Annotated in this window: 156 protein-coding genes, 2 tRNA genes and 2 pseudogenes (1 of these 160 cut by a window edge); 78 read left to right on the top strand and 82 right to left on the bottom strand. The window is 46.3% G+C overall.

The window, feature by feature from the left end:
• Positions 1-363 carry the 3' portion of an ABC transporter permease gene (locus H6F56_RS08865; protein ID WP_190666934.1) on the top strand. Its footprint begins 855 nt before the window's first position, so the window shows 363 of its 1218 coding nt (coding positions 856-1218); its start codon lies off the left edge, out of view; it ends in the stop codon at positions 361-363.
• Positions 364-366: 3 nt separating this feature from the next.
• Here the strand turns inward: H6F56_RS08865 and H6F56_RS08860 are convergent, their stop codons facing one another.
• Positions 367-786 carry an SH3 domain-containing protein gene (locus H6F56_RS08860; protein WP_190666932.1) on the bottom strand — a complete coding sequence of 140 codons (420 nt, stop codon included), beginning with the start codon at positions 784-786 and terminating at the stop codon, positions 367-369.
• 274 nt (positions 787-1060) lie between these two features.
• Here H6F56_RS08860 and H6F56_RS08855 point away from each other — a divergent pair, with 274 nt between their 5' ends.
• Together H6F56_RS08855 and H6F56_RS08850 are read left to right on the top strand one after the other, a co-directional pair.
• Entirely contained in the window at positions 1061-1726 is a 666-nt protein-coding gene (locus tag H6F56_RS08855) for an ABC transporter ATP-binding protein (protein WP_242031931.1), read from the top strand.
• A gap of 123 nt (positions 1727-1849) precedes the next feature.
• Positions 1850-5242 carry an ATP-binding protein gene (locus tag H6F56_RS08850; RefSeq protein WP_190666930.1) on the top strand — a complete coding sequence of 1131 codons (3393 nt, stop codon included), beginning with the start codon at positions 1850-1852 and terminating at the stop codon, positions 5240-5242.
• Between the two features lie 159 nt (positions 5243-5401).
• Here the strand turns inward: H6F56_RS08850 and nblB are convergent, their stop codons facing one another.
• Positions 5402-6067 (bottom strand): phycobilisome degradation protein NblB, encoded by a 666-nt coding sequence (gene nblB / locus H6F56_RS08845; RefSeq protein WP_190666928.1) that lies wholly within the window; start codon positions 6065-6067, stop codon positions 5402-5404.
• Between the two features lie 107 nt (positions 6068-6174).
• Complete coding sequence (locus tag H6F56_RS08840) at positions 6175-6639, bottom strand: CBS domain-containing protein (RefSeq protein WP_190666927.1); 465 nt, start codon at positions 6637-6639, stop codon at positions 6175-6177.
• Positions 6640-6779: 140 nt separating this feature from the next.
• On the opposite strand from H6F56_RS08840, the gene H6F56_RS08835 reads away from it, so the two are divergent.
• Complete coding sequence (locus H6F56_RS08835; RefSeq protein WP_190666925.1) at positions 6780-7109, top strand: (2Fe-2S) ferredoxin domain-containing protein; 330 nt, start codon at positions 6780-6782, stop codon at positions 7107-7109.
• A 204-nt stretch (positions 7110-7313) separates the two neighbouring features.
• Here H6F56_RS08835 and H6F56_RS08830 read toward each other — a convergent pair whose 3' ends face one another.
• Positions 7314-8237: an alpha/beta fold hydrolase gene (locus H6F56_RS08830; RefSeq protein ID WP_190666922.1), complete on the bottom strand. Its 924-nt coding sequence runs from the start codon at positions 8235-8237 to the stop codon at positions 7314-7316.
• 332 nt (positions 8238-8569) lie between these two features.
• On the opposite strand from H6F56_RS08830, the gene H6F56_RS26805 reads away from it, so the two are divergent.
• Positions 8570-8701 (top strand): hypothetical protein, encoded by a 132-nt coding sequence (locus H6F56_RS26805; RefSeq protein WP_255513699.1) that lies wholly within the window; start codon positions 8570-8572, stop codon positions 8699-8701.
• Between the two features lie 24 nt (positions 8702-8725).
• On the top strand, positions 8726-9916 hold the full coding sequence (locus H6F56_RS08825; protein ID WP_190666920.1) for a hypothetical protein: 1191 nt from the start codon (positions 8726-8728) through the stop codon (positions 9914-9916).
• 60 nt (positions 9917-9976) lie between these two features.
• Here the strand turns inward: H6F56_RS08825 and H6F56_RS08820 are convergent, their stop codons facing one another.
• Entirely contained in the window at positions 9977-10969 is a 993-nt protein-coding gene (locus H6F56_RS08820; RefSeq protein WP_309236476.1) for a ribose-phosphate pyrophosphokinase, read from the bottom strand.
• 347 nt (positions 10970-11316) lie between these two features.
• Here H6F56_RS08820 and H6F56_RS08815 point away from each other — a divergent pair, with 347 nt between their 5' ends.
• The 11 genes from H6F56_RS08815 to H6F56_RS08765 all read left to right on the top strand — a co-directional run bounded on the left by H6F56_RS08815 (position 11317) and on the right by H6F56_RS08765 (position 35907).
• The gene (locus tag H6F56_RS08815) at positions 11317-11775 is read left to right on the top strand and encodes a GatB/YqeY domain-containing protein (RefSeq protein WP_190666918.1); all 459 of its coding nucleotides are present in this window, start codon (positions 11317-11319) and stop codon (positions 11773-11775) included.
• A gap of 26 nt (positions 11776-11801) precedes the next feature.
• Positions 11802-12308, top strand: a complete 507-nt coding sequence (locus H6F56_RS08810) for a hypothetical protein (protein WP_190666916.1) — start codon at positions 11802-11804, stop codon at positions 12306-12308.
• A gap of 162 nt (positions 12309-12470) precedes the next feature.
• Positions 12471-14666 (top strand): serine/threonine-protein kinase, encoded by a 2196-nt coding sequence (locus H6F56_RS08805; protein WP_190666914.1) that lies wholly within the window; start codon positions 12471-12473, stop codon positions 14664-14666.
• A gap of 195 nt (positions 14667-14861) precedes the next feature.
• Entirely contained in the window at positions 14862-15590 is a 729-nt protein-coding gene (bioD, locus tag H6F56_RS08800; RefSeq protein WP_190666912.1) for a dethiobiotin synthase, read from the top strand.
• A gap of 888 nt (positions 15591-16478) precedes the next feature.
• On the top strand, positions 16479-22028 hold the full coding sequence (locus H6F56_RS08795) for an Ig-like domain-containing protein (protein ID WP_190666910.1): 5550 nt from the start codon (positions 16479-16481) through the stop codon (positions 22026-22028).
• 1006 nt (positions 22029-23034) lie between these two features.
• On the top strand, positions 23035-26142 hold the full coding sequence (locus H6F56_RS08790) for a phosphoenolpyruvate carboxylase (RefSeq protein WP_190666909.1): 3108 nt from the start codon (positions 23035-23037) through the stop codon (positions 26140-26142).
• A 168-nt stretch (positions 26143-26310) separates the two neighbouring features.
• Positions 26311-31842 carry an ATP-binding sensor histidine kinase gene (locus tag H6F56_RS08785; protein WP_190666907.1) on the top strand — a complete coding sequence of 1844 codons (5532 nt, stop codon included), beginning with the start codon at positions 26311-26313 and terminating at the stop codon, positions 31840-31842.
• Positions 31842-32132, top strand: coding sequence for a hypothetical protein (locus H6F56_RS08780; protein ID WP_190666905.1), 291 nt, complete (start codon positions 31842-31844; stop codon positions 32130-32132). The genes H6F56_RS08785 and H6F56_RS08780 overlap by 1 nt, the downstream gene beginning before the upstream one ends.
• A gap of 92 nt (positions 32133-32224) precedes the next feature.
• Complete coding sequence (locus H6F56_RS08775; protein ID WP_190666903.1) at positions 32225-33838, top strand: S-layer homology domain-containing protein; 1614 nt, start codon at positions 32225-32227, stop codon at positions 33836-33838.
• Between the two features lie 1083 nt (positions 33839-34921).
• Positions 34922-35116 carry a hypothetical protein gene (locus H6F56_RS08770; protein WP_190666902.1) on the top strand — a complete coding sequence of 65 codons (195 nt, stop codon included), beginning with the start codon at positions 34922-34924 and terminating at the stop codon, positions 35114-35116.
• Positions 35117-35424: 308 nt separating this feature from the next.
• Entirely contained in the window at positions 35425-35907 is a 483-nt protein-coding gene (locus tag H6F56_RS08765) for a hypothetical protein (protein WP_190666900.1), read from the top strand.
• 55 nt (positions 35908-35962) lie between these two features.
• Here the strand turns inward: H6F56_RS08765 and H6F56_RS26245 are convergent, their stop codons facing one another.
• Together H6F56_RS26245 and H6F56_RS08755 are read right to left on the bottom strand one after the other, a co-directional pair.
• The gene (locus H6F56_RS26245; RefSeq protein ID WP_190666898.1) at positions 35963-37585 is read right to left on the bottom strand and encodes a chemotaxis protein CheB; all 1623 of its coding nucleotides are present in this window, start codon (positions 37583-37585) and stop codon (positions 35963-35965) included.
• A gap of 211 nt (positions 37586-37796) precedes the next feature.
• Entirely contained in the window at positions 37797-38759 is a 963-nt protein-coding gene (locus H6F56_RS08755; RefSeq protein WP_190666896.1) for a glutathione S-transferase family protein, read from the bottom strand.
• 126 nt (positions 38760-38885) lie between these two features.
• On the opposite strand from H6F56_RS08755, the gene H6F56_RS08750 reads away from it, so the two are divergent.
• Together H6F56_RS08750 and H6F56_RS08745 are read left to right on the top strand one after the other, a co-directional pair.
• Complete coding sequence (locus H6F56_RS08750) at positions 38886-39518, top strand: ParA family protein (RefSeq protein WP_190666894.1); 633 nt, start codon at positions 38886-38888, stop codon at positions 39516-39518.
• Positions 39518-40213: a hypothetical protein gene (locus tag H6F56_RS08745; RefSeq protein WP_190666893.1), complete on the top strand. Its 696-nt coding sequence runs from the start codon at positions 39518-39520 to the stop codon at positions 40211-40213. The genes H6F56_RS08750 and H6F56_RS08745 overlap by 1 nt, the downstream gene beginning before the upstream one ends.
• A gap of 415 nt (positions 40214-40628) precedes the next feature.
• Here the strand turns inward: H6F56_RS08745 and H6F56_RS08740 are convergent, their stop codons facing one another.
• The gene (locus H6F56_RS08740; protein ID WP_190666890.1) at positions 40629-40772 is read right to left on the bottom strand and encodes a hypothetical protein; all 144 of its coding nucleotides are present in this window, start codon (positions 40770-40772) and stop codon (positions 40629-40631) included.
• A 785-nt stretch (positions 40773-41557) separates the two neighbouring features.
• Between H6F56_RS08740 and ppk2 the strand changes: the two genes are divergently transcribed.
• Together ppk2 and H6F56_RS08730 are read left to right on the top strand one after the other, a co-directional pair.
• Positions 41558-42514, top strand: a complete 957-nt coding sequence (ppk2, locus tag H6F56_RS08735; protein WP_190666888.1) for a polyphosphate kinase 2 — start codon at positions 41558-41560, stop codon at positions 42512-42514.
• 102 nt (positions 42515-42616) lie between these two features.
• Positions 42617-44788: a glutamine synthetase III gene (locus H6F56_RS08730; RefSeq protein WP_190666886.1), complete on the top strand. Its 2172-nt coding sequence runs from the start codon at positions 42617-42619 to the stop codon at positions 44786-44788.
• Between the two features lie 279 nt (positions 44789-45067).
• Here H6F56_RS08730 and H6F56_RS27295 read toward each other — a convergent pair whose 3' ends face one another.
• The 5 genes and pseudogenes from H6F56_RS27295 to H6F56_RS08710 all read right to left on the bottom strand — a co-directional run bounded on the left by H6F56_RS27295 (position 45068) and on the right by H6F56_RS08710 (position 48306).
• Positions 45068-45226 (bottom strand): hypothetical protein, encoded by a 159-nt coding sequence (locus H6F56_RS27295; protein WP_190666884.1) that lies wholly within the window; start codon positions 45224-45226, stop codon positions 45068-45070.
• A pseudogene (locus H6F56_RS27290) lies at positions 45208-45364 on the bottom strand (IS701 family transposase); the annotation flags it as partial. The pseudogene H6F56_RS27290 and the gene H6F56_RS27295, both read right to left, overlap by 19 nt.
• A gap of 31 nt (positions 45365-45395) precedes the next feature.
• A complete protein-coding gene (locus tag H6F56_RS08720) occupies positions 45396-45710 on the bottom strand; it encodes a hypothetical protein (protein ID WP_190666882.1) in 315 nt (104 codons plus the stop codon).
• A 339-nt stretch (positions 45711-46049) separates the two neighbouring features.
• Positions 46050-47150: a site-2 protease family protein gene (locus H6F56_RS08715; RefSeq protein ID WP_190666880.1), complete on the bottom strand. Its 1101-nt coding sequence runs from the start codon at positions 47148-47150 to the stop codon at positions 46050-46052.
• Between the two features lie 217 nt (positions 47151-47367).
• Positions 47368-48306, bottom strand: coding sequence for a hypothetical protein (locus H6F56_RS08710; RefSeq protein WP_190666878.1), 939 nt, complete (start codon positions 48304-48306; stop codon positions 47368-47370).
• Positions 48307-48548: 242 nt separating this feature from the next.
• On the opposite strand from H6F56_RS08710, the gene H6F56_RS08705 reads away from it, so the two are divergent.
• Positions 48549-48785 (top strand): four helix bundle protein, encoded by a 237-nt coding sequence (locus H6F56_RS08705; protein WP_190667148.1) that lies wholly within the window; start codon positions 48549-48551, stop codon positions 48783-48785.
• 43 nt (positions 48786-48828) lie between these two features.
• Here the strand turns inward: H6F56_RS08705 and sbcC are convergent, their stop codons facing one another.
• Entirely contained in the window at positions 48829-51912 is a 3084-nt protein-coding gene (gene sbcC / locus H6F56_RS08700; RefSeq protein WP_190666876.1) for an exonuclease subunit SbcC, read from the bottom strand.
• Positions 51913-52142: 230 nt separating this feature from the next.
• Between sbcC and H6F56_RS08695 the strand changes: the two genes are divergently transcribed.
• The 5 genes from H6F56_RS08695 (at position 52143) to H6F56_RS08675 (ending at position 60165) form a co-directional block, all read left to right on the top strand.
• Positions 52143-53051, top strand: coding sequence for a hypothetical protein (locus tag H6F56_RS08695; RefSeq protein WP_190666874.1), 909 nt, complete (start codon positions 52143-52145; stop codon positions 53049-53051).
• A 694-nt stretch (positions 53052-53745) separates the two neighbouring features.
• Positions 53746-56343, top strand: a complete 2598-nt coding sequence (locus tag H6F56_RS08690; protein WP_190666872.1) for an NACHT C-terminal helical domain 2-containing protein — start codon at positions 53746-53748, stop codon at positions 56341-56343.
• Between the two features lie 246 nt (positions 56344-56589).
• Positions 56590-57126 (top strand): cyclic nucleotide-binding domain-containing protein, encoded by a 537-nt coding sequence (locus H6F56_RS08685; RefSeq protein ID WP_190667146.1) that lies wholly within the window; start codon positions 56590-56592, stop codon positions 57124-57126.
• 365 nt (positions 57127-57491) lie between these two features.
• Positions 57492-58217 carry a hypothetical protein gene (locus tag H6F56_RS08680; protein ID WP_190666870.1) on the top strand — a complete coding sequence of 242 codons (726 nt, stop codon included), beginning with the start codon at positions 57492-57494 and terminating at the stop codon, positions 58215-58217.
• 688 nt (positions 58218-58905) lie between these two features.
• Positions 58906-60165 (top strand): S-layer homology domain-containing protein, encoded by a 1260-nt coding sequence (locus H6F56_RS08675; RefSeq protein ID WP_242031920.1) that lies wholly within the window; start codon positions 58906-58908, stop codon positions 60163-60165.
• A gap of 172 nt (positions 60166-60337) precedes the next feature.
• On the opposite strand, the gene H6F56_RS08670 is transcribed toward H6F56_RS08675, so the two are convergent.
• Complete coding sequence (locus H6F56_RS08670) at positions 60338-61789, bottom strand: sensor histidine kinase (protein ID WP_242031919.1); 1452 nt, start codon at positions 61787-61789, stop codon at positions 60338-60340.
• A gap of 470 nt (positions 61790-62259) precedes the next feature.
• Between H6F56_RS08670 and H6F56_RS08665 the strand changes: the two genes are divergently transcribed.
• Positions 62260-62580, top strand: coding sequence for a DUF3155 domain-containing protein (locus H6F56_RS08665; RefSeq protein ID WP_190666866.1), 321 nt, complete (start codon positions 62260-62262; stop codon positions 62578-62580).
• Between the two features lie 328 nt (positions 62581-62908).
• Here the strand turns inward: H6F56_RS08665 and H6F56_RS26800 are convergent, their stop codons facing one another.
• The gene (locus tag H6F56_RS26800; protein WP_255513697.1) at positions 62909-63037 is read right to left on the bottom strand and encodes a hypothetical protein; all 129 of its coding nucleotides are present in this window, start codon (positions 63035-63037) and stop codon (positions 62909-62911) included.
• A gap of 279 nt (positions 63038-63316) precedes the next feature.
• Here H6F56_RS26800 and H6F56_RS08660 point away from each other — a divergent pair, with 279 nt between their 5' ends.
• Together H6F56_RS08660 and H6F56_RS08655 are read left to right on the top strand one after the other, a co-directional pair.
• On the top strand, positions 63317-63649 hold the full coding sequence (locus H6F56_RS08660) for a DUF565 domain-containing protein (protein WP_190666864.1): 333 nt from the start codon (positions 63317-63319) through the stop codon (positions 63647-63649).
• 4 nt (positions 63650-63653) lie between these two features.
• Positions 63654-64712, top strand: a complete 1059-nt coding sequence (locus H6F56_RS08655) for a glycerate kinase (protein WP_190666863.1) — start codon at positions 63654-63656, stop codon at positions 64710-64712.
• Between the two features lie 133 nt (positions 64713-64845).
• Here H6F56_RS08655 and H6F56_RS08650 read toward each other — a convergent pair whose 3' ends face one another.
• A complete protein-coding gene (locus H6F56_RS08650) occupies positions 64846-65982 on the bottom strand; it encodes a glycosyl transferase (protein ID WP_190666861.1) in 1137 nt (378 codons plus the stop codon).
• A 180-nt stretch (positions 65983-66162) separates the two neighbouring features.
• The gene (locus H6F56_RS08645) at positions 66163-67374 is read right to left on the bottom strand and encodes an aminotransferase class V-fold PLP-dependent enzyme (protein WP_190666859.1); all 1212 of its coding nucleotides are present in this window, start codon (positions 67372-67374) and stop codon (positions 66163-66165) included.
• Positions 67375-67961: 587 nt separating this feature from the next.
• On the opposite strand from H6F56_RS08645, the gene H6F56_RS08640 reads away from it, so the two are divergent.
• Complete coding sequence (locus H6F56_RS08640) at positions 67962-69428, top strand: TM0106 family RecB-like putative nuclease (RefSeq protein ID WP_190666856.1); 1467 nt, start codon at positions 67962-67964, stop codon at positions 69426-69428.
• Between the two features lie 58 nt (positions 69429-69486).
• Here the strand turns inward: H6F56_RS08640 and H6F56_RS08635 are convergent, their stop codons facing one another.
• Positions 69487-70038 carry a hypothetical protein gene (locus H6F56_RS08635; protein WP_190666855.1) on the bottom strand — a complete coding sequence of 184 codons (552 nt, stop codon included), beginning with the start codon at positions 70036-70038 and terminating at the stop codon, positions 69487-69489.
• 598 nt (positions 70039-70636) lie between these two features.
• Between H6F56_RS08635 and H6F56_RS08630 the strand changes: the two genes are divergently transcribed.
• The 4 genes and pseudogenes from H6F56_RS08630 (at position 70637) to H6F56_RS08620 (ending at position 73594) form a co-directional block, all read left to right on the top strand.
• Positions 70637-70710: transfer RNA gene (locus tag H6F56_RS08630), tRNA-Asp, on the top strand.
• Positions 70711-70833: 123 nt separating this feature from the next.
• Positions 70834-72264 (top strand): annotated as a pseudogene (gene gltX / locus H6F56_RS08625) (glutamate--tRNA ligase); the annotation flags it as partial.
• Positions 72265-72291: 27 nt separating this feature from the next.
• Positions 72292-72771, top strand: a complete 480-nt coding sequence (locus tag H6F56_RS26235) for a CAAD domain-containing protein (RefSeq protein ID WP_309236483.1) — start codon at positions 72292-72294, stop codon at positions 72769-72771.
• Positions 72772-73063: 292 nt separating this feature from the next.
• Positions 73064-73594, top strand: coding sequence for a hypothetical protein (locus tag H6F56_RS08620; RefSeq protein WP_206753393.1), 531 nt, complete (start codon positions 73064-73066; stop codon positions 73592-73594).
• A 283-nt stretch (positions 73595-73877) separates the two neighbouring features.
• Here the strand turns inward: H6F56_RS08620 and H6F56_RS08615 are convergent, their stop codons facing one another.
• From H6F56_RS08615 to H6F56_RS08550, 14 genes are all read right to left on the bottom strand, one after another.
• Complete coding sequence (locus tag H6F56_RS08615) at positions 73878-74477, bottom strand: plasmid segregation centromere-binding protein ParR (protein WP_190666851.1); 600 nt, start codon at positions 74475-74477, stop codon at positions 73878-73880.
• A 5-nt stretch (positions 74478-74482) separates the two neighbouring features.
• Positions 74483-75640, bottom strand: a complete 1158-nt coding sequence (locus H6F56_RS08610) for a ParM/StbA family protein (protein ID WP_190666849.1) — start codon at positions 75638-75640, stop codon at positions 74483-74485.
• A gap of 809 nt (positions 75641-76449) precedes the next feature.
• The gene (locus H6F56_RS08605) at positions 76450-77340 is read right to left on the bottom strand and encodes a lipid kinase (protein WP_190666847.1); all 891 of its coding nucleotides are present in this window, start codon (positions 77338-77340) and stop codon (positions 76450-76452) included.
• A complete protein-coding gene (locus tag H6F56_RS08600; protein WP_242031929.1) occupies positions 77333-77800 on the bottom strand; it encodes a phosphate-starvation-inducible PsiE family protein in 468 nt (155 codons plus the stop codon). The genes H6F56_RS08605 and H6F56_RS08600 overlap by 8 nt, the downstream gene beginning before the upstream one ends.
• Before the next feature lie 284 nt (positions 77801-78084).
• On the bottom strand, positions 78085-78948 hold the full coding sequence (locus H6F56_RS08595; protein ID WP_190666843.1) for a nitrate ABC transporter ATP-binding protein: 864 nt from the start codon (positions 78946-78948) through the stop codon (positions 78085-78087).
• 154 nt (positions 78949-79102) lie between these two features.
• Complete coding sequence (locus H6F56_RS08590; protein ID WP_190666841.1) at positions 79103-81103, bottom strand: nitrate ABC transporter ATP-binding protein; 2001 nt, start codon at positions 81101-81103, stop codon at positions 79103-79105.
• 90 nt (positions 81104-81193) lie between these two features.
• On the bottom strand, positions 81194-82042 hold the full coding sequence (ntrB, locus tag H6F56_RS08585; RefSeq protein WP_190666838.1) for a nitrate ABC transporter permease: 849 nt from the start codon (positions 82040-82042) through the stop codon (positions 81194-81196).
• A gap of 123 nt (positions 82043-82165) precedes the next feature.
• Complete coding sequence (locus H6F56_RS08580; RefSeq protein ID WP_190666836.1) at positions 82166-83515, bottom strand: CmpA/NrtA family ABC transporter substrate-binding protein; 1350 nt, start codon at positions 83513-83515, stop codon at positions 82166-82168.
• An 859-nt stretch (positions 83516-84374) separates the two neighbouring features.
• Positions 84375-85244 carry an NF038130 family PEP-CTERM protein gene (locus tag H6F56_RS08575; RefSeq protein ID WP_190666834.1) on the bottom strand — a complete coding sequence of 290 codons (870 nt, stop codon included), beginning with the start codon at positions 85242-85244 and terminating at the stop codon, positions 84375-84377.
• A gap of 394 nt (positions 85245-85638) precedes the next feature.
• Positions 85639-86808, bottom strand: coding sequence for an LL-diaminopimelate aminotransferase (locus tag H6F56_RS08570; protein ID WP_190666832.1), 1170 nt, complete (start codon positions 86806-86808; stop codon positions 85639-85641).
• Between the two features lie 88 nt (positions 86809-86896).
• Positions 86897-87220, bottom strand: a complete 324-nt coding sequence (locus tag H6F56_RS08565; protein WP_190666829.1) for a thioredoxin family protein — start codon at positions 87218-87220, stop codon at positions 86897-86899.
• A 319-nt stretch (positions 87221-87539) separates the two neighbouring features.
• On the bottom strand, positions 87540-88310 hold the full coding sequence (locus H6F56_RS08560; RefSeq protein ID WP_190666827.1) for a PspA/IM30 family protein: 771 nt from the start codon (positions 88308-88310) through the stop codon (positions 87540-87542).
• Positions 88311-88685: 375 nt separating this feature from the next.
• Complete coding sequence (locus H6F56_RS08555; protein WP_190666825.1) at positions 88686-89390, bottom strand: PspA/IM30 family protein; 705 nt, start codon at positions 89388-89390, stop codon at positions 88686-88688.
• A 384-nt stretch (positions 89391-89774) separates the two neighbouring features.
• Complete coding sequence (locus H6F56_RS08550) at positions 89775-91178, bottom strand: SPOR domain-containing protein (protein ID WP_190666823.1); 1404 nt, start codon at positions 91176-91178, stop codon at positions 89775-89777.
• 496 nt (positions 91179-91674) lie between these two features.
• Between H6F56_RS08550 and H6F56_RS08545 the strand changes: the two genes are divergently transcribed.
• Both H6F56_RS08545 and H6F56_RS08540 read left to right on the top strand, forming a co-directional pair.
• Positions 91675-92232 carry a DUF721 domain-containing protein gene (locus H6F56_RS08545; protein WP_190666821.1) on the top strand — a complete coding sequence of 186 codons (558 nt, stop codon included), beginning with the start codon at positions 91675-91677 and terminating at the stop codon, positions 92230-92232.
• A gap of 447 nt (positions 92233-92679) precedes the next feature.
• Positions 92680-92991: a hypothetical protein gene (locus H6F56_RS08540; protein WP_190666800.1), complete on the top strand. Its 312-nt coding sequence runs from the start codon at positions 92680-92682 to the stop codon at positions 92989-92991.
• A 261-nt stretch (positions 92992-93252) separates the two neighbouring features.
• Here H6F56_RS08540 and menB read toward each other — a convergent pair whose 3' ends face one another.
• Both menB and H6F56_RS08530 read right to left on the bottom strand, forming a co-directional pair.
• On the bottom strand, positions 93253-94086 hold the full coding sequence (menB, locus tag H6F56_RS08535; RefSeq protein ID WP_190666798.1) for a 1,4-dihydroxy-2-naphthoyl-CoA synthase: 834 nt from the start codon (positions 94084-94086) through the stop codon (positions 93253-93255).
• Positions 94087-94326: 240 nt separating this feature from the next.
• Positions 94327-96135, bottom strand: coding sequence for a M3 family oligoendopeptidase (locus H6F56_RS08530; RefSeq protein ID WP_190666796.1), 1809 nt, complete (start codon positions 96133-96135; stop codon positions 94327-94329).
• 504 nt (positions 96136-96639) lie between these two features.
• Here H6F56_RS08530 and H6F56_RS08525 point away from each other — a divergent pair.
• The 5 genes from H6F56_RS08525 (at position 96640) to H6F56_RS08505 (ending at position 114243) form a co-directional block, all read left to right on the top strand.
• Positions 96640-102756, top strand: coding sequence for a hybrid sensor histidine kinase/response regulator (locus H6F56_RS08525; protein ID WP_190666794.1), 6117 nt, complete (start codon positions 96640-96642; stop codon positions 102754-102756).
• A 743-nt stretch (positions 102757-103499) separates the two neighbouring features.
• Positions 103500-109535, top strand: coding sequence for a hybrid sensor histidine kinase/response regulator (locus H6F56_RS08520; RefSeq protein ID WP_190666792.1), 6036 nt, complete (start codon positions 103500-103502; stop codon positions 109533-109535).
• Positions 109532-111109: a response regulator gene (locus tag H6F56_RS08515; protein WP_190666790.1), complete on the top strand. Its 1578-nt coding sequence runs from the start codon at positions 109532-109534 to the stop codon at positions 111107-111109. The genes H6F56_RS08520 and H6F56_RS08515 overlap by 4 nt, the downstream gene beginning before the upstream one ends.
• A gap of 72 nt (positions 111110-111181) precedes the next feature.
• Positions 111182-113086 (top strand): excinuclease ABC subunit UvrC, encoded by a 1905-nt coding sequence (uvrC, locus tag H6F56_RS08510; protein ID WP_190666788.1) that lies wholly within the window; start codon positions 111182-111184, stop codon positions 113084-113086.
• A gap of 275 nt (positions 113087-113361) precedes the next feature.
• A complete protein-coding gene (locus H6F56_RS08505; protein WP_190666786.1) occupies positions 113362-114243 on the top strand; it encodes a lysophospholipid acyltransferase family protein in 882 nt (293 codons plus the stop codon).
• Between the two features lie 199 nt (positions 114244-114442).
• On the opposite strand, the gene H6F56_RS08500 is transcribed toward H6F56_RS08505, so the two are convergent.
• The 3 genes from H6F56_RS08500 to H6F56_RS08490 form a co-directional block, all read right to left on the bottom strand.
• A complete protein-coding gene (locus H6F56_RS08500) occupies positions 114443-115195 on the bottom strand; it encodes a sucrose-phosphate phosphatase (protein ID WP_199312649.1) in 753 nt (250 codons plus the stop codon).
• A gap of 98 nt (positions 115196-115293) precedes the next feature.
• Positions 115294-116025 (bottom strand): tetratricopeptide repeat protein, encoded by a 732-nt coding sequence (locus H6F56_RS08495; RefSeq protein WP_190666784.1) that lies wholly within the window; start codon positions 116023-116025, stop codon positions 115294-115296.
• A gap of 565 nt (positions 116026-116590) precedes the next feature.
• On the bottom strand, positions 116591-117841 hold the full coding sequence (locus tag H6F56_RS08490) for a tetratricopeptide repeat protein (protein WP_190666782.1): 1251 nt from the start codon (positions 117839-117841) through the stop codon (positions 116591-116593).
• A gap of 202 nt (positions 117842-118043) precedes the next feature.
• Here H6F56_RS08490 and H6F56_RS08485 point away from each other — a divergent pair, with 202 nt between their 5' ends.
• A complete protein-coding gene (locus H6F56_RS08485; RefSeq protein ID WP_199312670.1) occupies positions 118044-119339 on the top strand; it encodes an MDR family MFS transporter in 1296 nt (431 codons plus the stop codon).
• A gap of 141 nt (positions 119340-119480) precedes the next feature.
• Here H6F56_RS08485 and hisIE read toward each other — a convergent pair whose 3' ends face one another.
• Positions 119481-120137, bottom strand: coding sequence for a bifunctional phosphoribosyl-AMP cyclohydrolase/phosphoribosyl-ATP diphosphatase HisIE (gene hisIE / locus H6F56_RS08480; protein WP_190666778.1), 657 nt, complete (start codon positions 120135-120137; stop codon positions 119481-119483).
• Positions 120138-120481: 344 nt separating this feature from the next.
• Between hisIE and hemL the strand changes: the two genes are divergently transcribed.
• Positions 120482-121780, top strand: coding sequence for a glutamate-1-semialdehyde 2,1-aminomutase (gene hemL, locus H6F56_RS08475; RefSeq protein ID WP_190666776.1), 1299 nt, complete (start codon positions 120482-120484; stop codon positions 121778-121780).
• A gap of 86 nt (positions 121781-121866) precedes the next feature.
• Here the strand turns inward: hemL and H6F56_RS08470 are convergent, their stop codons facing one another.
• The 8 genes from H6F56_RS08470 to H6F56_RS08435 form a co-directional block, all read right to left on the bottom strand.
• Entirely contained in the window at positions 121867-122316 is a 450-nt protein-coding gene (locus H6F56_RS08470; RefSeq protein WP_190666774.1) for a hypothetical protein, read from the bottom strand.
• Positions 122294-123517: a sulfite exporter TauE/SafE family protein gene (locus tag H6F56_RS08465; RefSeq protein WP_190666772.1), complete on the bottom strand. Its 1224-nt coding sequence runs from the start codon at positions 123515-123517 to the stop codon at positions 122294-122296. The genes H6F56_RS08470 and H6F56_RS08465 overlap by 23 nt, the downstream gene beginning before the upstream one ends.
• Positions 123518-123867: 350 nt before the next feature.
• Positions 123868-124095 (bottom strand): indolepyruvate ferredoxin oxidoreductase subunit alpha, encoded by a 228-nt coding sequence (locus H6F56_RS08460; RefSeq protein WP_190666770.1) that lies wholly within the window; start codon positions 124093-124095, stop codon positions 123868-123870.
• A gap of 32 nt (positions 124096-124127) precedes the next feature.
• Positions 124128-125342, bottom strand: a complete 1215-nt coding sequence (locus tag H6F56_RS08455) for an ATP phosphoribosyltransferase regulatory subunit (RefSeq protein WP_190666768.1) — start codon at positions 125340-125342, stop codon at positions 124128-124130.
• Positions 125342-126319 (bottom strand): J domain-containing protein, encoded by a 978-nt coding sequence (locus H6F56_RS08450; RefSeq protein ID WP_190666766.1) that lies wholly within the window; start codon positions 126317-126319, stop codon positions 125342-125344. The genes H6F56_RS08455 and H6F56_RS08450 overlap by 1 nt, the downstream gene beginning before the upstream one ends.
• 67 nt (positions 126320-126386) lie before the next feature.
• Entirely contained in the window at positions 126387-127226 is an 840-nt protein-coding gene (locus H6F56_RS08445; RefSeq protein WP_190666764.1) for an inositol monophosphatase family protein, read from the bottom strand.
• Between the two features lie 34 nt (positions 127227-127260).
• Entirely contained in the window at positions 127261-127836 is a 576-nt protein-coding gene (locus H6F56_RS08440) for a thermonuclease family protein (protein ID WP_190666762.1), read from the bottom strand.
• Positions 127826-128194, bottom strand: a complete 369-nt coding sequence (locus tag H6F56_RS08435; protein WP_190666760.1) for a 2Fe-2S iron-sulfur cluster-binding protein — start codon at positions 128192-128194, stop codon at positions 127826-127828. Before H6F56_RS08435 ends, H6F56_RS08440 begins: the two co-directional genes overlap by 11 nt.
• 264 nt (positions 128195-128458) lie before the next feature.
• On the opposite strand from H6F56_RS08435, the gene H6F56_RS08430 reads away from it, so the two are divergent.
• Positions 128459-128545, top strand: a tRNA-Ser gene (locus H6F56_RS08430).
• Between the two features lie 275 nt (positions 128546-128820).
• Here H6F56_RS08430 and uvrA read toward each other — a convergent pair.
• The 3 genes from uvrA to H6F56_RS08415 form a co-directional block, all read right to left on the bottom strand.
• Complete coding sequence (uvrA, locus tag H6F56_RS08425) at positions 128821-131823, bottom strand: excinuclease ABC subunit UvrA (protein WP_190666759.1); 3003 nt, start codon at positions 131821-131823, stop codon at positions 128821-128823.
• 87 nt (positions 131824-131910) lie between these two features.
• The gene (locus tag H6F56_RS08420) at positions 131911-133341 is read right to left on the bottom strand and encodes a serine/threonine-protein kinase (RefSeq protein WP_190666757.1); all 1431 of its coding nucleotides are present in this window, start codon (positions 133339-133341) and stop codon (positions 131911-131913) included.
• Between the two features lie 9 nt (positions 133342-133350).
• Positions 133351-133605: a hypothetical protein gene (locus H6F56_RS08415; RefSeq protein ID WP_190666755.1), complete on the bottom strand. Its 255-nt coding sequence runs from the start codon at positions 133603-133605 to the stop codon at positions 133351-133353.
• A 91-nt stretch (positions 133606-133696) separates the two neighbouring features.
• On the opposite strand from H6F56_RS08415, the gene H6F56_RS08410 reads away from it, so the two are divergent.
• Entirely contained in the window at positions 133697-135136 is a 1440-nt protein-coding gene (locus H6F56_RS08410; protein WP_190666753.1) for a hypothetical protein, read from the top strand.
• 14 nt (positions 135137-135150) lie between these two features.
• Here H6F56_RS08410 and H6F56_RS08405 read toward each other — a convergent pair whose 3' ends face one another.
• Together H6F56_RS08405 and H6F56_RS08400 are read right to left on the bottom strand one after the other, a co-directional pair.
• Entirely contained in the window at positions 135151-137295 is a 2145-nt protein-coding gene (locus H6F56_RS08405) for a serine/threonine-protein kinase (RefSeq protein ID WP_190666751.1), read from the bottom strand.
• Between the two features lie 188 nt (positions 137296-137483).
• Positions 137484-137705 (bottom strand): helix-turn-helix domain-containing protein, encoded by a 222-nt coding sequence (locus tag H6F56_RS08400; protein ID WP_190666749.1) that lies wholly within the window; start codon positions 137703-137705, stop codon positions 137484-137486.
• 118 nt (positions 137706-137823) lie between these two features.
• On the opposite strand from H6F56_RS08400, the gene H6F56_RS08395 reads away from it, so the two are divergent.
• From H6F56_RS08395 to H6F56_RS08385, 3 genes are all read left to right on the top strand, one after another.
• Positions 137824-138264 (top strand): hypothetical protein, encoded by a 441-nt coding sequence (locus tag H6F56_RS08395; RefSeq protein ID WP_190666747.1) that lies wholly within the window; start codon positions 137824-137826, stop codon positions 138262-138264.
• Positions 138265-138371: 107 nt separating this feature from the next.
• Positions 138372-140162 carry a translational GTPase TypA gene (gene typA / locus H6F56_RS08390; RefSeq protein WP_190666745.1) on the top strand — a complete coding sequence of 597 codons (1791 nt, stop codon included), beginning with the start codon at positions 138372-138374 and terminating at the stop codon, positions 140160-140162.
• A 984-nt stretch (positions 140163-141146) separates the two neighbouring features.
• Positions 141147-141881 carry a hypothetical protein gene (locus tag H6F56_RS08385; RefSeq protein ID WP_190666743.1) on the top strand — a complete coding sequence of 245 codons (735 nt, stop codon included), beginning with the start codon at positions 141147-141149 and terminating at the stop codon, positions 141879-141881.
• Positions 141882-142041: 160 nt separating this feature from the next.
• On the opposite strand, the gene H6F56_RS08380 is transcribed toward H6F56_RS08385, so the two are convergent.
• The 4 genes from H6F56_RS08380 to H6F56_RS08365 form a co-directional block, all read right to left on the bottom strand.
• The gene (locus H6F56_RS08380; RefSeq protein WP_190666741.1) at positions 142042-143193 is read right to left on the bottom strand and encodes a hybrid sensor histidine kinase/response regulator; all 1152 of its coding nucleotides are present in this window, start codon (positions 143191-143193) and stop codon (positions 142042-142044) included.
• Between the two features lie 2 nt (positions 143194-143195).
• Complete coding sequence (locus tag H6F56_RS08375) at positions 143196-143564, bottom strand: response regulator (protein WP_190666739.1); 369 nt, start codon at positions 143562-143564, stop codon at positions 143196-143198.
• Positions 143565-145010, bottom strand: coding sequence for an ATPase domain-containing protein (locus tag H6F56_RS08370; RefSeq protein WP_190666737.1), 1446 nt, complete (start codon positions 145008-145010; stop codon positions 143565-143567).
• A 253-nt stretch (positions 145011-145263) separates the two neighbouring features.
• Positions 145264-145941 (bottom strand): class I SAM-dependent methyltransferase, encoded by a 678-nt coding sequence (locus tag H6F56_RS08365; protein ID WP_190666735.1) that lies wholly within the window; start codon positions 145939-145941, stop codon positions 145264-145266.
• A 192-nt stretch (positions 145942-146133) separates the two neighbouring features.
• On the opposite strand from H6F56_RS08365, the gene H6F56_RS08360 reads away from it, so the two are divergent.
• The 3 genes from H6F56_RS08360 to H6F56_RS08350 all read left to right on the top strand — a co-directional run bounded on the left by H6F56_RS08360 (position 146134) and on the right by H6F56_RS08350 (position 150400).
• The gene (locus tag H6F56_RS08360) at positions 146134-147090 is read left to right on the top strand and encodes a peptidylprolyl isomerase (protein ID WP_309236473.1); all 957 of its coding nucleotides are present in this window, start codon (positions 146134-146136) and stop codon (positions 147088-147090) included.
• A 205-nt stretch (positions 147091-147295) separates the two neighbouring features.
• Entirely contained in the window at positions 147296-148426 is a 1131-nt protein-coding gene (locus H6F56_RS08355) for a HetZ-related protein 2 (protein ID WP_190666733.1), read from the top strand.
• 894 nt (positions 148427-149320) lie between these two features.
• Complete coding sequence (locus H6F56_RS08350; RefSeq protein ID WP_190666731.1) at positions 149321-150400, top strand: hypothetical protein; 1080 nt, start codon at positions 149321-149323, stop codon at positions 150398-150400.
• A 165-nt stretch (positions 150401-150565) separates the two neighbouring features.
• Here H6F56_RS08350 and H6F56_RS08345 read toward each other — a convergent pair whose 3' ends face one another.
• The 13 genes from H6F56_RS08345 to H6F56_RS08290 all read right to left on the bottom strand — a co-directional run bounded on the left by H6F56_RS08345 (position 150566) and on the right by H6F56_RS08290 (position 161680).
• Positions 150566-151018: a PAM68 family protein gene (locus H6F56_RS08345; RefSeq protein WP_190666729.1), complete on the bottom strand. Its 453-nt coding sequence runs from the start codon at positions 151016-151018 to the stop codon at positions 150566-150568.
• Between the two features lie 7 nt (positions 151019-151025).
• Positions 151026-151295, bottom strand: coding sequence for a 30S ribosomal protein S15 (rpsO, locus tag H6F56_RS08340; RefSeq protein WP_190666727.1), 270 nt, complete (start codon positions 151293-151295; stop codon positions 151026-151028).
• A 67-nt stretch (positions 151296-151362) separates the two neighbouring features.
• On the bottom strand, positions 151363-151992 hold the full coding sequence (ruvA, locus tag H6F56_RS08335; protein WP_190666725.1) for a Holliday junction branch migration protein RuvA: 630 nt from the start codon (positions 151990-151992) through the stop codon (positions 151363-151365).
• Positions 151993-152183: 191 nt separating this feature from the next.
• Positions 152184-152654 (bottom strand): nucleoside deaminase, encoded by a 471-nt coding sequence (locus tag H6F56_RS08330; protein ID WP_190666723.1) that lies wholly within the window; start codon positions 152652-152654, stop codon positions 152184-152186.
• A gap of 85 nt (positions 152655-152739) precedes the next feature.
• Complete coding sequence (locus tag H6F56_RS08325; RefSeq protein WP_190666721.1) at positions 152740-154086, bottom strand: ATP-binding protein; 1347 nt, start codon at positions 154084-154086, stop codon at positions 152740-152742.
• A gap of 190 nt (positions 154087-154276) precedes the next feature.
• Positions 154277-155686, bottom strand: a complete 1410-nt coding sequence (locus tag H6F56_RS08320) for an IctB family putative bicarbonate transporter (RefSeq protein WP_190666719.1) — start codon at positions 155684-155686, stop codon at positions 154277-154279.
• Between the two features lie 247 nt (positions 155687-155933).
• Complete coding sequence (locus H6F56_RS08315; protein WP_190666717.1) at positions 155934-157433, bottom strand: GAF domain-containing sensor histidine kinase; 1500 nt, start codon at positions 157431-157433, stop codon at positions 155934-155936.
• Between the two features lie 367 nt (positions 157434-157800).
• The gene (locus tag H6F56_RS26795) at positions 157801-157935 is read right to left on the bottom strand and encodes a hypothetical protein (protein WP_255513696.1); all 135 of its coding nucleotides are present in this window, start codon (positions 157933-157935) and stop codon (positions 157801-157803) included.
• 4 nt (positions 157936-157939) lie between these two features.
• On the bottom strand, positions 157940-158680 hold the full coding sequence (locus H6F56_RS08310) for a GUN4 domain-containing protein (RefSeq protein WP_190666715.1): 741 nt from the start codon (positions 158678-158680) through the stop codon (positions 157940-157942).
• A gap of 100 nt (positions 158681-158780) precedes the next feature.
• Entirely contained in the window at positions 158781-159284 is a 504-nt protein-coding gene (gene rfaE2 / locus H6F56_RS08305; protein ID WP_190666713.1) for a D-glycero-beta-D-manno-heptose 1-phosphate adenylyltransferase, read from the bottom strand.
• Between the two features lie 109 nt (positions 159285-159393).
• Positions 159394-159585 (bottom strand): hypothetical protein, encoded by a 192-nt coding sequence (locus H6F56_RS08300; protein WP_190666711.1) that lies wholly within the window; start codon positions 159583-159585, stop codon positions 159394-159396.
• A gap of 239 nt (positions 159586-159824) precedes the next feature.
• A complete protein-coding gene (locus tag H6F56_RS08295) occupies positions 159825-160469 on the bottom strand; it encodes a pentapeptide repeat-containing protein (RefSeq protein WP_190666709.1) in 645 nt (214 codons plus the stop codon).
• A 926-nt stretch (positions 160470-161395) separates the two neighbouring features.
• Positions 161396-161680 (bottom strand): hypothetical protein, encoded by a 285-nt coding sequence (locus H6F56_RS08290; protein WP_190666707.1) that lies wholly within the window; start codon positions 161678-161680, stop codon positions 161396-161398.
• A 313-nt stretch (positions 161681-161993) separates the two neighbouring features.
• Between H6F56_RS08290 and pap the strand changes: the two genes are divergently transcribed.
• Positions 161994-163481, top strand: coding sequence for a polyphosphate:AMP phosphotransferase (pap, locus tag H6F56_RS08285; RefSeq protein ID WP_190666705.1), 1488 nt, complete (start codon positions 161994-161996; stop codon positions 163479-163481).
• Between the two features lie 139 nt (positions 163482-163620).
• Here the strand turns inward: pap and H6F56_RS08280 are convergent, their stop codons facing one another.
• The gene (locus tag H6F56_RS08280; protein WP_190666703.1) at positions 163621-164526 is read right to left on the bottom strand and encodes a pentapeptide repeat-containing protein; all 906 of its coding nucleotides are present in this window, start codon (positions 164524-164526) and stop codon (positions 163621-163623) included.
• Between the two features lie 429 nt (positions 164527-164955).
• On the opposite strand from H6F56_RS08280, the gene H6F56_RS08275 reads away from it, so the two are divergent.
• Positions 164956-165954, top strand: a complete 999-nt coding sequence (locus H6F56_RS08275; RefSeq protein WP_190666701.1) for a YdcF family protein — start codon at positions 164956-164958, stop codon at positions 165952-165954.
• Between the two features lie 180 nt (positions 165955-166134).
• Entirely contained in the window at positions 166135-167898 is a 1764-nt protein-coding gene (locus H6F56_RS08270; RefSeq protein WP_190666700.1) for an ABC transporter ATP-binding protein, read from the top strand.
• A gap of 176 nt (positions 167899-168074) precedes the next feature.
• Here the strand turns inward: H6F56_RS08270 and H6F56_RS08265 are convergent, their stop codons facing one another.
• From H6F56_RS08265 to H6F56_RS08255, 3 genes are all read right to left on the bottom strand, one after another.
• Positions 168075-169859, bottom strand: coding sequence for an ATP-binding protein (locus H6F56_RS08265; protein WP_190666698.1), 1785 nt, complete (start codon positions 169857-169859; stop codon positions 168075-168077).
• On the bottom strand, positions 169849-170604 hold the full coding sequence (locus tag H6F56_RS08260; RefSeq protein ID WP_305076119.1) for an alpha/beta fold hydrolase: 756 nt from the start codon (positions 170602-170604) through the stop codon (positions 169849-169851). Before H6F56_RS08260 ends, H6F56_RS08265 begins: the two co-directional genes overlap by 11 nt.
• A 475-nt stretch (positions 170605-171079) precedes the next feature.
• Positions 171080-172546: a carotenoid oxygenase family protein gene (locus H6F56_RS08255; protein ID WP_190666695.1), complete on the bottom strand. Its 1467-nt coding sequence runs from the start codon at positions 172544-172546 to the stop codon at positions 171080-171082.
• 320 nt (positions 172547-172866) lie between these two features.
• Here H6F56_RS08255 and H6F56_RS08250 point away from each other — a divergent pair, with 320 nt between their 5' ends.
• From H6F56_RS08250 to trpE, 8 genes are all read left to right on the top strand, one after another.
• Positions 172867-173370, top strand: a complete 504-nt coding sequence (locus tag H6F56_RS08250) for a DNA recombination-mediator protein A (RefSeq protein WP_190667134.1) — start codon at positions 172867-172869, stop codon at positions 173368-173370.
• 9 nt (positions 173371-173379) lie between these two features.
• On the top strand, positions 173380-173802 hold the full coding sequence (locus tag H6F56_RS08245) for an MAPEG family protein (protein WP_190666693.1): 423 nt from the start codon (positions 173380-173382) through the stop codon (positions 173800-173802).
• Between the two features lie 90 nt (positions 173803-173892).
• Entirely contained in the window at positions 173893-174384 is a 492-nt protein-coding gene (locus H6F56_RS08240) for a YajQ family cyclic di-GMP-binding protein (protein ID WP_190666691.1), read from the top strand.
• A 149-nt stretch (positions 174385-174533) separates the two neighbouring features.
• Positions 174534-175034: a YidH family protein gene (locus H6F56_RS08235; RefSeq protein ID WP_190666689.1), complete on the top strand. Its 501-nt coding sequence runs from the start codon at positions 174534-174536 to the stop codon at positions 175032-175034.
• 306 nt (positions 175035-175340) lie between these two features.
• Positions 175341-175484, top strand: coding sequence for a hypothetical protein (locus H6F56_RS08230; protein ID WP_190666687.1), 144 nt, complete (start codon positions 175341-175343; stop codon positions 175482-175484).
• Between the two features lie 18 nt (positions 175485-175502).
• The gene (locus tag H6F56_RS08225) at positions 175503-175991 is read left to right on the top strand and encodes a peptidoglycan-binding domain-containing protein (protein ID WP_190666685.1); all 489 of its coding nucleotides are present in this window, start codon (positions 175503-175505) and stop codon (positions 175989-175991) included.
• 139 nt (positions 175992-176130) lie between these two features.
• The gene (locus H6F56_RS08220; RefSeq protein WP_190666683.1) at positions 176131-176556 is read left to right on the top strand and encodes a photosystem I reaction center subunit II PsaD; all 426 of its coding nucleotides are present in this window, start codon (positions 176131-176133) and stop codon (positions 176554-176556) included.
• Between the two features lie 462 nt (positions 176557-177018).
• Positions 177019-178563 carry an anthranilate synthase component I gene (gene trpE, locus H6F56_RS08215; RefSeq protein ID WP_190666682.1) on the top strand — a complete coding sequence of 515 codons (1545 nt, stop codon included), beginning with the start codon at positions 177019-177021 and terminating at the stop codon, positions 178561-178563.
• 88 nt (positions 178564-178651) lie between these two features.
• Here trpE and H6F56_RS26790 read toward each other — a convergent pair whose 3' ends face one another.
• Positions 178652-178780 carry a hypothetical protein gene (locus H6F56_RS26790; RefSeq protein WP_255513695.1) on the bottom strand — a complete coding sequence of 43 codons (129 nt, stop codon included), beginning with the start codon at positions 178778-178780 and terminating at the stop codon, positions 178652-178654.
• 485 nt (positions 178781-179265) lie between these two features.
• On the opposite strand from H6F56_RS26790, the gene H6F56_RS08210 reads away from it, so the two are divergent.
• Positions 179266-180480, top strand: a complete 1215-nt coding sequence (locus H6F56_RS08210) for a trans-sulfuration enzyme family protein (RefSeq protein WP_190666680.1) — start codon at positions 179266-179268, stop codon at positions 180478-180480.
• A gap of 246 nt (positions 180481-180726) precedes the next feature.
• On the opposite strand, the gene H6F56_RS25765 is transcribed toward H6F56_RS08210, so the two are convergent.
• Complete coding sequence (locus H6F56_RS25765; protein ID WP_199312648.1) at positions 180727-182013, bottom strand: septal ring lytic transglycosylase RlpA family protein; 1287 nt, start codon at positions 182011-182013, stop codon at positions 180727-180729.
• A 567-nt stretch (positions 182014-182580) separates the two neighbouring features.
• On the opposite strand from H6F56_RS25765, the gene H6F56_RS08200 reads away from it, so the two are divergent.
• The 8 genes from H6F56_RS08200 to H6F56_RS08165 all read left to right on the top strand — a co-directional run bounded on the left by H6F56_RS08200 (position 182581) and on the right by H6F56_RS08165 (position 192115).
• Positions 182581-183810 (top strand): ABC transporter substrate-binding protein, encoded by a 1230-nt coding sequence (locus H6F56_RS08200; protein ID WP_190666678.1) that lies wholly within the window; start codon positions 182581-182583, stop codon positions 183808-183810.
• 138 nt (positions 183811-183948) lie between these two features.
• Positions 183949-184899 carry a branched-chain amino acid ABC transporter permease gene (locus H6F56_RS08195; RefSeq protein ID WP_190666677.1) on the top strand — a complete coding sequence of 317 codons (951 nt, stop codon included), beginning with the start codon at positions 183949-183951 and terminating at the stop codon, positions 184897-184899.
• 40 nt (positions 184900-184939) lie between these two features.
• On the top strand, positions 184940-185752 hold the full coding sequence (locus tag H6F56_RS08190; RefSeq protein WP_190666675.1) for an Rpn family recombination-promoting nuclease/putative transposase: 813 nt from the start codon (positions 184940-184942) through the stop codon (positions 185750-185752).
• 286 nt (positions 185753-186038) lie between these two features.
• Complete coding sequence (locus H6F56_RS08185) at positions 186039-186968, top strand: branched-chain amino acid ABC transporter permease (protein ID WP_190666673.1); 930 nt, start codon at positions 186039-186041, stop codon at positions 186966-186968.
• 11 nt (positions 186969-186979) lie between these two features.
• Positions 186980-187804, top strand: a complete 825-nt coding sequence (locus H6F56_RS08180; protein ID WP_190666672.1) for an ABC transporter ATP-binding protein — start codon at positions 186980-186982, stop codon at positions 187802-187804.
• A gap of 65 nt (positions 187805-187869) precedes the next feature.
• Positions 187870-188592, top strand: coding sequence for an ABC transporter ATP-binding protein (locus tag H6F56_RS08175; RefSeq protein WP_190666670.1), 723 nt, complete (start codon positions 187870-187872; stop codon positions 188590-188592).
• 753 nt (positions 188593-189345) lie between these two features.
• On the top strand, positions 189346-191058 hold the full coding sequence (locus H6F56_RS08170; RefSeq protein WP_190666669.1) for an ABC transporter ATP-binding protein/permease: 1713 nt from the start codon (positions 189346-189348) through the stop codon (positions 191056-191058).
• Between the two features lie 193 nt (positions 191059-191251).
• Positions 191252-192115 (top strand): EamA family transporter, encoded by an 864-nt coding sequence (locus H6F56_RS08165; RefSeq protein ID WP_190666667.1) that lies wholly within the window; start codon positions 191252-191254, stop codon positions 192113-192115.
• Positions 192116-192120: 5 nt separating this feature from the next.
• Here H6F56_RS08165 and H6F56_RS08160 read toward each other — a convergent pair whose 3' ends face one another.
• Complete coding sequence (locus tag H6F56_RS08160; RefSeq protein ID WP_190667131.1) at positions 192121-192612, bottom strand: GNAT family N-acetyltransferase; 492 nt, start codon at positions 192610-192612, stop codon at positions 192121-192123.
• Between the two features lie 270 nt (positions 192613-192882).
• On the opposite strand from H6F56_RS08160, the gene H6F56_RS08155 reads away from it, so the two are divergent.
• Positions 192883-195132, top strand: a complete 2250-nt coding sequence (locus H6F56_RS08155) for a GAF domain-containing protein (protein WP_190666665.1) — start codon at positions 192883-192885, stop codon at positions 195130-195132.
• A gap of 228 nt (positions 195133-195360) precedes the next feature.
• On the opposite strand, the gene blaOXA is transcribed toward H6F56_RS08155, so the two are convergent.
• Both blaOXA and H6F56_RS08145 read right to left on the bottom strand, forming a co-directional pair.
• Positions 195361-196230: a class D beta-lactamase gene (gene blaOXA / locus H6F56_RS08150; protein WP_190666663.1), complete on the bottom strand. Its 870-nt coding sequence runs from the start codon at positions 196228-196230 to the stop codon at positions 195361-195363.
• A gap of 139 nt (positions 196231-196369) precedes the next feature.
• A complete protein-coding gene (locus H6F56_RS08145) occupies positions 196370-198553 on the bottom strand; it encodes a transglycosylase SLT domain-containing protein (protein WP_190666661.1) in 2184 nt (727 codons plus the stop codon).
• Positions 198554-199361: 808 nt separating this feature from the next.
• On the opposite strand from H6F56_RS08145, the gene H6F56_RS08140 reads away from it, so the two are divergent.
• Positions 199362-200840 carry a leucyl aminopeptidase gene (locus H6F56_RS08140; protein WP_190666659.1) on the top strand — a complete coding sequence of 493 codons (1479 nt, stop codon included), beginning with the start codon at positions 199362-199364 and terminating at the stop codon, positions 200838-200840.
• A gap of 340 nt (positions 200841-201180) precedes the next feature.
• Here the strand turns inward: H6F56_RS08140 and H6F56_RS08135 are convergent, their stop codons facing one another.
• Complete coding sequence (locus H6F56_RS08135) at positions 201181-206643, bottom strand: ATP-binding sensor histidine kinase (RefSeq protein ID WP_190666657.1); 5463 nt, start codon at positions 206641-206643, stop codon at positions 201181-201183.
• Positions 206644-207164: 521 nt separating this feature from the next.
• On the opposite strand from H6F56_RS08135, the gene H6F56_RS08130 reads away from it, so the two are divergent.
• Positions 207165-209273 (top strand): acylase, encoded by a 2109-nt coding sequence (locus H6F56_RS08130; protein WP_190666655.1) that lies wholly within the window; start codon positions 207165-207167, stop codon positions 209271-209273.
• 51 nt (positions 209274-209324) lie between these two features.
• On the opposite strand, the gene H6F56_RS08125 is transcribed toward H6F56_RS08130, so the two are convergent.
• The 3 genes from H6F56_RS08125 to H6F56_RS26785 form a co-directional block, all read right to left on the bottom strand.
• Positions 209325-210620 carry an MFS transporter gene (locus H6F56_RS08125; protein WP_190666652.1) on the bottom strand — a complete coding sequence of 432 codons (1296 nt, stop codon included), beginning with the start codon at positions 210618-210620 and terminating at the stop codon, positions 209325-209327.
• A 121-nt stretch (positions 210621-210741) separates the two neighbouring features.
• On the bottom strand, positions 210742-211905 hold the full coding sequence (locus H6F56_RS08120) for a PepSY-associated TM helix domain-containing protein (RefSeq protein WP_190666651.1): 1164 nt from the start codon (positions 211903-211905) through the stop codon (positions 210742-210744).
• Positions 211906-212130: 225 nt separating this feature from the next.
• On the bottom strand, positions 212131-214908 hold the full coding sequence (locus H6F56_RS26785; protein ID WP_190666649.1) for a TonB-dependent receptor domain-containing protein: 2778 nt from the start codon (positions 214906-214908) through the stop codon (positions 212131-212133).
• Between the two features lie 541 nt (positions 214909-215449).
• Here H6F56_RS26785 and H6F56_RS08110 point away from each other — a divergent pair.
• The 3 genes from H6F56_RS08110 to H6F56_RS08100 all read left to right on the top strand — a co-directional run.
• Positions 215450-223987: a non-ribosomal peptide synthetase gene (locus tag H6F56_RS08110; RefSeq protein WP_190666647.1), complete on the top strand. Its 8538-nt coding sequence runs from the start codon at positions 215450-215452 to the stop codon at positions 223985-223987.
• 49 nt (positions 223988-224036) lie between these two features.
• Positions 224037-228779: a non-ribosomal peptide synthetase gene (locus H6F56_RS08105; RefSeq protein ID WP_190666644.1), complete on the top strand. Its 4743-nt coding sequence runs from the start codon at positions 224037-224039 to the stop codon at positions 228777-228779.
• 1 nt (position 228780) lies between these two features.
• Positions 228781-230686, top strand: a 1906-nt coding sequence (locus tag H6F56_RS08100; RefSeq protein WP_190666642.1) for a condensation domain-containing protein, incomplete at its 3' end; no start/stop codon positions are given.

Below are 230686 nucleotides of genomic sequence, written 5' to 3'. Positions count from 1 at the left end.
ACTGCGGCAATTTCTCTGTTTGTAGGCGGCATTGGAATTATGAACATTATGCTCGTCTCCGTTACCGAACGCACCAAGGAAATTGGACTGCGTAAAGCAATTGGCGCTTCCCAGCAAGATATCCTGGTTCAGTTCATGATTGAATCAGTCATTCTGTCAGTTGTGGGCGGTTTAATTGGTGTCGGTTTCGGCATTAGCGGTATCATGCTGATCGGAGCGTTTACACCTTTGAAGGGTGGCGTTTCTCTCGTGGCAATTGCTATGGCTACCAGCATTTCTGGTGGCATTGGTTTCTTCTTCGGAGTAGTGCCGGCACGCCAGGCGGCTAGACTTGACCCAATTGTTGCCCTCAGAAGTGCTTAAATTTCACTCCAAGCTGTTAGGTTCAATATATCGGCTGTTTGCTCTGACAAAACACTGACCCCCGTTAAGTTCCACCCGTAGCCAAGGTTTGCCGGCTTTGTCCCGCTGAATCACGATCACTTCATCAGAACCGCCACGACCGAAGCTTGCCGCTTGAAACAAATCTTCCTGAGCAAATTGCCGGCTAACTCGGTGATTGACGCCAGGGCCATTACGGCAGTTTAAACCTTCGGTAACAACTCGCCAAGATCGATGTTCGCCGGCAACTCCCTGAATTTCCTGACCGTTGGCGCTGAGTCTCTGGATTGAATTGTAATCTCCATTGCGATCTGGAATCGGCTCTCGATTTCTTTGCGCTAAAGCAAGGGTCGCAAAGGTACAAATTGAAGTCGTGATCACGATTGCCGGCACAAAACGAAACATCTTTTTAACCGTATTTATAGGAACCTTTACCTTTCTATTTTTTAAATTAACATTACAATAGATAAAATAGCCATAAACATATTTTTTCTTTAAATTCTTGGTTTAATTAAAATTAGTGTATTCTCCTGATTTTTCCAGTCATTGAGTCTCTAGCGCGAATATCCTTATGAAAAACCAACCCTTAGATAGTCAAGCCCTGAAAACGTTAGACAACAACCCGGCAGTGCAGAAGCCGGTGATTGTCGGGCTTGAAAATGTTTCCAAAATCTATGGCATGGGCAATACAGAAGTTCGCGCTCTTAACGGTGTGGATTTGACGATAGAACAGGGTGAATACTGCTCGATTATGGGGGCTTCTGGATCGGGCAAATCTTCCGCTATGAATATTATCGGCTGTCTTGACCGGCCCACATCGGGAAAATATTATCTTGATGGGTTGGATGTTGCGGAAATGGACGAAACAGAATTAGCAAAGATTCGCAATCTCAAATTGGGGTTTGTATTTCAGCAATTTCACCTTTTGTCGCAACTGTCAGCATTAGAAAATGTGATGCTGCCGATGGTGTATGCCGGTGTTTCCCCTCAAGAAAGGCGAGATAGAGCAACAGAAGCACTAATTCGAGTCGGGTTAGAAAACCGGCTGAATAACAAACCCAATCAGCTATCAGGGGGACAGCAACAACGGGTGGCGATCGCTCGTTCAATTGTCAATCGTCCCGTGTTGCTACTGGCAGATGAACCCACCGGCGCTTTGGACTCTAAAACCACTCAAGAAGTGATTGATATCTTCTCCGAACTCAATGCTGCCGGTATCACAATTGTTATGGTGACGCACGAACCAGATGTCGCGCGTTGTACCCGCCGCATCGTCTGGTTCCGCGATGGTCAGATCGTACACTCCCATTTAACCCCAGACGATTTAGGTCACGCTGCCTTCTAAGGAGTATATTAAGCTGCAAGTGGATTATCATTGCTTAGTCAGATTCCGCGCTTTTGTATGGCGCTTCAAACTAGGCTAAGTGGTGCCAAAACATTGCGGCTCGCTTCTCAGGAGAGTTAAAAAATGAGGCTTGTATCTCGCTGGAACCGCGCCCACATTCTATTATGTTTAGGCGCTTTTTTGTTGGCTATGCTAATGGGCCAGCTTTTTTCGACTCAGTCGAGTTATGTTGGTGTTCCGCAATCCACAAATTCACTGCCGGTGGCGATTACAGAAGGTTGGCAGTACCGCTGGGGTGATTCACCGTTTGATGCGGCGGGTGTGCCGGTGTGGAGTTATCAGGAACTCTCCAGTCCTGAGTGGAAATCATTGCAAATTCCCGCAAAATTAGCGAAACCTCCGGGAGAAAAAATGGCTTGGTTTCGTGTTAAGTTGCCTGAAGGCCGATGGCAATATCCCAGCCTGAATTTGCAAGGAGCTTCTTGGTCATTTGAAGTCTATCAAAATCAGGAGCTCATTGGTAAATTTGCCGATTTAGATGCAGCCGACAACATACTCACATTTAAAGATAGAAGTTGGTGGATTATTCCGGTAAGACCTAATTTACAAAATCAAATATTGCTTTTTAGAGCGAATGTAGATTCTCAGAGCTTAATTGATATTAAACTTGATAAAAAGATAGTTGTTGGCTCGCTTTCACAGCTAATTAAATCAGTCGTTAAAAAAGAAATTTTTAAGTTTGTTTTAGGATGTCTATTTACGTTAATTGGATTTTTCCCGTTTTTATACTTGTTAAAAGATAGCACAAAAAAAGTTTATTTAGGATTTAGCTTTTTTTCAATTTGCTTAGGAATTTACAGCATTTTAGACAACCACACGATTAACTTAATTTTTACGATTCCCAAATATTATGAACCGATCATGCTAGCCTCCTTTTATTTAATACCTGTTGGGCTATATTATTTTTTCGAGCAAATATTTGGCACCGGCAGTAAATCTATCATCAGGCGGCTATGGCAATTGCATCTTGTTTATGCGGTTGTCGCTTTAACTTTAGTGAGCGTTAAATCATCTTTTTTAGACGCTACAGTAAATATCGCTTTTATTCTGTTTATTGGAAGTACATTCATTATAGTTGCAAGTGCAATTAAAGTCGCTTTAAAAGGAAATATTGAAGCAAAGTTGTTTACATCAGGGTTTACTGTCTTTGCACTTTGCACTCTGCCAGATATTCTGGAAAGCCTGAAAATTATTAGCTGGCCGGTAGAGACTTATTACTGGGGAATGTTAGGCTTTATTTTATTTCTGGTGGTTATTTTAGAACGCCGATTTACAGAAGCGCGAAACCAACTAGAAATGCAAAATGCTACATTGCAGCGAATCGCCAAGCTCAAAGATGAGTTTTTGGCAAATACATCTCACGAACTTCGCACCCCCCTTAACGGCATTATCGGCATTGCTGAATCCATGATTGATGGAGCCACCGGCTTGATAACTTCACAGCAAATTGCCAATCTTTCTTTAATTGTTTCAAGTGGCCGACGTCTAACTCAGCTTGTTAATGATATTCTCGATTTTTCCAGACTCAAACATAAAAATATTGAACTACAAAAAAGTGCGGTGGGAATGCGAGAAATTGCAGATGTCGTGTTGACGCTGAGCCAACCTCTCCTCAGCAAAAAATCTTTAGAGCTAATCAATAGAATCGATCCAGATTTGCCGCCGGTAGAGGCTGATGAAAATAGGTTACAACAAATTTTACACAATCTAATTGGCAACGCCATCAAGTTTACTGAAGCCGGCACAATAGAAATTTCTGCTGTATTAGAAAATGCAGAAGAATTTTCTACCTCACCAATCCTCAATCCGCAATTACCAATATTAGCGATTACCGTTTCTGACACCGGCATTGGCATTTCCCCTGACAAATGGGAGAGAATTTTTGAGTCGTTTGAACAAGCGGATGGTTCAACTGCCAGAGAATACGGCGGCACCGGCTTGGGTTTAGCCGTTACCAAACAGCTTGTCGAGTTGCACGGCGGCAAAATTTGGGTGGAATCAACGGTGGGAGAAGGTTCGCGGTTTACGTTTACCCTGCCGGTGTCATTTCAAGATAGGCAACCCACAAATATCAGCAATCCTCGCTTGAAATTATCAAACTTAGCTGTAACAAACGAAGAAGACACCTTGCCAGAACGCAACTTTGTTTCAGATTTACTGCTTAATCAAGATTCACAACTAAATCCTGCTCAATTTAACGCTTCTCAAGGAGATTTTAAAATTTTAATTGTGGATGATGAGCCGGTGAATCTGCAAGTGCTTGTTAACCATTTATCTCTGCAAAACTATTCTCTCACGCAAGCGACAAATGGGGTGGAAGCTTTAGCAACAATTGAACAAGGGTTTCAACCAGACCTCATTCTTTTAGATGTCATGATGCCGCGAATGACCGGCTATGAAGTTTGTCAAAAACTTCGGGAAAAATTTGCGGCAAATGAATTGCCGGTAGTGTTACTAACCGCGAAGAATCATGTTTCCGATTTAATGGAAGGATTTACTTCAGGTGCTAATGATTATTTAACCAAACCGATTTCAAAAAATGAATTGCTTGCGCGAATTAAAATTCACATTCAACTGTCAAAAATAACCCTTGCTTACGGGCGTTTTGTGCCTCATGAGTTTCTGCGATTTTTAGGACATGAAAGCATCATTGATGTTAAATTAGGGGACCAAGTTCTTAAAGAAATGACAATTTTGTTTTCTGACATCCGCTCGTTTACAGCTATGTCAGAGAGCATGACACCGAAACAAAACTTTGATTTTATTAACGACTACTTGAAACGGGTTGGCCCTGTGATTCGGAATCACAAGGGTTTTATCGATAAATATATTGGAGATGCGATGATGGCATTGTTTCCCGAAACCGCAGAAGATGCGGTGCAAGCAGCAATCGCCATCCAACAGCAAGTCTCACTTTATAACACTCACCGGCAGGAAAATGGCGACCCTCCGATTGCGATTGGTATTGGTTTGCACACCGGCAGTTTAATGCTAGGGACTGTTGGAGAAGAACAGCGGATGGAAACAACGGTAATTGCTGATGCGGTGAATCTGACATCTCGTTTGGAAGGACTGACAAAACTTTATGGTTCAGGGATTGTAATCAGCGAACAAACGCTGAATTGTCTCAACGATCCGGCAAACTATTGCTATCGATTTTTGGGTAAAGTTAAAGTCAAAGGTAAGCAAGAAGCCGTCGGAGTCTTTGAAATTTACGACGCAGATCCAGCCCAAGAAAAAGCTTTAAAACTGCAAACCCAATCTGATTTTGAACAAGCTATTAATCTTTATGAAAATCAAAACTTTGCTGAAGCGTGTCAAGTTTTTGAGCAAATTTTGCAGGTGAATGCTCAAGATAAAGCAGCTGCTTTTTATGTTAAACGCGCTCAAGAGCTGCAAATATCTGGGAAAGCAGGAAGTTGGAACGGGATTGAAACCTTCGAGGAAAAATTATAAAGAGATTAGTAAATGAACAGCCCCTACATTCTGCTGTGATCAAACTAAAGCAGAATCGTGAAAATTCCTAGCTGTAAGGGCCGTTTTGCTAATTATGCCAATCTCATAAAAAACCAATGATCTTTTATTGACTGTTGCAATGTTATGCCGGCATATCATTTAAGCAGAGGTTAAGCCGGTTTTAGCTTCCTGAGCCACCTGATCCACCTCATCGTTGGCAAGACTTTCTAAGGTTGAGCGAGTGTCCGATCCGCCGAGACGTGTCAGTGCTTGTGCCACTCTGTAGCGGATCTGCCAGTCCTCATGGGTGGCAAAGGGAGTCAGTAATGGAATCGCCCGCTTATCTCCGAGTTCCCCAAAAGAACTAATTGCAGCCATTTTTAGGAGGTCTTCACCGGCATTCAAAGCATTTTCTAATAACTCGAATGAGCGCTCGTCTCCCAGTTCTCCTAAAGCAGCAACAATGCTGAACTTAACAATCCACTCAGTCGTTGTTTGATAGAGTTGCTGTAAGTCTTCAAAGGCTTCTTTTAACTGTAGCCCCCCCAAAGAATCTGCCGCTGCTGCTTGCACATCGGGTTCAGGATCGTTCAGTAGGCGATCACGCAGCAGATTTAATGCCGTTGGTAAATCCTGCCGGCCTAATGATGCCATTTGGCTTGCCGCTGCATAGCGAACGCGGGCGTTGCTGTCTTGAATAGCCGTTTGGGCTAGTTCAAATGCAATGGCCGGTTCAAGCTGGCGGAATTGGTTAACGGAACGAAGACGCTCACCCAAATCTTCTGAATTTAGTTGCTGCCTAACAGACTCAGGAGTAATACTCATTCTCTTGCTTTTGCGAACTTGCCAACTTATCTTATTGCTAGTTGCTAATGGTTCAATGCTATTAGCTACTAGCGCAAAACTTTCGAGCGAAAATAAAAAACTTTTGATTAATCTTGACTGGCTGCCATCTCTCGCACAATATCCCCACGAGTCAGGATACCAATCAGGTGGCCGTTAGCATCCAGCACCGGCAGGCGGTGAATCTTGCGATCATGGATCTGCCGTGCTGCATCTGTTAGAGATTTATCGGGTGTGATGGTGATCGGATTTTGGCTCATGACTTCCCCCACCGTCTGCCCTAAGGCTTTGTGCAAGTCCCGTTCGTGGGTTGCTGGATTTTTTAAGTAAATCACACTATCAAGCAGCGTGATATAAGCCGGAGGAGTCGTTCCAGTTGCCCGCACCATCAAGTCAGTTTCAGAAAGGATACCAACCAACTTGCCGGTCTCATCCACCACGGGAAGACCACTAATGCGTCGTTCAGCCAGAATCTCAATCGCTTCCTGTAAGGGGGTTTCAGGCCGGACAATGATTAAATCACGGCTCATCACATCGGCAACGGTCTTAGGCATGGTGGGTTAAATCTGCTACAAAGATCCATTCATCTCCTATCATAGCTCTGCCAGGACACTCAGCTTTTGATCTGCGAAGGCTCCTCACGCCTGACGTTAAGATCGGAAGCATCAGGCGATTTACATGGCAACCCGAATCAATGGCAGAAGCAGAAACTGAGTGTGACCAACCGCACCCGCAACCCAAATATCTTTGCGTTATGGTTTGCCAGCATCTATCTTGCCAGCGAAACGGCTCAGCAGAGGTGCTACAAGCGTTTCGAGAGCATCCAGTTCCGGGCGTCACGATTAACCCTAGCGGCTGTCTGGGACAGTGCAGTTCGGGACCCACTGTCCGGGTGACGCCAGCCGAGATTTGGTATTGCCGCATAACGCCGGCTGATGTGCCGGCAATTGTTGAGAAGCATTTGATCGGAGGAGAGCCGGTGGAAGCCAAGCTGCACCCGAGGATTCATTTGCGATTTTATTAATTGGGGCATGGGGCATGGGGCATTGGGCATGGGGCATTGGGCGAGCCTGTGGTGAATTACCACAGGCGAGGGATTGGGCATGGGGCATTGGGCATGATTAGGGACTGACTACTGACTAAAGAGTTGTCTTCTTTATTTTCCTTTCAGTAATCGCACTTGTAAGAAAGACTTGCTTCCCGTGTTTTTGGGTAAATAAGAGTTTTCCTACTCCTTCTCGCTCGCTTCTGCCTTCTGGTTTTCCACAGATGACAATGCCCAAGAACGGATCAGATTATTGACCTGTTCTGGGATTTCGTCGTGGGGACAGTGACCGGCACGCAGGAAATATTCGGTTAGCTGGGGATAGTATTGGCGAAACTTGATGCTTCGTTCTCTGGAGTTCATCCAAGGATCGGCTTCTCCCCACAGCATCAGCAACGGACAATTTAGCCGGCTCAACAGACTGTCAACTTTTTCGCCTTGAGGGGATCTGAAGACGGAGGCAAACACTTTTGCCGCACCGGCATCACAAGAAGGCCGGTAAATATCTTCCACCAGTTGGTCTGTCACCGCACTTTTGTCTAGATAAACTTTCTCTAGCGTTTTGCGAATGATTGAGCGCTGGCGCGTGTATTGAAACAGCAGGAAACTCGCCCAATCTTGCAAAAATAGCCACTTCATGCCCTCTTTTAGGGTGTCTCGCATCGGGTCAGGTTGGCGCCCCGGCTCGTTAGAGGTAAAAGGGCCGGCACTGTTAATTAATACCAAACCTAAAGCAGACTCTGGCCGCTGGGCTGCAACGCACAGGGAAGCATAGCCACCGAGGGAGTTACCAACCAAGATTGCCGGCTCACCGATGACTTCGGTAATAAATTCATGCAGTTGATCTCGCCAAAGATCACCACTGTAGAGTTGATCCGGTTTGGCAGAACGCCCAAACCCTAAAAGGTCAATAGCCCAAACATCAAAGTCGGCAGCTAAATCGGCAACATTTTTGCGCCAGTGGTCTGTAGATGCCCCAAAGCCATGAATTAACAGCAGTGGCGGACGTTGTGGCTGCCGGCTGCCAGCGTGTAGGTAGTAAATAGAGTGCCCCCGCCATTTCCAGTAGGCACCAGGAATTGCAGGTGTTGTAAGAGTTGCTTCCACAGGGGATAAATTAATAAGTTTTATTAATTATTATAAAGCTTCGTTTCAGATTCAGCTTGGGGCGATTGTTTCCCTGGAATTTGGCTGCCGGTTTTGGCCAGTTAGAGAGACTTGTGGGCTATCGGATGTGCCGGCAGCACGCCTCTGCTTCACTTTTTTACATAAAATCTGCCAAGATATTGTGTTGATGAGCCAGCCGGCTCACCAGACTTTCCCCAGGATGCCCCGAAGAGCGCGATTGCAAAACGCAAAATCAGATCGATCAATCGCTATATTATAATTTCCTGGTCACTCGGAAAGCCGTAATTTCAAAAGGACAGGGTGCCGAAGGTGTGAAAGCTGTATTAACAAATAAATTCCTTTGGTTTTTGCGGGCAGCGCCAACCGGCAAGCGCAGATTGCGTCAGATTCCCTTGGAAGCAACCCCCACGACTGGGCGACAACCGGCGCATCTTCCAGGCTAAAGTTTATAGATTTTGAAGGTGGAAATGATGACGCAACAGAACATTTTAACTCTCGCAAAGCAAGGCAACCCGCAAGCAATCAAAGTCTTAATTAACCAATCCCTCCAATCTAAAGGAATTACCGTTAAAGTTGGGATTAAGAATGATTGTTTAATGGTGTTTGCCGAATCGAACAATCCCCCGGATCAATCACTTGTGGTGAATTTTATCCGCAAGGGGATGATGAATTTAAAACCTGAATCAGTGCAGCGGGTGGTGGTACAGGGACACACTGCCGGCAACACAGCCCCAGCTTGGCGAGAAAAATTTGATTTGAATGCCGGTTCAGCAGCCACTCTCGTTCAACCCCCGGCGACAGCCCAACCCCCCATCAGTAAAAGTCCTGCCGCAAAAAAGACGCCCCCCAACAATGCAGAACGTCCCCAGCAGCCTAGTTCTAATCAAACCGAGCCAATCACCCAAATTTTAACTCCCCCTAAACCGCTTCACCCGGTTCTTTCTTTCATTAAAAATTTCATTTTTATTAGTTTGTATGTGTTGTGTACTGTAGGTTTAGCTGCTTTAGCCTTTGGTGTCAAACTGGCGGCAATTTTAGTCGCTGAACGCTTCATTTATGAGATTCAAATTGTTGGCGATGTATTGCGCGGAATTCAAATTATTGAAATTTTAAATATTTTAGTTTTTGCAATTTTGGGAATGGGGTTTGGAGTCGCAACCATCCTATTACCTCGAAAAGTTGGCGTGCCGATCAGCAGTCTTTTAATTATTATTTTACTTCCCGTTATTTTTTGCACAACGGATATCGTCAAATATTCCAGCTGGGTGAATGAAATAGCAGAGCGAGATAATCTAGAATACGTGAAAGCCGAACAGCTCACTAACGCATTTTTAAAAAGTCGGGTTGGGCAGCAAGGTTTTTTAGGATTTTATATCCATACTGCCGAATTTCCAGTTCTTCCCACAAAAAAAGCGGAGATGGAATCTGTCGGCGCTCATAAACAGAAAGTTACATCAAGATTCGCGACTATAACAAAAATCGATTCCAAAAAAATAGCAGCTTTGTTTTCAATTTCTGGATGGGGAATCCGAGCTTTCTACTTTTTAGTTGCCGTGATGACAACGATCATTCATTTTCGTGAAGGGTTGAGCGCTGTTAAGATTTTATCCAAACCTAGCTTTGAAAATGAGCCTTATATCAACACCCAAGAAGCATGAAAAATCATAAAAGGTAAAAGTTCAGAAGATTTTCTTTTACCTTTTACGGATTATTGCCGGTTAACGGAACATACTGCTGACAGAACTATCTTCGTGAACGCGCCAGATGGTTTCACCGAGTAAGTTGGCAACTGTAAGCATCGTCAGCTGTGGGAAGCGGTTTTCTTCAGGTACGGGAATTGTATTTGTGACGATCACTTCCTCAAAAAGCCCACTTGAGAGACGTTCAATCGCAGGCGGCGAGAAAACCGCATGAGTTGCACAGGCGTAAACCTGCCTCGCGCCTTCACTCCGCAACAGTCTGGCTCCTTCTGTAATCGTGCCGCCGGTGTCGATCATATCGTCTACCAGCACGGCTGTTTTACCTCTGACATCGCCAATGACGTTCATCACTTCCGCCACATTATGAGCTTGCCGGCGCTTATCAATAATTGCCAGGGGAGCATCATCTAACTTTTTAGCAAAAGCTCTGGCGCGTGCCACACCACCGACATCGGGGGAAACCACGACTAGATCGGGCAGATTCTTACTTGCCAAGTAATCTAAGATCACCGGCAAACCGTAAACATGATCAAAGGGAATATCAAAATAGCCCTGAATCTGGGCTGAGTGTAAATCCATCGCCAGAATGCGAGTGGCTCCAGCTTCGGTAATTAAGTTGGCCACCAGCTTTGCCGTAATTGACTCACGTCCAGCCGTTTTGCGGTCTGCCCGCGCATAGCCATAATAGGGAATCACTGCCGTAATTTGCCGTGCCGAAGCACGACGACAGGCATCAATCATAATCAGCAATTCCATCAGGTTATCGTTCACCGGGTGGCAAGTAGGCTGGATGAGATAAACATCACAACCCCGAATCGATTCCTGAATTTGAATGTAGAGTTCTCCATCCGCAAACCGTTTGCGTACCATTGGCCCCAAGTCTATTCCCAGGTATCGAGACACTTCCTGAGACAGGGCCACATTGGCCGAACCAGAGAAGAGTCGCAGACGGTTATGATCAGCAACAGCTGGTAAAGCAGGCTGAAGAGTTAAAGTAGCAGAATGGATCACAGCAGACCCTCGCAGCGCGTTCTATCATGGCAATCTTATCATTCCTCTTTAAAATTATTGCCTAGGATTCTACGGAGAAATCCATGAAATCGGGATCGATTGTTTCGGTAAATTAAAGAATATTGCTCTAACCGGCTCCCACGCTTAACAGAGCGACCCCAGCCGGCTCTCCCTAAGCCAGACAAGCACTGAAGGGCATTCGCCTCACCGGCCCCTCTGGGGAATAGGCCAAGCTTGGATCGACCTGAAAACGTACAAGCTGTGGGTGCTGCACAGAAAATAAAAATAAAATAAAAAAACTCTCACGTTCGCGTCTGCTTGTAAAAGTCGTAAGAAAGGTTAACATCATGAGCTTGAAGGATCAGATTGGCGAAGACATCAAAGCAGCCATGAAATCTAAGGATAAAATCCGGCTGGAAACAGTACGCAGCATCAAAAAACTGATCTTGGAAAAAGAAGTGAGCGTCCGTCCTGCCGGCCAAGAAGCACTCACCGAGGAGCAAGAAATGGAAGTCTTGGTGCAGCTAGCCAAACAGCGGCGGGATTCAATCGAGCAATACCGGCAAGCCAAGCGAGAGGATCTGGCATCCCAAGAAGCTCAGGAATTAGCCATCATCGAAGAGTATCTACCTCAACAGATGTCTGATGAGGAAGTCAGCGCCATCATTGACCAAATCATCGCCCAAGCCGGTGCCACCACAGCCAAAGACATGGGTAAAGTCATGGGTCCTGCAATGCAACAGCTCAAAGGAAAAACAGACGGCAAAAAAGTCCAAGAAATGGTCAAAGCCAAATTAAACGGTTAACTCATCCCTGCGGGGAAGGTTGCAATATGATCAAGCTGATGAACGCAAAAACGCTTCTGACAACTTTATTCGCAGCAATGATCGCCGTGGCAATGAGCGGCTGTTCCTTCTCCGGAACCAGGGCAAACTCATCACCGGCTCCTAAAAACAGTCAAACACCGGCAGTAATCGCCCAGCAGTCTCCAGACTCAAGCAGCGGGTCTCAAACCCAGAAGTGGAGACCCATGACTGAGCCAGAGAAAGCCGATGCTTTGCAGTATATTTTAAGCACACCGTTGGGTATCGCAGCGCTTAACCAGCTAGCCATTGAAGGCTTCATCAGTCCCCAATGTCCCAAAACTTTTTACACCGACGACACAGGGTTCCAAACCTTACTGCGCGTGAAGTGTCCTAGCCAACGCGGCGTGTCTATTGCGGTGGGTTACGATGAAATGCGCGTGACTCTCAATCGTTTTGAAGATAACATCGAGAGTTTTCAAGTTGAGCGAGTGAGCGACGAGAATCGCTCTCGTGTGGCACCTCTGCCAGAATAAAGCCCGATATCCAGTGAAGCGGGGAGGAAATCGTCAGTAACGTCCCCATCGCCTCTTCCCTTTTTTGTGATCCGAACGTTTGGTAGGAAGCTAGAAAGTCTCTGAAGGGCAAGCCGTTCACTGCCAATCTAAAATCTAGAATCTAAAATGGTCTAACCTGCTATGCAACCACCAATTCCTGCCGGCACCATCCTGCAAAACCGTTACCGCCTGCTCAGTATTTTGGGTCAGGGAGGGTTTGGGCGCACTTACTTGGTTGAAGATACCAATCGGTTTGACGAACGTTGCGCCCTCAAAGAATTTATTCCCATTCAGACGGGTGCCTATGCGGTGGAAAAGTCGCAAGAGTTATTCCAAAGAGAAGCCGTCACCCTCTATCAAATTCAGCATCCCCAAATTCCCCAGTTCCGAGCCACGTTTGAGCAGAATGGCCGGCTGTTTTTGGTGCAAGATTACGTGGCAGGAAACACCTATCGCACCCTGCTCAACGAACGTAAAGCAGCCGGGAGCACATTTTCCGAAACCGAAGTGTTGCAATTGCTGTGGCAGTTATTGCCGGTGTTGGAGTATATCCACACTCAGGGCATCATTCACCGCGATATTTCCCCAGACAATATTATTAAGCGAGAGGCCGATGGCGTGCCGGTGTTGATAGACTTTGGCGTGGTCAAGGAACTCGCCACCCGTGTCCTGTCACCTGAGACAACGCCACCGGCAACCACCGTTGGGAAAATGGGCTATGCGCCCAGCGAACAAATCCAAACAGGTCGCGCCTATCCGAGCAGCGATTTCTATGCTTTAGCCGTGAGTGCCCTCGTCTTGCTCACGGGTCGAGAACCATTGGAACTATTTGATGACGTGCAGCTGACTTGGAATTGGCAGCCGTGGGCGTCAGTGAATCCCGATTTCTCCGCAGTCTTAAATCGGATGTTAAGTTACAGACCCGGAGATCGCTTCTTGAGCGCAACCGAACTTGCTCAGGCGCTCAAGCCTCTAGTCACTCCACCCCCCATTCCTGCCATCCCTGCGATCCCCCAGCCGCCAATTCCCGCCCCTCAACCCCCTCAACCCCCTCGTCCCAGTCTTTCCGAGGTGCAAACCGTAGCCGTTGGACGCCGGCTTGACCCAAATAGCCCTGCTGCTGGCCCTGGCCCAAATCGAATCAATCCGATCATTGATCCGCCACAAGATGCGTCTATTTGGGATAATCCGCTGGCAGTTACAGCGATTGGTGCCGGCCTGGTACTGATCACTGGCTTTGGATCTTGGGCGCTGGTAAGTTCCGTGGGAAATCGGCAGCCGGTTCAACCATCCCCAACCGCAACTGTTGCTGTTCCCCCTACCCAGGCCCCGGCAGCCCCACTGCGACCGAATCCCAGTCCGACCCCAAGACCTACCCCAATCCCCATCAAGCGTTTACAAGTCCCCCTGGGCACAACTAAAGCTGCCAGCGGCAGTTTGAAAGCTGATGAAACCATTAACTATGTGGTTCAGGGACAGCCGGGACTGCTATTGACCGCTAACGTGGTTAGTAGAGGAGTTCTCATGACACTGTTGGGGCCAAACGGACAACCCCTGCCCGGGGCGTCGCGAAGGGTGCCTTTGTGGCAGGGCGCTTTACCCACTGCGGGCGAGTACACCATCCAGCTCAAACCTTTGTCCGGACAGTCCAAAAGCGACTACCAGCTAGAGGTAACCTTGGCGCAGCCGGTGGAACCCAAACCCGAACCAACTCCCATTCCCACGCCCGAACCCACTTTCAACCCGGAACCGACTCCCATTCCCACACCCGAACCTACGCCCGAACCCACTTTCAACCCCGAACCTATTCCCACACCGACTCCCACCCCAACATTCACGCCAACTCCCACTCCCACCCCGACTCCCATCCCAACTCCCACCCCGGAACCGGCTCCCACCCCGGAACCGACTCCCACCCCGGAACCAACTCCCACCCCGACACCCGAACCGACTCCCACATCGCCACCCGAACCAACTGCCACACCGGCACCCGTCATATCGCCTACTCTAGAACCACCACAACCCACAATTCCACCCTTGAACGGAGAACCCCTTAGCTTTCAAACTGGTGAAACCCAAACTCAAATTTCTGGTCGCACCAGCCCCCAGTTACTCAAGCGCTATTTAGTGCGTGCTGCGAAAGGACAAGTGATTGCGGTTGAACCCGTCACCGGAGATGTTACGTTCAATATTCGCTATCCGGACGGTGATCCCGTGGAAGACGCCTCTGGCCTTTTGTCCTGGCAGGCTCAACTGCCTACTGCCGGTGATTATCAAATTGAGGTAATTGCACCCCAAGAAACTGCATTTACTCTCAATGTCAGCCTTCGCAATTAGGGCAGCGAGGGTTTGGGCTTTTAAGATTTTTGGCAGAGGTGTATTTTAAGCTGACACACCTCTAACTTGTGCTTTTGACGAACCGCTGATCATCAGCGAAGTCCTCTCCTGTGAACCGTTGAAGAGGGCCTGCGCCCTCTTGCGCCCCTATAGCCCCCTCAATCTCAATAAACAAACTTATTTGCGTAGTAGCTTATGAATGCCCTTCTGATTACTGGAACGGATACAGATGCCGGTAAGACTGTTTTGACGGCAGCTTTAGCTGCTTACCGGCAGACTTACTGCACGTCCCAAACCTTGGGAATTATGAAGCCTATTCAGTCGGGGGTGGGCGATCGCGAACTGTACCAACGTTGGTTTTCTTCTGAGCAATCTTTAGAAGAAATCACGCCCTTATTTTTTCAGGCACCCTTGGCACCGCCGATCGCAGCGGAACGGGAAGGACGGCGGGTGGAGTTAGAACAGGTTTGGTCGGCTTTTGAAGCGCTGCGACGTCGGTTTGATTTTGTGCTGGTGGAAGCCCTGGGGGGACTGGGTTCGCCGATTACGCACGAATTGACTGTGGCAGATTTGGCGAGAGATTGGCGAATTTCGACGGTTTTAGTGGTGCCGGTGAAATTGGGGGCGATCTCGCAAGCAGTTGCCAATGTTGCCTTAGCCAGACTTGCCGGTGTTCCTCTCAAAGGAATTGTCCTCAATTGTGTACAACCCCGTACAGAGCAAGAAATTGCTGACTGGGCACCGGCTGATTTGGTGAGTTCTTTAACTCAGATGCCGGTTTTAGGCTGCTTGCCTTACTTGGATGATCCAACAGATCGGGCCAAACTCGCCCAAGTTGCCTCGCACTTAGAGCTTGAACGGTTCATGCCGGTGGCTAATGCCTTTAGCTTGTCCTCTAACAACACAAGCCGAGCCGCCGGTTGAGTATTTACTTTCAGGTGTATTTCTAGCAGCAAAGCCGGTCAAGCAGCCCCTCGTTCATAAAAAACCGGCTTTCCCAAAATAATATTTTGTGATTCAGCCTAAAATTTCTCGTCCCTGGAGTTTAAGTAAATCCTCCTGTGGTCTGAGAGACATTCTAGTTGGACTGTATCTAAGTTTTCAATTTTCAGCAAACTTTCAGTAATAATACGGATAAGACATTTTTCCTTATGAAATCTTTATAAGTTTTTGTAAATGTTTCAGTAATTAGGCTTATATATAAACGCTTGGTTTCCTCTATAGGCAAAAGTTATATTTCTAACTATCGGTAGATTCACCTAAATTCTTGAGAAAATATAAAAAGAATAGCTGGGTGCATCTCCCTTTTGCTACAAATTAGTCCCGATCGGTGTTTAGAGCGATCTGCTGTGTAATAACGCTTCGCTATTGCTCAGGGAATCTCAGAGGAAAACATTCCTGAAAAGGAGTCAGTACAGACTGACTCAAGCCGGCCTGTGCTTGAGTCAAGAGCAACTACACGCCGATTTTGCAACAGGAAAGGCAAAAATTTTGAGTTCTTCCTGACTACAGCATGGCCGGATTAGCTTAATTGCAGACTGTTACTTGATTCTGGCTCCTTCACAAAATGTTGGATAGCTGGAAATTCCCTCAATAAACACAACGGGCCGACTTGGGATCGGGAATCTCTCAGCTGCTCTGAATGCGGGAACGTGATTTGAGCCAAAGCGACGGGAACGAATAGCTTGGGTGCAGACAGAAAACAATGCTGCACCGCAATCTAAATGGCATCCCCACAAAGCTAAACGCTGTGAAGATTAGCAAAAGCGAGATGCACCCAGATGAGCGATTTAAAAGGGAGCAATTGCTAATATGTCAACGAGCAACAGTACATCAGGGAATGATTTTGTTCTAGGTACTCCGGATACAGATAATCTTCAAGCGCTAGCCGGCGACGATGTAGTTTTGGGACTAGAGGAAAATGACCAAGCTGAAGGCGACGCAGGTCAGGACTTTCTCGATGGCAACATCGGCGACGATAGAATATTTGGGGGTTCTGGAAGTGACATCGTGCGGGGCGGGAAAAATAACGATGAGCTATTTGCTGGGGGTGAAGATGACGTCGTCTTGGGCGACTTGGGGAACGACATCGGTTTAGGTGAAGTTGGACGCGATATTCTCTTTGGTAACCAAGGTACTGATTACCTGGCTGGCAACGAAGACAACGATACCCTGCAAGGTGGCCAAGGAAATGATATCCTTCGCGGGGGCAAGAACAACGACTACCTGTTGGGCGAACGAAATGATGACATAATCGCCGGCGACCTGGGGGATGACATTGGTTCAGGTGGCACCGGCAGCGATATTCTGTTTGGCAACCAAGATGCCGACTGGTTGGGTGGCAATGAACAAAACGACTCCCTGTATGGCGGCAAACAAAATGACATTCTGCATGGCGGTCGAGACGACGACCACCTATTTGGCGAACTAGATGATGACGTACTCGCCGGCGATCTAGGGGACGACATCGGTTTGGGTGACGTCGGCAACGATTATGTGTTTGGCAACCAAGGTGCTGATTGGGTTGCTGGCAACGAAGGCAACGATACCATCTATGGCGGTAAGGATAATGATACCGGCCACGGTGGTAAAGATAACGACATGGTCTGTGGCGATCTCGGCGATGACGTGGTATCTGGCGACTTGGGAGATGACCTCGTTTGCGGGGGTGCCGGCACAGATGTTTTATTTGGCAACGAAGGCAACGACTGGCTTGGTGGTAACGAAAACGAGGATACACTTCAGGGCGGCAACGGCAATGACTCCTTGTTCGGTGGGATGGAAAATGACTTCATCTATGGCGAAGAAGGTAATGACGTACTTGCCGGCGACATCGGTGCCGATACAGTCTTCGGCAACAATGGCAATGACACGTTTATTATTGGCCGGCGCAACGATGTTCCAGGCTATCGTACTACCGGCGGCCCGGAACTCTCTGACGCAGACTGGTTCCTCGACTTTGGCAGTGATGACCTTATTTCATTGATAGGCGGTTTGACATCAGCCGAACTAAATATCTTTGCCGGCACTGAGGCGTACGCCGGTTATACGATTATTCAAGATAATGTTCTCGGCGAATATTTAGCCATTATCAAGGGCACCCAGCCGAACTCTTTCGTCCGCGACACTTACCAGCTGACTTACCGGCCTACCTCAGCACCGACTGACGGTGGTGATGGAAGTCCTGTTATACCGGGCGATGGTGGCGGTGGCGTTATACCCGGCGGTGGCGGTACACCCGGCGGTGGCGGTACACCCGGCGGTGGCGGTACACCCGGCGGTGGCGGTACACCCGGCGGTGGCGGTACACCCGGCGGTGGCGGTACACCCGGCGGAAATACTGCCCCAGTTGCCGTAAACGATGCGGTGACGACTGATGAAGATGTGGCCGTTACTCTGCCGAACGTGTTAACCAATGATACGGATGCTAATCGCGACGCACTCAAAATTAGCGGCATCACCAACCCGGCGAACGGAACCTTGGTGAATAACGGCGATGGCACGTTTGTCTACACACCGACAGCCAACTTTAATGGCACCGATAGCTTTACTTACACACTTTCAGACCCTAAAGGGGCGACAGACACCGGCACAGTCACAATTACCGTCAATCCGATCAATGATGCGCCGGTTGCCACAGGTGACAATGCATTCACTACAACCGAAGACAAGCCGGTACAGATTCCTAACCTATTAGCAAATGTCACAGATCCCGATGGTGATCCCCTAACGGTGACGGAGATCGGGACGCCACAAAATGGCACTTTGACTCCAAATGATGACGGCACCTATACATACACCCCAGCACCGAATTTCAACGGGACAGACAGCTTCACCTACACGATTTCAGACGGCAAGGGCGGCACAACGACTAACACGGTAACGATTGATGTTGGCGAGCAAAATGATGGGCCGGTTGCTGTAGCCGATGCAGTGACGACAGATGAAGATGTGCCGGTGACGATTCCGAACGTGTTAACTAATGACACAGAGGGTGATGGCGGCGTCCTCAAGATTAGCACCATCACCAACCCAGCGAACGGCACCGTGGTCAATAACGGCGACGGCACGTTTGTTTATACACCAACAGCCAATTTTAATGGCACCGATAGCTTTACCTACACAGTTTCAGACCCTGAGGGCGCGACAGACACCAGCACTGTCACAATTACCGTCAATCCAATCAATGATGCGCCGGTTTTTACAGGTGACAATGCGTTCACCACAAACGAAAACACGCCGGTACAGATTCCTAACCTGTTAGAGAATTTCACAGATCCCGACGGTGATCCCCTAACGGTGACGGAGATCGGAACGCCGCAAAATGGCACTTTGACTCCAAATGATGACGGCACCTATACATACACCCCAGCACCGAATTTCAACGGGACAGACAGCTTCACCTACACAGTTTCAGATGGCAAGGGTGGCACCACGACTAACACGGTAACGATTGATGTTGCTGATGGCGGCACACCCCCACCCCCTGTAAACACCGCCCCAGTTGCAGTAAACGATGCGGTCGCCACTGATGAAGATGCGTCGGTGACGATTCCGAACGTCTTATCCAATGACACGGATGCTGATGGCGATGCCCTCACAATTACTGGCATCACCAATCCGGCTAATGGCACCGTGGTAAATAATGGCGACGGCACATTTGTCTATACACCGGCAGCCAATTTCAGCGGGACAGACAGCTTTAATTACACAGTGTCCGACCCTCAAGGGGCCACAGCAGCCGGCGCAGTCACAATTACCGTAAACCCGGTTAATGATGCGCCAACGATTAGCGATGTCGCTGATCAAATTACCACCCCAGACACTACCACTGGGGCGATTCCATTCACTATCGGTGATGTAGATACTGAACTGGCCAATTTAACCGTCACCGCGACTTCTTCCAATCCGGCTTTGGTGGCAGATGCCGATATTACACTAATCGGCACCGGCCCTGAGCGCAAGGTGACAGTGACTCCAATTGCCGGCCAAGTGGGCACCACTACCATCACACTCGCTGTTAGCGACGGGGTGGCAACGACGACCGATACATTTAATCTGGCAGTCTATGCGCCAATTGCCCCTAATGACATTACGCGGAAGGTGTTGTTAAGTAGTCCCTTGCAAATTGCTCCAGCAGAACTGCTGGCTAACGACATCGATCCCACCGGCCAAGGACTGACGATTACTGCCGTGTCCGATGCTGTCAATGGCACGGTAGCTATGAACCCACAAACTGGGCTGATTACTTTCCAGGCAATTAAGGATTTTTCGGGACTCGGCTCTTTTACCTACACCGTGCAAGATAGCAATGGCGGCACGGCAACAGCGACAGTCACAGTACCTGTTACTCCTGTCGTAGAGTTGGCTTCAATTGCTACAAACACGAACGTGCCGGTGGGAACCGGCGGCTTTCCCATCAACGGCGAAACACCCGGAGACAATGCCGGCAATTCGGTGAGCGGCATCGGGGATCTCAATGGTGATGGCCTTACAGACATGATTGTTGCCACGAACCAAGCTGACCCCAACGGCGTTGTTAACGCCGGCAAAGCTTATGTGGTTTATGGCAAGGCAACTCCCACTCCAATTAATTTAACCGAAGTCAATGCCGGCATCGGCGGCTTTGCCATCAGCGGCGAGGGAACAAATGACCAAGCCGGTCATGAGGTTAGTGGGGCGACGGATTTCAACGGCGATGGTGTTGTAGATGTAATTATCGGCGCTCGCTATGCTGACGTTGGTGCCCTTGGCAATGCCGGCAAAGCTTATATCGTCTACGGAAAGACAGACGGCACCCCGGTTGCTTTAAGCCAAGTGGCTGCCGGCACCGGCGGTGCAGTTCTCTTAGGTCAGGCGGGAGCCGATCAGCTCGGCAGTTCGGTGAGTGAGGCAGGGGATGTCAATGGCGATGGCATTGGAGATGTAATTATCGGTGCACCCAGCGCGACTGTTGGTGCAAATACCTCTACTGGGAAATCCTATGTGGTATTTGGCAGAGCAAATGGCACTGCACCCTCAATTAGCGATGTTGTTGCAGGTATTGGCGGTTTTGTGATCAACGGCGAAGCGGTCGGTGATCAGTCGGGTTCTTCCGTCAGGTCAGCAGGGGATGTCAATGGCGACGGCCTAGCTGATGTGATTGTGGGTGCTCCGTTGGCCGATGCCGGCGCGAATGACTCGGGTAAAGCCTACGTGGTTTTTGGCAAAGCTGATGGGACGGCGGTGAGTCTGGCTGAGGTAACAGCCGGCACTGGCGGCTTTGTGATCAATGGCATAGACCCAGGCACCCGTGCCGGTCGCTCCGTAAGTGGCGCTGGAGATGTCAATGGCGATGGTTTTACTGACCTAGTCATCGGTGCTCGTGGTACCAACAATACGGCTGCCGGCAATTCTTATGTGGTGTTTGGTAAGGCAGAGGGGACAGCCGTTAATCTCACCGCCGTGGAAGCCGGTACCGGCGGCTTTGTTATCAACGGTGAGCCAACAAATGACACGACAGGGCGTCCGGTACGGTCGGCAGGGGATATTAACGCAGATGGCCTGGCTGATATTATTTTGGGCGCGAGTATTGCTGATGTAAATGGCCCTCAATCTGGGAAAGCCTACGTGATTTTCGGCAAAACTGGCACTGAGGCGCTTAACTTGAATGAAGTGGCCACCGGCATGGGCGGGTTTGCCATTAACGGGGAGTCGCCGCAAGACTTAGCCGGTACTGGAGTCAGGGGGGCCGGAGATGTCAATGGCGATGGCTTCTTTGATGTGGTTGTGGGTGCTCCAGGGACGACCCCCAACAATGCTGCAGGAAGATCCTACGTGGTTCATGGGGGCAATTTCACCGGCTCTGTGACCCAGCAGGGAGGTGCCGGCGCTGATCTGCTGACCGGCACGGCGGCGGCTGACGTTCTGGTTGGTGGTGGCGGCAACGATACCCTCACGGGTGTCGGCGGCCCGGAAGTTCTCTATGGTGGACCCGGTGATGACATTCTCGGGGTTAACGATGGGAGTTTCATCCGTCTCGACGGTGGCACCGGCATCGATACCCTACGTATTGATGGAACCGGTATCAATCTTAACTTGGCTGCTATTGCCAATCCCCGGATGTCTAGCATCGAGCAAATGGACCTCACGGGTGCCGCCAACAACAGCTTGGGACTGACCCATCTGGAAGTCTTGGGTCTGACGGATATCAGAAAGCAGCTAATTGTTAATGGGATTGCCGGTAATGTGGTGACGTTACAAGATCAAGGCTGGACGCCTGGCGGTCAGCTCGCCCTGAATGGCAACACCTACAACCAATACACCAACGGCAATGCTTCCCTGTTACTGGATACAGACATTACCGTGCAAAACGTTGCTTAAAAGGCTGCTGTGTAAATTTGTCAGGGTTTCTTCACATGAAAACAAGGCAATAACGGAGGTATCAATGAGCGGAACTGCATTCAATACGCACAAGTAGAAAAGTAGTGATTGTCAGGAATTCACGTTCATATCTTATGCTTGAGCGCTAAATGAATCCCGATTCCTGGCATACACTTGGCTGAAACTTGATTGAGCGGATTATCTTTTGCTTCCTTTTCTTTCGCATTGTTTTTAATTCATTGTGTCCGTTTCTTAACAAAGAGAAATGGCATTAGACTCAAAAGCTCCAGGGCTTGTCATTAAAATGCCCTGGAGCTTTTGAGTTTATAAATTCAGTCATTACTTTAATTTCAAAATTTATAAATCATTGGAAATGAGCTTCTGACTTTACAGCCTGAGCCAGATTTGAAACAAAAATCAATTTAGTCTCTGATTGAATAATTATCGACTGAATTTTTATAAAATTCAGATATAAAAGCTGTCTAATAGCAAAATTATAAAAATTAAAAGTAAATTAATGCAAGTGTAAAAATATTTTTAATTTTATTGAATGCTAAATACTACCCAGACGATCATTAAAAGGCAACGAGCAACCGTAGATTTTATCTCTGTAGTAATCACCGGCTGCCAAGGAAAAATAAATGGATTGCCAGAAGGAGACCTGAACCCTTACAGGTTGCCACTTTTAAAAAATTAACAGCCGGTTTAGCCAAAAACTGCAAACCATCATTCAAAACCGATTAAATAGATTGAAAAGTCGCCTTAAAATCGTGAAGTAGCCGGTGTAGGACTCAATGCCGGTGCGTGTCATCACCTCATAGCCTCGTGGGCAGCCTCTTTCCCTAAAAAATTGGCATCATCACACCGACAAGGGGTTTGCTGCTGTCACAACAGAAAATGTGCCGCATCAGAGGTAACAGAAATCTTATATGTTTCCTGAGAATATCAAAAAGAAGAGTTAACCCCTAAAATTGTGAAGTATCCTAGCTCAGCCCGGAAAGAACCTATGAGTTCGCTACTCCACTCCTCAGATCAGGCAATCAGTGTCACCTCAACCGATCTGTTCTTGCGACATCGTCTCAAAGTCGTGGAGGACTTATGGGAGTCTGTACTGCGATCCGAGTGTGGTCAGGAATTCGTAGACTTGTTGAGACGCCTGCGCGATCTGTGTTCCCCGGAAGGTCAAGCGCCCGATTTCATGGGATCGGAAGTCTTAAGCATTGTAGAAAAACTGGATCTCAATGATGCAATTCGAGCCGCCCGCGCCTTTGCCTTGTATTTCCAGCTGATCAATATCGTCGAACAGCACTATGAGCAACGAGAGCAACAGCTAGCCCAAGCCGGCGGCAAAGGAGTCGGATCTCAAATATTCCCCAAACCTGAAGTAGAAGCTCACAGTGGTGGCCCAGAAGCCGATTTACTCGAAAAAAGCTGGCATGAACCCAGCCAGCGACGCCGGGACATCGGCACCTTCGACACCCTGTTTCCTCGCCTGCAAAGCCTTAACGTGCCACCGAAACAGATCCAGAAATTGATCGAGCGTCTGGATATTCGGTTAGTGTTTACCGCTCACCCCACGGAAATTGTCCGCCAGACAATGCGGGCCAAGCAGCGGCGCATTGCCAAGATTCTGCAACAGCTTGACCAACAAGAGGAAAACACGACCACGTTGCCTGATCCGGCCCTGCTCATGGCCAACGCGGAAGCTAGCGTCACGGGGGTTTCTTCTTGGGAAGCCCAACTCCTGGACGAACAGCTGACCGAAGAAATCCGGCTTTGGTGGCGCACCGACGAGCTGCATCAGTTTAAACCAACCGTGCTTGATGAAGTGGAATACACCCTCCACTACTTCAACGAAGTGCTGTTTGATGTACTGCCGAAACTCTATCAGCGCCTGAAGCATTCTTTGAAGGTGTCTTTTCCCTATTTGCAACCGCCGCGTCACAACTTCTGCAATTTCGGTTCTTGGGTTGGAGCAGATCGAGATGGCAACCCTTCAGTCACACCGCAAATTACTTGGCAAACGGCTTGCTATCAGCGCCATGTCGTTTTAGAGAAATACGCCCAGTCGCTGCGGCAGCTAACGGAGCTGTTGAGCTTGTCACTGCACTGGAGCGATGTTTTGCCAGAACTGCTGGAGTCGTTGGAACAAGACCGGCAGCAGATGCCAGAAATTTATGAGCAGCTAGCCATTCGCTATCGCCAGGAACCTTACCGTTTAAAACTTTCTTATGTGCTCAAGCGGTTGGAAAACACCCGTGATCGCAACTGGCGTCTGTATAACGGTGATGATTGGCAGCGGCAAATTCGGGAAATCCCCATCGTCCCCACTTACCGCTCTGGGAACGACTTTTTGGCAGAATTACGGATGATTCAGCGTAACCTTTCCGCCACAGGTTTGAGCTGTCGGGAATTGGAAACGCTCATTTGTCAGGTGGAAATTTACGGGTTTACTTTGGCGCACCTGGATATGCGTCAAGAATCATCCCGGCACAGCGACACTATTAGCGAAATTGCTGAATACTTGCAAGTTTTGCCCAAGTGTTATAACGAATTGTCAGAATCAGAGCGCACGCTGTGGCTGGCAACTGAGTTGCAAACACGGCGACCGTTAATCCCAACTGAGCTGCCGTTTAGCGAAAAAACGAACGAGGCGGTTGAAACCTTCCGCATTTTACGAGCGCTTCAGCAAGAGTTTGGCCCAGAAATCTGCCAAACCTACGTGATTAGCATGAGCCATGAGGCGAGCGACTTGTTAGAAGTGTTGCTGCTGGCGAAGGAAGCCGGTTTGTATGATCCAGCCACCGGCATCAGTAGCCTTCAAGTTGTGCCTTTGTTTGAAACGGTCGAAGACCTTAAACGTGCGCCGGCTGTGATGCAAAGTTTGTTTGAATTGCCGCTGTATCGCGCCATGCTTGCCGGCGGCTATGAGAGATGGAAAAAGGAGAATGAAGAGAGCCAACTCAAGCAAGAGTCAACCGTTGTGAATTCTCAATTCTCAAATCAGAATTCTCTGCAAGAGGTGATGCTGGGTTACTCTGACAGCAATAAAGATTCAGGATTTCTTAGCAGCAACTGGGAGATTCATAAAGCTCAAAAAGCCTTGCAAAATGTTGCTGAGCCGTATGGAATTGGCTTGCGAATCTTCCACGGACGCGGGGGTTCTGTCGGGCGGGGTGGTGGCCCTGCTTATGAGGCGATTTTGGCGCAACCTTGTAACAGTATTGGCGGACGGATCAAAATTACTGAGCAGGGGGAAGTTTTAGCATCAAAATATACTCTGGCCGATTTAGCAATTTACAACTTAGAAAGTATTTCCGCTGCGGTCATTCAAGCAAGTTTGCTAGGCACCGGCTTTGATGATATCCAACCTTGGAATGAAATTATGGAAGAGTTGTCCGCACGTTCACGATCTCACTATCGTGATTTGATATACGAGCAACCTGATTTCATCGAATTCTTCAATCAAGTGACCCCCATCGACGAAATCAGCCAGTTGCAGATATCTTCCAGGCCGGCACGCCGCAGCAGTGGGAAAAAAGAGCTATCTAATTTGCGGGCAATTCCTTGGGTGTTTAGCTGGACGCAAACCCGGTTTCTTCTTCCTTCTTGGTATGGAGTGGGGACGGCGCTGCAAAGCTTTTTGAACGAGCAGCCAGAAGAACACATGAAACTGCTACGCTACTTTTACTTTAAGTGGCCTTTCTTCAAAATGGTGATTTCTAAAGTAGAAATGACGCTTTCTAAAGTAGATTTGCAAATCGCTCATCACTACGTTCGCGAACTAGCCAAACCTGAAGATCAAGCTCGCTTTGAAGCGCTATTTGAACAAATTGCTAGTGAATATCACCTCACGCGTGATTTAGTGCTAACAATTACAGGGCACAAGCGGCTATTGGATGGCGATCCGGTTCTTCAGCGTTCGGTGCAACTGCGAAATGGAACCATTGTTCCCCTCGGTTTGTTGCAAGTTTCTCTGTTAAAACGTTTGCGTCAGCACAGCACGAATTCGGTTCCCGGTGTGATTCACTCGCGCTATAGCAAAGCGGAATTGCTACGAGGCGCTCTGTTAACAATTAATGGCATTGCTGCCGGCATGAGAAATACCGGGTGAGCTGTTAAAAATTAGGGGAAAAGGGGATACTAGAAGGAACAGGGGTTCTGGAAAAGTTGCTTTGACAGCAACCGCTTTAGTAGCGCGTCAACGTTGAGTCAACTTTTTGTGAACCCCTCTTTTTGCAACTTTACATAAATTATTCTTCCTACCCCAACTCCTAACCCCATGATCACACTGTCAGGCTATCAAATTACAGAAGAAATTGTTTCAGGAATCAGAACCGTTATATATCGGGGGTGCGACGAGCGAACCCAAAGGCCGGTTATTGTTAAAACCCTCAAATCAGAGTATCCCACCGTCGAAGAAATTACCCGATTAAGGCAAGAATATACGATCACTAAAAGTTTTGATTGTGAAGTAATTGTCAAGGCTTATAGTTTAGAAAAATACCGCAACAGTTTTGCTTTAATAATAGAAGACTTTGGCGGACAATCCCTCGCTGAATTCCTTATTTATCAAAAAATTCAACTTATAGAAGTGCTACGAATAGCGATTGTTCTGGCAGACGCTTTAGATTATTTACACAAACTTTATATTATTCATAAAGATATTAAACCTTCCAATATTATTATTAACTCGGCTACTAAAGAAGTTAAATTGAGTGATTTTAGCAGTGCTTCTCGCCTGCATTTGCAGAAGACGATAAGCGGCTCCTCCAATTTGCTAGAAGGCACTCTAGCTTATATGTCGCCGGAGCAAACTGGAAGGATGAACCGCTCGGTTGACTATCGTACAGACTTTTATTCTTTGGGTGTCACCTTATATGAGTTGTTAACAGGTGAGTTACCTTTTACAACAACCGATTTGATGGAATTGGTTCACTGTCATTTGGCTAAACAACCTGTAGCACCCTGGAAAGTGAGGGCGATTCCGCAAGCGGTTTCTGATATTGTGATGAAGTTATTAGCCAAGACGGCTGAAGACAGATATCAAACTGCTGCGGGTTTAAAGTTTGATTTAGAACTATGTTTGTCTCAATTGCAAGCCTCCGGAAAAATTGAAAGCTTTCCTTTAGGTAAACATGATCGGGGAAGCCAGCTTTTAATTCCACAAAAACTCTACGGGCGAGAGAGCGAGGTAAGCACACTCATGAATGCCTTTGAGCGCGTTAGCGAAGGGGCAACTGAGATCATGCTGGTTTCCGGTTATTCGGGAATTGGTAAAACTTCGGTTGTTCATGAAATTCATAAACCGATTGTAGGAGCGCGGGGGTATTTTATTGCCGGTAAGTTTGACCAGTTTAAACGAAATATTCCCTATGCAGCTTTGATACAGGCTTTTCAAGAATTGATCTGCCAACTCTTAACAGAAAGCTCAGAAAAAATAGCGATTTGGAAAGAAAAGCTGTTAGAAGCTTTAGGGCAGCAAGGGAATGTAATTATTGAAGTGATTCCCGAAGTTGAGCTGATTGTCGGGAAACAACCGGAATTAGCGCAAATGGGTGCTGCTGAATCCCAAAATCGCTTCAATCGGGTGTTTCAACAATTCATTCATATCTTTTGCAAATTTGAACATCCCCTAGTTTTCTTTCTAGATGATTTACAGTGGGCAGACTCAGCATCGCTGAAATTACTGCAATTGCTAAGTGCTGACTCGGACAGCCACTATCTGTTGATGATTGGGGCGTATCGAGATAACGAAGTTAATCCCACACATCCGTTAATTCAAACGCTGGAGAAGATTCAACAAGCCGGCGCTGTTGTGAATAATATCGTCCTCCGGCCTTTAGATATTAAAAATGTCAGTCAATTAGTCGTAGAGACTTTGGGTGAAAAAGGAGAAGAAGCTCAGATCGATTCTTCAAACTCTCTCACTCCTTCTGATTCTTCAAAGCCTTTGTCTGAACTACTTTTCAACAAAACTGGGGGTAATCCCTTTTTTTTAACCCAGTTGCTCAAAACTTTGTATTTAGAAAAGTTGCTGGTTTATGATGCAATCTCTGGCATTTGGCGCTGGGATATAAAAAAAATTCAAACGATTGGGGTTGGTGATCATACTGTTGTTGAATTAATGGCAAAAAATATTCGCAAATTGCCAGAGGCAGCGCAGAAAGTATTAAAATTGGCGACTTGTATCGGCAACCGATTTACCTTAGATGTTCTGGCGATTGTGAATGAAGAATCAACGACAACTACGGCAGCTCATCTGTGGCCGGCACTTCAAGCTGGTCTAATTTTGCCACTATCTAATGCTTATAAAATTCCTTTGGTTGGAGAATGGGAACCTTTGAGCGAAGATTCCGTTTCCCACATTTCTAAACCTCAAGCTCTTATCTCTTATAAGTTTTTGCATGACCGAGTCCAGCAAGCGGCTTATTCTCTCATTCCTGAATCTGATAAACAAGCGACTCACCTAAAAATCGGCCAATTGCTGCTGCAAAAAACGAACCTAGAAGAACGAAAAGAAAATATCTTTGCTTTGGTTAATCAGCTCAATTACGGAAGCAATTTACTCACATCTGATGCAGAAAAAGATGAGCTTGCCCATTTAAATTTGATAGCCGGCCAAAAAGCAAAAGCAGCAATGGCTTATGAAGCCGCTCTTAAGTATGTGAATGTGGGTTTGGCACTATTGCCGGCAGACAGTTGGCACACTGACTATGATTTGACACTGACCCTGTATGTAGAAGCCGCAGAAACCGAGTATTTAAACACCTACTTCGAGCGTTCGCAACAGTTGACTGAGATTATTTTACAACAAGCCACAACTTTACTCGACAAGGTGAAAGCGCACGAGCTGCAAATGCAGTGTTATATGGCTCAAAACCAGATGTTGAAAGCCTTAGAAACTGGATTGCAAGTGCTGGAAACGCTAGGGGTTTCTCTTTCTACGGCTAGCAGTGACGATTGTTTTGTGCTTGAGTTGCCTTCTGTGAAAGATTTAGAAAACATCACAGAAATGACCGAGCCTTATCAACTAGCAGTCTTGCGGCTACTCGTCACTGTAGTTACTCCCGTTCCTGTTGTGAAGCCAGAAATGCTGCCGGTGCTTATCTTGACTCAAGTGAAGTTCTGTCTCAAGCACGGTCATTCTCCTTTATCCGCCGTAGGCTACGCTCTTTATGGAATGATTCTGTGTGCGATGATGGGAGATATTGATGCTGGATATCATGCTGGCCAGCTAGCTTTGAGTTTGCTAGATAAATTTAATGCCAACTCGGTTAAATCAAAAATCTATAATATTCTGAACCTTTTTATAAAACCTTGGAAAGAGCATCTCCGAGAAACTCTGGCACCGTTTTTGGAGGGAGTTCAAAGTGGTATAGAAACCGGAGATATAGAATCTGCCGGTTATTGTATTAATAATTACTGTATTAACTTGTTTTTGGTAGGAGAGCGGCTGGATGTTGTAGAGAAAGAGCAAGGGCAATATCTAGATTTAGCTGTGAAACTCAAACAAAAATACTCTATTGATTTCAACCGGCTATTAAGACAACTGACTTTAAATATCCAAGGGTTAGCAGAGGATAAACTTCAGTTAATTGGTGAAAGCTTTAATGAAGCAAAGACTTTACCCATTATTCTTGAAAATAAGAATGGAATTCTACTGTTCGTTACTTATTTTGCCAAAACAATTTTGCTTTATTTGTTTAAAGAACCTGAGAAAGCCGTTGCCAGCGCCGGCTTAGCGGCAGAACACTTAGCTTGTGTCAAGGGAATGGTATTGTCTGCCGGCCACAACTTCTATTATTCCCTAGCTCTCCTCGCTTTTTATCCCAAAGCTTCAAAGGTTGAACAAGGGCGGTACCTGAAGCAAGTTGACGCTAATCAGGAAAAAATGCAGCAGTGGGCCTCTCACGCGCCGTCTAACTTCGCCCATAAGTATGAGCTAGTAGAAGCAGAAAAAGCACGAGTTTTAGGAGATATTGCCCAAGCAATTTTACATTATGAGCAAGCCATAACAGCGGCTAGGAAAGAAGGATATATCCAAGAAGAAGCACTTGCCTGCGAGTTGGCAGGAGAGTTTCATCTCGCTCGCGCTCAAGAGAATATGGCAAGGTTTTATCTGACAGAAGCTTACTATGGCTATATTCACTGGGGAGCAACCGCAAAAGTCAAAGATTTAGAAGAAAGATATCCGGCGTTGTTGGCTAAAACGCTCACTCAAAAAACTGCCGGCAGCGAACTTAGTAATACAGCCGCCACGACAGCTAGCGGCACTTCAGAACTTTTAGATTTTGCCACAGTGACGAAAGCATCCCTTGCAATTTCAGGCGAAATTGTTTTGAGTCAACTGCTAAAAAAATTAATGAAAATTGCGATTGAGAATGCCGGTGCACAAAAAGGGTGTCTCATTCTAAATCAAAAAGATTCGCTGATCATTGAAGCGATTGGAGAAGTTGAAGGTAACGAGGTGACGGTAATGCAGCCTTCCCCAGCGGAGATTGCTCTGGCTGTGCCAGTCACGGTGATTAATTATGTGGGGCGCACTCAAAAAAGTGTCGTGTTAAATGATGCAGAAAATGAAGGAATATTTAGTCACGATCCTTATATTCTTAAACATAAGTGCAAATCTGTTCTTTGCCTGCCAATTTTAAATAAAGGAAGCAGCATCGGCTTACTTTATTTAGAAAATAATTTAACCCTAGGTGCTTTTAATATTAAACGATTGGAAGTTTTAAAAATTCTGGCATCTCAAGCGGCGATTTCAATTGAAAACGCTCGCTTATATGCAAATCTAGAAAGGGTTAATGAGAAACTAGAAGATTATAGCCGGACGCTAGAAGTAAAAGTTTCAGATAGAACACTGGAGTTACAAGACAAAAATGAGCGGTTAAATCAAACGCTCAAACAGCTACAGCAAACCCAAACGCAACTGATTCAAACGGAAAAAATGTCTTCCTTGGGGCAGATGGTAGCCGGCATCGCTCATGAAATTAATAATCCAATTAACTTCGTTTATGGAAATCTCATCCACGCGAATGAATATACCTGGGATTTGCTACGATTGATTGAAATTTACGAGCGAAATAATCTGCGCCCTACACCGGAGCTGGAAGCGGCACTCGAAACAATTGACATCGACTTTGTTAAAGAAGATATGCCAAAAATGTTGGAGTCGATGAAGTATGGAGCCGAACGCATCCGCGAAATTGTCCTGAGCTTGCGGAATTTCTCTAGGCTGGATGAATCTGAAAGCAAGGAAGTTGATATTCATGAAGGTATTAACAGTACGCTGCTGATTTTGCAGCATCGCTTGAAAGAGAGTAGCTTTGAGCAAAAAGCTGGTTTTGCCTCAGAAATTCAGGTGATCAAAGAATACGGAACGTTGCCTTTAGTCGAGTGTTGCGCCGGCCTGCTAAATCAGGTGTTTATGAACATTTTGAGTAATGCCATAGATGCGCTGCTAGCGTCTGGGGGAGAAGGTTGTGCCCAATCTCCAACCCGCAAAATTTGGATTCGCACAGAGTTGGGGGGTGAAGATGCCGGCAATTCCCAAGGATCGTCTGCTGTAATTCGCATCGCCGATAATGGTGCCGGCATGACAGAAGAAGTCCGCTCAAAGCTGTTCGATCCCTTCTTCACAACCAAACCCGTTGGCAGCGGCACCGGCTTAGGGTTATCCATCAGCTACCAGATTGTCGTAGAAAAACACGGCGGACAATTAAAATGTATTTCAGCACCCGGAGCGGGTGCCGAGTTTATCATTGAGATTCCGCTCAAGCCCCATAAAACAGCGCGACTGAAACCCGACTGATGACGGCTAAGAAACGAACCTTGATTTGCAGCTTAGTTGCGATTGCGTCTGGATTATTTGGTGCCTACCTTGGTGGGCAAATCAGTGTGGTGGATCGCACCAACCAATGCCAAACCCTTCCGCAGGGATTCAAAAGCGTGTGCGCCCTTTTAGTCACACCAGAGGCGGCGATGCGAGGCAGTACCACCGGCTTGTGGGTGGGAACGATTGTTGGGGCGTTTGTGGGAGGATTGGCAACTCATAAGGAAGGGGAAGCGGAAATGGAGGAGAAAGCAAGAAGAGAGAAGTGAAGATTTTTTCTTCTTGCTTTCTCTTGTAAGCTTCAACTTCCTATCATCGCTTGTGACTTCTGATGTCTCACTTTGTTTTAAAAGGCTGGGTTATGATACACGCGAAAAAATGGCACTCTAGACTGGCCTTACCGGCAGCAGGAATTACGCTCATTGGCACCTTCATGCCTTGGGCGATCGCGCCCTCAGCACAGGCTCAAAGCCGGTTTAACGACATCCAAGGTCACTGGGCGCAAACCTGCGTTGAACAACTGGCCAACCGGCAGATTATCAGCGGCTATCCAGATGGCACCTTTCGCCCCACCGCACCCGTCTCGCGAGTGGAGTTTGCCGTTTTAATTAGCAAAGCGTTCCCCAATACACCGCCGGTGCGCGATCCGGTTACTTTTGTCGATATTCCCACTGATTACTGGGCGGCAAGTGCGATTCAATCAGGATATCGAGCCAACTTTCTCACCGGCTATTCTGAGCGAATTTTTAACCCCAACCGCAAGATTGAGCGGGCACAAGCGTTGAGTTCTATGGCTAGCGGTTTGAGGTATGCGCCCAGTTCAAGGGCAACTGAGATGTTAACAATGGCATTTGAGGATGCTGCTGATATTCCCAGCTATGCCAAAACTGGAATTGCCGCCGCTACAGAAAGAGGGCTGGTTGTCAACTATCCCAATGTCAGGCAGCTCAACCCCAATCAGCCAGTTACTCGTGCGGAGATGGCAGCGTTTGTCTGTCAAGCGTTGAGCGGAGGACAAACGGCTTTGGTGCCGGCGCAGTATATCGCCCAGTTAACACCGCAGCAACAGCCGCAGCAAGCGCAACAACAGCCTCAACAACAGCCGCAGCAAGCACAACAACCTCAACAACAACCCCAACAACAACCACAGCAACAGCCGGCTGTGACTGCCGCGCCAAGGGTGGTAGGTAAAATCCAATCTGTAGAATCTGGCAATGTCCGGGCTGAATTTTCTTATGATCCGCAAGGTACCACCGGCACCGGCATCGGCAATAATATGCGATTAAGAATTGCACGTGCCGGTCAGACGCTGCTAGATAAGCCGATACTTTTGCCAGTGGGGGGACTCGAAGAAAACTCAAGACGTTCAGATGAACGGGTATCAGAAGGCCGATTTCTTGGTTTAGAGGTGCGAGATATTGACGGTGATCGCGAACCAGAAATCATCGCCGATTTATTCTCCACCAAAAGCGGCAACAACTGCTGCGCTTATTCCTATATTTATCGCTACGATCCGGGGCAAAAACGTTACGCCCACATTGAACAATCTTGGGCAAATGTGGGGTATGAAGTGAAAGATGTTGAGGCAGATGGAATTCCAGAATTTGAGAGTTTGGACAGCCAGTTTATCAATGCCTTCAACATTCCCGATGCAGATGCTCGTTTGCCAAAACGCATTTGGCATTACCGGCAAGGGCAGATGGTTGATGTCAGCCGGGAGTATCCCCAATTAGTCTCTGAACACAACCAAAAGCTGTGGCAGGAGTACCAAGACCGGCAGGCGTTAAATCAGGAGGTTAAAGGCGTTTTAGCCGCTTACTTGGCAAATAAATTCTTGCTCAATGAAAATGTTGAAGGCTGGCAAGTCTTGCAACAAGTTTACACCGCCAGCGATCGCGATGAATATTTCGCGCAACTCGGTAAACTTCTCAGCGACTTAGGCTATGACAGTCGCAAAGCCGGCTCAGGCCGGTAATCTTAACTTCTGAGTTTGAGAAGAAGTTAAAAAGGGGTTCTCAGGTTCTCTGCCGAGATCCCCTTTGATCATCCACCCCTTAAACCACGGGCAAAAGTCTCATTGCCAACGCTCGAACTCATCTGTGGTTAAAAAAAGGTTTTGATGCCAGCGCAGCCTAAATACTCGGACAAGAGATGAATTCACAAACTTATCTTTAGGAATACTTTTATAGTAGAGTGCGCTCCCTTTTTATGCCGGCCCTATCTCGTTTTCTGGGGAATTTTACGCTTGCCCGCTCCACTTTCTGCCCTTAGACGGATTTAGTTTTTTCTTTAAACAAGCAGCATAAGTATATAGGATAATCCGAAAAAACAAAGAGTTATACCATCTCTTGTTTAATATCCCGGCTGTTGCAATGGCAGGATACTTCGGAAAAGAAACCAACTAATTTGCTGATCAAATAAACGCTGCTCGCCATTATTTGATTGAACAAGTTCATCACGTCCAAGATAGGACAATTTTGCAAAAACTTGCAATCAATTGAATTTTCTTGAACGTCCTGAACTGAATTATCAAGGCGTCAAGCAAGGTTTCCGTAAACTGTTTGATAATCCAAAAGCAGGATTTGAGACAGTGAAGGAATGAAGAAATGGCTGATTTACTTTGATCTCATTTTAGTAAGTTTTGAGTGCCGGCATCTTGCCTGGTTGCTCTCAGTTCTGGGAGCCTATTGAGCCGAGTCGCCCAATATTGTTGCCAAGCTGGGACACACCCAATCAGGACAGTTAACGGCCTCTGCCGTAACTGATAGCATTGCTAGCGTCATTCGGCAGCCGGCATTACTGTATTCCTTCCTGAGTTGCAAAAAGTTTCCACGTCTACCAACTGAATCTCCTTGATTGATAGGCCGGCTCCCTGCTGGCCTATTTCTTTAAAATTTAGCTATTTTTCAAAAATTCATCAATTTTTAACAGATTTAGACAGTAATTTAAATATTCAATAAAAAATGTTAATTCTGATACGGTTAATTATTTAATTTGAATACAATATATGTAGAACAAGTTTTACTGCGTGTCAGTCCTGTCTCTAGAGGTCTTCTTTATGTCAGACTTAACCAATACTCTTTCCATTCCCAGCACCCTGCAAGAATTGGAACAAGCGGTTGAGCGCTACAAATCTAGCGATCTAAGCGGGAGTGAACTCCTTTGTTTATGGCAGGCGATCCGGGATGGATCACTGAATCAGTTTTTATCCCAAGGTGATCAGGATGGAGTTCCCGGAGAAGAAAGTTATTAATTAACCTTTCTCCCCAGAAAATGACGGCTGCCGGCATTAATTCAGCAATGACTCGATGCTTTTTTTAACAAGTTGTTCGAGTTTTTGCCGGCAGAGGTGACGACTGCTTATTGACTTCTCCCATCTACCGTTGACAACCGAGAGGCGTCTGGCAAGACGCCTCTACCGTTTGGAATTGCGCCCTCCCTACACAGCGCAAACCCATATCAAGTGGTTTCTTTTAAGTTAAAATAAATACATGGGCGGGTTATAAGACTTTGTTAAATAACCGGCCCATTAGGTTTGACAAAAGGTTTTTCCCCACAGATATGGTTCAGTACACGCTCGCTCAGTGTCCAGAAGTTGTCCTCACTGTTTCCGGCAAAGATTCTACAAAAGCCCGTGACAAAGCAATGGATCAGCTCATGGAACTGATGGATGCCGGCAAACTTCCCACTGAACTCTCAGATGGATTTGGCCCTCAACAGCTGATTGAAGTGAAAGAGCAACTATCGGATACTGCCGGTGATGAGGACGCTGTAACCCAAGCAATACAGACGCTTAGCAACCTCGCCACCCTCAAGTTAAAGGTGCAGGAGTCCCGCGCTGAGGCGCTCAAGGTTCGCGCTCAAGTCGATATTCTTTTTTCTGATAAAGCCGTAAGTGAGGAAGAAATCACCAGCCTCAAGGACGGTTTTAAAGTTCTCAAAACCTTCGCCCAAGCCAATCTGCGCTACCAAGAAGCCCGATCTAAAGCAGAAGATGCCCGTGCAGTGCTGGATCGCGCTTTGAAATCTCCTGAAGAAAGTTAGCCGGCTAAAAGAAAAAGCAGTTGCTCACTCATTTTGCAGACGAATTCTCAATAGATTATTCGTCACTATTTTCCATGACTAAATTTACAAGTGCAGACGCAATCTCATCGAGTGGCAGAATCGAATCTACAGTGCCGGTGGCTATGGCAGCACTAGACATTTCAAAAAATTGAGCTGTAGTTTCATCTTGGGCAATTGTTTTGCCACCCATCTTGTGAATCGCCCGCACCCCCGATGCCCCATCACTGCCGGTGCCAGAAAGAATTGCGGTGATCGCGCGATCTTTGAAACTCGCTGCAACTGACTGAAGCAACAAGTCGGCGGAGGGACGCGCAAAGTCTACAAGTACCGCCGAAGAGAGGCAGAAAGTGCCATTGGGAGTTACCAGCAAGTGCTCATTTGGGGGCGCAACGTAGACAACGCCCGGTTGCAGTTGCTCTCCTTCTTGTGCCTGTTTGATCGGCAAGCCATTAGACCGGCTCACAGCATCCGCCATCAAACTAGAATCGGACTGGGTATCAAGGCGCTGCACTACGATGACGGCTGCCGGCAAGTTGGCGGGTAAAGCCGGCAGGATATAACTTAACGCCAACCGCCCGCCGGCTTCCCCCACCAGTACCACCACTTTAAACGCAGCGTCTACAACTTCACCCTCACTAGATGAAACTGTCGGCTCATCTGGATTTTCAATCACCGGCAATTGATTTTGGAACAGCGTTTGCCGGATCGAGTCAGCACGTTGTTCCGCCTCCTTTGCTTGCACTTCATAACGCTGTGCTGATGCGATATGGTTGCGTTCGCGAGCATTCTTATTCATCTTGTGCATCAACTCTGCACGCTCCTCTAGAGAGCGAATTGCGGCCCACAGCGCCACTTCTTGGGACTCGCTTTGCCCTGCAACCAACGTTTGCCCTGAATAGGCGTGGCCCACACGACACCGGAACTTCAGCAAACCCTTGTCTTGCAATTGGAACAGCGTCCCGCCGCAATCTGGACAAGTAAAATTTGAGGCCGGTCCAGGGTGTCCTTGCTGCCGCATCCCGGCCCCATCCACTTCCACAATGTCAGTATCGCTTTCGTTAGACACAGCCTCTCCTCCTTCCTCTACTACTGGTTCATGGGCTAGACGTACCAATGCCGGTGCTATGGATGAGAGCGGCAGAATATAGTCAACATTTGCGTGTTCGATAGCACTGCTGGGCATCCCCGAAAAAAGCGCATCCTCCGGGTCTTGAACGACAGCGACACCACCCCGCCGCTTCAACTCGATAAGTCCCTCAGTGCCATCGTCGAGCGTGCCCGAAAGCACCACCCCTACCACGCGGCGTCCGTATGCCCTTGCTGCTGTGCGAAACAAAGGATCGACTGCCGGACGGGTGCTATTTTCCTTCGGCCCTTCCACCAAACGGATGTAGCCGCTTTTGACGAGCAGGTGGTAGTTTGGCGGGGCTACATAAATGCGTCCGTGTTCGATCCTCTCATGATCTTTAGGATGAGCCGCCGGCAAAGGCCCATATCGGCTGAGAATATCCGGGAGAAAGCTTTTACTTTCGGCTCGAATGTGAAGCACGATGAACAACGCAGCCGGCAAGTCTTTAGGCAAACCAGCCACCAGTTTATTCAGGGCTTCCACCCCGCCGGCGGAGGCTCCAATAACGATAATATCGTGACCGGGCATTTGCCTCTCCTTTTTGAACAGCGCTCACGGCTCTATCTTATTACTATTAAAGGGTGATTGGCCTCAAGTAATTCTTTTCCCAATTTTGTCAGAAGGTTTTTGTTATCATAATGCCCCAATTTCCTGCTGAGATCGGTGGCAAAATTCTCTATAAAATACTCCTCAAACAGTCAGGGGAGAATAAGAGTCATGACAAAAGTTTTTCACCTCATCAAAAGTGATCGCGAGAGTGAGGCGTGTCTAAATCAAGTTTCGGCCCTTTCGGAACAATGCCAGTTGGGTTAATTTGATTGTGGCTTTTGTAATAATGTTGCTTAATGTGATCCAGGTCGCACGTTTCCTTAACTCCAGGCTGCTGGTAAATATCTTTCAAGTAATTCCACAAATTTGGGTAGTCCCAAATATGGCGCAAATTGCATTTGAAATGCCCGTAGTAAACGGCATCAAATCGCAATAGGGTTGTGAATATACACACATCTGCTTCCGTGAGGCGATCACCGCAGAGATAGCGCTGCCGGCTCAACACATCTTCCCAATGGTCGAGATTGTTAAAGAGTTCTGTAACCGCTTCCTCGTAAGATTCCTGTTTCGTTGCAAAGCCGGCTCTGTAAACACCATTATTAATCGGCTGGTAAATCGCATCTATGGTCTGGTCAATCTTCTCCCGCAAATCTGTAGGATAGAGATTGATCTCTGATTTTGCTACCCCATCAAATTCGGTATCCAACATCCGAATAATCTCGCGGGATTCGTTGTTAACAATCGTGCCGGTTTTCTTGTCCCACAGTATTGGCACCGTTACCCGTCCCGTGAAATTAGGTTCTGCCTTTAGATAGATGTCTCTGAGATATTTTGCCCCATTTACACTATCAGGAATGCAAGCCGGTGCTTCAGAAAAAAACCATCCCTCATCCCCCATAAACGGATCAACGATTGAGATTGAGATCGCCTCATCTAAACCCTTCAGTTTTCGCAGAATCAGCGTGCGTTGTGCCCAAGGACAGGCGAGGGCAACATAAAGATGGTAACGACCGGCTTCTGGCAGATAATCGCTAGAACCGTCTGCCCGAACCCAATTGCGGAACGTCGTTGAAGGACGGAGAAACTTGCCCTGGGAGTCTTCTTGCTCTCGTTTGCTCGTCCATTTGCCACCAACTAGCATACCTAGCGCCATAAATGCTCTCCTTTTGTTACTGCTAAGTGATGTTTCAAGTTTAGTTCTATTAAGTAACACCATCGGCTGAGAGAATCCGAGCGCATAAAGCGGTATATTTCAGGGAAGTCAGCGTCGGAATTTGCAGTGCCAAGAATCATCGCTATCATCAACGGTAAGGGAGGCGTCGGGAAAACCACGACGGCAGTCAATTTGGCTGCAGCCCTCTCGGAGAAAACACGGGTTCTTTTAGTCGATGCCGATCCTCAAGGATCTGCCTCTTGGTGGGTTGATCGCGGTGAGGAAACAATGGGCTTCGATCTGTCTCGAAACACAGATCCGAAACTTTTGGGGCGTTTGCGGAAGGTAGAAGGCTACGAGATAGTCGTCGTAGATACACCGCCGGCGCTGAGATCCGAAGCTTTAGCAGCGGTGGTGGCAAGTGCGGATTATGTGGTTTTGCCCACACCTCCAGCGCCGATGGATCTAGCTGTGCTAATTGAAACCGTACGGGAAGCCATCATGCCGGTGGGAACCGCCCATCGGGTGCTTCTGACTAGAGTGGATACGCGGAGTTTAGGAGAAGCACTAGAGGCTCAAAACACACTCCTCGAATTAGGAATCCCCGCTTGCAATGCCTTTGTGCGTGCTTATAAAGCACACGAAAGAGCCGCACTTGATGGAGTTCCCATTACAAAAGCGAAAGGAAAAAACGCACGAGAAGCTGAAGCAGATTACCGCCGCGTGGCAGAAGAAATACAGCGTGACTGGAGGAAATAATGGCTAAAAAACGACTTGCAGACTTGTTACATGAAGAATCGGAAAAATTCCCTAATTCAGAAACTGAGGGAGTTCTAGAAGCTCAGGTTGAAGGAGTTCTAGAAGAGGAAGCAGACACAGAAGACGAGGCTGAAACAGAAGAGCATGACGAGACTCGCCCGAAACGCACAGCCCCAACCAAAGCTGAATTACAAGCCATTGTTACTGAATTAACAACTTCTCTGGCTCTTGCCCACCAAACAGTCGAATCTCAACAGCAACAAATTGCTGAGTTGCAGTCTGAGTTAGACATTCAAAGAGCATCCGTTGCTGACTTACAGTCTGAGTTGGACAAGCAAACAACATCCGTTACTGACTTGCAGAAAAAGCTAGATCGCGCTCAACACAAGAAAACTGAATTTGAGGAAGCTAAAAAAGCAGCCTTGCAACTTGCAGAAGGCAACTCAAAACTCATTGAAGAAATCGAGGCGTTGAAAAAAGACAAGGAACCCGTACTCATTGAAGAAATTGAGGTGTTGAAAAAAGACAAGGAACCCGTTAAACAAAAAGAGAAGGAGCCGGCTAAGCAAAAAGAGACGGCACTCGTTAAAAAACAGCAAGAATCCATCAAAGTGCCAGGAAGATTTGAGCGGTTTGTTCTCCCCCTAAGCCAGGAAAAGGCTGACACCGGCACAAATAGCTGGATGCTTGACTAAAAGTTATACGGTTTTTATTTTGAGGCGCTACAAATAGAACCCCCCTACCTTTCTTTTGGGATGTGGGGGGATCTGTAGCCGGGGAAAAGAAAATAGGATTAATCTCATTTGTGCCGGTGCCGGTGTTGGAAAAATCAACCGCAGATAAACGTAAGTGATACTCAAGCTGGTTTGCCCCGACTTTGCTACAATTCCAATATGTCCTCATGCCTAAAAAGATTCGAGAACTCAAAAGCCTGTTGCTAAAAGCCAGGTTCACTTGAAGAGGGCGAGTCAGAATAATGCAATTACATTACTACGAGCATCCTATTTGTCTACTCACTGTGCTTCCGAGTAGTTCACTCATCCAATTCGCTACTTTTTAGCCCTTCCAAAATCTACCTTCTGCTGGGGTTGATTGTAATGCCTGCAACAGTTACGCTTGTTGGAGATCATTTAACAGGGGTTCGGCACCTGGATGTTCATGTCTTTTATCTCCTAGGGATTGCGGACCAATGCGGTTATATCCCCAAACTAATTCGTAAATCCAACTGCGACTATAACCCGTGATTTGTGCCACTTCTTCAGTTCGGCGACCGCAAGCTAATCACCAGATAATTTGGTAATGGCTTCTTTCCACAGGGTCTTTGGCTTGACGGTAACGTTGTTCTAGCTTAGCTAAAGATAAATGCGATTCGATAGTAATACGCTTTGGCATCGGAGGCGTAGAAACTGATTGGCGAAGGTTGATATTTCCATTTTATTCTAGGTATCTTCCCAGACTTGATATCACATTTAGATTAACAGAATTTTATTAGTGGGATAGGTTCATAGAACGTGTTCCCCAGAGTGAATCGCCAGGTCGAGTGTTTGACATACTCCGCCTGAGCCGTAAGGATCAGGCAAATTCTCAGCACAATTGCTGATTCTCTCGCTACCGCTTCGCTATCGCATAAATGCTTGATAAGTCCGCGTCCCACTCTAATGGGGCTTTCTCGGTGCCTCTTGGCAAATTTTCCAGGGGGTGATGATGTGCTTCTTTAGTTGCTTTCGATACAAAAGTCTTATTTTTCTGTTCCTACTATAGGGGAGTAGGAGATACCTTTAGTGGGGCATAGCGATTCCAGGTTGAGAGTTTAATTAAATTTTCTGTTACATCTGTCTAAGAGATTTTTCAGGACTTTAAGGGTGTTGTAAGGCTGTAAGCCTCAGTTTGTGATACTTTGCCTCAGAATTCAGCAACTATCAGGTTTCTAGATTCAGTGCAGATTCAAAGGCTGTATTTTTCTTGAACTTTGCGTCCCCAATTTCCATCAGTTCGCTGTTACTTGCTCCGTACCCCTCTCATATCATGCAGGGACAATCATGGAAACCGAAAATCTGAACGGTAGCCATTCGCCAACCGTAACGCTAGAGCCTCTAGCCGCAGAACCTAAAGAAACCAAGAACAAGAAAAAAAAGCCTAAGGACAAGAAAAAAGCCAAGCTGAGCAAAACCCCAGAACTGAAAGGGATTTACCATACATCTGAACGCGAAAGTGGTTCTAAGCTCCCTAAGAAAGAGTACAAAAAAGAACTTGTTCGCCTACAGGTAGAACTGGTAAAAATGCAATATTGGGCAAAGCATACAGGTGCCCGCATTGTCATCCTATTTGAAGGCCGCGATGCCGCAGGTAAGGGAGGCACCATTAGGCGCATCACCGAACCGCTGAATCCACGTGGCTGTCGAGTCGTAGCATTGGGGACGCCCAGCGATCGGGAAAAGACTGAATGGTACTTCCAGCGCTATGTGCTGCATCTTCCTGCTGCGAGTGAAATCGTCTGTTTTGATCGCAGTTGGTATAACCGTGCCGGAGTAGAACACGTTATGGGCTTCTGCACCGATGGGCAGTACCAGGAATTCATGCAAACCTGTCCAGAATTCGAGCGGATGTTGGTCAAATCTGGCATTGTTTTGCTGAAGTATTGGTTCTCGGTGAATGATGAGGAGCAAGAGCGCCGCTTCCAGTCTCGCACGACCGATCCGGCTCGTCGCTGGAAGCTGAGTCCAATGGATCTGGAGTCACGAGATCGCTGGGTGGAATATTCCCAGGCAAAAGACGCGATGTTTGCCCACACCAACATCCCTGAAGCCCCGTGGTTCACAGTGGAAGCGGACGACAAAAAACGCGCTCGCCTCAACTGCATTAGCCATTTTTTGAGCAAAATTCCCTATGTGGATATGACTCCGGAACCCCTGGAACTGCCGCCTCGCAAGAGCGCCCCTCATGACTATGTGCGTCCGCCTCGCAACGAGCAGCTCTTTGTTCCACAAATGTATTAAGCATTCACCCACGATGAATCTTATTAACAACGTTGGCCTCACAGTTGCGAGAGTCGATGTTGCACGCTCACATAAACCCTACATTTTTAGGAATCAATCATCATGACCCATGAATTACGCGTTCAAGCTGTCTCTCAAGTCACCGATCGCAAACCCCTACCACCCAAAATGCCGCAGCGACTAGAAGCGCTGTGGGCAACGGATGTGTTTACACTGAGCAAAATGCAGGCAAGCTTGCCCAAAGATGTCTATAAATCTGTTAAGAATACGATCCAAACAGGCGGAAAACTGGATGTATCAATCGCGGGTACCGTGGCGGCGGCGATGAAAGATTGGGCAACGTCTAAAGGGGCATTGTATTACGCGCACGTCTTTTACCCAATGACGAATGCGACGGCTGAAAAGCATGACGGTTTCATTTCGGTGCAAGGGGATGGCAGCGTCATTACTGAATTTACCGGGAAAGTTCTAGTGCAGGGTGAACCGGATGGCTCGTCCTTTCCGAATGGTGGACTGCGTTCTACCTTTGAAGCTCGCGGCTACACGGCGTGGGATGTCACCAGTCCTGCCTATGTGATGGAAACCGACAATGGCGTCACCTTGTGCATTCCCACCGTGTTCATCTCCTGGACAGGGGTCGCCCTAGATAAGAAAACGCCCTTGTTGCGCTCGAATGCAGCGATGAACAAAGCCGCAACCCGCCTGCTAAAGCTGTTGGGACACACGGAAGTTGCGCCAGTCAACTCCAGTTGTGGTCCAGAGCAAGAATACTTTTTGGTGGATGCTCATTTTGCCCATAGTCGTCCCGATTTGCTGCTAACAGGTAGAACCCTATTTGGCAAACCCCCTGCCAAAGGTCAGCAATTTGATGATCACTACTTTGGTGCCATTCCCGATCGCGTCCAAGTGTTCATGCAGGACGTAGAAGAGAAAATGTATCGGCTAGGCATTCCGGCCAAAACTCGCCACAACGAAGTGGCTCCGGGTCAGTTCGAGATTGCGCCATTTTTTGAAGCCGCCAATGTTGCCAGCGATCACCAGCAGTTGACAATGACCATCCTCAAGAGTACGGCTAAGAAACATGGCTTTGTCTGCCTCTTGCACGAGAAGCCGTTTGCTGGAATTAATGGTTCCGGGAAACACGTCAACTGGTCGGTTGGCAATGCCACTCAGGGCAATTTGCTTGATCCAGGCGATACTCCCGATGCGAATATGCAATTTTTGCTGTTCTGTGGGGCGGTGATTCGAGGGCTGCATAAGTATGGCCCACTGATGCGGGCAGTTGTTGCCACAGCTAGTAATGATCATCGCTTGGGTGCGAATGAGGCTCCGCCTGCAATCATCTCGATTTATCTGGGAACGCAACTAGAGCAGGTGTTTGAGCAAATTAGCCAGGGACAGCCAACCAGTTCTGCCCACGCTGGGGTAATGGAACTCGGCGTAGACACGTTGCCAGTGTTCCCCAAAGATCCTGGCGATCGCAACCGCACTTCGCCCTTTGCCTTTACGGGCAACCGATTTGAGTTCCGGGCAGTCGGTTCGGGTCAGTCCGTTTCGGGTCCACTCGTGGCAATGAACACGATCATGGCAGATTCCTTGGCTTGGATTGCCGATGCCTTAGAGAGCGAGATGGCAAAGGGAGCTGACCTCAATGCTGCTGCCAAAACCGTTCTCAAAGAGGTAATGGACAAGCACAGCGCCGTGGTGTTTGGTGGCAACGGCTATTCGGAAGAATGGCACAAAATGGCGGTTGAAGAACGGGGTTTAGCTGACCTGCGGACGACAGCCGATGCGTTACCTGTCTTAAAAGCCGATTATATCGAAGAACTATTCGACCGACTTGGTGTCCTCACGCCCATTGAGCTAGAAAGCCGGTTTGAGGTTTATGCCGAACAGTATACGCTGGCGATTGAAGTCGAAGCCAAGCTAGTGGTGAGTATGGCAAAAACCATCATCTACCCCGCTGCGGTTCGGTATCTATCTGAACTGTCCACGGCGATCGCCAACTCCAAGGCGATCGGTATCGAATTGGACAAGGAAAGTGCCGAAAAGGTAGCATCGCTGATTCAATTGATGATGGATAACGTCAACAAACTTAGTGCGGCGATGGGCAAACATGATTTTGCCTCACTGGAAGACCATATGCAATATCTTGCCCAAACAATTCGTCCGTTAATGGACAAAGTGCGAGAATATGCCGATGCGCTTGAAGGAGAAGTAGCCGATGATTTCTGGCCTTTACCAACCTATCAAGAAATGCTGTTTGTCAAGTAACGGATACAGAACCGTTAGATCTGTCGCCCTGCAAAACTAAGCGAAGTTTCTATCCTGACTCAGCTGATGCGATCGCCTCGGCTGAGTTTGTTTGGACTCAATAACCCTCTTTTGTCACTCTGGTCAGAGTAAAATATTTTCGCTCCTGTGATTCTATCCGTCCGGAACATAAGCGCTGAACTGATTCATAATGTTTATTAAGTAAAAAAGACCTTGTTTTAGCATCGGAATCTGGAAAACCTTTAACTAAGGAGTGATTAAATGAAAAAAGATGACTGGCTAAATAATCAAGCGTAAATTGTTGAGAATATCCTTCCGCCCCCGACCTTCATCCCACCATTGATGGCTGCGAAACTTAGCCTCAGGCTTGTCGCGAGTGCTAGTAACTTGCTTAGGTTCGTCCGTCCCCTTGAAAATTTTAGACTGGAGAGAAACCATCAAATAGGTGCTACAAACAATCTCCCACCACTTCTCGATAGTTTGATAATCAGTAACTCTGTAATCTGCCCAGCCTAATTCATCCTTGGCTTGTTTGAAGCCATATTCAATCCAAGTTCTTCGCCCATAGTTATTACCACTGATATCATGTCCGGTAGCATACCCATGATTATGTTTCGACTTGTGGCCACCAATGGAAATTTGTCAATCCCCTGACTAAATCTTTTTGTTTAAGCAATTGTTGACACTGCTCAAAAACCACCGCCCCTAATTCATCTAGGTTTTCAAATGTTCCGTTGGCTAACGGTTCGTTGGTCAGTGGCCATAGTCTTTCCGCAGGTTGCAATTCTGGAGAATGAGACGGCATTTCTATCAGATGAATGCCGGGTGGAACCCGAAGTTTTGAGCTGGTATGCCATCCGGCTTGCTCCAGGGCCAATATCACTTGTTTATTTTCTCCCACACCAAAATGTTGGGCACCCATCTGCTAAAACTTGATTGAAAATTTCAGTGTTAACGAACGGCAACACCCACCCATATGTTTCTCCCGATTGGGGGTGAACAAAACCATATAACCCTAACCATTTAAAACGCCAAGTGACTGAGGCTATAGGTACACTCCATTCATCAACCCAAATCCTTCTGATAACGGGTTTAAGTCCAATCCTATGTTCGTCCATTGTCCAGACTTCTACGACGGCGTCCGGATACTGTTTTTGAACTTGAGTGACCTGAGAAGATTAAATGAATACAAAAGCAAATCCTCCGAACAGTATTGAAACTGTCCGGAGGAAATAGCACTTTACGAATTAAAGAAAGCTAATTAAGCAGGATTGGCTTGCGCTCTTTTCTCAAGTAAACTGATAATCGCAGCTTTTTCGACAAGTCCGACAATCGCACCATTTTCACGAATCACCGGCAGCTCAGTTAACTGTTTTGTTTCCAGTAACGTTACAACTTCTAGTAACGATTGTTCTGGTTTAACTGCCGTGGCTAATTCGACGGGTTTCATCAAGTCTTTCACTTGAGTTTGAGGCCACTGATCGGTTGGAATTGCTTTCAAATCGTCAACCGAGATCGCGCCCAACACTTGCCCTTCAGTATCGGTGACAAAAAACTTACGCCAAGTTGCTTTGCCAATGATGTATTCGTTTGCCAATTCTCTCAGGGTCAACTCTGCCGGCACAATCGGACTATTCGGATTCACCGCATCTTCAGCCGTCAAGCCGGCTAATTTATCTTGCACTGTGGCAAACTGAGCAGAGCGACCGGCATTTTGCAGTAAGAAGAAACCGATTAACAGATTCCAGAAGTTGCCGAACACCCCAGTAGCGATTGCAATCCAGCCAATAATTTGACCGACACGACTGGCAAACACAACACCTTTATAAGGATTGCCGGTGAACTTCCAGACTGCGGCTTTGAGGATATTACCGCCATCAAGGGGTAAACCAGGAATCAGGTTAAACGCAGCCAGGACTAAATTAATCGAAGCGAGGAGTCCCACAATTGCCGCAACCGGCCCTGTCAGACCGATGCCGGTGCCAATGGCTGTGAATAGACCAAAGAGTAAAAAGCTAACTGCCGGCCCTGCAATTGCCACCCAGAACGCCTCTGCCGGTGTTTTTGACTCTCTTTCCAGACTCGCTAAACCACCAAACAGAAACAGAGTAATCGATTTCACTTCAATTCCCTGCTGCATAGCAACAAAACTATGCCCCAACTCGTGTGCTAAGACAGAAGCGAACAGCAACAGCGCCGCAACAAATCCCAACAGCCAGGGCATCGCGCCGCCCATTGCCGGAAATTGAGCTGCGAGTCCACCACCATAGCTAAACGTCACTAAGCCCAAAACTAAAAACCAGGAGAGATTCACAAAAAATGGAATCCCAAATAAGTTGCCTACGCGGATGTTGCCGTTCATTCTCGGCTCCTTTTTAGTACACATTTGGAGAAGCTTGATTTTGCCTCTCGCTTGTTCTCATTGTAACGAAGCGTAAACAGCACATTCAGTTTTCCACTAGCGTGGTTGCCGTCCCTGAAGGTTCGGTTGTAGGTATAAGGCAAGCCTGTGGTGAATCACCACAGGCCAGGGATGGGAGATTGGGCTTTTGATTATGGTATGTCAAAGCCCTAAATCATCAAGGGGTTTGCTGAGTACAAAATTCTTTCGTCAAACCATCAAACTGTTGAGCAGTGAACTCTATTGTTTTATAACTTCCCCAAGCGGCTAGACCTGTACCGCCGGCTAATAATGCACCCATCACTAATGGACCACCAACGAAAGATGTAACTACCGCAGTTGCGGCTGCACCTGTCGCACTACTTCCCAAGAGTCCTGCCGCAGTTGCTGTTACACCCCCTAAGCCTAGTTGTGAAACGGCTGATGCTATTCCAGCATAACTTGATAATGCCCCTGCCCCTGCTGCTGATGCGGAATTAACAGCTTGCAAAACTGTAAAAGTTGATGCCGCACCTGTTTGTAAAGCATCCCATTGAGAATTGTCAATTCCTTGTAAATGATCACGATAGATACTACATAACTGGTCAGGTGTAGTATCAAGATATTTTTGTGCCTGATTAACTACTGTTGAGCTGGTGCCTGCGATCACACCCCCAACTTTTTGTGAGAGGGCACTATCAGTAAGTCCTTCTCTAAGTTGTTGTATATCAACTTTAGAAATAACCTGTTGAACATTACCAGAAAAAGCTTGTTGAAGTTCTTGGAAGTTAATCTTAAAGACTGATTCTTTAATTTGGTCCCAATTAATATTAGGAACGGATCCTTTAATCTGTTCCCAATCAATGCTAGCAACCGAGCCTTTAACCTGTTCCCAGTCGATATTAGGAACCGAGCCTTTAACCTGCTCCCAATCAATATTGGGAAGCGAATTAGGAACCGAGAGTTTGACTTGTTGCCAATCAATATTAGGAAGCGAGCCTTTAACCTGTTGCTCTACCTCACTCAAGTTCGGAAATGGACTAGCTGATACAGAACGAGGAAAAGCAAGACTCATGTTAACTGTGATCGTAATCACAATTAACAAGGTACTAACAATTTTTTTCAAATTTTTAAACATAAAGATTCGCTCCTTTTCGTCCTACTGAGAGACTGTTCGTCAATATTGTAAGGCAGCTATAGTAGGGGACAACTTCAGTAAGATTACTGTTTTTTTATTTAAGGCAGCCACACTAGAGACTAACCTCAGTAAGATTACTGTTTTTTTATTTAAGGCAGCCTTTTCTATTCCTAGTAGATTCTGCGTGGCAATTTTAATTTTTTGTTAGCTTATTATCAAATTTAAAAAGCCTATTTGTAAGGATAAGTGGTATCACCTACTCAGTAATATTAATTCTTTATAATGACCAAGATAATCGCCTTTTTGTAAAGATTGCCAGAGGCTCTTTATACGAAACTATAAACTGGTTAAGATTAGCCTCTGCAAGACAACTCTTGAGCAGTGAACAGGTAGGTCGGCTCAAACCAATCACTGATGAACTATTACCGAAGCTTAATGCTTACTTAAAATCAATAGGACATAGGGAATATAGGGAATAGAGAAACAGTTACCCAATTCCCCATGCCCCCTGCCCAATCCCCATCAAACAGAAAGACTGATTTTAGACCCATTGGGCGTTTTAACCACCTCAATTCGAGCTTGGAAAGCCTCTTTGAATTGCGGCATATGAGTGACGGTGAGAATGCAAGCAAACTCAGGGGCGATGGCATTGATCGCAGAAATTAAGCGATCGCATCCTTCTGCATCTTGTGTCCCGAACCCTTCATCCACAATTAGCATTTGCAAGGCTGTGCCAGAACGGTGTGCCAGCAAACGAGCGAGGGCGAGACGAATGGCAAAGTTAATGCGGAAGGCTTCCCCGCCAGAGTAAGTTTCGTAAGGGCGCGTGCCCCGGGCATCGGCAATCAAAATATCTAAGGTGTCTATGAGTTTACCGGCACTCTTAGAGGATGCTTTTTTGCTTTTACCGGCTCGTTGCGTCACAAACTGGATGTGCAACTGATTTGCACTTAACCTCGATAAAATTTGATTGGTTTCCGCTTCCAATTGGGGCAGCACATTCTCAATCATCAGCGCTTGGATACCATTTTTGCCAAAGGCTGCGGCGAGTTCCTGATAAACGCGCTGCTGCCTGAGTCCGGTTTGCAATTGTTGCTGCTGTTCGCTTAGTTGCATCTGGAGGTTTTCAAGATGCTGCTGTTGTTGTTGCAAACGCCCTAAACTCGCCAGCCGGCTATCTAACTGAGTGCGTCGCGCTGAGATTTGCTGTTCTAAGGATTGAATCTTACTACCGGCATCCGGGGTTTCCAATAGCTGCCGGTTAATGCTTTCAATTTGGTTAGCGATCGCTTGCCGGTCTTGATTTCGCACTTGCAGCCGGCTGGTTAGATCCTCTGCCCTGATAGACAGTTGCGGGTACTGTTCACGGGCGGATAGCAATTCTTGGTAACGCGCTAGCCAAGTTTGCGCCTTGCCTCTGGCTTCACTGACTGCTTTATGGGCTTGCCGATCGTAACCGAGTTCAGCCAACTGCTGCTCAAGACCGGCAATTTGTTGGGAAAATTCCGAAGACGTTTGCTGCTGTTCGAGATCCTGGGTGAGTTGGGCGATTTGCGCTTGTAATTCTGGCTTGCGGGCGTCAATTTGGGCTTGCCGGCGCGTTGCGGTTTTAATTTCTGCCTGCTTAATTTCCGCCCAGCGCCAGCGATCCACCTGTCCGCGAGTCAGGGCGTGATCTTTCTCGTCGTAGTTGAGCTGTTGCAATTTCCCGTCAAGCTGTTGCAGTTCTGCATACACCTCAGTGGCATAGGTGCCGGTGGAGAGCGCTCGCTCTAGCTTTTCTTTTTCCTCTGCCAATTGTTGCAGCCGGTGCCGGTCGGATGTTGTCGCATCTAATTGCGCCTGCAAGCTGCCGCGACGCTCTCGTAGGGCGTCATAACCGGCCAGTTCGTGGCTTAGCTGCTGATATTCCGTTCGTAGAACTTGAATCTCCCGCTCGGATGTGGCCAGTTGCTCTCGCACCACCCACAACTGATTGAGAATTTCTTGCTGTTCCGCTTGATGTTTTTCCATCACCAAGTCCCAGTGATGTTCATCTAGCGGGCGATCGCACAAGGGACAGGGCGGAAATTGTGAGTTCATCAGTGAAATCGCAGAATTTCCCCGACTTTCCTGCTCAACGGCTCCCTTTTGCAACATCAGCATTTTTTGCTCCATTTCTGAGAGCTTCATCTCATAATCCCGCTGATGCGCTTGCAGGCGTTCCATAAAGCTGCGCCGTTCCAGTCCTTTTTCCCGCACTCGCTGCTGGTAAACGCGCTTTTTCTCTAAATCTTCCAACTGGCCGGCCACTTCCATGATCGCTTTTTGCAGTTGCGGCTGATGTTGTTGCTGCGTTTGCAGTTGGTAAGCTTGGTTATAAAGTTCTTCCAGACGAGCACTCATCCGAGCATGGGCGCGTTCCAGTTCGGTTTGCAGGCTGTTGCGGCGCTGAATTAGGGGGGCGACTTGAGTTTGCAACTGATCCAGGCCGGCCAGTCTATCCCGCGCTTGTTGCAATTGAGCCATGCCGGCTTCTATTTCTGGCGCTTGTTTCAGGGTTTGCTGAATTTCTTCTTCCTGTTGCAATAAGGCGTCTAACTGGGCTTTGGCTGAAGAAATTTGGCCGCCAAGGTAAGACAGATGTTGCGTAAGCTGTTGTTGCACCTGCTGCCGGCGTTCTTGAATATCTTGGTGGGTTTGCCACTTGGAAACTTGAATTTCTTCTTGGGCTTGCAGTTGCAAGAATTGGGCGTAACCGGCATCAATTGCTTGTTGCTGTTGCAAAAGTGCTTCTAATTCTTGCTGTCGCCGGCGCGTAGTGGCAAGTTCTTGTTGCAAGCGATCGCATTCACTGCTGAGCTGATCGTATTGCTGCCGGTGCCACACTTGCTGTTGTTGCCAAGTTTGTCGTTGATGCTGTTGAGCTTGCAGTTGTTGCAATTGTTGCCGATCGCTGTCTTGTTCACGATGCAACTGAGCGATAATTTCTTCAAGTTGCGCGAGTTCTTCGGCAATTGCCGGCTTGACTTGCAATTGAGCTTGAATTGATTGCAAACTCTGCTCTAATACTTCTATCTGACCTTTAAATTGGCGTGAGCGGTCTTTTGCTTGTTCTGCTAATTCGTCATAATGGTTGAGTTTGAGCAACTCCGCTAAAATTTCTTTGCGTTCAGTGGGGCGCTTGAGCATGAATTCATCAGCTCGACCTTGGCGCAAGTAAGCAGAGTTAATAAACGTGTCGTAGTCGAGTTTCAAATGTTGAATAATTTTCTCTTGCGTCGCCCGAACGCCGCGTTCGGTTAACGCCCGAAAACCATCGCCGGTGGCTATTTGAAATTCCAAGCCAGATGCGTGTCCTCGCTGCCGGCTGCGAATGATGCGATAGATTTGATCGTTATTCTGGAAGGTAAAATCGACACGGGCTTCTTTGGCTCCCATGTGGATGATATCGTCTTCCGAGGCGGCGCGGCTTTGACCCCAAATTGACCAGGCGATCGCTTCGAGTAGGGAAGATTTACCGGCACCATTCGGCCCACAAATGCAAGCGGTGTGCAAGCCGGCAAACTCTAGGGTTGCGTCCGAGTAACTTAGAAAGTTTTTTAGGATCAGTTGATGCGGAATCATAATAAAGTCAAGGTTATAAATTTAAAACGAGCAGCAATCTTTTGTCTTTTCCGTTTTCAGTTTTTCCTAACCGGCTGTTGTTGCTTTCCATGTTGTCTGACTGTTGAGCATTCCAAATAACTATTGTGTGCCAGTCAGACTAAGGATTACAGCTATTTATCAATTAATTTTACAATTGTTTACATTTTTGCCGGCAACCCATAAGATTCTATCAAATCTCCCCATGCCCGATGCCCGATGCCCTCTCCCCTAACAGATATACCGGCTTAAAGGAAAACGATTGTATGAAAGGATTTGGCTATAGCCGTGAAAAGAGTTTAATTGCCAAGGCGATCAAGACTCACGATGTCGCGGTAGTGGATAAGCAAATTTCTGAATTCGAGCAGCGCATTTCTGCGAAACAGATGGCGTCTCTTTTGTTTGAGGTAATAGAAACGCTGCCGGCTGAAGATAAAATTTGGGCATATAGCAATCTACTGCCGCAGGAAGCTTTGCAAGAAATGTATCAAGAGGCGGTAACGCTTCTCTATAAACTTTTAATAGAACATGGATTTGAAGCCGGCAGAGATTTCAGCACGAGTGAGCAGGGATTAACAATGAGCCGGCAAGCGAGTGAGACGCTATTAAAAGAATTGCCGGCAGACTTTCAAGCGAATTTTGACGATATGTTGACATCAGGTGTGATCGTCATTCAAGATGAATCGCCAATTGATGTATTAGAGGCACAATTGGGCGTGCCGTTTGTAGAGAATTTGCTGCAACGAATTGAGCGCCGGCTGCCCGATTTAACCGATAGTGAAGCTTGCACTTATTTATATAACATTTTTGAGGGAGTAGAAGCGCAAACCGGCATCTCAGTGGTGGATTTGGTGTCGTCTCGTCTGCAAGGAAACAAGCGGTTGGGCAAACTGTTTCAAATGATGGAGAAGGGAGAAACTGAGGAAAATATTGATTGGATGTTCGATCTGGTGTGTGCGGCGGGAGGCGAAGCGCAATTGCAACCCGATCCAGAGGATGCCGGTAATTGGATTCTCAGCCGGCAAGCCATAGAATTATTAGATAAAGTTTATCTCGGTGAAAGGCCGGTTGTTTCTTTAATTGAAGCGGCGGAGTTGATTGAAAAATTAGAGCAAGGGTAGCCACGCGTTAAATTTACTTCTTAGTAAATTGGTCATCATCTTCACTGTCAGATAACCATCAATCATGCAGCAAATTTCCGGGCATATAGTCTGGAAGTGCGGCTTTTGCTGCTACTGCTAACTTCTGCTATTTTTCAGCTTTGAGTCTAGCCTTTTCTTCTATATCTTCGCGCATCATCCGCGAGATAGATTCGATAATTTCCAAGCGCTCTTCTGCACTCATCTGTTATGCTTCCAAGATTTCTGTTTTTGTCATGGGTTAGCCTCGGTGGTTAGGCGCTCACGCTACAGGATTATTTTAAAACAATTAAACCTATCAAGGCAGGTTTATTCTGTGTGCGCCTAATCTCCGTGACTTTTATTTGTCCAATTTTTACTTACGCTTGTGCGATTTCCAAAGGATGATAAGGCAAGAACACATTACCCAAATTTTCCGTCTCACAATCTTACTCTTCTTGAGCTTTCGGTAGCCGGCTTTTGCTGACTCTTCAACTAGCAAGGCGGCTAAAATTTGGAGTATAAAGATGAGTGCAGCAGTGGTCATAAATCGATGTTGAATCACGACTCTTTCAGGATGACACCCACCCTGTATGCGTTATGTCTGAGTTCATGTACAACTTGCATAAGTTGCATGAGTTGGAAAATAAAGACCTATTGCCGCGAGTAAAATAAATGAAACTTTTGTAGTTAACTTATGGGAAGACGTACGCTCAAGGCATCTTCAGACGGCATCCGGTTGGCAAACATAGCTCTAAACAAAAATACGTGGAATCAGACGAGTTTAAGGCGTGACACTGGTTTGAGTCGCTCTACGATTTCCAAATTTTTCACTGGCAAACCAGTTGACCACATCATTTTCGACCGTCTTTGTAGAAAGTTAGGTCTGGATTGGGAGGAGATTGCCGACGATCTACCCAAAGAACAAGAACGGGCAGCACCTGAGCCAAATCCAACCCCCAAAATTGAGATTGATAGCTTGGTACGCGAGGTGATTGATATTGATAGCTTGGTACGCCAGGTGAGGGAAAAGGTAAAACCCACCAAATTTTTCACTGGCAAACCAGTTGACCACATCATTTTCGACCGTCTTTGCAGAAAGTTAGGTCTGGATTGGGAGGAGATTGCCAACGATCTACCCAAAGAACAAGAACGGGCAGCACCTGAGCCAAATCCAACCCGCAAAATTGAGATTGACGCGCTTGTGCAAGAGGTACGGGAAAAGGTACAACCCATTATTCAAGAACGTTGCGGCACAATGCGCGTGCTGGATATGACTCAGCCTATCGGGTTGAATGATATCTACACCAACGTGAATATTCTGGAGAAAATTACAGGACGCCGACGCAAAGACATTGCTGAACTATTGCAAGAATGTAACTCAGAGGATTTTGAGCGTTTTGGACTTGGTAGAATCATTGAAAAACGAGTGCCAGGACTGGATGCCGTCGAGAAAAATCCCAAGCTGATGATCTTGGGAAAACCGGGAGCGGGAAAAACCACATTTTTGAAGTATGTAGCGATGCAGTGTATTGCGGGAAAATTTCAGGCAGAGCGAGTGCCGGTTTTTGTCACCCTCAAGGACTTTGCAGAAGCTGCAAATAAACCCGGATTACTGAAATACATCTGTCAGCAATTTTCTAAGGCTACAAATAAACCCGGATCACTGGAATACATCTATCAGCAATTTTCTAAGGTTGGCGCAGAAACGCATTTTTGCATATCTGTCAAAGAGGCAATTACCCACGGTAGAGCGTTGGTTTTGTTTGATGGCTTGGATGAAGTTAGAGAAGATGACAGCGAACGTGTTTTAAAAGAAATTCGTGATTTCTCTGAGCAGTATCATGACAGTCACTTTGTGATGACTTGCCGGATTGCAGCGCGGGAATATACCTTTGATAAATTTACAGAGGTGGAAATTTCTGATTTTGATGATAATCAAATTGCTACGTTTGCAACCAACTGGTTTAAGGGTAAAGTCGTCAAATCGGAAACTTTTCTTAAACGTATTAAAGGCAATCAACGAATCAGAGAGCTGGCCACAAATCCGCTGTTGCTGACGCTCTTATGTTTGGTCTTTGAAGAATCCGGAGATTTTCCGGCAAATCGGTCTGAACTGTACAAAGAAGGACTGGATGCACTGCTGAAGAAATGGGATGCTAAGCGCGGAATTGAGCGCTATCAGATTTACAAAAAGCTATCCGTTCAAGGTAAGGAAGATTTACTCAGCAAAATAGCCTTGACTACCTTTGAACAAGGAGACTATTTCTTCAAGCAAAAAGCAGCAGAACTCTACATCACAGATTACATCCGCAATTTACCCCATGCTAAGACTAGCCTGAAAGCATTGCAACTGGACAGTGAGAAAGTATTACAATCCATTGAAGCTCAACACGGGCTATTAGTAGAAAGGGCTAAGGGAATTTACTCATTTTCCCACCTGACATTTCATGAGTATTTCACAGCTAGAGAGATTATTGTCGGCAAACAATCATCAGAGGAAGCATTGCAAAATCTGCTCAGCCACATCACCGAAACACGCTGGCGGGAAGTCTTTTTACTCGCGGCTGGGATGTCGCCAAGTGCAGATCGGCTATTGCTGCTCATGAAAAAGCAAGCTGATTCGCTTGTAGAAGATGATCAGAAATTGCAGGAGTTCTTGATATGGCTAAGGGAGAAATCTGATTCAGTTGAGGGTTCATACAAACCAGCAGCAGTTCGGGCTTTTTACTTCGACTGCTCCCTCGACCGCTCCCTCGACCTCAACCGCTCCCTCGACCACTCCCTCAACCGCTCCCTCGACCACTCCCTCAACCGCTCCCTCGACCTCGACCGCTCCCTCAACCGCTCCCTCGACCACTCCCTCAACCGCTCCCTTTACCTCGACCGCTCCCTCGACCTCGACCGCTCCTTCTACCTCGACCTCGACCACTCCCTCTCCCTCTACCTCGACCACTCCCTCTCCCTCGACCTCAAGAAAACACTGCAAGAACTTAAAGAACAATTACCGACTCTAAATGCTGAGGAAAAAATATTTAAAGAATGGTGGAAAGATAATGGTCGGGCTTGGACTAAGCAATTAAGAGCCGTAATGATTAAGTATCGCAATATTGGGCACGATTGGCAGTTCAGCCAAGACCAAAAGGAATTGCTTCAGCAGTATTACAATGCCAACTTGTTGCTAGTCAATTGCTTGGATAGCGATTGTTATCTGTCCCGTGAGGTGCGGCAGGAAATAGAAAATACCTTGTTGTTACCCATTGCAGAAATTGAAAAACACCGGCACCCCGCATAATCCCACGCAAATGGGGGGTCTGACCCCTCTAGGTGACAAATCACCGGCACGCTATGCTGCAAACAAAAGATTTCTGTCAACTGTAAAACTACTGAAAGCGCGGGGCTGTGCGGCTGGCACCCCGCTCGTCCGCCTAAGAAAGCATTGGCGCAGCTGTTGTCTATGTGAGAATCGAGGGAGAATATGTATAGACCCTATCCGCATCTGAGAGATAACGGCAAACAAGCTGTTGCCAATGAGCCATCTATGAGAAAAGTTTTATTCATCCTCGGCGAGTTAAACGATCGGGATCTCGATTGGATGCTGACAATTGGCAGCCGGCAAGAAATCGCTGCCGGCACCGTACTCATCGAAGAAGGAAAACCCACAGACGCACTCTACATCGTACTTGAGGGCACCCTAACCGTTTCGATGGCGGCTTTAGGCAACAGAGAAATCAGCACCATCGGTTGCGGCGAAGTCTTGGGAGAAATGTCTTTCGTAGACGATCGCCCGCCGGCTGCCACCGTCAAAGCCATCGAAGACTCCGTTGTTTTGTCGATTCCGCGACAACCCTTAACTGAAAAATTACAGTTAGACGTACTTTTCGCTTTACGTTTTTATCGAGCTATCACCAAATTTCTCTCCACCCGACTGCGCGGTGCCGTTAACTGGTTCAGTGATGATAAAGACTTACGCATGAGTCACCAGCAAGACGACGACTTAGCAGCACTGCCGCCTCATGACATGGCACTCGCGACAGCCAGATTCGATCAACTCCTTGAACGTCTCAAAAATTCCTAACAGCTTCTAACCATTCAGGTGTGGCATTTATTCATGCCCACCCACATACCGGCTTTTTTTCAATCAAAAAGCCTGCGTTGCCAGCTGCCAGGGCTAATGACGACTGCCGGGGGCGGAGCATTTTTGACTTAAACAACCGTTTCAATTTCAGAAACCAAAGTAAAAAAACGCACCTAAGCTATTAGCAATATTATCGAGTTTTGTAAGAAATCTAAGTATTAATTCTCAATAAAATGAATTAGATAATAACTAAATTTAAAATCTAAAAAACTCAGGAACACTGGAGTAAACTTCAGGTCTACCCTAAATAGGAGCAACACATCACTTGTTCCTACCAATACTGGCGTCTCCTGAGGGAGCTATCTATGTTTAAAACTAAAAAATGGCAATCTAAAACGGCTGCGCTAATGGCATTAGCAATCAGCCTTGCTGCCGGCGCACCGCTTGTGCAAATGCAATCGGCTAACGCACAGTGGAACGCGCCGCCAACACGTCCGAAAAACGGACAACAGAACCCGTCCCCATCGCGCCCAACGAACGGACGGTGGAATGCGCCGCCAAATAGCTCGAATGCCAGCCTTCCATACGGCACAGAGATTCGAGTCAGGTACGACGATGCCGAGAAAATCCTCGTTTTGCCGGATGAAACCGCACCTCTGACCCTAAAAGTTGCTCAAAACATCAAATCATCCACCGGCACGATTTTAATTCCTGTCGGCAGTCAAATTATTGGGGAACTGCGACCGGCAAACGGCGGATCTCAATTTGTCGCCAAAGAACTGCTAATGGGGCGTAATAGCCGGCCCATCCCCCTGAATGCCCGTTCTGAGGTCGTTACAAAAACCGAAAAGATCGATAAAGGTGTCAGTACCGGCAACATCTTAAAAGGTGCAGCCATCGGTGCAGCGGCAGCAACCGCCATCTCAGCAATCACCGGCGATCGTGCCATTGCCACCGAAGAAGTCCTCGGAGGTGCCGGTGTCGGTGCCCTCGGTGGACTGCTGCTAGGGCGCAAAAAAGATACCGTCGTCGTGATCAATCCCAATACCGATCTGGATTTGACCTTACGTTCTGAGTTAGCGCTGCGCTAACCCACGGCAAAATAAAGCCGGCCACCCTCTGTATCAGGTGCGTCAGCACTGAAATATAGCACTGCTCACTTATATGAGGCTCAGCCGCTCACCCCTTGTGGAGGGGGTTTGGGGGACGCACCCGTCACCCAATGGGGGGTTTGGGGGTTCCCCCCCCAATGCCTTTCTGACTTTTCCAAGCTTTTCATCCGATTGAGAACCGCTATAGATACGCTTGTTCATCATCACACCAAGCCAGGAGCACCTCTAGTAGGTGCTCTCAAGTTTTTCGGTAAGCTGAGTGAAACTGGGGTAGCAATTCTTACCAAAACCTGACTGATCACCCCCGTACCTAGCCGTAGGTATTGGTTATGAGGGATGCGATTGATAAATATTCAATTTAAATAAAATCTTATCAACCCAATTCCCACATTTTCTTACATCACTGCTAAGCATGGGCCGGCTATCGGTGAACTAGCAACTGAGTGCAACAAATTTAACAGCAATGCGTCTGTAACAATTAGGAAAGTTAAAGAAAAACCCTGCAAAATCACGAATTAACCCCGTTATTTTGCTAAATTAACTTCATTTATCTGCCAAACTCAGCCTAGGAACAAGTGTTGCATCCTTATGTCTATTTAATTAGCTAGGCAAGAACACAGCAGGCCGTGCCTCTACTCACTCTCATGTATTCTGGAGAACATTGATTATGACCATGAATCGTTTGCAATCAGGAACCGCTGCCTTAATCGCTTTTGGTATGATTGCAGGTGCTGCCGCACCCATCGTGGTTACGGCCCCAGCATTTGCTCAAACCAGCTTTTCTGATGTCAGTACCAACTATTGGGCTAGAGATTTTATACAAGCGCTAGCATCGCGAGATATTATTAAAGGCTTTCCCGATGGCAGCTTCCGACCGAATGAGCCGGTGACACGGGCACAGTTTGCCGCAATGGTTCGTAAAGCATTTAATAAAGCCGATGTTCGCACCGGCATCAACTTTGTCGATGTCTCGTCCAACTACTGGGCTTACACTGCGATTCAAGATACCTATGAGATGGGATTTCTCACCGGCTATCCTGGCAATGTCTTCAACCCCGAACAAAATATTCCTCGCGCACAAGCCTTGGTGTCGCTGGCAAACGGGCTGAACTACACCAGCACTGCCGCTACCGGCACCGTCTTGCAAGGTTACACTGACGCCACGGCTATCCCAGACTACGCCCGTGGCAGTGTTGCCGCAGCCACAGAAAAACGCATTGTCGTCAACTATCCCGATGTTAAATACTTAAATCCCAACCAAGTCGCCACACGCGCTGAAGTGGCAGCCTTCATCTACCAAGCCTTAGTGAGTGCCGGTCAAGCAACCGCCCTCACCTCACCTTACATCGTGGCTGGGGCAACAACCCCAACCCCGCCCGTAGATGATCGCGTCATTGTTAAGACAGGGACAACTATCCCAGTCAACTACTCAAAAGCAGAGAAAATTCTCCTCGCTACTAACGAACCCAAACCCGTACCTGTAACCTTGACAGTGGCTCAAAATGTCTCGGTTCAAAACACGGTGGTAATTCCTACCGGAAGCCAGATCGTCGGTGAACTGCAATTAGTTCAAGGCGGCGCTCAGTTTGTCGCCAAAGAACTGGTGCTACCAAATGGCACACGCAGCGCGATCAGTGCTAATTCTGCTGTCGTTACCCGAACAGAAGAAATTACCAAGGGGATTAATATCGCCAAAGTGCTGAGAAATGCAGCCTTAGGTGCAGCAGCAGCAGCGGCAATCTCGGCGGTTACCGGCGATAAAGCCATCGCCACTGAAGAAGTGTTGTTAGGTGCCGGTTTGAGCAGCGTGCTCACCCTAATTGGCGTCTTCCAAGGTCGCAACAAAGTCGATCTGATTTCAGTTGACCCCAACAAAGATCTAAATCTTACCTTACGCTCAGATTTAGTCTTCCGCCGCGCTTCTTAACTTCTGTAAAGTCACTTAATTAAGCGTTCGCAATCTTAACGGGTTGCGAACGCTTTTATTTTGAGATATCGTTCGCATTTATATATTTCAATTTTGCCTATTTTTGCAACAATAAAAAATAAACTACACACCACAGATTAAACTCTTTTTTCTCCGCTCCCCACTCAAAAGCTCAGCATTCTCCTCCCACCGGCAGCCACAAAACAAACATCGTTCCTGGCCCCGCATTCGGAATATCTGCCTTCCATTTCTCCAACTTCGCAGGGCTAAAAACTTGAATTTCACCCTGCATTTGTTCTACCAAATCTTTAGCAATCGCTAAGCCCAAACCTGTGCCGGGAATCTCCCTTTCTGCCTGAACGCCTCGGAAATGCCGCTCAAAGAGCCGCTCCAAATCCTGTGGCGGAATGCCAGGGCCGGTATCTGAGATGCTGAATACGATCCACTCAGAAGCGGAATTTGAGGGAATGATGGGGTGATGGGATAAAGGGCGCAATTGTTCTGGATTCTCTCCCCCGCCGGCTCGCTTCTCAACCTGAATATAAATCTGCCCACCGGCAGGTGTATATTTCAAGGCATTGTCTATTAAATTGCTCAATACTTCGCGCAATGCCTTGGGATTAGCCGGAACTGGCGGTAAATCGGACACAATGCCGGTGATGATACTCAGTAGGCGCTCACCGGCAATTGCTCTGGCTGATATTAACAAGGGTTCCAGCACTTGGGCAACGGAACACAACTCTAGGGGGGATGCCGGCAGCAGGGGTAATATTTGGGAATTGGGTGTCGGTTCGCCGGTTTGTCGGGAAGCGCCTTCTGAGGTTCGCACTGCTTCCCAATTAACCGCTAAAGGAGCCGGCTCGATTTCCAGCCGGTCTTGGTCTATGGTTCGATCCATCTGTTGCAGCAACTCTTGTAAGCGATCGCTTTCCCGGACAATGCTACTGGCAATATCGCGGTTGCCATCTCCTGGCAGTAGGCGTCTTAGCAACAGTTTGCCGAATGTTTTTAAGGCTGTAAGTGGACTGCGAAGCTGGTGCAGCAAATTATCCAGGATGTCGTGTTGCTGAGCGTGAATCAGCTGCTGCTGGCGATAGTTATGATCTGACCACTCAGAGCGCTGGTCTAAAATACAAGCCAGTGCAAGGGTGTGAGCAATTCGCTCGATTTGAGAGCGCTCTCGTTTATTCCAAGGCCGATCTTCTCGACTGGTGACTAACAATCCCATCACCACCCCCTCATGCATGAGAGGCAGGATAATTTGGCGCTGTTGCTGCCAGGAATCTTCTTCATCGCCCTCCCCCGCCTGCCCCCGATCTGCCTTCTGGTCAAAAAAAGGTGTTTGCGAATCAATTAATGCATCTACCGATGGGATAATACCCGGTGCGGCAGAGAGTAAGCGAGGGAACGCCGCGCCGGCTCGTTCGGGTAAAAGCCTTAAGGGAGCGTTTTCTTCCCACACCACAGCCGTTTCTGGGTAAGCCGCAATCGGAATTAATTTGGCTTCTGCCCCCTCTACCAGTTCTTCGGTCAAGTACACCACACTTAAGGACGCTCTCAGCCCTTGAGTTAACAGGGCTAACTGCGCTCGGCAAAGCGCAACAAATTCTGAACTCGCAGGCATCAACATGAAGTGACTGTGGGTTTTTTAACAACGGCGATCAAATTAAGGGGTTTTGTCTCAAGCAAAGTAGACTTGTCCTCTATTATGATTGTGATAGGTTTGCGGCTAAGCGAGGCAAATGTAATAGGAAAATTCCGTTGCCGGTCAATTGGGATGGACAGGCAGCCGCCCTTATTCACCCACTTTTCAGGCCACAGGTCGATTCTCTGTCGATTCCCATCCGGGATTTGACTTCTCCCAAGGCTTGATTTTTAACTTTTATTAAAGAATATTTTTTTTTGTTAAAGATAGTGTAGCTTTTTTTCCGGCCTCTCTTGCTTCTGAATCGCCAGAAGCCATATCTACACTGGGTTCAGGAAAATTATGTACAAAGGTTAAGAGAGATTGATATTTTGTACGGGAACAGATATACTTGCGACGGTTTTTGTAACTATCACTACACCCGTCGGCTGAAAGAGGAGGTAAAGAGGTTGGCCAGGAGACGTAAACGTAAGAGCCGTCGTCGGCAAGAAGGGCGTCGAATTCTTGAGCACGTGCCTCAGTATAGTATCGAAAGTGGCGAAGATAAACCAGTCACAGCTGCTCGCAAGTTTATCCATACCGAGGGTATCCTTCCACCTGCCTTGCTGTTAGTTAAAAGGAACGAACACACCACTGACCGATATTTCTGGGCAGAAAAGGGTCTATTTGGGGCGCAATACGTTGAAGAAAATCATTTCCTGTTCCCTAGCTTAAAAGTGCTGGAGGGCAGTCCGGGCACGAATCCGAGCTTAGCACTCAGTGTCCGTTGAAATCAAAGACCGCGCCTTGAAAACACACCCCACGGGGGAAGCGAGTTAAAAACGCTCAAGCTTGCTTAGAGATAAGTGAGCTTAAGTCTAACTAGAATACCTGATTGTGTGACGGGATATTCAAGTTGTCTCGATTAGTCTGGCAGTCAACGACTTGCTGTCGAGCCTTACTTTTAATTAGGGTGCTGCCGGCGACGGGCTGTAAGCCAGAGTTTATCGAGAGGTTGGCCTCTCCAGGGGTGTGCCTAATAAAACTGCTTAAGTATGTGTTGGGAAGAAAATCGAGTAAATCGCACGGCAAAATAAGGAGATCGGGTGGAGAAAAACTCTAGCTAAGCGCCCGAAATTCTTTCATTTCGCTTTGTGCCGGCTGTAAATAGCCAATATCGAATACGCAATTATCAATATCGGCACCCCTCAGCCAAGGTTCGTGCTGAGTGTTGACTGAAATTAACATTCATTTTTTAGTATGGTGTAGGGCGCTACGCCTTGCATAAATTTTCCATCGGCGGTTGCAACCGCCGGTGTAATTTTTTTTGGATCTGTCCTCTGTTGTGTCTTTGATGACAGGGGCCAGTTTTTGATTAGGCTTACCGGCAAGCTGTTACGCAAATAAGTTTGTCTTTATGAACCTGCTAGGTATTTACTATTCAGCAGCCGTTAAGCCGGATTGAAACCGGCTGCGACAAAGCAGGATATCCTAGCAAAAGAATGTTTTCCTCACTCAGCCCTGTGTATGCAGAATACCCGTCTCAACAGCCTGGTTGATGTCGCCTCTGGGCGGTTTGGGCAATGGTTAAGCAATCCTTGGCGGCGAATCTCGCTGCTGGTAATCAGTGTGTTGTTTGGCGTCTTCTTGGGAAGCGCTATTTCTACCATCGCTGGACAAAGAGCTAACTTAGATATTAGTGTGGCTGCAATTTTGGTCGTGCTAACGGAAGCGATCAGCTGGGTTGTTTACGCCGCAAACCGGCGCATAGCCAACTCGCTGCTGGTACAAATATTAAATTCGCTTAAAATTGGTTTGACTTACAGCCTGTTTGTAGAAGCCTTTAAGCTAGGTTCCTGATGGCATGGAGCAACCGAGTTTATCGCTGAATCAAATTCTTACACAGTGGGCGGATCAGGGCGAACTCCCGGCAGAGGTTTGGCAACAGCTAGAAGCATGGGAACGCTCAGATCAACGGCGGGCCAAAGCATTTGGCATTACGCCTGAGAATGTTAGTGAAATTGTTCAAAAGCGAGGGCTGCTTTTTCAGTCTGTCTATCCCAGTTTCCGTCCAGCCGTTGCGGAAAATCCTTCTTTATTAAAGACCTTATGGCATCTTTGGCTGCCTTTGGCGGTGCAGTTGGCGGGACACCGGCAAAGTTTGGGGCGTCCTGTAGTTCAAGGGATATTGGGGGGACAAGGCACCGGCAAGACAACTTTAGCTGCCGGCCTAACGATGATTCTTGGCCATTTAGGCTACTGCACTGTCAGCCTGTCCCTGGATGATCTCTATAAGACTTATCGTGAGCGGCAGCAGCTCAAAGAGCAAGACCCGCGTTTGATCTGGCGTGGGCCACCGGGAACCCACGATATTGAGCTAGGGATTGAGATTTTAGATCAGTTGCGCCGGCTGGATCGTCCTTCTGTTCAGGTTCCGCGCTTTGATAAATCTGCTTGGGGAGGTGCCGGTGATAGAACGGACTCCCAGACAGTTGCCGGCGTTGATATTGTCTTGTTTGAAGGTTGGTTTGTCGGGGCGCGACCGATTGATCCGGCTATTTTTGACACGGCACCGGCACCAATTATCACGTCGGCTGACCGCTGTTTTGCCGGTGATATGAATGCCAAGCTGCACGATTATTTACCCCTGTGGCAGCGCTTAGATCGCTTAATGGTGCTGTATCCGGTGGATTATCGGCTTTCTGTACAGTGGCGACAGCAGGCAGAACATCAAATGAAGGCTGCCGGTAAAGCGGGGATGAGCGATGTAGAAATTGAGCAATTTGTCTATTATTTCTGGAAAGCATTGCACCCAGAGTTATTTATCAAGCCTTTAGTTAACCGTGCTGATTGGGTGGATTTGGTGGTTGAAATTAATGCCGATCATTCTACCGGCAGCATTTATAAGCCGATTGATTGCTGATTTCCCAAGCTTAAACATGAAAAAAATTAAGCAGTTTCTCAACTCTTGGGGAATATGCCGGTGAAACCCACACACTCCCCAGCTATACAATTTGAAAGCCGGACTCTCACATTTTCTGATAATTTCCAAACCTTTAACAATTTTGTAAATAATCAACAACAGCACTAGCGATGGCTTCCGTTCCATCTTTAGGAATGGACGTGTTAAGGCGAGGCGGTTGCAACGGTTGCCGTAAAAATTCCCAACTGCCTTCAAAAAAGTCTGCCGGTGAGATAATTTGATGGTAAGCGCGATCAGCAATTCCTTCTAACAATAAAGGAGATTCGGCAAATTCCTCTCGCGTTACAGAAACAATCGGAACACCCACCCTTAAAGCTTCGGCAAATGTGCTATATCCAGGCTTAGAAATGACTCGTCCGCACAGCGGCATGAAGTCTACGGGACGGATGGAAAGACTCTGAGAGGCAGAGAGGGGAAGCTGGGAAAATGGAGGAGTTTTTGAAGGCTGTCCAGAGACTTTGATTAAATTAGGAAAATCTGGTGCTTGCTGATCAAAGGTGAGAAATTGCCAGTCAGAAAATTTTTGCAGGTTGCTATAAGGAATTTGAGCCAAACCTAATCCACCAAAAGTGAGTAAAACTATTTTCTCCTGCGGCGCAGTTAAGCCCCAAATGCCTCTGATTTCATCCTCGCTATAACGAGGAGAACCTCCCGTTAATCCCACATCAGTTATATTAGGAAAAGCGCTCATCGTTTCGTGAAAAGGCAAACGAAATAAGCGATCACACTGGCTGAAACACTCTCCAATCCAATCAGCCATTTCTATAAAATCTCCTCCCCAAGGCCGATAGATAAAATCCCACCCAAAGTTACTCATCATCCAACAAGGAATGCCGGCAGCTTTGGCAATAGGTGCTGCTAAGGGAGGAATATCAGCTAAAATTAATTTCACCTTATTTAAATGAATGAAACTAACTTCTGTAGCGATAATTGAACGCTGCCTCTCACGGATTTGTTTTAATTCTTTCAGCGTGGTATTTTTATCCATCGTCAGGCTGTCGCTTTGCACAACGCCCACATCAAAGGCACGAGGGCGCACGATAAAATCCCCAGAAATATAAGATTCTAATAACCAGTGGGGTGCGGTTGTGACCAACACGAGGAGAATTTCTGGATTCATCTGTTGAATTGCAGCGGCAACAGACGCAGCACGCACTGCATGACCGAATCCATGATTGGTAATTGCGATATATAAAACAGGTCGTGACATTTCTAGTTTCTCAAGTATTAGGGGGAAGGTTGATTTTTGTTAGCACACATTTTGCACTAGCCCGCGAACTCGCTCAAAAATTTATTTGCGGGCTAATAGTTGAAGTCTGGTTTATCCGAATAAAAAAACAGTTCAATGTAATTAATTTAACTTTAGCGATTGGCTAAGGTTCAAAACCTCTTAAAATTTAAAATCTGAAATCCCTGCAACTAGCTGGTCTATTTCAGATTCTAAGGTGAAGTAGTGAACGCAGGCGCGGATGCAGTGGGGATTAAGAAGTGTCCGCACCATGATTTTTTGTGATTCTAAGAATTGCACGAGTTGCTGATGTGTGGCACCGGCATCCTGTGGGGTTGGGTCTAGCTGGAAGGAAACTAACCCGGCTTCTGGGGGTGATGTTCGCAGGCAGTTAATCCCGGCTAAATTTTGTAACTGTTCCCAAAGATATTTACTAACTTTCTGTATCTGCTGGTAACGTTCCTCAGCACTTCCCCACTGGTGATGAAGTGCAATCGCACTCCGCAAACCGGCATACAGTGGCACTGCTGAAGTGGCAATTTCAAATCGCTTCCCAGTCGGCTGCCAACCTGCCGGCTGACCACTCCCATCCGTAATAATCCCGCGCCAGCCGATAAACGTGGGATGCAGGCTTTCCAAGGCGTCTGGCTGCACATACAGTCCCCCAACGCCGGCTGGCCCGCACCACCATTTGTGGCCGGTGAAGGCATAAAAGTCTGCTGCAATTTCAGTTAAATTCAGCGGTAAGACGCCGACAGACTGCGCGGCATCCACTAAAACTCGAATCGGCTGTCCCCAAGTTGAATGGTTATGGCACAGCTGGACAATTTCAGCCAGGGGCAAAACTTGGCCGGTGTTCCACAGGATGTGACTTAAAACCACGAGTCGAGTATTAGATCGCAAATATTGATCAATGGCTGCTACTGGATCGCCATCATTTAGCGTCGCCATCAGGGGACAGGTGGAAACTTCGATATCAAACCGGCGCTGTAGTTCCCCCACCGCTGCCACAATGCCTTGATGTTCACAGTCAGTTAGCAGCAGGTGATCCCCAGGTTGCCAGTCAAAACCCCACAAGGCAATGTTGCAGCCAACGGTGACATCTTCAGTGAGGGTAATCGTTTCTGCCGGCACACCCAGTTCTGTGGCGATCGCTTGCCGCGTTTGGCTGGCTTCTCGATTAATCCAAGTATTCGCCTCTCCTGAAAATGGCCCAACACGTTCCACTTCTTCATAAGATTGCCTGATCGCCTCCAATGCGGCTTGAGGCAGTGGACCTTGTCCCCCGTAGTTAAAATAGGCTTTATTCACCAAGGCTGGGAAGTGCTGCCGGTGACGTTCTAGGGAAGTTTGTTGTGGGGTAGATCCCGTCATAGTCATCAGTTCAAAGGAGGTTATATCATTTCGCGCTTGCCGGTGCCCAGAATGCTAGGATTGCGCTCTAGACATTGTAAGAGCCAGCCGGTGAAATTTACCTTGAATTTCTTTCAAAAATTGAAATAACCTGACAAATAACATCGGCTGATTTCAAGTTGCCGGGTTTTACCTAAGTACCTTCGTATTCACCAGCCCAGACTTAAGGTAAATTTTACTGTTTTAACTGGCCTTACCGACTATTTATGATATTTACAAAGGTAAGGGTGAGATTCAACGTAATGTCTTTTCACCATGACAAACGAAAAATTTACTTTTTATTCAATCTATCCAATTAAGTTAGATTGAAATTTTTATATAAATCAATCAACTATCATAAAATATAATTAACCTTGACAATGCTTTAAGAAAAGCAATACAAAAAAGTTATAAAAACAACAATCTATCAGCATAAGTTATAAAATTTCATCCAAAATTCAGTAAATTCGCTAAGTAAGGAGTCAAGAAGAAATGCTAGCCGGCAGAAAATTTTTATTGAATAGCACTGAAACAATGCGGTCGGCTCAGTTTTTTGCTAGCCTAAAAGTATGCTTTTGACTGCTGAACTTTTATTTAATTACCAACGGTGCCGGCGTCGGTCTTTTCTAGATACCTATGGAGACGCCCAACAGCAAGGGTGCGAGAGTGACTTTCTGTTGAAACTGCAACAAAACAGCTGGGCACACCGGCAAGCAATTGTTGCTGACATGACGTACCATCAACCCCAGTACCCACGGCGAGATTTCATTGCCGGTGCTGAGGCAACGCTAGAATTGATGCGCCAAGGTGTTGATCTCATTTACCAGGGAATACTGCGAGCCGAAGGGCCGGCAGGGTTTACACTGGCAAGCAGCCCCGATTTACTGATCAAACAGCCCGGAGAGTCTTCTTTTGGCAACTGGCTTTACGTTCCCACAGATATCAAACTGGGCAAGCGTCCGAAGCTAGACTATCAAATTATTGTGGCTTTTCACGCCTATGTGCTGGCATCTGTGCAGGGAGTTAGCCCAGAGACGGCTGGGCTGCTATTGCGAGAGAAAGGCGCTTATCGGGTGAACTTGGGGCAGCGAATGCCTCAAATGCAGCAGATGCTAACAGAATGTATTGAGATGCTGCACCACCGGCAAGAACCTGAAGTTTTCATCGCCCGTCATCCCTGTAGCCATTGCCATTGGTATGGCAGTTGCTACGCGATCGCCACAGAAACAAAACACCTGTCCCTGTTGCCGGGAGTGACGCCGGTTCGTTATACCCAGTTGCAAGCGCTGAATTTAACAACAGTGGAAGCCCTCGCCGGCATAGATCCGGGGCAGCTTGCTCATTTAACCGAGTTTCCCGATGAAGTGGCGGGGCAGTTGGTGTTGCAAGCGCAATCAGTTCTGCAAAATCAGGCAATTGCCACACCGGCAGGTTTGTCCCTTTCTCCCTCAGAGTTACCCACTGCGCTGGTTGAACTTTATTTTGATATCGAAGCGCAGCCGGAATTGGATCTGGCATTTTTACACGGAGTTTTAGTGGTTGATCGGCAAGCTAAAACCGAAACATTTTATCCACTTTTGGCAGAACAGCCGGCAGAGGAAGGCGCAATCTGGGAGCAACTTTTAAACTTGATTTGGACATATCCCGATGCGCCAATTTTTCATTTTTGTGATTACGAAGTTCAAACTTTTAAACAGTTTGCCAAGCGTTATAATACTCCTTCCCATTTGTGGCGTCCCGTGCTGAGTCGGTTTGTGGATGTACACGAACGAGTGACACGCGCAGCCATATTGCCGGTGGAAAGTTATGCCCTCAAAGCGATTGCCCGTTGGGTCGGTTTTGAATGGCGCGACCGGCAGGCAAATGGCGCTCAATGTATCTTCTGGTATGATCGTTGGTTAGAAACCGGCGATCGCACTTTTCTTGACGCAATTCGACGCTATAACGAAGATGACTGCCGCGCCACTTACGTGGTTAAAGATTGGTTAGTGAACTTTTTACAAAATGCTGATCGCACCCTTGTAACCCTTTCCTAACCAATAAAATGAGGCACTTTTAAAATTTTAAAGCTTGCTTAGGCAAATCAAATTTGCCTCAATTTAAGCTAATATCCGTAAAGGATAAACGAGGGCAATTGTTCCACCAGTCGGGGTGAATGCAATCCGCTCTCAGCGTGACACTTTGAGCGTTTTGGAGATCAATCGACCAGATTTGCTTTTCTTCGGCCCGCGTGATATATCTTTGACCCACCAGCTGCCGATTGCTATAAACTTCTAATAGGATAATATCTTCTTTGTCAGTTACTTTGCTATTCCTGTCTAAACCGAACTCCAAATTTAGTTGAGAAAATCCAGAAGGCACTCCACAAACCACTTCAGATGCCGCCGCACTGTTATTTATAATATCTCCCGACTCCTTCAACACATATCTATTATAGAGATAAGCAATTTCTGGGAAAGAATTCTTTCCGAATTTCACCTTCGTTGCCTGCTCAACAGGTTTTAAAGGTTGCTGAATTTCAGGAGTTCGGCTCTGGCACTCCATATTAAACAAATAAGTTGAATTGGTTTGCGCTTGAAGTTTTAAAGCTGAAAGTAGAGAAAGAAACGTGACTGGGAAAATAAACAAACTTTGAATAGTTTTCATGTTTACGGCTCCTCACGGGTGGCAGGCGTTCAATAGAAAGTTAACGAATCTTATAATAAAGCCTTTGCAGCAAATTGACTCAAAATAAGCCACAAAGATGTTAGATCAGGTTATAAGCGATATCAGGTTATTTGTCTTTCAGTAGGTTTGCTGCCGGCCTTCCCTTAACCTAAATGGTTCATATCATATCTAATGAGGCATCATTTAGACCAGACCTCAAATCACTTTAAGGTGTTCCAATTTATAATTTAAAGTTCTCATCACAGCTGAGAAGGAGATGCAATCGCACGCAAAGCTGGTGGGTACGTCCCAATTTTTGTCAATTTTTTGTAGTGCCGGCATCTTGCCTGCCGGCTGTCATCTATGGGAGCAAGATGCACTACTAATATTTTTGGCATCCTTATCCAAATTTTGAATAACTGCTACGGCAAGTAAATATCTTGCTGGTTCACCCGCTTTTAAGCCTGCCGGCGTCCCCCACCGCCTCTTCCAATGCCCAATGCCCAATGCTCCATGCCCCATGCCCCACTCAGCCATTTTCAAAAAAGTGTTTGACAAAGCTCAGAAATGTGTGCATAATGAATCTTGGCGAAAAAAAGGGACTGTAGTTCAATTGGTTAGAGCACCGCCCTGTCACGGCGGAAGTTGCGGGTTCGAGCCCCGTCAGTCCCGTTCTGGTAAGCTTGGTATTAAGACGCTTAACAATAGTGTCTTGAATTTAGAGAGAAGTAGAAAGGCCATTTTATACTTAACTTTGGCCGGCCTACTTGCATCTAGCCTTTAAGAGAGATTGCTGTGACTGTTAGAGTTCGTCTTGCCCCAAGCCCAACCGGCAACTTACATATCGGAACAGCCAGAACGGCTGTCTTTAACTGGCTCTACGCCCGTCATAACGGCGGCCAGTTCATCTTGCGCGTAGAAGATACCGATCTCGAACGCTCACGCCCCGAATATACCGAGAATATCCTAGAGGGTCTCACCTGGCTGGGGCTGAACTGGGATGCGGGGCCATTTTTTCAATCGCAGCGCCTTGACTACTACCGGCAGATGATTCAGACCCTTCTGGATAAAGGGCTAGCCTATCGCTGCTACTGCACAGAAGAAGAACTGACTCAAATGCGGGAGGAGCAAAAGGCCAAAAAAGAAGCCCCCCGCTATGACAACCGGCACCGGAACCTGACACAGGAAGAACGGGACGCCTTTGAAGCCGAAGGACGCACCTCAGTCATTCGCTTTAAAATCGACGATGACCGGCAAATCATCTGGAATGACTTAGTACGGGGCGAAGTTAGTTGGCGAGGCAGCGATCTTGGCGGAGACATGGTGGTTGCCCGCGCCTCCACCAAAGACGACATCGGCCAACCCCTGTACAACCTGGCAGTCGTCGTGGATGACATTGATATGCGAATCACCCACGTCATCCGAGGCGAAGATCACATCGGAAACACGCCAAAACAAATTTTGCTCTACGAAGCGTTTGAGGCAAAAATTCCAGAATTTGCCCACACGCCGCTGATTCTCAATCAATCTGGCCAAAAGCTATCGAAACGCGACGGCGTCACCTCAATTTCTGACTTTAAGCAGATGGGTTATACCGCTGAAGCACTGGTCAATTACATGACCTTGCTGGGCTGGTCATCCCCCGATAATGAAGAGATATTCACCCTAGCACCGGCAGCAGAAAAGTTCAGCTTTGACCGCGTGAATAAAGCCGGTGCTAAGTTTGACTGGGACAAACTTAACTCTCTCAACCGGCACTACATCCAAGCGATGCCGGTGCCCCAGCTAACTGACTTGCTCATTCCCTACTGGCAAGAAGCTGGTTATCAATTCGATCCAGTCGGTGAACGCGCTTGGCTAGAACAGCTCACCGCCCTCATTGGCCCAAGCTTCAACCGGCTTGATGAAGCAGTGCCTATGAGCCGAGTATTCTTTGTCCAAGGGATAGAATTCCATGAGGAAGCAGCCGACCAACTCCAGCAACCAGACGCCCCCAAAGTTTTAGAAGCGATTCTGGCTATATTAGACAGCCAGCAGCCCCTCACCGAGTCTGACGCCCAAGAAGCGATCAAAAAGGTGACAAAAGAGCAAAATGTAAAAAAGGGGATGCTGATGCGCTCCCTGCGGGCGGCACTCACCGGCGAAGTACACGGGCCAGATTTGATACAATCTTGGCTACTGCTTCATCAGCGCTCTTGGGATAAAACCCGCTTGCAAAGTGTCTTAGGTGTGAATAACCCACAGGAGGGTGCCATGACCGAACTACCAACTCCAGAGCAACCAGTCGATGAGACGCCGTCTGCAACGTCTTTGCCAGATCCAGCAGTTTCCGGTATGGTGACGGAACCCCCGCCTCCTGACGCCTGGGTTGGAGAGGAAACACCGGCACCTGTCCCAACTGAAGACCAGTTTCAGCAGATCAAGGAGCAAGTTCTCTCAACTTTGTCCGATTTGCCGACTTCCGTGACTGAGTTTTTCGCACAGAATAAAAAGCTGATCAACTCCTTCGGTCTGATCATCGGTGTGTTGCTCGGCTTGAGAGTGCTTCAGGCACTGTTGGATGTGTTCAACAGTATCCCGCTCCTAGGTGGAATTTTTGAAGTGGTTGGCATGGGATACTCCGGTTGGTTTATTTACCGCTATTTGTTGCAAGCCTCTCACCGCCAAGAACTCACCCAACAAATTCAATCGATCAGAGAACAAATTGCCGGTAAACATTCCGCCAATCAATAACCCTTGAAGCTTAAACGTTGGGCCGGCACTGCTGGCCCTGCTAATGAAGATAGAGGGGGAAATCGGGAGACGGCGAGAGAGGGAACTTGAGTTCAGTTGCCGCCGGCAGGAACTCCCTAGGGGAACTTTTAACGAATTTCGTGCATTTTGTGTTAAAGTTGCCGGGAATAGGTCAAAGTTCCTAACTCAAAATAGTTTAATTTTTTTAAGGTGCCGGCGGTTTAGTTCTCATCTAAAATCTAAACCTCAAATGCTAAAATCTCTGATTTCCAAAGCGCAATAGACAATCGCAATGCACGACAGAGGGCTATATAAACGCTCGAAATGGTTGAAGGTGTGCGGCTGGACATTTGCCGTGGCTGTTTCGGTTGTGGCGATTGGATTCTGGAACCACTCGGATTTGCAAGCGCAGCCGGCTTCGGTGCCTTTATTTGAAACGATTACCCTCAGCCCTAAGTTTAAACCTGACCCGAAAGCGATTAGCGGCATCAGTGGCGGATCAATCGCCGCAGAAGGGATTGCCGGTCGCAAAGAAACAGCCAATGGCTCTTGCGTTGGTTTTGTAGACAAAGAACCTGACCACGTCCTGACGCTGACTGCTTTTTTTAACTATCTCAGCATTCAAGTTGAAAGCAGTGCAGACACAACGCTTTTGATCCGTGGCCCTGGGGGGAGTTGGTGCAATGATGACTCACCCGGCAGAAGTAAAAATCCAGGGATTGCCGGCCAATGGCTCGCAGGAACTTACCAAGTTTGGATCGGTTCCTACGAGCCAAATAAATATCACCCCTACGTCATAAAAATTACCACAGAGGTCAATTGACATCCTTCTCGCCTTGAATGACGGAGATTTCCTCAACCCTGCCGTGAGGTTCCATTCTTCAGCGACTCAGATGAGCTTGAGCAGATGCAAATGCCTTCTTCGCTTTCAGCGATCCAATGAATAGAACTGAATAGCGAAGTTAAGCCTTTGCGCTCTGTGCCCATACAAGTGTGAAATTTTAGCCTTCACCCTTCACACCTGTACAGGCAGGGCAGTGCCACGCTTCACCCTTCTAGCGCGAATAGAATCTCAGGTAGATGCCGGTCAACGCCGTAAAGTAGCCTCAGAACTCCTCTAGTAACCCTCTAAGACGAGCGATCTCAGGATCGATTTCTTCTATAAGAGGTTCAGGTTCAGGAGTCACTGGTTGTGGCGGGGGTTCTGGCAGCGGAGTGCTGTTAATAGGGGAACCCTGACTGACTTGCAGAGCCAACTGCATCATCTGCTGGCTGAGTTGATGCAGTTGGCGTTCCAGGGTTTCCAGCCGGCCCGATTCCTTCGCCATTACCTGTTGCTCCAGCGCGGCAAGTTGGCGTTGCACCTCAGCCACTTGTTGTTCCGTCTGGCTTGCCCCCGGCTTAGGCTGCTGAGGTTCAAATACCGACACCGCGCCGACAGATGATTTAGCCGCTCCCTGTTTCTCAAACTCAGCAAATTGACGCTGGAGGTCAGCGATTTGCTGTTCCATTTCCCCAATTTTTGGGCTGGGCCGTAAAGATTCAGGGACGCACAAAAATTGCCACAGAGCTTCTTTACAGAGGTCGCTGAAGGTCTTGTGCGGTTGTTTGGCCAACTCGGTTTCAATCACCGTCAACAAGGTTTGGTCAGCAACCTCTTGGTTGAACGTGACCGATTTATTTGTCTTATTTGACCTCTGGAACATCAGGTTCAAGCCTTATTATTGGCGCGAGCAGGGAATGTTGCTAACTGTGCTTCTCCATAAATATACTGTCCCAAGGCATTCGCTTGTCGAGACGGCGAGGCTAAATGTGCTTCGATCCGGGCATCTTTGAGCAAGAGTTGCATATCTTCCCAGAAGAATTCTCCTCCCCCACCAGTCAGAATCACCGCTTTAACGCGCTCTGGCAGCCATGCCAGCACACGAGCGCACATTTCACGAGAAAAACTTTCTTTCAGGTTCGGCAAAATATCATCAAGGTTGGTCGGTTTCGTTGCCCCCCTTGGCCGGTAGAACCGATCACCTTTGGCTCGGTTGACTGCCTCGATCAGAGACAGAGACTGGGGATCTGACCCTTCAATCTGAGCGGCGACTTGTTTGTAAAACTCAGTCATGGCGAAGGGTTCGCTCTTGGATGCAGCCCGTGCGAACCGGAAACTATCGACCATTAAACAATCAGTCGTTTGATGTCCAATGTCTATAATGGCCACCGGCACTTTTGACAGGTCTGTCGTTGCCGGCTTTTTCGATTCGCCTTCACACCAGATGAGGCTGCCATACCCTTCGGGCATCACCCACACCTTGGTAATGTTAATTGACATCTGCTCGCCCCGGAAGCTCATCGTGTGAGGGCCGGTTAGCAAGTTAACAAGCTTTTCTTTCTCACGCTCAAACTCTTCTTGGGCGTAGTAAGGCAGGCTGATCACAACGGACAGATCGTCCTTATCCTTGAGCTTGTCGCTAAAGTAACCGATACAAGTTAAGACTTTTGGCAGGGCGTCTTCAGTCTTAGATTGCTTTTCTTGGTTGGCGCTAGAGTAAAGATTCGCCCCAAAGTCGGCTGCTAGTTGCCCAAGGGCGTACCCACTCCCCTGGTACTCTACCCACAAATCCAGTAAAGGATCGGTGGTGCGAGCTTCAAAGATGCCCCCGCGCAGCTCTTGCACCGGCTTCTCGACGATATTAGCCGGGATGAAAATGACACTATCAGGCTCTCGACTTACGCAGGTTTTTGTAGACGTTCGGCCCAGATCGACGCTCAGAATCGATTTGTTGATCAAATTAGAGGTTGGTTTGGCATTATTCAACGAAGTCGTCGTTGACTTCGGGGCATTCATCGGGGTAGCAGCGTTTTGTTGGCTATTCATTAGAACTCCTAATCTCACTTAGCCTCAAAATTATCATGTCCCATCCCTCCATTTGGGAAGAGATGAAGACTAAGATATGTTCTGACATTCGATCGCTTAATCGGGTTTATCTGAAACAGATTGTGCTTGGCCTCGATTGCTAGTGCAGTGGCACCGGCAACAGAGAGTTTGAAGGTGTTACAAGACGCTTGCAGATTCTCAGCTTATTGCTGCCGATGCCATGCAGTGCTATCACTATCCCCGGCTCAGGCTTGTAGATGCAAGGCATCTGTCCCGGTTCGGATTGACCCAGCAGCCATGCCGGCACCGGCACTTAACATTAGGTGCTGGCCATTGATTCACTTTGCCGTCTTGAAGGCGTCCAGTTAGCTTATGGCATCATTGCACCCTTGGGAAGTCAGTCTTCCTCTTCTTCTTCAACCTTTTAAGTTTAAATGGACACGGTTCATCCTCAAGCACCCAAACCCTTAAAGCCGCACCGATAGCAATATCCATTGAACTTTAAAACGCTCACGCTTCCCACATAAATTTTTCCAAGTTAATAAAATATTTTGTTAAGATTTGTAAATGCCTATTTTTGAAAAGATAGCTAAACTTCTAGTACATCAATAATTTTTAAATGGTAAGATTTTTTTTACCAACATCTTAAGTTCTGTCTTCGCTCTTAATAATCTTTAAATTCACTCAGCAAAATTCAGATTTTTTCCAATCAGTCAATGCAAAATTTATTAAATTTTAGACAGTTTAATAAACCCAGACTTCTCTGACTTTTGGACTTAAAAGCATAAATGAGTTTGAGAGGGAACTGCTTAAGGAACCAAAACAGCTAAAGCTTGAGGAATGACGCGGAATTGAGCCGGCGTGTGGGTAGTAATTTCGCCATCGGTATTGATGGGGCGAGGTTTGCGAGTAAACACCTCAAATTCAGTGCCGTTGAGGGCGCGAACACCACGCAAATCAGCATGATTTCCTTGCCGCATTGCCGGCAGCAAGAGAATCATTTGCCACCAGGATTTAATTTCCAGACTGTAGAGATCCAGCCGCCGGTCGTCAATGGTCGCATCCTCAGCAACAGTCATCCCACCCCCATAATAACGCCCGTTACCGATGGCAATTTGAACCGTTTTCACTTTTATTGATTTTCCCTTTAGGCGTATCTCTGCTCTAAAAGGTCGAGATTTCCAAAGCACCTTAAGAGCAGTCAAAGCATAGGCAAAAACTCCCCACCGGCGCTTTGCCTCCTTGCTCAACTGTTGGGTAATTTGCACGCTCAGCCCTAAACTTGCCACATTAAAAAAGTATTTGCCATTCACGCAACCCAAGTCAATGCGCCGAATTTTGCCGGCAGCAATAATTTGGCAGGCATCGGGTATAGAAGTGGGAATTTCTAAAGTCCGAGCGAGGTCATTTGCCGTTCCCAAAGGCAAAATCCCCAAAGGTAACTGAGAGTCTATCAATCCCTCTGCGGCTGCATTCATAGTGCCATCACCGCCTCCAATAATCACCAAATCCACTTGATGCCGGTAGCGCCGAATTAGATCGGGGATTTGTAGAGGATGCTCTGTCGATTCCTCTAGGATCTCAACCCCTAAGTATTGCAACTGTTCAACTGCTTTAGAGATACTTTCATCTCCCTTTCTAGCGCCACGATTGACTAACAGCAGTGCGCGACGTCTACCAGATTGGGAGTTATCAGTCATACTTTTTGGCGTTTTGGCTACGAACGATCCAGTAACTAATTGAAAGGCAAAAAATTGCAACAGCTAATCCAATAATTTGAATACCTTCTATTTTTTCTAGATCCAAGATAATAATCTTACGAGCGACTGCAATGATAGAAGTCACAATGACTAACTCTACCTGAATTACGTGCTTTTTGAGGTAAGCCGTAATATTTTCTAGAATTTCAAGGGCAATCAAAACATTTAAAAATAAACCAAAAACTTTGAACAAATCCTTACCAAAATCGTCTGGCTCTGTTGTGAGTAGCTCTAGAAAAAGAAAGAGTCCCAAATTCCAAAGGGAGGCTAAGATAACAATGATCATTCCCAAAGAAAGAATTTTGGAGACCAGTCCCTCCAGGTTTTCTAGCCCATGCAGGAAGTTTTCATCTTTGCTGGCTCGTCTAAATTTTTTGTATAAGTTATTAAATACCCACATTGTTATCAGGTTTGCTGATAGCAAAACCGTTGTAAGGTTCCTTTGAGAAAGCTGTCGTTTCATTGAGCTTGCACCCAGTCTCAACAAACTTATTAGCTATGAGATAATTAGTCAAAAAAAGCAAAAGCGCAGAGTTATGCCGGCAGAGATTATAGAAATAGAGAAGCAGATAAACTCTAGGAGAGTAGGCTTCTCATTTTCGTCCCCTTCATATTTGCATATTTGGGCTGTTCACGAAAGCCTTCCGTCGGCATAACTTGGATTTTAGTGTTTGCCTTAAAAATTCACTCATCCTCATCATGAGCGAAGCGGTGATAGAGGAAATCGAGGGCGTGATTGCGGAGTTTGTAGTATTCTGGATCTTCCATAATGCGGGCGCGATCGCGGGGACGCGGGAAAGGAATCTCTAAAATCTCCCCAATTTTAGCAGCCGGCCCATTCGTCATCATCACCAATCGGTCTGCCAGGAATAGCGCCTCATCAATATCGTGAGTAATCATTAGCACCGTTGCGCGGTGATCATTCCAAATTTTAAGTAATTCCTCCTGCAACTCTTCTTTGGTAATTGCATCCAGCGCCCCAAAAGGCTCATCTAAAATCAAGACTTTCGGACGCATTGCCAAAGCACGCGCAATCGAAACCCGTTGCTTCATCCCCCCAGAGATTTGGCTGGGCTTTTTATCCGCCGCCTCTGTTAAGCCTACCATTGCCAAGTGTTCCCGTGTGATCGCCGCTTTTTCTGCGCCAGATTTGTTGGGGTAAACCGAGTCAATGGCTAAGTAAACGTTTTCAAAGGCTGTAAGCCAAGGCAACAAAGCGTAATTTTGAAAGACGACCATGCGATCTGGACCCGGTTCAGTGATGCGTGAACCTTGCAGTTCCACCTTGCCGGCAGTGGGTGTGGCGAAACCGGATACCATGTTCAGCAAAGTTGATTTGCCACAGCCAGAGTGACCGATGACACAAATAAACTCCCCTTCCTTAACGGTGAGATTAACGCCATCAAGCACCGTGTAAGGTCCTTTGGGGGTTTTATAAACTTTAGAAACATCTTCAATGACGAGGAATGTTTCCTTAGCAGTTTTTGAATTAACAGCCGGCTGGGTGAGGGTGCCGGTGTAGGTGAAATTGCGATTTAAAGATGCCATAGTTTTTGTTCGTCCTTAATCTTGTGTTTTTTGTTTACATGAGGGGCGATAGCGTAGCGGCGCGTCAGCGCTAGCATTTGCGTAAATAGCCTATTGGTTTGAGCAGAAACTTTCAGCGCGTCAGCGCTAGTAGTCGCCCCTATACCTCACCTAATTAAGCGGCTGTAGAGCGTGAGTCTAGAATCACTTCGGCTACGCTGAAATCGCGTTTAATTTCTAGACTGTTGAGGTAACCAATCGGGTCATCTGTATTAAATGTGGTGCCATCAAATAGCTGGATCGATCCGCGATTGTATTTCACATCCAGCACCCCTATTTCTCGCGCTGCGGTGCTAAATACACTCACTCGGCATACGCGTTCTAGAATTTCCAACCAGTTCCGGGGGAAAGGAACGTCACCCCACCGTGCCATTTGCACCATGTGCCACAAATGTTCTGTACGACTGGGGCGGTTTACACCATCCCCAAAAAACAGGTGATGGGCGTATTCCCGCATTGGCTGATCTAAGCTACAGGTTGCGGCGTTGGGGTCACCCATTTGGATATAACCCACATCCGTACTAACATAATCGCGTCCAGCGACAATCTGGCGAACTTCTTCGGCGTTCGTTTCATCAGCACAGAATTTGCAAGCTTCCAGCAGCGCTTTCACTAAAGCGATGTGGGTGTTGGGATAGGCATTGGCCCAATCTTCCCGAACGCCCAGCACTTTGCCGGGATGTCCGGGCCAAATTTCTAAATCTGTGGCGACGGTAAAGCCAACCCCTTCCATTGCGGCGCGCAGGTTCCAAGGTTCCCCCACACAGAAGCCGTCAATACTGCCGGCTTGCAGATCCACCACCATTTGAGCCGGCGGCAGGTTTTGTAGAGAGACATCGCGATCAGGGTCAATGCCACCGGAGGCCAACCAGTAACGCAATAGCAAATTGTGCATGGAAGAGGGATGCACGATGCCCATTCTGTGCTGTTGCGCCGGCGACGCTTGCAGCATCTTTTTAAAATCTCCCAAGGTGTAAATTCCTTGGTCATAGAAGCGCTTGCACAAGGTTATGGCATTCCCGTTGCGCGTCATGGTGAGGGAACTGACGGTGGGAACGGGCCGGTTTTCATGGCCTCCCAAAGTTAGCCACAGTGGCATTCCTGAAGGCATTTGAGCCGCATCTAAATAACCGCCGGTGATGCCATCGGTAATCCCCCGCCAACTGGTTTCTCGCACCAAGGTCACTTCATCTAAACCGTGTTTGGTAAAGAACCCTTTTTCTTTGGCAACTGCCAGGGGCGCGCAAGCAGTTAGGGGAACAAAGCCAATTTCCAAATTAACTTTTTCCAAGCCATGACGGGCGATTGCCGCCGTTTTTCTAGCGCGAAGTTTCTTAATACGTTTCTGTTGATTGAGGAAGTAGATCATTTCACTCCGCAAGCTGTAATAGCTGGGATGTTCTACAACTTCCATGCGCTTGCGAGGACGGGGAATATCTACCTCTAGAATTTGACCAATTTTTGATTCCGGGCCATTCGTCAGCATCACAATTCTGTCAGACAATAGCACGGCTTCATCGACATCGTGAGTTACCATCACCGCAGTGACTTGGTTTTCCTCACAAATTTGCATTAATTTCTCTTGCAAATTGCCGCGTGTGAGTGCATCTAAAGCGCCGAAAGGTTCATCTAGCAGCAGCACTTTCGGACGAATTGCCAGGGCACGAGCGATACTCACACGCTGTTTCTGACCTCCCGATAGCATAGCCGGCTGTTTTTCAGCATGAGGTCGCAGCCCCACCATATCGATATGTTGCTCAACGATGCTGCGCTTCTCGGCTTTGGGAAGATGGTTAAGGACTTCATCAACGGCTAAGGCAATGTTTTCGCGCACATTTAACCAAGGCAGCAGTGAATAATTTTGAAAGACCACCATGCGATCTGGGCCAGGGCCGGTGATTTTTTGGGATTCTAGAGTCACTAACCCATCTGTGGGTAAATCCAGGCCGGCAATTGTGTTCAAAAGCGTCGATTTGCCACAACCGGAGTGTCCAATTAAGGAGATAAATTCTCCTTTTTTAATTTGAAGGTCGATTCCTTTCAGGGCGATGTATTTGCCCCCGCCGGCTAAGTCAAAGACTTTCTCAAGTTGGTCAACAGCAACAAAGACAGACATAGTATTTAAGGATTGGGAATGGGGAATAGGGCATCGGGCATTGGGCATGGGGAATGGGTGAACTTATAATTTTCACTTTTCCCTTTTCAGTTATTTACGTTCTTCTGGAACAACTTTGCTGGCGACGAAAGCCATTGCTTTGTCAAGAATTAAACCAACAATTCCGACATAAACAAGCGCCACGATAATGTCACTGGTGCGGCCAACGTTATAGGCGTCAAACATGAAGTAGCCAATTCCTACACCGCCGGTAATCATTTCTGCTGCTACAATTGCCAGCCAAGCTAAACCAATGCCAATTCGTAAGCCTGTGAAGATGTAAGGAACCGCAGCCGGTAGAACAATTTTGAAGAAATATTTTTTCTGAGGTAACCGCAAGACTCTTGCAACGTTTTTATAATCTTGCGGAATTTGCTGCACACCCACAACGGTATTAATTAAAATTGGCCAGAGTGAGGTGATGAAAATTACGAAAATCGCTGATGGTTCTGATTGTTTGATAGCTGCTAAGGCAATCGGTAACCAAGCAAGCGGGGGAATGGTACGAAGGATCTGGAAAAGTGGGTCTAGAGCTTTGAAGAGAAGGGCATTAACTCCGACGATAATGCCAACTGTTATTCCCACAATCCCCGCCAAAGAGTAGCCGACTGCCACCCGTTGTAGGCTAGCCCAGATTTGCCAAAACAAGCCTTTCGCAGTGCCTTCTCGGTCAGGATAGGCAAAGGGCCAAAATATTTTTGTCCAGCTTTCTTGAAACACTTTAATTGGACCCGGCAAAGTAGACTCTGGACTGAGCGTAAATAACTGCCAGATAATTAGAAACGTTGCGAGCGCTAAAAGGGGCGGCACCAAATTAGGAGATTGCTTTTTTAAATAAGAAACTGCACTGTCAAGCGGATTTGCCTGATTAGCTTTATTACGTCTGGAGTTGACTACCATTTGCTTTTCCTCTGATTGGTTGAAATACTTGACTTAACTGAAAACTACGGAACCGAGAATGCAAGAAACTCACTACAGAAGTTAGAACTTAAAAATTAACTTAATTCTTAAGCTTTAACACTTCTAAATCTTCTTAATCTTCACATTCTTCAAATAAGCCACTGGATCGGCGGGGTTAAAGGCAACACCATCAAAGAACTTCTCCACGCCTTTCGATGGATTCTTAGGAATTTCAGCAGCAGCAATGCCCATCTCCTTTGCCGCTTCCCGCCACAAATCCTCGCGGTTTACCTGCTTAATAATCGCCTTTGTATCGGTATTCACCGGCAGCATTCCCCAGCGCATATTTTCTGTTAAAAACCACTGATCGTGACTTTGGTAAGGGTAAGAAGCTGTTCCCTTTTCCCAGTAACGCATAACGTGAGGGCTATTTTCCGCAACTGGGCGACCGTCGCCGTAATCAATCTTGCCTTTCAGCCGGTCGATAATATCTTTTACGGGTACTTTTGCATACTCATCTCTTGATAGAAGCTGAGCCATTTCTTCGCGGTTTTCCATTTTGTCGCACCACTGCTGAGCTTCCATTACCGCTTTAAGAATTGCTTTAGTTGTTTTGGGATGTTTGTCTACCCAGTCGGCGCGGAATGCGAGCGCTTTTTCTGGATGATCTTTCCAGAATTCGCCGGTAATTAAAGCGGTATAACCAACTTTTTGATTAATTGCTCGTAGGTGCCAAGGTTCTCCAACACAGAAGCCCTGAATGTCACCTGTTTGCAGATTAGAAACAAGTTGAGCGCCGGGTACAATTTGAATCACAACATCGTTTTCTGGATCGATGCCACCGGCAGCTAACCAATAGCGCAGCATAATATCACTGGTGCCACCTTTAAAGGTGTGGGCAAAGCGCAGCGGTTTGCCGGCAGCTTTTGCTTCCTGCGCTCTCTGCTTCAATACAGAAGTATCGAGTTTAACACCTGTACCCTTAAGGCTATCAGCCACCGTAATGCCTTGCCCGCCAACGTTCAGGCGCAACGGTAAGTACATAGGAATCTTTTTATTTCCTTTGGTGACAACACCTAATGCCATTAAGTAAGGCATCGGCGTGAGAACCATACCCGCCTCAATTCCACCGCCGGCTGGATCGAGTTCCAACTTATCTCGAACCACCGCCCAAGAGGGTTGCTTTTGTAACTTAATATCCGGCACCCCATACTTGGCAAAAAAGCCCAACTCTTGAGCAATAATCAGTGGCGCAGCATCAGTTTGACCAATAAAGCCGATATTTGCTGATTTTGTTTCCGGTACTTGTTCTGCTGGCAGAGTAAGTGCTTCTACTTTTTGGGTTCGAGTGGCTTCAGAGATAGATTCAGGAGGATTTCCCAAGCAACCCTTGAGAAACACAGATCCAACAGCAGATGCTCCAGCAGTTATCAGAAATTTCCGTCGGGAATATTGAGCAGAAAAATTGGTCATAGAATCTCCTTGCGGCGACTTTCTTTTCCTAAATTTAGGTTAAGAAAATCGTCACTTTGTGTGAGTTAACAAAGCGTACTTCACGGGTTTGATGATGGGTTGCTTAGGTACTTCTGTCAGTCTTGCTTAAGTAAATTAAACTTAAGCCAAACTTTCAGAGTTTAAGCGACCGTTTGTAAGAAACTTCAGGCGCTTCACCAGGCGAATTCGCTGAATTCAGCGCAAGTCATTGTTTGATATTTCGCACTTGACTATTGGCTAAATGCCGGTCAATCGCTTTTAAGCACCTTGGTGGGGTGCGTTCGCGTCGTGCGAAACATCGATTAAAAGTAAGCTTACTGCCTTTAACGCGTACTGCATAGACTTAGGAGCTGCAAAACTAAAATAAATATTAAATTGTATCCATAAGTAAATTAATAGATCTCTCAAACCCTTATAAAATAAGCTTTTTAATCTACCGGGATCAACCTATTGAAACCATTTAAAATCCCCGATAAGTAATTAGTCTTAAGGATTTTCCTGAATCTACCCTATCAGCCTTATTGAAACCATAAGAATTTATCTATACAAAACTGTGTTGCTGTTTTGGGCAAAAAAATCCCTTTAAATCCCCCTAGTTGAGACAATTAAAACAATAGAGTTTTATCTATAGAAATTCTCAATTCGGTCAGATACATCTTTTAAGGCGCAATGAAGAGCTGCCTCTAAGCTTGAATTCCCTATATAGCGCAGGAAGATGCCAAACCCTGCCGGCTTCTACCCCAAAAAACGAGCAAAGGAGCATCAGCGGCATAAGACAAGCAAAATTTTCGAGTCCCGGCTTCTGGCAAATCGTTACAACTTCAAATCCAAATCTAATTCAAACGTTTTTCATTGTGCGTTTGGTAGCCAGCAAGCCCCCCAAACCAATTAGACTCAATATTGCACAAGGTTCTGGCACTCTGGCTGGAGGCATCCCCGCCAACAGTAATTCATAGTTACCGTTGTGCGAGAAACCATCGTTTAGGGCAAATAGCCCTGAGTTGGTGGCCTTAAAGTTATACAAATAATGAGTCTCGCCATTATAAGTAACTTTAACAATTTCACTAGCCTGCACCGTTGTGTCTGAAATCAAAGACTCTAGTGAAGCAGGAATCACACCTAATAGTAAAGATTTGGCATCATAATGACCGGCCAGCCCAATTTTAATTTCGCCGGTGATGTCATCTTGGTTAACATAAGAGATATTAGGGTCACTGAACCGTTGCCGGCCTCCATTCGCTACAAAAGAGTTATAAAGTGTGCCGCCTTCCCGTGTTCCTATCAAACTCCCCAAGCCGTTGGCACTCAACGCCTCATTGAACCATCTCTTCGCCAGCGTCACGCCCCCAACTTTGCTATCCCAGTCAGAAGCGGTGAGGCTGCTTAAGGTAATGTCTTTTCCCCCTATTGTGCCGGCGAGGCTTGTAACACCGGCATATTGTGTGAATTCTCCACCACTGAGTCTTTCACTACTGGAAAATAACTCGATATTTCCCCCTGGAGAATTGCTATTGCCACCTAAGATAGTTGACAATTTCGCAGATGGTTGTACAAATGTACTTGTGCCGTTAGAATCATAGAGCGAGTAATCACTATCGGCAACGGTTGCATTTGTGAGGCTGGCGGCGAGCACTGAGGTGCCGGAGATCGTAATCATGCCGGCAGCCAACGAAGTGCTGAACACAAATTTTTTGACAGTTCCTGCCATCTTGGGTGCCTCCTCAAATTTCTCTGGGCTATAGTCAGGCCGGTTCATCCTAGCTGGTGAGAGATAGGATATCTGCTTTATTCCATTTGAGCCTTTAATGTTTAAGTTGAGGTGTGATTGCACTCACATAAAATTGTGATCCCGCGTATTGCGCGGGAAAAGGCTCGATCCAAACTTTATATTCAGAACTATCCCTGATTCGGGTCTGCAATCCCTGATGTTTGTAGCGCGTTTAGCGGGAGCTATTTCTCTCACCCTCTGTAGATATCATAAGTCCTTTCACGGTCACCGCTAATTAAATGCGTGTTTCATTCATCAAACTTTGCGTAAAAATACATAAACACAAGGTTTGTTAGCAAATTCGCAACGCTTCTCTCTTTTTAGTTAAGAATTATTACGAGCGGACAAACTTAGCGATTCTTTCGACTGCTGCTTCCAGCACCGGCGGTTCATGGACTAAGGCAAAGCGAACATACCCTTCGCCGGCTTTCCCAAAACCGGCACCGGGAGAGGCTGCAACGCCAGTTGTTTCGACCAGTTGGGCGCAAAATTCCATCGAATTATTTTCCCAAGGTGCCGGCAGTTTTGCCCAAACATACATGGTTGCCGGTGGGGTCTCTACCAACCAGCCAATGCGGTTTAGTGCCGTGACGAAAGCATCCCGACGCTGGCGGAAAGTTTCTACCGTTTGCTTAACAATGTCTTGAGGGCCGCTTAAAGCAGCGCTCGCACCATTGAGAATTCCTAGGTATTGGTTAAAGTCAACCGCCGCTTTCACCTGTCGCAATGCTTGAATAAGCTGGGGGTTGCCGATGGCATAACCGATGCGAAAACCGCCTAAATTGTATGACTTAGAAAGGGTGAAGAATTCTATAGAAACCGTTTTATCTGGGTCAGCTTGCAAAATAGAGGGTGGGGCTGAGCCTTCAAACACCAAGTCTACATAGGGGAAGTCGTGAACCAAGACAAGGTTGTGCTGCCGGCAAAACGCGACAGCTTCTTGAAAAAACGAGAGTGGAGCGATCGCGGCGGTTGGGTTGTGGGGGTAGCTGAGCACCATCATCCGCGCCTGAGCTAAAACCGGCCCCGGCACGTCCTCAAACACCGGCAAAAATCCATTTTCTGGCCGCAGTTGCATCGGGTAAATCTGCCCGCTCGCTAAGTAAACACCGCCGACATGAGACGGATAGCCCGGATCGAGCAGCAGGGCAAAATCTCCCGGATTTAAAATCGCTAAAGGCAAATGCGCCGTTCCTTCCTGAGATCCAATGAGAGAGAGTACCTCCGTTTCCGGATCAACCGGCACGCCAAACTTCTGTGTGTACCATTTGGCGGCTGCGTGGCGAAATTTTTGAGTGCCGTGAAACAGCAAATACTGATGGGTGCTGGGATCTTTCAAAGATTGGGCGATCGTGTCGAGAATGCGATCTTCGGCAGGTAAGTCAGATGATCCCAGAGATAAATCAATCAAATCTTGGCCGGCTGCCCTCGCCTTTGCCTTGGCCCGATCCATATCGGCAAAGACATTAGCACGGAGGGGATCTAAACGTTTTGCAAATTGCATATAGTGTCAGATGTTTTGTGTTATTTGTCTTTTGTCATTGAGCCTGCACCCTTCGCCGGACAAATGACAAAAGACGATAACTCTATCTTTACAAATGGGCGTCTAGCAGACCGGCTAGTTTTTGCTGGCTGATCGCCCCTTCATAGGACTCAATCACTTCAGTCCCATTAAACAATCTCAAAGCCGGAATTCCTTCCACTTTATATTGCTTGACGGTGGCGGGATTGGGATCAACTTCCATTTTCACGACCTTGAGGCGATCGCTGTAGTTGTTTGCGGCCCAGTCCACGGAGGGTGACACGAGCCGGCACGGGCCACACCAAGACGCCCAAAAGTAAACTAAAACAGGCGTTGTGGATTGCAGGACTTCGGTTTCAAACTCGGCATCGCTAATGGAAATGAGGCTGCTCATAGCACTCCCGTTACTCAATCTGCCACAGAATTTTACAGTTTCATTATTGTGAAGCTTTTTGTCACCTCAAGGCAAATCTGTGAGCGCAACAATAAACCGAGCCGGTTGACCCACATTCTCGTATCCGTTTGATTATTCCTCGCTTGTCCGCATCTTATCCAGATTTTATCGGCCAGCACTTAGCAAACAGGTCCCGATAGACTCCCTGAAGTCATCCATCCCCTCTGTGTTCGCTCGAAATGGAACAGGTGAGAGAGTGGACGCACAGCGGTTTATCGAGACCTGGGTTGCTGGAGAAACGATCAAGAGCCGGTGAGACCTACATATCGTTGAGTTGCGAACGCAGTTCTTCCAATTCAGCGTCAACGGCTTGATTGTTTTTGGGGGCACTCGTTTGGCCAGAAGCGGGTAGAGCTTCTTGGGTGGGAGGAGCACCGCTAAGGGAAGCTTTCATTGCTGCGAGTTCATCGTCAACATTGCTGCCAGATTCAAGCAAGGCAAATTGACTTTCTAAATCGCTACCACCCAGCTCAGCAGCCGCTTGAGATCGGGCTTCCATTTGCAAAACCTTCTCTTCCATGCGCTCGAAAGCGCCCATTGCGCTGCTAGTGCCCAAATTGCCAATCGTATTTTGCAGCTGTTCGTTCGCCTTAGCAGCTTGCGCCCGCGCTTTGAGCATATTCTTTTTGGTTTTGGCTTCAGAAATCTTACTTTCCAAAGCAATCAGGTTGCGCTTGAGCGTATCCACCTGAGTCACTTGCGTATCCAGCTGGGCTTTCAGCGTTCCTGCTGTTTCAGCGTGGCTTTTTTTCCGAACCAGTGCTTCGCGGGCTAGATTTTCATCCCCTTTTTGCAAAGCTAGCTGGGCGCGTTGTTGCCAGGTGTTAGCTTGAGATTGAGCCTGATTGTACTGTTGCTCGGTGCGTTTTTGTGTGGCAATCGAACTGGCAACGGCCTGACGCAACTGCACCAGGTCTTCCTGCATATCTATGATGGCCTGGTCTAAGACCTTTTCAGGATCTTCTGCCTTGCTGACCATGTCGTTCATATTGGCCCGGACGACGCGGCTAATGCGATCAAACAATCCCATGATTTCGTCTTTCCTTTTAGGGTTTACGAGGTATGTCAGGCTTCTGGTGTCAGCCCGTTGGGTTTAATTTAGGTGGCCAGCGTCTCAATCGGTTCAGTCTGAGACGGCTGCCCTCAACTTAATATCTAGTTTAAGTTGGTATTTTCAGGGAGGCACACAGCCTTGGTGGAGATTCCACAGAGGACTCTCTTACTTCAGTGTAAAAACTTCAGGCTTTAATCGGTAGAGGCAAGGGAATTTCTTTGTATTTAGCCGGCATCTGCTTTCCGTTGTGAAAGAACTGGCTTCAAGAGTTAGTCTGCCAAGTTTCGGGTGCCGGCAAGCGATTGCTGCGTTTGAGAAGCTGTTTTCTCTTTCACATTTATTAAAAATCGTTTACGGATTCGATGACTCACCGGGAGGCAATTTGGCTGGATCGCTACCCCTAATGATTTGAGATTTCATCGCCGCTAGTTCAGCATCAACACCGCCTCCCCCTTCCAAAGCGGCAAATTTGTTTTCTAAATCATCGTGTCCCAGATGTGCGATTGCTTCTGATCGGGCTTCGAGCTGCATAACTTTCTCTTCCATGCGCTCGAAGGCATTCATGGCGCTGCCGGTGTTGAACTGTCCCATCATCTCGTTCAACTTTTCAGAAGCTTTGGCAGAGCGGGCGCGGGCAATGTACAAATCTTTTTTCGTTTTAGCCTCGGCAATTTTGCTCTCCAAGCTCCGCATATTTTGCTTGAGCTGGTTAACAACACCACTTTGTTGTTCAATCTGCGCCTTCATTGCCTGTGCTGTTTCGTGGTAGGTTTTCCGCCGCATCAGGGCTTCGCGGGCCAAATTCTCATCCCCTTTTTGCAGTGCTAGCTGGGCGCGGCGATACCATTCATCTGCTGTGGATTGAGCTTGGCTGCACTGGCGCTCTGTGCGTTTCTGGGTGGCAATTGCCTGGGCGACCGCTTGCCGCAGTTGGATCAGATCCTCCTGCATATCAATCACAGTTTGTTCCAGAATTTTTTCTGGATCTTCCGCGCTGCCAACCAGACTGTTGATATTGGCGCGAATCACCCGCATGACACGGTCAAATAATCCCATAACGGATTCTTCCTTGTACCGGATTTCCAGGCAGTTGAAGGAACAGCACTGACCGCATTCTTCCTAGCTTTTTGAATGAATGTCTTCTTTTGAGACCTTATCAGTCTTACTGCCTAGGATGAATTGCGGGTATTACTCGCACGATTATGCAAACCGCTGAGGTGTTTGCATTTTCACAAAAGGTGCTTATTGCATGGTGATGGCGAATTCACCAACAGGTTAATCTTACCAAAAAACTGCTATGAGCGTATTTCAAGCTTTGTAGCCTGTGACTTTGCCGCTGCCGGCAGACTTGCTGAAAAACCGGCCTTTGTTTTGATGCCGGCAAGACGCGAAAAACCGATTTGCAGTTTTACGGGATCTTGCCCGCTCTCATTGGCCCACTTAAGGCCGGTAAACCTTGGCTGCCAGTCCTTGTCGTTGCAGTTCCTGCACCAAAATTTGGGCAGTAGCCGCATCATTAAAAGCCCCTAACTGGATTTGAGAGCCGGCTGGGAAGTCGCGTGCGTAGGCATCTGCGACGACTTGCCGTGCTTTTTCCAGACTAGCTTCGCCGTCATAATTCAAGACAACATAGAAGTAATCGTCTGTAGCAGATTCGGCGTTCGCTGTTGCGGCGGCTGTTGGCGTGGCGGTGGGCGTGGCTGCTGGTGCCGTGGTTATGGTTACTGCTGGGCTAGGTGTTACAACCGTTACTGTCGGTGCCGGTGCTTTCGGCGCGGCTGGGGGAGCCAGGGGCTGTCCTTTTGCCGGCGGCTTGTTCGACCCTTGCGGTTTGTTTGATGGAGGCAATAAAGCCGCTGTCAAGCTTCCCAAACCTCTGGATTTGGCGGCTGGGCTGGGAGTGGGCACTGGGCCTGATTTGACAGTGACCTGGGGAATCGGGGTAGCGCTGGCGGCTTGCGGTGGAACAGAAGATTGTAGGACTGGGGCCAGTAGTGGCGTGGGCGAGGGATTCACTGTACTGAGTGTGCCCAAATCAAGTTCCACAAATTCTTCGGAGGCTAAATTTGGGGAGGTTGGCAGGCTGGCTTCCGCCGCACCGCCGGTGGTGACGGTTGTATTGTTTGAATTTTGGGCGGTGTTGGGCGTTTGCTGGTTAAAAAGCCGGCTCGGTGAGAGGTGTTTCAGACCGGACGGATTGGTGGCCACGTACCCGAAGATCGCGCTAGCCATTAAAAACAGCAACATTGACCCGATGCCCAGGGGGCTGAGCAGGTTGTCTGCGGTGTTCCGTTCCCTTTGTCTTGCTTTGGTTGCTCGTGGGTCACCAAGACTTTTGAGCAGTTCTTCTGAGGACTCCAAATAGCCGTTTGGAGCTTCGCTTTTGTTGGGATGGGCTAAACTTTCACCGGCAGCAATTTCGGTGGTGGGGCTAGGTTCGCCGTTGGCTGTTTGAGAGGCTTCTAGCGCGTTGGAGCCAGCTAGCTCTGCCGCTGAGGGTGGGATCGATATCTGGGGCAGTGATAGCTCCTCTTTTTGCCAGGTTGGAGCCGGCGGGTCAATGGACACCGACGGTGGCGGCATTTCCGCCAGTGAGCCTGCATTCGGCTGGGTTCTGCCGCCGGTGGCTGTCACATAAATTAAATCTAAGGGGTCTCGGCTTTGGTTTTGGCCAATTCCTCGGTTAGACGTGGGCGTTTGTTCCCGGCGTCGCTGGCGTCGGTATCGGGTTAATTCTTCCTCTAGCTGCACATCCAAACTGCCGAGAGCCGCTTTTAAGGCCGGCTTCAATGAATGGGTTGGCGAGGCGGGTGTGGCTGAGACAAGGTCGGGACTTTTGCTCATTGCGTGCGGCTCCTACCGGCTGTTTCGATCGCGCATCATGTAGTGAAGTGGTTTATCCCTCAGGTGCGGGCGACCTGTTTTGGGCAGTTCTGTTTGTACCGATTTAAAAGCTTAACTTGATATCTTACACCAGAGCCGGTTTTTGCTCGCCCATTGTTCCCACTGACAAGGGTTAAAGCCAATGGCTGAGGTGAAATATTTTTGATGGCGGTTGCTGTTTGCGCGGGTTGGGTCTTTTGGTGCAGATGTTTAGCCATTGCTGAACAGTGATCTGTGCCGATTCATCGATGCTTTATTTTAAGTCTCCCTTCAAGATTTTTACCGGCGAGGGGTTCTATCATTTTTGAGGCTTTTTTAATGCGTTTAACTGCAGCCGGCTTTCTTGTTGCCAAAACCTCTACCTAGATAAGTCACAGAGCCATCAGAATATAAAGGGAGGCATCGCTGATGAGCTTTGCTGATAACCGGGCGTTTGCAAAAATTTGAGAGGGGCGCGATGGCTTTTAAAGCTCTCAATCAGGTGATAGGCTCTCTAGAAAATCACGCGGGGTTGCAGCAATCACAGGAATTTCAAAGTTTGCTGCGCTGTTGGCCCGAAGTGGTCGGTGCAGCGGTGATGGCTCAAACTCGACCGCTTGCTATTGATCGCGGGGTGCTAAAGGTAGCGACATCGAGTGCGGTTTGGGCACAACAGCTCATGTTCCAGCGTCGGCAGATTTTGGCCAAGTTAAATTTGCGTTTGCCGGCATCTCTGGTAGATATTCGCTTTTCGACGGCTCAGTGGCACAACCCACTCAATGATGGGCCGGCAACCCAAGAGCAAACAGTCTTGTGGCGAGAGCATCCGAGTCGGGTAGTTGATACGCCAACCGGCGATAAAATTGAACCGAAGCCGGCTGTTAAGGAGCCAAAGGAAGCTTTTCAGCAATGGGCTGAGGGCATACAGGCGCGAACGCAATCTTTACCGCTTTGCGAGCAGTGTCAGTGTCCTGCGCCACCGGGAGAGCTTCAGCGCTGGGGAGTTTGTGCCTTGTGTGCGACGAGGGGCTGGTGAGGTGAAGCCAGGGTTTGCCAGGGCCAGCTTGCCGGCTTGCAACCGACCGGAGCCATTCTTTTAAAGGGTTTTTGGTTGTGGCCTTTCGCAAGATTTAAAAAATGTAATTATTTACTCCTTACGAATGGCAAATTCAGAGTATAATTCTTCCTCTTAGACCTTGTTAGTTAATGATTTTAGTGTATTCCTCTTGTCAGATGTTTAACGTTTTACTTGATCCCCGTTTAGTTTTGTCCTAAATTTGTCTATTGCAGCCTATAGACCGCTTCTATTTTTAAAGTTATATGTATCGGTTTTTAAAGTAAATCTAAAATAAAGATTAAGAGGAGAAACACCTCGGGGATCGCTTAAATCTATACAGGATCGGTGGTTGCAGGCTAAATAACGTTGAGAGCGATCGATTACAAATAAAAGAAGACGATCATTCGCATCTCCAACGAGAACTTTATGAAAACCCTTAATTGCTCTGCTTCCGCCTGCCGCCACTGCCGCTTTTACCAGCCAGTGGGAAGACGCGGTGGTCATTGCCAACAGTTGGATGTGCCGGTGCGAGGCGGCTGGACAGCTTGCTCGTTGGCGCTTCCTCCCTTTGCTCCCTCTTGGGAAGCACTGGAAGAACTCAGACTTTGGCATCAGGAAATGCTGAGCTGTCAGGAACCGCTTTCTTTAGAGGGTTCATTAGCTTGTTCTCAGGCAGATGCTTGCACTCAGGAAAACAACGTGACCCCGTCAAGGTTGACCTCGGCGCTTTTAGTGTAACTGAAAATATTTTATTAATGAAGCTTGCTGGCCGGTAGTGGCCAAAAACAAGTCAAGACGTTGGAGATGCATCTACCGAATTACTCGATATAGAAAATTTTGACCTAAGATTGCAGGTTTTGTAAGGGTTGGACTTACTTCAAAGCAAGGCAAAATTCGAGTCTAAAGAAAAATTGAGTAAAAATTCTCATTTCAATCGCACCGGCACTTAAACCCGGTGCGATTTTTTATGAAAAAACCTTAATTTTTGGCACTCTAGAATTATGGCAGCCAGGGGTATTGGCGAAAATCGGGAGGGCGTTTTTCGAGAAATGCTTGTTTGCCCTCCGCACCTTCTTCGGTCATGTAATAAAGTAAGGTGGCGTTACCGGCAAGTTCTTGGAGACCGGCTTGCCCGTCGCAGTCGGCGTTAAAGGCGGCTTTGAGGCAGCGAATTGCAATGGGGCTTTTCTCTAAGATTTCATTGGCCCATTTTATGCCTTCTGCTTCCAACTCTTCCACCGGCACGACACAATTGACTAAGCCCATTTCCAATGCTTGCTGTGCGCTGTACTGCCGGCAGAGAAACCAGATTTCTCGTGCCTTTTTTTGGCCCACAACTCTAGCCAAATAGCTAGCCCCAAAACCCCCGTCAAAGCTGCCGACTTTTGGGCCGGTTTGTCCAAACACGGCGTTATCTGCGGCAATTGTCAAGTCACAGATCAGGTGCAAGACGTGACCCCCACCGATGGCGTAGCCGGCAACGAGGGCAATGATCACTTTGGGCATGGAACGAATTAGGCGCTGTAAGTCCAGCACATTCAGGCGGGGGATGCCGGCATCATCGACGTAGCCGGCTGTCCCGCGAACACTTTGATCGCCGCCAGAGCAAAATGCGTATTTGCCATCGGTGTGAGGTCCCGCGCCAGTGAAGAGTACGACGCCAATGCCGGTGTCCTCACGCGCATCGCAAAAGGCATCGTAGAGTTCAAAGACTGTTTTAGGGCGGAAGGCATTGCGTTTGTGGGGACGGTTGATGGTAATTTTAGCGATGCCGTCGGTTTTGTGGTAGAGAATGTCTTCGTAAGTTTTGGCGGTTTGCCAGTTGATTTGCATAGAAAATGACTGCGTTACTTTGGCTTGAGAATTTTAACGCAGTGTCTTGAGCCGGCGCGATAGATTGGCTGTAGCCGGTTTTTGCCAATATCCCTTAGTTGCCGGCATAGAGGGAATTTTTTTTAACCGCTGATACACACCGATCAGCACAGATGAAAGCAGATGATGGGTTTTTTAAGTGTATTTTTTTGTTAAGTTTTTAAGGACAACCTTGGGGTTGCCCTTAAAAGTTTACGGGTTTTAAAGGGTTGCTTGTAGTTGGTCTAAAAGACTTTCTACATAACCTAAAGCGCCCCGAATCGTCGCTGGATCTTCTATGTCTACGTCTACATACCGGCGCAAGGCTTCTACCTGATTCATACTGCCACCGGCAGCGAGTAATTCCATGTAACCGGGGATAAAATCTTTGCCGGTTTGTAGGTATTTTTGATAGCAGGCTAAGCTGACAATATTAGAGGCCGTGTATTGGTAGCAGTAGAACGGTTTAAAGAAAATGTGACCGATCCGCGCCCAATCATATTGATGTTCTGGCAGCAATTCGACGGCATCGCCGCAGAGTGTGCGATACAGTTCCATCCACTGTGCGTTAACCCATTTACGATCAAAACTGCCCTCGGCAGCTCGTTCGTGAATGGCTAATTCCAGCCGGCTGATGGTGCTTTGGCGGAATAGCAGATTTAACTGATCTTCCAACTGCCGCGTGATCAAAGACTTGGTGAGAACTTTGTCATTTGCTGCAGTTTTAAGCAGGTGATCGAGCAGCAGCAGTTCATTAAAAGTGGAAGCAATTTCTGCCAGCACCATTGGTGGGTTACTGTTGAAATAAGATTGCCGATCTCCTATCCAGGCAAAGTGCAATCCGTGCCCCATTTCGTGGGCTAAAGTAAACAGGGAGTTGTAGTCATCTGTGTAGGAAAGCATCAGATAACTGTGCTTACCGTGGGTGTAGGAACAAAACGCACCACCGCGTTTGCCTGGACGCACTTTCGCATCTACCCAGTTTTTGATGAAAAATTCTTCCGCACGACGGGCGTAGTTTACATCAAATTTTTCTAAAGCGGTGAGTAGAGTTTCTACACCGGCTTTATAGTTCACCGGCGGCGTTAGCTCATCGCCTGATGTCCAAGGCGCGTAAATATCGCAGATGCGAATTTTTTGCCCCAAGGCTTTGCTTTTGAGCTGATAGTAACGCTGGAATAAGTCAAACCGGCTGCCGGTGCCTTCCATAATGGCGCGGAAAACCGGCTCAGAAACTTCATCGGCTAACAATTGCTTGTGCAACGTGCCGGTGTATCCCCGCATCTGGCTTTCAATCCGGTGATCTTGAGCGATGGTGTTGAGAATGAAGCCATACAGCGAGTTGTGCTCGTGCATCACGTCCCGCACTGACAGGTAAGCGTCATAGCGCACGTCGGCATCTGGGTGAAACAGCAGCGCACTAAGTTCGGCTTCTTCCGTGACAGTTTTACCTTCTGGTGTTGTCACCGGCTCGTATTCTCGTTCACCCAAGTGTACGGAACGCAACTGGACAAACGCTTGCCGTCCTGTGAGGCTATCTTGGTTGCGAGTTTGCTCAACTTCCTCAGACAGCTTGTGAGGGCGCAATTCGGCGATACGATCTAGGTAGTGGCTGTATGTTTGCAGTGCCGGTGAGGCTTGCAATTCGGCAAACTTCTCAGCATCGAGCTTTTGCAGTTCCAAATCAAAAAATAACAGCTGGTTCTCGACAATCGTCAGCGCTTCCATCACTTTGTCGAGAAATTGCTTTGCCTCAGTGTTGCGGGTATCCGCAGAGAAGACGAGGGAGGGGAAGGCGTACACATAACCGGATTTTTCTGCGATGGTTTCCAGCTGTTGCAGACAGCTTGCCACAGCCTCCGGTTTAAGTTCGGCAACTTTGCCGCGATAGTGTTCCCGGAACTGTGCCGCACTCTGCTGCAATGCTTGCAAATCTTGCGCCAGTTGGGGATCGTCAAAGCCTTGATAAAGGTCTGATAAGTCCCATTCTTGGGGACTTTCCACCTGGGTGGTAGCGGATAGTTGAACCAAGGTTGAACTCCTTTTTAGATGAACCGCCAAGACACCAACAGCGCCATGAGGGAATTTTTTGAGTCCTCAGCATCTTCTGTGGTTGTTCTATCTTTAGTCTAGGAGATTCGCTCAGTTCTTATAGTGCCGGCTGCACGCCTGTCCAGAATTGAAGCAAGAACCGCAAACAAGGCTACCAGATTTTGACCTTTTATGCTTTGCTATCACGCTTAAGAAGCTTACCCCATTTGTTGAAGAGTTCGCTGCATTGCATGTTTTATCCTTATTTAATAAAATGATTTTTACACTCTCTAATTTTTAATTTATATTAAAATATAAGATTTTTAAATATTTTAAAGACATACAAGTATTGCAACTAATATCACATCCGATTATGTTTTACAGTTGGAGCAGCTTCACACTTACATCCGAGCTAATGTTTCTACTGAAGCCTTAAGCGTTTCGTATTTGCGATTGCTTTCAAGAAATTAACACTTATAACTCATAAAACACTCCTTAATTAAAATGAGCATTACTCTCTCTGGCTACAAACTAAACCAAGCTATCTATGAAAGCCACAAAACTGTTATCTATAGCGGAATAAAAGAAGCAGAAGCCACGGCGGTGGTTGTGAAAACTCTCAAAAGTGAGTATCCAACAATAGAAGAGATTACTCGCTTAAGACATGAGTATAAGATTTTAGAAAATTTACAAGTCCAGGGAATTGTCAAACCTTTAGGATTGGAAACCTTTAAAAATGGGTTAGCTTTAATTTCTGAACATTTTATTAGCCAATCTTTAAGTGATGTATTAAGCAATCAAAAGCAATTTAAAATTATCAAATTTCTCACAATTGCTTGTCAGTTAGTTGAAATTTTAGGAAATTTACATAAAAATAATATAATTCATAAGGACATTAAACCTCACAATATTTTAATTAATACAAAAACAGCAGAAGTCAGAATCATAGACTTTAGCATTGCTTCTCGTCTGGAGCGAGAAAACCAAGCGATTAGTAATCCCAACTTGTTGGAAGGCACTCTCGCCTATATGTCGCCGGAGCAAACCGGCAGAATGAATCGCTCCTTAGACTATCGGACTGATTTTTACTCTTTGGGTGTGACTTTCTATGAAATGCTGACAGGTCAATTGCCTTTTTCTGCAACTGATCCTTTAGAATTCGTTCACTGCCATATTGCGAAAAAGCCGGTGCCGCCACAACAGCTCAATCCAGAAATTCCAGAGGCAGTTTCAGCGATTGTGATGAAGTTATTAGCCAAAATGGCTGAAGAGCGGTATCAAAGTGCAGAAGGTCTAAAATTTGATCTGGAAATTTGCTTGATGAAACTGCAAATGACCGGCACGATTTCTGATTTTATTGCCGGCAGCGCAGATAAAGCCGGCCAATTGCTAATTCCTCAAAAACTCTACGGAAGAGAAGCAGAAGTTTCCAGACTTTTGGAAACCTTTGATCGGGTAGCCGGTGGCACAAGCGAGTTAATGCTTGTTTCCGGTTATTCCGGGATTGGCAAAACAGTTTTAGTCAATGAAGTTCACAAACCCATTGTCCGGCAGCGGGGTTATTTTATTGCCGGCAAGTTTGACCAATTTAAACGAAATATTCCTTATGCTTCCCTGATTCAAGCATTCCAATCATTAATTCGCCAATTACTGACCGAAAGCGAAGCGCAAATCCAAACTTGGAAAGAAAAACTGTTATCGGCTTTAGGGATAAACGGGCAAGTCATTATCGATGTCATCCCGGAACTAGAATTAATTGTTGGAAAACAACCTTCCGTCTCTGAACTGGGAGCGACTGAGTCGCAAAACCGTTTTAGTCGAGTTTTCAAACAATTCATTGGCGTATTTACAACCCAAGAACATCCCCTGGTTGTTTTCTTGGATGACTTGCAGTGGGCAGATTTAGCCTCATTAAAATTGCTTGAATTTCTGATCACGGATACAGAGAGTCAGTATTTATTATTGATCGGTGCTTACCGGGATAACGAAGTTTCTCCAGTGCATCCGACAATTCAAACCATTGAAAAGATTCAAGCTGCCGGCGCAACCGTTCATAATATTGTACTCAAACCCTTACAAGAGATTCATGTTAAAGAATTAATCAGCGAAACTTTAAACGAATCTGTTCGATCTAAAGCGCTTTCTGAACTACTTTTTAACAAAACTGGGGGTAATCCTTTCTTCCTCAGCCAACTGCTGAAAACGCTTTACCAGGAAGACTTGTTAATTTATGACTTATATTCGAGGGAATGGCAGTGGAACCTTGAACACATTCAAGCGATTGGAATTACTGATTATAACGTTGTTGAACTGATTGCCCGAAATATTCGCAAACTGCCAGAAGAGACACAGAAAGTTTTAAAATTAGCAGCTTGTGTGGGCAACAGCTTTAACTTAGAAGTTTTGAGTGTTGTGAATGAAGCATCTTCCGTAATCACAGCCGCTCAATTTTGGCCGGCACTTCAGGCCGGTTTGATTTTGCCTCAAGGTAATGAATACAAAATTCCGCTGGTATTTACTCAGGAAGAATCGAGTGGGTTTACTTTAACAGATGTCAAAGTTGACTACAAGTTTTTACACGACCGAGTGCAGCAGGCGTGTTATTCTCTAATTCCCAATGAACACAAAAAACAGGCACACTTAAAAATTGGTCAATTGCTGCTGCAAAAAACAACGCCACAAGATCGAAAAGACAATATTTTTGCTCTAGTTAATCAACTGAATTATGGGACGGATTTACTCACCTCCGAATCGGAAAAATATGAATTGGCAGAACTTAATTTAATTGCCGGTCAAAGAGCCAAAGCAGCGACAGCCCATGAGTCTGCCGTCAAATATTTGCAAGTCGGTTTAGGACTGTTAGCAGAACATAGCTGGAGCAGCCAGTATGAACTAACATTAGCGCTGCATCAAGAAGCAGCAGAAGCGGCCTATCTGAATGGCGATTTTGAGGGAATGCAAAGATTGACGAATGTAGTGTTGCAACAATCTACATCCCTCCTGGACAAAGTGAAGGTGTACGAAGTCCAGATGCAAGCATATATGGCGCAGCAAAAGTTACTTGAAGCGCTGAATACGGGGCTGCAAGTCTTAAAGCAGTTGGGGGTAGACTTTCCCACTGAGCCAAACCCATCTGATATTGGGCAGGCGCTGGGGGAAACTGCGGCAATTTTGAGCGGAACGCGAATTGAGGACTTAATCGATCTTCCTGAGATGAGCGATCCTCATCAACTAGCTGCTATCAGAATTCTGTCAAGTATATTTTCTCCTTGCTATTCTGGGAGGCCCTCACTGGTGCCTTTAACCGTGTGCAAACAGGTCGATTTATCCGTTCAATATGGCAATGCTTCTGTATCTCCCTTTGGATATGCCGTATATAGTCTTCTTCTTTGTGGAGTCATAGGAGATATTGAACGGGGCTATGAGTTCGGTCAATTAGCTTTACGTCTCGTCTCAAAGTTAAATGCCAAAGAAATCGAAGCTAAGACGTGCCACTTGGTATATGCTGCCGTTCAACATTGGAAAGAACACGTCAAGAATGCTTTAGAACCTTTCCTGTCGGTTTTCTCTAGCGGGCTGGAAACCGGAGATTTAGAATATGCCGGCTATGCCATCATGGTGTGGAGCCATTACTCATTTTTTGCCGGCAAGCAACTAATGCAGCTCGAACAAGACATCGCAACTTACACAGACGCCCTTCATAAAATCAGCCAAGAAACAGCTCTTAATAATACAAAGATATGTTGGCAAGCCGTCTTAAACATGATGGGAAGAAACCAAAACCCATCCCAATTAAAAGGAGAAGCCTACGACGAAGAGAAAATGCTGCCGCTACATCAGCAAACCAACAACCAACTTGCACTTCATTACTTATATTTGAACAAACTTGTGCTTTGTTATCTGTTTGAGGATTACCTAGAAGCCTTAAAAAATATCCCTCAAATAGAAAGTTCTTTCGGCGCATCTGCTGGGCAGCTAACGGTTGTTATTTTCTATTTTTATGATTCTCTAGTACGGCTAGGTGTGTGTCCTGAGCGTTCACAGTCTGTTAGCGAAGCGGCGACGAAGTCGCAACAACAGGAGATTCTTGAGCGGGTACACAGTAATCAAGAAAAGATGCAGAAATGGGCGCATCATGCTCCGATGAACTTTCTGCATAAATTTTATCTAGTGGAGGCAGAGCGGCATCGAGTTCTTGGTGAAAAGGTTGAGGCAATGGAAATGTACGACAAGGCGATTGCCCTTGCTAAAGAAAACGAGTACATCAACGAAGAAGCACTCGCTCACGAACTGGCTGCCAAATTCTATGTGTCATGGGGGAAAGAAACGATTGCGAAAACTTACATGACGGATGCTTATTACGCCTACGTGCGCTGGGGAGGAATCGCTAAAGTTGAACATTTAGAAAAACGCTACCCAGAATTATTAAGTGCGGTCTTGCAGCAAAAAATCAATCAAAAAGCCGATGAGACTATGAGACAGACGAGCCAGGGAAGGATCACTTCCACCGGCTCAGCTATTTCAAAAATGCTGGACTTAGGAGCGGTGATGAAAGCATCGCAGGCTATTGCTGAGGAAATTGTACTATGCAATTTGCTCGAGAAGTTGATGAAAATTTTAATCGAAAATGCCGGCGCACAAATCGGCTGCTTGATTTTAGAGAAAGCCGGCACGTTGGTCATTGAAGCGCAAGAAACCTTGGACAGTGAAGATATAACGGTACTGCAAGGACTGCCGGCATTAAGCAGCAAAACGGTTCCCATTTCTATCATTAACTATGTAGCCCGAACCCGAGAAAATGTTGTCCTCAACGATGCAAGTCGTGAAGGCACATTTATACAAGACGTCTATATTATCAAACATCAGTCAAAATCTATATTATGTACACCCCTCATCCATCAAGGCAAATTGAGTGCCATTCTTTATTTGGAAAACAATTTAACAACAGGAGCCTTTACCCGCGAGCGATTGGAAGTATTAAAACTCTTATCGGCTCAAGCAGCTATTTCAATTGAAAACGCTCGCCTCTATTCGGATTTAGAATCAGCCAAAGCCAATTTAGAAGTAGTCAATGCTAATTTAGAAGCAAAAGTACAAGAGCGAACCCAAGAGTTAGAACAAAAAAATATTCATCTGCAAAAAGCCGAAAAAACTGCTAAATCTGCGAGCCGTGCGAAAAGCGAGTTCCTAGCAAACATGAGCCATGAACTGCGAACTCCCCTCAATGGAATTTTGGGATATGCTCAAATTCTTAAACGAGACCAACAATTAAGTGAATCCTATAAGCATTCGGTGAATATTATTTATCAATGTGGCGATCATTTATTAAATGTAATTAATGATATCTTAGATCTTTCCAAAATTGAAGCGCGAAAAATGGAAATCAGCTCTAAAGAGTTTCGGTTTCCTGAATTTCTAGAAGGAATTGTCGAAATTTGCCGACTGCGGGCAGAACAAAAAGGAATTTCGCTGAGTTATGAACCGTTGACTCAACTGCCCACCGGCATCCGGGGCGATGAGAAACGGTTACGGCAAGTTTTGATTAACTTATTAGGCAACGCTGTCAAGTTTACCGAAGTGGGTGGAGTCACCTTTAAAGTAGGCGTAATGCCGGCAGGAGAAGACTCAACAAATCCCTCAAATTCTAATCCAGAATTTCCAACTGTTAAAATTCGCTTCCAAGTCGAAGACACCGGCGTTGGAATGTCGCCCGAACAGTTAGGAGAGATATTTTTGCCATTCTACCAAGTGGGCGAACACAATCGCAAGGGAGAAGGAACGGGATTAGGATTAGCAATTAGCCGACAATTAGTCGAAATGATGGGCGGTGAAATTAAAGTAGAAAGTTGCCTTGGAAAAGGCAGTATTTTCTTCTTTGATTTGGATTTGCAGAAAGTCTCGAAAATGGAGAATTACTTAAAGTTTTATGAGCGAACAATTATTGGGTTCAAAGGAGAGAAACGGAAGCTATTGGTGGTTGATGACAAGTGGGAAAATCGCTCGATTCTCGCTGGCTTGCTTCAGCCTTTAGGATTTGAAATTGCTGAAGCAACGAACGGGCATGAATGTCTGGAGAAAACTATGCAATTTCAACCCGATTTGATTTTGACAGACTTAGTGATGCCGGTGATGGACGGCTTTGAAGCAACCAGGCGCATTCGCAAGTCTCCCGAATTAGCCAAGATAGTAGTAATTGCTACCTCAGCCAGTGTTTTTGATTTTGAGCAACAGAAAAGTTGGGATGCCGGCTGTGATGATTTTCTCCTCAAGCCGGTGCGATACGAGGAGCTTTTAGAAAAACTAAAACGACACTTAAAGCTGGAATGGGTTTATGAAGAAAACCAAGATGAAAAACCCAAAAAAGCAGAAAACGTACAGGATTTAGGAGTCAAAAATGAAGGCTCAATGGTGATTCCGCCGGCAAAAGAAATTGCCATTCTGTGGGATTTAGTGATGATGGGTGATCTCAGAGGTATTCAAGATCAAGCAACCCAACTGGAAGAGTTGGATACTCAATACATACCCTTTGTCACAGAATTGAAGCAGTTAACAAAAGGTTTTAAGCTCAAAGAAATTCGAGAGTTTTTAAACAAAATACAGGGAAATACAGAGACAAATTAGCATTAAAAATCCTAAAAAAGGCATTATATTGATGGTTGCCCGCACCCCCAGCCATTGAGGATTTTTCAGGGTGCGATAGATGTTGACCTGTTATTAATAGCTGTCTAGTAATTTTTCTCTCTCGCTTCTTGCTCTAGGCGGGAGCTATCTGAGCAGACTAAAAGAAAGTGACTGCTTGCATCAAGATACCCGCTCTGCTCGCTGTTCCGGCGGCTGGTTTTACTGGAAAATCCTAAAGCCGGCTGTTGATCGCAAATTCGTTGCGTTTTTTTATATTTACTTAAGAAATGTAACGTTTACCAGGACTAATTTTTAATTTTATTGAAGTGTCAGAGTTTTTTGATAAATTTGGGCATTCTGAATAATACGCTCATCTCATAGGATTTTATAAATCTATCTTCTCGACTCTCACCTCAGCCGGCAAACCCATCTTATACCCGTGAGGGCTTTCTCTCGAAAAATTGCCTTCGCGCAAGGATACGGTTGGCTAAGATACGATCTCTGTAAGTGAGCTGCTATCATACCCGTTTCCCTGGAGGAGTTTAACCTAGTTGCCTCCTTTGAAAGAGCTATAAGGGAAGCTAAATGCTGCGAGACAATTTAGGAGAGTTGTCTAGAAACGCTAGCTTGGGAGAGAGAGCAAGTTTACATTCGAGCCAGTTGAGCAACTAAACTTTCAAGACTCTGTCTTTTTTCCCACCTTAGAGAAATCTATTAAACTTACCAAGTTTTACTTAACTAAAATGACTATTACACTACCTGGCTACCAACTAAATCAAACGCTTCATACAGGATTTAAAACAATTATTTATAGCGGGATAAGAGAAATAGCGAACACATCAGTGATTGTTAAAACTCTTAAAGCTGAGTATCCCACCATAGACGATATTACCCGCTTAAGACATGAATATAAAATTTTGGAGAATCTGGAGATTGAAGGAGTCGTAAAATCCATCGCCTTAGAAAATTCTCAAAATGGTTTGGCCCTGATTTTAGAACATTTTACCGGCAAGTCTCTCAAAGATTTTTTGACAGATAAAAATAAATTGAATAACAATGATTTTTTAATCATTGCGATTCAATTAGTTAAAATTTTAGGAGACTTGCATAAAAACAAGATTATTCATAAAGATATCAAGCCTCACAATATTCTAATTAACCCCGAAACATTCCAGGTTGAAATTATCGACTTTAGCATTTCTTCTCGCTTGGAAAGAGAAAACCAAACCCTCAGTAATCCCAACTTGTTGGAAGGCACCCTTGCCTATATGTCGCCGGAGCAAACCGGCAGGATGAATCGGTTATTAGACTATCGGACTGATTTTTACTCTTTGGGTGTGACTTTCTATGAAATGCTGACAGGTCAATTGCCTTTTTCTGCAACTGATCCTTTAGAATTCGTTCACTGCCACATTGCGAAAATGCCGGTGCCGCCTCAACAGCTCAATTCAGAAATTCCAGAGGCAATTTCATCGATTGTGATGAAGTTATTAGCCAAAATGGCTGAAGATCGGTATCAAAGTGCCGAGTGGTTAAAGTTTGATCTAGAAACTTGTGTGATGAAACTGCAAACAACCGGCAGCGTTTCTAATTTTATTCCGGGCAGTGCAGATCGAGCCGGTTTATTGAATATTCCGCAAAAACTTTACGGTCGCGAAGCGGAAGTTTTAACGCTTTTAGAAACCTTTGATCGCGTTGCCGGTGGCCGAACCGAATTAATGCTTGTTTCCGGTTATTCTGGGATTGGCAAAACCGTTTTAGTCAATGAAGTTCACAAACCCATCGTCCGGCAAAGGGGCTATTTTATTGCCGGCAAGTTTGACCAATTCAAACGAAATATTCCTTATGCTTCCCTAATTCAAGCATTCCAATCCTTAATTCAACAATTACTGACCGAAAGTGAATCAGAAATTCACCTGTGGAAAGAAAAACTCTTATTTGCCTTAGGCGTGAACGGGCAAGTCATTATCGATGTCATCCCCGAAATCGAACTAATAACCGGCAAACAACCCCCCGTACCCGAACTGGGGGCAAGTGAATCCCAAAACCGTTTCAGCCGCGTCTTCAAACAATTTATTGGCGTATTTACAGCTCAAGAACATCCCCTTGTTGTCTTCTTAGACGACTTGCAGTGGGCCGATTCAGCCTCCCTGAAATTAATTGAACTGCTGATGACTGATAGCGATAGCCAGTATTTATTGCTGATTGGTGCGTATCGGGATAACGAAGTTTTTCCAACCCATCCAACAATTCAAACGATTGAGAAGATTTGTCAAATGGGTGCGACAGTAAATAATATTGGACTCGGCCCATTAGAACTCGTTCATGTCGAACAATTAATCGTCGATACGTTAAATGAATATGTCCAGTCAAAGCAGCTAGCCGAACTGCTTTTTAATAAAACACAAGGCAATCCCTTCTTCTTAACGCAACTGCTCAAAGCACTGGCTCAAGAAGATTTGTTAATTTATGACGTGTATTCGGGAATTTGGCAGTGGAATCTTGAGCAAATTCAAGCCATTGGCATCACCGATTATAACGTTGTTGAATTGATTGCTAAAAATATTCGCAAATTGCCCGAAGATACCCAAAAAGTTTTAAAACTAGCAGCTTGTATTGGCAACACATTTAACTTAGAAGTCTTGAGTGTTGTGAATGAGGCGTCTTCCTTAGCTACGGCGGCTCAATTGTGGCCGGCACTTCAGGCGGGGTTGATTTTACCCTTAAGTAATGAGTACAAAATTCCCTTAGCATTTACTCAGGAGGAATCTGCCGGGATTACCTTAACCGATGTTAAAGTTGACTACAAGTTTTTACACGACCGAGTGCAGCAAGCCGCTTATTCTTTGATTCCTGAGCAAGAGAAAAAACAGAGGCACTTAAAAATTGGTCAACTGTTGCTGCAAAATACAACGCCAGAAGACCGAAAAGAGAATATTTTTACCTTAGTTAATCAACTGAATTACGGGACTGAATTCCTCACCTCAGAGTCTGAAAAATATGAGTTGGCTGAGCTGAATTTGATTGCCGGCCAAAAAGCAAAAGCAGCGACAGCACACGATTCCGCCGTCAAATATTTGCAAGTCGGTTTAGAACTGTTGACATCTAATAGTTGGGCTAATCAATATGAACTAACATTAGCCCTGCATGAGGAAGCAGCAGAGAGCGCTTTTTTGAGCGGTGATTTTGAGCGAATGCAAAGATTCGTTGAAATTGTACAAAACTGCGCTAAAACGCTACTGGGCAAAGTGAAAGTCTATGAAATCCTGATTCAAGCTTATGTGTCGCAGAACAAGCTGCTAGAAGCGGTTAACACAGCGCTAGAAGTTTTAAAGCTTTTAGGAGTGGAGTTTCCCTCTCAGCCGAACCCATCAGATATTGGGCAAGCATTAGGGGAAACTGCGGAAATTTTGAGTGGAACACGAATTGAGGATTTAATTGACCTACCTCTAATGAGTGATCCCGATAAACTAGCAGCCATGAGACTTATGTCAAGTATCTTTGCTGCTACATACATTGCTGCTCCTACACTGCTGCCCTTGACAGTATGCAAACAAGTACAATTATCCATTCAATATGGTAATGCTTCTGTGTCAGCCGTTGCTTATGCCAATTATGGTCTTTTTCTTTGTGGCATTGTCGGAGATATTAATTCAGGTTATCAGTTCGGTCAATTGGCATTAAGTCTATTGTCGAGGTTAAATGCTAAAGAAATCAAAGCCAAGACAGTTGTGATCGTAAATATATTTACCCGACATTGGAAAGAACATCTCAAAGAAACATTGGAACCTTTAATGTTAGCTTACGCTAGCGGAATGGAGACGGGAGATTTAGAGTGGGCTACTTTTGGTCTAATAGTGTACTCCTATTGCGCTTACTTTAGCGGCAAAGAACTAACTGGACTGGAAACAGAGATGGCAAATTACAGAGATGCTATTTATAAAGTTAAGCAAGAAACCGCACTTAATTTACAAGAAATTTATTGGCAGGCTGTTTTAAATCTACTAGGAAGAAGTGAAAATCCCTGCATTCTAAAGGGTAAAGCGTACGACGAGCAAACAAGGTTACCGCTGCATGAGGAAGCCAATGATAATGTAGCAATTTTTTACTCATATTCAAATAAAATTTCACTTTGTTATTTGTTTGAAAACTACTCTCAAGCAATTGAAAATACTACGATAGCCGAGAACTATTTAAATGCAATGGTAGGATTGCCTCTGGTTCCTCTGTTCCATTTTTACGATTCTTTAGTACGGCTAGCAGTGTATATTGATTGCCCAGAGTCAGAGCAACAGGGCATTCTCGACAAAGTACAAGCGAATCAAGAAAAGATGCAGAAATGGGCACATCATGCCCCAATGAATCATCTGCACAAATTCTATCTAGTAAAGGCAGAACGGCATCGGGTATTGAGTGAGAATGTCGAGGCAATGGAGATGTATGATCGCGCGATTGCTCTCGCTAAAGAAAACGAGTACATCAACGAAGAAGCACTCGCTCACGAATTGGCTGCTAAATTCTATCTGTTATGGGGTAAAGAAATCATTGCCCAAACTTACATGACGAATGCTTACTATGCTTATGTGCGTTGGGGAGCAATCACTAAAGTAGAGCATTTAGAAAAACACTATCCGCAATTACTTGCTGCCGTCCTTCAGCAGAAAATGAATCAAAAGGTAACGGAGCCAATTACGCAGACGATGCAGGGAACCGTCACTTCCACCGGCTCGGCAATTTCAGAAATGCTAGATTTAACAACGTTGATGAAAGCATCACACGCTATTTCTGGTGAAATTGTACTGTCTAACTTGCTTGACAAGTTAATGAAAATATTGATAGAAAATGCCGGCGCACAAACCGGCTCGCTCGTCTTGTCAAAGAAAGGACAACTTTTCCTAGAAGCAACCGGGACTAAAGATGAGGTACGAGTGCTGGAATCGGTGCCGGTTTCAACGAGCCAGCAGTTACCGATGTCGGTGCTTAATTATGTCGCCAGAACTCAGAAAGAACTCGTATTAAATGATGCAAGAAGCGAGGAAATCTTTAACACCGACCCTTACATCACCCAACATCAACCAAAATCAGTTCTCTGCACGCCTATCCTTTATCAAGGTCAACTCACCGCCATCCTTTACCTGGAAAACAATTTAACTTCAGGTGCTTTTACCCCCAGGCGAGTAGAAGTCTTGCGGATATTATCAGGACAAGCTGCAGTTGCCCTAGAAAACGCCCAACTCTATCACACTCTAGAAGCCAAAGTAGAAGAGCGAACCCAAGAGTTAAATGAAAAAAATATCCACTTGCAAAAAGCCGAAGAAATAGCTAAATCAGCTAGCCGCGCCAAGAGCGAATTCCTAGCAAATATGAGCCATGAACTGCGAACGCCCCTCAATGGAATTTTGGGGTATGCTCAAATCCTTAAACGAGACAGGAATTTAAGTAACTCACACAAAGATTCCGTCAATATTATTTATCAATGCGGCGATCACCTGTTAAATGTGATTAATGACATTTTAGACCTTTCTAAAATCGAAGCGCGGAAAATGGAAATCCACGCCAATGAATTTCGGTTTCCTGAATTTTTAGAAGGAATTACCGAAATCTGCCAGATTCGTGCCAACGAAAAAGGAATTTCGCTAATTTATGAACCCCTAACTCAACTTCCCGCCGGCATCCAAGCCGATGAGAAACGATTGCGACAAGTTTTAATTAACTTACTGGGCAATGCTGTTAAGTTTACTGAAGCCGGTGGTGTTGTCTTCAAAGTTGGAATTGTCTCAACTGAAGAATCTAGCAATTCCCCCATTTCTCATTCCCAATCTCCAATCGTCAGAATTCGCTTTCAAGTAGAAGATACCGGCGTTGGCATGACTGCTGAACAATTAGCCGAGATATTTGTGCCCTTTCATCAGGTGGGTGAACACAATCGTAAGGCAGAAGGAACGGGATTAGGACTCGCAATTAGCCGGCAATTAGTCGAGATGATGGGCGGCGAAATTAAGGTGAAGAGTACCGCCGGAAAAGGCAGCACTTTCTTTTTCGAGCTGGATTTACTGACACTGCCAGAATTGAATAATCGCTTTAAATTAGACGAGCGAACAATTATTGGTTTCAAAGGCACGAATCGAAGAATTCTCGTAGTGGATGACAAGCAAGAAAATCGCTCAATTTTAGTTGGGTTGCTACAACCTTTGGGATTTGAAATCGCTGAAGCGGCAAATGGTCAAGAATGCCTGGAAAAAACAGCCCAATTTGAACCCAATTTAATTTTGACAGACTTGGTGATGCCGGTGATGGACGGCTTTGAAGCAACCAGACGCATTCGCAAGTCTGCCGAATTTGCCGGTGTGGTGGTGATTGCCTCCTCAGCCAGCGTTTTTGAGTTTGAGCAGCAAAAAAGTTGGGATGCCGGCTGCGATGACTTTCTCTCTAAGCCGGTGCGATCTGAGGAACTTTTAGAAAAATTACGAACTCACTTGAAGCTGGAATGGGTTTACGAAGAAACCCCCCATGAAAAAGCTAAAAAACCCGAAAAAACTCAGGACTTAGGATTCAAAAATAACGACTCAATGGTAGCGCCGCCGGCAGAAGAAATCGCGGTTTTCTGGGACTTGGCAATGATGGGCGACCTCTCAGGCATTCAGGAGGAAGCAACCAAACTAGAGGAGTTGGATAGTCAATATATCCCATTTTCCACAGAACTGAAGCAGTTCGCGAAAGGCTTCAAAGTTAAACAAATTCGAGAATTTTTAAAAAAATATAGAGGAAGCGAAAAATGAGTGTTAAAAACGCTGAGAAAGGCATTATTTTAATCGTCGATGACACTCCCACCAATTTAGGAGTTTTGTTTGATTTCTTAAGTAATTCCGGCTTCAAGGTTTTTGTGGCACAGGATGGTGAAGATGCACTTGAGCAGGTGGAATACGCACCGCCCGATCTCATTTTACTGGATGTGTTGATGCCAGGAATTGATGGATTTGAAACGTGCCGCCGGCTGAAAGCAAATGAATCAGCCAAAGATATCCCCGTAATTTTTATGACGGCGCTTTCTGACTCCGTCGATAAGGTGAGAGGCTTAACACTGGGGGCAGTTGATTACATCACTAAGCCACTTCAGCATGAAGAAGTTTTAGCTCGTGTCAATATCCACATGAGAATTCACAACTTAACTAAAAAGCTCCAAGAACAAAATTTGCAATTGCAACATGAGATAAAAGAGCGAACCGTCGCACAAATGGATCTCTTAGAACTGACCGTAGATTTAGAAAACCGGGTTGAGGAAAGAACTACTGAACTTTCTCAATCTAATCAGCGTTTCAGGCAATCCAACGATATGCTGAAACAGGAAATCGAAGATCGCCTGAGTGCGGAGATGGCATCGCAGCAATCAGAAGCACAAATGCGAACCCAAGCTAAATGGTTAGAACAAGCATTTGCAGAATTGAAACAAACCCAGACTAAACTCATTCAGGGTGAAAAAATGTCCTCTTTAGGGCAGTTGGTGGCTGGTGTTGCTCATGAAATTAACAATCCAGTCAACTTTATTTATGGAAATCTTTCCTACGCCCATACCTATACTCAAAACTTGCTAAAAATCTTGAATCTTTATCAACTAAAATTTCCAGATCCAGGGCCAGAAATTGAGAAAGAAATTGAGAGAAGCGACCTAGAATTTTTAATAGAAGATTTGCCTAAACTGCTGGGTTCGATGAAAGTTGGGGCAGACCGCATCCGCGAAATTATCCAATCGCTGCGGATCTTTTCGCGACTTGATGAAGCGCAAATGAAGTTGGTAAATATTCATGAGGGGATTGATAGTACGCTGCTGATTTTGCAAAGCCGGCTCAAAGCTAGAGCAGACCGGCCCGCGATTGAAGTGATCAAAGAATATGGGAATTTGCCTCAAGTCGAGTGCTATGCCGGCTCTCTGAATCAAGTCTTTATGAATCTCTTAGCCAATGCAATTGATGCCTTAGAAGATTACAACCGACAGCGTTCTCCCGCCGACATCAAAGCTCATCCTAATAAGATTTGGATTCGGACTGAAGCGAGCGATGATAACAAAGTGATGATCCGAATTACAGACAATGGCCCTGGTATGAGTGAGGATGTCCAAAGCCACCTATTTGAACCATTTTTTACGACAAAACCTATCGGTAAAGGCACCGGCATTGGTTTATCAATTAGCCACCAAATTGTAGAGGAAAAACATAACGGTCTTTTAAGGTGCATTTCGACTCCTGATAGAGGAGCAGAGTTTGTGGTTGAACTTCCCATTCGCCAACAATCTCAACAACAAAGCGGCCTTCAGCCGGCTGGATCTCATGGCGGCGTTAGATATACGGAAATCTAGGTGGGGATTCCTCCCTCCTGTAGGCCGTGGTTTTTCTATGATGGTGTTAGACATTGAGCGAGCCTGCCTGTCATGCCATCCACCAAAACGCTGCCGCTTGTTAAAGATCCAGACCGCTTGGAAAGCCGGCTCAAGGAGATTCCGGGGGAACCCGGGGTTTATTTGATGCGAGATTCGAGTGATCGCATCCTCTACATCGGTAAATCTAAGAAATTGCGCTCTCGCGTCCGTTCCTATTTTCGTGACCGGCAGAACCTCAGCGAACGCATCGCTATGATGGTGCAGCAGGTGGCGGAAATTGAATTTATTGTCACGGATACAGAAGCCGAAGCACTTGCACTAGAAGCAAATCTTGTCAAGCAACATTTGCCCTTCTTTAACGTGTTGCTGAAAGATGACAAGAAATACCCTTATTTGTGCATTACTTGGTCAGAAGATTACCCCCGCATTTTCATTACCCGCAAGCGCAGAGCCAGTCAAGCAAAAGACCGCTACTATGGGCCTTATGTTGATGTGCGCCTGTTGCGAAACACCTTGCATATCATCAAGCGCATTTTCCCCCTGCGGCAGCGACCTCAACCGCTGTTTAAAGACCGGCCTTGTTTAAACTACGATTTGGGACGTTGTCCGGGTGTCTGTCAGATGCTGATTTCCCCGGAAGACTATCGCAAAATCGTGCAGAAAATCGCGATGGTGTTCCAAGGAAGAACGCAAGAACTTGCAGACATCTTGAAAGCGCAGATGGAACAAGCCGCAGAACAGCTTAACTTTGAGCAGGCGGCGCGAATTCGCGATCAGATTGGGGGTTTAAGAGCGCTCAATGCCGACCAAAAGGTTTCTTTGCCGGATGATACCGTGTCGCGGGATGCGATTGCTCTATCCTCTGACGCGCAACACGCCTGCGTTCAGCTCTTCCAAATTCGTGCCGGCCAGTTAGTGGGACGCTTGGGATTTGTTGCCGAAGTTCCCACTCCCCCAGTTCCCCTCTCTGCTTCGCCTCAAATCGAATCGGGAGCGATTTTACAGCGAGTGTTAGAGGAACATTATCAAACTGTAGAGCCGGTGGAAATTCCGGCTGAGATTTTGGTGCAGCATGAGTTGCCAGAAGCGGAAATGCTGGCCGATTGGTTAAGTGAACGCAAGGGTCGAAAAGTGACCATTCTTGCCCCACAGCGGCAACTGAAGGCAGAATTGATTGAGATGGTGGAGCGGAACGCTCAGCATGAATTGGCGAGGATGCAAAAGCTGGGGGATCGCAATTCCCAAGCTATGCAAGATTTAGCTGAAATTGTCGATTTGGCAGATTTGCCGCACCGCATTGAAGGTTACGATATTTCTCACATCCAAGGCTCCAATGCGGTGGCGTCCCAGGTTGTGTTTATTGATGGGTTGCCGGCAAAACAGCATTATCGGCACTACAAAATCAAGAATCCTGACGTTAAGGCCGGTCATTCAGATGACTTTGCCAGCCTTGCCGAGGTAATCGGGCGTCGTTTTCGCAAGTATGCTGAAGATCCGAAATTGCAACGGGCCGGTAATCCCGATTGGCCAGATTTGGTGATGATTGACGGCGGCAAAGGTCAACTCTCATCAGTGGTTGCGGTATTGCAGGAGATGAATTTGCTGGAAGAGTTACGAGTGGTGAGTTTAGCCAAGCAGCGAGAGGAAATTTTCTTACCCGGTGAGTCGCAGCCACTCCAAACAGAGGCAGAACAGCCGGGTGTGCAGTTGTTGCGCCGGCTGCGAGATGAAGCGCACCGCTTTGCCGTCACTTTCCACCGGCAGCAGAGAAGCGATACATTAAAGCGTTCTCGCTTAGATGAAATTGCCGGTTTAGGATTTGAGCGGCAAAAGCAACTGCTGGCGCATTTTCGCTCAATTGACTACATCCGTGCAGCCACTCCCGCACAGTTAGCTGAAGCACCTGGAATTGGGCCGCGTTTAGCTCAGCAAATTTACGATTATTTCCATCCGTGAAACGCAACCCAAAAGTGATTTAACCGATGAATAATTCCTCGCGAGTATTTTGCTACAGCGCGGACTTATTTTTAATTGTTATCGGTTTAGGAAGTTTTTCACTCATCTGGGCAAGTTATTCAGTTTTGCAGCGAATGCTGTCTTTCTCTACTTTGCACCTCAACCCTCCTCGGATACGGCTAGAAGCGAAAAAGCAGTATTTTTTTACTTCATAGCCACGTTCGCATTAATATTCTAAACAGTGCAATTTTGGTGTGTGGAGTCGTTAAAACCCCGTGTTAGATTTTTTTGATCTTACGAAAAGTGAGCCGGTAAGCAATAGCCAAAGCTCTCACCCTCGGTTTGATGGTTGGTCATTAGATGAGCGAGATCCTGAAGTCATAAAGTTTTTCCTGCCGATATGGGAATGGCTTTATGATCACTATTTTCAGGTGAAAACTGATGGCTGGCATCATCTGCCGGCAGAGGGGAAGATGCTGGTTGTGGGTTCTCACAATGGCGGCATCATTGTGCCCGATATGTTTATGTTTATGTATGACTGGTTTCGCAGATTTGGTACAGAACGTTTAGCCTACGGACTGATGCACCCAACGATTTGGAAATTTGTACCCCAACTCGCCCGATTAGCAGTGAATTGCGGGGCTGTCGTTGCTCATCCTAAAATGGCAATGGGTGCTCTCCAACGAGATGCAGCCGTTGTTGTTTATCCAGGCGGCGCTGAGGATGCTTTTCGCCCTCACAGTCTACGCCATCAAATTCATTTTGCGGGGCGTAAGGGCTTTATTAAACTGGCATTGCGAGAAGAAGCGCCAATCGTACCGATTATCTCCACCGGCGCTCATGATTCTTTAATTATCTTGGCAGATTTTTATCAGCAAATCCGGCAACTTCATGAATGGGGAATGCCTTGGTTACTCGGCATCGATCCGGTGGTTTTTCCGATTTATTTAGGATTGCCTTGGGGGTTAGGAATTGGCCCTTTGCCGCACATTCCGCTACCGTTGCCCATTCACACTCGCGTCTGTGCTCCCATTGTATTTGATCGCTACGGGCGTGAGGCTGCCGGCAACCGTAATTATGTAGATGAGTGTTATGAAAAAGTCCGCAGCAAAATGCAGCAAGAACTCGACTGTTTAGTTCAAGAATCTAATCACTGAGCTACAAAATTAGCCGAGTCAGAACTTGCACAATAATCTTCAAAAATGAAGGCTGTAGGGGTAAAGCATTCGGAAAGCAATTTATCAAGAATGCCGGCAATTTTCCTATCCGAATGCTTTGCCCTTAAATTTAATGTCGGGCCTCACGTGCCCGACGAAGGAGGCAGGTTTAATTTAAGCTAAGTTTACCGGCATGAGATTACAAAAAGCCAAAGTGATTTAAACCTTCTAAAATGCCACCGGCACAAGAAGCTTTTGCCAAGTATAAAACCTCTGATGCGTTAGCCTCATGCCACCGGCGCAATTCTGACTGGGCATTCCCCACAATAATTCCGCGTTCTTCGCCAACAGCAAACAAAGCAATATCATTACCAGAATCACCGCAAACCACGGTTTGTTTGGCATCAATTCCTAACTGCCGGCGCAGAAATTGCATGGCTAACCCTTTGTCGCCGTGGTGGGGTAAAATATCGAGGTCTTTGCCGCCGCTGTAGATCAGCTTGACATCTAAACCGCGCTCTTTTAACACAGTTTTTAACTGAGGCAGCACTTCTACAGCGGCTTCTTCTGTGAGAAAATAACTGACTTTAAAGGGGCGTTGCTCAGATTGTGGCTGAGGCACAAGATCGGAAAAATGGCTAGTGCTGGCAACCACTAAATCCCGATCCCAGGCTTGGGAAAGGGTGTTTGCCCAGGCAGGATCGGGCGTATCATCGTTGGAATGGTAGATTTCGGTTCCAACAGATGTGACTAAGGCATCCGGATCGAGGAGCGATTTTTCCGCTTTCAGCTGCCGATAACTGGTGAGCGATCGTCCAGTAGAATAAACGATTTTAGTTCCGTGCGCTTGCCGATGTTGACTCAGGTGCTGGTTGAGAACTTCTAACGCGTCGTCATCCCCCACGAGGGTGTTGTCTAAATCGGTTACAAATAGAAACGGTGCCACACTCATAAAAAATCTACTTCTTAGGAATCAACTCAACCTTATATGTTATGGCTCATTGGTTGCCGGCTTCGCACACCAACATCTGGCAACTTAAAATCGCTGCTTTAACCCTCTAAGTTTTTAAGATCCTTGATGATTTTGCGGTAGGCTGTCATGTGCCGGTGTTTCAAAAACAGATTGGCGGCGTGCTGCAAATCTGTGAGGGCTTTTTGCTTAACTCCCAAATCGCAGTAAGTGAAACCCCGATTGTAGTAAGCTTTGGCATAGTCAGGATTGACTCGAATCGCTTGGCTGTAGTCTTCAATGGCTGCCAGAGATTTTCCCAGGAGGCGATGAGCCAGCCCCCGGTTGTAGTAGGCTTTGGCGTAGTAGGGATTAAGATGTAGAGCTTTGTTGTAATCTTCAATCGCACACTGAGCGTCTCCTGTTTCGCGGCGGGCATTGCCCCGATTATTGTAGGCTTCAGCAAAGTAGGGATTGAGCCGCAGCACTTCAGTATAATCTTCGATAGCGCCTTCATTCTCTCCAAGTTCACGCTGGGCGTTCCCTCGTTTGAAAAAAGCATCGACACAGTCAGGAGAAATCTGCAAAACTTCGGTGTAATCTTCAATGGCACCGTGAGGATCTCTCAGTTTGCGGCGGATATTGCCCCGATCAAAGTAGGCGGGAGCAAAATCAGGATGCAGCTGCAATTCCTGATTCCAGTCCTCAATTGCTCCTCTGTAATCTCCATGCTGAGCCTTTTTCATTCCCCGGTAATAGAAAAAGTGACTGTAAATTTCCACAGCTTGTATCTGAGCGATGAGGGTTTTGGCGGTGGATGGCAGGTACACCATTTAATGGGAAGGGGTTCCATTTGGGGGGCATCGCACCGGCAGCCCATACTGCCGGCACTTTGATAAAACTTGCTGGAGGAACGATGTTTTTGCCAAACTGAGATACTCCCTGAGCTATGGCGGTACTTTAATCAATTTTACGCAGCACTCAGGGCAATCCTGTTAAAATCACAATTTGTTGCTGGTTATCGGGTAATTTACGGGCTTATAAAGGTTTTTCCCTCATAAGACCCTTGCCGGTGCTGACTCTAGCAATCCTAAATGGTTTGTCAACGCTAATCATCCTGGTTTTTCTAAAAAATTGGCCTTCTCACCCTCACAATGTTTACAATGGCGGTTTTTAGATAAATGTAAAAAGTGCTACAGTTATTTGAAGAAACAATCTAGCAGTGTTTCTGCGCTTCGTAGATTTTTTCAGGGTGGCATCTACTTTCTCTTCAACGATGCCAGTGTTTTTAAGAAACTCAGGCGATTTACAGATTTTTTTGAGTGTAAATAGAGATTACTACTTAGTGAAATGAGCGATGGCTCTCTGGATGCGGGGTATGGCGACTGTTGCATGATTTTACTGCCGGCGATCACGCTCCAAGTCATAAATCACTTTTTCCCAATACCAATTCTCTGATTTCCCAGGATTTTTATATCTCGTCTGTTCGATTAATCGCTCAGCCGCACTGCGATTGCCATTTAAAAGATTGATGAGTTTCCTTTCTAGTTTAAGGCTTGGTAAGCTTCTCTGATTTTCTCTATCTGCATTGCTAGAACAAGTTGTTGAACTGGGTAAGCTAGAATTGTTCTGTGTCGGCTGCGAATCGATGTCACCTGCCTCTATTGCCGGTAAATTCTTCATTGCCCGATTGTAATTCACCATGTCTCCCTGCTCAAAAAATAGGTTTGCTGCTTTTTGATAATCTTCTAAAGCTTTTCGTTTATCATCTAGCGAACGGCGTTTCTCTCCAAGTTCAGAGTAAGTGATAGCTCGGTTATAATAAGCGTGAGCATCATTAGGCTTAAGTTCTAATGCTTGCGTGAAATCTTGAATCGCTGGCTGGTAAGAACCGAGTTTCCGGTGAACACTCCCTCGGCTTAAATAAGCTTCTGCATATCTCGAATTAATCTTTAAGGCTTGAGTAAAATCTGCTTTTGCTCCCTCATTATCGCTGAGTTTGAAACGAGCCATTCCTCTGTTATAGTAAGCTTTATCGGATTGAGGAGCAAGCTGCAAGACTTGATTGAAATCTTCAATGGCTCCCTTATAATTGCCTATTTTAACGTTGTATAATCCTTGATTGAAGACTTCTTCATCGGCTTGAGAGGAACTACTTTCCTTAGTTGGGTGCTTTTGCCGGCGCTGTAGCTGTTTAAAAGCACTGAGTGCTTGCCGGTAATTAGCCTGATCTTTTTTCTCAAAAAATAGTTTAGCAGCTTTCCGATAGTCCTCAATTGCTCCCTGCATATCGTTTATATCAGCTCGAATATTTCCTCGGTTCATATAAACATTGGCATCGGTAGGATTTATTATAATAACGTGAGTAAAATCTTCAATAGCTTCTTGCTGCTGTCCTAATTTAGCTCGCGCAATTCCCCGCTTGATGTAAGCTTCTACTAAATTGGAATTGACTCGCAATGCCTGAGTAAAAGCTTCAATTGCTCCCGCACAGTCTCCTCGCTTAGCCTTAGTGATTCCCTGGTTGTAATATTGAATTCCAGCTTTTTTTCGCGAGCCGGCGCGGTAATATGCAAAAATCAGTCCCAGGATGAGTGTACTCAGCGCAATGCCTATCCCTATGATGATGAGCGTCGTCTGTGTAACCATAGCAAGCTGGTAAATATCTACTCATAAGGGTGGTATTACCCACGCCGGCAGAAGCAAGGGCCAATTAACATCGATCTATGAGCCTCATTAAAATTTTACCAGCCTTTATTAAAATTAAACCGCTTGCAAAAATTCCCAAATTCTAAATTTATCTGCGGTTAAAAAGAATCTATTGCTGAACTAGCTTTACTCAATGAAATCCTTGCTAAAACAAAAACTTTTCTCGTGGATACCTCAACTAAAACGCCAAGTTTGGATTTTAGTAGCGGGTCGATTACTATCAGGAATTGGCACCGGCTTTACCTTATTTTACGCACCCATTTTTTTTGCAGATCGGGTGGGTTTAACAAAAACTGCTGTGGGAATAGCCTTAGGCAGCGCATCAGTTTCTGGCATTTTCGGGCGCATTTTTAGCGGTTCTTGGGCAGACTCACCGACATGGGGACGCCGGCGCACACTTTTACTCTCGTGTTTGATATGTGCCGGCGCATCATTCGTCCTAGCCTCTGCGAATAATTTCCCCCTCTTAGTTGCCGGTAACTTACTTTTAGGTTTCGGTGTTGGTTTATACTGGCCGGCAACCGAAGCAATTATTGCAGATTTAACCAATGCCGAAACCCGTCATGAAGCTTATGCCATAACCCGACTAGGAGATAGTCTCGGTTTGCAATTTGGCGTAGTTTTCGGAGGCGCTTTGATTTCACTCACCGGCGCTTACCGGCTGCTATTTGTGATTGACGGCATTTCATTCCTAGTCTTCTTTGGCGTCATTTGGGTAGCTATCTCAGAAACTTATCAGCCGGCAGCAAAACCCGCCCCAGAACTGAAATCAACCAACACAAATAAAAAAACAAAATCCAACCAATCTTTCAAAAACGGTTGGAAAATCGCATTGCAAGATCGAGCGCTTCTTGTCTACGTCCTCGTTAACATGTTATTTACCACTTATATCGCCCAAATCCAATCGACTGCACCCCTTTATTTCAGTAATTTTGTAGCCGTTAAAGGTAGCAATCAAGGATTTTCAACAGCAACCATTAGCGCCCTGTTTACCTGGCACATTGCCCTTTTAATTGTGTGCCAGATGCCGGTAGCCCGGTTTTTGAGGCGCTTTAGCCATCCCCAGACATTAATCTATTCAGCAATATTGTGGGCAATCGGATTTACCCTAATCGGGATCACCGGCATCACCACAACTTACCCGATCGCTTGGGCAATGCTAGCACTCGCCGTCTTGGCAATCGCCACCGTTGCTTATACCCCTGCCGCCTCCTCCCTCGTTGTCGATTTAGCCCCTACAACTTTGCGCGGCGTTTACCTGTCTATCAACTCCCTCTGCTGGGCAGTCGGCTACATGATTGGCCCCCCTTTAGGCGGCTGGGCGCTAGATTTGCCGAGACCATTTGCTGATAGCTTGTGGGCGGCTTTAGCCCTGAGTGTCGGCCTCACCATTTTTATTTTGCAGTATCTTGATCGGCTTGTTCCTCAAAGAAAATAATTTCTGCGGTCAATTTTCCTAACCGATGAAACCTTCGCAATCCTCGGATGCCAGCAACCCTCATTCAACTTTACTTTTCTGCTTTTCTCCAGCAACTTGTTATCGATTATTCGTTCATTAGCTCAGCATAATGTTTCTAGATTAGTCAGAGCGCTGGCGCTCATGAAATTTTTGATAAACGGCTCGCAAATCAACTTTATGGTGCGCCAGAGCAACTAACGTGTGGTAAAATAAATCCGCAACTTCGCCAGCGATTGCATCTGGATCGTCATCCTTACAAGCCATCACCACTTCAGCCGACTCTTCCCCAATTTTTTTAAGAATCTTGTTATCCCCACCGGCAAGCAACTTAGCAGTATAAGAACCTTCACTAGGACGATCACGCCGGTTGCAAATCACCTTAAAAACCTGAGACAACATATCAGCCGGCGGCGCTACAATTTGCTCGTCTACTTGATGAAAACAGCTACGTTCGCCGGTGTGGCAAGCAATATCCCCCGTTTGCTCAGCGCTGATCAGCAACGCATCACTATCGCAGTCATAGCGGAGGGATCGCACCTTCTGAATGTGACCCGAAGTTGCGCCTTTATGCCATAATTCCGCACGTGATCGGCTCCAGAACCAAGTCTCTCCAGTTTCCAGGGTTTTTTGCAGAGATTCCTGATTCATCCAAGCCATCATCAACACCGTGCCATCAAGATAATCTTGCACAATTGCCGGCACCAGTCCCTGTTCGTTGTAGCGAATTTTCTCTACAGGGATAGATTGGGATAAGGGCGTCACTTCAGGAGTAGGCATAAATTGATTGTAGGTTTAGTGCCAATAAACACGGGTTCAAACGATACAGAAAACTTCGGGGCGCGTTTGTACTTAAAGATTCCCGGCCACCGGACAACTTATTCTACTATACTTAGACCCACTAAAGATATGTAAAGAATATTTAAAGTTTAAAACACGAAAGTTGATTATAAAATAAAACAATTCTGCAAAAATGTAGCGGGAATGAAAGCGGGTTTCTCGTGCCGGCGCAACCCTAAGCCATCATTCATCAAGCCTGTGACTTTGCGTTTAATAAAACAAAACGGTAGGGTGGACAGCGCCGTCTGCCCTATATTAAACAATACTGATAGAGGAGATAAATTTTGATTACCACAAGCCTGAACACCACCAAATCAGAAGAAATTTTTGCAGCCGCCCAGAAACTCATGCCAGGGGGCGTCAGCTCCCCAGTCCGTGCCTTCAAATCTGTTGGAGGACAACCCATCGTCTTTGATCGGGTCAAAGGCGCTTATGTATGGGACGTTGACGGCAACCAATATATCGACTACGTCGGCACCTGGGGGCCAGCAATTTGCGGTCACGCCCATCCAGAGGTGATCAGCGCCCTACACGATGCCCTAGAAAAAGGCACAAGCTTTGGTGCCCCCTCCGTGCTAGAAAACGTGCTGGCAGAAATGGTAATCGACGCCGTTCCTAGTATTGAAATGGTGCGCTTTGTCAACTCCGGGACAGAAGCGTGTATGTCTGTCCTGCGCTTGATGCGGGCTTTCACCAGCCGCGACAAAATCATTAAATTTGAAGGCTGCTACCACGGACACGCCGATATGTTCTTGGTCAAAGCCGGCTCCGGGGTGGCCACCTTGGGCTTACCTGACTCTCCCGGCGTCCCTAAATCCGCAACCAACACCACCCTCACAGCGCCCTTTAACGACTTAGAGGCCGTTAAAGCCTTATTTGCCGAAAACCCAGATGAAATTGCCGGCGTCATTTTAGAACCCGTTGTCGGCAATGCCGGCTTCATTGTCCCCGATGCCGGCTTCTTAGAAGGGTTGCGCGAACTGACCCAAGAAAACGGCGCATTGCTCGTCTTTGACGAAGTCATGACCGGCTTCAGAATCGCATACGGCGGCGCTCAAGAAAAATTCGGCGTCACCCCCGACTTAACCACCCTCGGTAAAATCATCGGCGGCGGCTTACCCGTCGGCGCTTACGGTGGACGCAAAGATATCATGTCAATGGTCGCCCCCGCAGGGCCAATGTATCAAGCCGGCACCCTTTCCGGCAACCCCCTCGCCATGACAGCCGGTATCAAAACCCTAGAATTGCTGCAAAAACCAGGCACCTACGAGCAGCTTGACAAAATCACCAAAAAACTCGCAGATGGCTTAGTGCAAATCGCCCACGAAACCGGCCATGCCGCCTGCGGAGGACAAATCAGCGCCATGTTTGGCCTATTCTTCACAGGCGGGCCGGTTCATAGCTACGAAGACGCCAAAAAGTCAGATTCAGGCAAATTCAGCCGATTTCATCGCGGAATGCTAGAACACGGCATTTACCTCGCCCCCTCCCAATACGAAGCAGGATTCACCTCCCTCGCCCACACAGACGACGACATTAACCGCACCTTAGCAGCAGCACGGGAAGTTATGTCCAGTCTGTAACATCAGTCTTAGCCGGGATTGAGAGATTAGGGAATTAAGAATTTTCTTTCGTCTAATCTCTTAATTCCGGCTTCTGTTTCTGACAGTTAACGGCTGACATTAACCCGATATTTCATCTGAAAAGCCCGAAAATCCCCCGCAACCTTAGCAGATCCGCTGAATTCTAACTCATAAGAACCGGCCTTCGGAAACACAACATCAGCACCCGGAATTCCCTTATATCGTTCAGCATTAATACTTTTTAAAACCGGCATCATCAACGGCTTAGCATTAGCAGCACGCGGCAACGAAAAGATAGCCAACTGACAATCACACTTCTCCAACGGTATCGTTGCGCCACCCTTGCGAGTCAGCGCAAACCAAACCTTAGCCGGCTCTCCAGCTTTCGGGTTATGATTCGGTTCCAAATGAAAAGTTGCAGCAACATCCCCAGAAATTTCAACATTATGTGCCAAAGCCGGCAAAATCAGAGCCGGTGCAGAAGAACACAGCAGTAAACCCACTAGAAATTGACTAGCGTTGAGACGGTGGTGCATAAAATCTTTCTAAAAATAGAATTGACCAAAACAGGCGCAACCGCACCAGCAATACAGCCAGTGCAATCGCTCCCAGTAAAGCTGCATTCAGTTTACTGCCCCAAGTCCATTCCAACGCCCCCAAATAATGGGAACCCAGCAGCACAGCATGACCGGCACACAACACAAACGCCGGCACACTTAACAGATGCAACAGTCGCCAGCGTGTTCCCAAATAACTCACAGCACGGTCAAAACTGGTGAGTGCTAGCGGGATCATCAATACCAGCGCCAAAATGCCGGCCCACATTCCCGCCTGATGCTGTTGCAACATAAAGGAGACAGCGTCAAAATTCCAGTTCAGCGTGTGCTCCATCATGTGAAACGTGTGAGCCACCGATAGCACAAACGCTCCCACACCCAAAGCGCGACGGTAGCGTAGGGGTGCCGGCCACAATCGACTGATGGGACGGGCGATCAGGGCTAAAAGCAGACACAGCAGCGCCGCATGGCCGGTATAATCTACCATTTCATCCGTCCGCAGCAACGTGAGGATGCCAATCGTAAGCGTAACCCAGCCTCCTAGCTTAAAGAGTTGGCTGCGCCGGCTTGCGCTCAATCTCGATGCGGAAACGCCCACACCGAGCATACTTGGCATTGTTCCCAGCCCAAACGCCAACATGGTTGCCGCACCCATCCAGAGGTTGCCGGTTTCGGCGGCTTTAATTTGGGCGGCATAGAGAAAACCGCAAGGAATTAAACCCCACACCAGTCCTAATAATGCCGGCGTCCATCGGCTGTTTTGTGTGGAGAGGTTGAGCATTGCTTTTTGAAGCCGGTTGTGCCAGTTGCCTTCTGCCAGTGGATGAAACACCGGCAGACGTGGCAAGAGTTCTGGTTTAATTTGCACTAAACCAAACCAGACGAGTAGGATGCCGGTGAAAATGGCAATCAGTCGGCGCAAAACGCTACCAATGCCGGCCAATTGACCGCTAGCTATAACGGCAGAACCTAATGCCCCAATAGCGGCACCTACTAAGGCATAACTAACAATTCGTCCGAAGTTTAATAGGAAATGAAAATAAAATTGTTGCTGCCAACTAGGCTGAGTTTCTGACTTGCCCGACAGAGAAAATGCCACAGTTAGGGGGCCACACATTCCTACACAGTGGCCAAAACTGCCAAGAAACCCCACAGTCATGACTAGCAGCAGGTCTATCATTATAATTTTTGCAGCATTAAGAGAAAGCTGGTGGCAAAGTTTTATTTTTTAACCGCAGATGCACGCAGATAAACGCAGATGTGGCAAAGGTTGATTTTTTAAACCGCAGATAAGGTTAATAGTTTGATGTCATTGGGTATGGGGACTTTAGATTTTTACTAGAGGTTGATTGTTTAGATGAAAAGACAAATAAAAATCAATAATTCATCTGTGTTTATCTCTAGTTATAAATTCCCCACTTATAAAAATAGTTTTTAACGCAGAAGAACGCAGACTTAGAGTTTTCTTTAAATTTTCTGTCAAAAGCTCTGCATCCCTCTGCGCCATAAATACACTCAGACACCCAAAACTTATTGCGGTGTCTTTTGCAACTCAGGGCGTTCTTCTGCAACAATTGCTCCTTCTACAGGACACACCTGCATACAAATGCCGCAGTCAATACAAGTTGCAAAGTCAATCCAGTACCAATCCGTTCCCTTCGTATTCTTACCAGGGCCGGGATGAATGCAAGCCACTGGACAGGCATCAACGCAATCCGCGATGCCTTCACAGGTGTTAGTAACAATCGTGTGCGGCACAGTGTTCTTCCTCTCTCAGCAGTTCTTAATCGTTAGCTTAACGTTTCGATTTCCGGTTCACCGGCATCCTTGACCCAAGCAATCTGTTTAATGCGGCGTTGCTGCGCGTATTCTCGCACGGCTTCGGGTGTTTCTCTCTGCCCGAAATCTAGCTCAACCCGAACTAAATCACCGTCTTGCCGGAGTTTTTGGGCGTAGGCAAAGGCAGCAGCATCCGCTTGAGAACTCACCGGCACGACTAACCAATCACTGGGCACAGTATAAGCCGGCAGTTGACCCCCTGGCAGCAAACAGGCGTGCAAGTCTTCAATATTCAGCGAGAACCCAATCCCCGGATAGGTTTCCCCTTGAGGATGATACAGTCCCAGCAGTTGGTCATAGCGTCCGCCTTGGCCTAACACTTGCTGTCCTGCTTCGCTTTCGCTGACGACTTCAAAGACAATGCCGGTGTAGTAGTCAAAGGTTTGAATCAAGCTCAGATCCAAAATTACTGGAAATGCTGACGACTCGTTCAGTAATTCGACCAGAGATTTGAGATTATTGACAATTTGCTGCTGATGTGCATCCAAGCTCAATTGACCGACACGTTGCAGCACGTCAGCAGGGCGTCCCCGCAAATCGAACAAAAACAGCGCTCGTTCTCGCTGATCGGGGGAGAGGGGCAAGGTTTCTAGAGCAATGCGATCTAGATGGGCAATTGCGTGCCGCACCTGATTTTGCAATGCCGGCTCAAAAGCAGCAAGCAGCGATTGCATCAAGCCGGCTTCCCCTAAAATCACCCGCCATTGGTTCAGCCCCAAACTCTGCAAGCACTGGGACAACAGCAGCAAAATCTCGGCATCCGCCATCACGCCGCCGGCACCGAGCAATTCCACCCCAGCTTGGTAAAACTCCTGCTGCCCGCCGTGAATCCCTTCGCCGGCTGTGCGGAACACATTGGCATTGTAGTAAAGGCGCTGGGGATAGGTTGTCCCCGCCATGCGAGTCACCGCCGCACGGGCAATGGAAGCCGTCAACTCTGGGCGCAACCCCAGCACCTCATCCTCGGCATCGCGCAGCTGGATTACAGTCGATGGCTGGACAGCACCCCCAGCCATCAGCGTGTCCAACCGCTCTAGGGTTGAGGTAATAATTCGGTGATAGCCCCAGCGGCGAAAAACTGTTCGCAAGCGCTCTTCTATCCAGTGTTTTTGAGCCACATCGAGGGGTAATAAATCCCTCGCGCCGGTTGGTGGTTGATAAACCATTATTTTTTCTTCCCGCCACCTCCAAACAACCCTCCAAAGATACCACCACCGGGCTGATCGGGCTTACCTGATTTCGGCGATGTTTTGGATGTCCCACCCTTGGTTCCACCTTTTTGAGGCGGCTTTTCTAGCAATCTCTTCGCATCGAGTGCTACTTTCTCTTCAGGGTTCAACTGCAAGGCTTTATTAATATGAACCTTAGCCATTGTTGCCTGATTTTGCTTCACATAAATCATCCCCAATAAGCCATGACACTGGCTACTATTCGGCTCAAGCTTGAGGGCGTCCCGCAGTTCGATAATGGCTTGAGCAAAATTGTTTTTGCTCATCCAATCTTCCGCGCGCCGGTAGTATCCTTCCGCCCGTGACTCCGCTTTTGGAGGCGGTGGCGGTGGGGGGGCAGTTGTGGAAGCTGCGGCTGGGGGGCGAGTTGAAGCTGCCGGCATCCCTGTTGCTGCCGGCTTTTGAGTCTGCTGGGTTTGCCCGACAACTGCGCCTCTACTTTCTTGCCGCATCAGATAAACCATATTGAGTTCACTGATTTGGGCAATCACGTTGAGAGTTTGCGATAAAGATTGATACTCAGTTTCTGCCAAATTTGCTACTAAAGTTTTGTAAGCTCTTTCAAACTCACCTGCTTTAGATAACTGTTTTGCCAGATCACTGTGAAGTTGGATCTTAGATGCCTCTTGAAGACAGCGCTTTCCCATCAACCCTAAAAGGACAGAATATTCCGCACGTTCACGCTCATTGGAGAATTTCGTGTAAGCGGGACTCACTAGCTTTGAAAATAGATCACTCGCTAGTTGTTTATCCGCTTCATTGTCAGCCTTGCAACTATCAGGATGCAGGCGACGAGCAATCTTGAGATACCGCTTGCGGATGTCATTAAACTCCGCATCAACAGGAACCCCTAAAATGGCGTGATGATCTGTGAAGTCAAACTTAAATAATCCTTGTTCAATTTGAAAAGACATGGTGCGCCATCCCACTTCGCTGCCTATCGGTTGTTTCTAATGTACCTTGGGAACCCAATTCACGGCATTAGTGATTCCTCGAAGGTACAGCATCTCCCCAAGAGGTTAGGCTCGGAACTTGTAATAATTCTTTGCTTAGCTCGGCGTGAATTTGACCGTTGGTTGCGAGAATTCTTCCAGAGCGGATTTGGAAAGGGCTGCCATCATAAGCGGTGACTCGCCCACCGGCTTCTTCAACTAAGACTACGCCGGCTGCTACATCCCAAGGGGATAAACCTCGCTCCCAGTATCCATCTAAACGCCCACAGGCAACATGGGCTAAATCGAGGGATGCCGATCCACTGCGCCGCACGCCCTGAGTTAAATGGGTGAGATGACAGAATTCCGCATAGTTATTGTCGGTGGTTTCACGTCGGTCGTAGGCAAAGCCGGAGACGAGTAAACTTTTACTTAACAAAGGGGTTTGGGAAACTTGGATGGGACGCCGGTTGCGCGTGGCACCCAGCCCTTTGCCGGCTCTAAATAATTCATTATGGAAAGGGTCAAAAATCGCTCCCACAGAAGGAACCCCGTCAATCAGCAGCCCCACAGAGGCAGATGAGAAGGGATACTGGTGGGCGTAGTTGGTGGTGCCGTCGAGGGGATCGATTGCCCAGAGGTAGGTGCCGGTGGTATCTCCCAACGCCCCACTTTCCTCGGCTAAAATTCCGTGATCGGGTACGTGACGCCGCAAAACTTCCAAAATTGCTTTTTCAGCGGCTTTATCCGCTTCCGTCACCAAATCCCCAGGACGCCCTTTTTCTTGAACTTCCTCTAAGTTGCCCCAGTAAGCTTGCAACACTGCGCCGGCAGCCAGTGCTGCTTCTGTTGCGATATCTAAGAAAATTTTCAGTTGGACATCAGTCATGGATGATGGGTGATTGATGAAGAACAATGGACAATTATGACTGATTTTGACTGCGAAACTCTGCAGGAGTCAGGCGCATCGGGTTTTCCGGGTTCCAAATGCCCAGCCCCATGAGTCTTGCCCATTCCTGGGCGTGTGCGAGACGTTCCGTGTATTTCGAGTTAGGGGAACGCGGCAGCGCCAGCACAGAACCGGCTTTTGCTAGTTGCTCATTGAGCATCTGCCCATTTTGCCACACGTAAGCTAACTGGGTGCAGCGCTCTTTGTAGCAATATTTTTCCTCAACATCAAACTCTAACAACACCGGCTGTCCCTGAATCATTTCTTCTAAGCGTTTTGCCGCCTCCATTCCCCAAGGCTGCTGCTTCAAATCGGGTGCCTCAACGCCAATCAGCCGCACCCTCTCGAATGTGCCAGAAGTGCCGGCAATCTCCAAAGTTTGCCCGCTAACCACCCGTTCAACATTAACCGTTAATCCTTGCGGGGGTGCCGGTTTTTCACAGCCAATTAGATACACCGCAGCAAAAATACCTAAAAAACAAAGAATTAGGGATGAAACCCATCTGCGTTTCACCTGCGGAATCTGCGGTTCAAAATCTTCAATCTTCATCCAACGGCAATCCCGCCCGAATTTTACCTTTGCCAAAGTAGCGCCCGAATTGGAGTTCGTAAACTTCATCCTCATCTTGGGTTTCCACTTCTAAGTCGCAACGGGCATAACTGACGCACAACAAGGCGTAGCCGCGTTTCCGCAAATCAGGAGATAGCCCCATTGCTTCTGGCTGGTAAATTTCGCCGGTTTTCACGCGCACCGCACAGGTGGTACACGCCCCATTGCGACAGGAAAAGGGCAGCTCTACGCCTTGATTTTCAGCACTTTGCAGGATGTAGCGATCTTCGGGCACCACAATAATGTGTCGCTTGCCGGTTTGCCGGTTGTGAATGGTAATTTTGTGAGAGCGAGTCATCAGATTTTAATAGAAAGACTTAGAGGCTAGGGAAGAGTCGGGGAGGGGGAGAGCATTCTCTATGATTTATTATCGATGCCCCATGCCCTCATCTATTATGGGCCTGAGTAGAGAGTACGATAAAACCGGCACCCCGATCTAGCCGGTGCGGCACTGGGGCAAAAAAATAAATTTGAGAATTCTCTTTTCAAACTTACCAGGGTTCTGCTAATATAGTTTTCCTGTGGCAAATGTGGCAAATAAACAAAAAGCCCATTTTCACCTGGAGAGGTGGCCGAGCGGTTTAAGGCGCAGCACTGGAAATGCTGTGTGGGGGTAACTTCACCGTGGGTTCAAATCCCACCCTCTCCGTTTCAAAAGATTGATATAGAAGGGTTTTAGGGGCTGAAGTGTTGCCGGCAACGCAACTCTTTTGGCTGTATTTTCTCCAAATTTCCTTGGTTTTTGACTATGATTCGTGCAGCAATCGTTTAACCATTGCCGACGTACGTTTTCTTATCAAGAATTGTAGGATGGGCTTCGCTATGGCTCTACCCATCTTTCTTGAACCGCTGCCGGCATCTTTTCCTCTAGGGGTTTGTTGGGTTTTTGTTCCTTAACCCAACTTACTATAAGAGGAACGCAATCTAAGCTTTCTTTTTTAACTTGTCTTTATTAATCTGAATTGCCGGCGGATGTTGTAGCAACACCGACTTCAAATATTGTCCTGTATAAGAATGGGAACTTTTCGCCACTTGTTCTGGAGTTCCCTCTGCAATAATTTCTCCACCTTTATTGCCCCCTTCTGGGCCTAAGTCTATCACCCAATCCGCACACCGAATCACATCTAAATTATGTTCAATCACTAAAATTGAATTGCCTTTATCGACTAACCGCTGCAATACATTGAGCAACTGGTGAACATCATAAAAGGATAAGCCGGTTGTCGGTTCATCGATTAAATACAGGGTTTTTCCAGTTGCACGTTTAGACAATTCGGTTGCTAATTTTACCCGCTGCGCTTCTCCACCAGATAGGGTAGGTGCCGGCTGCCCTAATTGGATATACCCTAAGCCAACATCCACTAAAGTTTGTAATCGGCTTCCCGCCTTAGGGATATTTTTAAACATCTCTAAAGCTTCTTCAACCGTCATATTGAGAACATCAGATATTGATTGGCTTTTGTACTTCACTTGCAGCGTTTCCCGGTTATATCTCGCCCCTTTGCACACCTCACATTGTACATACACATCGGGCAAGAAATTCATCTCAATAACATTCACGCCTTGCCCGCCGCAAGCTTCACAACGTCCGCCTTTGACGTTAAAAGAAAACTGTCCTTGTTTGTAACCTCTGGCTTTCGCTTCAATGGTTTCCGCGAATACCGCACGAATGGCATCAAAGATGCCGGTGTAAGTCGCGGGATTAGATCGAGGAGTGCGACCGATGGGTGATTGATCAATTACAATGGCTTTATCAATTGCGTCGAGTCCTTGGATCTCATCCAATTCTTTCGGCAACGGAACTTTGCGGCTGAGTTGATGCTGCAATGCTGGATAAAGCAGTTCGTTAATCAGCGTAGATTTACCTGAACCGGAGACGCCGGTGACGCTGACAAGCTTGCCAAGGGGAATGTCAACATTGATATGTTTTAAGTTATTACGATAAGCATTTTTGATTTGCAGTTTTTTGCCATTTCCCGCTCTTCTTTCGCATGGGGTTTCTATGACCCTGCGTCCCGACAAATAAGCGCCGGTGAGCGAATCTTCTGCGGCTAATAGTGTTTCTAAATTGCCTTGTGCGACAATCTGCCCACCGTGAACACCGGCATGAGGGCCAATATCGACAATACAATCGGCTGCGCGAATCGTTTCTTCATCGTGTTCGACGACAATTAAAGTATTCCCTAAAGACCGCAATTTTGTTAAAGTATTCAGCAAACGTCCGTTGTCTCTTTGATGCAATCCGATACTCGGTTCATCTAAAACATAGAGAACGCCGGTAAGTCCAGAACCGATTTGGGTAGCAAGGCGAATTCGCTGCGCTTCTCCCCCAGAAAGCGTCATGGCTGGACGATCTAAGGAGAGGTAATCTAAGCCAACATCGAGAAGAAATTGCAGCCGTGCGCGAATTTCTCTCACAACTAAATCGGCAATTTTTGCTTGGCGTTCAGTTAAATTTAGGTTATTCGTGCGTTCCAAACATTCGCTGATCGAGGAGCCGGTTAAATCGGTAATTCGGGAACCTCCCAACCTTACAGAAAGCGCTTCTGCTTTAAGACGTTTTCCCTGACAAACTTCACAGGCTTGATCGACTAAATACGGTTCTAATTTCTGTTTTTGCAGCTCCGAAGAGGTTTCATCGTACTGACGCTGTAAGATAGGAATAACACCTGGGAAGGGTCGGCGATAGCCTTGCCCGTTGCGGTAACGAGAATCGGCTTCAATCAAAATTGCTTCTTCAGAACCGTGCAGTAAAATGTGCTGTTGTTCTGTGGTTAGTTGCTTCCAAGAAGTGTTAATATCAAAGCCAAAAGCTTTACCGGCACTGTAAAGTAAAGATAGATAATAAGAGTTATCTTTGTCTGACCAAGGCGCAATCGCACTGTAAACCGGCGCTTCCAGATCGGGCACCACCATCTCAGGAGAAAATCTTCGCAAACTCCCCAAACCGTGACAGCTTGGGCAGGCACCATAAGGCGAATTAAACGAGAACAATCGCGGCGAAAGTTCTTCCATTACCGCCCCATGTTCTGGGCAAGCAAAGTTTTCAGAAAATACTAATTCTTGGTCATTGTTTGCCGGCTTTTCTTCTGCATCCTGATTGGGAGGAGTTAAAGGCGGATCGCCTGCCGGCTCATTAATTAAAATTATGGCAATGCCATTAGAATGTCGCAAACAAGTTGTCAGAGAATCTGTAAGGCGTTCTTCTATCCCGGATTTTTTTACAAGTCGGTCAATGACAATTTCAATCGTATGCGTATAATTTTTATCTAATTCAATCGTGTCAGAAAGTTCGCGCACTTCTCCATTCACGCGGACGCGAACAAATCCTTCTGAAGCAAGACTTGACAAAAGTTTCTTATGAGTCCCTTTCTTGCCACGGACGACGGGGGCAAGAATTTGAAATTTCGTGCGATCTGGCAAGTCCATGATGCGATCGCACATCTCATCAATCGTTTGGGGGGCAATGCTGCGATCACAATGAGGACAGTAAGGTTCACCGGCACGCCCAAATAGCAATCTAAAATAATCGTAAATCTCCGTTACGGTGCCAACCGTTGAGCGCGGGTTGTGGGAGGTAGACTTTTGATCAATCGAAATCGCGGGACTTAAACCCTCAATCGCATCGACATCAGGCTTATCCAACTGTCCCAAGAATTGCCGTGCATAAGCGCTGAGAGATTCCACATAGCGGCGCTGTCCCTCTGCAAAGATGGTATCGAAGGCGAGGGAAGATTTGCCGGAACCAGAGACGCCGGTGAACACAATCAGGCGATCTCGCGGCAACTCCAGATCGATATTTTTCAGGTTGTGCTGCCTCGCACCCCGAATGCGAATCGTGTTTCCACCCGCCGGTTGAGGGTCGGGGTTGTGGCCATTTTTAGATACACCAAGCAGGGCGTCTGATTTTTCAGCAGGGTGGGACATGGAGGCATCACGTAACAGTGCTTAATAATTTTAGCGCTGCCTCTCACAGACCTACCTGCATTCAACGATAGAGATTTGGACTAATGTCTACTTGTGTTTTGTGCCATCCGGCATGATTGCATTCTCCAGGTTGGCATCCTTCAAGTTGGCATCCTTCAAGTTGGCATCCTTCAAGTTGGCACCCGATAGGTTGGCACGGCTGAAGTCTGCACGCCACAAGTTAGCTCCCTCTAGCTGGGCACCCCTCAAGTTAGCATTATTCAGGGCGGCCAATCCAAGGTTGGTATCCCTCAAGTTGGCATTCCTCAAGTCGGCCCCCCCTAGCTTGCTCTGCCATAGCATGGCACCCCCAAGCTTTGCACCAGATAGGTTGGCACCAGATAGGTTGGCACGGCTGAAGTCTGCACGTCTCAAGTCTGCATCGCTCAGATTGGCATCGCTCAGATCGGCACCCATCACGTTGACATCCTTCAGATCGGCACGGCTCAGATCACCACCAGATAGGTCGGCACCCTCAAGGTTTATGTGTATGAGCTCGCACCCTGGGCATCGCTTCTCTCGCCGCACCTCCTCCTCAATCGCGGCTTCAAGGGACAACGGTAAGAAATTTGATAGAAGATTGAACCCACCAAGGGTGATAGTCGCTAGTCCAAAAATAGTGATGGCTAGTTTTCTTTGTTGTAGGGATCTTCCCAGAATTTCTAGGGCTGTGGCTGTACCTTTCATCGGCTTTAATGCTTTTAAGGCAGCGCCGGCATTGCGATAACGCTGTTTGAGATTGGGGGCTACCATTTTTTCCAACCAATCAGTAAACAGGGGATTGATTTTGGGAGTTTTGCTTTTGAAATTAAAACGATAGTTATCATCCATTAAATTGCCAACATCAACGGAACGGGTGCCGGTGAGCAGGCAAATTAAGGTTGCTCCTAAACTGTAGAGATCTGAGGCTTCTGTAAGACTGCGGCCAAATTGTTCTTCTGGCGGCATGAAGCCAGGGGTGCCGGCGGCTACACTACTCATCGCCAATTCCCCACCGCGAATCCTGGCAAACCCAAAGTCAATGAGATAAGCATTAAATTGCTCGTCAACCAAGATATTTTCAGGTTTAATATCTCGATGGATAACTGAGGGAACACGGTTTTGCAGATAAACTAAAATTTCTAATACAGATTTAGCTATTTGCTTAACTTCTTCGGGTGTAAAACTGTTTCTTTCGGCTAAAGACGGTGCGTTTTTATATTCCTGCACCAGGCAAAAACCGGCTAATGTTTCAAAGGAATCGAGGTATTTAGGAATGCGGGGATGATCGAGCTGTTGCAAAACTTCGATTTCGCGCTGATAGGCTTTATAACCCGACCAATCAGAGCCGGTCATTGCAAAGCGGAATTCTTTGATTACAACTTGTTGGTTGTGATTAAGTGCAGTCGCCAAGTAGGTAATGCGCCCTGCTTCCCGGTTGCGCCCTAATTCTCTGATAGCCTGATAGCCCGGGTTAGAAAAGTCTGGATGCTCGCCCATGTTGATTTTTTATTTTACAGTTGAAATAGCACAATAACTGGTAAAACAGAAGAAGGGATGCTGCCGGCCCTCTTTGGGTGAATGACTTGGTTTGATACTGGCACAGAGTTTTTTAGCTTCAGGGAAATTGCTACTTTTCTTCATAAAGCGTAGGCGATTAGGCATTGGGGTGCGATCGCCACTTTGACACGCGCACAAACAAGCGATATTTTCAATGCCAGATGAGATGCCGGTGACAAAGCTGTGCGTTATTTGAATAGCCATACAGGATTCGGAGGGAGCAAATGCTGGCTGCTACTTCTATGTTTTTACGATTACTTATCAAAATTTTTGAAAAATATTAGAGGAAAATTTTATGAGAAAAGGGCTGCTTCTTGGATTGTTAGTTCTGGCTTTACTTGTAGGCTTGGTGTTTGTTTTATTCGGTTTCAATGAAGATTTCAAACGACCGTTTGCATTACCGGCATCTGCTTTAGAAGAACCTTGGCCGGTTCAAAGTGGCCTCCGTATTGCCACACTGAACAGTAAAATTTCAACCGTGAATCGTGTTGTATTGGTTCCTGATGAAGCCACATTTCTGGCTGCATTGGGGCAGTGGAGTCTAGAAGGACGCTGGCCCATTTTGATTGAAGATAATAAGTACACACCGATGTTTTTGCAGCGATTTGAGTCGGCTGAGGTAATTCATGTGCCGTCAGTCAAAGATCCTTTACCAAAGGGTAAAACTCTGCAAGATTCCATGCTTAAAGCTGTCGTGGCTGCTTGGAATGCAACCGATATAGAATCGCTGCAGCAAAGCTGGAAGCGTTTGGGGTGGGAACCTCCTGGAGTTGTAATCACTTCGCAAAATGACCCCGCATGGCCGGCAGCCGTGGCTTTGGCTGCGGATCGCGGTCAACCTTTAGTATTTCTAGAAGATAATTTTGGGCAGCCGAATGATACCCTAACTGCTGAACAAATGCAGCGTTTAGAAGCGAGTATTGAAACTGCCGTCAAACAGACAGGTTATCCTTATAAAAAGCTTGGGGATTCTATTGATACGATTACCCTTGTTCGCGACTTTGCTGTTAAATATCAATCCCCTAAAAATGCCAAAGATCAGTTAGCCGTAACGGACGGGTTAGCCAGAAACAAAAATGGTGAACGCTGGGCGGTTGCTGGTTGGATTGCCGGTTCGCCGGCGCGGGCTGTTTATCAAGCAATGTGTGCAATTTTTCTTGAGCCTAAAACAGCCTTACTTTATAATAGCTATCAGCATAAAGGTTCATGGCTGGAATATGAAATGAGTCTAGCAGCTAGTGAGTTAAAAAACATAGGCGTGAAAATTCAAGCGGTGCAGCAACCTCAAGCTAACCTTGAAAAATGGCGGGATTTAATAGCTAAGGAATGGGAATATGATTTAGTTTTTGTTAATTCTAGTGGGGATAAAGCCTCATTTAATGTCGGGAAAGGTCAAGCCGTTGTTGATGATGTTCCTAAACTGAAATTTCCCGCAGCCGTTCACTTTATTCATAGTTGGTCTGCAACCACTCCAGATGATCCAGAAACTGTGGGCGGACGATGGCTAGAAAATGGGGCGTATTTGTATGCCGGCAGTGTTCACGAACCTTATTTATCCGCCTTCATTCCTCCCAAATTAATGGTCAAGCGGATGATGCGTTCCGCCCCATTTTTACTCTCTGCCCGTCAGTTAGAATCGCCCCCTTGGAAGGTGACAACAATTGGTGATCCTCTCACAATTTTCACGAAGCAAAGACGCAAAATTCCTCCAACTTATCTTCCCCTACCGAAGTAATTACTTGAATTTGACTAAAACTTAAGCGCCTGATTATTATCCACCAGCTCATCTTTCTTCTGTTTTTCTTCTAAAATAGGCGGATTGGTTGCTTCTAACTGTCTTTCTGCCTCTTTTTGTGCCTTAATAGCTTCGCGAAAATTCGGTTTTAATTGCACCGCTTTTTCATAAGAAACCATTGCATCTTCGTATCGTTTCAAGCTAAATAAAGCATTACCCCGACTGTACCAAGCTTCATAGTTATCTGGCTTGATATACACTGCGCTGTCATAAGAATTAACCGCTTGTTCGTACCGCTTCAAGTTGTACAGCGCATTGCCTCGGTTGTACCATGCTTGGGCATCATTTGGCTGTAACTGAATTACTTTATCATAAGATCCAAAAGCTTCTTCATACCGGCGCAATTGATGCAGTGACCAACCTAAATTGTACCAAGCTTCATAAGAATCGGGTTTTAACTGAACGGCTTTTTGGTAGGATTCAATTGCGTCTTGATACCGTTTCAAATTACTAAGTGCATTGCCTTTACTGTACCAGGCTTGAAAATAGTCTGGTTTTAAGCGAACTGCTTTATCATAAGATTCAACCGCATCTTTATAGCGATTTAATTTGAGAAATGAATTACCGCGATTATGCCAAGCTTTATAATAATCAGATTTGAATTCAACTGCTTTATCGTAAGAAGCAACGGCATCTTCATATCGCTGTAAATTGTGCAGCGCCCATCCCCGGTTATACCAAGCTTCATAATAGTCTGGTCTAATTTCAATCGCCTTTTCATAAGAAGTAATCGCTTCTTCATATCGCGGCACTTTCAGCAGCACCTCACCTCTTCCATTCCAGGCTTCTGAATAAGTCGGCTGAATTTTTAACGCCTCATCCAAGGAAGCAATCGCTTCTTCATACCGTTTTAAATTATCTAAAACATAGCTTCTTCCCAGCCAGGCTTCTAAATAATCAGGCTTGATTTGAATCGCTTTTTCGTAAGCTTCTAAGGCTTCTTTTTGTTGTTTTAAACTCGACAAAGCGTTAGCTTTATCTTTCCACGCTTCTGCATAATCAGGTTTAATTTTAATCGCTTTTGTGTAAGACTCAAGCGCTTCTTCATACCGCTTCAAATTATAAAGGGTGTTCCCTCGACTATATAAATCATTCGCATTGGATGAATGGATAGAATTAACAATAGAAACCGAAGCTAATCCAATGCCTGATCCCACGACAGCCAGAGAAATTAAAATCATTAACAGCTTCGATTGCGATTTTTTCGCTTTAACCGGCAACCCCCCGCCTACGGGCTTTGTTGGCAAAACCGGGTTCTTCAACTCTTTAAGTGCTTGCAGGGCTTCCGAGGCAGAAGGATAGCGTTGCCGGAAATCATAGCGCACCATTTTATCTAAAACTTCTGCGAGTTCAGGACTAACCGATACCCGTTCTCGCCAAATAATTTCTTCAGTATCGGCGTCTTTTTCAAATTGGTGAGGAAGCAAGCCGGTGAGTGCTTGAATTCCAATAATTCCCACAGCATAAACATCACTGCTTGGTTTAGGGTTCCCATGAGCTTGCTCACTAGGCATATAACCTGGAGTGCCAATGCTCACACTTACGCACGTCTGCCCTGCCGGCTGCACTTGCGTGGTAATTTGTTTAACAGCGCCAAAATCAATTAAAACTAACTTACTATCTTTATTACGTCGGATAATATTGCTAGGATTGATATCACGATGAATTACATTTTGCTGATGGACAAACTCTAAAACTTCAAGAATGTCTTGCAACAGGCAAATTACTTCATCCTCGCTTAAACTTCCGCCCGTAACTCCATTTTGACCAGGGTTAGAAGGGGAGAGTTCCTTGCCTAAATCGCGCCCTTCAACGAATTCCTGCACTAAATAGAATTCTTGATCTTCTTCAAAATAAGCAAAAAGTTGAGGAATTCGCTCATGTTTCCCCAACTTATACAAAACTTGCGCTTCGGTATCAAATAAACGTCTCGCTGTTTGCAAGGTTGCCGGATCGTTTGCCTGCGGCTTGAGTTGCTTGACAACACACTGATGGTTGCCTGGTAGCTGCCGATCTTCAGCTAGATAAGTTTGACCAAATCCCCCGCCTCCCAAATGGCTGATGATGTGGTAACGCCCACTAAGTGTTGTTTTCAGCATGAGATTCGTACAGTATTGGTGGAAGGAAAGCCGATGATTTGCTTGATGGCTGATTTTGATCTTGCCACAAATTACAAGAGTGCTGAGTGGTGAGTCCTGAGTGCTGAGTGAGAGTTTTAAGTTTTGAGTCGAGGAATGAATGCCCAATGCCCAATGCCCAATGCCCCATGCCCCATGCCCAAAAAAGCTTACTCCTCTACCACCTCAAATAAATCTTCAATCAGCACATCAAACGCCCGCGCCAGCTTTAGTAAGGCATTCAGATCAGCCATTGTCATCCCAGCAGAGACGGCATACGTTTTAACCGTACTGTAAGGAACTCCTGAACGCTCAGAAACTTCCTTCAGCGTCCAGCCTTCTTTCGCGGCAAATTCCTTGATTCGCAACTTGACCAATTCGCCTCTTGACATATAGTCGAGATTTCGGCTATTCTAGAAATTGTCATAAAAGCAATCACCCTCCGGCCTCGCAAACTGAAGGGCGATCACTCAATCAATACAATTACCCACAAAGTGGGAGTCATCTACAATGATACCAACACCGCTGCAGGAAGCAACGGTTGCTCATGCGCTTTATCGATTTGTTAGCGCCGAAGCTATTGCCCTTCTGCTCAACATTAAACCTGAAAAAATTCTTAAAATCCGGTGCTGGGCGCACGTCATCCTGGTCGTGGGAAAAGGCTTTAGCCGGTTTGTTAGCTATGCAGATTTGCCGCCCATAGTGGGCGTTAAGCCGCCTACGCCTCAAGATTATCTCCGGTGGCGTAAGCGCTGGCAGAAAAACAATTATCAAGCCCCTGCGTTTTGGGGTGAATTTTACACCCAAAAGCTCAGGCAAACTCGCCGCTTTTCCCAACTCCACGCCTGGTTGCGGTTGATAGAAGCAATCAAATCTTTACTACCGGCATCGGCAGTGCGAGAGCTGCAAAGTATATATACTCAACAAAATGGTTATTTACTGCCGGCTTAAAATCCCCTTGATCGGCTCATTTGCTCCATAAATAAGTTACAATTATTAAGAATATTTAACCCAAACTGCTCCGTCATACCGACAGCAATTCAGTCTCCGACGCAACTATGAGTCTTCCCATTCGCAACGTCGCCATCATCGCCCACGTCGATCACGGCAAAACCACCCTGGTTGATGCCCTGCTTAAACAATCCGGCATCTTCCGCGAAGGGGAAGAGGTACCAGATTGCGTTATGGACTCCAATGCCATTGAACGAGAGCGCGGCATCACAATTCTCTCCAAAAATACAGCCGTCAGATATAAAGACATTCTGATCAACATCGTCGATACACCTGGACACGCCGACTTTGGCGGCGAAGTTGAACGGGTGCTCGGCATGGTTGATGGCTGTCTGCTCATTGTGGATGCCAATGAAGGCCCAATGCCCCAAACCCGCTTCGTGCTGAAAAAAGCGCTGGAAAAGGGATTGCGCCCTATTGTTTTCGTGAATAAAATCGACCGGGGTCAGGCAGATCCTTACGGTGCGGTTGATAAAGTTTTGGATCTGTTCATCGAACTAGGCGCAGACGAGGATCAGTGTGATTTTCCTTATCTGTTCGGTTCCGGTTTAGGCGGCTACGCCAAAAAAGAGTTGGAAGCCGAAGGGGTGGATATGGAACCCCTATTCGAGGCGATTCTCGATCATGTGCCGCCACCAGTGGCTGACCCCAGCAAGCCCCTGCAATTGCAAGTCACCACCCTGGATTACTCCGAATATCTGGGACGGATCGTGATCGGTCGCATCCATAACGGCGTCATCAAAGCCGGCCAACAAGCCGCGCTGGTAACAGAAACAGGTGAAATTGTTAAGGGTAAAATCACCAAATTGATGGGCTTTAGCGGGCTGAAGCGGATTGACATGGCAGAAGCATCCGCCGGCTATATCGTCGCAGTTGCCGGTTTTGCGAACGCCAACATTGGCGAAACCATTACCTGCCCCAACGAACCGCTAGCGCTGCCCTTAATTAAGGTCGATGAACCGACCTTGCAAATGACCTTCTCCGTCAACGACTCCCCGTTTGCCGGTCAAGAAGGCACTTTAGTCACCTCGCGGCAAGTGCGTGATCGCCTCTTCCGCGAACTCGAAACCAACGTCGCCCTGCGCGTCGAAGAAACCGACTCCCCCGACAAATTCAAGGTTTCCGGTCGCGGTGAACTGCACTTGGGCATCTTAATCGAAACCATGCGCCGCGAAGGTTACGAGTTCCAAGTTTCGCAGCCGCAAGTTATTTACCGCGAAGTCAGTGGTCAACCTTGCGAACCCTTCGAGTGCTTAGTGCTCGACGTACCCGAAGAAGCCGTTGGTGGTTGCATTGAGCGACTTGGCCAGCGCAAAGGCGAAATGCAGGATATGCGCGTTGGTGGCAACGGTCGCACCCAGCTAGAATTTGTTATCCCCGCCCGTGGCTTAGTGGGTTTCCGGGGTGAATTCATGCGCTTAACTCGCGGCGACGGCATCATGAACCACAGTTTCCTCGACTACCGGCCTCTCAGCGGCGATATTTCTGCCCGTCGTAATGGTGTGCTGATTTCCTTTGAAGAAGGCGTCGCCACCTACTACTCCTTGCAAAATGCTGAGGATCGGGGTGTATTCTTTATCACTCCTGGTACGAGGGTTTACAAAGGCATGATTGTGGGTGAAAACAACCGGCCTCAAGACCTGGAGTTGAATCTCTGCAAGACAAAGCAGCTAACCAACCACCGCGCCTCTGGTGGGGAAGAACTGGTGCAACTGCAAGCGCCGGTGGACATGAGTTTAGAACGGGCTTTGGAGTACATTGGGCCAGATGAATTGGTGGAAGTCACGCCGCTATCAATTCGCCTGCGGAAGTTGAGCAAGAAGCTAGCCAGACGCTAAATCAAATAAGCGCATAGTAGCCGGCAACTTCAAACTTGCCGCTACACAAACTAAGCCCGCAAATGCGGGCTTTTTTGTTGCGAAGCAACCATTTCACGACGAGGCTGCTACGCAAATAAGTTTTTCTGTTAGAGAGAGGTGTAGGGGCGCACCTGCCTAAGCGCCGAGAAATCACGTGTGCGCCCTCTTGAACAGAGAGGAAGAGAGGAATGGGGGATTTCAATTTGCATCACTAAAATAGTGAATTAGATACGCGTTAGCTTTACTACAAAAAGTTCACACAAAGCTGTGCTTTGCTTCCCTAGTGCCGGCTAAAATCCACCATGTGTTGGGATAAAGTAGTAAGCTTTTATACACTGTTAACTGCTGATTTTTGTCAGGTTAACCGTTAAGTTAAATAATCGGATAACAAACAATCATAAAAATTATTTAAGACGTTTTATTCAAAAAATTGTTCCAACTTTGACGCTAAGAATCGGCTTTTTGCATTTAAAGTTGAAAGCCGGAAGTTAATTGCTTGAAAGATGAGTGATTGCTTCTACTGATTTATTCAATTTCTTTACATTTAAACCGATCTCTAGCTAGAGAGAGAGGAACCAAGGTAGATGCTGGGTTAAGACTACGCAATTAAGAGCCACTTAACAGACAAAAAGTGAAGCCCTATAACCCTAATTTAATTAAGTATTTTTAAGGTTTTTGAGCTTAATAAAGGCGGGATTTAGACAAGATTAAAGCAGCCTATTTACCCATCATTGAGTTGCCGGATGGAAATCTCCCTTGGGGCTGATACGGCTGAGCTGGTCGTTAACCTATGATGTTAATCAGGTTGAACAGATAGCTTGCTGAGCAAAGCTTAAAAGTTAAGTTCAGCCTGACTTGAATGTAAAAGGTTCTCAAACTGCTTAATATTAAAGCTGTTCGAGAGGTCGGGGACGATCATCTATAAAACAGAAAAATTTTTGACGAGTTCTAGTAAGGATAATTATGAAACCGAACGATCCAAATAACTACAGCCGTGAAGTTCAGAGAGAAGTTCATACCGATCCTGTAACCCACACACAGAACACCACAACCCGAACAACTGAAACAGTTAACGGTGTTAACCCTGCCAAAAAAGCGGCTTATCACGATGGTTACGTGCATGGGCGAGTTGTTGAGAACTCCCAACAAGCTGAGGTTCAACGGGTTCGTGAGAACGATACTGCCGCGCGTGGATTGTTACTCGGCATCATCCTCACTTCTCTCATTGGCTTGGCTCTTGGTGCCGTATACTACCTGAATCAGCGCAATGAGGCTCCTAACCCGGCTGTTGCACCCACAACGGCACCTCGCGCCATCGAGCCTTCACCGGCAGAAGCTCCGATTCGCTCTACGGAAAGAGAAACCACAATTATTGAAAGAGCGATTCCCGTTCCTCAGCCGGCTGCTCCACAACCGAGTTCTCCAACAAATATCGATATTACAGTTCCCAATCCTTCAAGCCAACCAGCTCCCGCAGAAACAAAGCCGGCTCCTATCACGCCGCCTAACATCAATATCACCGTTCCCAATTCAGTGAACCAAGAAGCTCCCACGAAAACAGAGTCTGACGCTCAGACTTCACCGGCTTCCCCTACAAAGGCGGGTGATGACGCTTCAGAAAATAACTCTAGTGGCGGTGCTTTAGTCGAACCCAGTGGTACTTCTGGTGCCGGTGCGCCGGCGAATTCCGGCCAATAAAAGTTTGAACACGCATCCTATCTTGATTGTCATCCCAAACTTTAGCCCTTTCTAGAAGTAGAGAGGGCTTTTATTTAGCAAGACTATTTAAGTTTGTAAACTTCTACTTTAAAATCTATAATTTGCAAGCGCGAACGTCACAGCGAACGCGCCTAAATTTTCAATCCTGGCAAGAGCTACCCGCATCTAAACTGACGCACATTGGTGGACTATTTAAAGGAGCCAAAGGCAGCGTCACCGTAAAGGTAGTGCCGGCACCTAGTTCACTTGAAACTTTGATCTGTCCCCCGTGTAAATCTACACACCGTTTAACAATCGAAAGCCCCAGTCCAGTACCCGGAGTCTTCCCAACATTTTTAGCCCGATGGAACGATTCAAACAATCGGGGTAAACTTTCTGGAGGAATGCCAATTCCCCCATCTTGAATTTGAAAAATCACCTTTGCCTCATCACAAACAACATTCAAACATACATTGCTGTCTTGGGGCGAGTATTTAATCGCATTTGAGAGCAAATTAGTAAGGATATGTTGCAGCAAGTTTTTATCGAGCATGACAAGGCTGCATTGACCCTCACAGACAAACGTAAATCGGTTGTGGTTGCTAGCCACTGTAGACGCCTCGCTCGCATTGGCGTGGGCCATATCTTCCATCAGAGCAACGCAGAATTCTTGGAGATTGAGAGCTGCCGGATAGCACTCCATTTTCTCCAAATCAGAACGACTGATGACCAAAACATTGTCTAAAAGTTTAGTCATTCCTTGAGCCGCGTCTTCAACTCGCCGTAAATACCCGATTCTTTTCTCCCGATGCCAGGGTTCATCGTAAATTTCTAGTAACTGTGCACAAGAGTAGATAACGGTGAGCGGGTTGCGAAACTCGTGGGATACCATAGAGCAAAACTGTGATTTAAGAATATTAAGTTCTTCCAGTTGCTTGTTGGCTTGATGAAGTTCTAAAGAAAGCTGCCGGGTTCGCAACAAAATTTCCACACGAGCTTGCAATTCTACTTTTTCAATTGGGCTGGTGATCAACTCGTCAACGCCTTGCCACAGATGCCGAGTCGCCATTCCCACCTCTGGACGGGAAACGATGAGGAGAACAGGGAGAAAAACTGGCTGCTCAGATGCTTTTCGCTCTTGCAACCACTGCCTCCACTGCTCCGTTGCCGGCCCGTCCAAAAGGCACAAATCAAAGGGTTCGTCCAGCTGTTGAGCCGAATCGGGTAACCCAACCTCGTAAAATGATTCCAGCCACTGTGCCAGCAGCCGGCGGTTTTCTTTGTGATCTAAGAGCAGTAAAATTCTTGTCATATTTACTCACCCAGCAGGTTGCGAATGAGGCCGAGTAATTGGTTTGCTACGAGTGGTTTTACTAGCATATTGTGTGCTCCATGTGCGAAACTCTCCTGCTGAATCGCCGCACTTTGCTTTGGTGAAAGTACCAAAAAAGGAATTTGTGCGGCTTGCAGTTGCTCGCAGTGTTCCCAAATACTCCGGTCAAAACCGGAAATATCGAGTAAAACCACTCCAATTTCTTCTTTGCGCTCTAAAAATTGCTCAAACTCTTCTAAGCTAGTCGCGCTGAGAACTTGGTATCCTTCCCTTCCGAGAAACTTGGCTAGCAATTCTAAGTTACGCCGGTTGTGATCAAGAGCTAAAATCAGCGGAGTTTCTGCCATCATTTATCTCTCTTTTCTGGAAACCCATTCTGGATTACCGCTCAGGAGGCCGCGAAGTTCAAGCAGGGGTCTACCTACTTTAATTCCATAGCGTGTGACCTCAATTTCTCGTAAGGCTTTCTCAAAGGAAGACAGTCGTTTTTTGAGTACCCCGATTGCTTTACGCATTTCGCCTTCCATCTCTAGATAACGAAGGAAAACAATGTTATCAGCAATATAGCTCATTCCAATCTCAGTGACGCGAAACTCACCCGTAACAAACGCCATTTCGTTAACTAAGATGACTGTCACGCCCATATTTTTTAGATATTGGCACAGCGCATGAAGGTGACTAACCAGGTCATCGCCTCGCAGAGAAATCCGATAGCCTGAGATGCTATCAATCATAACAATGCGTGCTTTTTTCTGCTCTACCTCCCTGCGAACTTGACGGGCGAACTCGTCGGGGGTGTAGTGCATTGGCTCTATGGGGACAATTGAAAGCGTTCCCCGCTTGGTCATAGCGCTGACTGGAATATTAACCGATTCACAGCGTTGCACAAGGGTTTCTTCAGCTTCTTCAAAAGTGTAGACTGCCGAACGCTCGCCTCTACCGGCAGCTTCTTTCATAAACTGAAGTCCCAGCGTGGTTTTGCCAACGCCGGTGGGTCCTGTGACAATGGTGATGGTTCCCCGTTCCAGTCCGCCGTGCAGCAGTTCGTCGAGTTCTGGCACCCCAGACGAAAGTGGCTCTGGTACATAGTCCCTGCTGTAGGCTCCAGGTTGCAAGCGTGGGAATACCGCCATGCCGGCTCCTGTCAAGCGCATTGAGTGCCGGCCTCCCCGGAAGTCTGATCCGCGAAATTTGGTGACGTGAACGGTGCGTCCTTCAGAAGCGTAGTTCAAGTGAATGACGCCATCACTCATAAATTGCAAGTCGTCGTCGGGAACGTTCTCGCTGCCTTCTGAGGTAGACAGGATTGTCGCGTTCTGTTCCAAGAGAAAGCGCATAAATGAAAGCACTTGCTTGCGGAACTGAAAGGCATCGCTAGAGAGGAAACGGAACTGAGTCATGGCATCCAGGAATACCCGCTCAGGTTTGAGGCTCCCTACTTCGTCAATAATTTTTTGAGTGGTGGGTTCTCGTTCTACCTCGGCTGGAGAAAAGAGGTCGTAAGTTTGTACCTCAGTAAAAAAGTCTGAGGTGGGACTGAGATCAAGAAAAGCCATGCTTTTCGTATCAACACCCAACTTCTCGGCGTTTCGGCGGATTTGCTCTGCGGGTTCTCCCAGGGTGATATACAGAGTTTTCTCGCCATTTTCGACACCGGCAGCTAGAAAGTGCAGTCCGAGGGTGGTTTTGCCGGCACCAGGGCCACCCCGCACTAGATAGGCTCTGTTGGGGACTAAGCCTCCATAAAGAACTTCGTCTAGACCTGGAATCCCTGTGGATAAGCGGTCTTGAGGCATCTTGGGTTCTTGCTCCTTGTCATATCACACTAATGGTAGCTAAGAACCGGGCTTTCTCAGGTTAGGGGTGATAGCAATTTTTCTAAAGCGCAGCGTGCTGCTGGCTGGTGGGAATCATGCTGCTGTTTTCAATGTAGCGGTTCTCAAAAAGACTAGGGTTCGTCAGAAAGACCTTGGGGGGCTTCCCCCAAACTCCCCATTGGTAAGGCAGGATGGGGTGTGCTGTGCCTTGTTAGCCGGCTGTTGACGATTATCAGGCCGGTCTTTGGCCGGAGTAGACGGCAAAACGATAGTTTTTATACCAGCAGTCAACTTGAACAAAACCCACTTCGGACAACCAATTAAGTTGGTCTTGTAGAGTAGCTGTTTTATCTGCTTTCATGCGCTCGATAGCAACTTCTATATCGCGGTCACTGCAACCTTTGGCTTTAGCGCCGTTGAGCCAAGCCTGAGCATATTTTTCTTCGTTCTCCGGCGTGGTGCCTAAAGTTTGGTCTGCATTAATGAAATAACCGCCGCTTTGCAACGCACCAAAAATCTTTTGAAACACCCTTTTTAACTGATCTTGCGGTGTATGATGCAGCGCCAAAGCCGAAATGACAACATCGTAGTTCCCGACAATTGGCGCATTGATAAAATCCAAAACCAAGTAATCAATATTGCGATTTGAACCGAAACGCTCTTGTGCCTTGCTCAACATCTGGGATGAAATGTCGGACAAAGTGATGCTGGCTTGTGGAAAGGCAGCCGCAACCAAGCCAGATAGCAGCCCCGTGCCAGCGCCAATGTCAAGTATTTTAATGTGGGCTTGACTGTTGTGAGGAATGAGTTCGAGTGCAGTGCTGTAGAAATCATCAAAACACGGAATGTATTGACGTCGAGTGCGGTCATAATCTTGTGCGGCAGAATCGAAAAGAGCTTTGATGTCCACGATTGTTATTGGCGGTAAATGGGAACGCGTTCACATTACCCTAATCTTTCTCTCACCACAATAAATTAGCCCTGCCTCCAAAAGGTTTGCCGACTTAGTGTCAAGGGCGATTGTCAATTAGTCATTTATACGTTTAAACCCTCTTTTTTGTACTGCATTTGCCTTGCTGGTAAGCAATCTGCCTATCTATCTGTGCGAACAACCGTCCAAAATCCTCAATTGCCCCCTATAATTGCGATGGCTTTCCCGCAAACTCCACTCAATTGCGCGGATACAACGCCAACCGGCTACCCGAAATCGGGGCAGAGAGTGGGTAAAATTCACCGTCACGCTGTCGTTGTGCCATCCCCATCAGGTATGGAATCCCAAACTTTCCTGACCATTGACGATCAACCGATTTCTTTGCGTCAAGCTATCAGCTACCTACGCACCACCGGCGATCTGTCGCGCACGATTCAAATTATTCTGCGGCAACATCTGGTGGAACAACAACTAGAGTCCCGCGCCGGTTTAGAAATTGATCCCCTCCGCATTGAGCAAGCCATTATTAATTTCCGGCTCAAAAATGGTTTAATTGAGCCAGAAAGCTTCGAGGAATGGCTGCAAACCCAACGCCTCAGTTACAGGGATTTTCGTAACCAATTGCTCACCGGCATGAAGCTCACTCAGCTCAAGGCGGAAGTGACAGCCTCCAAAGTTGAGGAATACTTTAATGAAAATAAAACACGACTTGATCAAGTCGTTCTTTCTCGCATCATTGTCAGCGATCAAAATCTGGCTGAGGAACTGACGCGGCAACTGATCGACGATCACCGGCCCTTTGAAAGCTTAGCGAGAGAGCATTCGATTGGCAGTGAACGCCTTGTGAATGGGATGATGGGGTTAGTGATGATGGGACAACTGCCAGAGCCAATTCGAGAAGCAATTGAAGGGGCGACGATTGGCGATTTAATTGGGCCGGTGGAAGTTGAAGGGCGCTATCACTTGTTGCGTGTTGAGCAATGGCAGCCGGCCTCCCTAGAAGGGGCGCTAAGACAGGAAATTCAAGAGCAAATGTTTGAGCAATGGGTGCAAGAGCATCTGAAAAATAAAGCGATTAAACTACACCTCGATGAATCTCCCTCTGGGCTGTCACAACAGAGAATTTAAACGGTGAAATTGTCAGAAAGTGTCGATGTTGGATGCTGAGTATTGAAAGTTTGGAGCCGGCCATACAAGCGCCCCTTTCTCCGCGCTCATAGAAAAATTTCCCAGGAAAATTTTCTATTTAAATACTCACAATCCTTGGTGTAGAAAGCTTAAAATCGGGGATGTTGGGCAGTTGCTCAACACGCGTGTGAGGAGCGCAACCTGAATGAAACTGGCTGAACAAATAGCACAAGATTGGCGATTACGACTGGCGAATGACTGCCCAAACTATGCCAAAAGCACCCATGAAAGTATTATCTGTTGGTTAGTGGGTGAAGATGTAGCGCGATTTGAAATCTTAACTTTGCCCCAACTGGCCCTGGCTCAGCAAGCAATGGATTTCCGCTACCGGATTTTGCGCCGGCGCTATCTGGGAGTAACACCGGATCAGGCATATCGGCATCTCATCCAGCGCTTAGGCAGTTTGGTGCTGCTGCGCCAGAAAATTCGCACTTGGGTGGCGCTTAGTCGCGACCGGCAGCGCTCGGTGGTGGATGTGGTGCAAGAAGTGATTCAAGAAATGTTGCAGGGTGATCGCTATATGCAGCAGCAAATCTCTTGGATTGCTCAGTGTACCCAAGAGGCACGTCTGCGTAATGCACTGGTACTCGCGACGACCGAAGAGTATTGTATGCGACCTGTTCGCAACCAACCGCTGCTTGTCTACCGATTTGTTAACTATCTGCGTCGATGCCAACGCGGCGGCTTAACCCAAGTGCCGGCAGATGAATTGATCCGGCTTGTCTCTGAGGAGGTCTCTCCTTCTGACACAGAAGGTTCTATCAGTTTGTTAGATGTGCAGGCAAGTGTTGAGCATCAAGAGGTGCAAGCTTGGGAAGAACAACAGCTGCTACGAACCTCTGTTCAGCGAGAGTTTGAAACTTATTTAGCAGAAAATGTCGGCCCGATGGCGGTTCAGTGGCTGAGACTCTATCTGCAGGGTCGTTCTCAAGATGCGATCGCTCAGCAGTTAAAGCTGCCGGTGAAGCAAGTCTACCGGCTGCGAGAAAAAATTAGCTACCATGCGATTCGGGTTTTTGCACTAAAAATTCAGCCTGAGTTGGTAGCGAGTTGGTTAGAGACCTCTTTAAGTGAGCACAGTCTGGGTTTAACCTCGGCACAGTGGCAGCAATATTGGAACAATCTGACGGCAGTGCAACGCCAATTGCTGGAGTTGCTGAGAGCCGGCCACTCGATTCATGCGATTGCGGAGATTTTGAAGCTTAAACCTAATCAGGTGATCGGCGAGTGGACTAAGCTGTATATTGCGGCTCAAATGCTGCGAAATGTGTCTTAATCGTTACGAATTGCCGGCATTTTGTTAAGTAGTTTTCGGGTGTTTGTGGCAGAGAATCCTAGTTTTGGGAATTAAACGTTAGCTGCTTCTCTCACGTCCTGATCAGGTTTGAGCGGGAAGGGTTTAGAAAAATTTATCAGCTAAGGCGCATTTCAATTCGCTCTTTTATACGAACGGTTCAATATCGGCGAATTCCTCCTCCCTTCCCTTGATTGGGGCGCACAGGTGGGTGTGTTCACAGGAACCCTTCTCCGTCTTAATCCGGGCAGATTAATTAAATGTCTACCTAACTGCATATTTGGCTAATTCCCAACATTTACATGACAAGTGCCGGTTTAAAAGATCGCCTGCCGGCAAAACCGATAACTTTTCGTCACAACCCCTCCTCCCGCTTAGCGGACTTGATATTATAAGTGAGAAGTCGCAACCCCTTGAGTGTGGTGCTGGAAAAAAATGGATTTTCCACTTCTTTTTTCTGTGTTAATTTTCCTTTTCTTTGCTAGATTTTTCAACTCTTGTATATTAAAATAATAGAAATTTGACAAGTTAATTCAAGAGTGTTTAAGTGTTCATCGGCCACGTAAAACTCAATTTCAAGATAGCTTGAATTGCAAATACTTTGGGCTAGTGATATTGAAAGCCGAAGTGCGGGGTATCCTAAATAGATAATCCGTAAATTCGGTAAAATGCCTTGACAAATGGCAGCTTTTCCTAAAAATCTCTAAAAAATTTAAGTCATAAAAACAGCGCCCTGAATTCTTGCGGAAAAGCGTTTTTGAAGGAGATCCGGAAAAGCTAAAAATCCTGGGGAAGTGGTGCTGAACTCGCCCGTTGAATTCAAGGCCACCCAACCGGCACTCGCTGGGCGAACCCACAACGAATAGGAATCCCTTCATGGATAATACTCAGGTTTTTAAGTTAATTGACAGCGTTCTTTCTTTAGAGGTTTGCTTGTACCATCAAGTGCTTCCTTTAGCGCGACAGCAAAAAAGCCTGCTGCTGGGGATGGTCGATCCAGAAGATGCCTCGGCTATAAACTATGTCCGCCGAATGCTAAAAAATTTAAATTGCACAGTCGTGCCCAGACGGATTTCTGCTGAGGCGCACAAGTCGTTTCTCTCGGCTTACTTGAACTATAAGGGGCAAACGCAAATACAGGCTGAACCGGCAAAGGCTTCGGGTTCTGCCACGGTTATTCAAGAACCGCAGTCGGTTGCACCTAAAATGCAAAAGAGTCCACTACCGCACAATAGCCAACAAGTGAAGGCTCAAACGCCTGTAGGGCAGCGCTCGCCCGCCACGCCGGCGGCAGCTAAGAAACCGGCAGCCACGCAACCGCCATCAAATTTGCCAGTTCTAAAAGTACAAGCGTTTTACTTATCGCGTCCGATTCAGATGCTTGTTAACTTAGCACCCCAACAATTAATTCAAGAGTTGCTAGGGCGGGTATTATTAGAAGGAATTGGCCGGCTTTATTTAGAGCGACACCCTGAATACGGTCGGGTTCTCTGGACTCAGCAGGGAGTGTTGCAATCTGCAATCGAAAGTTTGCCGTTACCAGTATTTGAGGGATTAGTTCAAGAATTTAAGCACTTTTTCAATCTTCCCTATATGCCGGTGGAACAAGCAACACAGGTGGAGATAGAACGGCTTTATAACAAAGCTCATTTACTGTTGCTATTGCAAGTGACCCCAGGTAAACATGGTGAAGAGGTAAACCTTCAGGTATTGCGCGGGGAAGCTTTGAAGTTTTACCAGCAGCAAAAAATTGCAGATTTGAGTCAAGATGCCTTAAAGCTGGCGATGCAGCTGCAACGTAAGCTGAGTGAAATTGGTAATCGCTTTGATCGAACCCTGACTTCAGAATCGCTGGAAGCCCTACCGGCAATTGATCAGCTGGTTAAAAGCATGGATTTGCAGCTACAGGCACTAAACACCTCGCAAGACAATGAGGGGGTGAATGGCGAAGGGTGAGTGCGGAGCTTAGTTTTATCCTTGACCCTATGCGCTACGCGCACACTCCGCTATCACCCTTTACCCTCGCTCGCAATTAGGACGCCCGTCACAATCATCAGGAATTTGCATCATCAGCCTCGATGGTCGCCAAGCGCCATCGCACAACTAAGCGCTAGCACTCTGTCAGGTTTTTTTCCGGGCTGAGCGCCAAGCCTCGGTCATGCGTCCAAAATTTGTTGTAAACTCGCTCCAGCCTAACTTGCTTCCTGGTATTTCCTCATCCCAAGAAGCGGAGATTACTCCGTAAGTTAGCCCCAAGACGCCCAAGCCAAAGAAGCCCATGCTCACTAACACAACGGCTACATTGGGCAACTCAAACAATTTATTCGTGACAATCCAATAGCTGACAATAAATGTGAACATCCCTAAGAAGGACGGGATGCCACAAAATATAGCCATGCGACTGGCCATCCGTTTGCTCACCACCTCTGGGATGGCCGTTTCTTCCCTAGAAACCGGAGACTTTTTGTCAGCTTTTTCAGCGGCGGGTGCTGTGGTTGAGCTGTTTTTATCCGGTTTTTTGCGATTTTTAGCCGGCTCAAACGGGAGGCGATCCCGTGGGGATTCTGATGACATAAGCTGTTTAACCGCGAATGCCCAGGCGAGTGATTAAGGCGCGATAACGATCATTGTCTTCTTTCAGGATGTATGCCAGCAGACGCTTACGCGCGCCGATCATTTTTAGCAAGCCGCGTCTGGAAGAGTGGTCTTTTTGATTTGCTTTTAAATGCCCGCTGAGCCGGTTAATCCGCTCGGTAAGCATTGCAACTTGGAGGTCTGCTGAGCCAGTGTCCGTTTCATGACGTTGGTACTCAGACATGAGTTCGTGTTTGCGCTCTTGCGTCAGTGCCATCGATTTCTCGCCAATTTTATATATGCAGCAATTTTTGATTATACCACTGTTTTTTAGGCCGGCAAGGTTATTGCCGGCTCAACCAGGCAATGCTGGCGCGAATCCACGCTTCGGCATCTGTGTTTTCAGACAAACTGGCGTCTTCAGAGAGGGCAGATAGGGCTTCCATCACCTCAGGACTGGTATATCCCAGTGCTAGCAGTGTCATTTCCACATCTTCTTGAAGTGCCGTCGCAACCCCTGCCGGCACCGGCATCGCTAATCCCGATTGCTGCCGCCATTCTGCCAGTTTGGTTTTAAGTTCCAAAGCAATCCGTTCTGCTGTTTTCGCCCCCACTCCCGGCGTTTTCGCTAGCTGGCGGGTATTACTGGTGACAATTGCCTGGACTAAATCTTGCAATCCTAGGGTATCAAGCAAGGCAATCGCTAATTGAGCGCCAATCCCACTGACACTCACTAGCTGGCGAAACAAATCCCGTTCCGCAGCGGAGGCAAATCCGTAGAGCACCTGTTGATCTTCTCGAATTTGTAAGTGAGTGAACACTTGAAATGCTTCTCCGGCTGCCGGCAGTTGCTGCACCATGCGGGGCGGGATTTGCAGGTCATATCCCACCTGATTTACCTCTAAAGTGAGGGTAATTCGATTGGCCGTATTTTTATGAATGCCGGCAACTTTACCTTTGAGATAACTGATCATTCACTCTGTAATTAGATGTCATGAAACTGCTTGCAAAACAATAAAAGAGTAGATTTTTCCGGGATTGGATCTGGAAAATACCGGAATATTCTTTATACAGAATCTACCCTGAAAATGGTTTGCCTAATCCGTGTAGAATAGTTAACTTAAAAATTAAATTCTATAATGCTTTAATTTTTAAGCTTAATTTTTTAGTATAATTTACCAGATTTTGATTCTTTCCATTCTTTAAAAATTTCTAAATTTTCTTCTTTCATAAAATTTCCCTGAATTTCTATAGAGCTATTTCCTAACTGTTTCATCTGCTGATTGGAAATGCTTAGCTCTCTGAAACCAGCATTCTGAGCATCCTCAATGCTGGTTCCGTAGACAATTTTAGAAATATTTGCCCAATGACAGGCACTAAAGCACATGGGACAAGGTTCGCAAGTGGAATAAATTACACAACCAGACAAATCAATCGTATTTAATTTTTTACACGCTTCTCGAATCGCGTTAATTTCGGCATGAGCGGTGATATCTGTACTTTGCCAGACAATATTATGCACGCAACTGATAACTTCTCCATCTTTGACAATACACGCCCCAAAAGGAGTTGGCCCTTTTGTTAGACCTTCTTTGGCTTTTTCGATTGCCATTTTCATGAATTTTTCATCGGTCATTTTCTAGGTTTCCTCCCTGTTGTTATGTTAATGATTCCCCAGATTTACTATCTTACAAGCTTAAACCAGGGAAAAGTTAGGCAATCTACCGACGCTTTTTATCTTTTTTACTCAATTGGCCGGCTATTGCTAATTCTGCCTTAAGAAAATCAACAAATTGCCGCGCTGTGCGCCCAGAACGACCGTTATGACGAGTCGCCCACTGAAGTGCTTTATAATCTAAATCTTCTTGACTGAGATTAATGCCGGCTTGCATTGCAAGATGGCGGACAATTTTGAGGTAAGTGTCTTGATTTGCCGGCTCGAATGTTAAAGTTAAACCAAAGCGGTCGCTAAATGAAAGCTTCTCTTGAACAGTATCCCAAGCGTGAACTTCCTCACTGCTACTCGGACGCGGACGATCATCAAAAAACTCTCGAATTAAGTGCCGCCGGTTAGATGTCGCATAGACAATTACATTTTGAGGTCTAGCGGTGATATTTCCTTCTAAAACTACTTTCAGTGCTTTAAAGGCATCATCATCTTCCTCAAAAGAAAGGTCATCCACAAAAATTATAAATTTTTGCGGTAAATCTCGCAACTGCTCAACAATTGCCGGCAAGTCTTTCATGTCAGATTTTGCCACTTCAACGAGACGCAAACCCCGTTCGCCGCACTCATTTAATAGCGCCTTCACTAAAGAAGATTTGCCAGAACCACGGCTACCATAAAGCAATACGTGCAGCGCTGGAAAACCGGCTAATAAAAATTCTGTATTTTTTAGTAAGGTTTCTCGCTGAAGCTCATAACCCGTTAACTCGTTAAGCTTGATAGAATCAGGGTGTGGGATTTTGACTAATTTTCCTGAATCCCAGCGTACCGCCCGCGCATCTGCAAACAAGCCGATGCTGTACTTCTGATAATAAGTTGTTAAGGTTTCTAGCGCATCTGACCAGTTGCTTTGCGTTTGCAGAAATGTTATAATCGGCAGTTCAGATGCGACCTTTTCACTATTTTGTTCATAATCCCAAACAATCGGCGCATCGGGTATTCCGGAAGCAGTTTGTACCCATCGGCTTAACTGTTCACCGCTGCAATAATACAGACTTTGTAGGGCTTGTAAATCATGTTGGGCAGCAGCAATAAGTGCCGGCGGCAAACTGGCTAGTTCGGTTTTCTGTGCTTGTTGGGTAAAGGGATTCTCATCTTTGAGAATTTGCGCGATTAAATAATTTTGCCAGCTTTGATTTTTGGCAGCCAAAGCTTTGAACCAACTGCCATAAGCTTGTAGGCAATTCGTGCCACTGGCATCACTTTGGTGGAGGGCTTGCAAGAGGTTGAGGAAAGTTTGACCGGCAATGCCGGCGAGAACGTTTTGATAGAGCAGCAGAGAGGCTGCTTGGCGTTGCAGGAACCGGATAGAAGCGATAGTGTGAGTATTGGGAAAAGACATAATATTAAGTATATCTGAATTGAGCCACGCATTTTTATACGTCAATTCAAATGTTACACAAGTTTTGAAAAAATATTATACAGTTTTACAATAACTAAAAAAATACAAGTATTTGGATATATTAATTATTAAATATCCAAAAATTGCCGGTTGCGTTAAGTGTTGCAACCGGCATCAAATCTTCTTCGTTTTAAACAGCGGAATCTTCGCTAGAAATTAGCTCATTCGCCGGCTGCCGTTTCGGAACTGTATAGTAACTGGCAACAATCGCCATCATTAGCCACCAAAGCGTACTAACTTCAGGGCGATACCAAACCGTATCGACAAAACCATGAGCAAGCATACCGGCAATCGTGGCAACTGCTGCGATTAACCAATACCCTTCGGCACTACCCAGCCGGCGGAGTCTGGCAAGCTGCACCCGCGCTTGGTTAAACGTCACTAACAGCAGCCAAACAAAACAACCTAAGCCAATAAAGCCGGTTTCTACTGCTACTTCCAGCCAAATGGAATAGGCACTCAAGGCAGTAAAACGCGGCTTCATATAAAGCGGGTAAATTTTATTAAAAGCCGAGTTACCTGGGCCAATTCCTAAAATCGGACGATCTCGAATCATCGCCATTACAGAATCCCAAACATTAATGCGGAAATTATTACTGCTGTCCTTGCGATCCAGAAAAATACTGAATACCCGATCACGCACCGGCTCAACAAACATCACCGCCACAATTAACGCCGCAACCGCTCCTCCCAACACTGCCGGCATCGCCCAAGTGCGCCAGAAAGGTGACAACTGAACGCTTATCCAGTAAACCAGTAACAGCATCATGACACCCAGGGAAACCACCATGCCAATCCAGCCACCTCGGCTAAACGTCAGGATCAAGCAAGCCGAATGAACCACTGTCATTGTCAGCGCCAAAGCTTTCGCACTCCAACTGCGCCAAGCAAACATCGCCGCAATGCTCAATGCCACAGCCGGCAGCAGATACCCAGCTAGAAGATTGGGATTTCCTAAATAGCTATAAACCCGCGTCACATTCGCACTCGAAGACGCGGGATCTGTCCAAGTTGCCAATGGCGGTGCCCCAAAAAACCACTGCCGCATCCCGTAGACACTGACAATTAGGCAAGTATGTAAATACAACCCAATTAACCAAGCGCGAATCCGAGGCGAACGCAACAGTTGTGATAAGAGGGCAAACAGCAGCAAATAAAGCGTCAGTTTCCCCCACCCCACAAATGCCGCCTTTTTCACCGGCGACAGCGCTGTTGCCACCGTTGCCACACTCCAGTACAGCAACACCATCCAGTGAATGGGAGTCACACCGACTTGCGCCTCATCCGATAGCGTTAGCAGCAACCAAAAGCAAGCGCAGGCAATCAGTAAAACGCCCACCAAATCGTTTGATACAAAAGGAACCAGCGCAAATATCAAGCTCACCAATACTGCTGCAATTGGTTCACCCCACTGCATCAACACGCTACCCTGACGCCAAGCACGCAGGGGATCGCCAATTAAACGATAAAAATAGCTAGCAGTTTGCCACTTGTGCAGCAAAAAGTTTTCCAAAGTTAACTGTTGCCAAACAGAATTCATGAATTGCCTTTCACGTCCTAGTAACAATCGTTGTGGCTTTCGAGACCAAACTCGACTGTGAAATTTGCCTGATTCGAGTTCAGTCTCGAACGGCAAAAGTTATAAGCCATTATCTTTTAAAACGACTTAAAAGGCTCTAAAACAGGAACAAAGATATCCTGTCCATTTTTCTGTTAGCGTCAATTTTCTTGATATCAGCCGGGATTAGAGGATTGTTTAACGACTCATTTCCCAATCCCAGCCTATTTTAGCTGGCATAAGGCTCAGTGAAAGAAGCGGTGACTTCTGGCAAACTGACTACATATCGATACCCAGACTCCGGTGAGCCTTGGATTGAGATATCGCCGTTGTGCATTTCTGCTAACAGGCAGCTTAGCAACAGTCCGATGCCTTCACGAGAGCGGTTGCCCCCAAATAATTGCCGCGCCGGCTCTAATCTGTCTGACTCAACCAGCGCCGCCAAATTCGACTCATCTAGCCTGTGCCCGTTCGTCGCGTGGGTTGCTAAAACCGGCGTTTCCAGTTCTTCAGGTCGTTTACTCCCCTCATCCGCTGCTAGGGACTGTGAGAGGGTCAGTTCTGATAAAGGGCAGGAAGACAGTGTTGCTAGGGGAAGTCCTTCTCCCAACCAGGGGTGGGATACCCAAACCGCTATATTTAACCCAGAAATTCTGCGAGAGACATGGAGGCGAACAATACTGCCGGCAGTGGCAGATTGAATCACACAAAAAAGCAAATTATATAGTAGCTGCTGAATCTTCAGCTTATCAAGCATCCAAATGCGATGACCCGGTTCGACGGATAAACGTATTTCTTGCTCTCGTCGGCTGGCATCTTGTTCTAAAGCATTAATCACCTGCTGGCACAACATTTCAATATCAATCGCCGTGAGATGCAACTCCGGCATACTGTCGTCCAGTTCTCCCAGCGCTAAAATTTCATCCACCAGCGAGATTAAATAACGGCCACTGTCGTGGATAATTTCTAGATATTCTTGCTGCTTGTTGTTTAAAGGCCCATAAATTCCCCGTTCCAGCACGCTGGCCATCCCCATCACTGAAGTCAAGGGTGTCCTTAAAGCCTGAGTAACGTGGGTGAGCATTTCCGCTTTAATTTGCTTGAGAGCCGTCTGGAAACGCCTTTTGCTCTGAGCGGTAAAACCGGCATGGGAGCTGGAAGAAAACTGTGCCGGCTCACCTGCAAGGCGCTGGCGCTCAAATTCACTCATGCACCAGCGGGCTGTCAGTTCCAAAAACTGAATTTCTTTAGTAGTAAAGGTACGAGGTGCCAGATCCATTACGGCTAGCGTCCCTAAGCAATGGCCGCTTGATGTCAGCAACGGAACGCCTAAGTAAGCGCGAATGCCGTACTGCTGCACGAGGGAACGATGACCAAACAGGGGGTGATTGGCTGTATCGCGGATAGCCAAAACCTGTCCACTTTCCACCACTTGGGAACAGAAGCATTCGTTTCGCAACAAGTGGATCTGAGCTTGCTGTTTTAGCGGCAGCAAATCGCTCAATCCCACCGCAGCTTTCAACCATTGCCGGTCTTTATCCAGCACTCCCACAATGCAGATCGGGATTTCCAAAAAGTCAGCCGCTGCTTGGACAGTTTGCTCAAACACCGGCACTTTCTGCGCTTCTAACAATCCCAATTCTGCTAAAATCAGCAGGCGTTGATCCTCCTGTGCTGCCGCACTCAAACTATTAAGCGAATCCATTTGTTTGTTTTCGGGGGCTATCATAGCGGTTTTGGGTTGCGATCTAAAAATATTACAAACATTCATGTACGGTTGCAGGGAAGAGTGTTTTAGCTGATTCGCTCCCTGGCACCCTCCGCGATTGCCTTGAGTGCGGGCGATGTGCCGTCAGTTTGCCGAGGCGGTAAAAACTGAGGCGTTATTGGTAGCTTTGCATCGGCTTAGATGTGGGCCAGATGCCATCGTCCTTCACCACAGGCAGGAGCAACGACCTGGGAAGGGTTTGTACCCTCAACAGAGACTTAGCACGCTACCTCTCTGGGCTGTGGGAGCATTACCTTAGACTTATATTTCCCTATCTGCGCTCATGACGAACACAGCGAGAACACGGATAGTTAGGTTTTCCGATTAATCAAATATTTATCGGTGAGGCTGCCACTGCTGCGAGTCTTGAAAAGCGAGTGACGTTTGCCACCGGCAGCCGCCGCACACAATCATATATCCTCTGTGCCGGCTGCTCGTCTTCTACCTTAACGGCTGCCGGCATTTGTTCATCCTTCCCGATCTGGACGCGCCTCCCAGGCTGGGTGCGTGAGCAACTTTGCCATCACTCTCACGCCCCGCAATTGGTTGGTCAGTGGCAAATGCCCCTTCGGTGCGCTCAGATCCCAGGTAAACCCTTGGGGGTAGCGAGTCCAGTTATTGCCGGCTTTCCAGTTAATTTTTGGCCACAGTTTGTCCCAGTTTTTGCCAAGGGATAGCCAAATTTCTCGCTGTACAGAAAAACCAAACTTGCCTTCAGAGTAAACCCCCCACAAATGGTCGAGGGTTTGCAGATCGGGGATCGGGAAGTTGTCTACTTCGGTGAAATACAACCACTTTCTTTGCACTGCACTGGCACCGGCTAACTCACACATCAATTGCAGCGTCAGCCGATCTGCTTCTTGAAAGTCTTGAGCTGCAAGCATTTTTTGCAGCGGGAGATAGTCGATTCCCCTTTCTGAGCGTAGCGGGACGACTCCGGTGGGAAAGTGAGTGTTCAGGAATTCTGCTGCTTTGGGTGAATCGGATTGGAAAAGCATCTGGTAAGCTTTCCCGATGGCCACAGTTGCCGGCCCAGACCGGCGCTCTATTAAGAATTCCATTAAAATGTCCAAACCGGCCTCACTCGGATCTGCCAGCTGCTGAATCAGTTGCAGTTGGGTTTTCTCTGGTGCCGATCTTAACTGGGAGCCAAAGCCGGTGATATCCATTGAGGCGTTGGGTGCTGAGGAAGTCGTCGAGTCAATCATGAGCAGCTATCAGCGATCAGCTATCAGCTATCCGCTGAAGCATGAGTTTTAACCTATTGTACAATCCTCGTCGCGCTCATCTCACGCTTTGGTTGGCGGTTTAAGCGGGATCGCCTTGGGGATGCAAGATCCGGTTAATAATCGCGGTGGTCGAGGAAGGAATTTCAATTTTAACCAACTCGATGCGACCCCCATAAGCTTGAACGGTTGGGGCTTCGGGCAGGGTTTGAATTTGATAGTCGCCGCCTTTGACGTAAATATCCGGTTTCAAGGCGGCAATCAGGTTGGTTGCAGTGATTTCGCTAAAGATCACGACTCCATCCACCGGCTTGAGCGCACACAGCACTTCTGCGCGTTGCATTTCTGGCACAATAGGCCGGCTGGGAAGTCCTTCCCGGTTGGGTTTGATAGCTTGTACAGAGTGATCGCTGTTTAATCCCACAATCAGTGTTCGACCTAGGGATTTGGCGGCTTGCAGGTAGCGAACATGGCCGGCATGGAGCAGATCAAAGCAGCCGTTGGTGAATACAAGTGGTCGCCAGCGTTCGGGTTCTGAGGCGAGGGCTTGTTGCAGTTCAGTTAAGGTGTAGAGACCAGGAAACATGATTTTTGTGAGAGTGGGGCACTGTGCGGGCTATGGGAAAGGACAAATTCTATATTTTTCCTTTTTTACCCTACACTGACGTGACGCCCACTCTCCTTGATGCTTGCTTTTAGCGGTTAGCCGGCTCAAAGTTGAGCGACAGCTGAGATCTTTGAGCGCTGGGCTGCACGATTGCATTCTGAGGGACAGTTTGCTGCCGGTGCAGTTCTGATTCGGTCTGGGGGGCATAGGGGACTTTTACGCCTGAGAACAGGTTAAGTAAAAATGTGACTGTGGCGGCTAGTAATAATCTTTCAAGCATTTCCGTGTCCCCCCATTTACCGCTCAATAGCGTGATCTCTGTTGCCAGATTTGTGTCCTTAGATAGATAGTGCCTTGTCTGGCTGTTGTGGTACGTGATTTTAACCGAGGAAAGGGTGTGACAATTGCCAGCAAGCAGGGTGAGGCAGATCACAGGGGTGAAATATTAAGGGGAAAGTAGCGATCCGTTGAGTGCCGGTAAAGCATATAGCGAGAGCGATGTGCCGGCTGTCTCAACGGTTAAGGATGGATGCTGCCATCCGGCATCGTTGCCCCACTTAAATCTGCGCCGATTAAGTTGACACCGTGTAAATTTGCGCCAAGTAGGTTGGCTTTACTTAAATCTGCGGCGCTTAAGATGGCTTCAATAAGATTGGCTCGGATCAGGCCGGCTTCTATCAAATCTGCTCCACCTAAGTCTACTTTAGCCAAGTTGGCTCCAATCAGATCCGCTCCTCTGAGGTTGGCACGGCGGAGTTTAACTTCGCACAAGTTGGCTCCATGCAAATCTGCCTGTCGCAAATTGGCCCTCGATAAATTGGCTCCTACCAGGTTGGCTTCCCGCAGTCTGGCACCCCTTAAGTCAGCCTTGCTTAAGTTTGTACCAATCAGTTCTGCCCAACTCAAGTTAGCCACAACCAGCACTGCGTCTGTCATATCTGCTCCCGAAAGGTTGGCTCGCCTCAAATCGGCTTTTGCGAGTTTGGCTCCTCTTAAAATTGCGCCGGTGAGGTTGGCGTTGCGTAGGTTGGCCCCACTGAGATCAGCTTCACTCAAGTTGATGCCTTTTAAGTCAGCTTCACCCAAGTCAGCCTTCCGCAGGTTGGCTTTCGTAAAATTTCTGGCTCCTGTGGCGTATTGCTTCAGAATTTCCTCAATGTTCATTCTCGCTCCTCAATGCCGTGCCTTTACAATCGTTTTACAGCACTTGCTTGAGTTGCTCCCTAAAGAAGCTCAGCGATACGGGTGAGTCTGCCGGTGGCTACCTGATGAAGGTGTTAGCCTGCGAGTAAGGGACGGAAGTGATCGCAACACCCAGAGTATCGGCATTCAAGACGATTGAATTGAATGCCGGTGCTCTGTCGCAAACCCTGAGAAGAATAATATCTGGTTAAAAGGAGAAGGTAGTATAGAAGGGGTGATCGCCCCTACAGTCCACAAAAAGGCGAGCGCCCTTCACGGAATCAGAGCGAGCGCTTTTAGTGCTGAGTTGATTGTCGATTAAAAGTTAACAATCCAGCCTTTGTACCTTTCTCCAAAGATTGACATAACTTCCTGACTTCTGCCGGTAACAAGGTGAAAATGAGGCGGCTACACTTAAAAAATATTTTAAGTATAAAATTTACAAATTATATAAACTAAGCTACTTATGAGTAAAGTATTATAAATCACTTGACGGACAGGTATTTTGATGTTCTTGTTTCCAGTTCAGGTAGCAAAAAGCTTTCTCAAGGAAACGATAAGCTTCATCTGAAGGATAAAAACTGCTCAGACTAGAATGCTTACCAGAAATCCTATCTTTGCGTTTTAGGTATTTCCTCCGTGCAATTACAGAGGTTTTTCCGAAAAGACAGTAAATTTATAGACAGACGTTTTCGATGAAACTTTGAACAGATTTAGGTAAACCGTATTAATAAAATACAATTTTATCTATAAAACATGATTCAGCCGCTATCAGCCATTAAGCATACAAAGTGCGACTCAAGCTGCTAAGCTTCAGCTAGAGGCATTTATTAAGTATAGAAAGGTAAAATTACTTAATCAGTTGACGGGTTGAACCAAGAATGCCTGTCTTTTTAGCGGAGAGAGTCTTAAGGCTCAGGCTTTTCAATCACAGATACGATACGTTGCAACGAATCGGTTAATTGCGTCAGTTGATCCATAGAATCTTGCTGGACTTGCGCGAGAGTTTGCACCGCGTCACTTAAGGCAAAAATTTGATAACCTTGCTGTTGCACCTGCTGCGACTGGTGCTGCACTTGAACCGCCAGCGCATCAATGCGCTCAGCTAAGCGTTCAACGGTAACAGCTGTAGCGAGGACTGCCTCGCCAATTTGCTCAACCACTGACTCCAAGCGACTGCTTTTAACTTCCACGCCTGTCCATCCTTTTGTCTACAACCCTGATCAGTGCTGAGGGATTAAAATGCCGGCCTTTGGAAACACAAAGCAGCCGTAACCCCTCAGATCGCCTTCAGCAAAATTTTATTAGATTGTAGATGCAGACAAGTTTCCCTGATGGAGATGTGCATCAATTATGCCTTGTGGGAAATCTCAAACAGCAGTTAAGGGTTGACAGCAACCCTATTTGCTATAGTCTTGCATGATAGCAAGCGAAGTGCACTCTCTACAATAAACTTTAGTGTTTGCTATAGGCACCTCACTTGCAATCTAAACTCTAAAATCTAAAATGTTAGACACCCTAGACTTAAATGTGTCTCTAGATAAAGACACCTACAAAACTCAGATTGAAGCCCTGATGCGGGAACTGCGGCAACTGCAACAGGCGTGTTGGGAAAAAAAATTGCCGACCATCGTTGTATTGGAAGGCTGGGCGGCGGCGGGTAAAGGTTCGCTGGTGAAGAAAATGGTGGAATACATGGACCCGCGTGGGTTTGTAGTTCACCCAATTTGGCCGGCAACTGAACAAGAGCGACAGTACCCATTTCTGTGGCGGTTTTGGCAAAAACTGCCGGCACGTGGCAGTATCGGTTTTTTCTATCACAGTTGGTACACTCACGTCTTAGAAGGCCGGCTTTTTGGGCGTTTGCCTGAAACAGAGGTTCACTCAGCAATGAGTCAAATTAACGCCTTCGAGCGCCAACTCATGGATGATGGCGCAACGGTTGTTAAATTTTGGATTCATATAAGCAAAAAAGAATTAAAAAGCCGGCTCAAAAAAGCCGGTGCGGATGAACTAAAAGCATGGCGGGTACGCCCGGAAGACTGGCAGCAAGCCAACCGCTACCCAGAATACGCAGCGTTTGCTGAAGAAATGGTGAGCCGCACCAGCACCGGCATCGCGCCTTGGACGCTTGTAGAGGGAGACTGTGAGCGCTGGGCACGGGTTAAAGTTTTAACGAAAATGGTAACAAGCCTTAGAGAAGCACTCGACCGACTGCAAAGTCAAGCGCTGCCACCTGTTAGAGATCCACAAGAGCAGTTAGACGCAACTGAACCAGACTTCTTAGGGCAAACTGATCTGAGTGTGAGCCTTGACAAAAAAGATTACAAAAAGCAGTTACGCAAAGAACAACTACAACTGCGAAAACTTCAACTGAGCATTCACGAAAACCAAGTGCCGGTGCTGGTGCTATTTGAAGGATGGGATGCTGCCGGCAAAGGCGGAGCGATTAAACGCTTAACTGATGTTCTCGATCCCCGCAGTTATATTGTCAGCGCCTTTGCCGCCCCCACAGATGAAGAAAAAGCCCATCACTACCTTTGGCGGTTTTGGCGCAGGTTGCCCACCGCCGGCACCATTGGCATTTTTGATCGCAGTTGGTATGGGCGAGTGCTAGTTGAGCGTGTCGAAGGATTTGCCACCGAAACCGAATGGCGTCGCGCCTACCAAGAAATGATCGAGTTTGAGGAGCAACTAACCAGCGCCGGCTGCGTGTTGGTAAAATTCTGGCTACACATCAGCCCAGAAGAACAGTTAAAGCGCTTTCAAGAACGCGAAGAAAATGCCTTTAAGCAACACAAACTCACCACAGAAGATTGGCGCAACCGAGAGCAATGGTCACTTTACAATGTGGCAGTCAATCAGATGATTGGGCGTACCAGTACACCCACTGCGCCTTGGACAGTGGTTGCCGGCAATGATAAATATTTTGCTCGCGTCAAAGTCATTCAAACTGTTACAGAAGCAATTCGCAGTGAGCTGAAACGCCGGTGAGAGAGAGGAGCGAGGGAGAATAGAGGGGGTCAGAGGGTGAAATCTCCCTACCTTTTAGTTGGCGCAACCATGCCCAATCCCCCATGCCCAATCCCCCATGCCCAATCCCCCATGCCCAATCCCGCATGCCTCATGCCCATTAACAACTCAACGTCTCCCTCGTCTCTTTGCCAGTCCAGGCGGTGGTGCCGGCGGCAATTAAGCAAAGATACCGGCGGGTTGATTCAGGGAGCGTGACGCCGGTAAAGTCAGCTCCCTCGATTTTTGCCCCTAATAAATGCGCTTCACTGAGATCGGCACCGCTTAAATCTGCGTTCGTGAGATTGCTCCAATTCAGATTTGCTTTGCTCAAGAATGCCTGACTCAAGTCGGAGCCGGCCAAATTTGCTCCGATCAAGCTGCCTCCCCGAAGCTTTGCAGCGCTGAGATTTGAAGCCATTAAATTTGCATCTTGCAGGTTGATGCCGCTCAGTTTAGCTCCCCTGAGATCAACGCCGTTGAGATCGACGCCATTCAGTTCAATCCCATTCAAAAAAGCTTTACTGAGGTTCACGCCATTTAAAAACGCTCCATCAAGGATCGCCCCACTGAGCCTTGCACCTGACAAATTTGCCCAATTAAGATTGGCTCGACTGAGGTTAGCCCCTCGCAGATTAATATCACTGAGATTGGCGCTACATAAATTTACACGTTGCAGATTGGCACCGCGCAGATTAACGCCGGTGAGATTAGCGCCGCTGAGTTTGGCTTTAGATAGGTCTGATTTCACCAAAAAAGCGCCGTTAAGGTTAGCCTTAGTCAGGTCAGCATCAGCGAGATTGCCTTCGCTGAGTTTAACAAAACTTAAATCTGCCCAGTTGAGAAAGGTATCATTCAGGTTTGCCTTTGTCAGGAAAGCGCGACTGAGATTAGCTCCCATGAGGTTGGCACCTGTGAGGTTGACCCCGATTAAAGTTACCCCACTCAGGTTTGCCCCTTGCAAGTTGATACCGGCAAAGTCCCTCTCTCCCGCATCGTAGAGCCTAAGTAGATGACTGACTTCCATATTGTGAACTCTCCAGTTGCGACCAGTTTGGGGCTAGGCCATTGATGGACAAAGCTAAAATTGTGGAACGTGACATGAACAGCGAGGGTGAGTAGCTGAGTTTTATCATGTCGTTAAAATGCCCTTACTAGGGAGGAAAATTAACGAATTATCTTTTGGTTTTTGTGAAGATTTTTGAAGTACAATTCAGCAGATGACAAAGCAAAAGACTGGGTAGAAGTAGCCTCACTCAGACGATAGGGTAATCTCACACAATGATTTCTACCAAAATTTGAAACCTCAAAACACCCAATAAGGATATTAACCTGGTTAGTATTTAATGCATTTTAAGAAACAAATATATTTGTCAAGAATTTTTATGCCTGAATCCAGGCGAGCCGGCGAAAATATCGGTAACGGAGTTGTGGTGACAGTTAAGGAAGTTGGCAAATGTTTTCTTTACTAACCCAAGCACTGCTATGGCTGCTGCTGCTTACCTTTTTGTGGTACATATTGCAGCGAGTGGTGCCGAAAAATTATTTGGCTGTGTTGGGCTACGCAGTATTGTTGCTCGCCCTGATCATGCCATTTTTCTATCCAGCCGATCCATTGAGTGGTAGTGCTTGGAGCATTTTGTCATTACCGCTGAAGCCGCTGAGTCTGTCTCTGTTGCTGTTGCTGCTAGGCACGAGCGATGTTTGGGCGGGAGGGCTGAAGGATGGAAAGAAAGTTGTCAAGCCCAATTTAGTCATTTGGGCTTTGGTAATTTTGCTGCTTTCGAGTAACCCTTGGATCTCTCGGTATTTGGAACGCCAAGTGATTTCAGCCGGCGTCCAGCCAGCTCAAGTTTGTCAGACAACGACTACTACTCAAATAGCCGGTACGATTGTGGTGTTAGGACGGGGCGTGACTGAGGCGTATCAACCTGCGGGCACTCAAATTCCGCAGATAGATACGAACGAACGGATTATGGAAGCGGTTGAACAACAGCAGCAGCAGGTTAGCTTAGGCAATCGCCCGCTTACAATCGTCAGCGCCGGCAAATTGGTGGTGGGGACGAGAAATCAAACTGAAACTGAATATATCGAGACTAGGCTGGCAAATATGAACGTGTCGCCGATTACAGAATACTCAAGTGTGAGCGTTCACGACACTGCCGTTAATCTCAAACGAGTCTCGAACAATCAAGGAAATGTCAACAATCGAGTCATTGTGGTCGCCTCTGCGATTGATGTGGGACGTGCCCAGTTGACCTTTCAAAAGCAGGGAGTTACGACAATTCCCCGCGCCAGTAACTTGCAAGAAATCATCTGCGATCAAAGGCAAAGGCGTTTAGCGCTAGCCGACTTTATCCCTTCTGTAGAAGCGCTGCTACGCTCCACACGAGCCATTAATGAATTTTTTGCCTTACTTTACTACTTTATGCGCGGCTGGCTCACCCTAAGCTAGCGATTTTGCAACGAAGCGTAACCGGCATTAGGTTGGAGGCAGCACCGACAGCAATTCGTTTAAACTAAAAAGTCGTCATCGCTCAAGATTAAGCAAATAAGCGCTTAACTTTCTAATCGTTGCCAGACAAAAAAGCTGTCTTTCCTCCCTAGCCCCTCTCACCTAAAATTAAAAATTCACATGGCTCGCTCTCGATTGCAAAAACTAGCCAATTATTTGCGTCCCCACTGGAAACCAGCGGCTTTGGGCGTTTTAGCGCTGCTGATTGTTAACGCTGTGGGAGTTTACATTCCTCTGTTAATTAGCAATAGCATTGATCAACTCAGACTCAGTGTAGAAACAACCGAGCGCACGTCTATCCAACCGATTTTGCCCTATGTCGTGCTGATCTTGGTGCTGGCGACGTTAATGTGGGGAATTCGGGTGGTGTCGCGGCTATTGCTGTTTGGGGTGGGCCGGCAGGTAGAATTTGACTTGAAACAAAATATTTTTCAACACCTGCTGACCCTTGAACCGTCTTACTTTGCCGTTAATACCACCGGCGATCTGATTAACCGCGCGACGTCTGATGTGGATAATATTCGGCGCTTACTGGGGTTTGCCGTGTTGAGTTTGGCAAATACGGTGTTTGCCTACGCGCTGACGCTGCCGGTGATGATGTCGATTAATCTTCGCCTGACTGTGCTGGCAATTGCAGTTTATCCCATCATGCTGATTTTGGTGCAGCTATTTGCTGATCGCCTCCGTAATCAACAATTAGTGGTGCAAGAAGAACTCTCTGGTTTGAGTGAGTTGATTCAGGAGGATATGAGCGGCATTTCCCTGATTAAAATTTACGCACAGGAGGGAAACGAACGTCGCGCTTTTGCCCAGAATAACAGTCGGCTTTTAGAGGCGAATTTGAAGTTAGCCAGAACTCGGACGCTGCTGTTTCCGATTCTTTCTGGATTGGCAAGTTTGAGTTTGCTGGTGTTGCTGGCATTTGGTGCCGGGGCAATTGCAGCAAAGCAAATTACGGTGGGGGATTTTATTGCTTTAATTCTTTATGTTGAGCGTTTAGTATTCCCAACGGCGCTGCTAGGTTTCACGATTACTGCTTATCAACGAGGTGAAGTCAGTATTGATCGCATCGAGTCGATTCTTACAGTTGAGCCTAGAATTCAGAACTCTGCGAAAGCTATTGAATTACCAAAGCCGGTGCGGGGGACTTTGCAAGCACGGGGGTTGACTTATACTTATCCGGGTGCGAGTGTGCCGGCTTTAAAAAATGTCACCTTTGAGATTGCTGCCGGTGAAACCGTGGCGGTTGTGGGTCCCATTGGTTCGGGTAAATCGACGTTGGCAAATGCCTTGCCGCGCTTGTTGGATATTGCACCTGGACAATTATTTTTAGATGGTTGCGATATTACTGAAGTACGATTGCAGGATTTGCGGGGGGCGCTTGCTTACGTTCCTCAAGATAGTTTTTTGTTTAGCACGACAATTAGAAATAATATCCGTTATGGCAATGCTTTAGCTGAACAACCAGAAGTGGAATATGCAGCGAAACAAGCGCAAATTGAGGGAGAAATTTTGAATTTTCCCCAGCAATATGAAACGATTGTGGGAGAGCGCGGAATTACGCTTTCTGGGGGACAGCGGCAGCGTGCCGCATTGGCGCGGGCTTTGTTGATGGATGTGCCGGTGTTGATTTTGGATGATGCGCTTTCGAGTGTGGATAATCAGACGGCGACGGATATTTTAAATAATTTATCCACCGGCATCCAGCGCAAAACGGTAATTTTCATTTCTCATCAGATGTCCGCAGCCGCAACCGCTGACCGCATTTTTGTCATGGAGCAAGGTCAGATTGTAGAAGCCGGCACTCATCCTGAGTTAATGCAGAAAGGCGGTTTATATCGCTCACTTTGGAATCAGCAAAAATTAAAGGAATTGCTGAAATAAGGAGAAAAGGGAAAACCTAATTTTAGGCTTCATTGCAGGAATGTATGATAATGGATTGGCCATTTTTTCATTTCTGTTTTATGGTTGCCGGCGCAAAATCGGTAGAGTCATATTTGAGTTAAAGAATGCCGGCAGCAACTCAGATATCTCCTAAAGCCGACACGCTTATAGTTTTGTTATCCGAAAGACTCAAACTTCAGAACAAAAGTCGTTTCCCCGTAAGTGCTTTTAACGGAGATGTCAATTCCTAACTGATCTGCGAATTTTTTCACCAACGCTAACCCTAGTCCTGTTCCACCATGTTTCCAGGGGTCATTGTTAGGAATGCGGTAAAACTTGTCAAAGATCCGATCACATTCATCTGCAGGAATTTCCACGCCAGAGTTACTGACCAAAATTTCTAAGCCGGTTGGGGTTGCTTCAGCAGATAAAGTGATGGTTTCTCCCGGAGGAGTGTATTTCCAGGCATTATGCAGAAGTTCAGTCAAAATCCGCTCTAAATAGGAAAGATCCGTGGTTAATGGGGGGAGATTTTCAGGAATTTTGATTTCCAATTGCTGCTGTTGATTGCGGGTACGTTCAATAAATGGTTCTGCAATATGAGGAATATAAAATTCGAGAATAACATCATCAGTGAGATTAAGCGGTTCAGTCCCTGAATCTAGGCGAGTCATATCGAGGAGATCGTTGATTAAACTAATCTCGCGCTGCCCCTCCTCTTGGAGAATTTTGAAATAGCGGTTAATTAAGTTCGAGTCACTGGTGAATACGCCCAAAGGCTCTAAACTAATTTCCAGCATCTGGGTTGCCATTTTGATACTGGACATAGGAGTCCGCAGTTCATGGGAAACGGTACTAAGAAAATCATCTTTTAGCTGATTCAGCCGTTCCAGTTCTTGTACTTGAAGCTGAGCTGCCTGATACAAGCGAGATTGGCGCATTGCAATCGCACAATGATTTGCAACTTGCTGTACTAGCCGGATTTCTAAGTTGCTAAAGCTTCCTTCTTTTTGCCTGAACAGCCACAGATCGCCTAAAATTCCTTGGTCGTCATAGATAGGGCACGCAAGGCTTGCTAATTGACTAGAGCTATGGAGTACCCAATCAGGGGCGATCTCACAGAATTGAGAAGCTTCTCCACGCAAAAGGGAGGGATAAATAACTGGACGCATAGGAGCAATTTCCCCAACTTGCCCTTGAGTCAACGTCTGGGTTTTATCGTATTTGTAAGCAATCGAAACGAGGGTTTGATCAGCGTTGTAAATACCGGCATCGCAATATTCGATCCCTAACCCAACCCCCAATTCTTGCACAGCTGTTTGCAGGATCTGTGCCTCGTCGAGACTGTCACGGACTTTATCGGTAATTCGTTGCAGCAATGATTCAAAACTTAATGCTTGTTGCAGTTGGGCAGTGCGTTGCTCAACTTGCTTTTCGAGCTTAGCATTGAGTTCGAGCAGCTCTACTTGCTTGGCTGCCAATTCTACCTGAACTTGCTCTAGGGCAGCGTTTGCTAGGTTTTGGGCGAGGATGGCTGCTTCTGCTATTTTCTTTGCCTGAAGAATTTCAGCTTCGTACTGGATACGCTGCCGCATCGGTACAAAGATGCAGTCATTGACGAAGCTTCCTACACGTTCCCGGCGCACCCCATTGACGAGCATGGGGATATCAGTTCCCTGCTTGGATCTGACTGAGATGTATATTTCCTCCACCTTGCCGTGCAGTTTTAGCAGGGGGAAGAAATGGGTCTGAAAAAAGACGCGGCTGGCAAGTGGTAAAATCGATTCGATGCGCCGGCCCCATACAGCATCGAACTCGTGGCCGAGTAATTCCAGCATTGTGGCGTTAACGAGGGAAATTGTGCCATCGTCGGTAAACGAGAGGAAGCCGCAGGGTACGGTGTTCAGCACCTCGTCTGGGTGGCAGAGCATAAACTCTTGGCAGTGTGCCTCAGGTAGCATGAGCGGCAATTAGATACTCCTTAATCAGTTGGATGGTCTCCCGTGGATGGCTCATGTGTGGGCAATGTCCTGTAGCTCTCATCAGTTGCAAGGTGCTTTCAGGCAAGTGGCGCTGGAGGTAATGCCCCACCTCAATCGGAGCGATCGCATCCTCACTGCATTGCAAGACGAGTGACGGCACCGTCACTTTTGGCAAATCACTGCGGTTGTCGGAAAAAAAAGTGACCTGGGCAAAGCGGCTTGCGATCACTGGATCGGTCGAGCAAAAGCTTGTCTCTAGCTCACGAGTTAGCTCAGGTTGATCCTCATTTTTCATAATAACTGGAGCGAGAAAGCTTGCCCAACCAATGTAATTTTTCTCCATAATATCGAGCAGATCTTCAATGTCTCTGCGCTCGAATCCTCCTACATAATTAGGGGGATCATTTATGTAGCAAGGTGAAGGACTAACGAGTATGAGCCGCTCAAAGTAATTAGGGGATTCTATGGATGACAAAATGCCAATGATGCTACTGACGGAGTGCCCGACGAAAATCACATTTGTCAAATTTAATGCTTTGCAAATATCAAGGACATCCTGGGCATAACCGTTGAGTTCGCTGTAACGCTCAGCACTGTAAGCGTGAAGATCCGATTTCCCAGATCCTACATAGTCGAATAAGATAATTTGGTAGTCGTTCTCGAAGGCCGGCGCTACGAAACGCCACATATTCTGGTCACAACCGAACCCATGTGCAAATAGCATGGGCTGTGACCCTTGCCCAAACACGTTTACATTGTTCCGTACAAGAATGTTCTGAGCCATTTCATCCCTATCAAAGGAAAATGTTCTTATTTATTTTAACGAATGTTAAAACTTAGTTGTTTAATTCAAAGAAGCTATGTGTAAGAAATTATAAGTTTTACTCAAAAATATTGTTTGTAGTTGCTAAAAAATCTGCAAAAATAGGTATTTTTTTATTTTAAAAATCTGTGAGCGGGAGAAAAGCGACTTAAGCTTCAAGAGTGTAAAGTTATGCGTCTTTTGTGAGTCTCAGTAATACCACCGACATCTAAAAAACTTCAGGCATTGCTGCCTAAACCGGCACGCAACATTCTTTGAGGAATTGTTGTTAATTTCTTTACTTTAGAGGAAAAAAGGGGGAAGTGAGTTCCCCCTTTTGAGGGAAAGTTAGAAGGAAATAAATGACTGCCCCTAGTCTGAACAATTTAACAATTGCTCATGCTGGATTCCAAGTGCCGTGAAATCCCATTGGCACAACGCTGGGTAAAGCCAACCGGCACACCGGCGGCGCATCTAGCTGATCGGCGTCAAAAATCCAAACTTCGCTGCTGTTGCGCTCGCCATCAAACACGACGGTGATGATCCAACCGCGATCAGGATTTTCGGAATCCGCACAGTAGAGGGGTTCCGTTGGGTAGCGGTTATCTCCTAAATCAGCCTCTGTGAGGGTGCCGGTGTGATAGTCGAAGCGGGCGATTGTGCCATAAAGTTCTGGGGCAATATCAACGCCTTGCCGGTGGAGGGCTAGATAAGTAAAGCGCGAGGCTTGGCCCATTTCGGCGGGGGCGACCGTGGGAAACTCGCAACTGCGATCAACCACTTCTTGCTGTTGAGTGATTTGACCCGATTGCGGATCAAGGCGAAGTTGCCATAGTGTCGCCTTCGCAGCCGTTTCTACATGGCCGGTTGCCACTTGCTTGAGCCGGTGATTGGTCTGAAAATCTTCGTAGCGGGCAAGATCTACCACCACAGATCCACCGGCATCGACATAGCCATTGCCGAAGTGCCACTGATACCAGGGTTCCGCTTCACCACGACTGACCACTTCTAAGGTGTTGCGATCAATGACTAAAATCTGCGTTCCTTTTTCTGGATGCCAAGCAAGCGCATCGCTGTAGCTTGTTTGCTGAAACAGCACCGGCAGAGGGTTAAGGCGCACCGGCGGGATGAAAAAGACTAAATAGTTGCCGGCGAGGACAAAATCATGAACTAGAGGCACGCCATCCAGGGTGATGCTATTGTGTTGCAGCAACTTGCCGGCGCTATTTGATCGGTAAACTTGCAAGACGGCATTTTTCCCAGCCGATACTCCAAAATTATAAATCTCGCCGGTTTGGGGGTCACGTTTCGGGTGGGCGGAGTAGTTCCAAGTGGTTTTTAACCCATGTAAATCATCCAGTCCAACGGTTTCTAAGGTTTGCAGATCCAGTTGGTGGGGGTGCCCGCCTTCCCAAAGCGCTAGTAGCTTGTCGGGTAACGCCAGCACAGAGGTATTTGCTGCATTTTTCACAGCTTTCGTCAATCGTCGCCAAATAGGACCCTTTCCTGTCATACCATAGCCGCCGTAAAGAAGTTTGCCGGCTGCTTCCTCGTCTTGGTAGCCGGTGGTTTTTACATAGCGGTAGAGTCCGGTAGCCGTTCCTTCTCGTCCTTTTTGGTTAAAATGAACCGCCAGAATCGCCCCATCCCCATCAAACCAATGGCCCATGCGCTGTCCGCCGCGTTCTAACCGCCCTGGGCCGTTACGGTAGAGGGAACCGCGTAAACCGGCAGGCAGTGTGCCGGCAAGGGTGGGCAGGGGTGTGGGGTCAAATTCCGCTGCCGATGGCATGATTGCTTTTGCCCAAGTTAGGGCCGGTTTCACATCTGTTTTTAAGGGCGTTGTTGAAATATTGCGAACCATTGGTGAATTTTCCTGTTTTAGCTATGCTATTCCTAAGCTGTATCTTTACTGCACTTTTTGTTGTTTTTGTCAAGTTTTGTTGCCGATTGAAACCGCCGCAAGGCAACCGAACCCTCGCCTGTGTTAATAACCCGCTCGTGCCGGTTAACCAACCTTTTTGGTGCTAGACTTCATCTGCAAATTTGGGCTGAGGCAATTAATTGCCAGACTGTTTGGGGTGAAGTAACCCCTAGTTCCCATTTTGCTGTGAGAATTTGAGCCATGCCACACCTTCTGTCTGCTACAATGTCGTGGTTGTTCTGTTCAGCGTTGTAGCGTCTTTGAGTCAATCGATAGACATCCCCAAGATAGATACACTGGCGCAAGAACTAGCGACGATCCAGCAAACTGGCGCTAAGCGGATTGCCCTTTTAGGATCGCGTCATGTTCCCATTACCCACCAGCACCTGATTGAGATGATGAGTTATGCCTTGGTTTTATCCGGCAACCGTCTCATCACCTCCGGTGCCACCGGCACGAATGCAGCGGCGATCCGAGGAGCAATGCGGGCTGATCCCAACTTGCTAACGGTGATCTTGCCGCAAAGCTTGGCTCGTCAGCCAGCCGAGTCTCGCGAACCACTTGAGCACGTGATGCACTTAGTGGAAAATCCCGGTAACGACACGCTGTCGCTTGCAGAAGCAAGTGCTTTGTGCAACCAGGAGATTGTTTCTCGCTGCCAGCAGTTGATCTGCTTTGCATTTCACGACAGCCACACGTTGCTACAGACGTGTCAGGAAGCCGAGGAACAACGGCGAGTTGTGACTCTGTTTTACTTTGATTAACGAGTTCTCATGCAATTAACTGTGTCTGCCATTCTGCTAGATTGCATTGCGGCGGCAGCTGCTCTGATTTATTTTCCTTTCCTGGTGGTGGCTTATGCTCGCCTTCAGGTGGGGATGGACATAGCAGCGCCCCGCGCTATGTTTGATAAACTGCCGGCATACGGTCAAAGAGCAACTTGGGCGCACCAAAACTCATTTGAAACGTTTATGGTGTTTGCGGCGGCTGCACTGATGGCTTATGTGACGGGTCAGAATTCTACTTTGGCTGCCGGTGCGGCGATCGCATTTGTGGTAGCGAGGTTGCTGCACTCGGTTTTTTATATTTTGAATGTGCCTTTGGCGCGATCGCTAATGTTTGGCATTGGCTCTCTTTCAACGCTCACATTATTTGTTCTCAGTTTACTGGCTGTTAACAATTCTGTGGCGCTTTGAAGCGATTGGTATTGTTTAAGGCACTTTTCAGTTTTTTTCGATGCGCTAAGAGCGCCGGTTAGGCGAACACTCTTCACTTTTTACTTTGTTATGGCTTCTACTTATTCATTTGATATTGTCAGCGATTTTGACCGGCAGGAATTGGTGAATGCGGTTGACCAAACCGAACGGGAAATTAAGAGCCGGTATGATCTCAAAGATACCAACACCAGCCTAGAATTGGGCAGTGACTCGCTGATAGTTAACACAGATAGTGAATTCACCCTAGAAGCGGTTCACAGTGTTTTACAGACAAAAGCCGTTAAGCGCAATTTGTCATTAAAAATCTTTGATTACGGTAAGGTTGATTCAGCTAGCGGCAACCGAGTTCGTCAAGAAATTAAGCTACAAAAGGGCATTAGCCAAGAAATTGCTAAGCAAATTAGCAAATTAATCCGCGACGAATTTAAAAAAATTCAAGCCTCAATTCAAGGCGATGTTGTGCGGGTTTCTGCTAAATCTAAAGATGAGCTGCAAGAGGTGATTCAACGCCTCAAGCAAGAAGACTTGCCGGTGGCTTTGCAATTTACCAATTATCGGTAATATTGCTTTAACCGAAATATATATTATCTATGTAGTGGCATAGCATCCGCGCCTAACATCTTGTGGGTGACGAAAATATGTAACCACGGATGCTCTCCCCAATGCCGGCAACTTTATTCCGACCCTTGTGTTAATTTGGTATCTTTTTTGTGAGCGATCAACAAAGAGAAAATGTACCGAAAATTGACCGGCAACGAGAGCATCAAGCAAATGAAAGAACCTTTCTTGCTTGGCTGAGAACTTCAATTGCATTGATTGGGTTTGGCTTTGCAATTTCACGATTTGGCTTATTTTTAAGGCAACTGCAAATTAGTATCACCGGCAAGGCGATTGTTACCCATTCTTTCCTTAGTTCTGAGACGCTTGGCATAAATTTAGCACTTATAGGGATTATTCTAATTGCATTAGCTACCTGGCGATACAATCAGGTTTTTTGGCAAATAGAGCGTGCTGACTATAAACCAAATCGCCTCCTCGTTTGGATGACTGCCACAATTGTCATGATTTTCGGTGCAATGAGTATTCCGTCCGTTTTGTGGAGACAGCCGGTTTCTCCGAGTTCGCCTTCTCCTAAACGCAGTGATGTTAGGGATAGAGAATTTATGGTTCGCCGGCTGCCTCCTCGCTCTAATTGGCAAAAGAAGCGCTAGCCGAATAGATTGCGTGTAAAAGTTGTGGTTTTTAATAATAACTACAGATAAACACAGATAATTTACAAGGATTTTGAATTTTGCAAGCGGTTTAGTTTTTGAGGAGAGAAGATTACGCTGACTCAGGTAATTTTTTCTAACAAAATGCCGCAAAAGTTATTCAGTTTTGAAAGAGCGACGTGCTAATTTTGCGAAAATAACATCCATAACAGAATCCCCGTCAATGGTGCTGAAACCATCGTTGTCTGGTGCAGATACGCGTCAGTCAAGCCAGCACTTTCAACTAAGAAAATCCCTGCAAGGGGAGTGAAACTTGAAGTAATAATTTTAAGCAACATCCTGCTGTTGGGTGAACCGGCAGGGTTGCTTCTAATCACCCATTTGAATACATCAGACAGGCGAGGTGCGAGGGAAGCCGGCAGCCCTATCTTGGGAAATGTAGACACTTAACTTAAAGGAAGATTAATTATGTTATCTACTAACCAAGACAATTCTGTTAAAGCCTCTATCAGTAAGCCGCAATTGCAATTAGGATACGAAGGCACTGCAGTGATGGAATTGCAAAAGCTATTAAAGCGCTGGGGAGCCTACCGGCAACCCATTACCGGCATATTCGACAAAACAGTGGAATTTGCGGTCAAGATGTTCCAGTTTAGCGTCTTTCTCCCAGAGGATGGCGTTGTCGGCTCCTTCACCTGGCAAGCACTGGCCACCGGCACCCCAGTTAATATGCCGGTGCTGGAACAAGGTCGTTCAGGTCAGGCTGTCAAAACCATGCAGCAGGTTCTCTGGTTGACGGGTCACTACAACGGCGTCGTTGATGGAAACTTTGGTTTCCTGACGTACAAGGCTGTCTGCGCCTTCCAAAAAAGCTTTGGTCTAGCCGTCGATGGCATTGTCGGTCAGCAAACTTGGAATGCTCTCAGCCAAGTTCCCCGTGGCTACAACCCGAATTGACAGACTCAGCACTTAGCCCTCAGCACTCCCTTTACCTAAAGAACTGTAACAGTTCATGACCAAGTTTATAGATAGGGGGAGTCTCGGTGATACGATTCCATAAAAATTGCCTGAAACATTAAGTAAGAGAGAGTCATTCATGGCACAAACTTTAACTGGACAATCTCCGATCTTTGGGGGCGGCACCGGCGGCTTACTGTCAAAAGCAGAAGTTGAAGAAAAATACGCGATTACTTGGACTAGCCCGAAGGAACAAGTCTTTGAATTGCCCACCGGCGGTTCAGCTATCATGCGGCAAGGTGAAAACCTGCTGTACTTAGCCCGGAAGGAATACTGCATTGCCTTGGGTGGCCAGCAATTGAGGGCCAAGTTCAAAATTACGGACTACAAAATTTACCGGATTTACGCGAGCGGCGAAATCCAGTACCTACATCCTAAAGATGGCGTCTTCCCTGAAAAAGTGAACGAAGGCCGTCCCTATGTGGGCAAGGTTGATCGCAATATCGGCAGCAACCCGGAACCTGCGTCAATCAAATTCAGCGGTAAAACGACTTACCAAGTTTAGTTTTGGGGTGCTTCCCCTAAAACTGGGCGTCGTGACTTATTGCAGATAAGGAGGGGGCGGGTTCACAGCCTGCCCTCTTCTTATCGCCAGTCTCAACCCTTGCCAGCAAAAGAGTAGATGAGAAGGCAGACAAAGAGCCGGTGAATTCTATGACTTTACAATGGGTAATCTGACGAAACCTCTGGCCAAACTCGAAACTCCTTCTAAACTATCGACCGATGCCGGCAGAGCACGCTGCCCTATCATCTGCGGTTATTATTAAAAACACAGTGCCGACAACAAGCTTGTTGGAGAGTACAGCTCAGACTCTTTTAAATTTTGAATTTCTAAATTTTAAATTAAGCTCTAAGTGCGTGTAATCTGATTAAAAAGTTAGATATCTGAGGCTGAGCAGCTTGCTCTGGTCTTTGCAGATCTAACGCAAATAAAAGTATTGCTAATGAACTACAGGTCGTTGCGTCCATGATTTTACCGGATTTCTCACAGTTTTCTCAGTTAGCCCAGCAAGGAAATTTTGTGCCGGTGTACCAGGAATGGGCAGCGGATCTCGATACGCCGGTGTCTGCTTGGTACAAAGTTTGCGCCGGCCAACCTTACAGCTTTCTTTTGGAGTCGGTGGAAGGCGGAGAAAAAATTGGCCGCTACAGTTTTCTCGGTTGCGATCCGCTTTGGGTTCTGGAAACAAAAGGCAATCGCACCACCCAAACTCACCGCACCGGCAGCGAAGAAGTATTTGAAGGCGATCCATTTGAAGTTCTCGCTAACTGCCTAAAACCCTATCAGCCGGTGAATTTGCCGCAACTGCCGCCAGGAATCGGGGGTTTATTTGGTTTTTGGGGTTATGAACTCATTCCCTGGATAGAACCGCGTGTGCCGGTTTACCCAGCAGAGGAAACAGACTTGCCGGACGGGTTGTGGATGCAGGTAGATAACCTGCTGATTTTTGACCAAGTCAAGCGCAAGATTTGGGCGATCGCTTATGCGGATCTGCGGGATGCCGGTGGGGATTTGGCCGGCGCTTACCAGCAAGCGTGCGATCGCGTTAAGGGATTGGTGAGCAAACTACAGATGCCCCTGTCGAGCCAGGATACACTTTTAGCTTGGACACCACCAGAAAGCAAGGGAACCCAAGGGCCGGAATTAACCCATACCAGCAACATTTCCCAAGAGCAGTTCTGTGAGAATGTCCGCAAGGCAAAAGATTACATCAAGGCCGGGGATATTTTTCAAGTTGTTTTATCTCAGCGACTAGAAGCCGAGTACACCGGCGATCCATTTGCCCTTTATCGCTCACTGCGTCTGGTTAATCCTTCACCTTACATGGCGTATTTGCACTTCGGGGACTGGCAGATTATTGGTTCGAGTCCGGAAGTGATGGTCAAAGCTGAGCGAACCGCAGATGGCAGCCAACAAGCACTGCTACGACCGATTGCTGGGACGCGCCGGCGGGGCCAAACTCCGCAGGAAGATGACGCCCTCGCTGAAGAATTGCTACGAGATCCCAAGGAAATTGCTGAACACGTGATGCTCGTAGACTTGGGCCGCAATGATGTAGGCCGCGCCTGTATCAATGGCACTGTCAAGGTTGACGAATTAATGATCATTGAGCGTTACTCTCATGTGATGCACATTGTCAGTAACGTTGTTGGTCAGTTGGCGAAAGACAAAACCGCCTGGGATTTATTGAAAGCTTGCTTCCCCGCCGGCACCGTTAGCGGTGCGCCTAAAATTCGGGCGATGGAAATTATTCATGAGTTAGAGGGATGCCGGCGCGGACCCTATTCCGGTGCTTATGGCTATTACGATTTTGAGGGTCAGCTCAACAGTGCAATCGCCATTCGCACAATGGTCGTTCGCAGCCAAGGCAACGGGCAAAATATTGTATCTGTTCAAGCCGGTGCCGGTTTGGTTGCCGATTCTGAGCCAGAAAAAGAATACGAAGAAACCCTCAACAAAGCCAGAGGGATGCTGGAAGCCATTCGCTGTTTAAGCAGTATTGATCGCTAATTGCTCCTGGGGTCGGCATCTTGCCGGCCTCAAAGAAGAATAGCGAGTTTGTGGCAAAATAAGCTTTCCCACATCTAATACCTATTCTCTAAACGTTCACTACAGATAAAGCTGATAAGACATCATGCCGTACAGTAATTGATGCGAGAATTGGTGGCGTTAATTTTTCCAGTTCGACTTTGAGATATTGCCGCAATTCCTCTAGATTTTTTGGCATCGACCAACGCCAGGGGCGCTTGAGATATTGCCAAACTTGTTCATAGGGCTTCGCCCCGCCGCAGGCGTAAGGATTTAATTGCGTACAATACGCCGGCTAAAAGAATAAAATGATGCTGAAAGAATAAAATGATGTTGTTTGGCAAGAAAGAGCCGTTTCGCTTTATGAAAGGCTCCATTATCCAATTGGATAATTAATAGCGAATCTTCAAACTGTTGAGAAATCAAATTCAAAAAAATTTGAAAACAATCTATATTTAGGTAAGAAAACTCCCAAAAGAAATTTTCTCCCCTTAACGGTGTTCCTCGAATGATGACACTTGAAAGTTCACGCGAATCAATGGACAAGATGATCGACAGTCACACCGACCAAGCCAATGTTGCTCATGCACTGCTGCAAAGTAATGCTCCAGACGAGCAGGCGATCGGCACCGCAATACAGGGAAACCTTGAACTGAAAAAATAACTCAGGAGATCTTTCACTTCATGTCAGCAAATGATTTCGAGTTTCAAGGGTTGCAAACGACAGCAATTCATGCTGGAGAAAAACCTGATAGCACTACTCGTGCTTCCTCCCCCAATATTGTAATGTCATCATCTTTTGTGACCGATGCAGATACTCCTTTCTCGGCTGAGAATTTACAGGGTCAAACAACGTTCTTTTATACCCGTGAGGGCAATCCAACGGTTCAACAGCTAGAACAAAAATTGGCAGCTTTAGAAGGTGCTGAGGCTTGTGTGGCATTTGGGAGCGGTATGGCAGCCATTTCAGCCTTGATGTTTCACCAGCTTAAGTCGGGCGACCACTTGGTCATGAGCGACGTTGCTTATGTTGGCGCGGCTGAATTGATGAAGGGATTGATTCCTAGTTTTGGGATTCAGGTAACGCGAGTCAACACAACAGATTTGAAGGCTGTAGAAGCAGCAATTCAAACCAATACCAAGCTGATTCATATTGAAACCCCTTGTAACCCGATTGTTAGATTGTCGGATATTAGGGCAATCGCACAAATAGCTCATGCTGCTGGTGCAAAGCTCTCGGTTGATTCGACCTTTGCCACCCCTGTAGCGACTCAGCCCCTCAGTTTAGGTGCAGATTTTGTCGTCCACTCCCTAAGCAAGTATTTATGTGGACATGGGGATGCAATTGGTGGAGCAGTTCTGGGGGCAAGCGATGAACTATCAGGAATTCGCGATCTGCTGGTTCATCTGGGGGGGGCGCTTAGCCCATTTAACGCTTGGCTGATCATGCGGGGGATCGCTACATTGCCTATCCGCATGAAAGCTCATCAGGAAAATGCACTGAAAGTGGCACAATTCCTGGAATCTCATCCTCAAGTCAAACAGATGATTTATCCAGGTCTACCCTCCCATCCGCAACACGAATTAGCAAAACGGCAGATGCGAAACTTTTCTGGCATGATCGCTTTCCAGGCCAAAGATGCTCTTGCCGTTGCTCAAGCTTTTGCCCAGCGATTGCAAGTCATTCACTATGCTGTGTCCCTCGGTCATCAGCGTAGTCTTATCTACTATATTTCGACTCAGGAAATGCTAGAAACCTCTTTCGCACTCGATGAGACGCAGGCTGAGGCGTACCGCAACTTTGCAGGGGATGGGGTTTTCAGACTATCAGTGGGACTGGAAGACGCGGAGGATCTCTGTAGGGACTTAGATCGAACAATGTCAAGCGTTGGACGGTAAGCTATTGTCGCGTAGCGAGCTAAATGGATTCTGACGCCGATTGCGTTGGTCGATGCCAAAAAATTTAGAAAAATTGCGGCAAAATCTCGAAGTCGAGCTGGAAAATTTAACGTCACCAATTCTCGCATCAATTACTGTACGGCATGATATCTTATCAGCTTTATGTGGAGTTGACTTGTAGAGAATTAGTACAATTTGCTCTCAACACGAGCGAGCAGAAATTCCTTGTGGTTTCCCCTCTCTTCCCTAGCTTCTAGTCTTTTGCATGACGACAGCCTCCACCGGCACGACTCCAGATTCCACACTATTGAGGCATCGGGCCGCCTCACGGGAGAGATCCAAGGCTCTATCTCCAACATAAGGGCCGCGATCATTGACTCGCACAATCACTGTCTTGCGACTTTCCAGGCTAGTGACTTTCAAATAGGTATCGAAAGGCAAGGAGGGATGGGCGGCAGTAAGTTCAGTTTGCCGATACGTTTCACCTGTGGCAGTGGGGCGACCTTCAAAATAAGGCCCATACCAAGAAGCCATCCCCTCAATTTTCCTTGGCGTTTCCACCAATTGGTGCATCTTCGCTTGAGCTTCCACCAGAGTTAATGGGGGTGTTTCTAGGGCAATTCGGAGATTGTTCACCCACTCAATAGCCAGTAATTCGCGGTTGCTTTTAAGACCGGCACCTAGTTTTTTATCGATTGTCAGGATTGTTCGAGTGCCGGCTTTGAGCGCTGGCGTTCCATTCACCATTGCCGGCTGCAGTTGTGCCGGCTGGAAATGCCGGTCTTTGAAAGATTGTTCCAGCGCGTGAGCAATCTTATTTGCTTGGGCGCGTTCAGGCACTTCTGCAATCACATACTCTTTCACCCGAACCTGAAACGTTTGCCGGTTGGAGGATGAGCCGGCGGCATCCCGATCCTGTCTCGACTTCAAATTCCGCCAAAAGCCTTGCAGCTTGCTGTCTCCAGCCTTAGCTTGAGTGCTGCCGGCTTGAGCGTTTTGCTCGGTGTGAATAACCACCACCGACACCGGCACTGCATGAGAGGGGGGTTCAACTCTCTCGGTTCGAGGCACTAAATTGTGAAAAAACTCAAAAATTTTATTTGCGGAATCGCTTTCAACTGGAACTTTGACATCCAACGGTTCAAACGGCTGCTGAGTGGTTTGTGAAACCGTTATTAATTGAGGGGTTTGCGGCACTTGCTCAGAAGGGCAAAGCGGTTTGTCTGCAAAAGTTAGCCACGGCCAAGAACGGAAAGGTTTGACTCGCTTTAGTTGAGAGTAATGGCGTCCTTGCTGAAGCATCCAATTGAGTGGCAGCAAGACAACTGGGGGAGCAAATGAACTTGAAATACTTGTACTTGCTTTTGCCTGAGAGAACCAAGAATGAGACCAATTAATCTCAAAACCGGCTGCCGATAAACCTTTAGCTGGAACTGCGCTGATTAAGGGAACGGGGCTTTTGGCTAAACCCTGACCAGATTCGACTCCACAGCTCAAACAAGGTGTTATCCAAATAAGTCCGAGAAACGGCATGGGCTTTCCTCTGCTACAAGTTGTGTGCGATAAGTTGGCTCCTTAAAAAATAAAAACGATCCTTCATAATTCGTAACGTATATGCACCACTAAGTAAATAGTAATAAGCGATACCCCAGCCGAAAGTCAACCTTTTTGTCTACGAATGCTGTGATCCCAGGCCCCAAAGCTGCGTGTTTCCGTGCATACAGACTGGTTGCCGGCAGCCTGTTTCCCGGTTTACCAGGGGCACCTGAGGGATAGCTAGCGCTCAAAAATAGCGATGGCACCCCTGAGTAAACAGCGGCGTTCGGCTGTAGAATACAACATCGGTTGCCGGTGATGCAGTAGAGCTTTGCAAACCAGTGCAAAATCTAGCCAGAATCCTGGATATTCTCAATGAAAGAGTCGGTTGCATCGCCGACTCTTTCAGGCTGCCGGTGATGCGAGTGAGCCTGAAAAGGTAGCCAATTGTAATCACTGGATGCACGATAGACTTAACCGAGTGCCGATAAAGAAACACAAATGCGCTCTTTAATTGGCTACAGCCTCAGTAAAATATTCCTAAAGAATTTCCCTTTAGTTTTTATGAAAAAATTTGCGGCTCATCGTACCTGTGCTTTATTGGTTACTTTTGCTTTACTGCTAAGTGCTTGTGGTGAGACAAATAGTGGTTCAAATTCCTCAACTGAGACCACGTCTTCAACAACAGCCGGCTCATCTGGGGCAATTCCCATTGGCATTGCTGTAGGACAAACCGGCAACGTTGGTTTAATCGGTCAGGAATCAGTTGCCGGTGCAAAAATTGCCGAGAAATATTTCAACGACAAAGGCGGCGTTGATGGCACCCCCATTAAACTGATTTTTGAAGATACGGGAGGAGATGAAGCCGGCGCAATTAATGCCTTTCAATCGCTGATTACTAAACACAAAGTCGTTGGCATTGTCGGGCCGAGTCGCTCACAGCAAGGGTTTGCTGCCCAGCCGGTGGCAAATAACGCAAAGGTGCCAGTACTTGGGCCTTCTACTACGGCCAAAGGAATTCCCCAAATTGGAGACTATATCGCTCGTGTTTCAGCACCCGTAACGGTCGTTGCACCCAATGCAGTGAAAGCAGCAATTAAGATCAATCCTAAGCTCAAAAGAGTTGCTGTTTTTTATGCTCAAGATGATGCTTATAGCAAATCCGAAACAGACATTTTTCAGCAAACCGTGAAGGAACAAGGGCTTGAGCTTGTAACCGTTCAAAAATTCCAAACAACTGACACAGACTTTCAAACCCAAGCAACTAACGGGATGAATTTAAAGCCCGATCTCGTAATTATTTCTAGCCTAACTTCTGACGGCGGAAACTTAGTTCGGCAATTGCGAGAACTCGGCTATAAAGGCTTAATTATTGGCGGTAACGGTCTCAATACTCCGAATGTCTATCCAGTCTGCAAAGCACTTTGTGATGGCGTTTTAGTTGCCCAAGCTTACAGTCCTGAGCATTCGGGCGAAATCAATAACGTGTATCGCACAGCTTATACCAACCAATATAAAAAAGATCCCCCTCAATTTAGCGCTCAAGCTTTTACCGCTGTTCAAGTCTTTGTAGAAGCCCTAACAGCAGTCGATCAGAAAACTGACATTTCTAAAATGTCTCTCCCTCAACTGCGAACAGAACTGAACAAACAAATATTAGCTGGAAAGTACGATACGCCCATCGGTGAGATTTCTTTTACTTCCGAAGGAGAAATCGTTCAGAAAGATTTTTACGTCGCTCAAATCAAAATGGATGCTGATGGAAATAAGGGTAAATTTACTTATCTGAAATAAGCCCATTGCCTTTAATACAGGGGGGGTTGATAAGAGGACACGTAAAGGAACGCAGAGTTTATAATAACCTTTGCGTTTCTCTGCGTTTAGTATAAAATAGAGCGCGTCCCTAATCGGTGGAGATTTATTAGAATCATTGTGGATTTAAGCTTATTTTTTCAACAATTTCTTAACGGGTTATCGATTGGGAGTGTTTATGCCATATTTGCACTGGGTTACACTCTGATCTTCTCTATTTTGGGCATTATTAATTTTGCACACGGGGCAATCTTTACCCTAGGTGCCTACTTCACTTATGCGCTGATGGGTGGTGCCTTCGGGTTTAATGGATTATTCGCGAATGTGCAATTGCCCATTCGCTTACCATTTATCTTTGCATTGCTTTTAGGCAGCACTCTTGCCGGTTTGGTTGGAGTCGCCGTGGAACGTTTGGCTTTTCGACCTTTGCGTCGGCAGGGTGCAGATCCGCTGCTGACGGTGGTTTCAAGCTTAGGCGTGGCATTAGTCATTGTCAATTTAATTCAGTATTTAGTTGGGGCAGAAAGCTACACATTTCCCGCCAATACTTATGGTAATTTACCGCCATCCATTAACTTTGGTACGCCGGAAAGCCCCATCCCAATCCGCACAGTTCAGATCGTAATCTTTGGGGTTTCTGTGCTAATTTTGCTAATTTTAAGTTATTTTATCAATCGTACAAAATATGGAAAAGCGATGCGGGCTGTTGCTGAAGATGGGCTGACGGCTAGTTTGCTTGGGATTAACACAGATTTTTTTATTGTTTTGACATTTTTCATCAGCAGTTTTCTGGCAGGATTGGCAGGAACGTTAGTCGGTTCTAGTGTGAGTATTGCCGGCCCTTATTTTGGAATTGCTGTTGGGCTTAAAGGCTTAGCAGTGATTGTACTGGGAGGTTTAGGCAGCATTCCCGGTGCTGTGGTGGGGGGTTTGGCAATTGGACTGGTGGAGGCGTTTGTACCGGGAGAATTTTCTGCCTATAAAGATGCGGTTGCCTTTGGGATATTGTTTTTCATGCTATTAGTTAAACCTGAAGGCTTGCTGGGCCGCCGGTTTGTACAGAAAGTGTAGGATGTCAGGGGTTTAAAATGCTTTGCAATCTACATAAATCATGAAAACAGATAGCCTCTTTTATCAGATTTTTCAAACATTTCCCGGCATTTTTTTTGAGTTAATCGGTCAGCCGGCATCCGAAGGCAATGCTTATCAGTTCCAGTCAGTTGAAATTAAGGAAACCGTTAAACGTATTGATGGCGTGTTTGTGCCGGCGAGTGAAACTCAACAGCCGATCTATTTTGTTGAAGTTCAATTTCAGTCTGACAAAGATTTTTACTACCGATTCTTTACGGAAATTTTCCTTTATCTAGGGCAAAACAAACCTAAAAAAGATTGGCGTGCAGTGCCGGTGTTTTACCAACGCCGGCTCGATCCAGGAGTCCCCATAGAATATCAGTGTTTGGTTGCCAGTCAGCAAGTGCAGTGGGTTTACTTAGATGAATTAGGCGAAACCGCAAACCAATCCTTGGGAGTGGGAATCGTGCAATTAGTCGTTGAAGATGAGACAACCGCACAGCGACAAGCCAGACAGTTAATCCAGAAAGCGCATATAGAGCTTTGGGATGAGGCGATTAAGCGAAAGGTGATAGAATTTATTGAGACAATCTTGCTCTATAAATTTCCCGATTTAAGCCGGCAGGAGATAGAAGCCATGTTTAACTTAAGTGAGTTAAAACAGACAAAATACTTTCAAGATGTTAAGTTAGAAGGCAAGGAAGAAGGCAAGTTAGAAGGCAAGTTAGAAGGCAAGTTAGAAACTGTGCCTCGGCTATTGCAATTAGGGTTAAGTTTAGAACAGATAGCAGCAGCATTAGAGTTGGATATTGAGAGGGTAAGGCAGGCATCCGAAAGACAATCTGATAGCTGAATTTAGGGAGTGGCTAATTGGTAAAAAGCCGAGGGCATTGCAGAAATATGTTTACTAAAACTACCAGCTTCGCCACTCTCGCATCAGCCGGCAATCCATCACATCGGCTCTGAAAGCCACAATAATTGCTCAAATCGGCACATCTGTGTAATGAACTAACCAAAAAATTTCTAAAACAGGAATGACAACCCATTTAATAATAAGCGCTGACTCGATAAACTTACTAAGTTCCTCTATTCTAAAAAGTAACCGTTAATAATATTTGTAATCGGTATCGTTAATTGCAATGGAAAATTTTTTCAGCACCTACGGATTTCTGATTGTGTCCATGATCATGGGGGCACTGCTGGGACTGTCCTTGTATTTGCCACTGATGGCTGGGCAACTCTCTCTAGCTAGCCCTGGTTTTTATGCCTTGGGCGGGTATATTTCGGCAATTTTGTCAACTAAAGTTTTTCCCCCTACTGAGGGTTTGTTTCCTATCCCTCTGCTGCTTTTAGAAATGCTGATTGCCGGCATTGTCAGCGGAATATTAGGTCTTTTAGTCGGAATACCGGCACTGAGATTGCGAGGAATTTATTTAGCGATTGCCACCATCGCTTTTGTAGAAGTTCTGCGCGTTCTATCCCTCAATTTGGAAATCACCGGCGGCGCAGTTGGAATTTTTGGCATTCCTCAACCTTTTGCCACTCCCCTTGAATATTTGTGGGTAGCGCTGCCATTACTGATCATTAGTATGGTTTTATTTTATCGGCTTGAACGCATTCGCGTCGGACGGGCGCTGACAGCCATTCGCGAGGATGAATTGGCTGCCGGTGCAGTAGGGATTAATCCAACTTATTATAAAGTTTTAGCATTTACCTTAGGTGCGATTTTAGCCGGCATTGTTGGATCTATCAGTGCCCACTTTCTCAATACTTGGAACGCCCGTCAGGGTACATTTGATGCCAGTATCGTTTACTTAACCTCAGTTTTAATTGGTGGAACCCGAACCTTTGTCGGGCCGGTGTTAGGAGGTATGGTATTTACAGCACTGCCTGAAATATTGAGATCCTTGGCAGAAATCCCTCGCTTACCCATTTGGTTAGCAGAATTTTTGCGAGATGGGCGTCTCATTATTTTTGGGGTGCTAATTGTTGTCGGTACAATATTTTTCCCCCAAGGTTTAGTAACACCCGAATTATTTAAAAAACGCCGGCAGACGCAGCGATTGTAATTTCTAACTGTATGAACGCACAAACCACTAGCCAAAATTCAACTTTCACGAATGAAAGTACCTTCCTAGAAGCAAAGGCTTTAACTCGCAAATTTGGGGGTTTAGTTGCTGTTAATGAAGTCTCTTTCAACGTGAAGCAACATGAAATATTTGGACTGATCGGCCCAAATGGAGCGGGAAAAACCACCCTGTTTAATTTAATGACTGGAATGATCGTTCCCTCTAGTGGAGAACTGATTTATCAAGGGCAAAACATTTCCGCTCTCAAACCCCATCAAATTGCCGCTAAAGGAATTGCCCGAACGTTTCAAAATATTCGTTTATTTGCCGATTTGTCGGCGCTGGAAAATGTGATGGTTGCTAGACATCTCCATAATCGCGGCGTGAAAAATCCTTTATTATCTTGGGTAATTGGGGTGCTGGGTTTGCCACCGGCACCCACAGAAGAACGTCAAACCCGCGAAAAAGCTTTGGAATTGCTGAATTTGGTAGGGTTGAGCGATCGCGCCGGCGAAAAAGCCAAAAACTTTTCCTACGGCGATCAGCGCCGCCTGGAAATTGCTAGAGCACTGGCGTTAGAACCGCAAGTGTTACTGCTTGATGAACCGGCTGCCGGTATGAACACCAATGAGAAACAACAACTCAGTGAATTTATTCGGGAGATGCGTGATTCTTTTAACTTAACCATCATTTTAATAGAACATCATGTGCCCTTAGTCATGGGTTTGTGTGAGCGCATTGCTGTCTTGCATTTCGGTCAATTGATTGCCCTGGGAAACCCCGCATCCGTCAGAAGCGATCCCGCCGTGATTGAAGCCTATTTAGGAGATGAATAAAAAAATATAGGAGAAATCGGAAGGAATTGGTGTTAAAAATATTTTTAAATTAATCTGAGGTTTGCATGGAATCGACTAGCACATTGCTATTAGAAATTAAAGAACTATATGTTAATTATGGCGGAATTCAAGCATTGCAAGATATTAATATAACAATTAATAGCGGCGAGGTGGTAACGCTGATTGGTGCAAATGGAGCCGGTAAAAGCACAACATTGCGAGCGATTTCTAAAATTGTCAACCCGCGAAAAGGTAAGATTTTCTACCGGGGGCGTGATATTACGCGACGCCAACCGCATGAAGTTGTGCGCCTAGGCATCGCCCACAGTCCAGAAGGTCGCCGAGTGCTCGCGCGGCAAACAGTTTTAGATAACTTGGAATTGGGCGCATATATCCGCTCGAATTTGGCGGAAGTGAAGGCAGATTTAGATCGTCAATTTGAACTTTTTCCGCGTCTAGCAGAACGCCGGCAGCAGTTAGCTGGAACACTCAGCGGCGGTGAACAGCAGATGCTTGCAATTGCGAGAGCGTTAATGAGCCGGCCAAAATTGTTACTCTTAGATGAGCCTAGTTTGGGGTTAGCACCGGCGATCGTGCGCGAGATTTTTTCGATCATCCAAAACTTGCGTACCACCGGCGTCACTATTCTTTTGGTAGAACAAAATGCTAGCCTCGCATTGCAAACTGCTGATCGGGGCTATGTCCTCGAAGCCGGTCACATCACTCTCACCGGCCCAGCTTCAGACTTACTCAAAGATGAGCGAGTCAAGCAGGCGTATTTAGGGTAAAGCGAAAGGCAGCCATATCTTTGTCGGAAATACAACTCGATTGAGTGGTTGCGCCAGCATTTCTTAAAACCCCATTTCATTTTGCAAATTGATAGAGGGTGTTATTTGCTTCTTCGGATTTGGCGCTTTCTCATATCGAAACTTTTTTAACCTGTCCTTTTACTCTCAATCAATGACGCGTAATTTATAGCTTTCATAGAAATTTAATTGGGTTGTAATTTATAAATTCACTAAAAGCTTATTGCGACAGAAATTTTTAGTTATTTAAGATTTTTTATATTGTTCCTTAAATCAATTTTTATTCTTCTCTAAAACTTACCCAATTACCTCTTATTTATTTCTGAAGTTTTTTGTTCATAGATAAATTTTTATTTTCTTTTTAACTTAATTGATTAAGTGGTTTCTCGTAGAGACTTGTCATCGGCCAAAATGACATGGTTGGTGGCGATCCCCATCTGAAAGAGATCTTCTGCCTGTAGAATAAGCAAGCCTAGTTCAATTAGGCTAAGGTGGTGTGTTCAACAAGACCTGTAGCCTCCCAAAAGCTGCCATAGAAGCCTCTAGGCGTTCTGTAACGATCTTGATGGGCCAAAGTCAAAAATTTGTTTTGATTGAACCCAAAACAACTGCACGATCGTTTATAACGTTGGAAAGAATCGATCTCTGTGACTTTCCTAGCTGAAACTTTAACCTTTGTGTTAATCTCAAGCTTTTATCACACCCAACAGATGTGCGTTGCTCAAAACAAAGAACATGAACAGATTTGACGGGCAGTTGTGGCAGCAGTTTTTGCGGCTTGCCAAACCCTATTGGTATTCTGAAGAGAAATGGAAAGCCAGGGGATTACTGGCGATTTTGCTGTTGTTGTTGCTGTTAGTTAGTGGCATTAATGTGACCATTAGCTATGTAAATAGAGATTACATGACCGCCCTCTCGAATAAAGATGCTTCCAAATACTTTCATCTGTTATTCGTTTATGGTGGTGTGTTCGCGATTGCCACGCCAATTGTTGTGTTTTATCGTTACGTCCGAAAACAGCTCAGTCTTTACTGGCGGGATTGGCTGACTACTTATTTTCTAGATCGGTATTTCTGCAATCGCGCTTATTATCAAATTCATGAAAATAGAAGCATTGATAATCCAGATCAGCGCATCTCTGAAGATATCAGATCTTTTACCCAAGAAAGCCTTGAGTATTTGTTAATTTTGCTGAATGCCGGCATCGATTTGATTGCCTTTATTGGCATTCTCTGGTCGATTTCTATCCCACTTGTGAGTGTGCTAATTATCTACGCTGCCGTCGGCACCGGCATGACCGTTTGGTTCGGTAAGCGACTGATCGGGTTAAACTTCAACCAGTTGCGAAGAGAAGCCAATTTTCGTTATGGTTTAGTGCGTATTCGTGACAACGCAGAATCTATTGCGTTTTATCAGGGAGAGCAACAGGAATCAAAACAAGTAAAGCGGCAATTAATGGGGGTTATTAGCAACTTTAATCTTCTGATTGGCTGGGAACGAAATTTGGATTTTTTTACCACGGGCTATCGCTATCTAGTCGTCATAGTACCTTCCTTAGTCGTCGCTCCCTTGTATTTTTCCGGTCATGTTGAATTTGGAGTCATTACCCAAGCAATTTTTGCGTTCAGGCAAGTTTTAGATGCCCTCTCTGTGATCGTCGATGAGTTTGACAAACTCAGCGTGTTTGCGGCTGGAATTAATCGCTTAGAAGGTATTACTGAAGTTTTGGAAAAACCCACCCCAATTCGCAAGCTTGAAACTCCTTGCATTGATATGACAACCGGCTCTTATTTAGCCCTCAAGCATCTCACCTTGCAAATTCCTAACTCAGAAAAGATTTTGGTTAGGGATCTGTCTGTTACAATTCAACCGGGTAAAGGCTTATTAATCGTCGGTCATAGTGGTGCCGGCAAAAGTTCCTTAATGCGTGCGATTGCGGGATTGTGGGACAGTGGAACCGGCTCTCTAATCAGACCGAATTTAGAGGAAATGCTGTTTTTGCCCCAGCGTCCTTACATGATTTTAGGTTCCTTACGCACCCAATTACTTTACCCCAGCACTCATCGCAATATTGCAAATAAAGAACTCAAAAAAGTGTTGCGACAAGTCAACCTCGAATATCTGCTAGATAGAGTAGGTGGGTTTGATGCAGAGTTAGACTGGGGAGATATGTTATCTGTGGGAGAACAACAGCGTCTCGCCTTCGCCCGCCTCCTGCTTTCTTCACCGCGCTATGCTTTTTTAGATGAAGCTACAAGCGCTTTAGATATTAAAAATGAGCAGAATCTTTACGAGCATTTGCAAGCAACCAATACAACATTTATCAGTGTTGGGCACCGTGCCAGCTTACTGAAGTATCACCACTACGTTTTAGAACTAAAAGGGGATGGGGATTGGCGGCTGGTGCCGGTTGAAGCTTATGCTGCCGGCGCGACTTCTTTAGCCTAAAAAAAGAAAAGAAAGAGAAAGTAAACAGTAAAACCTACTTTTACTTTCCTCTTTTCCTCCCACACTTCAATTGAAATTGCTTGTTTCGCTCAATAACTCTAACTTAAGGATGATGACCGGCAGCCCCCTTAAGATAAAAATTATTGCAAGTCTATTACACTCCTTCTAGTGCAAAATTCGTATCTGAAAGCTTATGCTTTGGTTTCTTTTATCTTTTTTGACAGCTTTTTTTGAAGCGATTAAAGATGTTTTCGGTAAGCAAGGTCTTAAAAATAATGATGAATACGTCGTTTCTTGGGCGCTCACTTTTTTTTGCGCTCTTTTTTTAATTCCTTTTACTATCTTATTTAAAATTCCTCCTTTGGGAAACCTGTTTTGGATCTCCCTTGCTATTGGTGGCACTCTAAATACGATCAGCACCCTGCTTTACATCAAAGCCATTAAAGAATCAGATTTATCACTGACGCTTCCGATGATTGCTTTAACGCCTTTATTTATGGTGATCACCTCTCCTTTAATTGTGGGAGAGTGGCCAGACAAATTTGATTTGATGGGGATTGTGCTATTAGTAATCGGCTCTTATTTATTAAATATTAAAGAAAAATCTAAAGGTTATTTAGCTCCATTTCAAGCATTGGTGCAAACCAAAGGGCCGCGCTATATGTTAATTGTGGCATTTATCTGGAGCATTACCTCCAACTTTGATAAGGTAGGCGTGCAAAATTCCTCGCCTGTTTTTTGGGTCATGGCGTTGTTTATCGTAATGACGTTAATGTTACTACCTATCCTGTTATTCAAAACCTCTCAGCCGGCAAAGAAAATTATCAAAGGATTGCCGGTTTTACTAGCAATGGGTTTGTGCTGCGCTTTAGCCGTAATTTTCCAAATGCAAGCGCTAACGATGACCCTGGTTGTTAAGGTCATTGCTATCAAGCGTACCAGTGTTTTAATGGGGGTGTTGTTGGGTTACTTTATTTTTAAAGAAAAAGGTATTAAAGAGCGATTTCTCGGCTCAGCAACAATGATTGTAGGGGTTTTATTCATGACATTATTCTAGAAAAGTTAGGGCAATAGATACTTCACATAAACCCGATCACACCGGCTTGTCTCTACCCCAGTTGCCGGTTGGTAACCGTTGCTTTCATAGAGACGTGTGGCTTCTTTCAAGACGCTGGCGGTTTCAATCCAAATCGTTTGAAAATTGCGAGAGGCAATCGTTTTTTCTAGCTCCTGCAGTAAGAATTTACCTAATCCTTGTCCTCTGGCTTCGGGCAAAAGATACATTTTGCGAATTTCTACAGCATTGATACCCCGCTTCACCGGATAATAAGCGCCGGTGCCCACCAGTTGAGCCTGCTTTTCAATTACCCAAAACTCGCCGCCGGTTGATAAGTAACACGCTTCAATCTCCAATACATCCCGATCTGCGCCGGCAGCTTCCCAACCCAAACCATACTCAGCTAAAACGTCCCGAATGATTGCCGCAGCGCCGGCTCGATCCTGCGGTTGCCACGAACGAATTAAAAAATCTTGATAGAATGTCTTGCCTGTCATGAATAACCAGTGTTCAAATTTAAGCTGCGTGAATGTACGGGTGCTATTATCCGTGAACTTACGGAAAGCAACGTTTGATGACTTTTCGGAGGTTAAACTGAGATCATTGAGATTATACTTTAATAAATTATAAATAAAAGATTTCTCCGTTCCTCCCGATTGCCGGTTAATATATCTATCCATTTTAGATTTTGTTTGAATACTACAACTCAAACTTATAAGAATCAGCGAAAATCATCGAGATAACACTTCTGAGAGGCAGACAAACAAATGGCTCAAGTTAGTTTAAAGAAAATTATTTCTAAAAAAGAATGCTTGTCTGCACTCCAGAACCTCATCGCAGTAATGGGTAAAGCCATTAGCGTTGAGGATACAGACGGCAAAATCTTGATAGGAAGCGAAGTCAAAAATCTGAACGAGAAGTATTCTGTCGAAGTTTCAGATGAAGTGATTGGCTGGGTCAGTGGAGATGAGAGTGCATCTGCTGTTGCCGGCTTGCTTTCTTATTTAGCAAATAAAGAATTAGAAAAGAAAACCCTAGCACTTGAGTTATTGGATAAATATAGAGAAAGTGAATTTTTTTATGAAACCTCTCAAAAAATAACCGCTAGCTTAGATCTTAAAGAAGTTACTAAATTAATCGTTGAAGAAGCCCAGAGACTCATAGCGGCAACCGGCGGCTCAGTCATGTTAGTCAATGAAAGCACCGGCAAGCTTGAGATTGTCGCCGCATTCGGTCAAGAATGGAATTCAAATCTAACTCGAAAAATCGGTGAAGGCATCGTTGGCAGTATTGTATTAACCGGCAAAGGAGAAATCGTTAACGAAGTCTTATCTGATGCTAGATATATTGCCGATCATGAGCCAATCAGCTCTTTAATTTGCGTTCCTTTAAAAACCAAAGATAAAGTTATTGGTGCCCTCGCACTCAGCAGCACTTGCCCGTTCACCTATAGGGCAGAGGATCTTAAACTCCTCACTATGCTTGCCTTTCAGGCAGCCTCAGTCATTGAAAATGCACTGCTTCATGAAAACAAGCTCAAAGAAAGCCGACGGGATGCCTTACTTTTCCGGTTGGCTAGCCAGATCCGTTTATCCTTAAACCTCGACACAATTTTAGAAACGGCAGTGAGCGAGATTCGCACACTTTTACAGATTGATCGCTGCCAGTTTATTTGGTATCGACCGGCAGCCCAGAAAAAAGAAGAATTGAGATTGAAACAAGAAGAATTTATTTTTCCACATTCTCAACTCTCAACCCTTAATTATAGTAGTTGGGAAGTGGTGCATGAATCAAAAAACTCAGATTTATCGAGTTTTTTGGGTTGCTGTTCCGCTGTTGAAATTGGAAGTTTCACACAGAAGCTTCTAAAGATGGAACGGTTTCAAGCCGATGAAGTAGCGAATCTGAGCGATCCGGTTCTGCAAAAATTCTTTGAGGGACGAGGGATTAAATCTCTATTAGCGCTGCCCATACAAACGCGATCAGGGGCAATAGGTGTGGTGAGTTGTGCGAGTAGTGAAAACGTGCGACCCTGGAGTGAGCATGAAGTGGAACTCTTGCACGCGATTGCCAATCAACTGGCACTGGCACTCGATCAAGCAGAACTTTACGATCAAACGCGCATTGCCGCCGCTGTTGCCCAAGCGCAAACCCAAGAGTTGCAGCAAACCCTGCACGAGTTGCAACAAACCCAATCTCAATTAATTCAGAGCGAAAAAATGTCTTCTTTGGGACAGTTGGTTGCCGGTGTCGCCCACGAAATCAACAATCCCGTTAACTTTATTTACGGCAATCTCTCCCACGCCCATAACTACACCCAACAGTTACTTCAACTGTTGGAGCTTTACCAACAGGGCAACCAAAATGTAATTGAAGCGTATGCAGAAGAGATTGAACTGGAATTTTTAATCGAAGATTTACCCAAATTGCTGTCATCTATGCATCTGGGAGTTGATCGCATCCGCCAGATAGTGCTGTCATTGCGAAATTTCTCGCGAGTAGATCAAGCGCAGATGAAGCCGGTAGATATTCATGAGGGAATTGATAGCACCCTGCTGATCTTGCAGCATCGCTTGAAAACACCAGCAGGAAAAACAGGAATTCAGCTGATTAAAGAGTACGGCGAGCTGCCACAAGTAGAATGCTACGCCGGCCAACTCAACCAAGTTTTTATGAACATTTTAAGTAATGCCCTTGATGCCTTAGAAGAGCAGGAAAACCCGGGTGTTATTACCATTTCTACCGAAGTTTCAGAACCTTATGAAGGCGGCGTAACGATTCGGATTCGAGATAACGGCCCCGGCATGACTGAGGCAGTCAAATCAAAATTGTTTGACCCGTTTTACACCACCAAGCCGGTGGGTAAAGGCACCGGATTGGGGCTATCGATTAGCTACGAAATTGTGGTAGATAAACATCGGGGAGTTCTCAGGTGCTTCTCTCAGCCCGGAGAGGGAACAGAGTTTGTTATAGAAATTCCGGTAACACAATCAGCAGCCTTTAAGGTTGCCGGTTAGCAGCTAGGACGCATTAAATTAATTTCACAGAATTCTTCATCAGACATTCTTCACGGGTGTCTGATGAACTGACTTAAAGGACTACATTAAGCAAGTGGTATAAGGGCAGAGGAATTGGATAAAAATTGAATTAATTGCACAAAGATAATTGTTATTTTTTAAATTTATTCGCTGACGACTTATTGCATAAATTGAGCAATCGAGGCATTGTTTCGGCTGCTTAAGGGTTCACAATAGTCCTAAATCTTTGAAGCAGCGGCGCGTTAGTTCCATTCGCTTCGGTCCGTCTTCCTCATTGCGAGGATCGATGTTGGTAGCAAAGAAATAAACGTTCTTGCCTTTCTCTAAGTAACCAACCACCCAACCGATTTGAGGAATGTCTTTATTGCCAAACCCGACCCAGCCTGTTTTTGCTCGAATCGTGTAATCTGGGGTTTTCTCAATCACTAAAATGTCTTTAACGATAGACAGAGATCGCTCCGAAAAAGGTAAATCATTTTTGTAGAGCCGGCGCAGAAATTGAATTTGCTGTTCAGGTGTAATTCGGAGTTCTCCCTCTAACCAAAATTTATCGATATCAGCTTTGCTGCCGATTTTTTGGTTGCCGTATCCTACTTGATCTACCCATTTTTGCATCTGATCGTGCCCCACTCGACGGGCTAGAACCTGATAAAACCAAACGGCTGACAGTTTGATTGCCTCTCGCATATTTAAGTCTCGGTTCCATTCAGGAATCTGCCGTTGAATACCGTCCCAGGTGAGAACAGATATTTCATCTGAAATAACGCCGGTTTCCAGTGAAATCAGAGAATTGAGAATCTTAAACGTCGAGGCCGGTAAGAAAGAAGTTGCATTGCGCTGGGGGTTATGTTGATAGGTGACATCGTTCGTTGAGTCATAAATCAGAATCGATCCTTCAACTCCCAATGCTCGAAAGTGCCGGCTGAAATCGATGGTTTGGGCAACTGTACTCGCAACTGATGATTCAAGTTCTGCCTTAGGCATCGTTAAGCCGGATTTCACAGTCTGAAATAGGACAACTGTACTACAGCCAGACACCATGAAGCCCACAATGATCCAACGAAAGACTCGGTTCATAACCTTATGGAAGGAGTTAGTGGGAGTGATCAGCTAAAGATAAATGCAGATAAGCTTAATAAGCAGATAGGGTATGTCTACCGGCAGACAAGTAAACATACCCCTATCTGTGTTTGCTTTTAAGGTTTGTGCAAACAATTTACTCCTTTTTCGATGCAGTTTGCATCGATTCTGAGTGCTGGGCTAAGCGTTGGCTTAGTTCTGGATTGTAGAGTCTTAGGTAATTCCAGTAATTGCCAAAAACAGATTTGACGTAGGTTTGAGTTTCCTCGAAAGGAATTTTTTCTACAAAGGTATCGGGATCGCTGAAACCATTTTTAGCAACCCAATCGGCTACATTACTAGGGCCGGCATTGTAACTCGCGACAGCTAACAAGGAGTTATTTTTATATTCGCGGTGCGTGAAATCTAAATAGCCAGTCCCTAGCTGAATGTTGTCATCTGGATTGTCTAGTTTGTATTGCTTAACACCAAAAGTTTTAGCGACTTCAGCGCCGGTTTCTGGCATCACCTGCATTAACCCAACTGCACCAACACCCGATTTAATTGCCGGCATAAAACGCGATTCCTGCCGAATCAAGCTGGTTACAAGTAGGGAATTGAGCTTGCGATCTTCAGACCAGTTAACAATACTATCCAAAAATGGAAATGGATAAAGAGCGTGCCAGTAAGCGCGTTCTTGTTTGAGAGTTTGGTATTGCAGTTTCTCTTCAGGTTTCTCTCGCTGATCTAAACTGGCCACCATGTAAATTGCTTCTAAATTATCGCCAACTGCCAGCCGCATCAAACCATCTGTAAACTGTTCTGCAACCGTTGGCTCCATCGGTTTTTTAAATTCTCCCTGCCAAAGTTTCCAAGCTTCTGCGCCTTGACCGAGTTGGTAGAGTTCTTTTAACACATCAGAACCTGCCGGCAGATTGGGCAACACTTCTGGCTGCAGTACCAGCGGTGTGCGATCTCTCACGGTTGTGAAGTCGCCCACATCCCAACCCAACAGCACCGCAGAACGCCAAGCATAGTAAGATTCTGGAGACTTGGCAAGTACCCACTCAAAGGCTTGCTTAGCTTCGGCATCTTTTCCTAAAATCTTCGCCCATTTGCCGGCCCAGAAACCTGCCTCTGGTGCTTGCTCACTGTCAGGATTTTCAGTAATAATTTGCTGCGCGAATTCCCAAGCTCTTTGCACATCGCTCACACCGGCTCGTTGCTGAGCCTGAGTCCAGCGCAACTGTGCAGCAGCGTTAGATTTGCTGTGTTCGCTCAGAAGTTTTTGACGCACTTCTTCCGCTGCTTTGGCATTTTTCCGGCTGTCTAGAACTTTTGCTTTTTCTAATAGAGCGTCCGGTGCTTTTTCTGGAAACCGCTTGACCACTGCATCAAGATAGTCAATTGCCTGTTTAGGACTGACTAACTGTTGCAAGCGCAGGAGTCCTGTGGCAGTTTCTTCAGCTTCCGGAAATTCTCGCAATAGCTTTTTATAAGCACTGGCAGCGGAGTCTTGTTTTTCCCCTAGCTGCAAACCTCGACCGGCACGGTATGCGTTGCGCGGGGTGCGGGTGGCTTTAGCATAGGCAGGGCCGGCTTTCCCATACGCCTGCTTTTCCCAATAACCGAAAGCAACGGCTTCCCACTCTTCTTCCGTCAGTTTTTCCCCAAACTTACTGTCGAGCCGGTCTAACACGGAAATAATATCCCGGTGGTAAAGGCCGTGTTTCGCCAGTACCATCAGCATCTCCTGCTGATTAGGATTTTTCTGCAACCGGAGGCTGGCAATTTCTATTGTGCGGGGGTGTTTAGGAAATTCCTCAATGGCTCGATCCCAATATTTGCTGTCCTTTTTGCCCAAGGCAAACAAAGCTTCAGCCGCCACCGGATCTTTACCATAGCGCTTGAGAACTTCTTTCCAAGCCTCCTCAGCTTTACCGGCATCCCCAGCGACTTCATAAGCGCGGGCACGTTGCACAGCAATATGGCCGGCGAGAAGCGGATAATCTTTCTCCAAATCTTCCAACCATTTCAGCGCCTCAGCTCCCTGCTGCTGCCCAATCAGATCGCTGGCAAGAAGATAACGAGCGCGGTTGCGATCTTGTGATTTTGGCTCCTGCGCCAGCGTCTCCAGCTTTGACGCCCGTTTTTCCGGTGATAACAGTGCCAGCGGCAACACTTCCGATTTCGGGTCTTGGACATCCACCTGCTTCAGCTGGTTTTGGAACATCCCGACTCCGTTCCATATTATTACTGGCAAGCTAATTCCGAGTACCAGAACACAGATTCCTGTCCCGATCGCCACAGAAACATTGGGTTTGCGTCGTTGCTTGAACATGGATGAGGTTAAGCCTTCAAGAGTTTTGAGTTTTGAGGTTTGAGCCTGCAAGAGTTTTGAGTTGGGACTTCACTCCTATCCGGGCGAAGCCTGAGCGGGCTTTTTGGGCAATCGCCCCTGCGACTCCTGACTTTTGACTCTCACTTTGATGAGCTAAGCGCTGGCTCCTGACATATTAACTTTTATTTTTATAAATAGTGACTCAAATCATAAACAAATGCAAACGTTTAGTTGGCCCAGAAGTTATCTCAGGTTTGTCAACCACAACACCTTAACTGCCGGTTAAACTCATTGGAGATGGCGCGAGAACTGAGATTCAGGATTTTATTGATGTCATCGTTAATCCACATTCGCTAACCCTCCGAGTCAGGCAAAATCGAAATATCAGCGAATTCGGCTTCCCAATGCAATTTTATTTCGCTAACCAGCCTGAAGAATACACTCAATTTTTGACAAATATCAGATTATTGATAATATATTAAATTCAAATTAAAAGATTAAAATTTCAACTCAATTCGTCTACTTCTGCTAAAAAATAGATAATAGTTTTGCCATAAGGCTTTTTTACAATAACCTTTTTTAAATCAAAAAAATTCAATATTTACAAGTTAAAATAGACTTGGTATAAAAGAATGTAAAAGCAACAGTTTCATAACCATTATGCAGGCTAACCCGCAGGAGCGGCCAGAGATTTCGGCACAGTGACTTTGGCCGAGTCGGCTTAAACAGCCCGGACGTTTTAATTATAAAATTGAAGAAGTTTTGCCATAGTAGTAATGGTATAAGTAATCAAAAGGTAGAACGCAGAATGGATTTTCGAGCGATTGAACTTAGCTTCTTGGATTGGTCAGGGGATGCCCTAGCGATCGGATTGTTTGAGGACGCCGTCGAATTAACCGGCAATTTGGCGCAACTCGATGAAAAGCTAGCCGGCACCTTGAAAGAACTGATTGAAGAAAGCGAATTTAAGGGAAAAGACGGCAGCAGCGCCGTGACTCGCGTGGGCACCGGCAGCCCCATTCGCAAAATCATTGTAGTCGGTTTGGGCAAAGCAGACGCCCTGAAATTAGACAGCTGGCGTCGGGCTGCCGCTGCCGCCGCGCGATTGGCAAATAAAGAAAAGTGCAAAACTCTGGCGTTAGCGTTGCCGGTGTGGCATGAGGCACCGGATGCCACAGCAGAGGCGATTGTGGAAGGCGTAGAACTGGCTCTATATCAGGATAATCGCTTCAAATCTGAGACTGAAAATAAAGGGCTAAAACTAGAACAGATTGATTTGCTGGGCTTAGCCGGCACAGAAGCCTCCATCACCCGTGCTCAGCAAATTTGTGCCGGTGTGATGCTCGCACGCCAACTCGTTGCAGCGCCGGCGAATTCGGTAACGCCAGTAACAATGGCAGAAGCCGCCCAAGCAATTGCCTCTGAACATGGCTTAGAGATTGAAATCCTTGAACGAGAAGCCTGTGAAGAACTCGGCATGGGAGCCTTTTTAGGCGTTGCTCTAGCCTCCGATCTGCCGCCCAAGTTCCTCCACCTCACCTACAAACCAGAAGGGACACCACGCCGCAAACTGGCAATTGTGGGCAAGGGTTTGACCTTTGACTCTGGCGGTTTGAACATCAAAGTCGCCGGCAGCGGTGTGGAGATGATGAAAGTAGACATGGCGGGTGCCGGTGCTACTCTGGGTGCAGCTAAAGCGATCGCACTGCTGAAGCCAGATGTGGAAGTTCACTTCATCTCAGCCGTAACTGAAAATATGATTAGCGGTCACGCCATGCGCCCTGGCGACATCCTCACGGCTTCAAACGGCAAAACAATTGAAATTAACAACACGGATGCTGAGGGGCGTTTGACCCTGGCAGATGCCTTAGTGTTTGCTGAAAAACTGGGAGTTGACGCAATTGTAGATTTGGCAACCCTAACCGGCGCGTGCATTATCGCATTGGGCGATGATATTGCCGGCTTATGGAGTCCTGATGATACCGTGGCAAATCAACTGCTAAAAGCATCGGAAATGGCCGGTGAAAAATTCTGGCGGATGCCTTTGGAAGAGAAATATTTTGAAGGCTTAAAATCTCCGCTCGCGGATATGAAAAATACCGGCCCGCGTCCCGGTGGTTCAATTACGGCTGCTTTGTTTCTGAAGCAATTTGTTAAAGAAACGCCTTGGGTTCACCTAGATATTGCGGGTCCTGTTTGGACGGATAAAGAAAGCGGTTATAACAGTGTCGGAGCCACCGGCTTCCCAGTCCGCACGCTTGTGAATTGGGTGTTAGGTGACGCTTGATGGGGATTTTTAAACGCAGATAAACGCAGATAAACGCAGATGAAAGACGGATCTATTTCAACCTCGATTAGATTCAGGGGAAGAAATATTGAGTAAATCCTGACAAGTTCTAGGGTTTTGACGCTCAGCAAATCAACCCTTTTGGAGGGGGTTTGGGGGACGCAACCGTCACCCAATGGGGGGTTTGGGGGGAAGCCCCCCAAGGTCTTTCTGCCTTCTCCCAGCCTTGCATCAAATTGAGAACCGTTATATCTGCTTTCTTCATAAAGTGAGTAAATTGGGGCAATCTAATTCAGGTTGCCCCAATTTTATGAGCAGCAAAGCAAAAAGTTTGCAGCGTTTAATCGGCATCACTTGAATAAACAGCCGGCACCTCAAGAATAAACTCTGTTCCCTCTCCGGGTGCTGAGACACAGCTCAATTTTCCTCCGTGTTTTTCAACCACAATTTGGTAACTAATCGATAATCCTAATCCAGTGCCTTTACCCACCGGCTTTGTCGTGAAGAAAGGATCAAACAGACGTTGCTTAGCGTCTTCAGGCATCCCTGGCCCATTATCAGAAATCCGAATCACCAGCCAGCCGGCGCTGAGTTCTGTGCGAATTTTGATGCGATTGGGATTTTGTTCAATTTCCTTGTAAGAACGATGCCGGTTGCTCTCATCTAAAGCATCAATTGCGTTTGCCAAAATGTTCATAAACACTTGGTTAAGCTGGCCGGCATAACATTCTATCTGAGGCACATCCCCATATTCTTTCACCAGAAGAATTGCCGGACGTTCTGCTTTTGCTTTCAGGCGATGTTGCAGAATCATCAGTGTGCTGTCAATACCCTGATGAATGTCTGCCGGCTTTTTCGCTTGCTCATCCACTCGTGAGAAATTGCGTAACGACTGCATGATTTCTCGAATGCGATCAGTTCCTACCTGCATCGAAGAAAGCATTTTAGGCAAATCTTCAATTAAGTAATCAATATCTAGCGCTTCTGCTTCCTCTTGAATTTCAGCCGGGGGATTCGGGAAGTGTTCCTGGTATAAATTCAGGAATTTGAGCAAATCCTGTACATAACTGCTAGCGTGATGCAGGTTGCCGGTGATGAAGCTAACGGGGTTATTCACTTCATGCGCGATTCCTGCAACCAGTTGCCCCAAACTTGAGATTTTTTCGGTTTGAACCAGTTGACTTTGAGTTTGTTGCAGCTTGTGAAACGCTTGTTGAAGTTCTTGGGTTTTTTCACTCAAGGCAGTATTTTTGACTTCTAGCTCTTGGGAATACACTTGTAAATTTGTGTATAGATGAGCATTTTCAATCGAAATCGCAACTTGAGAAGTCAAAACTTTCAGAACTTCTAAGCGTTCTGGGGTAAAGGTTCCCGCCGTCAAGTCATTCTCCAAATAAAGAATGCCGGTTAACTTTCCTTGATGAAGAATGGGCAACCCTAAGATAGACTTAGGTTGGTTTTTCAAAATGTAGGGATCGGTTATAAATAAACTTTCGGTTGTCGCTGCATCTACAACCACTGTTTTTTGGGTTCTTTCGATATAATTAATCATCGAAAGGGGCAAATCTTCAACCGCTTCTATGGGAATCGCGTGCAGCACGGAACAAGTGTGGTTGGCCACATTTTTTTCTGCAACCACCACCAATTTTTCTGCTTCTTTAAGCAGGAGAAATCCTTTTCGCGCACCGGCATTCTCAACCACAATGTGCATTAACTTTTCGAGCAGCCGGTCAAGAACAATTTCCGAAGAAATAGCAAGCGAAGCTTTCATCACCGCTGCCAAATCTAATGCTGCTGAAACTGTTCCCGTTGTCGAGGTTGTCGTCCGCGTCACTTCAAGATTGTTAGTTACTCTAGCAAGTAGGCGAGCGAAGAAACCTGGATATCTTGAAGCCAAATCTTTTGCTTTTGCTACAGCTCCCCAGCGAATATAGCAGTAGTAAGCTTCAGTTAAATAAGCTTGAGCGATCTTTTCTTTATCACACTCAAAATAAAACTGCGCCGCCAGTTCATTTGCCATCGCTTCTTCTTGAACATAGCCTTGGTTTTTGGCTGCTTTTATGGAGCTGTCATAAAATTCCATCGCCCTTAAAGATTCGCCTAAAACCCGTGCTTTTTCTGCTTCTACTAGATCGTACTTGTGTTGGAAGTTGGCGGGAGCGTGCTGCGCCCAGATTTTCATCTGTTTTTGGTTGGTTTCTACTTGCTCTACGAATTGTTGCTGTTCGCTGGGGTTGGCTTGGGGATAATGAGCGAGGAGCGCCAGAGAGTGGTAGCAGTTAAGGACGGCAACCTGCATAAAACCAAATGCAGAGCCGGCTTGTTCAGCCGCCAAGGATGCTGATTTTATGGCAGCTTCAAAATCTCTAAACTGATATAAAAGAATCGTTTTAGCAACATAAAACACAAATAAAACAGTTCCGGTTTTCGCTTCAATTAAACGGGGTAACATTTGAGCTTCATCAAAACTTTCGCCAATTAACAAATATTTATCGGCTGCTCTGCCTTGAAAGTTTAGCCCTAATTGTCGCCACACACTCGAAAAGTGAATGGGAATTTCTTGCTTAATTTTTATGGCCAAATCAATGTAAGGCGCTTGTTGTCGTACGGCAGACTCTAAGCTTTTTTCAGTGAAGAATAAGTACCCGCAATAGTTACCAATACAATATCCGCCCCATTCGATATCTCCAGTTTCCAGTCCGCTTTGAACGCCTTCTTGGAAGGAAGCTACACTGTTTTTTGCGTGTTCTGTCCAGCTTCTAATATTGGCATTAAATAGGTTGTAAACTTTAGCCTTGAGTTCTTTGGCGTCGAATTGCTCTAGTAGTTGCAAAGCAATCAAGCCGGCTTGATATCCTGCATCCAGTTTTCCGAGTCCAGACAGCAACAAGCCATAAAAACCATAGGCAAACGCTGAAAGTGCTGAATTTCCGTGTTCAATACAAAGATTGATCATCGTTAAGATGACTTGCAGAAAAATCTCAGGTTTTGCCTGAAAAACCGGCGTACACAGGAGTTTTAAAATCCGCATAGCCGCCAGCTTATGCGGATCAGTCATGGCGGGAATGTTTTCTAATTCCGCAAGTTCGGGCAACTCAACCACTAAACTGTCTTCGCTGCTGAGTGTTAGGAGATAAACGCCCAAGCTTTCCAAAACTTGCAAGCCGGTATCAACGGCTTTGATCATCTCTAGTTGAGCGATATAAACCTGCATTTGCAGTTCATACACTTTGACCTTATCAAGTAGAGAGGTCACTTGTTCGCCGGCAACTGCAACCAAAGTGGCTGCCTTATTAAAGTTGATGTTTAAATATTCCGCTTCTACGGCTTCTAAATGCAGGGACAACGCCAGATCATAGTGATCCTGCCAACTGTTTGCCGGCAACAGTTTTAATCCCACAGTTAAATACCTAACAGCCGCTTCATAAGCTGCCGCTGCTTTCGCTTTTGTGCCGGCAATCAGATTTAAGTTAGCAAGTTGCTCTTTTTCCGTTTCACTGGTAATCAGTTCCAAACCGATATTGAGCTGATTAACAATATCAAAGATATTTTCTTCCAGAGAAAATTTTGCTGTTTTCTGCAACAGCAGTTGGCCAATTTTTAAATGCGTGGCTTTTTTCTGGTCTTCTGCAATTAAAGAGTAGGCAGCTTGTTGCACCCGATCATGCAAAAATTTGTAGCTAACTCGGATGTCTTCAAAAACTAAAGCACCCCGGTGAGTTTCGTCAAAAAATAGGGGAATTTTGTAGGCGTTGCTCAGCGGCAAAATTAAGCCGGCTTGCAGTGCATCCCATAGCTCATCGGCAGTGGTTAACACCGATTGCTCGTTGACAATGGCAAGCACATCTAGGCTAAAAGAGTTGCCAATACAGGCGGCTAGTTTTAAAAGATGCTGAGTTTTTTCCGGCAGCTTTTGAATGTTTCTGGCAACCAGTTCGACAATATTGTAATCGGTAATCCCAATAGCTTGAATTTGCTCAATATTCCACAACCAGCGACCTTCAAAGAAATCAAAATGTACAAGCTTCTCAGCATGAAACGTTTGCAGTAATTGAGTCAAGAAGAAGGGATTACCGCCGGTTTTATTAAAAACTAGCTCAGCAAGTTCTTTCGATCTTTCTTTTTCGTGGAGGGTATCGGCAACTAATTCCTGAACATGAGGGAACGCTAAAGGCTGGAGCGTGATATTATTCACAATTGCTCCGCCAGATTTAATCTCATCTAAAGTCAATATTAACGGATGAGTTGAGCTGACTTCATTATCCCGATATGCCCCAATCATCAGCAGGTATTGGCTGTCAGGATCAGCAATTAGCAGATGAATTAACTTTAAGGAAGCGCTATCTGCCCACTGCAAGTCATCCAGGAACAAGACAAGCGGGTGTTCTTTTCGGGTAAAGACATGAATGAACTGTTTAAACACCCGATTAAAGCGATTTTGGGATTCAGCAGGACCCATTTGAGGGACAGCCGGCTGATGTCCTACGATCAATTCAACTTCGGGAATCACATCAACAATTACTTGACCATTTGCACCCAAAGCATTTTCCAGCTTTTCTTTCCAAATAGAGATGCGATCAGAACTTTCTGTTAAAAGCTGTCGAATTAATTCGGCGAAAGCTTGAATTAAAGCCGCATAAGGAATATTTCGTTTAAACTGATCGAACTTGCCGGCAATAAAATACCCACGCGCTGCAAGAATCGGTTTATGCACTTCTTGAACTAAACAAGATTTACCGATGCCTGAGTAACCAGAAACTAACATCATCTCCGAACGGAGATCGCCCAATTCCTCTTTCGAGTTTTTGTTAGCTTGCTTTCCAGAAATTCGATCAAAAGCATCCATCAAGGTCACGACTTCTGCTTCGCGCCCGTACAATTTTTGAGGGATGTAAAATTTTCCAGACTTATCCCGTTTACCTGGAGTAAAATTTTGAATTTTCCCTGTCTTTTGCAGATGAATCAGGCACTCTTCTAAATCTACCTTTAGCCCCTGAGCGCTTTGATATCGGTCTTCTGCATTTTTAGCTAAAAGTTTCATCACGATATCAGAAACTGCCCCGAAAATTTCCGGAAAAGTCGGCGTTTCATCAAGCGTTTCTACAGCATGAAGAGGAATCGGCTGTTTAGCAATATGGCAGTGAACGAGTTCTAGCGGATCGGTGGAGGGGAAGGGAAGCGAACCTGTTAACATCTCATAAAAAGTGACGCCTAAAGAGTAGAAATCGGTGCGGTAATCAATCGAGCGATTCATCCTGCCGGTTTGTTCCGGTGACATATAGGCGAGTGTGCCTTCTATCAAATTGGGATTGCTCAGGTTTTGGGTTTCTCTTGACAGGCGCGAAGAAATGCTAAAGTCGGTGATTTTAACCTTTTTAGTTTTTGGATTGATGATAATGTTGTGAGGTTTAATATCTTTATGAATTATCTGGTTTTGATGCAAAGCCGCGAGAGCAGATGCTAGCTGAATGGCAATCAAAAGAAACTGCGCTAAATCAATTTTTTCATGGCTGATAAATTCTTTAAGAGATTCTCCCCCAAAATCCTCCAAAATTAATGCCAGACCGTTATTATAATTTTCTAAAGCAATCGGTCTAACAATTTCCTCCTTATTTAGACTTTGGGAAATTTTGTATTCGTGTCTTAATTGAGTAATTTCTTCCAGGGTTGGATACTGGGCTTTAAGTATTTTAACGATGACTGAGGTTTGATCTAATTGCTTTATACCCCGAAAGATCATCGTTTTTTCGCCTTCATGAAGGGGTAAAGCTTTAAGTTGATAGCCTGTTAAAGTAATGTTCATTTTTGCTAAATAAATATGTTGCTGATGAATTGAATGAAACAAAAAAAGTAAATTGATGATTTTTTAGAAACCACTTATTTTGTAGTTCCTAAATCACAAAATAAGATAAAAATAGTGCCACCCTAACTAAAAACTCGAAAACCTTCGCAATAGCTTGTCAAATTGAGGTTTCTAAAACTCTCGTGACGAGTGTTTAACACTGTCGGCTCAAACGGAAAAATACTGTTCCAGAATGATAAAGTAGCGATACATAAATAAACGTAACACCTTTTGATCTTGGCCCTTTGTAGTGATTATCCCTCCTTGTTCTATGCCCGATGCCCCTCTTCTGGAGTCATGTTTAATTTTGCTTACTACTTACCTTTCTATAGAATGCCCTAATTTAAAAATATATTTACTTTTAGATAAATTTAAATATAAAAACATAAATCTTAATTTTTCTGAGGTAAAAGTGGGATCACGCTTAACAAAAACCGAATAAACGGATAAATTATTCCTTGTTCAGGCTCTACCTTCTAAATATGTTCTTAAATCTCCCGCTTTCAGCTCGTCTTAAAGGGCGATTGTTACGAATCACTCTATTAATTGCCAGTTTTGCCATAACTTTGCTTCTAGGCATCTACAGCCCATCTGCCGGCTCACAAAGCAACGAAATTTTGTGGGATACCTATGGCGTTCCTCATATTTTTTCACAAGATGCAAAAAGTTTGTTTCACGCCTTTGGTTGGGCGCAGATGCAAAGTCACGGCAATCTGATTTTACGTTTGTATGCTCAAGCGCGGGGACGGGCAGCAGAATACTGGGGGGAAGATTATTTAGAATCCGATCAATGGGTACACACAATGGGAATTCCCCAACGCGCCAGCGAATGGTATAAAGCCCAAAGTCCAGAGTTTCAAACTAACCTTAATGCCTTTGCCGCCGGCATCAACGCTTATGCTAAACAACATCGTGATGAAATTGACGACGAATTAGAAATTGTGCTGCCCATTGAGCCGGCAGATTTACTCGCTCACTTGCAGCGTGTTGTTCATTTCACCTTTGTTGTCAACCCACAAAGTCTTTCCAATATTCACGAAGACGCCAATCCTGCCGGTTCTAATGGTTGGGCGATTGCACCTTCACATTCAGAAAGTGGAAATGCCATGTTAGTTGCCAACCCTCATCTTCCTTGGGCAGACTTATTTCTTTGGTATGAAGCGCAACTGAATGCCCCGGGAATTGATGCTTATGGAGCAACCCTCGTAGGATTTCCTGTTCTAGAAATTGCTTTTAATAATAACCTCGGTTGGACTCATACGGTTAACACCCATGATGGCTGGGATGCCTACGAATTGCAATTAGCAAAGGATGGTTATCGCTTCGATGGAAAAACCAGAGCTTTTGAGATAGAAAACAAAGTCTTGAAAGTGAAACAAGCAGACGGGACTCTACGTGAAGAACCTTTGAGCGTGCGGCGATCCATTCACGGGCCGGTTGTGGCGCAAAAAGATGATAAAGCAATTGCGCTGCGAGTTGTAGGATTAGATCAGCCGGGAGCTTTAGAAGAGTGGTGGGAGATGGCACGGGCGAACAATTTGACAGCGTTTGAAATCGCTCTTAAACGCTTGCAAATTCCCATGTTCACGGTGATATATGCGGATCGAGAAGGGCATATTATGCACTTTTTTAACGGTCAGGTGCCGGTGCGTTCTCAAGGAGATTTTGAAGATTGGTCAGGTATTATCCCAGGCGATAGTTCTGGGAATTTATGGTCAAAAAATCACCCTTACGAAGACTTACCTCGTGTGATCGATCCACCCACCGGCTGGTTGCAAAATGCTAACGATTCGCCCTGGACAACAACATTTCCACCGGCAATCGAGCCAGATAATTATCCCTCTTATATGGCACCGCGTGGCCCGATGAATTTGCGGCCCCAACGTTCGGCTAAGATGCTGCTTGAAGATGACAAACTCTCGTTTGATGAAGTGGTTAAATATAAGCACTCAACGCGCATGGAATTGGCTGATCGTTTGCTAGACGATTTAATTCCTGCAGCCCGTCAGGGTAGTGAATTGGCGCGTCGGGCAGCTGATGTCTTGCAAAATTGGGATCGCAACGCAGATGCAGATAGCCGAGGTGCCGTGCTTTTTGCATTCTGGGCTGATGCAATGGATTCTGATAACTTGTTTGCGAAACCTTGGAGTGAAAAATCTCCCCTGACAACGCCCGATGGTTTGGCAGATCCTGCCGACGCGGTTGCGACATTAGAAGCAGTTGCAGCCAAAGTTGAGGCGACTTATGGCGCACTAGATATCGCGTGGGGCGAGGTAAACCGGCTTGATTCGGGGGATGTTAATTTGCCGGCAAATGGTGCTGAAGATTTTCTGGGTGCATTTCGTGCGCTTGAATTATCTCCCACAAAAGACGGTCATTTTGAAGCAGTTGGGGGAGATTCTTATGTTGCCGTGATTGAATTTTCTCAGCCGGTAAAAGCAATGGCACTGACCAGTTATGGCAATGCAACGCAACCCAATTCGCCGCATCGTGGCGATCAGTTAAAGTTATTTGCCGGCAAACAATTAAGGCCAGTATGGCGATCTCGCCCGGAAATTGAAGCGCATTTAGCTTCTCGGCAACAGTTTTAAAACCCGCAGATAAACACCAATAATTGCTAATTTATCTGCGTTTATCTGCGGTTAAAAATTCTCATCCCGATCCGGCACAAGGCGTTCCACATCGCGCAACCGGCGGCAAGCATACCCACTTAACCCAACAAGCAATAAACAGATTGAGCTAATAACGTACAGTAGCGCCACACCGGCACCGTTACCCGTCCCAAATATTCCCCCAAAAATGGGTACCAGCGAACCTTCTGGCTTCATTGCCGGCTCAAATACATAATCCGCAAGTGGCCCAGCTATTAAGTAACCGAGTGCTGACATGATCATCATCAGCATTGAACGAGTGGCGAATACGCGCCCTTGCACTGCCGGTTTAACCTTGGCCAACCAAATCCCATCATAAGAACTGCCCAGCAGTGGAAAATTGAGCGATGAACAAAATTGTGCTGGAATCCAAATGAATAGCATTTGACCGAAGCCAAACACGATTTTACTCGCGCCGGCACCCACCATTCCCAGCAGAAAACCGTTGATTCGGCGCTTTGGGCCACCCCAGCCGGTGATGATCAGCGCCCCCAGTACGCCACCAATACCGGCTGCTGAGGCGACGGTTCCCAAGACTCTGGCATCGTTGCCGGTGCGGGCTAAAATCATGGGTGAATAAAGTGCTGCGCCGATATCGTGGGCGAACCAAAACAGGGAAGCTGATAGCAGCAACGCTAGTAAGCTGGGGCGTTTGGCGATGTAGCGGAAGCCGAAACTGATTTCGTGGAGGATATTTGGCCGGCTTTGTTGTGCTGTTTCCGTGATTTTTGGTTGCGGGATTTGTACGAAGAGGACTGTGGTGACGGCGAGTACAAAGGTGATGAGGTCGATAGTTAAGATGCCGGCGAGGCTAATGAGATAGTAGAGAGAACCTGCGAGTGCCGGTGCCATGATATTAGAGCTATAATTTGCTAAAAAGCCGATACTGCTGGCGCGGCTGTACTGCTTTTGGGGCACCATCATTGATATTGTTGCTGAGTAGGCAAGTTCTTGAATTTGCTCGAAGGTGCCGGTGATTGAGCCGACTACATATAGGTGCCAGATTTGCAGATTGTGGGTGAGATAAAGGAATAAGATGGCGATGGTTGATATGCCGGCAACGGTATCGCCGGCTATCATTAGAAGTTTCCGATTGTAGCGATCTACGATGATGCCGGCGAAGGGTGCAATTAAGATTCGTGGGATTTGAGTGAAGAAGGCGAATAATGCTAATGCTGTTGTTTGTTCTGTAATTTCCCACATCCATATTGTGAGGGAAAATCTGGACATTTTACTGCCAATGAGTGAGGCTGTTTGACCGCTCCAAATGGTTAGGAATGTTCGCACGATAGGTATATATTTTTAACCGCAGATGGACGCAGATTAACGCAGATGAGATGAACTAGGGGGAAGTGTTATAAGTTTTTGTAAGGATTAACTGCTTATTTTAATATCTTATTTTGGTTATTTAAAACCAGGGCCATTCGGTTAGCCGAAGGGGTTCTTGTTCGTAAGTTGGGATGCCTAGGCTGCGGCGGATGGCTTCTTCTTTTCGTGCTTTGGCCCACTGGCGTTGTCGCCACAATACGAGACCTGTAAAAAATAGGAAGGCGGGGGAAAGACCTATGAATACATGAATGATTCGGGTTCCTATGCCTCCATAGTTGCCGATGTGGAGGGGAAATTGTAAGTTTATAATTCTGTTGGCTAAAGGGGCTTTTAAGGCGTTTTCTATGCGTAAAACTTGGCCACTGTACTGGTCAAGATAGATTCTACTATTTCCATTTGGGGTGATTTCTTGGGGGAATTTCTTTCTAACTTGGATAATTTTTTCGGGTTGGTTTGGAAGGGAAACAAAGGTTGTTTTTGCCCCTGGTAAAGCTGCATCGGCTTTTTTTAAAATGGCATCTATTGACATCACCGGCTTGTTTTTTACAACTTTTGATGTGAGTTCCGGCGGATGGGATGTTTGAGTTATTGAGTAAACGGTGTTTTCAAATTCAGTGTAAAAAATTATGGCGGTGCCGGTGAAGGCGATGATTATTAGAAAGATGGCTGAGAAGATTCCCCCGACTTTGTGAAGGTCGTAATTAATGAGTCGGCTTGGGGAATTCCAGCGAATTTTAAAGCCTGAAATTAATTTTTTCCAACCTGGCCATAAAATGATGCCGGTGATGCTGAGCAGTAGCAACAATATGCCGCAGATGCCAACAACTTTCATGCCGGTTTCGCCGGCAAGCAGTTTGTAGTGCAGATCATAGATAAAAGTGGTTAAGGTGCGTCCCCACTGTTGAGAACCGAGGATATTTCCAGTGTAGGGATTGAGGTAAAAGTAAAGCAATTCATCGTTTTTTGATGTCATTGCTACTTTATAAACGCTATCGATCTTTTTAGGCAGATCAATGAAAGAAAGCGTTAAATCGGGATAGGCTGATCGCACAGTATCAACAACTGATTGGACAGATATTCGCTCTCCTTGGGGAATGACATGAGAGAGGTGGGGATTGAGGAATTCATTGATCTCTTTATGGAAAACTAAAAAGCTGCCGGTTAAGCCAATTAGAACCAGTATTAGTCCGACTAATATTCCTAAATAGCGGTGTACACTCAAGGCGAGCTGACGTAATTTCATATTGATTCACCGAATTTGGAAAGGATGGGTAGTTAAATGGCTCCAGCCGGCTCCTTTTTATCGCTCAAAAACTATTCCTCTATTCTGATATCATGCCGCCTCAATTTCTCTGAATAACTGAGTAGGGTGCGTGAGCCACACACCCTACACTCAATCAGAATTAGTTAACCGGCAGTCCTATTTAAAAGGCAGTGAATTTTCCGCTCTTTTTAGCTCGGTTTAGTCTTAAAAAGACAAGCTGTAGCCTACAGTGAGCGTTCTGCCTCTAGCTGCGGTGTCCAGAGAATCTAGAAAACCACCCAGCCATTGAGATTGGACAGTGGAATACTGCTCATTTAACAAGTTTTGAATGCCAATTTGCAGTGTTCCTCGCCCGATTTGAATGCTGCTGAGGTAATCTACTGTGATGTAACTTTCAATCGGTGCACCATCCAGTTCAGCTTCAAAGCCGGCGCTGCGATTCCCACTAAAGAGCAATTGCAAACGATTACTCCAGCCTGGTGTGGTTTGATTCTCGAGATAAGCTGTCAGTTTTATCGGCTGGATAGTGCTACTATCAAGCGCTAAATATTCGCCATCTTCATCATCATCACTTTCACCTTCTGTCCAGCTTGCGGTTCCGCCGAGTTGCCAGTCATCTGTCGGTTGCCAATCAAGGGTGGCTTCAGCGCCGTATATACGTTGTGGGGCACGGATAATTTCTAATCGACCGTTTTCATCCTCTTGCAGAGTGGAACCAAGCTCTGAGGTATTGTAGAAACCGGCCAGGGAAACTTGCACCCGAGACCACTGACCTCGAACGCCAAGTTCGTAGTTATTCGTTTTGATCGGTTCTGTTACCGGCAAATCTGAGTTAACCGCAACAAAACCTTCGGGAGGTCTGCGGAGAATGCGCCCAAAATCTGGGATGGAAAAACCTTGGGCAAAGTTAGTAAAGAAACTAACTTCTTCCGTGGCTTTAAAAACAAGGCCGGCATTAAAAACCGTTGCATCAAAATCCCGATCTCCCCCTTCAATCGGCTGATCTTCTGAGGTGATATAGTCGTTAACGCTCAGTCCGATGCGTTCGTGACGCAAGCCGCCACTTAAAAGAAATTGCTCGCTAACATCCCATTGCGCCTGGGCGAACAAACCCAAGTTATTCACTTCATAAGGGGGGACAAAAACGCGCTCTCCGATTTTTCGCAGAACGGTACCTCCGCTTGCATCGAACTCTTCCGGGTCAAAAACTTGAAACGTCTGGGCGATATCCTCATTTACATAATCAACCCCCCAAAGTAAGCTGGCAACATCACTAAAAGGGGTATCAATCTGCAATCGTCCGCCTAAGCGTTCTGTTTCCTGTCGGGAATTGACAACATCAGTTGGGCTTTCTGGCTCGAAAATGCGGTTGTCAAAATATGCGCCGCCACTGGCGTTATGCCGAAAGTAGGCTTGTGCCTGAACGCGGCTGCCAAAGATGTCTTGATTGGAATAATCTAGCGTTGCGACAGTGTTCAGGTTTTGTGGGCCAGTCACTCCAATAAATTGTAAGTTTCTTCTCAGTGCTCTGGCTTTTTCGTCATCTTCATCTTCGTCAACGGCTGGATCGGTGACGTATTTCACTTCTTGCGTGTCGCGGAAATGATTAAACGTCAGTTGGATGCGCTGGTCGTCGGTAATATCTAGGCCAACTTTGCCGAGTAAGTTAATCGTTGTGCTATCCGAAGCATCGACTTCAGCGAGGGGAATTCGATCGCCTTCGGCATCAAAAACTCCGCCAACTTTGACGACTGAGGCGCTGGTGGTAAAGTCAACATTACCCTGCCGGCCAGAGAGTCCATAAACAACGTTCGATCCGAAACTGTCCTCGATATGGCTTAAGGAGTTCGTCAGATCTGCTTCGATTGTCGAAGTAATGCCCTCTTCACCAGGCGACCTGGTAATAATGTTGATCACACCCCCTGTCGCCCCTTCCCCATAAACTGCACTAGGGCCGCGAATGACTTCAACTCGCTCAATCGCGCTGGGATCAATGGATCGCAGTTCTGTAACATAGGCGGTTGAAAGGTTGGTGCTCACCGGCACGCCGTCAATCAATACCAGAGGCCGGCGACCCCGCAAAGACTGACCGAAGGAACGGTAGCTTTGGTTTGGTGGGCCTAAGCCGGGAACCGTCTGGCCCAGTACATCGGGGAGGTTTCTGGAAAAGGTTGCCTGTTCTGCGATCTCTTCACGATCAATGACAGTGACAGAACGCGGTACATCTTCCACTTCTTCTGCGGTTCGGGTGGCTGTCACAATCAGGTCAACAGGTCGTTCTGCTTCTGTTTGAGTGGAGTCAGGCCCAGTGGAAGGCAGTGGCGGAATTTCAGCACCCGGTTCACGAGATGGCGGAGTCGAGGGGGTTTGAACGTCTGGTTCACCGGCATCTGGAGAAGGTCTGGGGATCGGTGTTTCAGTCTCTGGTTCGGTGTCGGGTGACGTGGGGATCGTTGGTAGTGTGGGTTGCTGACCAGAGGGCGGTGTGGGGATCGGTGCCGGCGGCCCTTCAATGCTGGGTTGCTCTGATGGCGTTGTCGGTCTAGTCGGTGCCGGCTGTTGTGCGGTTGTTTCAGTACCGGGATTGACGCTGAGAACTAGACCCTGTTTGCTATTGCTCACTTGTGCGGTGGGTACACCTGTCTCGCCGGTAACGATGACTCGAATGCTGTAAGTATCCAGCGGGATTACTTCGATTGAGGTGATTCCTGGTGCTGGATTGTCTTGACGAAATACATTACCAGCCGGCAAACGCAACTGAGTAGTGATCACATCCGCGACGAAGGTTTCACCATAGCTGTAACTGAAGACTTGCAAAGGTTTGCCGTCTGCGGTTTCTAAGATAACCTCCAGGCCGCTTGGCGTCTGGTTGACCCGAACGTTGGTCACTTGGGCGATCTCACTTTTTGCCGGCAAAGCGATTAACACTGATAAAGGTCCTGCCAGCCCCAAACCCCTGAGAAATTGCTGTTGTCTGTCCATTACTCCTCACACAAAAATCGAGCCAGTCACACCCTGATGATCTGCCTGAGTCCACGTTTCATCAGTTTTAGAAGCCGTGTTCAGTCTTTAATGAGAAAGAATTCTAATTAAATAGCAAAGTCATCCATTCTGTCAATCACAGTTTAATGACAATAAAATTCATTACTTATCAGGGGGTATAACCCCTCTTGCCAAGTAGCAGCATTCATGAAAGCACGAAAACTGCACATTAAGCAACCCCGTGGCAAAATCTTACCTTCAATAGCTGAGAAAGATTATTCAAGGTTCCTGGTAAAATTTATAAATTTAGAACCGGCCTATTGACAATTAGTTGCATCATGGTAAGGTGAATAACTGTGAAGCCTGTTACAGATTGCATCAAGGCGCTGGCAGGCCGGTGAGCGCAAAACAAGCAAAACGCGCTCTCGCAGATTCCTTAGTTAAACAGCTATAAGCGTTTACTGACAAGGCTTTCAAGCTTTGACGGGATAATTTTGACTTTTTGCAGCCGTGTTCAACACTTTGGGGTTGATAGAGATCAATGGCCGATTATTCTCAAAACTTTTCGCAACTCTCCCTGAGTTGTGCCAATTTAGTGGAACTCCTGCGCTACAGAGCCTTCCACCAGCCAGAACAGATCGCTTATACCTTTTTGCCAGAAGGCGAAACTGAAGAAATCAGCATCACTTATCAAGAATTAGATCGGCAAAGTCGTGCGATCGCAGCTCACTTGCAATCGCTGGGTGCGAGTGGGGAACGCGCTTTGCTGCTATATCCCGCAGGACTTGATTATCTCGTCGCCTTTTTCGGGTGTTTATATAGCCAAGTGATCGCAGTTCCGCTTTACCCACCCAAGGCGAAGCGCAATTTACCAAAAATTCAAGTTATTGCAACCGATGCACGGGCAAGTTTTGCACTGACAACGACGCGAATTGCCGGTAATTTAGAAGCAATATTTGAGCGAGCACCGCAGTTAAAAGCGATGCGCTGGATAGCGACTGACGCACTTGCCAATGGTGAGGACGCATGGGTTGAGTCGGCAATCAACTGTAACGATTTAGCTTATTTGCAATACACTTCTGGCTCCACCTCCACTCCAAAAGGCGTGATGATTAGTCATGCCAATGTACTGCACAATATTGATTGTATTGATCGCGGTTTTGAACATACACAAGATAGCGTTGCCGTGACATGGCTACCCCATTTTCACGACATGGGGTTAATTGATGGATTATTAAAACCACTTTATAAAGGAATTCCCTGTTATTTCATGCCGCCGGCAGCGTTTATTCAGCGTCCGGTTCGGTGGCTGGAAGCAATTTCACGTTATAAAGCCACCCATAGCGGCGGGCCAAATTTCGCTTACGATCTTTGCGCGCGTAAAATTTCGCCGGCGCAACGAGCGACACTAGATTTAAGTACCTGGCGTGTGGCTTATAACGGCGCAGAACCGATTGATAAACAAGTTTTAGAACAATTTTTTAAAGTATTTGAACCTTACGGTTTTCGTTGGGATGCCTTTTGTCCGGCTTACGGAATGGCAGAAACAACCCTGAAAATTTCTACAGTTCATCAAAAAGATGCGCCGGTTTTTCGCTCTGTGGAAGCAGCGGCGCTTGAAAAAAATCGAGTTGTAGAAATAGCAGAAAAAGAAGAGGGTGCGCGAACCCTGGTTGGCTGCGGTTGTCCTGATTTTGATATTAATGTTGCGATTGTCAATCCTGATTTGCTGATCCGGTGCGCTGATGGCGAAGTCGGTGAAATTTGGGTTGCCGGTTCTTCTGTGGCGCAGGGATATTGGAGCCGGCAAGAAGAAACAAAGGCAACCTTTCAAGCGTATCTTTCAGATACAGGAGAAGGGCCGTTTTTACGCACTGGAGATTTAGGCTTTTTCCATAAACAAGAGCTGTTTATCACAGGTCGGCTCAAAGATTTAATTATCATTCGGGGTCGCAATCTTTATCCCCAAGATATTGAAAGAATTGTTGAGCACAGCCATCCCGGTTTAAGACTGGCTGCCAATGCGGCTTTTTCAGTACAAATTGAGCGAGAAGAACAGCTTATCGTGGTGCAAGAGTTAGAATCCCGACAAGCACCGAATACAGAAGAAATTGCCGCAGCCATTCGTCAGGCAATCGCAGAAGAATTTGAGGTAGAAGTTTATGGAGTGGTCTTAATTAAACCAACCACGATTCCAAAAACAACCAGTGGAAAAATTCAGCGTCGCGCTTGTAAAGTCGAATTCTTGAATGGCGGTTTAGATGTTGTAGGAAGTAGCCTTCTAGAACTATCTGAGATTGAAGAAAGCAAAGCACGTTTAACCCGTGAAATATTGTTGGCAAAAACTCTAGAAGAACGGGTGCCGATTCTGGAAGCTTATCTTTTAGAGCAGGTAACGCGAGTCCTGCCGGTGAAATTATCTATTGGCTCATTGCAGCAGCCTTTAAATAGCTTAGGACTCGATTCTTTAAAAGTTTTTGAGTTAAAAAATAAAATTGAAACTGACCTCGGAGTGAGTTTATCAGTTGCAGACTTTTTTGAAGAAATCAATCTGTCTCAGTTGGCTAGACAAATTCTTGAGCAAGTGGCAGAAGTTCCCGCTATTTCAGCAATTGTGCCGATTTCTCATAAAGAGAATATCCCGTTATCGTTTGCTCAAGAGCGGTTGTGGTTTTTTGATCAATTAGAGCCGGCAAACCCCTTTTACAACCTTTGCACGACGATCCATTTAACAGGACAGCTTGATGTAGAAGCATTGAGGAAAAGTTTAAATGAAATTGTCTGCCGGCATGAAGTTTTAAGAACCACATTTGCTGTAGTGGAAGGGCAGCCGGTGCAGGTGATTCATCCCAATCGGGATTTGGAATTGCCGGTTTTTGATTTGAGTCAAACTGAAAATCAGAACTCCTCTTCTCAAGAGGGCAATAAAATTCAAGATTTCATTCTTGAGGAAGCGCGAACCCCGTTTAACTTAGAACAAGATTCTTTGTTACGCGCCAAACTGTTGCAACTATCTGAAGGCGAATACGTTCTCATTTTGACAGCACATCATATTATATTTGATGGCTGGTCAATGGGCGTTTTCTTAGGAGAAGTTGCAGCACTTTATCAAGTTTTTTCTGCTGGGAACATAGCTTCACTTCCTCCCTTGCCAATTCAGTATGCAGATTTTGCCGTTTGGGAGCGTCAATGGTTGCAGGGAGATGTCTTAGAAACTCAGCTAAATTACTGGAAACAGCAGCTAAGCGGAAACCTGCCGGTGTTAAATTTACCGACGGATTTTCCTCGTCCTGTGGTTCAAACATTTCAGGGAAAGCGGCAAAGTTGGGTGTTTCCTATGGGTTTAACTGAGGCGGTTTGTGAATTAAGCCGGCAAGAAAAAACCACGTTATTCATGACTTTGCTGGCAGCATTCAAAGTCTTGCTTTACCGCTATACCGGACAAGAAGATATTTTAATCGGTTCGCCGGTTGCTAACCGCAATCGAGCAGAAGTAGAACCCTTAATTGGCTTTTTTGTCAATACTTTAGTGTTGCGAACTGATCTTGGCGGCAATCCCAGTTTCCGAGCGTTACTGAGTCGAGTTCGCGAAGTCGCTTTAGGTGCTTACGCTCATCAAGATTTGCCTTTCGAGAAGCTGGTAGAGGAATTGCAACCAGAACGAGATTTAAGTCATTCGCCGCTATTTCAAATTGCCTTTGTCTTTCAAAATAATTTGACGCAGACTTTGGACTTGCCGGCACTGAAATTTAGTTCACAGGAAGTGGGCACCGGCACGGCTAATTTTGATTTAACTTTATTCTTAGAAGAAACTGAACAAGGATTAATCGGAACATGGGAATATAACACCGATTTATTTCAAGCGGATACAATTACTCGGATGATAGGTAATTTCCAAACCCTATTAGAAGAAATTATTGTCAATCCAGAATGCCAAATTTCCGAACTGCCATTACTGACAGAAACCGAGCAATATCAACTACTGGTGCAGTGGGTTAACGAAAGCAAGAAAACCACCGCACCTGAAGAGAATCTGTGCATTCATCAGCTATTTGAAGCACAAGCTAAACGGACACCCGACGCTGTTGCTGCAATTTTTGAAAATCAACAACTCACCTATCAAGAACTCAACGAAAAAGCCAATACCTTAGCAAACTACCTGCAAACATTAGGAGTTCAACCCGAAGTTCTAGTCGGAATTTGTGTTGAGCGTTCCCTAGAAATGCTTGTGGGACTTCTAGCAATTCTTAAAGCCGGCGGCGCTTATGTCCCGCTTGATCCAACCTATCCATCTGAACGCCTTGCCTTCATGTTGCAAGATGCACAGGTGCCGGTGTTAATCACTCAGGAAAGACTATTAGAAACACTGCCTCAATCGAGCGCTAAAATTGTCTGTTTAGAGCATTGGCATAACCTAAATGCCCAAAGCAAAGATTTAAGTTCAAATCAGGAAAATCCCGCTAATTTAGCCTATGTCATCTATACATCCGGTTCCACCGGCACCCCGAAAGGTGTTGCCATTGAACACAAAAGCACCGTCGCTTTATTAAATTGGGCAAAATCAGTTTTTATCCCAAAAGAATTAACCGGAGTTCTCGCCTCAACATCGATTTGCTTCGACTTATCTGTGTTTGAGATATTTGTGCCACTGAGTTGGGGAGGGACTGTGATATTAGCTGAAAATGCCCTGCATTTACCCACATTGAAAGCAGCCAGTCAAGTCACCTTAATTAATACCGTTCCCAGTGCAATTTCAGAGTTACTCAGAAGTGATAGCATCCCGACTTCTGTTGGCACAATTAATTTAGCCGGTGAACCGCTACAAAATGCCTTAGTTCAACAGCTTTATCAACGCCCGCACATTCAAAAGGTATACAATCTTTACGGCCCATCTGAAGATACGACTTACTCGACATTTGCCTTAATTGAAAGAAATTCAGAAGGAATTCCCGCCATAGGTCGTCCGATTAGCAACACTCAGGTTTATTTACTAGATAGAAATTTACAGATGGTGCCGGTTGGCGTGCCAGGAGAAGTTTATATTGGAGGGGAGGGATTAGCGCGAGGTTATTACAATCAGCCCGATTTAACATCAGAAAAGTTTATTACTAATCCATTTAGTAATGAACCGAATAGCCGACTCTACAAAACCGGAGATTTAGCGCGTTATTTGCCGAATAGGAATCTAGAATACTTAGGACGAATAGACAATCAGGTAAAAGTGAGGGGGTTCCGCATTGAACTTGGAGAAATTGAGGCGAGATTGCTAGAAAATCCGGCGGTGCGAGAAGCCGTAGTGGTTGTGCGTCAGGAGAATTTAGGAAATCAGCGGTTAGTTGCTTATATTGTTCCTAAAGGGCAATCTGTTGCGCTCAAATCGAGGGATTTGCGGGATGAGTTGGGGCGAACACTGCCAGATTATATGGTGCCGGCAACTTTTGTCATGTTGGAAAGTCTGCCTTTAACTCCGAATGGAAAGGTAGACCGCAAAGCGCTGCCGTCTCCTGAGAAAACTCGACTAGAATTAGGTTCAACTTTCATTGCATCGCGCACCCCACAAGAACAGCAACTAGCGGATATTTGGGCGAATGTTTTAGGTGTACAAAAAGTCGGAATTGACGACAATTTCTTTGAATTAGGAGGACATTCTCTCCTGGCAACTCGACTGGTTGCCAAAGTGCGGGAAACATTTCAGGTTGAGTTACCTTTGCGCTGCCTATTTCAATCTCCTACTGTTGCAACTTTGGGCAGTTTGATCGCACAGCAACAAGCCCAAGAAACCGATGCAAAACTAGCTGTCAATTCCTTACCTGCAATTGTCCCAGATCAAGATAGCCGGCATCAACCTTTCCCCCTAAGTGATATCCAGCAAGCTTACTGGGTCGGTCGTAGCAAGGCATTTGAATTAGGTAATATTGCGACGCATATTTATGTAGAGATTGACACGGTCAATTTAGATTTAGAACGATTCAACAAAGCTTGGCAAAAACTTATCGAACGTCATGAAATGCTGCGAGCAATTGTACTGCCTAACGGGCAGCAGCAAATTCTAGAAAAAGTGCCGGCTTATCAAATTCGAGTCCTAGATTTGCGGGAGCAAACTTCTGAAGTTGTCAATTCTCGACTGGAAGGAATTCGCAATTCATTATCCCATCAGATATTACCCTGTGATCACTGGCCTTTGTTTGAAATTCGGGCATCTCGATTAGATGAGCAGCAAGTTCGGCTTCACTTAAGTTTTGATGCCTTAATTGGCGATGCTTCGAGTTTTCAAATCATTGGCCAAGAACTTGCAAAACTTTATCAAGGTGGCACAGAGCAACTCAATCCAATTCAAATCTCTTTCCGAGATTATGTATTAGGTGAAATAGCTAGCCGCCATTCAGAACTCTATCAGCGTTCTTTAGAGTATTGGCAAAACCGGCTCCCCAGTTTACCCCCAGCACCCGAACTCCCGCTGGCTCAAAATCCCGCTGCCATTAAAGAACCACGTTTTGTGCGGCGCAGCGGTAAATTAGAGGCAAAAATTTGGCAAAAATTGAAAAGTAAAGCCACAAAAGCCAACATCACTCATTCAGGAATTTTGCTAGCTGCCTTTGCGGAAATCTTAACGGTTTGGAGCAAGAATCCTCACTTTACAATTGGTTTAACTTTATTCAATCGTTTGCCATTGCATCCCCAAGTTAATGACATCGTTGGAGATTTCACCTCATTAACTTTGCTGGAAGTAAATAACGCCACACCAGCGCCTTTTGCACAGCGAGTGCAGCGCATTCAAGAACAACTTTGGAACGATCTAGATCATCGTTATGTCAGTGGCGTAGAAGTGTTGCGCGAGTTAAGCCGGCACCAAAACAGAATTTCAAGCGCCATGATGCCGGTGGTGTTTACGAGCACCTTAACTCAAGATGCTCAAGGCGAACAAAATTTTCCCTTAGATTGGCTAGGAAAGCTCATTTACGGTATTACCCAAACGCCCCAAGTTTTTCTCGATCATCAAGTATTTCAAGAAGCAGGAGCGCTTGTTTTTTACTGGGATTGTGTTGAAGAATTATTTCCCGTCGGAATGTTGGATGATATGTTTGCTGCCTATTGCAACTTCCTCCAACGTCTAGCCAATGAAACAGAAAGCTCGCAAGAAATCCACCGTGAATTATTGCCACCGGCACAATTAACGCAACGCAATGCAATCAACGCCACCGACGCACCTGTGCCGGCAGCGACGCTTCACAGCTTATTTACAGATCGCGTGCCTCTGCACCCTCAAAAAGCGGCTGTGGTGACAAGCGAGCGCACTCTAACTTACGAAGAATTACACCGGCATTCCCATTACCTCGCCTGCCGATTGCAACAACTCGGTGCACGCCCAAATACCCTAATTGCCGTCGTTATGGAGAAAGGGTGGGAGCAAGTTGTCGCCTGCCTAGGCATCCTCATGTCTGGGGCAGCCTATGTGCCCATTGATCCTGCACTCCCGCCGGCGAGGCGATCGCATCTATTCGCCCAAGCAGAAGTGCAGATCGTCGTCACCCAATCTTGGCTTAATACCGCCTTAGAATGGCCAAAAAATCTTCAAAGAATCTGTATTGAAGATAATCAAGCATTCGGAGAAAACTTATCTCTGATTCCGTATGCCCCAGCCCTCATTTCTCAAGAGAATCTCGCTTACGTTATTTACACCTCTGGTTCCACCGGCACTCCCAAAGGTGTAACGATTAATCATCGCGGTGCTGTTAACACAATTTTTGACATTAATCAGCGGTTCAATGTGGGAGGAAATGACCGAGTATTTGCACTTTCTTCCCTTAGTTTTGATCTCTCAGTTTATGACATTTTTGGCACCCTAGCTGCTGGGGGAACCATTGTTATTCCCGAAGCCGGGAAAACCCAAGATCCTGCCTATTGGGCAAAGTTAATGCAGCGCGAGAAAATTACGATTTGGAATTCGGTTCCGGCGTTAATGCAAATGATGGTGGACTATGCCAGTAAAACTCCTGAAATCCTGGCAAGCTTGCGGTTAGTTTTGCTCAGTGGAGACTGGCTGCCTTTAAACTTGCCGGCTCAAATTCAAGCCGCAGTTGAAGGAGTAGAAGTTATTAGCTTGGGGGGTGCAACAGAAGCCTCGATTTGGTCAATTCTTTATCCAATTAAACAAGTCAACCCAAGTTGGAAAAGCATTCCTTACGGGCAAGCAATGAAAAACCAGCGCTTCTACGTGCTCAATGAAGCGCTAGAACCTTGTCCGGTATGGGTTCCAGGGCAGCTTTATATTGCCGGCATCGGACTCGCCCAAGGTTACTGGCGCGATGAGGTAAAAACGGCTGCCAGCTTCTTTACCCATCCTCGAACCAGCGAAAAGTTTTACCGCACAGGAGATTTAGGACGCTTTCTCCCCGATGGAAATATTGAATTTTTAGGAAGACAAGACTTTCAAGTTAAAGTCGGTGGCTATCGCATTGAATTAGGAGAAATCGAAGCAGCGCTGGGGCAACATCCAGACGTGCGAGAAGCTGTTGTTACAACGTTCGGCGAACAGCAAAATAAGCGTCTTGTTGCTTATATTATTCCTGAGCCTTCTTCCTCAATTTCTGATGTTTCATCCTTCAAAGCGTTGCAAAGTTTCCTAAAAGAAAAGCTGCCAGAATATATGGTGCCGGCAACCTTTATGCTCTTGGATACTCTGCCCTTAACTTCTAATGGCAAAGTCAATCGCAAAGCACTTCCCGCACCTAACTTTGTTAAGTCTGAGTTGGATGAAAACTTTGTTGCTCCTCAAACGCCGGTTGAAGAGCGGTTAGCAAGGATTTGGTCTGAACTGTTAAGCCTAGAACAAATCGGAATTTATGACAGTTTCTTTGAACTAGGCGGAAATTCCTTAATGGCAACTCAATTGTTGACTAAAGTGCGCGAAGCATTTCAGGTAGAGTTACCTCTGCGTGATTTATTTGAAGTTCAAACGATTAGCGGACTTTGCGAAAAAATTTCCCAAGCTAAGAAGAAAGGCGAAAAACTGCAAGAACAGGAAATTGTGCCGGTTTCGCGCCAAGCTTACCGCAAGAAATTACCTTCTTTACGCTAACCGTTAAAAGCCAGCCAGCAACAAACAGTAATTAATCAAAATCAAGCCGATGACGTTGCCTCTTTTTAACTCCTCTTCAGAAATGCCAGCCACTTCAACTTGTTCAGAGGAAGTCTTTGTGCTTCCCACTTCATTCGCTCAACAAAGGCTGTGGTTTCTTGATCAATTTGAATCGGGCAATTCTTTCTACAACTTGCCGGCTGCCGTGCAATTGAAAGGGCGGGTTAATATCCCTGTTTTAGAAGAAAGTTTTCAAGAAATTGTGCGCCGGCATGAAGCCTTGCGAACAGGATTTACCCTTGAAGACGGGCAGCCAGTTCAAGTCATTTATCCCAATGTGGATTTAAAATTACAAATCGTAGATTTTACCCAAATCCAAAACCCCCATCCTCAAATCCAAACGGCAATTCTTGAAGAGGCTCAAACAACCTTCAACTTAGCCGAACCTCCTTTGCTGCGAATCACGCTAATTAAGTTAGACGAGCAAGAATTTATTCTGCTAGTAAATATTCACCATATTGTTTCAGATGGTTGGTCATTAGGAGTGCTGATAAAAGAATTAGCAGCCCTTTATGAAGCTTTTTTGCTAGGCAAATCCTCCCCGCTTCCTGAGCTTCCGATTCAATATGCCGACTTTGCAATTTGGCAGCAGGAAAACTTGCAAGGAGAGAAGTTAGAAACTCAGTTAAATTATTGGAAGCAGCAGCTTAAAGATGCACCTCTATTACTGGAGTTGCCGGCAGATAAACCGCGCTCAGCCGTTCAGACATTTCGAGGTGCAAGACAATCATTTGTCCTGTCAAAAGTTGTCAGTGACAACCTGAAGAAGTTCAGTAACCGCGAGAATGCCACCCTGTTTATGACACTTCTCGCAGCCTTTAACGCGTTGCTCTATCGTTACACAGAGCGCACGGATATTATAGTGGGTTCTCCCATCGCCAATCGTAATAAAGCTGAAATTGAAGGACTCATTGGTTTTTTTGTCAATACATTAATTCTTCGCACCCAACTGTCTGAAAACACCAGCTTTTGCGAATTACTCGCACAAGTTCGAGAAGTAACGCTTGGTGCTTATGATCATCAAGATTTACCGTTTGAAAAGCTCGTTGAAGAACTGAAACCAGAAAGAAGCCTCAGTCATAACCCGCTGTTTCAAGTGATGTTTTTGCTGCAAAACGCACCCATGCCACCTTTGGAATTACCGGGGGTAACTTTGAGTGTTTTAGACATTGATAGCGGCACCTCTAAATTTGATTTAACCCTGGAAATGGAGGAAAAGCCGGATGGGCTTTATGGCTGCTTTGAGTACAATATAGATTTGTTTGAGAGCGGCACCATCAGCCGCACGATTGGACATTTTAAAACTTTATTAGAAGGAATTGTTAAACATCCAGAACAGAGAATTTCCCAACTACCATTGCTCACAGAAGCAGAACAGCATCAACTGCTAATAGAGTGGGTTAAGGAAAGCCAAGAAACAAGTAAATTAGAACAAAACTTGTGCATACATCAACTATTTGAAGCACAAGTGGAACGCACACCCGATGCCATTGCTGCTGTTTTTGAAAACCAAAATCTGACTTATCGAGAACTGAATAAAAAAGCTAATTTTTTAGCAAATCACTTACAAACTTTAGGCGTGCAGCCCGAAGTTTTAGTAGGAATTTGTGTTGAACGTTCCCTAGAAATGCTTGTCGCACTTCTCGGCATTCTTAAAGCCGGCGGCGCTTATGTTCCCCTTGATCCCACCTATCCATCGGAACGTCTCGCCTTCATGTTGCAAGATGCACAGGTGCCGGTGTTACTTACTCAGACAAGACTATTAGAAAATCTGCCTAAATATTCTGCTCAAATCGTCTGTTTAGATCAGTGGAATGATGGTGATATTCCAAGCCAAAATTCAATTCAAAGCAAGGCAACTGATTATTTTAAGAATCCCCAACTAACTCAGCCATGTTCTTCTTCAAACTTGGCTTATGTCATTTATACCTCTGGTTCCACCGGCACTCCCAAAGGGGTGATGATCTCCCACAGCAATTTGATCAATGCCTACACTGCTTGGAAGAATAATTATTCGCTTGATTCGACAGCAACTTGTCATTTACAAATGGCAAATTTCTCCTTCGATGTCTTTTCTGGGGATTTGATCCGGGCGCTCTGTTTTGGGGGGAAATTAGTTCTCTGTCCACGAGATTTTTTGTTAGAACCAGAAAAACTTTATTCGCTAATGGTTCAAGAAAAAATTGATTGTGCTGAATTTGTACCGGCTGTTTTAAGAGGTTTAATTCAATATTTAGAGAAAACCAATCAGTCTCTCAAGTTTATGCGGTTGCTAATTGCCGGTTCTGATAGCTGGTATGGCAAAGAATATCAGGAAGTTAAACGCTTTTGTGGGGCAGAAACTCGCGTGATAAACTCCTATGGACTGACAGAAGCAACCATCGACAGCACTTACTTTGAAAGCAATGTAACTGAGCTGCAAAGCGAGGGGTTAATTCCGATAGGTCGTCCCTTTGCCGGCACCCAAACTTATATTTTAGATTCTCATCTTCAGCCAGTGCCGGTTGGCGTCTCCGGAGAGCTGTATATTGGAGGAAATAGTTTAGCACGAGGATATTTAAACCGGCCAGATTTGACCGCAGAAAAATTCATCCCCAACCCCTTCTTTAAAGAAAGAGAGGGAGAAGGCGATTTGATAAGGGCTTCAAATCGGCTGTACAAAACCGGCGATTTAGCCCGATATTTACCCGATGGAACCATTGAGCTATTAGGGCGAATTGACTTCCAAGAAAAAATTAGAGGTTTCCGGATAGAAATCTCTGAAATTGAGGCAATCATTAATCAGCATCCAATTGTGCATCAAAGTGTTATTATTGCTCGTAAAGATGTACCGGGAGAAAAACGTTTAGTTGCCTATCTCGTTCCTTCATCTTTAATCCCTGATCCCTCATTCCTTATCAAGGATCTACGCGAATTTATTAAGGAAAAGTTGCCGGATTATATGGTGCCGGCAAGCTTTGTCATTTTAGAAGCGCTGCCTTTAACGCCTAATGGAAAAGTAGACCGTAAAGCGTTGCCGGCACCCCATACAACTCGACCAGAACTTGAAGAAATTTTTACCGCACCTCGCACGTCGGTGGAGGAAACCTTAGCACAGATTTGGAGTCAAGTTCTTGGTCTTAAACAAGTTAGCGTTGATGACAATTTTTTTGAATTAGGGGGAGATTCTATCCTCAGCATTCAAGTGATTGCTAAAGCGCATCAAGCCGGATTAAAACTTAAACCTAAACAACTCTTTCAATATCAAACAATTGCTCAACTAGCAGCCGTTGCCGGCACAACTACTGCGCTGGAATCTCAACAAGAACTAATCACAGGAAAATTTTCCCTCACACCTATCCAGCACTGGTTTTTTGAACAAAATTTATCCGATTCCCATCACTGGAACCAGTCAATTCTTCTAAAAACGAAGCAACCGCTTAATTTAAAACGCGTGGAAGAAGTTGTGCGGCAATTGTTAAGGCATCATGATGCGTTGCGCCTACGTTTTCTGCACGAAGAAACCGGCTGGCAACAGGAAAATGCTGAACCTGATGAGGCTGTACCATTTAGCGAAATAGATTTGTCATCGCTGCCGGCACAGGAACAAGAACCGGCCATGCAAAAAGCTGTGGATAATTTGCAAGCCAGTCTGAACTTATCGCAAGGGCCGTTGATGCGCGTTGCCTTGTTCGACTTTGGCGATCAAAAACCGAATTACTTGTTATTTGTAATTCACCACTTAGCTGTTGATGGGGTATCCTGGCGGATTTTAATTGAAGATTTTCAGACCGCTTACGAACAACTAAGCCGAAATGAAGCGCTCACACTTCCAGCTAAAACAACTTCATTTAAACAGTGGTCAGAACGCTTGAATTTGTACGCCCAATCGGGGGAATTAAAACAAGAGTTGAATCACTGGCTTTCACATTCTGGCAAAAAGGTTTCTCCGTTGCCGGTGGATCATGTTAATGGGACAAATACAGTTGCAACAGCCAACACGGTATCCGTGACATTAAGTGTCGAAGAAACCCGTTCTTTGTTGCAAGAAGTGTCGGCAGCTTATCACACACAAATTAATGATGTATTGTTGACAGCTTTGCTACAGGCTTTTGAAGAATGGACTGGAAAACAAACCTTGCTTGTTGATTTAGAAGGTCATGGACGCGAAGATATTTTTGAGAATGTAAATTTATCGCATACTGTGGGCTGGTTTACCAGTTTATTTCCAGTCTGGTTATATTTAGAAGCCACACATCCTGGGGAGGCTTTGAAGGCGGTTAAAGAGCAGTTGCGAGGCATTCCTAATCACGGCATTGGCTATGGCATTTTGCGATATTTGACTGGCGAAATTGCTGATACATTGCTTTATTTGCCTCAAGCTGAAGTAAGTTTTAACTATCTGGGACAATTTGACCAAGTTCTGCCGGCCTCTTCTCTATTTGCCCTTTCCTCAACGTCTCCGGGTCTAACTTGCAGCCCACGAGGTAATCGGAGTTATCTATTAGAAATTAATGGTTTTGTTGTCAGTGAAAAGCTGCAAATAGATTGGACATACAGCCAAGAAATTCATCAGCAAAGTACCATAGAAAACTTGGCGCAAGGGTTTATGGCAAAACTGCAAACGCTAATCGCTCATTGCCAATCACCCGATGCCGGTGGCTACACCCCCTCTGATTTTGCAGAGTTTCAGTGGAGCCAGTGGAGTCAAGAAGATTTAGACAAAATTAATGCAGTTCTGGGAGAGGTGTGAAATGAGTAAAAGCAATATCGCAGAGTTTTATCCCCTCTCGCCCATTCAACAGGGCATCCTGTTTCACACGCTTTATCAACCAAAATCAAGTGTGTATTTTGGGCAGCTACTTTGCACTTTCCAGGGTAGAATCAATGTTGCATCCTTTAAAGAGAGTTGGCAGCAGGTTATTAATCGGCACTCGATTTTACGCACTGCTTTTGTTTGGGAGGGCTTAAAAGAGCCAATCCAAGTTGTTTGCAAACAAGTCAATCTGCCTTGGGAACACTTGGATTGGAGAGCGCTATCTTCTATCAAACAGCAAGCGCACCTAGAAACATTTCTCAAAAAAGACCAAAAACGAAATTTTGAACTGACATCCGCGCCGCTAATTCGCATCACGTTGATTCAGTTAGAAGAAAATACTTATCAATTCATCTGGAGCCATCACCATTTAATATTAGATGGATGGTCGCTTCCCTTAATTCTCAAGGAAGTCTTTGCATTTTATGACGCCTTTTGCGAAGGCAAGGAACTAAACCTAGCGCGTCCTCGCCCTTATCGAGACTACATTGCCTGGTTACATCGGCAGGATTTGTCTGCTGCGGAATTTTTCTGGCGGGAGACGCTCAAAGGCTTTACTGCACCGACTCCATTACTTGTTGATCAAAATTTAAGTTTATCCTACCCAGAAAACGAGCAAGGTGAGCGCGAAATATCGCTTTCTCCATCAATAACGGCTGCGCTTCAATCTTTAGCCAGGCAGCATCAGCTAACATTAAATACACTCGTCCAGGGCGCTTGGGCATTGCTTTTGAGTCGTTATAGTGGCGAAGAAGATGTTGTTTTCGGGGCGACTGTTTCGGGGCGTCCTCCTGATTTGCTGGGCGCTGAATCTATTGTGGGAATGTTCATCAACACGCTGCCGATGAGGGTTTCGATGCCGGCAGAGGCGTCAATTTTATCATGGTTAAAACAACTACAATTTCAGCAGGTTGAGCTGCGCGAGTACGAATACAGTCCGCTGGTAGAAATTCAGCATCAATGGAGCCAACTTCCTCACAATATCCCGCTATTTGAAAGCATCATAGTTTTTGAAAATTACCCTGTTGATCCAGCTTTACGAGAACACATAAGTCATCTGGAAATTTGTGATGTCCGCTCCCACGACAGCACAAATTACCCCATTACCGTGACGGTGTTCGCACAATCTGAGTTAACACTTAAGATTTTATATGATTGCAGGCGCTTTGATGCTGATACGATCACTCGAATGCTGGGGCATTTCCAAACCTTACTCGAAGGAATTGTTGCCAACCCAGTAGAGCGCATTTCAGAGCTGCCACTGTTAACCCCAGCAGAACAACATCAGATCCTCATTGAGTGGAATAACACGCAGACAGATTACCCGCACGACAGGTGTGTTCACCAGCTATTTGAAGCCCAAGTAGAGCTTACACCCGACGCTGTAGCCGCAGTTTTTCAAGACAAACAGCTAACTTACGGGCAGCTCAACGCTAGAGCAAATCAACTCGCAAACTACTTGCGTTCGCTCGGTGTAGGGCCAGAAGTTTTCGTAGGGATTTGCCTGGAGCGATCCTTAGAAATGATGGTGGCAATCTTGGGAATTCTCAAAGCCGGTGGCGCTTATGTCCCACTTGATCCAGCCTATCCTTCTGAGCGATTAGGCTTTATTTTAGAAGATGCTCAGACGCCGGTTCTGTTAACTCAAACACATTTAATTGAAATTTTTCCCCAACATTCGGCACAAGTCGTTTGCTTAGATACAGACTGGGAAACCATTGCTCAATATAACGAAGAAAATCCTGTTAATATAGCCGATACTTCCAATCTTGCCTATATTATTTACACCTCAGGTTCCACCGGCAAACCCAAAGGAACCATGATTCCCCATCAGGGATTGGTTA

This window comes from Microcoleus sp. FACHB-672 (genome assembly GCF_014695725.1).
Classification (GTDB): domain Bacteria; phylum Cyanobacteriota; class Cyanobacteriia; order Cyanobacteriales; family Oscillatoriaceae; genus FACHB-68.
This window is presented reverse-complemented; position numbering and strand designations above follow the sequence as displayed.

What these genes read in the sequence shown, in the direction of transcription:
- H6F56_RS08860 (WP_190666932.1), bottom strand. Translation starts at nt 786, where the DNA reads ATGTTTCGTTTTGTGCCGGCAATCGTGATCACGACTTCAATTTGTACC.
- H6F56_RS08855 (WP_242031931.1), top strand. Translation starts at nt 1,061, where the DNA reads ATGGGCAATACAGAAGTTCGCGCTCTTAACGGTGTGGATTTGACGATA.
- H6F56_RS08850 (WP_190666930.1), top strand. Translation starts at nt 1,850, where the DNA reads ATGAGGCTTGTATCTCGCTGGAACCGCGCCCACATTCTATTATGTTTA.
- nblB (WP_190666928.1), bottom strand. Translation starts at nt 6,067, where the DNA reads ATGAGTATTACTCCTGAGTCTGTTAGGCAGCAACTAAATTCAGAAGAT.
- H6F56_RS08840 (WP_190666927.1), bottom strand. Translation starts at nt 6,639, where the DNA reads ATGCCTAAGACCGTTGCCGATGTGATGAGCCGTGATTTAATCATTGTC.
- H6F56_RS08835 (WP_190666925.1), top strand. Translation starts at nt 6,780, where the DNA reads ATGGCAGAAGCAGAAACTGAGTGTGACCAACCGCACCCGCAACCCAAA.
- H6F56_RS08825 (WP_190666920.1), top strand. Translation starts at nt 8,726, where the DNA reads ATGATGACGCAACAGAACATTTTAACTCTCGCAAAGCAAGGCAACCCG.
- H6F56_RS08815 (WP_190666918.1), top strand. Translation starts at nt 11,317, where the DNA reads ATGAGCTTGAAGGATCAGATTGGCGAAGACATCAAAGCAGCCATGAAA.
- H6F56_RS08810 (WP_190666916.1), top strand. Translation starts at nt 11,802, where the DNA reads ATGATCAAGCTGATGAACGCAAAAACGCTTCTGACAACTTTATTCGCA.
- H6F56_RS08805 (WP_190666914.1), top strand. Translation starts at nt 12,471, where the DNA reads ATGCAACCACCAATTCCTGCCGGCACCATCCTGCAAAACCGTTACCGC.
- bioD (WP_190666912.1), top strand. Translation starts at nt 14,862, where the DNA reads ATGAATGCCCTTCTGATTACTGGAACGGATACAGATGCCGGTAAGACT.
- H6F56_RS08795 (WP_190666910.1), top strand. Translation starts at nt 16,479, where the DNA reads ATGTCAACGAGCAACAGTACATCAGGGAATGATTTTGTTCTAGGTACT.
- H6F56_RS08790 (WP_190666909.1), top strand. Translation starts at nt 23,035, where the DNA reads ATGAGTTCGCTACTCCACTCCTCAGATCAGGCAATCAGTGTCACCTCA.
- H6F56_RS08785 (WP_190666907.1), top strand. Translation starts at nt 26,311, where the DNA reads ATGATCACACTGTCAGGCTATCAAATTACAGAAGAAATTGTTTCAGGA.
- H6F56_RS08780 (WP_190666905.1), top strand. Translation starts at nt 31,842, where the DNA reads ATGACGGCTAAGAAACGAACCTTGATTTGCAGCTTAGTTGCGATTGCG.
- H6F56_RS08775 (WP_190666903.1), top strand. Translation starts at nt 32,225, where the DNA reads ATGATACACGCGAAAAAATGGCACTCTAGACTGGCCTTACCGGCAGCA.
- H6F56_RS08770 (WP_190666902.1), top strand. Translation starts at nt 34,922, where the DNA reads ATGTCAGACTTAACCAATACTCTTTCCATTCCCAGCACCCTGCAAGAA.
- H6F56_RS08765 (WP_190666900.1), top strand. Translation starts at nt 35,425, where the DNA reads ATGGTTCAGTACACGCTCGCTCAGTGTCCAGAAGTTGTCCTCACTGTT.
- H6F56_RS26245 (WP_190666898.1), bottom strand. Translation starts at nt 37,585, where the DNA reads ATGCCCGGTCACGATATTATCGTTATTGGAGCCTCCGCCGGCGGGGTG.
- H6F56_RS08755 (WP_190666896.1), bottom strand. Translation starts at nt 38,759, where the DNA reads ATGGCGCTAGGTATGCTAGTTGGTGGCAAATGGACGAGCAAACGAGAG.
- H6F56_RS08745 (WP_190666893.1), top strand. Translation starts at nt 39,518, where the DNA reads ATGGCTAAAAAACGACTTGCAGACTTGTTACATGAAGAATCGGAAAAA.
- ppk2 (WP_190666888.1), top strand. Translation starts at nt 41,558, where the DNA reads ATGGAAACCGAAAATCTGAACGGTAGCCATTCGCCAACCGTAACGCTA.
- H6F56_RS08730 (WP_190666886.1), top strand. Translation starts at nt 42,617, where the DNA reads ATGACCCATGAATTACGCGTTCAAGCTGTCTCTCAAGTCACCGATCGC.
- H6F56_RS27295 (WP_190666884.1), bottom strand. Translation starts at nt 45,226, where the DNA reads ATGGTTTCTCTCCAGTCTAAAATTTTCAAGGGGACGGACGAACCTAAG.
- H6F56_RS08720 (WP_190666882.1), bottom strand. Translation starts at nt 45,710, where the DNA reads ATGGGTGCCCAACATTTTGGTGTGGGAGAAAATAAACAAGTGATATTG.
- H6F56_RS08715 (WP_190666880.1), bottom strand. Translation starts at nt 47,150, where the DNA reads ATGAACGGCAACATCCGCGTAGGCAACTTATTTGGGATTCCATTTTTT.
- H6F56_RS08710 (WP_190666878.1), bottom strand. Translation starts at nt 48,306, where the DNA reads ATGTTTAAAAATTTGAAAAAAATTGTTAGTACCTTGTTAATTGTGATT.
- sbcC (WP_190666876.1), bottom strand. Translation starts at nt 51,912, where the DNA reads ATGATTCCGCATCAACTGATCCTAAAAAACTTTCTAAGTTACTCGGAC.
- H6F56_RS08695 (WP_190666874.1), top strand. Translation starts at nt 52,143, where the DNA reads ATGCCCGATGCCCTCTCCCCTAACAGATATACCGGCTTAAAGGAAAAC.
- H6F56_RS08690 (WP_190666872.1), top strand. Translation starts at nt 53,746, where the DNA reads ATGGGAAGACGTACGCTCAAGGCATCTTCAGACGGCATCCGGTTGGCA.
- H6F56_RS08685 (WP_190667146.1), top strand. Translation starts at nt 56,590, where the DNA reads ATGAGAAAAGTTTTATTCATCCTCGGCGAGTTAAACGATCGGGATCTC.
- H6F56_RS08680 (WP_190666870.1), top strand. Translation starts at nt 57,492, where the DNA reads ATGTTTAAAACTAAAAAATGGCAATCTAAAACGGCTGCGCTAATGGCA.
- H6F56_RS08675 (WP_242031920.1), top strand. Translation starts at nt 58,906, where the DNA reads ATGACCATGAATCGTTTGCAATCAGGAACCGCTGCCTTAATCGCTTTT.
- H6F56_RS08670 (WP_242031919.1), bottom strand. Translation starts at nt 61,789, where the DNA reads ATGCCTGCGAGTTCAGAATTTGTTGCGCTTTGCCGAGCGCAGTTAGCC.
- H6F56_RS26800 (WP_255513697.1), bottom strand. Translation starts at nt 63,037, where the DNA reads ATGTTAATTTCAGTCAACACTCAGCACGAACCTTGGCTGAGGGGTGCC.
- H6F56_RS08660 (WP_190666864.1), top strand. Translation starts at nt 63,317, where the DNA reads ATGCAGAATACCCGTCTCAACAGCCTGGTTGATGTCGCCTCTGGGCGG.
- H6F56_RS08655 (WP_190666863.1), top strand. Translation starts at nt 63,654, where the DNA reads ATGGAGCAACCGAGTTTATCGCTGAATCAAATTCTTACACAGTGGGCG.
- H6F56_RS08650 (WP_190666861.1), bottom strand. Translation starts at nt 65,982, where the DNA reads ATGTCACGACCTGTTTTATATATCGCAATTACCAATCATGGATTCGGT.
- H6F56_RS08645 (WP_190666859.1), bottom strand. Translation starts at nt 67,374, where the DNA reads ATGACGGGATCTACCCCACAACAAACTTCCCTAGAACGTCACCGGCAG.
- H6F56_RS08640 (WP_190666856.1), top strand. Translation starts at nt 67,962, where the DNA reads ATGCTTTTGACTGCTGAACTTTTATTTAATTACCAACGGTGCCGGCGT.
- H6F56_RS08635 (WP_190666855.1), bottom strand. Translation starts at nt 70,038, where the DNA reads ATGAAAACTATTCAAAGTTTGTTTATTTTCCCAGTCACGTTTCTTTCT.
- H6F56_RS26235 (WP_309236483.1), top strand. Translation starts at nt 72,292, where the DNA reads ATGACCGAACTACCAACTCCAGAGCAACCAGTCGATGAGACGCCGTCT.
- H6F56_RS08620 (WP_206753393.1), top strand. Translation starts at nt 73,064, where the DNA reads ATGCACGACAGAGGGCTATATAAACGCTCGAAATGGTTGAAGGTGTGC.
- H6F56_RS08615 (WP_190666851.1), bottom strand. Translation starts at nt 74,477, where the DNA reads ATGTTCCAGAGGTCAAATAAGACAAATAAATCGGTCACGTTCAACCAA.
- H6F56_RS08610 (WP_190666849.1), bottom strand. Translation starts at nt 75,640, where the DNA reads ATGAATAGCCAACAAAACGCTGCTACCCCGATGAATGCCCCGAAGTCA.
- H6F56_RS08605 (WP_190666847.1), bottom strand. Translation starts at nt 77,340, where the DNA reads ATGACTGATAACTCCCAATCTGGTAGACGTCGCGCACTGCTGTTAGTC.
- H6F56_RS08600 (WP_242031929.1), bottom strand. Translation starts at nt 77,800, where the DNA reads ATGTGGGTATTTAATAACTTATACAAAAAATTTAGACGAGCCAGCAAA.
- H6F56_RS08595 (WP_190666843.1), bottom strand. Translation starts at nt 78,948, where the DNA reads ATGGCATCTTTAAATCGCAATTTCACCTACACCGGCACCCTCACCCAG.
- H6F56_RS08590 (WP_190666841.1), bottom strand. Translation starts at nt 81,103, where the DNA reads ATGTCTGTCTTTGTTGCTGTTGACCAACTTGAGAAAGTCTTTGACTTA.
- ntrB (WP_190666838.1), bottom strand. Translation starts at nt 82,042, where the DNA reads ATGGTAGTCAACTCCAGACGTAATAAAGCTAATCAGGCAAATCCGCTT.
- H6F56_RS08580 (WP_190666836.1), bottom strand. Translation starts at nt 83,515, where the DNA reads ATGACCAATTTTTCTGCTCAATATTCCCGACGGAAATTTCTGATAACT.
- H6F56_RS08575 (WP_190666834.1), bottom strand. Translation starts at nt 85,244, where the DNA reads ATGGCAGGAACTGTCAAAAAATTTGTGTTCAGCACTTCGTTGGCTGCC.
- H6F56_RS08570 (WP_190666832.1), bottom strand. Translation starts at nt 86,808, where the DNA reads ATGCAATTTGCAAAACGTTTAGATCCCCTCCGTGCTAATGTCTTTGCC.
- H6F56_RS08565 (WP_190666829.1), bottom strand. Translation starts at nt 87,220, where the DNA reads ATGAGCAGCCTCATTTCCATTAGCGATGCCGAGTTTGAAACCGAAGTC.
- H6F56_RS08560 (WP_190666827.1), bottom strand. Translation starts at nt 88,310, where the DNA reads ATGGGATTGTTTGATCGCATTAGCCGCGTCGTCCGGGCCAATATGAAC.
- H6F56_RS08555 (WP_190666825.1), bottom strand. Translation starts at nt 89,390, where the DNA reads ATGGGATTATTTGACCGTGTCATGCGGGTGATTCGCGCCAATATCAAC.
- H6F56_RS08550 (WP_190666823.1), bottom strand. Translation starts at nt 91,178, where the DNA reads ATGAGCAAAAGTCCCGACCTTGTCTCAGCCACACCCGCCTCGCCAACC.
- H6F56_RS08545 (WP_190666821.1), top strand. Translation starts at nt 91,675, where the DNA reads ATGGCTTTTAAAGCTCTCAATCAGGTGATAGGCTCTCTAGAAAATCAC.
- H6F56_RS08540 (WP_190666800.1), top strand. Translation starts at nt 92,680, where the DNA reads ATGAAAACCCTTAATTGCTCTGCTTCCGCCTGCCGCCACTGCCGCTTT.
- menB (WP_190666798.1), bottom strand. Translation starts at nt 94,086, where the DNA reads ATGCAAATCAACTGGCAAACCGCCAAAACTTACGAAGACATTCTCTAC.
- H6F56_RS08525 (WP_190666794.1), top strand. Translation starts at nt 96,640, where the DNA reads ATGAGCATTACTCTCTCTGGCTACAAACTAAACCAAGCTATCTATGAA.
- H6F56_RS08520 (WP_190666792.1), top strand. Translation starts at nt 103,500, where the DNA reads ATGACTATTACACTACCTGGCTACCAACTAAATCAAACGCTTCATACA.
- H6F56_RS08515 (WP_190666790.1), top strand. Translation starts at nt 109,532, where the DNA reads ATGAGTGTTAAAAACGCTGAGAAAGGCATTATTTTAATCGTCGATGAC.
- uvrC (WP_190666788.1), top strand. Translation starts at nt 111,182, where the DNA reads ATGCCATCCACCAAAACGCTGCCGCTTGTTAAAGATCCAGACCGCTTG.
- H6F56_RS08500 (WP_199312649.1), bottom strand. Translation starts at nt 115,195, where the DNA reads ATGAGTGTGGCACCGTTTCTATTTGTAACCGATTTAGACAACACCCTC.
- H6F56_RS08495 (WP_190666784.1), bottom strand. Translation starts at nt 116,025, where the DNA reads ATGGTGTACCTGCCATCCACCGCCAAAACCCTCATCGCTCAGATACAA.
- H6F56_RS08490 (WP_190666782.1), bottom strand. Translation starts at nt 117,841, where the DNA reads ATGGTTACACAGACGACGCTCATCATCATAGGGATAGGCATTGCGCTG.
- hisIE (WP_190666778.1), bottom strand. Translation starts at nt 120,137, where the DNA reads ATGCCTACTCCTGAAGTGACGCCCTTATCCCAATCTATCCCTGTAGAG.
- H6F56_RS08470 (WP_190666774.1), bottom strand. Translation starts at nt 122,316, where the DNA reads ATGCACCACCGTCTCAACGCTAGTCAATTTCTAGTGGGTTTACTGCTG.
- H6F56_RS08465 (WP_190666772.1), bottom strand. Translation starts at nt 123,517, where the DNA reads ATGATAGACCTGCTGCTAGTCATGACTGTGGGGTTTCTTGGCAGTTTT.
- H6F56_RS08455 (WP_190666768.1), bottom strand. Translation starts at nt 125,342, where the DNA reads ATGGTTTATCAACCACCAACCGGCGCGAGGGATTTATTACCCCTCGAT.
- H6F56_RS08450 (WP_190666766.1), bottom strand. Translation starts at nt 126,319, where the DNA reads ATGTCTTTTCAAATTGAACAAGGATTATTTAAGTTTGACTTCACAGAT.
- H6F56_RS08445 (WP_190666764.1), bottom strand. Translation starts at nt 127,226, where the DNA reads ATGACTGATGTCCAACTGAAAATTTTCTTAGATATCGCAACAGAAGCA.
- H6F56_RS08440 (WP_190666762.1), bottom strand. Translation starts at nt 127,836, where the DNA reads ATGAAGATTGAAGATTTTGAACCGCAGATTCCGCAGGTGAAACGCAGA.
- H6F56_RS08435 (WP_190666760.1), bottom strand. Translation starts at nt 128,194, where the DNA reads ATGACTCGCTCTCACAAAATTACCATTCACAACCGGCAAACCGGCAAG.
- uvrA (WP_190666759.1), bottom strand. Translation starts at nt 131,823, where the DNA reads ATGTCCCACCCTGCTGAAAAATCAGACGCCCTGCTTGGTGTATCTAAA.
- H6F56_RS08420 (WP_190666757.1), bottom strand. Translation starts at nt 133,341, where the DNA reads ATGGGCGAGCATCCAGACTTTTCTAACCCGGGCTATCAGGCTATCAGA.
- H6F56_RS08415 (WP_190666755.1), bottom strand. Translation starts at nt 133,605, where the DNA reads ATGGCTATTCAAATAACGCACAGCTTTGTCACCGGCATCTCATCTGGC.
- H6F56_RS08410 (WP_190666753.1), top strand. Translation starts at nt 133,697, where the DNA reads ATGAGAAAAGGGCTGCTTCTTGGATTGTTAGTTCTGGCTTTACTTGTA.
- H6F56_RS08405 (WP_190666751.1), bottom strand. Translation starts at nt 137,295, where the DNA reads ATGCTGAAAACAACACTTAGTGGGCGTTACCACATCATCAGCCATTTG.
- H6F56_RS08400 (WP_190666749.1), bottom strand. Translation starts at nt 137,705, where the DNA reads ATGTCAAGAGGCGAATTGGTCAAGTTGCGAATCAAGGAATTTGCCGCG.
- H6F56_RS08395 (WP_190666747.1), top strand. Translation starts at nt 137,824, where the DNA reads ATGATACCAACACCGCTGCAGGAAGCAACGGTTGCTCATGCGCTTTAT.
- typA (WP_190666745.1), top strand. Translation starts at nt 138,372, where the DNA reads ATGAGTCTTCCCATTCGCAACGTCGCCATCATCGCCCACGTCGATCAC.
- H6F56_RS08385 (WP_190666743.1), top strand. Translation starts at nt 141,147, where the DNA reads ATGAAACCGAACGATCCAAATAACTACAGCCGTGAAGTTCAGAGAGAA.
- H6F56_RS08380 (WP_190666741.1), bottom strand. Translation starts at nt 143,193, where the DNA reads ATGACAAGAATTTTACTGCTCTTAGATCACAAAGAAAACCGCCGGCTG.
- H6F56_RS08375 (WP_190666739.1), bottom strand. Translation starts at nt 143,564, where the DNA reads ATGATGGCAGAAACTCCGCTGATTTTAGCTCTTGATCACAACCGGCGT.
- H6F56_RS08370 (WP_190666737.1), bottom strand. Translation starts at nt 145,010, where the DNA reads ATGCCTCAAGACCGCTTATCCACAGGGATTCCAGGTCTAGACGAAGTT.
- H6F56_RS08355 (WP_190666733.1), top strand. Translation starts at nt 147,296, where the DNA reads ATGAAACTGGCTGAACAAATAGCACAAGATTGGCGATTACGACTGGCG.
- H6F56_RS08350 (WP_190666731.1), top strand. Translation starts at nt 149,321, where the DNA reads ATGGATAATACTCAGGTTTTTAAGTTAATTGACAGCGTTCTTTCTTTA.
- H6F56_RS08345 (WP_190666729.1), bottom strand. Translation starts at nt 151,018, where the DNA reads ATGTCATCAGAATCCCCACGGGATCGCCTCCCGTTTGAGCCGGCTAAA.
- rpsO (WP_190666727.1), bottom strand. Translation starts at nt 151,295, where the DNA reads ATGGCACTGACGCAAGAGCGCAAACACGAACTCATGTCTGAGTACCAA.
- ruvA (WP_190666725.1), bottom strand. Translation starts at nt 151,992, where the DNA reads ATGATCAGTTATCTCAAAGGTAAAGTTGCCGGCATTCATAAAAATACG.
- H6F56_RS08330 (WP_190666723.1), bottom strand. Translation starts at nt 152,654, where the DNA reads ATGACCGATGAAAAATTCATGAAAATGGCAATCGAAAAAGCCAAAGAA.
- H6F56_RS08325 (WP_190666721.1), bottom strand. Translation starts at nt 154,086, where the DNA reads ATGTCTTTTCCCAATACTCACACTATCGCTTCTATCCGGTTCCTGCAA.
- H6F56_RS08320 (WP_190666719.1), bottom strand. Translation starts at nt 155,686, where the DNA reads ATGAATTCTGTTTGGCAACAGTTAACTTTGGAAAACTTTTTGCTGCAC.
- H6F56_RS08315 (WP_190666717.1), bottom strand. Translation starts at nt 157,433, where the DNA reads ATGATAGCCCCCGAAAACAAACAAATGGATTCGCTTAATAGTTTGAGT.
- H6F56_RS26795 (WP_255513696.1), bottom strand. Translation starts at nt 157,935, where the DNA reads ATGCCGGCAGCCGTTAAGGTAGAAGACGAGCAGCCGGCACAGAGGATA.
- H6F56_RS08310 (WP_190666715.1), bottom strand. Translation starts at nt 158,680, where the DNA reads ATGATTGACTCGACGACTTCCTCAGCACCCAACGCCTCAATGGATATC.
- rfaE2 (WP_190666713.1), bottom strand. Translation starts at nt 159,284, where the DNA reads ATGTTTCCTGGTCTCTACACCTTAACTGAACTGCAACAAGCCCTCGCC.
- H6F56_RS08300 (WP_190666711.1), bottom strand. Translation starts at nt 159,585, where the DNA reads ATGCTTGAAAGATTATTACTAGCCGCCACAGTCACATTTTTACTTAAC.
- H6F56_RS08295 (WP_190666709.1), bottom strand. Translation starts at nt 160,469, where the DNA reads ATGAACATTGAGGAAATTCTGAAGCAATACGCCACAGGAGCCAGAAAT.
- pap (WP_190666705.1), top strand. Translation starts at nt 161,994, where the DNA reads ATGTTAGACACCCTAGACTTAAATGTGTCTCTAGATAAAGACACCTAC.
- H6F56_RS08280 (WP_190666703.1), bottom strand. Translation starts at nt 164,526, where the DNA reads ATGGAAGTCAGTCATCTACTTAGGCTCTACGATGCGGGAGAGAGGGAC.
- H6F56_RS08275 (WP_190666701.1), top strand. Translation starts at nt 164,956, where the DNA reads ATGTTTTCTTTACTAACCCAAGCACTGCTATGGCTGCTGCTGCTTACC.
- H6F56_RS08270 (WP_190666700.1), top strand. Translation starts at nt 166,135, where the DNA reads ATGGCTCGCTCTCGATTGCAAAAACTAGCCAATTATTTGCGTCCCCAC.
- H6F56_RS08265 (WP_190666698.1), bottom strand. Translation starts at nt 169,859, where the DNA reads ATGCTACCTGAGGCACACTGCCAAGAGTTTATGCTCTGCCACCCAGAC.
- H6F56_RS08260 (WP_305076119.1), bottom strand. Translation starts at nt 170,604, where the DNA reads ATGCTATTTGCACATGGGTTCGGTTGTGACCAGAATATGTGGCGTTTC.
- H6F56_RS08255 (WP_190666695.1), bottom strand. Translation starts at nt 172,546, where the DNA reads ATGGTTCGCAATATTTCAACAACGCCCTTAAAAACAGATGTGAAACCG.
- H6F56_RS08245 (WP_190666693.1), top strand. Translation starts at nt 173,380, where the DNA reads ATGCAATTAACTGTGTCTGCCATTCTGCTAGATTGCATTGCGGCGGCA.
- H6F56_RS08240 (WP_190666691.1), top strand. Translation starts at nt 173,893, where the DNA reads ATGGCTTCTACTTATTCATTTGATATTGTCAGCGATTTTGACCGGCAG.
- H6F56_RS08225 (WP_190666685.1), top strand. Translation starts at nt 175,503, where the DNA reads ATGTTATCTACTAACCAAGACAATTCTGTTAAAGCCTCTATCAGTAAG.
- H6F56_RS08220 (WP_190666683.1), top strand. Translation starts at nt 176,131, where the DNA reads ATGGCACAAACTTTAACTGGACAATCTCCGATCTTTGGGGGCGGCACC.
- trpE (WP_190666682.1), top strand. Translation starts at nt 177,019, where the DNA reads ATGATTTTACCGGATTTCTCACAGTTTTCTCAGTTAGCCCAGCAAGGA.
- H6F56_RS26790 (WP_255513695.1), bottom strand. Translation starts at nt 178,780, where the DNA reads ATGCCAAAAAATCTAGAGGAATTGCGGCAATATCTCAAAGTCGAACTG.
- H6F56_RS08210 (WP_190666680.1), top strand. Translation starts at nt 179,266, where the DNA reads ATGTCAGCAAATGATTTCGAGTTTCAAGGGTTGCAAACGACAGCAATT.
- H6F56_RS25765 (WP_199312648.1), bottom strand. Translation starts at nt 182,013, where the DNA reads ATGCCGTTTCTCGGACTTATTTGGATAACACCTTGTTTGAGCTGTGGA.
- H6F56_RS08200 (WP_190666678.1), top strand. Translation starts at nt 182,581, where the DNA reads ATGAAAAAATTTGCGGCTCATCGTACCTGTGCTTTATTGGTTACTTTT.
- H6F56_RS08190 (WP_190666675.1), top strand. Translation starts at nt 184,940, where the DNA reads ATGAAAACAGATAGCCTCTTTTATCAGATTTTTCAAACATTTCCCGGC.
- H6F56_RS08185 (WP_190666673.1), top strand. Translation starts at nt 186,039, where the DNA reads ATGGAAAATTTTTTCAGCACCTACGGATTTCTGATTGTGTCCATGATC.
- H6F56_RS08180 (WP_190666672.1), top strand. Translation starts at nt 186,980, where the DNA reads ATGAACGCACAAACCACTAGCCAAAATTCAACTTTCACGAATGAAAGT.
- H6F56_RS08175 (WP_190666670.1), top strand. Translation starts at nt 187,870, where the DNA reads ATGGAATCGACTAGCACATTGCTATTAGAAATTAAAGAACTATATGTT.
- H6F56_RS08170 (WP_190666669.1), top strand. Translation starts at nt 189,346, where the DNA reads ATGAACAGATTTGACGGGCAGTTGTGGCAGCAGTTTTTGCGGCTTGCC.
- H6F56_RS08165 (WP_190666667.1), top strand. Translation starts at nt 191,252, where the DNA reads ATGCTTTGGTTTCTTTTATCTTTTTTGACAGCTTTTTTTGAAGCGATT.
- H6F56_RS08160 (WP_190667131.1), bottom strand. Translation starts at nt 192,612, where the DNA reads ATGACAGGCAAGACATTCTATCAAGATTTTTTAATTCGTTCGTGGCAA.
- H6F56_RS08155 (WP_190666665.1), top strand. Translation starts at nt 192,883, where the DNA reads ATGGCTCAAGTTAGTTTAAAGAAAATTATTTCTAAAAAAGAATGCTTG.
- blaOXA (WP_190666663.1), bottom strand. Translation starts at nt 196,230, where the DNA reads ATGAACCGAGTCTTTCGTTGGATCATTGTGGGCTTCATGGTGTCTGGC.
- H6F56_RS08145 (WP_190666661.1), bottom strand. Translation starts at nt 198,553, where the DNA reads ATGTTCAAGCAACGACGCAAACCCAATGTTTCTGTGGCGATCGGGACA.
- H6F56_RS08140 (WP_190666659.1), top strand. Translation starts at nt 199,362, where the DNA reads ATGGATTTTCGAGCGATTGAACTTAGCTTCTTGGATTGGTCAGGGGAT.
- H6F56_RS08135 (WP_190666657.1), bottom strand. Translation starts at nt 206,643, where the DNA reads ATGAACATTACTTTAACAGGCTATCAACTTAAAGCTTTACCCCTTCAT.
- H6F56_RS08130 (WP_190666655.1), top strand. Translation starts at nt 207,165, where the DNA reads ATGTTCTTAAATCTCCCGCTTTCAGCTCGTCTTAAAGGGCGATTGTTA.
- H6F56_RS08120 (WP_190666651.1), bottom strand. Translation starts at nt 211,905, where the DNA reads ATGAAATTACGTCAGCTCGCCTTGAGTGTACACCGCTATTTAGGAATA.
- H6F56_RS26785 (WP_190666649.1), bottom strand. Translation starts at nt 214,908, where the DNA reads ATGGACAGACAACAGCAATTTCTCAGGGGTTTGGGGCTGGCAGGACCT.
- H6F56_RS08110 (WP_190666647.1), top strand. Translation starts at nt 215,450, where the DNA reads ATGGCCGATTATTCTCAAAACTTTTCGCAACTCTCCCTGAGTTGTGCC.
- H6F56_RS08105 (WP_190666644.1), top strand. Translation starts at nt 224,037, where the DNA reads ATGACGTTGCCTCTTTTTAACTCCTCTTCAGAAATGCCAGCCACTTCA.